The sequence below is a fragment of the Rhizobacter sp. genome (genome assembly GCF_032229685.1).
Lineage (GTDB): Bacteria > Pseudomonadota > Gammaproteobacteria > Burkholderiales > Burkholderiaceae_C > LMDS01.
Map to the genome: position 1 here is coordinate 111,918 of NZ_JAVTWP010000010.1, position 221,233 is coordinate 333,150.

The following is a 221,233-nucleotide window of genomic DNA, read 5'->3' on the forward strand; positions in this document are numbered from 1 at the left end:
TGTCGGGCGCGCTGATGCGTGTCAACCATGTCGGTGAAATCTGTGCGCAGGCCTTGTACAGCGCCCAGGGCTTGAGCACCCGCAACCCGCAGCTGAAACACCAGTTCGGCGAAGCCGCGCGAGAAGAAACCGATCACCTGGCTTGGACGCAGCGCAGGTTGGCCGAGCTCGGCGCGCGACCGAGCCTGCTGAATCCGCTGTGGTACGCCGGCGCGTTCGGCATCGGCTTGCTGGCGGGCCGGGCCGGGGACAAGGTCAGCCTCGGCTTCGTGGTCGAAACCGAACGCCAAGTCGAGCAGCACCTGGAAGAACACCTGACACGCTTGCCGCTCAACGACACCTCATCGCGCGCCGTCGTCGAACAGATGAAAGCCGATGAAGCACGCCACGGCGCGAACGCCCAAGACGCCGGCGCCGCAGCACTGCCGGCGCCGATGCGCTGGGCCATGCGGCGCGTGGCGCAGGTGATGACCTTCACCGCGCACCACCTGTGAGCCTGTTGCTCAGGTCGGGCTGATCTCGAAGCTGGTGGTGATCTCGGCTGTCTTGCCGAGCATAATGCTGGCCGAGCAGTACTTCTCGTGCGACAGGCGCACCGCGCGCTCGACCGCCGCATCAGTCAAACCCGGCCCCGCGACCACGAAGTGCATGTGGATCTTCGTGAAGACCTTCGGATCGACCGGCGCGCGCTCCGATGTCACGACCACCTTGCACGACCGCACATCGTGCCGGCCACGCTGAAGGATGAGCACCACGTCGTAGGCGGTGCACCCGCCGGTGCCCGCCAGCACCGTTTCCATCGGCCGTGGCGCGAGGTTGCGGCCGCCGCCATCGGGCGCGCCGTCCATCATCAGCAAGTGGCCGCTGCCGGTTTCGGCAGCGAAAGCCATGCCGCTCGCCGGCATCCAGTTGATCGTGCATTCCATGGTGGTTCCCGAAGCTCGCCGCACCGATCGAGGGCGGCGTTTCACGCAGATTGTGCATGGCTGCACGCGGCACTGGAGCGCGCCCCCTAAATGACTGCGGCGGCGATATTGCAGCGCAACATAAAAGGCTCTACACTCGTTCGCATACGGTGATTCGGCAGCTTGATGCGCCACTCCCGTACCGATTGTCTCCTCCACCTCCTCCATTGGTGGATTCAGCCCAGGGCAGCAATGCCTTGGGCTTTTTTCTTGGGGCCGCCGCAAGTGGTCGCCAGAGCATCGCAACGTATGATGCGGCGCCGCAAAACGATGGTCGCAGGAGACAAGCATGGCCGCACCGAAAACCAGCCCACGCGCTGCCCGCGCGCTGGCCCGACCCAGCCTCGCTGACTACCTGCAGAAGATCCTCACGGCGCGCGTCTACGACGTTGCCATCGAATCCGCGCTCGAACCTGCCCGCAGTCTGTCGAAGCGGCTGGGCAACCAGGTGCTGCTCAAGCGTGAGGACACCCAGCCGGTGTTCAGCTTCAAGTTGCGCGGCGCCTACAACAAGATGGCGCATCTCAGTGCGGGGCAACTCGAGCGCGGCGTCATCTGCGCTTCGGCCGGCAACCACGCCCAGGGCGTGGCGCTCGCCGCGCGGCGCATGGCCTGCAAGGCGATGATCGTGATGCCGGTGACGACACCCCGGGTCAAGATCGACGCCGTCAAGTCGCACGGTGGCGAGGTGGTGTTGCACGGCGACAGTTATTCCGACGCCTACGGGCGCGCCCTCGAGTTGCAGGCCGAACACGGCCTGACCTTCGTGCACCCGTTCGACGACCCCGACGTGATCGCCGGCCAGGGCACGATCGCCATGGAAGTGCTGCGCCAGCACCAGGGCCCGATCGACGCGGTCTTCGTCGCCATCGGCGGCGGCGGCCTGATCTCGGGCGTGGCGGCCTACATCAAGGCGGTGCGCCCCGAGATCAAGGTGATCGGCGTGCAGACGGTCGACTCCGACGCCATGCTGCGCTCGGTGCGCGCAGGCAAACGTGTCGCCCTGCACGACGTCGGCCTTTTCGCCGACGGCACCGCGGTGAAGCTGGTCGGCGAAGAGACCTTCCGGCTGGCCCGTGAACTGGTCGACGACTATGTGGTGGTCGACACCGACGCCGCCTGCGCCGCGATCAAGGACGTGTTCCAGGACACCCGCAGCATCCTCGAGCCTTCGGGCGCACTCGGTGTGGCCGCGATCAAGCAGTACGTCGAGACGCATCGCTGCAAGGGCCGAACCTTCGTGGCCATCACCTGCGGCGCCAACATGAACTTCGACCGGCTGCGTTTCGTGGCCGAGCGGGCCGAGGTCGGCGAACACCGCGAGGCGCTGTTCGCCGTGACCATCCCCGAAGCGCGCGGCAGCTTCAAGCGGTTCTGCGAACTGCTCGGGCCACGCTCGGTCACGGAATTCAACTACCGCATCTCCGACGCGAACCAGGCCCACGTGTTCGTCGGCGTCACCACGGTCAACCGGGAAGAAACCGACAAGCTGGCCCGCAGCTTCGAGCGCCACGGTTTCGCCACCCTCGACCTGACCGACGACGAACTCGCCAAGGAGCACGTGCGCCACATGGTCGGCGGGCGCAGCAGCCTGGCGAACGACGAACGCCTGTACCGCTTCATCTTCCCCGAGCGCCCCGGTGCGCTGATGCGCTTTCTCTCGAGCATGCACCCCGACTGGAACATCAGCCTGTTCCACTACCGCAACCAGGGCGCCGACTACGGGCGCATCCTCGTCGGTGTGCAGGTGCCCAAGGCCGACAAGAAAGCGTTCCGCAACTTCCTGGAAGGGCTGGCCTACCCCTGCGAAGACGAGACCGACAATCCGGTCTACAGACTGTTCCTGCGCTGACGCGATGTTGCAGCGCGTCAGCGCTGCACAACTTCGCACGGGGTGCGCCAAGGCGCGGCCCGCCGGTTGCGCCGACGCTGCGGCGAGCCCCACAATCGGCCTCATCCCGCTGTCTGCGTCGAACTGGTCTGCTGCCCCATGTCGGTCAATCGCTCGCTCATCACCTCCACCTCGAACCCCTTGCTCGAACAGGCGCTGCGCCGCAAGCTGCAGCGGCGTGGTGAAGTCACCGGCGTGCTGGGCGAACTCGAACCGCTGGCGGTTCGCCTCGGCCTGGTCCAGAACACCCTGAAGCCACGCTTCCGCTCACCACAGATCGCGATCTTCGCCGCCGACCATGGCCTCGCGGTCGACGGCATCGGCGTCAACGGCCGTCCCTCGACCGCACAGCTTGCCAACCAGCTGCTGACCTCGCAGCTCCCGGTGTCGGTGTTCGCCCGCATCCAGGGTCTGGAGTTGTCGGTGGTCGACTGCGGCGTGGCCGAATCGGTGACGCCGCATGCGCGCCTGCTGGCCCGAAAGATCGCTCACGGCACGCGCAACTCCCGGGTCGCCTTTGCGATGTCGGTCGACCAGGCCCACGCGGCCATCCGGGCCGGCATGGAGATCGCCGACTCGATGGTCGGCAACGCGGTCGCGTGCGCTGGCATCGGGGTCGGCTCGCACGAGAGTTCTGCGCTCGTGCTCTCGCGCTTGTCGGGCGTCGAGCTCCCCAACTTCCTGACCTCCGGCGACGGGCCGCGGGTTGACGATCTCGCCAACGTGCTGGCGGTGCTGCAGGCCGCGCATGCGCGCCACAAGGACGCGGTCGACCCGGTCGAGGTGCTGGCTGCGTTCGGTGGCTTCGAGATCGCCATGATGGTCGGCCTGATGCTGGTGGCCGGCAGCAAGCGCCACCTGATCGTCGTCGATGGGTTGCCGGCATGTGCGGCACTGATGGTGGCCACGCGCATCGCACCGGCCGTCACGGACTACTGTGTCTACTGCCGCAGCCACAGCCACAAGGGACTCGACGCAGCGCATGCCTTGTTCGGCGTCACGCCCTTGCTCGAACTCGGCATCGAAAGCACCGATGGCACCGGCTCCACGCTGGCCTGGCCGCTGGTGCGAAGCGCTGCGGCCCTGCTGACCGAGGTGGCTGAAGGCGAAGAGCCCGGCCCCACGCTGCCGGCGCCGATCGGGCCCGTCACCGAGCCCACGCCGTTGCAGTGAACCGCTGAACGGCGCTACTGGGTCGCCGTTGGCGGGTTCGGGTCGCGCGGCGTCGAGGCCGACCCGGCCGGCTGCAAGGGCATGGCACCGGCGGGCATGCCACCCGGCGGTGGGAATGACGGCACCATGCCTTGCCGTGTCTGCCCCACGGGCTGCGGCACGATCGGCGGAGGCGCAGGCACAGCCGCAGGGGGCGTGTAGGGTTGGGCAGCCGGGTTGCGCGGCGCGCCACCACTGCCACCGCTCAAGCCCGGCGCCGGCAGCGTGCCGGTCGCGGCAGCGGCCAGGGGCGGCAGTTCGAGCGTGACCGCCGCGGCGCCTTGTGACGGGCCGATCGCCGCCGTGCGCAGGCTCACCGACTGCAGCACCAGGTTGGTGTCGAGCGACGAACCGACCACGAAGGCCTTGGGGGGTTTGCCATCGACCGCGATCAGGGCCACCCCCTGCCCGGGCTGCGCAGAAGCCGCCGTGGCCTTGGGCGCCATGATGCCGAGCAGACGAAAGCGCGACGCGATCTCGGGCACCGCCACCACAGCGGCAGCCGCGGCCGGTGTGGCGCCGAGCAGCCGGCTCAAGTCGCCACGCGCGACCGCCACGTCACCGACCGGCACCGTGTACTGCGGCGCCTCGGCGGGCCGGGCCCACAGGCGCAGACCCCAGAAGACCGCCGTGGCAGCCACCAGGGCCCAGATAACGAAGGCTGACAGTCGTGCGAGCATGGCCGATTATCATTCAACGGGTCTGCCACTCCAGCCCGCTGTTCCGGGCAGGAACACCTCATGAGCCTGAGCACCATCCACTCCCCTGCACCGGCGGTCCGCGCGACGCGCCGCCTTCCGCGACTGGCGCGCGGTTTCACCCTGATCGAACTGATGGTCGTGCTCGTCATCATCGGCGTGCTGGCCGCGCTGATCGTGCCCAACGTGCTCGACCGCGCCGACGATGCCCGGGTGACGGCCGCCCGCACCGACGTCAACAACCTGATGCAGGCGCTCAAGCTCTACAAGCTCGACAACCAGCGGTTCCCGAGCAGCGAGCAGGGTCTGCAGGCGCTGGTCGCCAAACCGACCACCGGCAACATTCCGAGCAACTGGAAGCCCTACCTCGACAAGCTGCCCAAAGACCCCTGGAACCAGCCCTACCAGTACGCCAGCCCGGGCCTGAAGGGCGAGGTTGACGTCTACAGCTTCGGCGCCGACGGCGTGGTCGGCGGCGAAGGCAAGAATGCCGACATCGGCTCCTGGCAATAGACGGCCCTTCCTGATCCGCGCAAGCCGCGCCGCGGAGCGCGGCTTCACGCTGATCGAGTTGATGGTCGTCGTGGCGCTGATCGCGATCGCCAGCGCGGTCGTCAGCCTCGCGCTGCGCGACCCGGCCTCGACCCGGCTCGACCACGAGGGCGCGCGCCTCGTCGCGTTGCTCGAAGCGGCACGCACTGAAGCCCGCGCTTCCGGCCTGCCCGCCAGCTGGGAGCCGCGGCCGCAGCAAGTGGGTGCCGAAGGCTTCCGCTTCATCGGCCTGCCCTCTTCCAGCGAATTGCCCAGCCACTGGCTCAACCCGGGCGTGAGCGCCGAAGTGGTCGGCGCGCGTGCACTCGTGCTCGGGCCCGAGCCGCTGATCGGCGCGCAGACCATCGTGCTGCGCCTCGACGACCAGCGCCTCACGCTCCAGACCGACGGCCTCGGGCCCTTTGCCGTCGGGGCCGAGCCGGAGACGGTCGTCCGGCCATGAGCCCAACCCGACACGCCCGCGGCTTCACGCTGATCGAGGTGCTGGTCGCGCTGACCATCGTCGCGATCACGCTCGGCGCCGGCATCAAGGCGGCCGGCGCGCTCACCGGCAACACCCAGCGTCTGGGCGACGTGACCGCTGCCCAATGGTGCGCCGACAACCAGCTCACCGGGTTGCGCCTGTCGGGGCTCACGCCGCCGATCGGCGATTCCGATTTCACCTGCACCCAGCTCGGCCTGAACTACAACGTGAAGCTGGTCGCGCGGCCCACGCCCAACCCGCTGTTCATCCGCGTCGACGCGCAGGTCGCCGACGCTGCCGGCCTGCCGATCCTCAACCTCTCGACGGTGCTCAGAAAGTGACGCGGCACCCACGCGCCCGGGTGGCCGGCTTCACACTCGTCGAAGTGCTGGTGGCGATGATGGTGATGGCCATCATGGCCGGCATGGCCTGGCAGGGCGTCGACGGCATCGTGCGGGCGCGCGACTCGAGCCAGGCGCGGCTCGAGCAGACGCTGCGCTTGAACACCGTGATCGCGCAGTGGCAACAAGACCTGGCGTCGATCCAGGACACCGCCGTGGTGCCGCTGGCGCTGAGCTGCGACGGCGCCAGCGTGCGCATGACCCGCCGCACGCCGACCGGGCTGCAGGTCGTCGCGTGGTCATTGCGGCCGGGCAACACCGCCTCGGGTGCCACCTGGCAGCGCTGGGCCGGCCCGCCCGTCACCACCACCGGCGCGCTGCAAGACAGCTGGATGCGCAGCCTGCAGTTGCAGGGCGACGAACCCGGCTCGGTGCGCACGCTGACCGGTCTGTCGCAGTGGCAGGTCTACTTCTACCAGGGCAATGCCTGGAGCAACTGCCAGTCGACCGGCAATGTCGCGGTGGTCGCGCCGTCAGCGAGCGCGGCCAGCGGCGTGCTCGTGCGCCAGGCCCTGCCCCGGGGTGTTCGCATCGTGCTGAGCTTTGCCGAAGGCAGCGGCACCAGCGGCGAGCTCACGCGCGACACGGTGCTCGGGCCATGAAACGCAGCCCGAAGCAGCAGCGTGGCGCGGCGCTCCTCACCGCCATGATCATCGTGGTGCTGATCGTCACGCTCGCATCGTCGATGGTCTGGCAACAGTGGCGAGCGGTGCAGGTCGAAGTGGCCGAGCGAGCGCGCGCCCAGTCGGCGTGGATCCTCTCCGGCGCGCTGGACTGGGCACGCCTGATCCTGCGCGAAGACGCGCGCGGCCAGGTCGACCACCTTGGCGAGCCCTGGGCCGTGCCGCTCGCCGAGGCGCGCTTGTCGACCTTCCTCGCGGCCGATGCCAACAACACCGACGACGGGCCCGAGGCCTTCCTGTCGGGCAGCATCACCGACGCGCAAGCGCGCTACAACGTCACCAATCTGGTCGACCGCACCAAGGGCATCGTCGACCCGTTCGAGTTCGCCGCGTTCGAGCGCCTGTGCCAGAACATCGGGGTCGACGCGAGCGTGGCCACGCTCGTCGCCAGTGGCCTGCGCGACGCGCTGGCGCCCGCGGGCAGCGGCACCGCCAACGCGCCGCTGTTGCCGGAATCGGTGGCGCAACTCGCCTGGCTCGGCATCGATGCCGCGTCGCTCGAGATGCTCGCGCCCTACATCGTGATCCTGCCGGTGGCCACGCCGGTCAACGTCAACACCGCCAGCGCCGAGGTGCTGGTGGCCGTGATCCCGGGCAACGACCACGCCACCGCCGAGCGCCTGTTGCAGCTGCGCCAGCGCAACCCCTTCGAAGACCTGACGAGGTTCTGGGCCCAGGTGCCGTCACTCGCGCCGCAGGCCGGAGCGACGACGCCCCAGCCCAGGCTTTCGGTCAATTCCGCCTATTTCGAGGTGCGTGGCCGTTTGCGCCTGAGCGACCGGGTGCTCGAAGAAAGCTCGCTGGTGCAACGGGTGCAGGGTCGCCAGGTCGACGTGCTGCGGCGCGAGCGCGTTGCCAGCCGCGAAGACACGCCGCCCGCCAACTGAGGGATCGCGAGCCCCCGCGACCACGTGTCGCCAGTGCCTGATTTCGTTACGGCTTGTACAGGCCCCATGCCTACAATGCCGCCAGCCCAGCTCTCCGCCATCCATGTCGACTCTTGTTGTCCACATCCCTCAGCGCCGGCGGCTGCGCTCGCGCAGCCCGGGCAGCCAGGAGCCCGAAGCCTCGAGCCTCGGCACCGAATACGTCTACGTGACCAGCCCCGACGGGGTGGCATTGCAGTCGCAAGGCCAGTGCGCCGCATCGTTGCTGCCCAAGGCCGCGACGGTGATCGCCGTGCTCTCCGACACCGACGTGAGCTGGCACCGCATCACGCTGCCCAAGGCGCCGGCCGCGCGCCTGCGCGCTGCGCTCACGGGCGTGCTCGAAGAAGCGCTGCTCGAAGACCCGGCCGATGTTCACCTCGCGGTCGCCCCGCAGTCGAGCGCCGGCCAGCCGACCTGGGTGGCGGCCGTCTCGCACCAATGGTTGAAGGCCGAGATCGCAGCGCTCGAGAAGGCCGACGTGTTCGTCGACCGCATCGTGCCGATGGCCTGGCCCGACGACCCGCCGATCGGCCACTTCGCCGAGCTGCATGCCGAAGAAGGCGAGTCCACCGAAGGCGTGGCGTTGAATTGGGCCCATGCCGACGGCGTCGCCAGCGTGCGGCTGCAGGGTGGCCTGGCGCGCTCGATCGTGCCTTCACCGGCACCGCAAGGCACCCGCTGGAGCGCGACGCCCGGCGCCGCCGCCGCGGCCGAGCAGTGGCTCGGAACCTCCGTCAACGTGTTCCCGCCCGGCCACCGCATGCTGCAGTCGGCACGCACGCTCTGGAACCTGCGCCAGTTCGATCTGGCCCGCCGCACCCGCGGTGCGCGCGCCGCACGCGATTCGCTGCGCAAGCTCTTCAGCCCCGAATGGCGGCCCGTGCGCCTCGGCCTCGGGGCGCTGGCGCTGGCGCAGATCGTCGGCCTGAACCTGTGGGCCTGGCACCAGCAGAACGCCATCGCCGCCAAGCGCGTGGCGATGCAGGGCCTCGTGAAGAGCACGTTCCCGAAAGTCAGCGAACTCGACATACAACGTGACGCCGCCGCCGTGATGCAACGCGAAACCACCAACCTGCGCGCGCTCGCCGGCCGGCCCGGCGACAGTGACCTCGAAGCCATGCTGCAGGCCGCGTCGTCGGCCTGGCCGGCCGAACGCCCGGCCACCGACAGCCTGCGCTTCGAGCCGGGCAAGCTCACCGTGTCGGCGGGCGGCTGGAACGACGCGCAGATCGAACAGTTCCGCAGCGTGCTGCGCCCGGGCGGCTGGCAGGTCGACGCCAGCGAGGGGCGTCTCACGCTGACACGCGCCCGCGCAGGAGCACCCTCGTGAGCACGCGCGGCCTCACGCTGCCGCCCGCCCTCGCGAGCCTGCGCACCGAGGCCGGCAAGTGGTGGCTGGCGCGCACCACGCGCGAACGCCGCGCCGTCATTCTCGTGATGGCCGTGCTCGGTGCGCTGCTGGTCTGGAGCCTCTTCATCCAGCCGGCGTGGCGCAGCATCCGCGCCGCACCGGCCGTGCTCGACCAACTCGACGGCGAACTGCAGCAGATGCAACGCATCGCCGCCGAGAGCCGGGTGCTGCGTGCGGTGGCGCCGGTCTCGCAGACGCAAGGTGGTTCGGCGTTGAAAGCCGCGACAGAGCGCCTCGGCGACAAGGCCAAGCTCAATCTGCAAGGCGATCGCGCGACCTTGTCGCTCAGCGGCGTGAGCCCCGAAGCGTTGCGTGCCTGGCTCAACGAGGCACGCAGCGGTGCCCGGGCGCGGCCAGTCGAAGCCACGCTGCAGCGCGGCTCGACGGGCTTCACCGGCAGCATCACTGTCACGCTCGGGGTGGCACCATGATCCGGCGCAAACGCAAAGGCCGCTTCTGGAGCCCGACGGTCGCGGCCACGGGCTGGGGAGACTCCACCTACGCCGAGATGTCGTGGGACAAGTCGCGCAGCGCCAGCACCCGCTGGGCTTTCTTCGGCATCGTCTTCGGCGTGCTGGCGGCGTTGATCGTGTTCGCGCCGGCTGCGTGGCTGGCCAGCGCCGTCGCTTCGGCCACCGGCCAGCGTGTGCTGCTGGCCGACGCGCGGGGCACGGTCTGGTCGGGCAGTGCAGTCGCCGTGCTGACCGGCGGCCCCGGCAGCCGCGACGCCAGCTCCTTGCCGGGCCGCATCGAATGGACACTCGGCCTGAAAGGCCTGGGCCTGGCGCTGAACGCCCGCCACGCCTGCTGCCTGAACGGCACGGTGACGCTGCTGGTGCGCCCCGGCTTCGGCACGCTCGGCGTGACGCTGGTGCCGCCACCCGGCTGGGTCGGCCAGTGGCCGAGCGCGTTCCTCGGCGGCCTGGGCACACCCTGGAACACCTTGCAGCTCGGCGGCGTGGTGCGGCTGGTTTCGCCGGCACTCAAGTTCGAATCGGCACAGGGCCGCTGGGTCGTCGAAGGCCGGGCCGACATGGAACTGGTGAGCGTCTCGTCGCGTCTGACCACGCTCGAAACGCTGGGCAGCTACAAGCTCACGCTCACGGGCGACCCGGCCACGCCCGGCACGTCGCAACTTTCTCTCAGCACGCAGGAAGGTGCCCTGCAGCTCAGCGGCCAGGGCACCTGGGGCCCGGGCGGTGTGCGCTTCCGGGGCGAGGCCAGCGCGGCCGCGACCAACGAAGCGGCGCTGTCGAACCTGCTGAATATCATCGGGCGGCGCGACGGCGCCAAGTCCGTCATCACGATCGGATAAGCATGAAAGCAAGCGTCACCCTTCAACCCCGCGGGCGAACGCTGCCGGCCGCGCTGGCCGCTGCCGTGCTGTGTGCCTCGTTGCTTCCCGCACCGATCGTCATGGCGCAGACCTCACCCACCAGCACCAAATTCCGCGGCGGCGAGCCGGTCACGCTGAACTTCGTCAACGCCGAGATCGAAGGCGTGGCGCGTGCCATGTCGGCGATCCTGAAGCAGCAGTTCGTCGTCGACCCGCGCGTCAAGGGCACGATGACGCTCTACAGCGACGAGCCGCTCTCGCCGCGCGAGGCTTACCTGAACTTTCTGGCGGCCCTGCGCGGGCTGGGCTTCACGGTGGTCGAGGTCGGCGGCCTGTTCAAGGTCGTGCCCGAAGCCGACGCCAAGCTGCAGACCGGCACCGTGTCGATCGGCGAGAACACCTCGCGCCGCGGTGACCAGGTCATCACGCAGATCTTCAAGCTCGCGCACGAGAACGCCAACAACCTGGTGCCGGTGCTGCGCCCGCTGATCAGCCCGAACAACACCATCAACGCCAACCCGGGCAACAACTCGCTCGTCATCACCGACTACGCCGACAACCTGCAGCGCATCGGCAAGATCATCGCGGCGATGGACACGCCGGCCGCCGGCGACGTGGAAGTGATCCCGCTCAAGTACGCCGTGGCCGCCGACGTGGCCGCGCTGGTGCAGCGCCTGACCGACAGCGCCGGTGGAACAGTGGCTGTTCCGGGCGCGGCAGCGGGCGGAGCCAATGCCTCGGTGATGGTCGAGCCACGCAGCAATTCGCTGCTCGTGCGCGCACCGAACCCGGCGCGCATGGCGTCGATCCGCTCGCTGGTCGCCAAGCTCGACCAACCGACCCAGGGCACCGGCAACGTCTGGGTCGTGTACCTGAAGAACGCCGACGCGGTGAAGCTCGCCACTGTGCTGCGGGCCGCCTACCCGAGCGCGGGTGGTGGTGGTGCCAGCGGTGGCGCCTCGACGTCGTCCCCAGCCCCGACGCTGGCGACTGCAGCCACGGGCAACGCGGCTGGCGCGTCACCTCAGGCCACCGCGCCGGTCGTGGCGTCGGCGGGGCCTTCGACCGGGGGCTTTGTACAGGCCGACCCGTCGACCAATTCATTGATCATCTCGGCCCCCGAGCCGTTCTACCGCCAGTTGCGTGCCGTGATCGACCAGCTCGATTCGCGCCGCGCGCAGGTCTACATCGAGTCGCTGATCGTCGAGGTCGACCCGAGCCAGAGCGTTGACTTCGGCATCCAGTGGCAGGGCATCATCGGCAACAAGGGCGACAGCAACATCGTCGGCGCCGGCACCAATTTCGGCAGTGGCACCAACAACATCCTGGGGGCCAGCAAGGCCCTGGTGCAAGGCACGGTGGGCCTGGCGGCCGCGGCGCTGCCGAGTGCGGGCTTCAACATCGGCCTGGCGCGCAAGTTCGGCGACCTCTACACCCTTGGCGCACTGGCCCGCGCACTCGACAACACCACCGGCACCAACATCCTTTCCACACCGAACCTCGTCACGCTCGACAACGAAGAAGCCAAGATCGTCGTCGGCCAGAATGTGCCTTTCATCACCGGCCAGTTCACGAACACCGGCACCGCCACGACCAGCCCGTTCCAGACCATCGAACGCAAGGACGTCGGCACCACGCTGCGCATCAAGCCGCAGATCGGCGAGAACGGCACCGTGCGCATGACGATCTTCCAGGAATCGTCATCGGTGGCCACCACCACCGCCGTGGGCACCGACAACGCCGGCCCGACCACCAACAAGCGCTCCATCGAATCGACGATCGTCGTCGATGACGGCCAGATCATCGTGCTGGGTGGCCTGATCGAAGACACCTACAACACCACTCGCTCGAAGGTGCCGCTGCTCGGTGACATCCCGTTCATCGGTGCGCTGTTCCGCAGCGAGAGCCGCGAGCGCAAGAAGACCAACCTGATGGTGTTCCTGCGGCCGGTCGTGCTGCGTGATCAGGCCTCGTCCAACAAGCTCTCGCTTGACCGCTACGACTACATCCGCGGCGAGCAGCTGAATGCCCAGCCGCCCCGCAGCGAGATCCTGCGGATCAACGACGCGCCGCTGCTGCCGCCCATCGTGCCCGGTGCCACCGGGCCGACCGGCGTGCCCCGCCCGCTCGGCGACACCCCGCCACCGTCGCCGGCGCTGGTGCCGTCGGTGCCTGCGGCGCCGGCCTCGGGAGCGGCGGCCGCGCCGCTCTCTTCCAACTGAGACGCCGCGGACCATGGGCGCGCGCCACCCCCTGCCCTACGCCTATGCCAAGGCGCACACCGTCCTGCTCGAAGATGACGGCGAGCGGCTCGTGCTGTGGGCACCCGAAACGGTGTCGCTGCCGGCGCTGAGCGAAGTGCTGCGCCTGTACGACGTCGACGCGCTCGAGCGCGAGCCTTCGTCGTCGCTCGTCAACCGCATCGCGGTCGCCTATGCGGGCAGCGAATCGAGCGCGGCCACGGTGATCGGCGAAGTCGAGAGCGCGGTCGATCTCTCGCGCATGATGCAGGAGCTGCCGGCGATCGAAGACCTGCTCGAAGCGAGCAACGACGCGCCGATCATCCGCATGCTCAACGCCTTGCTCACGCAGGCCGCGAAAGATGGCGCCTCCGACATCCACATCGAGCCCTACGAACGCAGCAGCGCGGTGCGCTTTCGCGTCGACGGCACGCTGCGCGAGGTGGTGCAGCCCAACAAGGCGCTGCACGCGGCCTTGATCTCGCGCCTGAAGATCATGGCCGAGCTCGACATCGCCGAGCGCCGCCTGCCGCAAGACGGCCGCATCTCGCTGCGCATCGGCGGCCGCGCGGTCGACGTGCGTGTGTCCACGCTGCCTTCGGCGCACGGCGAACGCGCCGTGCTGCGGCTGCTCGACAAGGGTGAATCGAAGTTCACGCTCGAAGCGCTCGGCATGAGCGGCGACGTGCTCACCAAGTTCGACAAGCTGGTGCAGCAGCCGCACGGCATCGTGCTCGTGACCGGGCCCACCGGCTCGGGCAAGACGACCACGCTCTACGCCTCGCTCGGCCGCGTCGACACCGCCGGCACGAACATCCTGACTGTCGAAGACCCGGTCGAGTACGAACTCGCCGGCATCGGCCAGACGCAGGTGAACCCGAAGATCGACCTCACGTTCGCGAAAGCGCTGCGCGCGATCCTGCGGCAAGACCCCGACGTCATCATGATCGGCGAGATCCGCGATTACGAAACGGCGCAGATCGCGATCCAGGCCTCGCTGACCGGCCACCTGGTGCTGGCCACAGTGCACACCAACGACGCGCCGAGCACCGTGACCCGCATGATCGACATGGGTGTCGAGCCTTTCCTGCTCTCGTCGAGCCTGATCGGCGTGCTGGCGCAGCGCCTGGTGCGAAAGCTTTGCGTGCACTGCAAGCGCGCCGACGCCCAGGGCCGCTACCACCCGGTGGGCTGCGCGCAATGCGGCAGCACCGGCTACAAGGGACGCACCGGCGTCTACGAGCTGATGGCCGTCGACGACAAGGTGCGTGCGCTGATCCACAGCCGGGCATCGGAATCGCAGCTCTTCGTGGCCGCCGAAGAAGGCGGCCTGCGCTCGATGCGCGAAGACGGCGAACGGCTGGTGGCCGAAGGCGTCACGTCGGCCGAAGAGGTGATGCGGGTCACGCGGGAGTAGACCTGCATGCCCGCCTACAAATTCGAAGCGCTGGATGCGAGTGGCAAGTCCACCACAGGGCTGCTCGACGCCGAGAACGCCAAGGCCGCGCGCGCCCAGTTGCGTGCGCAGGCGCTCGTACCGCTCAACGTCACGCAGGTGGCTTCGGCCGGCACCCAGGGCGAAGGCCTGCGGCTCAGCCGCCGCGTTTTCAACGCCACCGGCCTGACGGTCTGGACGCGCCAGCTCGCCGGCCTGGTCGGCTCGGGCCTACCGCTCGAACGAGCGCTCACGGCGCTGAGCGACGAAGCCGAAGACCCGCGCCAGCGTGAACTGGTGGCGCACCTGCGCAGCGAAGTCAATGGCGGCGCGCCGTTCGCACGCGCTCTGGGCAGCGCGCCGCGCGAGTTCGACGAGGTCTACCGCGGCGTGGTGGCGGCCGGCGAGCAGAGTGGTGCGCTCGGCGGTGTGCTCGAACGCCTGGCCGACGACCTGGAAGCACGCCAGGAGCTCAAAGCCAAGCTGATCGGCGCCACGCTCTACCCCGCCATCGTGTCGCTGATCGCGGTGGTGATCGTGATCTTTCTCGTGACCTACGTCGTGCCGCAGGTGGCTTCGGTGTTCACCAACTCGAAGCGCGCGCTGCCGATGCTGACGATCGCCATGCTCTCGATCAGCGGCTTCCTGCGCAGCTGGGGCTGGCTCGTCGTGCTGCTGCTGGCGGCCGGCTTCGGTTTGCTGACATGGATGCTGCGCAACGAGGCCTTCCGCGAACGCTTCGACGCCGGCTGGCTCACGTTGCCGCTGATCGGCAAACTTTCACGCGGGTACAACGCGGCGCGTTTTGCCGGCACGCTGGCCATGCTCGCGAGCGCGGGCGTGCCGATCCTGAAGGCCTTGCAGGCCGCGGCAGAAACGCTCTCGAACCGCGCGATGCGTGCCGACGCGATGGACGCGCTGGTGCAGGTGCGCGAAGGTGCGCCGCTGGCGTCGGCCCTGGCCGGCAAGAAGCGTTTCCCGGGGCTGCTCGCGATGTTCTCGCGCCTGGGCGAACAGACCGGCCAGCTGCCGCAGATGCTCGACCGCGCTGCGCGCCAGCTTGGCATGGAAGTACAGCGCCGCGCCATGCAGATGGCCACCATCCTCGAGCCGCTGCTGATCGTGGCGATGGGCCTGGTGGTGATGCTGATCGTGCTCGCCGTGCTGTTGCCGATCATCCAGCTGAACACCTGGGTGAAGTGATGGCGCTGCTCGAGCAGGCCGACCGGGAATGGGCCGACACCGGGGCGGTCGACTCCTGGGTCGAGCACGACCCGACCGCCGACCGCAGCGTTCACAAGCGCTTTCTGCGCGCGATGGTGTTGCGCTTCGGGCGCTGGCGGGCCTGCGCGGTGGTCACCGTGATCGGCATCCTGGCGTCGCTGGCCATGTCGCTCGTGATCAACCTGCTGATCCACCGCTCTTCGCACGAACTCTGGGTTTCGCTGCTGATGAGCGCCGGCATTCCGGCACTGATCGCGCCGCCGGTCACCTGGCTCGTGGTCTCGCTGCTGCAGGACGCCGAGCGTGCCCGCCGCGCTGCCGAGTGGCTGGCGGTCACCGACCCGCTCACCGGCGCTTTCAACCGGCGCCATTTCTTCGTCGTGGGCGAGCGCCGCTTCGCCCATGCACTGCTCGCCGAGGAGCCGGTGTGCGTGCTGCTGCTCGACGTCGACAACTTCAAGGCCATCAACGACGCCCATGGCCACGCCGCCGGCGACCGCGTGTTGATCGAAGTGGCGCGGGCCTGCAAGGCGAGCCTTCGTGATGCCGACCTGCTGGCCCGCTACGGCGGCGAAGAGTTCGTGGCCTTGTTGCCCGCCACCGACCTGCCGCAAGCGCTGCTGATTGCCGAACGGGTGCGCAGCAGCGTGGCCGAGAGTTACGTCGTCACCGACGCCGGCGCCGCGGTGCAACCCACCGTCAGCGTCGGTGTGGCCCTGCGCGCGAGCGAGCTGCGTACGTTCGACGGCCTGCTGGCCCGGGCCGACGCGGCCATGTACGAAGCCAAGAGGGGCGGCAAGAACCGGGTCGGTGCGACCGCGCCACCCGCGGTGCCGGCGCAGCCCGTCGCCGCAGCCGTGGTCTGACGCGCAGACCTGGCACACAACCTGCACGCACCGCCCTTGACGCATTAGCGTCAGGTTTGCCGCGCTGATCACGCGATGGTCGGCGGCAAAACGTGCTTGAATGCTTGCAGCGCACTGTTGGTGGAGGCTCATTCCATGACCGCTTCGAACGATCTTGTGACCGTGTCGGCCCGAACCCCGGGCAGCCAGGGCGCCGGCATACCGATCGCCCGCATGCGCAGCCTGTACCGCGTCGACGAGGTCGGACGCAAGCTCGACAAGCTGCCGCAGAAAGAACACGAGAGCCTGCGTTCCACCTACGAGCGCATGCTCGAAAAAGGCCCCGAGCGTTTCCAGGTCAAGCCCTCGGGCCTGCCGGTGATGGACCACCTCTACGACGAGTTGCCGAACTTCGCCGAAGTGCTCGACGACATCAAGCGCCAACTCGCACTCTGCGAAGACAGCCGCGACGCACTCGAGATCACGCCGCTGCTCCTGCTCGGCCCGCCCGGCGTGGGCAAGACCCACTTCGCGCGCGAACTCTCGGTGCTGCTCGGCACCGGCATGGGCTTTCTCTCAATGAGCTCGATGACCGCCGGCTGGGTGCTCTCGGGCGCGTCGAGCCAATGGAAAGGCGCGCGCCCCGGCAAGGTGTTCGAGACCCTCGTCGACGGGCAGTACGCCAACCCGGTGATGGTGGTCGACGAGATCGACAAGGCCGGCGGCGAGCACGCCTACGACCCGCTCGGCGCGCTCTACAGCCTGCTCGAACATGACACCGCCGGCAGCTTCACCGACGAGTTCGCCGAGGTGCCGATCGACGCGAGCCAGGTGATCTGGGTTGCCACCGCCAACGACGGCCGCGCCATTCCCGACCCGATCCTCAACCGCATGAACGTGTACGAGGTTCACGCCCCCGACCGCGACGCGGCGCGCCACATCGCCGGCAAGCTGTACCGCGCCATCCGCGCCGACCACGGCTGGGGCGAACGTTTCGAGACCGAACCGCACGCCGACGTGCTCGACGCCATGAGCGAAATGGCCCCGCGCGAAATGCGCCGGGCCTGGATGACCGCCTTCGGCAACGCCAAGCTCGACCGGCGTGCGCGCGTCGAGGTGCGCGACCTGCCCGATGCACGCGGCAAGCGCGGGGCGATGGGCTTCGTTCAGTAGCGCGAGACCCGGGCCGCCGGCGCAGCAGCCTGCCACTCGCTGCGCAGCAGCCCGAACAGCGCCGTGTCCGACACCTCGTCGCCCACGATCCATCGTTCGCGCAGAAAGCCTTCCTGCACGAAGCCCAGGCGCGCCAGGCTCTTTGCCGACGCGTTGTTGCGCGGGTCGATGTCGGCCTCGAGCCGGTTCAGGTTCAGGGTGCCGAACGCGAAGCTCACGAGCGCCGTGAGCGCCTCGTGCATCAGCCCGCGGCCCCAGACCTCGCGGGCCAGCACGTAGCCGATCTCGCCGCGCCGGCTTGTTTCGAGGAAGTTGAACAGCGAGCCGGTGCCGACGAGCACGTCGCCGCCATCACGCAGCGTGAGTGCCAGGCGCAGGTGGCGGCCGGCGGGCAGGGCCTCGCGGTCGGTCTCGATCATCGCTTCGGCCTGCTCGATGCAGGCCCAGGGCGGCGTGCTCCAGAAGCGCATGACCTGCGGGTCGGCGTGCATGCGGAATAGCGCTTCGGCGTCTGATGCGCGCAGCGGGCGCAGGTGCAGGCGCGGCGTGTCCAGCGTGAGCGTGTCGAAAGGCTGCATGGCGAGCGGCGTGATCCGTGCAAGCAGCCGAAGGAGCCGCCTGCCCATTGTGGCCGTGCCCGGCCCGGCTCGTATCATCGGCGCCATGCCCATCACCCTGGACGGCCAGCTCGTCGTTGCCATTTCTTCGCGTGCGCTGTTCGACTTCGAAGAAGAGAACCAGCACTTCGAAGCGACCGACGACCGCGCCTACATGCAACTGCAGCTCGACCGGCTCGACAACGCCGCCAAGCCGGGCGTGGCGTTTTCGCTCGTCAACAAGCTGCTCGCGTTCAACACCGACGCGGCGCGCGTCGAGGTGGTGATCCTGTCGCGCAACGACCCGGTTTCGGGCATGCGCGTGTTCCGCTCGGCGCAGCACTACGGGTTGCCGATCCAGCGTGGTGTGTTCACGCGCGGCGAATCGCCGTGGCGCTATCTGAAGCCGCTGAACGCGCACCTGTTCCTCTCGACCAACGAGGCCGACGTGCGTTCGGCCCTCGGTGCCGGCGTGCCGGCCGCGCGTGTGTACCCGCACTCGGCGCGCGCGTCGAGCGCCCACCCCGACCAGGTGCGCATCGCCTTCGACGGTGACGCGGTCTTGTTTTCAGACGAAGCCGAGCGGGTGTTCCAGCGCGCCGGGCTCGACGCCTTTCAGGCCCACGAGCGCGACCAGGCCGGCACGCCGCTGGCGGCCGGGCCGTTCAAGCCGCTGCTGCTCGCCTTGCAGCGCCTGCAGCACGACCCGGCGCCGGGCATGCGCATCCGCACCGCGCTCGTCACCGCACGCAGCGCACCGGCGCACGAGCGCGCGATCCGCACGCTGATGGACTGGAACATCGAGGTCGACGAAGCGATGTTCCTCGGCGGCCTGCCGAAGGGCGAATTCCTGCGCGAGTTCGAGCCCGACTTCTTCTTCGACGACCAGACCGGGCACGTGACGGCGGCGTCGGAACACGTGCCTTCGGGGCACGTGGCGTCGGGGGTCAGCAACCGCGAGAAGTGAATCAGCCGCGCTGCACGTGCCGCCGCAGGCCTTCCAGGTCGAGCACGCGCACACCGCCGTACTCGATGCCGATCAGGCCGTGTTCCTGCAACGCGTTCAGCGCTTCGTTGACACGCTGGCGTGAGAGCCCGATGAGGTAGCCCAGCTCCTGCTGCGTGATGCGCAGCAGCCCGCCGACGCCGGGGTAAAGCACCGGGTGGAACAGCGCGGCCAGGCTGCGCGCCACGCGCGCATCGGCATCGCTCATGCGGTCGATCTCGCGCGCGGCGATGAACTGGCCGAGCCGCTCGTTCAACTGCTGGGTGATGAAACGGTTGAAGGGGATGCTGCGGTCGAGCAGCCAGTGAAAGGTGTCCACGCCCAACCCCGCCACCATGCTCTTGCGCAGCGCCTGGATGTTGTAGCGGTAGACCTCGCGCTTGATCACCGTGCCTTCGCCGAACCAGCCGCCGGGTGGCACGCCGGTGAAGGTGATGGGCACGCCCAGCGCCGTGTCGTTGCTCATCTTGAGCAAGCCTTCGATCACGCCGAACCAGTAGGTCGCCGGCCGCCCGAAACGGCACAACACTTCGCCGGTGGCGATGCTCACGACCTTCAGGTCAGCCACCGCCACCTTGCGCTCGGCCGCGTCGAGCGCGTGCAGCCAGGGAATGTCTTCCAGCTCGGCCGCGTTCGGCGCGCGGGCGCGCGTGTGGATCGGCTGGTGGGGTGGCGCCGGGTGGCGAACGACCGGAATCATCGAGGGAAAGACCGGAGAGGAGTGTCCCTAGGATTGTCGTCAGAACGACAACTTGGCGTCAAACTTGTTTTTACATTCGCACTCACACCACGCTGCGGATGCTTCCGCGCGGGCCCTTCGGAGATGCAGTGCAAACGACCTTCCCTCGCCTGATGCTGGAACACGCGGCCAAGCGCCCCGAGGCCGCGGCATTGCGCGAAAAGAGCTTCGGCATCTGGCAGACGCTGACCTGGGGCGCGCTCGCCACGCTGGTGCGTGAGCTCGCCTGTGGGCTGGCGCAGGCGGGGCTGGCGCGCGGCCAGCACATCGTGATCGTCGGCGAGAACCGCCCGCGCCTGTATGCGGCGATGCTGGCGGCGCAGTCGCTCGGTGCGATCCCGGTGCCGCTGTACCAGGACGCGGCGAGCACCGAATTCGTGTTCCCGATCAACAACGCCGAAGTCAGCTTCGCGATCGTCGAAGACCAGGAGCAGGTCGACAAGATGCTCGAGCTGCGCGAGCCCTGCCCGCAGATCGCACGCATCTGGTTCGACGACCCGCGTGGCCTGCGCAACTACAACGAGCCGGGCCTGGCTTCGCTCGACGCGCTGATCGAGGCCGGCCGTGCGCACAACGCAGCGCAGCCCGCGCTGTTCGACACCGAAGTGCAGAAGACCGAAGCGCACGACGTGGCCGCGATGTTCTTCACCTCGGGCACCACCGGCAACCCGAAGGGCGTGGTGCACACCCACCACACGCTGATCGACCGCGCACAGGCCGGCGCGAAGTTCGACAAGCTGACCGACGCCGAAGAAGTGCTGGCCTATCTGCCGCCGGCCTGGGTCGGGCAGAACATCTTCTCTTACGCGCAGTGGCTGGTGTGTGGCTACGTGGTGAACTGCCCCGAGTCGGCGAGCACGGTCGGCATCGACCTGAACGAGATCGGGCCGACCTACTACTTCGCCCCGCCACGCATCTTCGAAGGCATGCTGACGACGGTGATGATCCGCATGGAAGACGCGGGCGCCGTCAAGAAGTGGCTGTTCCAGCACTTCATGGCGCTGGCGCGCCGTGTCGGTCCGCAGCTGATGGACGGCAAGGCCGTCTCGGGCATCGACCGCCTGCGTTATTCGCTGGGCAAGCTCTTCATCTTCGGCCCGCTGCGCAACACCCTCGGCTTCTCGCGCGTGCGCGTGGCCTACACCGCCGGCGAAGCGATCGGCCCCGACCTGTTCACCTTCTACCGCTCGATCGGCATCAACCTGAAGCAGCTCTACGGCTCGACCGAGACCGCGGTGTTCGTGTGCCTGCAGCCCGACCACGAAGCGCGTGCCGACACGGTGGGCGTGCCGATCGACGGCGTGCAGATCAAGGTGAGCGAGTCGGGCGAGGTGCTCGTCAAGTCGCCGGGCCTGCTGCGCGAGTACTACAAGAACCCGGCCGCCACCGCCGAGGTGCTCACGGCCGAAGGCTGGTACCACACGGGCGACGCCGGCTTCCTCGACGCCGGCGGTCACCTGAAGATCATCGACCGCGCGAAAGACGTGGGCCGCATCGTGGGCGGACCGAACGACGGCGCGATGTTCGCGCCCAAGTACGTCGAGAACAAGCTCAAGTTCTTCTCGCACATCAAGGAAGCGGTGGCGATCGGCGACAAGCGTGCTTCGGTCTGCGCTTTCATCAACATCGACTTCGAAGCGGTGGGCAACTGGGCCGAGAAGCGCAACCTGCCGTATGCCGGCTACACCGACCTGGCGCAGAAGCCCGAGGTCTACGAGCTGATCCGCGAATGCGTGGAGAAGGTCAACGCCGATCTCGCGCTCGACACGATGCTCGCCGGCTCGCAGATCAGCCGCTTCCTGATCCTGCACAAGGAGCTCGACGCCGACGACGGCGAACTGACCCGCACCCGCAAGGTGCGGCGCGGCTTCGTGGCCGAGCGTTACCAGGTGCTGGTCGATGCGCTCTACGGCGGCAAGACCGAGCAGTACATCGAGACCCAGGTGAAGTTCGAGGACGGCCGCAGCGGCGTGGTCGCGGCGACGCTGAAGATCGCCGACACCCAAACTTTTGCTGCCGTGAAGAAAGCCGCCTGACCATGGCCACCCGCAAGATCGGCGAAGTCGTTCTCGACGTGAAGAACATCAGCCTGCGCTTCGGCGGCGTGAAAGCGCTGACCGACATCAGCTTCGACGTGCGCGAGCACGAGGTGCGCGCGATCATCGGGCCGAACGGGGCCGGCAAGAGCTCGATGCTGAACTGCATCAACGGCGTGTACGCGCCGCAGGAAGGTTCGATCACCTTCCGCGGCAAGACCTTCTCGCACATGAACTCGCGCCAGGTGGCCGAGATGGGTGTGGCACGCACCTTCCAGAACCTGGCCTTGTTCAAGGGCATGAGCGTGCTCGACAACATCATGACCGGGCGCAACCTGAAGATGAAGAGCAACCTGTTCCAGCAAGCCGTCCGCTGGGGCGCGGCCGAGCGCGAAGAAACGGCGCAGCGCCAGCATGTGGAACGCATCATCGACTTCCTCGAGATCCAGCCCTACCGCAAGACGGCGGTCGGCAAGATGCCCTATGGCCTGCAGAAGCGCGTCGACCTCGGCCGCGCGCTTGCGATGGACCCGCAGGTGTTGCTGCTCGACGAGCCGATGGCCGGCATGAACGTGGAAGAGAAGCAGGACATGAGCCGCTTCATCCTCGACGTGAACGACGAGTTCGGCACCACCATCGTGCTGATCGAACACGACATGGGCGTGGTGATGGACATCAGCGACCGCGTGGTGGTGCTTGACTACGGCAAGAAGATCGGCGACGGCACGCCCGACGCCGTGCGTTCGAACCCCGACGTGATCAGCGCCTACCTCGGAACGAGCCACTGAGATGGGCTTCTTCCTCGAAACCCTGTTCGGCGGCCTGATGGTCGGCATGCTGTATTCGCTGATCGCGCTCGGCTTCGTGCTGATCTATAAGGCCAGCGGCGTCTTCAACTTCGCGCAGGGCGCGATGGTGTTGTTCGCGGCGCTGGCGATGGCGCGCTTCTACGAGTGGTTCCCGAAGTGGTTCGGCTTCGAGAACAAGATCCTCGCCAACGTGCTGGCCTTCGCCGGCGCGGTGCTCGTGATGGTCGTGGTGGCCTGGCTGATCGAGCGGCTGGTCTTGCGCAAGCTGGTGAACCAAGAACACATCACGCTGCTGATGGCGACGCTGGGCATCACCTACTTCCTCGAAGGCTTCGGCCAGACGCTCTTCGGCTCCGACATCTACAAGATCGACATCGGCATGCCGAAAGACCCGATCTTCGCGCTCGAGAGCATGTTCCAGGGGGGTGTGCTCATCAACAAGGAAGACCTGTACGCGGCGGCCATCGCCGCGGTATTGGTCGCGCTGCTCGCACTCTTCTTCCAGAAGACCGCCACCGGCCGCGCACTGCGCGCGGTGGCCGACGACCACCAGGCGGCCCAGTCGATCGGCATTCCGCTCGGCCGCATCTGGATCATCGTGTGGTCGGTGGCCGGCTTCGTGGCGCTGGTGGCCGGCGTGATCTGGGGCAGCAAGCTCGGCGTGCAGTTCTCGCTCTCGCTGGTGGCGCTGAAGGCGCTTCCGGTCGTGATTCTCGGGGGTCTCACGTCGGTCCCCGGCGCGATCATCGGCGGCTTGATCATCGGCGTGGGCGAAAAGCTCTCCGAGATCTACATCGGGCCGATGTTCGGCGGCGGCATCGAGATCTGGTTCGCCTATGTTCTGGCGCTGGTGTTCCTGCTGTTCAGGCCGCAAGGTCTGTTCGGCGAAAAAATCATTGATCGGGTCTGACCGCCATGCTTTACAGAGAGAACGGTCAGTTCAAGTCCAGCTACCGCAGCGACCAGCAGATCTTCCCGATCCTGCAAGACCGTGTGGCGATCGGCCTGCTGCTCGCGGTGGCGTTCCTCGCGATCCCGCTGCTTTCGTCAGAGTACCTGCTGCGCGCGATCTTCGTGCCCTTCCTGATCCTGTCGCTCGCCGCGCTGGGTCTGAACATCCTCGTCGGCTACTGCGGCCAGATCTCGCTCGGCACCGGCGCCTTCATGGCGATCGGCGCCTACGCGGCCTACAACTTCCAGGCGCGCGTTCCCGGCATGCCGCTCGTGCTCTCGCTGTTGCTCGGCGGGTTGTGCAGCACGGCGGTGGGCGTGCTGTTCGGCATCCCGTCGCTGCGCATCAAGGGCTTGTATCTCGCGGTCGCCACGCTCGCCGCGCAGTTCTTCACCGACTGGGCTTTCCTGCGCATCAAGTGGTTCACGAACGATTCTTCGTCGGGTTCGGTGAGCGTGGCGGGCCTGAACGTGTTCGGCATCCCGATCGAGTCGCCGGTGCAGAAGTACCTGTTGTGCCTGGCGTTCCTGGTCGTGTTCGCGCTGCTCGCGAAGAACCTGGTGCGCGGCGCGATCGGCCGCGAGTGGATGGCGATCCGCGACATGGACGTGGCCGCCGCCGTGATCGGCATCCGCCCGGTCTACGCCAAGCTCACCGCGTTTGCCGTGAGCAGCTTCATCGTCGGCGTGGCCGGCGGGCTGTGGGGCTTCATCCACCTCGGCTCATGGGAGCCGGCGGCGTTCAACATCGACCGCTCGTTCCAGCTGCTGTTCATGGTGATCATCGGCGGGCTGGGTTCGATCATGGGCAGCTTCTTCGGCGCGGCCTTCATCGTCGTGTTGCCGATCATTCTCGACGGGCTGCCGTACTGGTTCGGCATTCCGATCGACACGGCCCTGGCCTCGCACCTCACCTTCATGATCTTCGGCGCCTTGATCGTGTTCTTCCTGATCGTCGAGCCGCACGGCATCGCGCGGCTGTGGTCCACGGCGAAGGAAAAACTCCGCCTCTGGCCCTTCCCTCATTGACCTAAATCGCCACAGAGCGAACCGCCTTTCCACCCGCAACCCTCCCCTGGAGACAGACATGAAATTCAAGTCATTCGCGCTCGCCGCAACCGTCATGGCGGCGGGTCTGGGCGCTCTCGCGACCGCACCCTCTGCGTTCGCGCAGGCGAAAGAGCAGTTCTTCCCGCTGCTGGCCTACCGCACCGGCCCGTACGCGCCGAACGGCACGCCCTGGGCCAACGGCAAGCAGGACTACATCAAGATGATCAACGCACGCGACGGCGGCATCAACGGCGTGAAGATCACGTTCGAAGAATGCGAGACCGGCTACGCGACCGACAAGGGTGTGGAGTGCTACGAGCGGCTGAAGAGCCGCCCCGGCGTCACGCTGATCGACCCGCAGGCCACCGGCATCACCTTTGCGCTGACCGACAAGGTCGCCGCCGACAAGATCCCGCTGATCACCCTGGGCTACGGCCTCTCGGCCTCGCAGGACGGCAATGTGTTCAAGTGGAACTTCCCGCTGATGGGCAGCTACTGGACGGCCGCCGACATGCTGATCCAGCACATCGGCAAGAAAGAAGGCGGGCTCGACAAGCTCAAGGGCAAGAAGATCGCGCTCGTGTACCACGACTCGCCGTTCGGCAAGGAGCCGATGCCGCTGCTCGACGAGCGCGCCAAGATGCACGGCTTCGAGCTGCAGAAGATCCCGGTCACGGCGCCGGGCGTCGAGCAGAAGTCCGCCTGGCTGCAGGTGCGCCAGAGCCGGCCCGACTACGTGCTGCTGTGGGGTTGGGGCGTGATGAACTCGACCGCGCTGAAAGAAGCGCAAGCCACGGGCTACCCGCGCGAGAAGATGTACGGCGTGTGGTGGGCCGGTGCCGAACCCGACGTGCGCGACGTCGGCGAAGGCGCCAAGGGCTACAACGCACTCAACCTGAACACCTCGGGCCAGGACCCGAAGGTGATCAAGGACATCATGAAGTACGTGCACGAAAAGGGTCAGGGCACCGGCCCGAAGGAAGAAGTCGGCTCGGTGCTGTACACCCGCGGCCTGATCATCCAGATGCTCGGCGTCGAAGCCGTGCGCCGCGCACAGGAGCGTTTCGGCAAGGGCAAGGTCATGACCGGCGAACAGGTGCGCTGGGGCCTGGAGAACCTGGCGCTCGACCAGAAGAAGCTCGACGCGCTGGGCTTCAGCGGCGTGATGCGGCCGCTCAGCACCTCGTGCCAGGACCACATGGGCTCGACCTGGGCGCGTGTGCACACCTGGGACGGCGCGAAGTGGAACTTCAGCTCCGACTGGCTGCAGGCCGACGAGCAGATCATCAAGCCGATGGTCACCGCCGCGGCCGACAAGTACGCGACCGAGAAGAAGCTGACGCGCCGCACGCCGGCGGATTGCCAGAGCTGATCGCGTGATCTGACACATCGAGGGCTCCTCGCGGAGCCCTCTTCGAAGCGCCGCGCGCGGTGCTTCGAAGAGCGAAAGACAACATGAGCACCGACACCAGCATCCTTCTCAACGTCAACGGCATCGAGGTGATCTACAACCATGTGATCCTCGTGCTGAAGGGCGTGTCGCTGCAGGTGCCCGAAGGCCGCATCGTCGCGCTGATGGGCGGCAACGGCGCGGGCAAGACGACCACGCTGCGCGCGGTGAGCAACCTGCTCGAAGGCGAGCGGGGTGCCGTCACCAAGGGCTCGATCGAGTTGCGCGGCGAGCGCATCGAGGCGCTCAGCACCAGCGAGATGGTGAACCGCGGCGTGATCCAGGTGATGGAAGGGCGGCATTGTTTTGCGCACCTCACGATCGAAGAAAACCTGCTGACCGGCGCCTACACGCGCCGCGACGGCAAGGCCGCCGTGGCCGACACGCTGGAGAAGGTCTACACCTACTTTCCGCGCCTGAAGACACGCCGCACCTCGCAGGCCGCCTACACCTCGGGCGGTGAGCAGCAGATGTGCGCGATCGGCCGCGCGCTGATGGCCAACCCGAAGATGGTGCTGCTCGACGAACCCTCGATGGGCCTGGCGCCGCAGATCGTCGAAGAAGTGTTCGAGATCGTGAAAGACCTGAACACACGCGAAGGTGTGACCTTCCTGCTGGCCGAGCAGAACACCAACATGGCGCTGCGTTATTCCGACTACGGCTACATCCTCGAGAACGGCCGCATCGTCATGGACGGTGAAGCGAAGTCGCTGCGCGAGAACGAAGACGTGAAGGAGTTCTATCTCGGCATGGGCGGCGGCGACCGCAAGAGTTTCAAGGACGTGAAGAGCTACAAGCGGCGCAAGCGCTGGCTCGCCTGAACGATCACCGAAAGAGAGCATCGCATGGCCCACGCCGACGAAGCCGCCCTGCAGCGCCTGCTGCCGCTGTTGCGCCAGCTGCGCGAGATCAAGGGTCTGCGCGAGATGAAGAACGGCAGCTTCTACATGAAAGGCAACGCGTTCATCCACTTCCATGATGAAGCCGGTGCGCTCGTGGCCGATCTGAAGAAAGCGACCGGCTCGGGCTTCGACCGCTACCCCGTGGACACCCCTCCCGGCCAGCGCAAGCTGGTCGACGACGCCAAACGCCGCGCCGGCCGCAGCGATGAAGACTGAGAGCCACACTTGAACCCAGACCCGTCTCACCACGACGCGCTCGAGACCCGCAGCACCGCAGAGCGCGAGCGGGCGCTGATGAGCGCGCTGTCGACCCAGGTCGCTCACGCACGCGCGAACACCGCGGCTTTTGCGCTGAGCCTGGGCGACGTGGACCCGGCCCAAGTCACCAGCCGAACCGCGCTTGCGCGCCTGCCCGTGACCCGCAAGCACGAACTGCTGGAACGCCAGGGCGCCGCCGATGCGCCCGACGCGTTCGGCGGCTTCTCTGCCATCGGCTGGGGCGCTCGGCCCGCGGCACAACGGGCGCTGCGGGTGTTCGCTTCACCCGGGCCGATCCACGAACCCGAAGGCGCGAGCGCTGACTACTGGCGCATGGCGCGTGCCTTGTTCGCCGCCGGCTTTCGCGCCGGCGATCTGGTCCACAACGCCTTCAGCTACCACTTCACGCCGGCCGGCGCGATGATGGAAAGTGGCGCTTTTGCGCTCGGCTGCACGGTGTTCCCGGCCGGCACCGGGCAGACCGAACAGCAGTTGCAGGCGATGGCCGCCTTGAAGCCGAATGCCTACACGGGTACGCCGAGCTTCCTGAAGATCATCATCGAAAAAGCCGCCGAGAGCGGCGTGGCACTGCCGTGGTTGAAGAAGGCTTCGGTCGGTGGCGAAGCGTTCACGCCGAGCCTGCGCGACTGGTTCGCCGAACGTGGCATCACCGCGTACCAGAGTTACGGCACGGCCGATCTTGGCCTGGTGGCCTACGAGACCACGGCACGCGAAGGGCTGGTGCTCGACGAAGGCGTGATCGTCGAGATCGTGCGCCCCGGCACGGGCGAACCGGTGCCCGAAGGTGAGGTCGGCGAGGTGGTCGTGACGACGCTCAACCCGGCCTACCCGCTGATCCGCTTCGGCACCGGCGACCTGTCGGCGGTGCTGCCCGGCCCGTGCCCGACCGGCCGCACGAACACGCGCATCAAGGGCTGGATGGGCCGCGCCGACCAGACCGCCAAGGTGCGCGGCATGTTCGTGCACCCGGCCCAGGTGGCCGAGATCGCGCGCCGCCACCCCGAGGTGCGCAAGGCGCGCCTGGTGGTGAGCGGCGAGATGGCCAACGACCGCATGCAGCTGAGCGTCGAAGTCGAAGGCGCGCCCGAAGGCCTGGCGGCACGCCTGACCGAGACCGTGCGCGACGTGACCAAGCTGCGCAGCGAGATCCTGCTGTGCGCCGCCGGCAGCCTGCCCAACGACGGCAAGGTGATCGAAGACGCGCGCCGCTACACCTGACGGCACGTGGGGATTACGTAGTTTCCGCCATGCCACGCGGCAGGCGAGCGCAGACAATCTCGCGGTGTGATCCATCGCAGCTTTGAAAGCCCACCATGAAACGACTTCTCCTCGCCACCGCCGCGGCCTTCGTGGCCACGTCCGCCTTTGCCGAATACCCGGAAAAGCCGGTCACGATCGTCGTGCCGTTTGCGGCGGGCGGCCCCACCGACAAGGTGGCGCGTGACCTCGCCGAAGCGCTGCGCAAGCCGCTCGGTGGCCAGGCCATCATCATCGAGAACGTGGGCGGCGCCGGGGGCACGCTCGGTGCCGGCAAGGTCGCCAAGGCCTCGAACGACGGCTACACGCTGCTGCTGCACCACATCGGCATGAGCACGTCGCCGGCGCTGTACCGCAAGATGGCCTACGACACGCTGGGTGACTTCGAGTACCTCGGCATGATCAATGAAGTGCCGATGACGCTGATCGGCAAGCCCACGCTGCCTGCGAACAACTACGCCGAGCTGCTGAAATGGCTCGACGCCAACAAGGGCAAGATCAACCTCGCCAACGCCGGCCTGGGCGCCGCTTCGCACCTGTGCGGCCTGCTGTTCCAGAGCACGCTGAAGATCGACATGCAGACCGTTCCGTACAAGGGCACCGGCCCGGCCATGACCGACCTGCTTGGCGGCCAGGTCGACCTGATGTGCGACCAGACCACCAACACCACGAGCCAGATCGAAGGTGGCAAGGTCAAGGCTTTCGCCGTGACCACGAGCAAGCGTTTGACGACGCCGGCCCTGAAGAACCTGCCCACGCTCGACGAGTCGGGCCTCAAGGGCTTCAACGTCTCGATCTGGCACGGCATGTACGCACCCAAGGGCACGCCCAAGGCCGTGACCGACAAGATCAACGCCGCCTTGCGCGTGGCGCTGAAAGACCCCGAGTTCATCAAGCGTGAAGAAGCGCTCGGTGCCGTGGTGGTGACCGATGCCCGCCTGGCCGGCGCCGAGCACAAGAAGTTCGTCGAGGCCGAGATCAACAAGTGGGGCCCGGTCATCAAGGCCGCCGGCCAATACGCCGACTGAAGCCCGAAAGCGGTCCGTGCGCTGCTCTCAGTGCATGGACCAGGGTGACTGCAGGGTGATCGGGATGGTCACCGGCCCGTCATTGACGAGGCTCACCTGCATGTCGCTGCCGAACTCGCCGTTGGCCACGGGCGCGTGCATCTGGCGCGCCGTGGCCAGCACCCGTTCGTAGAGCCGCCGCCCGAGTTCGGGCGCGGCAGCGGCCGTGAAACTCGGCCGGTTGCCGCCCGACACGTCGGCCGCGAGCGTGAACTGGCTGACGATCAGCAAGCCGCCTTTCACGTCGACGACGCTGCAGTTCATCTTGCCGGCTTCGTCGGAAAAGATGCGCAGCTTGAGCAGCTTGGCCACCAGCTTGTCGGCCAGCGCTTCGTCGTCGGTCGGCTCGGCGCACACGAACACCAGCAGGCCTTGTTCGATGGCACCGATGGTCTTGCCCTTCACGGCCACCGAGGCGCGCGCCACACGTTGAACCAGCGCGATCATGGTGTGGACTTCGCGCGTTCGTCGTCGTGCGCCTGATCGAAGCGCGCTTCCACGTTCGAAGGCAGCAGCTGGATCGACGCCCGCAGGCCGGGCACCTCGTTCATCAGCGCCTGTTCCACGTTGGTACGCAAGGCGGCGGCACGGCCCAGCGTCCAGTCGGAAGGCATGTGCATGTGCACGTCGAGAAACCGGCGCTGGCCGGCGCGGCGTGTGACCAGGTGGTCGAAGCGGATGGCGCTGTGCGCGAACTCTGCGAGCGTGCGATCGATCTGCGCCCGCACTTCGGGCTCGAGCGCGCTGTCCATCAGCCCCTCGACCGAGCGCCAAGCGAGGTGCGCGCCTTCGCGCAGGATGTTCAGCGCCACACCGATGGCGAGCAACGCGTCGAGCCAGAGCCAGCCGGTGAGGTGCACGGCCACCAGCCCGACCACGACGCCGGCCGAGGTCCACACGTCGGTGTAGAGGTGGCGCGCGTCGGCTTCGAGCACGATCGATCGGTGCTCGCGCGAGGCAGCCATCATCCGCCACGCGAGCAGGCCGTTGAGCGCCGAGCTGGCCACGGCGAGCGCCAGCCCCCAGCCGAGCGCCTGCAAAGGCTGTGGATTGAACAGGCGATGCGCTGCGGCCCAGATGATCCCGGCGGCCGCGCCAACGATCAGCAGGCCCTCGAAGCCACTCGAGAAATACTCGGCCTTGCTGTGGCCGAACGGGTGGTCATCGTCGGCCGGGCGCTGCGCAATGATCACCATGGCCAGGCCGAACAGCGCCGAGGCGAGGTTGACGAACGACTCCATCGCGTCCGACAGCAGACCGACCGAGTCGGTGATCCACCACGCCGCCGTCTTCATCACGATGGTCGCGACCGCTGCCGCGATCGACAGCTTGAGCAGCGTCTTGACCTGCACGGTGCTTACGACAGCGTGACGCGGGCGAACTTGCGCTTGCCGACCTGCACGACGTAGGTGCCGGCGCCGAGCTTCAGGCCCCGGTCGCTGATGACGACACCATCGATGCGCACGCCGTTGCCGTCGACCAGGCGCAGCGCCTCGCTGCTCGACGGCGCGAGGTTCGCCTGCTTCAACAGGGCGCCGATGCCGAGTGGCGCGCCGCTGAGAGAAACCGCGTCGATCTGGTCGGGCACCCCACCGCGCGCGCGGTGGTTGAAGTCGGCCTCGGCGGCCTCGGCCGCGGCCGCGCTGTGAAAGCGCGTGGTGATCTCCTTGGCGAGCAGCACCTTGGCGTCTTTCGGGTTGCGCCCACCGTCGACCTCGGCTTTCAGTTTTGCGATGTCAGCCTCGGGCAGGAAGCTCAGCAAGGTGAAGTAGCGCCACATCAGCGTGTCGCTGATCGACAGCAGCTTGGCGAACATGTCGTTCGGCGCGTCTGTGATCCCGATGGTGTTGCCCTTGCTCTTCGACATCTTCTCGACGCCGTCGAGCCCTTCGAGCAAAGGCATGGTCAGGATGCATTGCGGCTCCTGCCCGTACTCGCTTTGCAGCGCGCGGCCCACGAGCAGGTTGAACTTCTGGTCGGTGCCGCCGAGTTCGATGTCGCTCTTGAGCGCGACCGAGTCGTAGCCCTGCATCAGCGGGTAAAGAAATTCGTGAACCGAAATCGGCGTGCCATTCTTGAAGCGCTCGCTGAAGTCGTTGCGCTCCATCATGCGGGCGACCGTGTACTTGGCGGCCAGCTGGATCATGCCGCGCGCGCCGAGCGGGTCGCTCCATTCGGAGTTGTAGCGAACCTCGGTCTTCGCCGGGTCGAGCACCAGGCTCGCCTGCTGGTAGTACGTCTTGGCGTTGGTTTCGATCTGCTCTCGCGTGAGCGGCGGACGGGTGGTATTGCGGCCCGACGGGTCGCCGATCATGGAGGTGAAGTCGCCGACGAGAAAGATCACGGTGTGGCCGAGATCCTGCAGCTGCCGCATCTTGTTCATCACGACCGTGTGGCCGAGGTGCAGATCGGGCGCCGTCGGGTCGAGACCGAGCTTGATTCTGAGTGGCACGCCGGTTGCTTCAGAGCGTGCAAGCTTGGCGATCCAGTCGGGTTCAGGTAACAGCTCGTCACAGCCGCGTTTCGAAACCGCCAGCGCGTGCAGGACGCGGTCGGTCACAGGGTGCGGCAACGGGGCCGGAACTGGAGTGGAAGGCAAGGACATTCGGGGCTTTTCAGGAGATGGGCGCGGAGCCGGGTCGGTATACTTAGCTGCTGCTCCGGACCGGCTCCCGCCCTGCAACGGCGAGCGACGAGAGCGAGGCCATCGGGGCGCCACGATTCTAGTGGACGCCTCCCGGGCCTCAGGGACACACACCGAAGCGCAGGCCCATGTTGCCTGCGCTCGCAGACAGAGCGAATTCGCTCCGGGACAGAATTGAAATCTACGGTCTTGATCGAACGCGCCCTGGCTACTGCGGGCGCACGCACGGGCAGCTTTGTCCGCGCTCACCCGCGCAGCCTCACCGCAGCGGTGATGGTCGCGCTGGCCGGTTTCGGCGCGGCCGCCTTCGGCATCGCACCGATGGTGCCCGATGCGTCAGATCTGCCCAAGCGCCTGGTGACGGAAACCGTCACTCCCGACAGCGTGCAGTCACAACTCGACGCATTGGCCGAACACACGCTGGCGCTTTACAGAACCGACCTGACCCGTTCGAGCGACACCGCCGACAGCCTGCTGAAGCGGCTGAATGTGAGCGATGCCGCGGCCGCCGCCTTCCTGCGCAGCGACCCGACGGCCCGCAAGCTGCTCGAAGGCCGCGCCGGCAAGATGGTTCGTGTGCAGACCGACGAAGCCGGGGCGCTGACCGAGCTGGTGGCACGTTACGCGGCATCGGGGTCCGACGCTGGCGCGCAGTTCCAGCGTTTGCGCGTGATTCGTTTCGCCGGCAAGCTGCTCGCCACCGTCGAGACCGGTTCGCTGGCCGCACAGGTGCGCATGGGCAGCGGCACGATTCGCTCGTCACTGTTCGCGTCGACCGATGAGGCCGGCCTTCCCGACGCCGTGGCCACCCAGATGGCCGAGGTGTTCTCGACCGACATCGACTTTCACCGCGAGCTGCGCAAGGGCGACACTTTCTCGGTCGTGTACGAAACGCTCACCGCCGACGGCGAGCCCATCACCTGGGGCGCTTCCACCGGCAAGGTGCTGGCTGCAGAGTTCGTCAACAACGGCCGCTCTTATTCGGCCGTGTGGTTCAAGGACGGCCAGGGCAAGGGCGCCTACTACGGCCTCGACGGCCAGAGCAAACGCCGTGCGTTCCTGTCGAGCCCGATGGAGTTTTCGCGCGTGACCTCGGGTTTTGCGATGCGCATGCACCCGATCCAGAACGTCTGGAAGCAGCACAAGGGCGTGGACTACGGTGCGCCCACCGGCACACCGATCCGCAGCGTGGGTGACGGCGTGGTCGAGTTCGCCGGGCGCCAGAACGGCTACGGCAACGTGGTCGAGATCCGCCACAGCAACCAGCGCTCCACGCTCTACGCGCACCTGAGCCGCGTCGACGTGCGCAAGGGCCAGCATGTGGAACAGGGGGCGCGCATCGGCGCCGTCGGTTCCACCGGCTGGGCGACCGGCCCGCACCTGCACTTCGAAGTGAAGGTCGCCGGCCAGCAGCAAGACCCGATGATCATGGCCAAGGCCTCTGAAGCCGTGGTGCTCACAGCCGCCGGCAAGGCCGAATTCGCCCAGTTGGCCATCAACGTGAAGAGCCAGCTCGATCTGGCCGACAGCGTCGGGCGCTCGGGCGCTTCTGTCGAGTAACGGCCCGCTCGCGGGCGCCGAGGCCTGCCGTGGCGCTGCCCCGATGACCACGCTCTACATCGGCCTGATGTCAGGCACCTCGCTCGACGGCACCGACGGCGTGCTGGTCGACTTCGCAGCGGACGGGCTCTCGGTGCTGGCGCACCGTCACCGACCGTTCACGCCGGAACTCGCTGCCGAGTTGCTCGCGCTCAACAAATCCGGCTCCGACGAACTGCACCGAGCCGCGCTGACCGGCAACGCGCTGGCGCGTGTGTACGCCGAGGTCGTCGACGCCTTGCTCGACGACGTGCCGCGCGAACGGGTCGTCGCCATCGGTGCGCACGGTCAGACGGTGCGCCACCGCCCGCAGGAGTTCGACGCCACCGGCTACACCGTGCAGTTGAACAATCCGTCCTTGCTGGCCGAGCTGAGCGACATCGACGTCGTGGCCGATCTGCGCAGCCGCGACCTGGCAGCAGGCGGCCAGGGCGCACCACTGGTGCCGGCATTCCACCGCGCAGTGTTCGGCAGGCCTGGCGAAACCATTGGCGTGCTCAACCTCGGCGGGATCAGCAACCTCACCGTCTTGCAGGCCGACGGCTCGACCATCGGGTTCGATTGCGGCCCGGGCAACGCACTGATGGATCACTGGTGTCTGGCCCACACCGGCCGACCCTTCGACGACGGCGGCGCCTGGGCGGCTTCGGGCCAAGTTGTCCAGCCTTTGTTGCAAGACATGCTTGCAGAGCCGTACTTTGCACTGCCTGCCCCGAAAAGCACCGGACGCGACCTCTTTCACCCGGGCTGGTTGAAGGCCCGCCTGCAAGGAACGGCCGCGTCAGTGCCAACGGCCGACGTGCAGGCGACACTCACCGAGCTCACCGCCACGTGCTGTGCGAACGACTTTCGGCGCCATGCCATCGGCGCTCGCGAGTTGCTGGTGTGTGGTGGCGGCGCCTTCAACCAGCACCTGATGCGCCGCCTCGCCGCCCTGCTGCCCGGCGTGGCGGTGTTGCCCACCGACGCCCGCGGCCTGCCGGCCACGCAGGTCGAGGCCTGCGCTTTCGCCTGGCTCGCGCGGGCCTTCTGCGCCCGCGAGCCCGCCAGTCTGGCGAGTGTCACCGGCGCCCGCGGCGCGCGGATACTGGGCGCGCTCTACCCTGCCCGCTGACACGTTCGCCCAGCAAAAAGCCGCCCGAAGGCGGCTTGTGCGGCGAAGCGGTGGCAGCTCAGGCCGAGAAGCTCGAACCACACCCGCAGGTGGTGGTCGCGTTCGGGTTCTTGATCACGAACTGAGCGCCTTGCAGATCGTCCTTGTAGTCGATCTCGGCGCCGGCCAGGTACTGCAGGCTCATCGCGTCGATCAGCAGGGTGACGCCGTTCTTGCTCATCTGCGTGTCGTCTTCGTTGACGATCTCGTCAAAGGTGAAGCCGTACTGGAAACCGGAACAGCCACCACCCTGAACGAACACGCGCAGCTTCAGGTCGGGGTTGCCTTCTTCGTCAACCAGTTCCTTGACCTTGTTGGCGGCGCTGTCGGTGAAGACCAGCGGAACCGGAGGCTCGTCGGAAGGGATTTCGCGGGCTTGAATGTTCTCGGCAACTGCGCTCATGGTCTGGCTCCTTCGGCAACCTGCCGATGGGGCAGATTATCCGGCATTTGACGCGGCGAGTTTGATCGCCGGCTTTTCGTCGGCCTTCAAGGGCCTCAGTTCACCATCAATGGTGGCGCCCTGGTGCATTTCAAGGGCTTCGTAGCGCACGTCGCCCCACACCCGCGCCTTCGGCTGCAGCTCGAGCAACACGCTGGAGAAGACCGGGCCCGTGACGGTGCCACTGATGATCACGTGGCCAGCTTGCACCTTGCCCGTCACGCAGGCGTTTTCGCTGATGACGAGGATGCTGTTCTCTTCGCTCGTGGCGGTCACGTCGCCGCGCACTTCGCCGTCGATGCGCAGGCCGTCGGTGAAGCGGAGCTCGCCCAGGATGACGGTGCCCTCGCCGATCAGCGTGCGGATCGCAGCTTGTTTCTTCTTGCCGAACATGAGGACTCTCCAACGACGCTGGCGACACGGTCGGTCGCGCGCGCTTTTAAAGTTTGACCATCAGCGTGGCCTTCACGCCACCACGCAGATCCATCACCTTGACCGTGGCACTTTTTACCATGGCCAGCGGCGCGTGCTCGATGGCGCCCTCGATCCTCACGTACTGTTTCAGCTGTAGCGCCTGCGGACCGCCAGGCTGTGACAGAGACCACGGTTTGCCGTCGAGCGTACCGGCCAGCGTGATCTCGTAGCGACCACTGAATTCGGGCACGGCCTTGCCCGGCTGCATCACGAGCATCTGATAGCGCACACGCCCTTCGGCCTGCGGCTCGACCTGCAGGCCACGGATGATCAAGCCTTCGCTCGCGCCAGCCGGCAGCAGGCGCTCGAAAAACCCGAGGTCGCCACGCAACGCGAGGTTTTCGGATTCCACGGCCTTGAGCTGCTGCGCCAACCTTTCCTGCACCGTCTTTTCGGTGGTGAGCAGGCTCTGGGCCGTGTTGGCAATCGACACCGCCCCTTCCCGCTCGCCGCGGAGTTGAGCCACTTCCACGCGCAGTTTCTGAAGTTCCTCTTTCGCTCCCCGGTCCAGCCCGGCGATGTCTTTGCCGAACTCGAAAGCCCAGAGCGCGAGCGCGGCCGAGAAGCCGCACATCAATGCGACCAGTGCCCAGCGCAGAGGCCAGGGCAGATGGCTGCGCACGATCATGCGCGGCGCACTGATCGACAAACGACGCCGCAGAAGCTTCCAGCGCATTCGGTCGGGCCTCTCGAGATTCAAAGGGAGCGCGGATTGTAGGAGCGCCCTCCTGGCAAACGCTACAAACGGAAAGGCCGCCCGGAGGCGGCCTTTTGGCAGCGAACTGCGCAGGCGATCAGCGCTTGCTGAACTGCTTGCGGCGGCGTGCGCCGTGCAGACCGACCTTCTTGCGCTCGACTTCGCGCGCATCACGCGTCACGAAACCGGCGTGCTTGAGCGGCGACTTCAGCGCTTCGTCGTAGTCGATCAGCGCGCGGGTGATGCCGTGGCGCACAGCGCCGGCCTGGCCCGATTCACCACCGCCACGCACGTTCACCTTCACGTCGAAAGCAGCGTCGTTGGCGGTCAGCACCAGCGGTTGGCGCACGACCATGATGGAGGTCTGGCGGCCGAAGTACTCGTCGACGGCCTTGCCGTTGACGATGATCTGGCCAGTGCCCTTCTTGATGAAAACGCGTGCCACCGACGATTTGCGGCGGCCGGTCCCGTAGTTCCAAATTCCGATCATGGCCGTTCCTTAAAGCTCGAGCACTTTGGGCTGCTGGGCGGTGTGCGGATGCGTGGCACCGGCATACACCTTCAGCTTCTTGACCATGGCGTAACCGAGCGGGCCCTTCGGGAGCATGCCTTTGACGGCTTTCTCGATGGCGCGGCCGGGGTGCTTGGCCTGCATGTCCTTGAACTTGGTGGCGTGAATGCCGCCCGGGTGACCGGAGTGGCGGTAGTACACCTTGTCGTTGGCCTTGTTGCCGGTGACGCGGATCTTCTCGGCGTTGACGATGACGATGAAATCACCGGTGTCGACGTGAGGCGTGTAGATGGCCTTGTGTTTGCCGCGCAGGCGGAGGGCGACTTCACTGGCCACCCTTCCGAGAACCTTATCGGTCGCGTCAATCACAAACCACTCGTGCGTCACTTCGGCCGGTTTGGCGCTGAAGGTTTTCATGGGAGTCGGTCTGGGTTGGTTTGTCAGCCCCACAGCTCATCGCTGGGTTGGTTCACCGGGCTCGGCTCTGCTTCTTGAAAGTGGCAGACTCTCGCTCGGTGCGACGCAGCCGTCTCGCTGACCGCATCGCTTTCCCGGGGGCGTACTTCGGGAAAGCCTTCAAGTATATCAAAGTCGGAAGCGTCACACGCAGTTCGCGCACAGCCCTCTTGGCATGCGCACCTAACCGATTCACGTAGACTGGGGTTAACCCTAGACGAAAGGCCTCTTCATGGGCATTCCAGTCGACCCTTCCATGCACAACACCAAAGTCCCCCCCGTGGCAACAGCCGCCAGCGCACCCGACGGGCGCCCGCCCGTCAGCTGGTCGTGGGTGCCGATCCGTTCGCTCGGCCCGCGCCATCGCGAGCGCATCACCGCCCACCTGATGGCGCTCGATGTGAGCGATCGCTATCTTCGCTTCGGCTACCCGGCGACCGACGCCCAGATGTCGAAATACGTCGACATGCTGGATTTCGAACAAGACGAGGTGTTCGGCATCTTCAACCGCCGGCTCGAACTGATCGCCATGGCGCATCTGGCGCACGCCGGGGTCGCGCCCGTGGCCGGGCGTCCGGCCATGTCGGAGTTCGGCGTCTCCGTGCTGCCGCAGGCTCGCGCCCGCGGATTCGGCCGCCGCCTGTTCGAGCACGCGATGCTGCATGCACGCAACCGCGGCGTGGAGATGCTGTTCATCCACGCCCTGAGCGAGAACGTGGCGATGCTGAAGATCGCCCGCCGCGCGGGCGCCACCGTGGAGCGTGACGGATCGGAATCCGAAGCGTGGTTGAAGCTGCCGCCAGACAGCTTCGCTTCGCACGTCGGCGAAATGGTCGAGCAGCAAGCGGCAGAGCTCGACTACCACCTCAAGCGCAGCGCCCGCCAGGTCGGTGAATTCCTCGGCGCGATCTCGGAAGTGAAAAACTCACTCGGCAAGGCAGCCCACATCGCCGAAGAGTGACAACAACGACACACGCCGGTCACGCGGCTGTGGTTACGCCACCCAACTTGGGGATGGCGAATGGTGCTTCGAGGGACTGACATCCGCTACAGTTTGTGCTCGGGCTCGTCTTCCAGACACCGCCCACGGCTTCACGAACCGCGTTGTTCAACATGCAAACCTCCTCGTGGCTCGCCGCGTTGGCCGCTCTGATGGTGCTCGGACTGGGGCTGGTCGCCTGGCTTTTCAGGTCCAGACAGCCCAAGCCGCGGCCGGCGTTGCCGACCGAATGGGCCCTGACTGCCCGCCCGGTCTTCTCGACCGAGGAGCGTCGCGCCTACCGCTTGCTGCGTGAGGCGCTGCCCCACCACATCGTGCTGTCCAAGCTGCCGCTGGTGCGCTTTTGCCAACCCAACGACCCGAACGAAGTGCGCTACTGGTTCGATCTGCTGGGCACCAGCCACGTGGCCTTCGCGATCTGCAGTGCGAACGGCCGCGTGCTGGCGGCGATCGACCTCGACACCGACCGCGCCACTTCGCGGCGCCTGATGCAGATCAAGCAGTCGGTGCTCGGCGCCTGCCGCGTGCGCTACCTGCACTGCTCGGTCGACAACCTGCCTTCGGTCGCGGAACTGCAGTTGCTGGTGCCGAGTGTGGGCGCGCCATCGCGGGCGCCGCAACCGGTTTCGCCCGCCGTCAATCTGCACCAGGCGCGTGACACGCTGGCCAACACCGTGGCCACACGGCGCGCCGAGCGCTCGTCGCTCTGGCAAGACTCGACGCTGTTCCAGGACTCCTTCTTCGCCCCCGACAGCCAACGCGATTCGATGGGCAACAGCGAGTTCTCGCCGCTCTCTGCCCCCGAGTTGCCCAGCCCGGCCCCGAGCGAACGGCCACGCTCCGGCCCGAGCCGGCCGAATGGCCTCTCCGCGTCGTCACGCGCCACTGACGACGACGCGATCGGCGGCACCGTGGTCGACGTGCTGCGTTTCAGCGCCACCAGCCGCCACTGACGAGAACCAAGGGCGCGGCGCGTACGATCCGCGCCATGACCCCAACCGAACCCGCACGCGCTTCGCTCGACGCGCCTTACGCGGACCTTCACCCCGATACCGTTCTCGACGCACTCGACGCCGTCGGCCTGCGCGGCGACGGCCGGCTGATCCAGCTCAACTCCTACGAGAACCGCGTCTTCCAGGTGTTTCTCGAAGACGGCCGCGTGGTCGTCGCCAAGTTCTACCGGCCGGGCCGTTGGAGCGACGCGCAGATTCTCGAAGAACACGCGTTCGCCGCCGAACTGGCAGAGAACGAAATCCCGGTGGCCGCAGCGTGGCCGCTCGCGCTCGACCTTCAGTCTGGGCGCCGGGCCGACACCACGCTCAAAGGGCCGACGCTGGCGCAATGCAGCACCGAACTCGGGAGCTACCGTTTCAGCGTCACCCAGCGCCTTGCCGGCCGAGCGCCAGAGCTGGAAGACGCCGGCACGCTGGAATGGATCGGCCGCTTTCTCGGCCGCATGCACGCGGTCGGCTCGCGCAAGCCATTCGAACACCGGCAAACCCTGAGTCCGAAGACGTTCGGTTTCGACAACCGCGACTGGCTGCTCGAACACGACATCGTTCCGCCCGACGCCTTGCCGGCATGGCGGGTCACCGTCGATACCGCGCTCGCTGCCGTGCAGCAGGCCTTCGAGAGCAACGGCGCACCTCGTGTGCTGCGCCTTCACGGTGATTGCCACCTCGGCAACGTGCTCTGGACGGCCGACGGCCCGCACTTCGTCGATCTCGACGACGCTGTCACCGGCCCGGCCACGCAAGACTTGTGGATGCTGCTCTCGGGTGACCGCGCGGCGATGACACGCCAGCTCTCCGCCGTGCTCGACGGCTACGAGAGCTTCATGGACTTCGACTGGCGCGAACTGCGTCTGGTCGAGCCGCTGCGCACGCTGCGCATGATTCACCACAGCGCGTGGATCGCGCGTCGCTGGAACGACCCGGCGTTCCCGGTCGCCTTCCCGTGGTTCGACAGCCCCGCCTACTGGGCCGAACAGACCACACGCCTGCGTGAACAAATCGAGGCCATGGCCGAGCCACCGCTCGGCGGCATGGCCTGAAGCCGGCTCAGGCCACCAGCAAGGCGTTGACGCGCTTCACGTAGGCAGCGGGGTCTTCGAGCTGCCCACCTTCGGCCAGCAGCGCCTGGTCGAACAGGATGTGCGCCAGGTCGTCGAAATGCGCGTTGCCATCGAGCCGCTTCACGAGCGCGTGTTCGGCATTGACTTCGAGCGTGGGCAAAGACTTCGGCGCGCTCTGCCCGGCCTGCTTCAGCAAGCGCGCCAGGTGGCCGCTCATGTCGCCTTCTTCCACCACCAGGCAGGCCGGTGAATCGACGAGGCGGGTGGTCACACGCACGTCTTTCGCACGATCCTTCAGGGCTTCTTTCAGCTTGTCGAGCACGGGTTTGAACGTGGTCGCGGCCTCTTCAGCCTGTTTCTTCTCGGCTTCGTCCTGCAGCGTGCCGAGGTCGACTGCGCCCTTGGCCACGCTTTGCAGCGCCTTCCCTTCGAACTCGTGCAGGTGGCTCAGCAGCCATTCGTCGACCCGATCGATCAGCAGCAGCACCTCGATGCCCTTCTTGCGGAAGATCTCGATCTGCGGGCTGTTCTTCGCGGCGGCCAGACTGTCGGCAGTGATGTAGTAGATGGCTTCCTGGCCTTCTTTCATGCGCGCCACGTAATCAGCGAGCGAAACACCTTCGTCGGCGTGGGTGGTCGCGAAGCGCAGCAGTTTCGTCAGGCGCTCCTGGTTGGCGTGGTCTTCGCCCACGCCTTCTTTCAGGACCACACCGAAGTCTTTCCAGAAGGCGGCGTAGCGCGCCCTTTCAGCCGCGTCTTCGTTGTCGGCCAGGCCTTCGAGCATGGCCAGTACCCGCTTGGTCGAGCCTTCGCGGATCGCCTTCACGTCACGGCTCTCCTGCAACAGTTCGCGCGACACGTTCAGCGGGAGGTCGGCACTGTCTATCACGCCCTTCACGAAACGCAGGTACACCGGCATCAGCGCTTCGGCGTCGTCCATGATGAAGACACGCTTCACGTAGAGCTTCACGCCGCCGCGCTTGTCGCGGTTCCAGAGATCGAAGGGCGCCTTCGCCGGGATGTAGAGCAGCTGCGTGTACTCGCTGCGGCCTTCGACACGGTTGTGCGTGTAGGCGAGCGGCGCCTCGGTGTCGTAGCTGATCTGCTTGTAGAACTCGGCATATTCCTCGGCCGTGATCTCGCTCTTGGAGCGTGCCCACAGCGCCGCCGCCTTGTTGACCGGTGACCATTCCTCACGCGTGACCTGCTTCTGCGCTTCGGCGTCCCACTCTTCCTTCTGCATCAGGATCGGCAGCGAGATGTGGTCGGAATACTTGCCGATCACCGACCGCAGCTTCCAGCCGCTCAGAAACTCTTCTTCGCCTTCGCGCAGGTGCAGCGTCACGCTCGTGCCCCGCTGCGCGCGCGTGATGCTCTCGACCTCGAAGTCGCCGCTGCCTTCGGAGCTCCAGCGCACGCCCTGATCGGCCGGCAGGCCGGCGCGCCGCGACTCCACGCTGATGCGGTCGGCCACGATGAAGCCGCTGTAGAAGCCCACGCCGAACTGGCCGATGAGCTGGGCGTCTTTCTTCTTGTCGCCGTCGAGGGCCGCCATGAACTCGCGCGTGCCGCTCTTGGCAATGGTGCCCAGGTTGGCCACCGCCTCGTCGAGCGACAGGCCAATGCCGTTGTCGGCGATCGTGATCGTCTTCGCTTCGGCGTCGAAGCTGACCCGCACCTCGAGGTTGGGCGCGTCCTCGAACAGCGCCGCGTCGTTGATCGCCTCGAAGCGCAGCTTGTCGCACGCGTCAGAGGCGTTCGAGACCAGCTCGCGCAGGAAGATTTCCTTGTTCGAGTAGAGCGAGTGCGTCACGAGGTGCAGGATCTGCTTGACCTCGGCCTGGAATGAGAGGGTCTGTTTTTCCATGATCGTGTGGTGTCGTGCCGAAGGGATGCGGAGTCAACTCCGGGGAGTCGAGAGTGAGGGCGGCTTCCGCCGATTCAAGAGCACCGGCCTGCCGCCGCCGGAGCAGCCTTCGATTATCGCGGGCCCGCGGTGGCTCGGCACCGGTCGGCCTGGCCGGCTGCATCAGAATGCGGCCATGCCCTTGCGAACCATCGATGTCACACGCTACGTCACGCCGCTGCGCGAAGGCGGCTCCTTGCCGGCCATCGTCGAAGCCGACGACGACGGCCTGTACGTGCTCAAGTTCCGCGGTGCCGGCCAGGGCCCGCGCGCGCTGATCGCCGAGCTGGTGGCGGGTGAACTTGCCCGCGCGCTCGGCCTGCCGGTGCCCGAGATCGTGTTTGCGCGGCTCGACTCCGAGCTCGCGCGCACCGAGCCCGACCCCGAGATCCAGGACCTGATCCGCGTCAGCGCCGGCCTGATCGACGGCATGCTCGAGAGCAGCACCGGGCTGAACCTCGCGCTCGACTACCTGCCCGGCTCCACCACCTTCGAGCCGGTCGCCTTCCAGCCCGACGCCGAACTGGCTTCGCGCATCGTCTGGTTCGATGCTTTCACGAGCAACCTCGACCGCACGGCACGCAACACCAACATGCTGGTGTGGCACGGCAAGCTCTGGCTGATCGACCACGGCGCGGCGCTTTTCTTCCACCATGACTGGCGCGACTTCATGGCGCGTGCCACCAGCCCGTTCGCCTTGATCAAGGACCACGTGCTGCTGCGTTTCGCGAGCCGGCTGACTGACGCCGACGCGACGATGTCGCAACAACTGAGCCCCGCCCTGATCGAATCCGTCGTGGCCCAGATCCCCGACACCTGGCTCGAAGACGAGCCCTCGTTCGCCAGCAAGGCCGAGCACCGCGACGCCTACGTGCGCTACCTCACGCGGCGCCTCGAAGCCCCGCGTGCATTCTTCGAGGAGGCCGTTCGTGCCCGCAGCCTGCACCTATGACTACGCGGTGGTGCGCGTGGTGCCGCGGGTCGAACGTGGCGAGTTCGTCAATGCCGGCGTGATCGTGTCGTGCGCGGCGCAGAACTTCCTGCGCGCCCACATCGAGCTCGACGAGGCCCGTTTGCTGGCGCTCGACCCGCATGTCGACCTGCCCGGCATCCGCGCCGCGCTCGCCGCGCTGCCGCTGGTCTGCGAAGGCGGCGACGCGGCCGGCGCGCTCGGCCGCCTGTCAACGCGCGAGCGCTTCCACTGGCTCGTGGCGCCACGCAGCACCAGCATCCAGACCTCGGCCGTGCACACCGGCCGTTGCACCGACCTGGCTGCTGAAGCCGAGCGCCTGCTCGACCGCATGGTGCGGCCGCGCGCCGGCTGACGACGACGCCGCCGCTTCAGCGCGGCAGCGCGTTGACCTCTTTTTCCCAGCGCTCGATCAGGCGCCGCCGTTCGGCCGCCTTGCCGTACTTCTGGAAGTCGTACTTGATCAGGCGCACCGCGTCGATGGTCGGGATGCGCGGGTCGGGCTTGAAGGTCTTGTTGGCCGGCAGCTGCAGCGAGTTCGCACGCGCGCCGATGCTCTGGCCGGCCGGGCTCATCAGCCAGTCGTAGTACTTCTTCGCGGCCTCGCGGTTGCGCGAGCCCTTGATCAGCGCAATGCCACCCACTTCGTAGCTCGTGCCTTCGCAGGGCGCGCCGCTCTTGACCATCTTGAAGCCCTGCTGGCGTTCGTTCTCGAAACCGAAGATGAAGCTCACGCCGATGCCCACCTCGCCCTTGGCCACGCTCTTGGCCTGGGCCTGGCCGCTGCGGGTGTACTGGGTCACGTTGCGGTGCAGCTTCTGCAGGTAGGCGAAGGCCGCGTCTTCGCCCATCAGCTGCACCAGCCCGGCAAGGATGGTGTAGCCCGTGCCGCTCGAACCCGGGTGCGAGGTTTCGATCTCGCCCTTGTAGCGCGCATCGAGCAGGTCGGCCCAGCACTTGGGCGCAGGCAGGCCCTTCTTCTTCAGCACGTCTTCGTTCCAGCCGAAGCCGATGGCGCTGGTGTAGAAGCCGCCGACGTAGTTCTCGCTCATCGCGTACTGGCGCACCGCCCAGCCGTGCAGGTCGTCGAGGTAGGTCGGCCGGTAAGCGTCGAGCAGGCCGACTTCGGCGGCCTGCAGGAACGGGTCGCCGGTGCCGCCCCACCACAGGTCGGTCTTCGGGTTGGCCGCTTCGGCGCGCAACTGCGCCAGCGCTTCGCCGGTGGCCTTGTGAACCTGCAGCACCTTGATACCGGTCTGGGCCTGGAATTCCTTGGCCGCCAGCTCGCACCAGCTCTGGTCGGTGGCGCAGATCGCGACCACTTGCTGGTTCTGCGCCAGCGCGGCGCCGGCCCAGCCGAGCGCGAGCACGACGACCGCACGCACGAGAGATTTGTTCATGGAAAAGCCCCGCCCGATTCGATGCTGCGCATTATCGAATCGAGACGGGGCCGGGCGCCCGCCGGGTCAACGATGTTTCTTCAATCGCCGGTGCTGAGCACGTCGCCGAAGCCCTGCCACTGCGTGCCGGTGAACCTGGCCAGCTGGCCCTGCTTGACGAGGAAGAAGTCGGTCGGTGTGGTGTTCAGCGCCATGCCGGTCAAGAGCAGCGGCAGCTTCAGGTTCTTGATGTTGGCGGCCTGCTTCATCACGTTCTCGCGCGTCAGATCGTTGCCGCACTGCTTCAGGATCTGCACCATGGTCTGCGCCGTGAGGTAGGCGTACAGGTTGGTCGCGTCCTTCGGGTCGCCTTCACGGTAGTAGCGGCCCATGAAAGCGCGCCACTCGAGCATCGCCGGGTCGTCTTTCCACTGCGGGTCGTTCGGGTCCTTGTAGTACTGCAGCGTGAGCAGGCCGACCGATTTGTCGAGGCCCGCCGGCGTGAGCACCGAGCCCACCGACGCGCTCACGTTGTTGACGATGTGCAGCGGCTTCCAGCCCGAGTCGAATGCCTTGCGGATCGCCTGCGCGCCGAACTTCGGCGTGGTGATGTTGATGAACGTGTCGGCACCCGAACCCTGCAGCGTCACGATCTGCGAGTCGACCGTGGGGTCGCTGACCTCATAGGTCGCTTCGGCCACGATCATCTTCGCGCCGGCCGCACCCAGGCCGTCTTTCACGCCCTTCAGCACGTCTTTGCCGAAGTCGTCGTTCTGGTACAGGATCGCGATCTTCGCGTTCGGCTTGGTCTTCATCAGGTACTTCGCGTAGATCGCACCTTCGGCCTGGTAGCTCAGGTTGAAGCCCAGCGTCCACGGAAAGTTCTTCGGGTCGGCCCACTTGGTGGCGCCGGTGGCCAGCAGCAGGTGCGGCACTTTCTTGCCGTTCACGTACTTGTGGATCGCCGAGTTGCCCGGCGTGCCCAGGGTCTGGAAGAGCGCCAGCACTTCGTCCTGCTCGACCAGCTTGCGCACCTGCTCGACCGTCTTGGGCGGGCTGTAGCCGTCGTCGAGGCTGATCAGGTTGATCTTGCGGCCGTTGATGCCGCCGGCCTCGTTGATCATCTTGAAGTAGGCCTGGTGCAGCTTGCCGATGGTGCCGTAGGCCGAGGCCGGGCCGCTGTAAGGCATGGTCTGGCCGAGCTTGATCTCGGTGTCGGAGGCCCCCGGCCCGTACTTCTTCTGCGCCGATGCGGGCGCGGTGACGACGGCGAGCGTGGCCGCGATGGCCAGCAGCGAGACACGACGCTTGAGACTGAATTTCATGATGGCTCCTTCAATGTCATCAACACACACTCGGCGCGGCAGGGTCGCCGTGGACCGGACGAAGAAACAAGACCGACACTCAACGCTGCCGCCGCTGGCGCAGACGACCGGCAGCGATGCGGATGAACCCTGCCACGCCGCTGGGCATGACGTACATGAACACGATCAGGAAGATGCCGTAGATCGCCCAGGGCGCGGCCTTCGAGATCTGGTCGGCCACGTTGGGGATGAACTGGATGAACAGCGCGCCCCAGATCGCCCCCGAGATCGATGCCAGCCCGCCGATCACCACACCGACCACCAGCGTGATCGAGAGAAAGATCGTGAAGGTGTCGGGCGCCACGAACTGGATCGCGATCGCGCCCAGCGCGCCAGCGATGCCGGTGTACATGGCCGACACGCCGAAGGTCAGCGACTTGATCATCGCGGTGTTCACGCCCATCGCCTGCGCCGCGATCGGCTGGTCGCGAATGGCCACCATCGCCCGGCCGATGCGGCCACGCAGCAGGTTCCAGCCGATCAGGAAGAGGATCAGCAAGGTCACCAGCGCCACGAAGTACAGCCACTGGTCCTGCGAGATCGGCAACCATTCCGGCGGGTCGGGCTTGACGATCACGATGCCCTGCACACCGCCGGTCCAGTGTTCGAAGCCCTTGAACTTGAGGATCTGCGGCATCGCCACGCCGAGCGCGAAGGTCGCCAGCGACAAATACAGGCCCTCGAGGCGCAGCGCCGGCAGGCCGAACAGGAACCCGGCCACCAGGCACACCGCGCCGGCCGCCGGCAGCGTGGCCCAGTAAGGCACACCGAACTTGTCCATCAGGATCGCCGCCACGTAGGCGCCGATGGCGTAGAAGGCCCCGTGGCCGAGCGAGATCTGGCCGTTGTAGCCGGTGAGCATGTTCAGGCCGAGCAGCGCGATCGCATAGACCAGCACCAGCGTGAACTGGAAGACGCGGTAGTTGCTGATGAGAAAGGGCAACACGCAGGCGCCGACCAGCAGCAGCGCCAGGCCGAGCACCTGATTGCGGCTCAGCGCCGCGCGCGCCGTCTTGGGGGTGGTGGTGTTGACCATGCCGCTCAGACCCGGGTGACGTGCACTTTGCCGAACAGCCCCGAAGGCCGGATCACCAGCACACCGACGATCAGCACCAGCGCGACCGTGAGCTTGAGTTCGGTGCCGAGAAAGGAGCCGACCACGTTCTCGAGCACGCCCACGATGAACCCGCCGAGCACCGCGCCGCCCGGGCTGTCGATGCCGCCGAGCAACGCTGCCGCAAAAGCGTAGAGCAGGATGCCCGCCATCATGTTCGGCTCCAGGAACACGGTGGGCGCCACCATCATGCCGGCGATCGAGCCGATCGCCGCCGCCAGGCCCCATCCGAGCGCGAGCATCCAGCCCACCCTCACGCCGACGAGCCGGCTCGACACCGGGTTCTGCGCCGCCGCGCGCATTGCCAGGCCCAGCGGCGTGAAGCGGAAGAACGCGAACACCAGCATCAGCACCACGAGCGTGATGCCGATCGAGCCGAGTTCGTGCGAAGACACGTAGGAATTGCCGAACAGCGGCGCCGCGGGGAACGGGCTCGGGAAGGGCTTGATCGTGTACGAGAAGATCCAGCCCGCCAGGCTGTTCATGATCACGAGCAGGCCGATGAAGACGATCACCACCGACAGGATCGGAGCGTTCTCGACCGGCTGCACGATCACGCGCTCGATCAACACGCCGAGCGCGAAGGCCACCGCCACGGTGATGAAGAACGCCGCCCAGTACGGCATGCCGGCCTGAATGAGGCTCCACGAGATGTAGGTCGAGAACATCGCCAGTTCACCCTGCGCGAAGTTCACGAGGTGCGTGGCCTGGTAGATCATCACCAGGGCCAGTGCCACACTGGCGTAGATGCCGCCGGTGGCAAGGCCCGAGAGCACCTGGTGCAGAAGGACGTTCATGTGCTTCAGTACCCGAAGTTCATGTTCAGTACCCGAGGTACGAACGCCGAATCGCTTCGTCGTTGCGGATCGACTCGGCCGTGCCCGAGATCACCACACGCCCGGTTTCGAGCAGGTAGGCGGTGTCGGCCAGCTTGAGCGCGAGGGCCGCGTTTTGCTCGACCAGCAGCATGCTCACGCGGTCTTGCTGGTTGATGGTGCGGAAGATCTCGAACAGCTCCTGCACGATCAACGGCGCCAGGCCGAACGATGGTTCGTCGAGCAGCAGCAGGCGCGGCCGCAGCATCAGCGCGCGCGAGACCGCGAGCATCTGCTGCTCACCGCCCGACAGCAAGCCGGCCTGCTGGCGAAAGCGCTCTTTCAGGCGCGGGAAGTAGCCGAACATGCGCTCGAAGTCGGCCGCCACCTCGGTCTTGTCGCTGCGGGTGTAGGCGCCCAGGCGCAGGTTTTCTTCGACGCTGAGGTTCACGAAGGTGCCGCGCCCGTCGGGCACGTGGGCCACGCCGGCGCGCACGATGCTTTCGGTCGCCTTGCCTTCGATGCGGTTGCCAGCGAGGCTGATCTCGCCTTGTGTCTTCACCATGCCGCAGACCGCGCGCAGCGTGGTCGTCTTGCCGGCGCCGTTGGCACCGAGGATGGTCGTGATGCCACCTTCTTCGACGCTGAAGTCGATGCCGTGCAGAACACGCGTCGGGCCGTACTGCGCGTGCAGGCCGCGCACCTGGAGAATCTGCGCCATCAGCTTTCCACCCCGAGGTACGCGCGAATCACGTTCTCGTTGGCTTGCACTTCGGCCGGCGTGCCGTCGGCGATCACGCGGCCGAAGTCGAGCGCCACCACCTTGTCGGAGACACGCATCACCATGTTCATGTGGTGCTCGACCAGCAGCATCGTGAGCTTGAGCCGGTCGCGCACGTCGCGCAGCTGCTCCATCAGCACGCCGACCTCTTCGTGGTTCAGCCCACCGGCGGGTTCGTCGAGCAGCAGCAGCTTGGGGCGGCTGGCCAGCGCACGCGCCAGCTCCACACGCTTCTGGGTGCCGAACGACAGGTCCATCACGCGCGTCTCGGCCACGCTCTGCATGTCGAGCAACTCGATCAGCTCGTCGGCGTGCTCTTGCAACGCGTCTTCTTCGCGCTTGACCTGCGGCAGTCGCAGCGCATTGGCGAAGAAGCCGCTGGCGGTGCGGCAGTGGCCGCCGAGCATGATGTTCTGGCGCACGGTCATCGTGCGGAACAGCGCCAGGTTCTGAAAGGTGCGGCCGATGCCCAGCGCGGCGATGCCGTGCGGCGGGTGCTCGACGACCGAGCGGCCCTCGAACAGGATCGACCCTTCGTTGAACGAGTAGAGCCGCGAGAGGCAGTTGAACAGCGTGGTCTTGCCCGCGCCGTTCGGGCCGATCAGCCCGACGATGTGGCCGGCGTTCACCGAGAACGACACCTTGTCGAGCGCCGTGATGCCACCGAAACGCACGGTCACGCCGTCGACGCGGAGCAATCCTTCGGTGGACGCGGCTGGTGCGATCTTCGACTCCCTGAGGTTGGTGCCTGTCACTTTGGTGACCGCCTGGATCACTTTGACTCCGGGGCAGAAGATAACGAGCCGGCAGAGAAATCACAGGGGCTTTACCCTTGCTTTTGCGGTTTCGACCCCACACCCGAAGGGACGGCCGCGCGCCTTGCGCCAAGCCCGCGTCCGGGCATACTTTGGCGCATGAACACTGCCGTCGATTCAACCGACACCCCGCCTTTCCAGACCGTCAGCGCGTTGATCCGCGGCCATGCGCATGCGCAGCCGGCGCGGCCGGCGCTGATGCAGGGCGAGACCCGCATCGACTACGCCACGCTCGATGCGCTGATGGACCGCGTGGCCGCCTCGCTGCAACGTGACGGCCTGCAAAGCGGCGACGCGATCGCGATCTGCGCACAGGCCACGCCGCTCTATGCCGTGGTGTTTCTCGGTGCTCTGCGGGCCGGCGTGGCAGTGGCGCCGCTCGCGCCGTCGGTCACGCCGGAGAGCTTCGCGTCGATGCTCGGTGACGCGCAGTCGCGGCGCCTGTTCATCGACGCGGCCGCGCTCGACGCGCTGGGCGAAGCCGGTACCGCCCTGCACTGCATCGCGCTCGACGACAAGGCGCCGGGCACGCCCTTCGAGCGCTGGCTCATGCCCGAAGGCTCGAAGCCCGTGCCGGTCGAGGCCCTGCCCGAGTGGCCGTTCAACATCATCTATTCGTCGGGCACGACTGGCCAGCCCAAGGGCATCGTGCAGTCGCACGGCATGCGCTGGACGCACGTGATGCGCGGCGCGAGTTTCGGCTACGGCCCCGAAACCGTGACGGTGCTCGCCACACCGCTCTATTCGAACACCACGCTGGTCGTGTTCTTCCCCACGCTCGCCTTCGGCGGCTGCGTGATCCTGATGGCGAAGTTCGACGCGGCAGGCTACCTGGCACTCGCCGCGCGCCACCGCATGAGCCACACCATGCTCGTGCCGGTGCAGTACCAGCGCTTGATGGCCCTGCCCGGCTTCGACGCGCACGACCTGTCGGCCACACGTTTCAAGTTCTGCACCAGCGCACCGTTCAGCGCCGCGCTCAAGGCCGACGTGCTGAAGCGCTGGCCCGGCGGGCTGGTCGAGTACTACGGCATGACCGAAGGTGGCGGCACCTGCATCCTCTCGGCGCACGAGCACCCGCACAAGCTGCACACCGTGGGCCAGCCTGCGCTCGGCCACGACATCCGGCTGATCGACGAGCACGGCGTCGAGTTGACGGCCCAGGCCGTCAGCGAGGGGCGGACCGGCGAAATCGTCGGCCACTCCGGCGGCATGATGACGGGCTACCACGGCCAGCCACAGAAGACTCGCGAAGCCGAATGGTTCGCGCCCGACGGCAAACGTTTCATCCGCACCGGCGACATCGGCCGCTTCGACGAAGACGGTTTCCTGATGCTGATGGACCGCAAGAAAGACATGGTCATCAGCGGCGGTTTCAACATCTACCCGAGCGACCTCGAAGCAGTGCTGCGCGAGCACCCGGCGGTGGCTGACGTGGCCGTGGTCGGCGTGCCTTCGGTGCAGTGGGGCGAAACACCGGTCGCGTTCGTCGTGGCGCGGCCCGGTGCCTCTGAATCGGCCGACGCGCTGATGCAGTGGATGAACCAGCGCGTTGGCAAGACCCAGCGGCTGGCCGCGTTGCGCTACATCGACGAGCTGCCACGCAGCGCCATCGGCAAGGTGCTCAAGCGCGAACTGCGCGACCGGTACACGGCCGCCTGAACCAACTCATCCACGAGAACGCCCCATGCCTCCACACCTCACGCGCCGCCGCTTCAACACCACGCTGCTCGCCGGCAGCGCCGCCACGCTCGCAGCACCGGCCGTGTTCGCACAAGCCGCCTGGCCGAACAAGCCGATCCGCATGATCGTGCCCTACACGCCGGGCGGTTTCACCGACGTGACGGCGCGGCTCGTCGCGCAGAAGCTGCAGGAGAGGCTCGGCCAGCCGGTCACGATCGACAACAAGCCCGGCGCCAACAGCATCATCGGTGTCGACCTGATCGCCAAGGCGCCGCCCGACGGCACGACCTTCGGCGTGGTGATCGCGGCTTACGCGGCCAACACCTCGCTCTACCCGAAGCTGCCCTACGACCCGAAGAAAGACCTGGCAGCGGTCTCGCTGATCGGCATCTCGCCGCTGGTGGCCGCCGTCAACAACGATGCACCGTTCAAGACCGCAGCCGAGCTCGTCGCTTACGCCAAGCGCAACCCCGGCAAGGTGAGCTTCGCGTCCAGCGGCAACGGCTCGGCCGCGCACCTGACGACCGAGTATTTCAAGGCCGTGACCGGCAGCTTCATGGTCCACATTCCTTACCGCGGCGCCGCGCCGGCACTCACCGACCTGATGGGCGGGCAAGTGCAGTTGTTCTTCGACGCCGCCTCGGGCCTGCTGAACCCCGGCAAGACCGGCAAGGTGCGCCTGATCGGCGTGGCCAGCGACCGGCGCCTGCCCGCGGCACCCGAGCTGCCGACCTTCATCGAGCAAGGCGTCAAAGGCTTCACCGGCAGCACCTGGGCCGGCATGCTGGCGCCGGCCGGCACGCCGAAAGACATCGTGAAACGCATGGCCGACGAAGTGGCGCGCATCGTGCGGCTCGACGACGTGAAAGCGCGGCTCGAAGGCATGGGCACCATTCCCGTCGGTGGCACACCGGAAGAGTTCGACGCCTTCATCACGGCCGAGACGGCCAAGTGGGGCAAGGTGATCCGTGACGCCAAGGTCACGGCCGACTGAACGACTGGAACGAGCATGACCACGACCACCACGACCTACCACCCGCTCGGGGCCAGCGGCCTGAAGGTGTCGAAGCTCTGGCTCGGCACCATGATGTTCGGCGACCAGACCGACGGCGTGCAGGCCGCGAGCATCGTCGACGCGTCGCGCGACGCCGGCATCAACGCGATCGACACCGCGAACGCCTACGCGGCGGGCGAGTCGGAGCGCATCACCGGGCGGCTGATCGCGGCCGACCGCGAACACTGGGTGCTCGCCACCAAGCTCGCCAACCCCATGGGCCCGGGGCCGAACGAGCGCGGCCTGTCGCGCAAGCACATGCTGAGCGCGGTCGATGCGAGCCTGAAGCGGCTGAACACCGACTACGTGGACGTGCTCTACCTGCACCGCGAAGACGCGAGCACGCCGCTCGAAGAAACACTCGCCGCGGTGGCGTGGCTGATCGAGCGTGGCAAGGTGCTTCACTTCGGCTTGTCGAACTTTCGCGCCTGGCGCGTGGCACGTGTGGCCGAGATGTGCCGCGCGGCGGGCATGGCACAGCCCATCGTCTGCCAGCCGCCCTACAACGCGATGTCTCGCCAGATCGAGACCGAGCTGCTGCCCTGCTGCGCGCACTACGGCCTGGGCGCGGTGGTCTACAGCCCGCTCGCGCGCGGCGTGCTCAGCGGCAAATACAAGGCGGGCGTGGCGCCGCCCGAAGGCTCACGCGCTGCGCGCAACGACACCCGCATCATGCAGACCGAGTTCCGCCCCGAGTCGCTGGCGCTGGCCGAGAAGATGGCCGAGCACGCCCGCGCCCGCGGCCTCACGCCCACGCAACTGGCGCTCGGATGGGTCTGGAACAACACGCTCGTGAACGGCGTGATCGGCGGGCCGAAAACGCTGGCGCAGTGGCAGGACTATCTCGACGCGCTGCACACGCCGTTCAGCGCCGAAGACGAAGCCTTCGTGAGCGGGCTCGTGACGACCGGCCACGCCTCGACACCCGGCTACAACGACCCGCAGTACCCGTTGACGGGGCGGGTGGCGCGCACCGGCTGAGCCGCTGCCGCGGCGAACCGCCATGAACTCGATCGGCCCGGGCAGGCAGGGAGCGTTCATCTCCTACGCCCGCTCCGACGGCGAGGCGGCCGCGCGCGCACTGCAGGAGCGGCTCCGGACCGACGCGCCCGACGTGCCGACCTGGCTCGACCGGCTCGAGCTCGAAGGTGGCGTGGGCTGGTGGAGCCAGATCGAGCAGCAACTCGACCGCGCCGAGTTCCTGCTGATCGTGATGACCCCCGCCGCGATGCTCTCGGCGAACACGCGGCGCGAGTGGCGCGCCGCACGCCAGCGCGGTGTCTGCGTCTACCCGGTCAAGGGCTGCGCCGACGCGCAGCTCGACTACGCCAGCCTGCCCAACTGGATGCGGAAGGCGCACTTCTACGATCCCGACATCGAGTGGCAGAAACTCGTCGCACACCTGCGCCGCGGCTGCCTGGCGACGCGGGTGCCGTTCATGGCTCCGGCGGTCTCGTCCGGCGTGATCCGGCGCCCGCGCGAGACGGGCGCCTTGCTGCAGGCCCTGCTCGCCACCGAGGCCGCATCGCGCCCAACCGCGCTGCGCGGCGGTGGCGGGTACGGCAAGACGACACTGGCCGCGGCGCTGTGCCACGAAGACAGCGTCATCGAACACTTCGACGACGGCATTCTGTGGGTCACGCTGGGGCAAGCGCCCAACCTGCTCAACGAGTTGATCAAGCTCTACGCGGCGCTGACCGGTGAACGCCCCGGCTTCGTCGACGCCGAAGACGCGGCCCGCGAACTGGCGCTCAAGCTCGAGAGCAAGAATTGCCTGATCGTCATCGACGACGTGTGGAAGAGCTCGCACGCCCGGCCGTTCCTGCGCGGTGGCCCGGGGTGCGCACGGCTGGTCACGACCCGCCTGACCGAAGTGCTGCCCGATGCCCAGCGTGTCGCGGTCCAGCAGATGGCCCCCGACGAAGCCCTCGGGCTGCTCTTCGCCCGGCTCGGCGCGGTGCCGGCCGACACGAGCGGGTTTCGATCGCTCGTCTCGCGGCTGGGCGAGTGGCCACTGGCGATCAAGCTCGCGGGCTCGGCGATGCGCCAGCGCATCGACCGGGGCGACACCCAGGGCAACGCGCTCGGCTACGTGCTGCGGGCGCTCGACAAGCGGGGCATCGTGGCCTTCGACGACCCCGACAGCGGCGAACGCTCAGACGCCGTCGGCCACACCATCGGCGCCAGCCTCGACTTGCTGAACAGCACCGATCGGCAGCGCTGCGCCGAACTCGCCATCTTTGCCGAGGATGCACTCATCCCGATGGCGGTGGCCGCCGCGCTCTGGCAGCTCGACGACATCGACGCCGAAGACCTGGCGCGCCGGCTAGACGATCTGGCGCTGATCGAATTCGACCTGCGCCACGGCACGCTGCAACTGCACGACATGCTGCGCGGTTTTCTGACCGGGCAACTCGCCGACGCGGCCGAGGTTCATGCGCGCCTGCTCGATGCCTGGGGCGACGCGCACCGCTTGCCCCACCGCTACGCTTGGCGGGCCTGGGCCTTTCACATGCAGGGCGCCGGGCGGCAAGGCCGGTTCGCCGAACTGCTGCTCGACATCACCTGGCTCGAAGCCAAGCTCCAGGCGACCGACATCCACGCCCTGAACGCCGACGTCGAGCAGGCTTCGGCATCGCCCGGGCTCGCCCTGCTCGGTGACGCACTCAGGCTCTCGGCCCCGGCCCTCGCGCTCGACCCGGGCCAGCTGCGCAGCCAGCTCGTCGGCCGCCTGATCGCGCTCGACAACCCGGCCATCGCCGAGTTCGTGGCGAGCCTGCTCGTGCCGGCCCGCGCCGCGTGGCTGCGGCCGAAACAGCCCACGCTCGACGCGCCCGGCGGCATGCTGGTGATGACGCTGGTGGGCCACGAAACAGAGGTCACCGCGCTCGACGCAGACGGCGACTTCCGGCGCCTCGTTTCCGGCGCCAACGACGCCACCGTGCGGGCATGGAACGGCGCCGACGGCCAGCCGGTCGCCACGATCGACCTGTTCCGGCTCGGCGTGCGCGGCGTGGCGCTGGTCGCCGGCGGCCCGCTCGCGCTCGTGGGCAGCGCCGACGGGCGGGTCGGCCTCGTCGATCTGGACACCCAGGAACTGGTGGCGCGCCTGTCGGTGAAAGACCGCAGCGCCATCACCGCGGTGGCGGTCTCGGCCGACGGGCGCGTCGGCGTGGCGGCCTCGCGCGACGGCAAGCTGCGGGTCTGGGACATCGCCCAGCGCAGCCTGCGCCACACCATCCAGGTCCACAAGGAACGCGTGACCTCGGTCGCCATCTCGGCCGATGGCGTGCGTGCGGTGACAGGCTCGGAAGACGGCACGCTGCGGGTCTGGAACCTCGAGCTGGCCGGGCGCCGCCACATCCTGTCGGGCCATTCCGACGCGGTCAGGGGCGTGGCGCTCTCGCCCGACGGGCATCTGCTGCTTTCAGCCTCTGCCGACCGCAGCCTCGTGCTGTGGGACGCCGAACGCGGCGTGCGCCTGAAGACCCTGAGCGGGCACACCGCCAGCGTGACCGCAGTCGCGATGTCGGCCGACGCCCGGCGCGCCGTGTCGGGTTCTTCAGACGGCAGCGCGCGGCTCTGGAATCTGGAATCCGGCGAGACCCTGGCTGTGCTCGGCGGCCACAGCGACGCCGTCAACGCCGTGGTGATCGACGCCGCCGGCAGCCGCGCCGCCACAGCCTCGGTCGACCGCAGCATCAAGTTGTGGCGGCTCGACACCCTGGCGGGCGCACCGTCGGTCGAAACCCACACCGGGTCGGCCGTGTGCGTGGTGGTCAGCACCGATGCCAGCCTGTGCGCCTCGGGCGGCACCGACGGCCGCGTGCTGGTGCGCAACATCGCTTCGGGCCGCACCGTCTGCGCGATCGAAGCGCATCAAGGGCCGGTGCTCTCGCTCGCCTTCACGGCCGACGGCAGCTGCGTGCTTTCGGCAGGGGTCGACGGCCGCTACCACCTGTGGGACGTGGCCACCGGGCAGGGGTACGCGCTGCCGGTGCGGCATCTGGCGCCCGTCAACCACTGCGCCTACAGCGGTATCGCGCGCTATCTCGTCACGGCGTGCGCAGACCACTTCGTCTACGTCTGGGACGTGCCTGCCGGCGCCTTGATCGCGCGCTACGGCACCCGCCGCCTGTTCGACCACCTGATCACGCCGGCGCCACGGCGGCCTGAACTGCCTTTTACCGAAGAACTGCTCGACACCTACCTCGCCGGCGAGACAGTGTTCGACGTGGTCATCGTCCGCATGAGCGGCGACGGGCGCCACGCATTGCTGAGCGCAGCCGCGCGCGATGCCGGCAGCCTGCGACCGGCGCTCGCCAGCGCGCCGCCGGCGGGCAGTTGCCTGCTCGCGTTCGAGCTGGCCACCGGCAGGGTGCGCTCGGTCAGCGACATCCAGGCCGACGTGATGAGCGCGTTCGCCATCGACGCCGCCGGCGTTCGCCTGCTCTGGGCACGCTCGGACCACCGCCTCGAACTCTGGGACCTCGATCGCGGCGAAAAGCTCGCCACCCTCGAGGGCCACACCGACAAGGTCAACGCGGTGGCTTTCAGCCCGCACGGCGACCACGCCTTTTCGTGCGGGCGTGATCGCACGCTGCGGGCCTGGGACTTGGAAACCCGCACGACGATCGCCTGCTTCACCGCCGACGCGGCGCTCAGAGCCGTGGCAGTGGCCGGCGACGGCCTGGCCATCGTCGCCACCGACGTGGGCGGACGAGTGCACTCCCTGCAGATCGAAGAGGCCACCGCCGGCCCGGAGGCGGCCTGACCGGGCGGGCCGGCCCCGGGTCTGTCATCATCGCGGCCGGCGCCCGAAACGCCCCGCAGACTCTTCGATACTGGACACCATGAACACGACCCCCCGACGCCACGACGTGCTGATCATGGGCGGCGGCCTCGCCGGCCTGACGCTCGCACTGCAGTTGAAGAAGCGTTTCGCCGAGCTCGACGTGCTGGTGCTCGAGCGGCGCTCCCACCCGGTGCCGATCGCCGCGCACAAGGTCGGCGAGTCGTCGGTCGAGATCGGCGCGCACTACTTCGACAAGGTGCTCGGCCTGAAACCCCACCTCGACGCGAACCAGCTGCGCAAGTTCGGCTTCCGCTTCTTCTTCTCTGAAGGCCGGCGCGACATCGATCAGGTCACCGAGATCGGCGCGAGCCGCTTTCTTTCGGTGCCGAGTTATCAGCTCGACCGCGGCATCTTCGAGAACTTCCTCGCCGAAGAAGCGCAACGGCTGGGCGTGAAGTTCATCGACAACGCCATCGTGCGCCAGATCGAACTGAGCGAAGACACGAACGACCACCGCGTCGTGTGCGAATACGGCGGCGAGCAGCACATGCTGGCCGCGCGCTGGGTGGTCGACGCCTGCGGCCGCGCCGGGTTGCTCAAGCGCAAGCTCGGCCTGGCCGAGACCAACGCGCACGCGGCGCACGCCGTCTGGTTCCGCATCAAGGACCGCATCACGATCGACGACTGGACCGGCAACACCGAATGGCGCGAGCGCTGCGAGCCGCAGGCACGCTGGCTCTCCACCAACCACCTGGTCGGCGCGGGCTACTGGGTCTGGCTGATCCCGCTCGCGTCGGGGTCGCATTCGGTCGGCATCGTGGCCGACCCGCGCATCCACCCGCTCGAGACGATGGACACCTTCGAGAAGTCGATGGACTGGTTCGAGAAGTACCAGCCGCGCCTGTTCGACGAGCTCGACGGCAAGCGCGAGCTGCTCCAGGACTTCGCCTTCTTCAAACGCTTTTCCTACGGCTGCAAGCAGGTGTTCTCGGCGAACCGCTGGGCGCTCACGGGCGAGGCCGGCCTGTTTCTCGACCCGTTCTATTCGCCCGGCAGCGACTTCATCGCCATCGGCAACACCTACATCACCGAACTGATCGCGCTCGACCGCGCCGGCCAGAAGCTCGGTGCGCACGCCCACGTGTACGACCAGCTGTTTCACTCGTTCTACGAGAGCACGCTCGCGCTCTACACCGACCAGTACCCGCTCTTCGGCGACCCCGAGGTGCTGCCCGTCAAGGTGATCTGGGACTACAGCTTCTACTGGGGTGTGCTGTCGCAGTTCTTCTTCCAGAACCGGCTCACCGACCTGGGTGCGCTCTCGAACCTGAAAGACGAACTCGCGCAGTGCCAGAAGCTCAACGTCGCGGTGCAGGAGTTCCTGCGCGCCTGGTCTGAACGCAGCGAAAAACGCAACCCGGCGGTCATGCTCGACCAGGCGGCGCTGCCCTGGTTCGCCGAACTCAACCGCAGCCTGAACGACACGCTCGACGACACGCAGTTCCGCGAACGCATCCGTGCGTCGACGCTGCAGCTGCAAGCGCTGGCGCGCGAGATCGCGCGGCGCGCCTGCGCCGATCACCCCGGGCTCGATGCGCGGGCGATGCTGGCGCTGGCGGGCACGCCGAAGAGCAGCGACGAGACCTCGTCGATGCTGCTGGCCGAGTTCGCCTGAGGCCGCTCGGCGTGGCCACGCCACGCACATGGAGCGTTTGGCAGCCGGCCCGCGCGCGGGTGCGCACCGATGGACAAAGCGCCCCGCGTTCGCCAACATGAGCGTGTCGGAACAAGGTTGTTCCACTTCGTGACACTTGCAGTCTGGCGCGAAGTACTTGTTCGGCGTTGCCCCCACTCAACGCAGCTTCGAGCGCCCGGCGATCATGGTTCAAAGCACCCGAAACACATCGCGCCACCTGCAGCGCGCGTCACGCGGCGACGCGGTGGCTGCGCCTGCACCACCACGGCACGCCGACCTGATCGAGCAGTCGCACCTGCGCTGCAGCGCCTTCGGCCTCACACGCATCGAGCGGCCCGAATACGAACCGATGATGCGTGGCGACCTCGCGGTCGCGCGCGAACGCAACCAGCGCCTGTTCGCGCATGCCGCGCCGGTGATGGAAATGCTGTTCGAGCAGATCGCCGGCACCGAAAGCATGATCGTGCTGACCGATGCGCAAGGCACGATCCTGCACTCGGTCGGTGACGACGACTTTCTCGGCCGCGCCAGCAAGGTGGCGCTGGCACCGGGTGTGAACTGGGCCGAGCACTCGAAGGGCACGAACGCGATCGGCACCGCGCTGTTCGAGGCCATGCCCACGCTCGTGCATGCCGGCGAGCACTTCATGCACGCCAACCACTTTCTCACCTGTTCGGCCGCACCGATCTTCGACCCGCGTGGCGACATGCTGGGCGTGCTCGACGTGTCGGGCGACCAGCGCTCTTTCCACCAGCACACGATGGGCCTGGTGCGCATGTCGGCGCGCATGATCGAGAACCACTGGCTCTGCGACGACAACAGCAACCGGATGCGCCTGCACTTCCACAGCCGCGTCGAGTTCATCGGCACGCTGCTCGAAGGCATCCTCGTGATCGGCGACGGCGGGCGCATCCTCGGGGCCAACCACAGCGCGCTCGATCAGCTCAACCTGAGCACGGTGTCGCTGCGCGCGCACACCCTGACCAGCCTGTTCGGCACCAGCGTGGCCGCGCTCTCCGACCACTTCCGTTCGCCGCTGCAGTTGCCGATGCAGCTGAGCGTGCCGAGCGGCGCACGCTTTCATGTGCATGCCCGCGCCCACTGGGCGGCGCGCCCGGTGGCCGGGGGCGCGCCCGGCGGCACCGGCCCGGCAGCAGCCGACAGCATGGGCGGCGAGGCGCCGGCGTTCACGCCACCGGCGGCGGGCCACGTCGGCAAGGCGCCCGAAGCGCAGGCCGGGCTGAAGTTCCTGCAGTGCGGCGACCCGCAGGTCGAAGCGGTGGTGCAGAAGGTGCGCCGCATCATCGACCGCGACATCGCCCTGTTGATCCTCGGTGAAACCGGCACCGGCAAAGAGCTGCTGGCGCGCGCCGTGCATCAGGACTCCAGCCGCGCCAAGCAGGCCTTCGTGGTGGTGAACTGCGCCTCGGTCGGCGAAGCGCAACTCGAAGCCGAACTCTTCGGCAGCGAAGACGGCGCCTTCAACGGCGCACGGCGAAAGGGCTCGCAGGGCCGCATCGTGCAGGCCAATGGCGGCACGCTGTTCCTCGACGAGGTCGACGCTCTGCCTCTGGCCGTGCAGGCGCGCCTGCTGCGCGTGTTGCAGGAGCGCAGTGTCACGCCACTCGGCGGGCAACGCCCGATCCCGATCGACATCTCGCTGATCACCGCCACCCCGCACAACCTGCGCGAGATGATCCGGCAGCAGCAGTTCCGCGAAGACCTCTACTACCGCCTGAACGGCCTGGCACTGCGCCTGCCGCCACTGCGCGAACGCACCGACCTGCCCGCGCTGGCACAACGCATCCTGCAGATCGAATGCCCCACCGGTGCACCCGGGATCAGCGCACCGGTGATGAGCCTGTTCCGCCGCTGCACCTGGCCCGGCAACGTGCGCCAGCTCGCCAATGTGCTGCGCACCGCCGCGGTGATGGCCAGCGGCGAAGCCTTGATCACCGAAGCCCACCTGTCGGACGACTTCACCGAAGACGCCGGGCGTCCACCCGCACCGGCCACGCCTGCGATGCCCACAGGCGTGCGTGCGCCGGCCGGGCCCGCGCTGCGGCCGGCCCGCGAAGCCACGCTCGAAGAAACCGAGCTCGAACTCGTGCGCAGCACGCTGGCCGCGACACAGGGCAACATCTCCGAGGCTTCCAAGCGGCTCGGGGTCAGCCGCAACACCATCTACCGCAAGCTGCGGCGAGTGGCACCCGGCAGCCCCTGAGCGAGCGGCCACCCGCGGGCGCGGCGCGCCCCGCAGTGTGCTGGTCTGGAACACTCGGGCGGGCAGCTGACGCGCATCGGCGGCGTTGCCCGAGCAGGGTGCAGGGCCCGCTGCGACTCGTCGAAGCCCGGCGATGCCCTGAAACTCGCTTTCGGCGCGGAGCCTTGCGAAAGGCATGCACCACCCCGGTTCCGGCAACGCACCGGCTCAGGGATGCTCCCAACTTACTGTGCCCTGCAGAGGCGGCTAACGTGCCCTCGGCGGTCGATTCACGGCCCGCCGAGTCAGCGGCCTGCCAGAGACACGACACCATGAAGCGCCACACCTTTCCCCTGTCCGCACTCTCGCTGGCCCTGCTGCCGGTGTGGGCACTGGCCCAGAGCGGCACACAACTCGCCCCGGTGGTCGTGACCGCGACACGCATCGACACGCCACCGTTCGACGTGCCGGCGTCGATCGACCTGATCGGCGGCGACAGCATCCGCAGCGGCCGCGCCCAGGTCAACATCTCCGAGAGCCTGGGCCCGGTGCCCGGCCTGTTGGCGCGCGACCGTCAGAACTACGCGCAAGACGTGCAGATCTCGGTGCGCGGCTTCGGCGCGCGCGCGAGCTTCGGCATTCGGGGCGTGCGCCTGTACGTCGACGGCATCCCGGCCACGCTGCCCGACGGGCAAGGCCAGATCACCAACGTCGACCTCGGCTCGGCCGACCGCATCGAGGTGCTGCGCGGGCCGTTCTCGGCGCTCTACGGCAATTCTTCGGGCGGCGTGATCCAGGTCTTCAGCGAAGAAGGCACGGGCCCGCCGACACTCGGGTTCGGGGTGGCGGGCGGCAGCGACGGCGCGTTGCGCCTGAGCGCCAAGTTCAGCGGCGCGACCGGCAGCTTCGGCTACGTGGCCAGCACCAGCCGCTTCACGACCGACGGCTACCGCGACCACAGCGCGACTGAACGAACCCTCGGCAACCTGAAACTCACGCTCGCCCCCGACAACGACAGCCAGTTCACCTTGCTGGCCAACAGCCTGTCGCTGCCGAAAGCCGAAGACCCGCTCGGCCTGACCCGCGCGCAGTTCGAAGCCGACCCGCGCAGCGTCGACCCCGTGGCCGTCAGCTTCAACACCCGCAAGACCGTCGACCAGTTGCAGGGTGGCCTTCTCTACGAGCGCCGGCTCGATTCCAACCATTCGGTGCGTGCGCTCGTCTACAGCGGCAAACGCGAGACCGAGCAGTTCCAGGCCATTCCGACCGGCCCGCAGGCCAACCCGCTGCACCCCGGCGGCGTGATCTCGCTCGACCGCAACTACAGCGGCACCGACCTGCGCTGGACGTACAAGGGCACGCTCGGCGAGGTGCCCGCTTCGCTCGTCGCCGGCCTGGCCTACGACAAGCTCGCCGAGCACCGCGTGGGCTACCAGAACTTCGTCGGCACGACGCTGGGTGTGGAAGGCGCACGGCGCCGCGACGAGAACAACGACGTCTCGAACTTCGACCAGTACCTGCAGGCCGCGCTGAAACTCACGCCCGACTTCAGCCTGAACGCCGGCCTGCGCCACAGCAAGGTGAAGTTCGAGTCGACCGACCACTACATCGTGGGCACCAACCCGAACGACAGCGGCAGCACCGCGTTCACCGCCACGCTGCCGGTGGTCGGCGTGATGGTCGCGCTCAGCCCCGAGTGGCATCTGTACGCCACGGCCGGGCGCGGTTTCGAGACGCCAACGCTGAACGAGCTGGCCTACCGGCCGGGCGGCGCCACCGGCCTGAACTTCGCGTTGCAGTCGGCCCGCAGCAACAGCGTCGAAGCCGGCGTGAAGGCCCGCGTGGCCGGGCTGGGCGACTTCACCGCGGCGGTGTTCGACACCCGCAGCTCCGGCGAGATCGTCACGCTCACCAACACCGGCGGGCGTGCCACGTTCCAGAACGCCGGCGCCACGCACCGCACCGGCCTCGAGATCGGCGGCTCCGCCAGCCTGGCCGGCGACCTGCGCGCCCAGGCGGCCATGACCTGGCTCAACGCGCGCTACAGCGAAGGCTTCGGCAGTGTGCCGGCCGGCAACAAGATCCCCGGCATCGCCGCACGGTCGCTGTTCGCGGGCCTGGGCTGGGCACCGGCGCAAGGGCTGCGCGGCGGCGTGGAAGGCCGCTACCTGAGCAAGGTCTACGTGAACGACGCGAACAGCGACGCCGCGTCGGGCTACTTCATCGCCAGCGCCAACGTCGGCTACGGCATGCGCCTGGGCAGCTGGGAGCTGAACGGGTTTGCGCGCGTCGACAACCTCTTCGACCGCCGCTACATCGGCTCGGTGATCGTCAACGAGGGCAACAGCCGGTTCTTCGAGCCCGCGCCGGGCCGCACCTGGACGGCGGGTGTGTCGGGCAGCTACAGCTTCTGACGCAGGAGGCACCCGCATGGACCAACCCCGCTACGACCGCGTCGCCATCACCCTGCACTGGCTGATCGGGCTGGCGCTGCTGGCCCAGATCGGTTTCGGCTTCATGCTCGACGACATCGCACCGCGGGGCACGCCGGCGCGCGCCGCCACGATCAACCTGCACAAGTCGTGCGGCATCGTTCTCGGTTTGCTGATCGTGCTGCGGCTGATCTGGCGCCAGCGCCACACGCCACCGGCGTGGCCGGCCGTGATGTCGGCGGCGCAACAACGTGCCGCCACGCTCGGCCACCGCACGCTGTATGCCTGCATGCTGCTGATGCCGCTGTCGGGGTACATCGCCTCCAACTTCAGCAAGCACGGTGTCAAGTTCTTCGGCACCGCGCTCAAGCCCTGGGGCCCCGACCTGCCGCAGGTCTACAACTTCTTCAATGCGATGCACGTGGCCACGGCCTTCGTGTTCGCGGCGCTGATCGTGGGCCACGTGGCGATCTCTCTCAAGCATGCATTCGTCGACCGCGACGGCGTGTTCTCGCGCATCCTCCCCTGAGCTTTTCAACAAGGGCTTTCATGTCACTTCAACGCAAGCTTCTTGCGGTCGCTCTCGCGCTGCCGCTCGCCGCCCTGGCCGCACCGTTCGCCTACGTGCCCAACGAAGGCTCGGCCACCCTCAGCGTCATCGACACCGCCACCGACCAGGTGGTGGGCGAGATCGCCGTCGGCAAGAAGCCGCGCGGCACGGTGATCGGCAGCGACGGCAAGACCGCCTACGTGAGCGACCAGCCGAACAACCAGCTCGTGATGGTCGACCTGGTGGCGCGCAAGGCCGCCGGCAACATCGCGCTCGGCGAATCGCCCGAGGGCGTGGGCATCTCGCCCGACGGTCGTTGGGTGGTGGCGGCGGTGGAAGAAACCCACGAAGTGGCCTTCATCGACACCCGCACCAACAAGAAGAGCTTCGTCGTGAAGGTGCGTGGCAAGAACCCCGAACACGCGGTGTTCTCGCCCGACGGCAAACACGTGTTCGTGAGCGCCGAAGAAGGTGAAGCGGTCAACGTGATCGACGTCGCCAAGCGCAAGGACGTGGCTCAGATCGCGGTCGGTGCGCGCCCGCGTGGCATCGGCTTCCTGCCCGACGGCAAGGCGGCTTACGTGGCGGCCGAGAACTCGAACGAGGTCTACGTGATCGACGCGGCGAAGTTCGTCGTGCTCGCGAAGATCAAGGCCGGCCTGCGCAGCAACGGCATCACCGTGCACCCCGATGGCAAGCGTGTGTTCGTCTCCAACGGCGGCGACGCGAGCGTGTCGGTGATCGACGTGGCGACGAACACCATCACCGCCACCATCGGCGTCGGCCAACGGCCGTGGAACATGGCGCTCACCCCCGACGGCAAGAAACTCTACGTGGCCTGCGGCCGCGGCGGCGTCGTCTCGGTGATCGACACCGAAAGCAACACCAAGCTCACCGACGTCACGGTCGGCAAGCTTCCCTGGGGTGTGGTGATCCGATGACGAGACGGCTGGCGTCGGCGCGGCTGGCCTGGGCTGCGGGCGCGAGCCTGCTCACACTGCCGGCCGCGGCACAGACCGTGCTCGCCCAGCTGCCGCCGATCGAGGTGGTGGGCGTGGCGCCGCTGCCCGGCCTCGACCTGCCGCGCGACCAGGTGGCCGCGCCGGTGCAGACCGCCACCGGTGCCGAGTTGTCGCGCAGCGGCGCGCTCGGCATCGCCGACTTCATGAGCCGCAAGCTTGGCAGCGTGCACATCAACGAAGTGCAGGGCAACCCGTTCCAGCCCGACGTGAACTTTCGCGGCTACTCGGCTTCGCCCTTGCTCGGCACCGCGCAGGGCTTGTCGGTGTACCTCGACGGCGTGCGCCTGAACCAGCCTTTCGGTGACGTGGTGAGCTGGGACCTGATCCCCAAGTCGGCCCTCGCGGGCATCACGCTGATGCCGGGCTCGAACCCGCTGTTCGGGCTGAACACGCTCGGCGGCGCGCTGGCCCTGCAGACCAAGGACGGGCGCAGCCACCCGGGCACGGTCTTCCAGCTCTCGGCCGGCAGCCACCGCCGGGTGCAGGGCGAGTTCGAACACGGGGGCAGCAACGCGCTCGGCCTGTCGTGGTTCGGCACCGCCAACGTCTTCAGCGAACGCGGCTGGCGCGACACGTCGCCTTCCGACGTGCGCCAGCTCTTCGGCAAGCTCGCCTGGGCTTCGGGCCTGACCCGCGCAACGCTCACACTGGCCCTGGCCGACACCGACCTCTACGGCAACGGCCTGCAAGAAGAATCGATGCTGGCGCGTGACCGCGCGAGCGTGTACACCAAGCCTGACCAGACCCGCAACAGGTCGACGCTGCTGAACTTCAGCGCCGTGCACGAGCTGAGCGATGCCCTGTCGTTCTCGGGCAATGCCTACTGGCGCAAGCTGCGCACGCGCACGCTCAATGGCGACATCAACGAAGCCTCGCTCGACCAGCAGCTCTACACGCTGTCGGCCGACGACCGCGCCGCGCTCGACGCGGCCGGCATCGGCTACCCCGCCAGCATCACACCCGCCAACACGCCCTTCCCCTACCTGCGCTGCATCGCGCAGGCGCTGCAGAACGACGAGCCGGGCGAGAAGTGCAACGGCCTGCTCAACCGCAGCGAGACCTCGCAGCACAACCACGGCATCGGCGCGCAACTGAACTTCCAGACCCAGACCGGCAGCGTGAAGCACCAGATCGTCGCCGGCACCGCGTTCGACGCGAGCCGCGTGCGCTTCACGCAGAGCACCGAGCTCGGTTACCTGAACCCCGACCGCAGCGTGACCGGCGTGGGCGCGTTCGCCGACGGTGTGAACGGCGGCGTGGTCGACAACGAGCCTTTCGACACTGCCGTGAACCTGCGCGCACGCACCCGCACCTGGAGCGTCTACGCGGCCGACACGCTCTCGCTCACGCCAGAGCTTCACCTGAACATCTCGGCGCGCTACAACCGCGTGACGGTCACCAACCGCGACCAGCTGCGCAGCGCGCCCGACCCGGCCTCGCTCGACGGCGACCACGTGTTCTCGCGCCTGAACCCCGCGCTCGGCCTCACCTGGAACCCGAGCCGGAGCCTGCAGTTCTATGCCGGCTACAACGAAGGCAGCCGTGCACCGACCGCCATCGAACTCGGCTGCGCCAACCCCGATCAGCCGTGCAAGCTGCCCAACGCGATGGCCGGCGACCCGCCGCTGCGCCAGGTGGTCACACGCAGCGTCGAAGCCGGCGTGCGCGGTGAAGTGGCCGGTGGCACGAGCTGGCGCGCCGGCGTGTTCCGCGCCGAGAACGCCGACGACCTGCTGTTCGTGGCGGACGACGCGGCCGGCTTCGGTTATTTCAAGAACTTCGGCAAGACCCGGCGGCAAGGCCTCGAGCTCGGCCTGAACACGCGCAGCGGGCCGATCTCGGTCGACCTGTCGTACACGCTGATAGCCGCCACCTACCGCAGCGAAGAGATCGTCAACGGCGCCGGCAACAGCAGCAACAGCGCCGGGCCGGGGCTCGAAGGCACGATCACGATCACGCCGGGCAAGCGCATCCCGCTGATCCCGCGCCAGACCTTCAAGGCCGGCCTGAGCCTCGACCTGAACGCGCAATGGGCTTTCGACCTTGACGCGGTGGCCGTGTCGGGCGCCTGGGCGCGTGGCAACGAGAACAACGAACACGCGCCCGACGGCAACATCAGCTTCGGTCCGGGCCGGTCGGCCGGCTACGCGGTCTTCAATCTCGGCGGCAGCTACACACCGAGCAAAGGGCTGCGCTTCTTCGCGCGCATCAACAACCTGTTAGACCGCCGCTACGCCACCGCCGCGCAGCTCGGCAGCACCGGCTTCGACGCGAACGGCCACTTCGCCGCCCGCCCGTTCCCGGCGAACGCCGACGGCGACTACCCGCTGCGCGGCTCCACCTTCTTCGCACCCGGCGCACCGCGCAGCTTCTCGGTCGGCCTGCGCTACGCCTTCAACTGACGACTATCACCGCCCGGCGGGGCCGCAGCCCATGCATACTCTGCGCTGCCCCTGGCTCCCGTGAGCGCCCGCCGACCGGATGAAAGCCGCCCTGCCCCTGCGTTCCAGACTGGCACTGCTGGTGCTGGTGGCGGCGTTGCCGCTGATCGCGCTGGTGGTCTTCAACATCATCAACCACGCGCGGCTCGAGTCCGAGCAGGCTGCGGGCGAAGCGCTGCACTCGGCGCGTGCCGTGGCCGAGCAGACCGAGCAACGCCTGCAGCGTGCGCGTGCCTTGCTGGCCTGGGCCGCCCAGCGCCCGAGCGAGAACCTGCTCGACGAACAACGCTGCGACCCGGTGTTCGGCGCTTTCGGCGGCCTGTTCCCCGAATACACCAACCTGCTCACGGTGCGACGCGACGGCAGCCGGGCCTGCAGCGCGGTGCGGCCGCCACCGAGCGCGCCGCAGCAGGTCGACTCCAAGCTCTACCTCGACGCCACGCTCGCTTCGAACGGCTTCACGGTGGGCGGCGTGATCCGCGGCGCGTTCACCGGCCGCTGGATCCTGTTCGTGGCGCAGCCCCTGCCGGCCGACGCGGCCGGTATCGTGCCCGGGGTGTTGGCGTTGTCGATCGACCTCGCCGGGCTGCGCCTGCTCAATGACACCGACGCCTTGCCGGCCGAGGCCAGCGCGCAGCTCGTCGGCGCGAACGGCGTGGTGCTGGCCAGCAGCATCGAACCGGCGAAGCTGATCGGCAGCAAGCTCGACGGCGCGTCCTGGCAGGCGCTGCTGGGTTCGAACACACCGAAGAGCGGCGTGTCGCACGACGTACGCGGCGTGGAGCACGTCTACGGCGTGGCGCCGGTCACCGGCACACCCTGGCATGTGGTGGTCGCCATTCCCACCAGCGAAGTGCTGGCCCCGGTGCGCCAGCGTGCGTGGATCAGCATCGTGACGGCGCTGTTCGCCCTGATGCTCGGCATGGCACTGGCCTTGTGGACGGCGCGCCGCACGGCGCAGCCGATCGAGGCCATCGCCGCGCTCACGCAGCGCGCCACGCGCTCGCCGCAACTGCTGGTGCTCGACCTGCAGGCGCCCGATCTCGACTCGGCGCCACCGGAACTGCACGCGCTCGGCCACGACATCCAGGCCATGCTCGATGCACGCGACAAGGCGCAACGCGAGCTGCGCGCAAACGAGCAGAGCCTGTCGATCACGCTCAACTCGATCGGCGACGCCGTGATCGCCACCGACCGCGAGGGCCGGGTCGTGCGCATGAACAGCACCGCCGAGCGCCTGACCGGCTGGGCGCTGGCCGACGCCACCGGCCTGCCGCTGACGCAGGTCTTCCACATCGTGCATGCGCTGACGCGCGAACCGGCCACCGACCCGGTGCGAAAGGTGCTCGAACACGGCCAGGTGGTGGGCCTGGCGAACCACACCGCGCTGCTGGCACGCGACGGGCACGAGTACCAGATCGCCGACAGCGCCGCCCCGATCCGCAACGCCGGCGGCGAGATCGAAGGCGTGGTGCTCGTGTTCAGTGACGTGACCGAGGCCTACCGCGTGCGCAGCGAGCTCGAGCAGAGCCGCGAGCGGCTGCAGACCGTGATCGACCACCTGAGCGAAGGCCTCATCGTGCACAGCGGCGACGCCAACATCCTCGAGTGGAACCCCGCCGCCCTGCGCATGTACGGTATCGACCCCGACATCTCGAGGCCCGAGTTCCTGAGCCGGTTCGCGCTCAGCACGCTCGAAGGCCGCACGCTCGAGACGGCCGAGTGGCCGATCTATCGGCTGTTGCGCGGCGAGCAGTTGAACGGGCTGACGCTGCGCATCCGCCGGCTGGACATCGACTGGGAGCGCATCTTCAGTTACGGCGGCTCGCAGATTCTCGACCCCGCCGGCCGCACGATCGCCTTCCTCACCGTCAACGACATCACCGAAAGCCACCATGCCGCAGCCACCCTGCGCGCCAGCGAAGAGCGTTACCGCCAGATCGTCGAGACCTCGCAAGAAGGCATCTGGCTGATCGACGCCGACAGCAACACGACCTTTGTGAACCCGAAGATGGCGCAAATGCTGGGCCACCGCCCCGAAGACATGATGGGCGCGCCGCTTCTTTCGTTCATGGAAGAGGCAGACCGCGCCGATGCGCAGCGCAAGCTCGTCGACAGGCGCGAGGGCCACGCCGCGGAGCACGACTTCCGCTTTGTGCGCAAGGACGGCAGCGACCTCTGGGCCCATATCAGCACCAACGCACTGAGCGACGCGGCCGGGCACTACACGGGCGCCCTCGCGATGATCACCGACATCGGCCCGCGCAAGCTCGCCGAGCGCGAACTCGCGCTGCACCGCGACCACCTCGAAGCGCTGGTGAACGAGCGCACGCAGGAACTCGCCCAGGCGAACCTCGCGCTCACCCAGGCGCGCGACCAGGCCGAAGCGGCGAACCGCGCGAAGAGCACCTTCCTGGCGAACATGAGCCACGAGATCCGCACGCCACTGAACGCGGTGATCGGCCTCACGCACCTGCTGCAGGCCGACACCACCGAACCTGCGGCGCTGGCGCGGCTCGACAAAGTGAGCGCCGCCGCGCGTCACCTGCTCGGGCTGATCAACGACATCCTCGACCTCTCGAAGATCGAAGCCGGGCAGCTGACGCTGGAGTCGCACGAGTTCGAGCTCGCCGAGCTGATGGAGCACACGCTGTCGATGCTGCGCGAGCGCGCCAACGCCAAGTCGCTCAGCCTGAGCAGCAGCATCGAAGCCGGCCTGCCCGCCACGCTGGTGGGCGACCCGCTGCGGCTCGAGCAGATCCTGCTGAACTTCATCGGCAACGCGGTCAAGTTCTCCGACGCCGGGGCGGTCACGGTGCACGCGCGCCGCGCCGACCCCTCGGCCGACCTCAGCGCCGGGGCCGGGCCGCTGCTGCTGCGCATCGAAGTGAAAGACGAGGGCATCGGCCTCAGCGCCGAACAGCAGGCGCGCCTGTTCCAGTCGTTTTCGCAGGCCGACGACTCGACCTCGCGCCGCTTCGGCGGCACCGGTCTGGGCCTGGCGATCGCACGCCGGCTGGCGCGGCGCATGGGCGGCGACGTGGGTGTGGTCAGCGAGCCCGGCGCGGGCAGCACCTTCTGGATGACGGCGATGCTCGAGCGGCCGAACGAGGCCGCGACGGAAGGCGCGGCGCATGCTTCGCGCTGGTCGGTGCTGCCCGTCGACGACACGCTGCCTAGCTCACCGCTGGTTCAGCTTCAGCAGATGCTTGCGGGGCGCTTCGGCGGCACCCGCGTGCTGCTCGCCGACGACGATCTCGTGAACCAGGAAGTGACCCGCGAGCTGCTGCAGCGTGCCGGCCTCGCCGTCGACGTGGTGGACGATGGCGCGCAGGCCGTCGAGCACGTGCGCAACGGCGTCTACGCGCTGGTGTTGATGGACATGCAGATGCCGCGCATGGACGGCCTGGAAGCCACCCGCGCCATTCGCGCGCTCGGCGGACGCATGTCGCTGCCCATCCTGGCGATGACGGCCAACGCCTTCGACGAAGACCGTGAACGCTGTCTGGCCGCCGGCATGAACGACCACGTCAGCAAGCCGGTGTCGCCGCGGCGCTTCTATGCCAGCGTGTTGCACTGGCTGGGGCAGTCGCAGCACGGCCACCCGACCGGCCACTGACCGCGTTGCGGCGCGGGCGCCCGCCGCCTGCGCCGGGTTCAGTAGTGGATGCTGCGTGGCGCACCGCCACCCACGGCGATCGCGTCGCCGTTGATCGCGCGCGATTTCGGCGAGCACAGGAACGCGACCACGTCGGCCACCTCGCGTGCGTCGACCAGGTGCTGGATCGAATTGCCCGAAGCCATCGCCGCTTCGACCTCGCGCTCGCTCAGGCCTTGCGCTGCCGCGCGTGCGGCCACCAGCGGCCCGTGCGCTCGGTGCACGTGAGGCCGCTCGCGCGCATGCCTGCCGCCACTTCGCGCGCGCAGCGGATGTAACCCATCACCTTGACGTTCATCTCCGCGTGGAAAAACTCGCCGGTGATCGCCGCCAGTTGCGGCGGCGCAGCGAACCCGCCGGCTCTGCGGCGGCGTTCACGAGGATGTCGATGCTGCCGCCGCGGCCAGCACTTGCGGGTCGCGCGCGAGCAGCGCCACCTGCGCCCCTTCGTGCGCCAGCACACGCGCGATGGCCTTGCCGATGCCACGGCTGCCGCCGGTGACGAGAGCACGCTTGCCGGTGAGTTGCAGCTCCATGGTTCAGCTTTCTTCGACGAGCCCGGCCGCACCGGCCAGGCGATACAGCCCACGCGCCGCGAGCGCTTCGCCGTGCAGGTGCCCCTCGACACCCCGCAGTGCCAGCGCCTGCCGGTAGCGCTGGACCAGCGCTTCGCTGCCGATGAGGTGCACGCACGCTGCTCCGGCCAGCAAGCCTTGCAGTTCGTGCCCGATCAACAGGCCCGACAGGTACGACGGAAGTTGCACGGCCGAGAGTTCGCCGAACAGGCCACGCGTGCGCACGCTGAAGAGGTGGTTGAGCAGCCCGCCGGCGTCGACGCTGGTGCGCACGCCGAGCTCGAACGCCGTCGCGTCTTCGTTCGTGGCGCCCGCCTCGTGGTCCATCAGCGCGCCGAGCAGGCTGTGCTGCTTGAGCACCGCGTACAGCTCGCCGGTCATCGCGGTGTGGAAGCCTCCGATGCGGCCGCCATCGAGGGTGGCCCATTTGCTGTGCGTGCCGGGCAGGCACACGGTGTGCGGCCCCGCGCCGGGCAGCGCTTCGAACAGGCCGATCAGCTGGGTTTCTTCGCCGCGCATCACTTCGGGCGCGCCGCTGCCGGGCCGGTGGCTGAGGCCGGGCGCGATGAACACGTGGCGGCCCGGCAGGCTCTGGGCAGGCACGGGCAGCAGCCCGGCCGCGATCTCGCCCAGCCCCGCCGGGCAGGCCACGTAGGGCACTTCATGCCAGCCGTTGCGGCTGCCGATCATGCCGGCCATCAGGATCAGCTCGTCGGGCCAACCGGCGAGCTGCTGCACGAGCATCGGCTCGAAGCGGCCCGCGCAGGCGAGCAGGCCGGCCGCGGCGCTGCGTTGTTCGATCACTTCGCCAGCCGCATCGAGCCGGTACGCGCGGAAGCTGCTCGTGCCCCAGTCGACGGCGATCATGCGCTGGCCTCGCGGTAGGCAGCGACGAAGGCACGCGCCATCTGCACGGTGCGCGCCAGGTCCTGGTCGGGCTTGTAGAGATCGCTGCCGAGGCCGGCACCGATGCAGCCGGCGCGCAGGTAGTCGGCCAGGTTCGTGGGGGTGATGCCACCGACCGCGAACAGCGGCACCGGCGGCAACACCGCCCGCAAGGCCTTCACGTGCGCCGAGCCGTAGGTGGTGGCGGGGAACAGCTTGAGTGCCTGTGCACCGGCATCGAGCGCGTCGAAGGCTTCGCTGGCGGTCGCGAACCCGGCTGCGACGAACAGGCCCCGCTGCACGGCGTGCGCGATCAACGAAGGCCGGGTGTTGGGCGTGACCACGAGTTGGCCGCCCGCCTCGGCCAACTCATCGGCCTGCTCGGGCCGCAGCACCGTGCCTCCGCCGATCAGTGCCTGCGCGCCGAAACGCGTGGCCACCTGGCGGACGCTCGTCTGCCAGTCGGGCGAGTTGAGCGGGATCTCGATCGCGTCGAAACCGGCTTCGACCAAGGCCTCGGTGTGGGCAAGCGCCTGCTCCGGGCGAATACCACGAAGAATGGCGATCAGGGGTAGTTTCGTGGGCCAGTTCATGGGCAGAAGACTAACGCGGAATGCGACGCGCGGTCGCGGGTGTCCGGCTCGCACGATGGTTTGCGTTGAACCACGAGGGTGCCCGCGCGCACCCGACAGAACCCTGCTGCGGAGACCCATGCAATGACCCCGGAAGAACACGACCTGCAAGACCTGCGCGCCCTCAACGCCCGCTTCATCCAGAACTTCGTGAGCAACGACGTGCCTTCGCACGAAGCGATCACGCACCCACGCTTCGTCTGCATCGGCTCCGGCGGCGCAAGAGAACAACGTGCGGCCTACCTGCACGACTGGGCCACCGGCTTCGACCCCGAGGTGATCCTGTACTGGGACGTGCGCGACGAGAGCATCGCGCTGTTCGGCGACGTGGCGCTGGTGCGTTCGACCAACAAGTACGTGCGGCGCATCGGCGGAAAAGAAGTCACCGGCATGACGACCTACACCGACACCTACCTGCGCGAGAACGGGCGCTGGCTCTGCATCCAGGCCCAGCTCACCGCGGTGGCGCCGGAGCACTGGCCCGGCGACGAGACGATCGTGAACCGCTACGTTCGCGGCCAATTGCAGCCGCGCGGCTGAACAGCGGTCAGAGTTCGCCGCGCGCGTACTTTTCTTCGAAGCTGCGTTTGGCGCGGATGTACGCGTTGGCGCAGTCCATCGTGTTCGCGTCGTTGCAGACCGCGGGCTTGCGGTAGAACTTTTCCCAGGCCTTGGCCTTGCGGTCGACGGCCTCGGCCTCCAGGCGCCGCGCCTCTTCGTCGGCCTGCTGCTGCGCGGTGATGGTCTGCGCACGTTGTGCGCTCTGCTGCTGGCTCAGGCTCTTGCGTGATGCCTCGCGTTCTTCAGCTTCGGCCTGCAGCTTCTTCGCTTCGTTCTGCGACTGCTGGAGCATGTTGGGCTGGCTCTGCAGCCTGGCCTCGGCCGCGGCCTCGGAGCGCGAATGGACGATCCAGCCGAGCCCCGCGAAGGCCAGCGTGGCCGCTGCCACCAGGCCGAGCGCGATGCGCAGCGGCGTGAAGCGCGGCGGCCTGTCGGCCGCGCGCGCGCGCCGGGCCTTGGCCTTCTGTTCTTTCTTGTACCACTCGCGGTCTTCGAAACCCATGCTGCACCATCGCCTCGAGAGGCGCCGCAGTTCAGATGGATCGATCGTACACGCGCATCGGCAGGTTCACGGTCATCGGCCCGGCAGCTGTGCCGTGCGCGCCGCTTCGGCGTGAATCCACGCCAGAAAGGCGTCGACCGGCGGGCGCTTGCCGTGGCGCGCGGGGTAGACCACGAAGTGCGCTTTCACGCGCACCGACTTTTCGTAGCCGAAGATCGGCCGCAGCGTGCCTTCGTGCAGATGCCGGCCGGCGATCGTGGCGCTTTCGAGTGCCACGCCCAGGCCGAGGATCGCGGCGTCCATCGCCATTTGCGCGCGGTCGAAGCGCAGGCTGAAGCGCTCCGGTGGCCGCTTGTCGGAGAACTCGCCGAACCAGTCGTTCCACTGCACCACGTTCACGTTGCTCTGGATCAGCGGTGCATCGAGCAGCTGCTCGACGCGCTTGAGCCGGTGCGCGCGGATGAAGGCCGGGCTCGCGAGCGGCAGGATGCGTTCTTCGAACAGCGGCTCGACCACCAGGTCGGGCCAGCGCGGCACACCGTAGCGGATGTCGAGGTCGGCCTGGCCGAGCGCGAAGTCGCTGTGGATGTGCGCGGCAGACAGGTTCAGCGCGATCGCCGGGTTGGCCTGCGCGAAGGCCGGCAGCCGCGGCATCAGCCACAGCGTGGCGATGCTCGGCGAGCTGTGCACGTACAGGCTGTTGGCCACGCCCTGCTTCACGTCGTCGGTGGCCGCGCCGATGGCGGTGAGCGCGCCCGAGACGCGCGACAGGTACTGCTCGCCCGCCGCGCTCAAGCGCACACCGTGCGCGCTGCGTTCGAGCAGGCGCACACCCAGCTGCGATTCGAGCCGGGCCACCTGGTGGCTGATGGCCGACGCGGTGACGTGCAGTTCGGTGGCGGCCAGCGCGAAGCTGCGGCGCCGCGCCACGGCCTCGAAAGCCTGCAGGCTGGCGGTGGGAGGCAGAGCGGACATGGGGGCAACCCGGTCGTTAGATGAAGCTTTGTCATCTTAGGCTGAAAACTCTTCGCTTGTCGTCAACCAAACATTTCCAGAAGATGCTGCCACTCGCTCAACAAACTCTGGAGACCCCCACATGCTGCTCAAGGACAAGGTCGCGGTGATCACCGGCGGCGCCGGCCTCAACGGCCTCGGCTTCGCCACCGCCAAGCAGATGGCCGCCTATGGCGCCCGCGTCGTCATCCTCGACCTGGCCCGCGCCGAACCGGCCGCGGCCGCCGCCCGCCTGGGCGAGGGCCACCTCGGCCTGGTGGCCGACGTGACCGACAAGGCTTCGTGCGACGCCGCCGTGGCGCAGATCCGCAAGACGCTGGGCCGCATCGACGTGCTCGTCAACAACGCCGGCATCACGCAGCCGCGCAAGACGCTCGACATCACCGGCGCCGACTACGACGCGGTGCTCGACGTGAGCCTGCGTGGCACGCTGTACGCATCGCAGGCCGTGCTGCCGACGATGCAGCAGCAGAAGTCGGGCGCGATCGTCTGCATCTCGTCGGTCAGCGCGCAACGCGGCGGCGGCATCCTCGGCGGGCCGCACTACTCGGCCGCCAAGGCCGGCGTGCTCGGCCTGGCCCGCGCCATGGCGCGTGAATACGGCATCGACAACATCCGCGTCAACTGCGTGACGCCTGGCCTGATCGCGACCGACATCAACAAGGGCCTGATCCCCGAAGACCGCATGAAGGGCATTCTCGAAGGCATTCCGCTGAACCGCATCGGCGAGCCGAACGACGTGGCCGGCTGCGTCGTCTTCCTCGCCAGCGACCTGGCCAAGTACCTGACCGGCGTGACGCTCGACGTCAACGGCGGCATGTTGATCCACTGACCCGCCTTTCACATAACCAGAACCAGGAGACAAGCCATGCAACGCCACACATTCATCCGCGGCACCGTCGCCCTCGCCGCCGGCACCTTGCTCGCACTCGCCGCCCAGGCCCAGACCGTGAAGCTCACGCTCGGCCACGGCGCCGCGCCGGGCAACCCGCGCCACGAAGCGGCCGTGAAGTTCGCCGATGTGCTCAAGGCCAAGACCAACGGCCGCATCGAGGTGCAGGTGGCGCCTTCGGCGCAACTCGGCGACGACGCCGCGATGCTGACCGCGCTGCGCACCGGCGCGCTCGACATGTCGGCCAACTCGCAGGGCGCGGTGGCCAACGCGGTGCCCGAGTACGCCGCCTTCGGCATGCCCTTCCTGTTTGCCAACCTGCCGCAGGCCTGGAAGGTGCTCGACGGCCCGCTCGGCAAGGAGCTCGCCGAACGCAGCGCCGAGAAGGGCATGGTCGTGCTGGGTTACTGGGACAACGGCGTGCGCCACATGAGCAACAGCAAGAAGCCGCTGCTCAAGCCCGAAGACCTGAAGGGCCTGAAGATGCGCACCCCGCCCGACGCGGTCACCGTCGACATCATGCAGGCGCTCGGCGCCGAAGCGCAGCAGATCAAGTTCGCCGAGCTCTACGTGGCCTTGCAGCAGGGTGTGGTCGACGGGCAGGAGAACCCGCTGATGAACATCCACGCCAGCAAGCTCTACGAAGTGCAGAAGTTCATCTCGCTGACCGGCCACAAGTACGAGATGACGCCGTTCCTGATGAGCAAGCGCAGCTGGGACAAGCTCTCCGAAGCCGACCGCAAGGCGGTGCAGGAAGCCGCCGCCGAAGCCACCGCGATGCAGCGCAAGCTGTCGCAGGAGTCCGACGAGAAGCTCGTGGCCGACCTGAAGGCGAAGGGCGTGCGCGTCGACACGGTCGACAAGGCCGCATTCGAGAAGGGCACCGCCTCGGTCGACGACAAGTGGATGGCCGGCCCGATCGGCCCCTACGTCAAGAAGGTGATCGCCGCCGCGCGCGCCAAGTAAACCCGGCCGAAGGCGGTGCGCCAGCGGCGCCACCGCCCCGCGCCACCGGAGGAGACCTCCATGCAAGCCGACAAACCCGGCGTGGTCGACCACGCCATCGCCCTCGTGTGCAAGACCGTGCTCTGGGTGACGACCACTGTGATCTTCGTGATCCTGTGCGCCAACACCGCTCTGCGTTACGCGACCGGCTCGAGCCTGCAGTGGGCCAACGAGGTGCCGGAGCTGCTGTTCCCCTGGCTCGTGATGTGCGGCGTGGTGCTCGCGGCGCAGCAGGGCGCGCACATCGCCACCACGTTCCTGATGGATTCGCTGCCGCCGCGTGTGCAGCGTGTCGTCGCGGTGGTGAGCTGGCTCGTCGTGGCCGGGCTGTACGCGACGCTGGCATTCGCGACGCTGCGCATGCTGGAGATCGTGCACGACGAGAAGAGCCCGATCCTGCAACTGCCCGGCTCCATCACCTACGGCTGCGTGATGGTCGGCATGGTGCTGCTGGCGGTGCTGGCGCTGCAGTCGGCCTGGCGCACCTGGCGCGCAGCGCCGGTCGTACCCGTCGAAGGCGACCCCCAGGTGCCGGTGGCGCACTGGTGATCACGCGGCACACCCAGGAGACACCATGAGTGCATTGATCCTCGTCGTTTTCATGTTCGCCGCGGTCATCGCGATGCCGATCGCGCACGCGCTGCTGGTGGCGGCCATGGCCGCTGCGGCGGCTTCCGACAAGGTGCCGCTCGACCTGCTGGTGCAACAGATGGTCGCGCAGGTGCAGAGCTTTCCGCTGATCGCCATTCCGTTCTTCATGCTGACCGGCTCGCTGATGATGGGCGGCAAGCTCGGCGAAGCGCTGGTCGGCGTGCTCTCGGCGCTGATCGGGCGCTTTCATGGCGGCCCGGCGCAGGTGGGCGTGCTCTCGTCCACGCTGTTCGGCGGTGTGTCGGGTTCGGCGGTGGCCGACGCTTCGGCGATCGGCTCGCTGATGATCCCCTGGCACAAGCGCCTCGGTTACCCGGCCGCGTTCTCGGCCGCCACGCTCGCGGCCGCGGCCACGATCGACATCCTGATCCCGCCGTCGATCCCGATGATCCTGTTCGCGCTGAGCTCGAACGCGTCGATCGCATCGCTGTTCGTCGCTGGCGTGCTGCCGGGCCTGGTGATGTGTGCCGGCTTCATGTTCGCGTGCTGGTGGGTCGGGCGCCGCCGCAACTTCCCGCGTGACACCTCGCGTTTCGACGGTGCGGCTTTCCGCCGCCACATGGCCTACGCGGCGCCGGCGATCCTGCTGCCGGTACTGATCATCATCTTCCTGCGCTTCGGCATCGCCACGCCCACCGAAGTGGCCGTGCTGTCGACGCTCTATGCCGGCGTGGTGTCGGTGCTGATCTACCGTGACCTGGGCTGGCGCCGCCTGAACGACGCCGTGGTGCAGGCAGGCCTGGCCACCGGTGTGGTGCTGCTCGTGATCATGGCGTCGGCCGCGATCGGCTGGCTGCTCACCTTCGACCAGATGCCGCAGGGCATCGCGGCCTGGGTGCAGGCCAACGTGCATGCCAAGTGGCTGGTGATCCTGATGATGAACCTGCTGATGCTGTTCCTCGGCATGTTCATCGACCTGCCCGCGGCCGTGCTGCTGCTCACGCCGGTGTTCGTGCCGCTCGCCAACAGCATCGGCATGGACATGACGCAGCTCGGAATCATGATGGTCGTGAACCTCGCGATCGGCCTGTACACGCCCCCGGTCGGCACCACGCTGTTCATCACGAGCGCGCTGGCCAAGGTGAAAGTGGGCCAGACGGTGCGCGAGCTGGGGCCGTTCTATCTGGTCGCGTTCGGTGTGCTTGCCCTCGTCTCCTACGTGCCCGCGAGCATTCTGAAGTGAACCCCGAACCGAATTCGTTCCCGCTGAAAGGACAGACTCCATGACATCGACTGCCGATGCAAGACTGCCGGCGCTGGCTCAGGCCGCCCACCGCATCCGCCGCTACGCGCTGCGCATGGGCGAAGTGCAAGGCCAGGGCTACATCGGCCAGGCGCTCGGCTGGGCCGACGTGCTGGCGGTGGCCTACTGCCACGCCATGAAGCTGCGCCCCGCCGAGCCGGAGTGGGAGGGCCGCGACCGCTTCCTGCTCTCGCACGGTCACTACGCGATTGCGCACTACGCGGCGCTGATCGAAGCCGGCGTGATCCCCGAGAGCGAGCTCGAAACCTACGGCAGCGACGACAGCCGCCTCCCGATGTCGGGCATGGCCACCTACACGCCGGGCATGGAAATCTCAGGCGGCTCGCTCGGCCAGGGGCTCATCATCGGCGTGGGCATCGCGCTCGCGCTCAAACTCAAGGGCAACCCGGCCTTCGTCTACAACTCGATGTCCGACGGCGAGCTCGACGAGGGCTCCACATGGGAAGCGGCGATGGCTGCGCCGCATCACAAGCTCGACAACCTGATCTGCCTCGTCGACGTGAACAACCAGCAGGCCGACGGCCCCTCGGGCAAGGTGCTGGGCTTCGAGCCGCTCGCTGACAAGTGGGCCGCGTTCGGCTGGCACGTGCAGCGTGTCGACGGCAACAACCTGCCCGCCGTGCTGGCCGCGTTCGACGCCGCGCGCGCGCTGGCCGAGCCGAAGCCGCGCGTGATCCTGTTCGACACGCTGATGGGCAAGGGCGTGCCCTTCCTCGAGCAGCGCGAGAAGAACCACTTCATCCGCGTCGACCCGCCCGAATGGCAAGAGGCCCTCGGCATCGTCGACGCGAACGCCCCGACCGCCAAGAACGAAGGAGCGCTGGCATGAACACGCCCGTTGCAGAGAAGAAGCCCAAGCTCACCACCTCGGCGATGATCGCCTCGATCGCCTCCGAAGGGCAGCGCGTGAAGGCGGCGCCGTTCGGCAAGGCGCTGGTCGAGTACGCGGCCACCCGCCCCGAAGTCGTGGGCCTCACGGCCGACCTGGCCAAGTACACCGACCTGCACTTGTTCGCGCAGGCCTACCCCGAGCGCTTTTTCCAGATGGGCATGGCCGAGCAGCTGTTGATGGGTGCGGCCGGCGGCATGGCCAAAGAGGGCATGGTGCCCTTCGCCACCACCTACGCGGTGTTCGGCACGCGCCGCGCCTACGACTTCATCCATCAGGTGATCGCCGAAGAGAACCTGAACGTCAAGATCTGCTGCGCCCTGCCCGGCCTGACCACCGGCTACGGACCGAGCCACCAGGCCACCGAAGACCTGGCGATGATGCGCGGCATTCCGGGCCTGACCATCGTCGACCCCTGCGACGCGCTCGACATCGAGCAGGCCGTGCCGCAGATCGCGGCGCACAAGGGCCCGGTCTACATGCGCCTGCTGCGTGGCGGTGTGCCGATGGTGCTCGACGAGATCGAGGGCTACCGCTTCGAGCTGGGCAAGGCCAAGCTGCTGCGCGAAGGCGCCGAAGTGCTGGTCATCTCGAGCGGCATCATGACGATGCGCGCGCTCGAAGTGGCGGCCGACCTGGCGACCGACAAGGTCGGCGTGGCGGTCTTGCACTGCCCCACGATCAAGCCGCTCGACGAAGCCGCGATCGTCGAGGCCGTGCGCTACAAGCACCGGCTCGTCGTCGTGGCCGAGAACCATTCCGTGATCGGCGGCTTGGGCGAGGCCGTGGCGAGCACGCTGCTGCGCCACCGTGTGCAACCGGCCGGCTTTCAGCTCGCCGGCCTGCCCGACGCCTTTCTCGATGCCGGCGCGCTGCCGACCTTGCACGACCGTTACGGCATCAGCCGCGAGACGCTCGGCGCACGCATCAAGTCGTGGCTGGGCTGACGGCCCGCCGCATCTGCCCGCCGGAGTGAAACCATGCCCGAACCCACCCCGTCACCGCTCGCCAACGCGATCCGCTTTCTCGCCATCGACGCCATCGTGCGGGCCGGTGAAGGCCACCAGGGCGTGCCGCTCGGCATGGCCGAGATCGCCACCGCGCTCTACACGCGGCACCTGAAGTTCGACGCCGCCGACCCGGCCTGGCCCGACCGCGACCGCGTGGTGCTGTCGAACGGCCACGGCTCGATGCTGCTCTACGCGCTGCTGCATTTGAGTGGCTACGAACACTTCGGCATCGAGCAGATCAGCACATTCCGCGACTTCGGCTCGCGCTGCGAAGGCCACCCCGAGATCGACATCGCTTCGGGCATCGAGGTCACCACCGGCCCGCTCGGCCAGGGCATCGCCAACGCCTTCGGCATGGCGGTGGCCGAAGCGTTTCTCAACGCACGCTTCGGGCCCGGCATCGTCGACCACCGCACCTGGGCCTTCGTCGGCGACGGTTGCCTGCAGGAAGGCATCGGCCAGGAAATGATCTCGCTCGCCGGCCACCTGCGCCTGGGCAAGCTCACGCTGCTGTGGGACGACAACCGCATCACCGACGACGGCACGACCGACCTGTCGATCAGCGAAGACGTGGCCGAGCGCTTCAGAGTGGCCGGCTGGCACGTGGTGGCCGTGGACGGCCACGACCTCGAAGCGGTGTCGGCCGCGATCGCGGCGGCCAAGGCCGACCCGCGGCCTTCGCTGCTCGCGTGCCGCACCGTCATCGCACGCGGCATCGCGCGGCTGCAAGGCCAGCGTGGCGGCCACAGCGGCAAGCTCTTGCCCGAAGACGCGGCCGCAGCGCGCGCACTGCTCGGCTGGTCGCACGCACCGTTCGAGGTGCCCGCCGACGTGCTCGCGCCGTGGCGCGAAGCCGGCCGGCGCCACCGCGGCGAGCGCGCCGACTGGGCGCGGCGCGTCGCCGCCCTGCCCGCCGCGGCGCGGGCCGAGTTCGAACGCATCGTTTCCGGTGAGTTGCCGGAAGGCTGGCGCGAGGTGCTGACGAAATACAAGTGCGGTGCCGCACAGCGTGAACCGCTGGCGAGCGGCATCTTCATCTCCGCCGAGATCAACGATGCGCTGGTCGACCTGATGCCGGAGCGTGTGGTCGCGTGTGCCGACCTCGAAGCACCCACGAACCACAAACGCCGTCTCACCGCCTTCACCGCCGAAGACCGCAGCGGCGCCTACGTTCACTGCGGTGTGCGCGAGCACGTGATGGGCGGCATGGTCAACGGCATGGCGGCGCACGGCGGCGTGGTGCCGCTGGCGGTCACCTACCTCGCGTTCTCGGACTACGAACGCCCGGCCATGCGCATGGCCGCGTTGATGAAACTGCCGGTCAAGTTCGTCTTCAGCCACGACTCGATCGGCATCGGCCGCAACGGGCCCACGCACCAGCCGGTGGAGATCCTCGCTTCGCTGCGCGCGATGCCCAACATGCTGGTGCTGCGCCCCGCCGACGCGGTGGAAGCGGCCGAGTGCTGGGAGGTCGCGCTCGAACACCGCAGCGGCCCGTCGACGCTGGTCTTCGCGCGCCAGGCGCTGCCGCACGTGCGGCGCGACCCGGGCGCCACCAATCTGTCGAGGCGCGGGGCCTATGTGCTGGCCGAGGCCGAAGGCGGTGCGCGCCAGGTCACGTTGCTTGCCACCGGCTCCGAGGTCGTGCTCGCACTCGCTGCGCGCGATCAGCTCCAGCGCGCCGGCACGCCGACCGCGGTGGTCTCGATGCCGAGCTGGGAGCTGTTCGGTGCGCAAGACACGGCCTACCGCGCCAGCGTGCTCGGCCCGGTGGGCTCGGTGCGCGTGGGCTGCGAGGCCGCACTGCGTTTCGGCTGGGACCGCTGGCTGGGCGACCGCGGCGGCTTCGTCGGCATGACCGGCTTCGGCGCCTCGGGGCCGGCAGAAACGCTGTACCGGCACTTCGGGATCACGGCCGACGCGATCGTGGGCGAGGCGCAGCGCTTGCTGGCCGAAGCCGGCGCCCCGCGCCTGGCCAGCACCGGGCCGTGACGCCGCTTACTGCTGCTTCGCGCCTTCCGTCAAACGGCGCCCCAGCCCCACGCCATACGGCGCAGCCCGGGCCACGATCATCGGGTCGGCCGACGGCTCCACCCCCTTGGGCAGCACCATCGGGTTGTAGGTGATCGTCAGGCACGGGCCGCCGGCGTCTTCAGCGACCGAGGTGATCTTCAGCAGGCCCAGGTTGACCTTCTTGCGGCCTTCGGGCAGCGGCACGGTGGCGCTGTCGATCTTGTCGCCGGCCTGGGCGAGTTCCAGGTTGAAGTTGAAAGCGACCTTGCCGTCCTTCACCCGCTGGCGCAACTCGTCGAACAGGAAGACCGGGCCCTTGGCCTTGGCTTCGTCGTCGCTCAGGCTCTGCACGCCGCCCACGGGCTCGAAGATCCACTTGCCGAACTGCTTGTTGCCAGCGGCGTTGACGAAGCCGAAGGCGTGCACGCCCCAATAGTTGACCGCGCCGAAACTGGCCGGCACAGGCTGCGAGGCGTAGTACTTGCCCTGCAGCAGCACTTCGGGGTTGGCGTCGGCAAAGGCCTTGACCTTGGCGGCGTCGGGCATCTTGGTCGCCGGGTCGGGCTGCAATGAGGCCAGGCGGCCGTAGAACTGCTGCGGCGTCGACGCGCCGAACACCGGCGCAGAGATGTTGCCCATCTGCCAGAGCTCGCCATCAGGCAGGTTGAACTGCAGCGCCAGGTTGCGTTGCGACTTGGCGTTGTCAGGCGCTTTCGGGTTGGCGCCGCCCACCGAGAAGCGCACCACCACCGGGACCGGCTTGCCACTGAAGGCCGAGGTGGTGGACAAGGCGCGTGCGTCTGCCGTGCCCACGAATTCGCCGACCGCGCAAACGCCCTTGGCGCCGGAGCGCCGGAAGCCCTCGAACTTGCCGAAGGTGGCTTCGAACTGGTTCAGAAAGGCGCTTGGGTCGACCGGCGCGTCTGCTGGCGATTGCGCCCAGGCGTTCAAAGTCGAAACGGCGATGGCCGCGAACACGGCGGGAGAAGTCAGCTTTGTCATCGTCTTTGCTCCTGGGGTTGAAGGGTCGACCGCGTAGTCGCGCGCGGGCGGGCAACCTTACAGCCAGCTCAGCCGGTGATGATCGGGCGCAGCGTGTCGATCTCGTCCACGATGAAATCGAAGAATGCGGCCACGCGCGGCGTGTGCCGCAACTCCGCCGTCGTCAGCATGCGCCAGATGCGTGAGAGTTCGGCGACCGGCTCGATCACGCGAACGAGATCGGGTTCGGCGTCGCCGAGCGCGATCGGCAACGGAGCCACGCCGACGCCCGCCTTGGCGGAATAGACCAGACCCAGAACGCTGCTGCTGCGCGCGGCCAGCTCCACGCCCGGTGCGACCTTGCGCAGCCACGCGGCGATGCGGTGCTTGGCCATGGTGTCGTCGAAGCCGACGAGCGCATGGCTCGCCAGGTCTTCGACGCGCTGCGGCCGCCCGTGGCGCTCGATGTAGTTCGTGCTGGCGTAGACCGCCCAGACCGAATCGCCGATCTTGCGGCCGACGAGCTCGCCGTCGTCGGTGTCGCCGGAGCGCAGGGCCACGTCGGCTTCACCCTTGGCGAGGTCGACGTACTTGTCGCTCATCACGAAATGCACCTGCAGCGCCGGGTGGCGCTCGCTGAAGCGCTGCAGCAGCGTGGACTGCGTGATCCGGTAGACGATGGGCTCCGGGCAGGTCACGCGGATCACGCCCGACACATCGGCCGCGGCCGTGGCGAGTTGCAGCTTGAACGCCGCCACCGCTTCTTCGACACGCTGCGCATGCGGCAGCAGCGCGAGCCCGAACGCCGTGAGCCGGTAGCCGCTCGGCTGCCGCTGCACCAGCGCCTGGCCGAAACGGCGCTCCAGTTCGGCCAGCCGCCTCTGCACGGTGGACTGGTCCATGCCGAGCGCGCGCCCCGCCGCCAGCGTGCTGCCATGGTGTGCCACGGCCAGCAGGTGCTTGAGGTCGTCCCAGTCGAAGTCTTGCGGGGTATGCGCCATTGCGGCCCCGATTCTGCAGCTTTGCGGGTTACGCCGATGCATGGCGGCGCCTACGCTGCAGGCATGAACACATCCGAAGAAGATACACAGGCCTTCAAGGCCGCAGCGCGCGACCACTGGAACGCCGCGGCCGGCGGCTGGGACGCGCATTCGCCCGCCATCCGCGCCTGGTTGCGCAGCGCCACCGACGCGATGATCGCGATGGCCGGTGTGGCACCGGGCTCACGGGTGCTCGACGTGGCGGCCGGGGCCGGTGACCAGGCACTCGACCTGGCGGAGCGCGTCGGCCCGGCCGGCGCTGTCGTGGCGACCGATCTGGCTCCGGCCATCGTGGCTTTCGCCCAAGACCGCGCGCGGCGCGCCGGCTTCACGCAGGTGCAGTGCCGCGTGGCAGATGGCGAAGACCTGGGCGTGGAAGAAGCTTCGTTCGACGCGGCGGTGTGTCGGCTCGGCCTGATGCTGTTCCCGAACCCCCTGCAGGGCCTGCGCGAAATGCACCGCGCGCTGCGGCCCGGCGGCGGCGTGTGCACCGTGGTGTTCTCGGTGCCGCAGAAGAACCCGTGCGTGTCGATCCTGATGGCCACGGCGCTGCGCCACGCCGGGTTGCCAGCGCGCGACCCGTTCGCGCCCGGCAGCCTGTTCAGCCTCGGGCAGCCGCGTCGCATCGACGAGCTGTTTCGGGCGGCGGGCTTCTGCGATGTCGGCACGACGGCGGTGGACGCGGTCTTCCGCATGCCGTCGGTCGAGCACTACCTGAGCTTCGTGCGCAGTTCGGCCAGCCCGATCCTGCAGATCCTCGCCAGCCTCGGCGAACAGGGCGCCCGGGCCGCGTGGGACGACATCAAGGAGCAACTCGACGCCTTCACCACGCCCACGGGCTGGGAAGGCCCCAACGAACTGCTGATCACGGCGGCGCGCCGCCCCTGAGGACACCATGAGCACTCTTGAACACTCGACACCACGCCGCCAGTTCTTGCGCGCCGGCGCACTGGCGTTCGCCCCGATGGCGGCCTGGATGCCCGGGCGCAGCGCACAGGCAGCAACCCACGCGGCGATGCGCATTCTCTGCAGCGGGCCGGCCGGCAGCATCCCGGACCTGGTGGCGCGCGCCGTGGGCGAGCAACTGTCTGCCGGAGCGGGCCAGCCGACGCTGATCGACAACCGCCCGGGCGCGGCGGGCCAGCTCAGTGTCGGAGCGCTGAAATCCGCACCCGCCGACGGCTCGACACTGTTGCTGGCACAGGGCGCGATCGCCACCGTCTACCCGTATCTCTACGCCAAGCTCGCCTACGACCCGGCCGTGGACCTGCAGCCGGTGTCGCTGGCCAGCGAGATGGCGCTCGCGCTGGCGGTGGGGCCCGGCGTGCCCGCCAACGTGACGACGCTCGCCGAGTTCATCGAATGGATTCGCCGCAACCCGGCGCTGGCGAACGTGGGCTCGCCCGGCACCGGCACGCTGCCGCACCTGCTGGAAGCGATGCTGTTCCACGAAGCGGGTGCCTCATGGCAGCACATCGCCTACTCGGGCGGCCCCCCTGCCGTGACCGCATTGCTCGGTGGGCAGATCGCTGCGCTGGTGCTGCCCGAAGGCCTGCTCCGGCAACACCATGCCACACGGCGCCTGCGCGTGCTCGCCACCTCGGGGCCGACACGCAGCACCTATCTGCCCGACGTGCCTTCGTTCGTGGAACAGGGCCACCCGAAGCTCGTTGTCACCGAATGGTTCGCGTTCTTCGCGCCGGGCGGCAGTTCGAAAGAAGCGGTCGCGAACCAGGCGCTCGTGCTGCAAGAGGCGATGGCGCGGCCGGCGCTGGTGGCCACGTTTGCACAGGCCGGCATGAGCGCCGTGGCGTCGACGCCGGCCTCGCTCGCAGCGCGCATCGCGGTGGAGCAGCGCTATTGGCAGCCGGTGATTCATGCGCTGGGCATTCGCGCCGACTGACATCACCCGCCGCGGCGTCACGCCGTGCTGACGGTGAGCCTCCACCGCCCTCGGGCATTCAAGGAATGATCATGAAATTCGTGTCCCTCTTTTCGTCGTTCACGCTCTCGGCCGGGCTGGCTTTTCTTGCCGCTTGTGGTGGGGGTGGTGGGGGCGGCACGGCCGCCGTGCCGCCCACCATCACACTGCAGCCCGCGTCGGTGAGCGTGACGGCGGGCGCGCCCGCCAGCTTTTCGGTCACGGCCACCGGCGATGCGCCCCTGGCCTACCAATGGAAGCGTGACGGCGTGCCGATCGCCGGGGCGGTTGCCGCGGCCTACACGCTGACAGCGACTGCCCTGGGCGACAACGGCGCGCGGTTCGCAGTCGAGGTGAGCAACCCAGCCGGCACGCTGAGCAGCGCGGCGGCGACGCTGACCGTCGTTGCGGCGGCCAGGTCGTGGGCGCCAGCCACCCTGCTCAGCAGCGGCAACGTGCTGCGCGCGGCCATCGGCCCGCAGGTGTCGATCGACGCCGCCGGCCACGCGATCAGCGTGTGGCAGGAAAGCCTGGGCTTGTCGTTGCGCAACGGCGTCTGGGTCAGCCGCTTCGTGGCCGGCAGCGGCTGGAGCACGGCCACGACCATCGACGACACGGTCGGCAGCAGCACGCCGCCGCAACTTGCCATGACGCCAGGCGGCGTGGCCGTGGCCAGCTTCATCCAGAGCACGTCGAACAATGGTGGTGGCATGCGCATGCTGGCTCGCCGTTTCGATGGCGCGGCCTGGGGCGTGATCGACAGGGTCGACGTGCTCGACGCGGTGATCGACATCGACCAGCGCGTGGCCATCGCACCCGACGGCGCTGCGACCCTGGCCTTCAACCAGTCCGACAACGTGGCCGGGCGCCGCGCCACGGTGGCGAGTGCCTCTGCCACGGGCGTGTGGGCCTTGCCTGAGGTGATCGGGGCCGTGGGATCGTATTCGCCGCAGGTGGCCGTGGCTGCAAACGGCGACGCCGTGATGGTCTGGCTGGTCAGCGAGACCGGCAGGAACAGTTCGTTGTGGGCGAGCCGCAAGCTCGGCGGGGCGCTCTGGTCTGCACCGGTGCGCGTCGTCACGAGCGGGCGCGACATGGGGTCACCGCGCTTGCGTGTGGATGCGGCCGGCAACGCCTTCGCCGTGTGGTTCGAGCGGCCGGCGGCGCGCAACGAGGTTCATGTCGCCCGGCTCAGCGCCAGCAGCGGAACCTGGGGCGCACCGGCCAGGCTCAACGACGGCGGGGCCCAGGCCTACGAGCCCGAGCTGGCGATGACCGGCGCAGGCGATGCGATCGTGGTGTGGACCGAAGCCAGCGACTCCGGGCAGGCCGCCGGCCTCGGTGCGAGCCGATACCTGGCCGCCACGGCGGCCTGGAGCAGCGAGACGCGCTTTCAGCCGGCCGGCGCCCCTGCCGGTGTTTCGCCCCACATCGGTGTGGATGGCGCCGGCAACGCCATCGCCGTCTGGCTGCAGGGCGCCACTGGCGACGCCACCCGACTGGAACTCTGGGCCGCAGCCTTCGACGCGCAGGCCGCGCGCTGGGCCTTGCCGACCAAGCTGATGACAGACCCCACCGCCTACACCGAAGGCGGCGAATCGCTGGCACCGCGGGTCACGGTCAATGCCGGCGGCGATGCCGTGGTCGTCTGGGTTCAACGAAGCGCCACCGCGCCGACAGGCAGTGTCTGGGCCCGGGTGTACCGATAGGCGGCCGGGCTCAGGTCATTCGACGGTCACGCTCTTCGCCAGGTTTCTCGGCTTGTCCACATCCGTCCCGCGCGCACAGGCCGTGTGATACGCCAGCAGTTGCAGCGGCACCACGTGCAGGATCGGCGACAGCGCGCCGTAGTGTTCGGGCATGCGGATCACGTGCACGCCGGTGCCCGACTCGATGCGGGTGTCGGCGTCGGCGAACACGAACAGTTCGCCGCCGCGGGCACGCACTTCCTGCAGGTTGCTCTTCAGCTTTTCGAGCAGCGCGTCGTTCGGCGCCACGGTGACGACCGGCATCTCGGCCGTCACCAATGCGAGCGGGCCGTGCTTGAGCTCGCCGGCCGGGTAGGCCTCGGCGTGGATGTAGCTGATCTCTTTCAGCTTGAGCGCGCCTTCGAGCGCGATCGGGTAGTGCAGGCCGCGGCCGAGGAAGAGCGCGTTTTCCTTGCGTGCGAATTCTTCAGCCCAGGCGATCACCTGCGGTTCGAGCGCCAGCACCGCCTGCACCGCCACCGGCAGATGGCGCAGCGCTTTGAGGTGCTCGGCTTCCTGCGCGTCGCTCAAATGGCCACGCACTTGCGCGAGCGAGAGCGTCAGCAGGAACAGGCCGACCAGCTGGGTGCTGAAGGCCTTGGTCGACGCCACGCCGATCTCGACGCCGGCGCGAGTGATGTACGAGAGCTTGCACTCGCGCACCATCGCACTGGTGGCCACGTTGCACACGGTGAGCGTGTGTTGCATGCCGAGCGAGCGAGCGTGTTTCACGGCGGCCAGGGTGTCGGCCGTCTCACCGCTCTGCGTGATGGTGACGACCAGCGTGCGCGGGTTCGGCACGCTGTCGCGGTAGCGGTATTCGCTGGCCACTTCCACGCTCGTCGGAATCTTCGCGATGCTTTCGAGCCAGTATTTCGCCACCGAGCCGCTGTAATAGCTGGTGCCGCAGGCCAGGATCAACACCGAGTCGACTTCCTTGAACACGCCGAACGCACCGTCGCCGAAGAGTTCGGGCGTGATGCCGGGCACGGCGTCGAGCGTGTCGGCGATCGCCTTGGGCTGCTCGAAGATCTCTTTCTGCATGTAGTGGCGGTAGGGGCCGAGCTCGGCCGCGCCGCTGTGGGCGTGCACGGTGCGCACCTCGCGCTGCACGGCCTTGTAGCTGCCGTCGGCGTTGCGGTGCGTGACCCAGTGTTTGCCGAGCTGGATGTCGACCACGTCGCCTTCTTCGAGGTAGACGATCTGGTCGGTCACGCCGGCCAGCGCCATCGCGTCCGAGGCCAGGAAGTTCTCGCCTTCGCCCACGCCCATGATCAGCGGCGAGCCTTCGCGCGCACCGATCACCCGCTGCGGCTCGTCACGGCAGAACACGGCGATGGCGTAGGCGCCACGCAGGCGCAGCGTGGCGCGCTGCACGGCGTCGAACAGGTCACCGTCGTAGAGGTGGTCGACGAGGTGCGCGATGACCTCGGTGTCGGTCTGGCTGTTGAACACGTAGCCGCGTGCGCTGAGTTCGGCGCGCAGCTCGTCGTGGTTCTCGATGATGCCGTTGTGCACGAGCGCGATGCGACCGACCTGGGTGGTGCCGCCGCTCACCGCCACCTGCGCATCAGACACGCCGGGCCCGCGGCTGAAGTGCGGGTGCGCGTTGTGCACCACCGGCGCGCCGTGGGTGGCCCAGCGGGTGTGGGCGATGCCGGTGCCGCCATTCACTTCATCGCGGGCCACCTCGGCGTCGAGCTCGGCCACACGCGAGGTGCTGCGAGCGCGGCGCAGCTCGCCACCCTGGTGTACGGCCACGCCGCAGGAGTCATAACCGCGGTATTCCAGGCGCTTCAGGCCTTCGATGAGGATCGGAACGATGTTGCGGTTGCTGACGGCGCCGACGATTCCACACATGACAGTTTCCTTGGGGTTCTGGACAGGAAGCGAATCCTAGAGATCCGGTCGAGAACTTAGTGTGCAAACTTGGCGCTTTCAAGAAATAATCGTTCACGACTTGTTGAATGAGAAATTTTCAACCGAAAATGTAGTCACCATGGAATTATCAATCGACCTCGACGCCACTGATCTGCGCATCCTCGACCAGCTGCAGCGAGATGCCTCGTTGTCGAACCAGGATCTGGCGGCCGCGATCCACACCTCGCCGGCCACCTGCCTGCGGCGCGTGAAACGGCTGGTCGACAGCGGCGTGATCGAGCGGCGTGTGGCGATCCTCTCGGCGCAGAAGCTCGGCGCCGGCCTGAGCGCATTCGCTGAAGTGAGCCTCGACAAGCAGGGCGCCGAACACATCGCGGCCTTCGAGGCGCGCGCCGTGGCCGAGCCCGGCGTGCAGCAGTGCCACCGCGTGTCGTCGGGCCCCGACCTGATGTTGCTGCTGCAGGTGGAAGACATGGCGGCGTATCACGCGCTGGTGCAGCGCCTGTTCACGCAAGACGCCAACGTGCGCAACGTGAAGACCTTCTTCAGCGTTCACCGGGCCAAGTTCGACCCGGCGATCCGCCTGCCGCCGATCACTGCCGGATGACGACCAGGCCCTTGAGGTACTCGCCTTCGGGAAAGGTCACCGTCATCGGGTGGTCGGGCGCTGCGGCCAGGCGCGCGTAGAACTGGCCGTCGATGCCGGCGTCGAGCCCGGCCCCGGCCACGATCTTGTGGAACAGGTCGGCACCGATGCCGCCCGAGCACGAGAACGTGAACAGCAGGCCGCCCGGCTCCAGCAGCTTGAACGCGAGGCGGTTGATGTCCTTGTAGGCACGCGCGGCGCGTTCGGCGTGCGCGGCGGTGGGCGCGAACTTGGGCGGGTCGAGCACGATCGCGTCGAAGCGGCGGCCTTCTTCGAGCATGGTGCGCAAGGTCTTGTTCACATCGGCGTCGAGCGTGGTGTGGCGGGCGGGGTCGACGCCTTGCGTGCCGAAATTCATCACCACGTGCTCGTGCGCGTGGGCCAGTGCGGGTGCCGACGAATCGACGCTCGTCACCTCTTGCGCACCGCCCGCGAACGCGGCCACGCTGAAGCCGCCGGTGTAGCTGTAGCAGTTGAGCACACGCTTCAAATGGAAGTGGCGCACCGTGTCGGCGAAGAGCTTGCGGTTGTCGCGCTGGTCGAGGTAGTAGCCGGTCTTGTGGCCTTCGGCCACGTCGACCTTCAGGCGCCAGCCGTGTTCGTTGATGGTCACTTCGGTGGCGCCTTCACCGCGCAGCCAGCCGGTCTGGTTCTCCAGCCCTTCGAGCGCACGCACGTTCGAGTCGCTGCGTTCGTACAGGCGCGTGAGGCCGGTCGCCTTCAACAACAAGTCTGAAATCGTCGACTTCCAGCGCTCGACACCGACCGACAGGAACTGCGCGCTCAGCGTGTCGGCATAACAGTCGACGATCAGGCCCGGCAGGCCATCGGCTTCACCATGAATGAGGCGAACGCCGTCACTCGCGACGGCCAGGCGCGCACGCAACGCCACGGCACGGTTGATGCGCCGCTCGAAAAAGGCGGTGTCGATGCGCTCGGTCTCGGTGAAGCTCCAGGCGCGCAGCCGGATCTTCGAGCCCGGGCTGTACGAGGCCCAGGCCACGAAGCTGCCGTCGGCCGCCTGCACGCGCACGGTTTCGCCCGGGTCGGCCTTGCCACTGGCGATGCTGCCCTCGAAAACCCAGGGGTGGCGGCGTTGCAGCGAGCGTTCCTTGCCGTCGCGCAGGGTGATGGTTTTCATGTGGTGTTCAGGTCTTTCGTTTCGCGCGAGGGTGCGCCGCGTCGTAGACCTTCGAGAGGTGCCCGAAGTCGAGCTTGGTGTAGACCTGCGTGGTCGTGATGTTGGCGTGGCCCAGCAGCTCCTGCACCGCACGCAGGTCGCCGCTTGACTGCAGCACGTGGGTCGCGAAAGAGTGCCGCAGCATGTGCGGGTGCACGTGGGTCGGCAGGCCGGCCTTCAGCGCGCGCGCTTTCAGGCGCGAACGCACCTGGCTCGCGGTGAGGCGCGTGCCGCGCTTGCTGACAAACAGGGCCGGCTCGCCCGCGCTTGCGATCTGCGCGCGCACCTCCACCCAATCGCGCAGGGCTTTCAGCGCCGGCGCACCCACCGGCACGCTGCGCCGCTTGCTGCCTTTGCCGAGCACGTGCGCGGTGGCGTCGCTGGCGTCAACCCAGCCCGCAGTTTCACTCCCGGCCTGCAGGTCGAGCCCGGTGAGCTCACCGACACGCAAGCCGCAGCCGTACAACAACTCGACGATGCACTGGTCACGCGCCGCCAGCACCGGGTTGTGGGCGTCGTCGTCGGCCGGCGCTTCGGCGAGCGCCATCGCGTGGTCGACCGACAAAGCCTTCGGCAGCGGCTTCGCGCCCTTCGGCGCGCGCACCCCGTCGACCGGGTTCAGCGCCACCAGGGCATCGCGCCCGAGCCAGCGGTACAAGCCGCGCCACGCCGACAGCGCGATCGCGATGCTGCGAGGCGCAAGGCCGCGTGCGTGCAACTGGGCCGCCCAGCGCCGCACGTGGTGCGTCTGAACGTCGCGCAAGGCCACCGGTACACCCGTGGCGAAAGCCTGCAGCCGCGTGAACGCTTCACCGTACATCGCCAGCGTGCGTTCGGCCAGGCGGCGCTCGACGCGCAGGTGCTGCAAATGGCGCCGGATGTCGTCGTCGAGCTCCGGCGCTTCTGGCATGGCGACGCTCAGGCGCGCGGCGGCAGCAGGCGCGAGAGCGCGGCGCTCGCGAGCTCGCCGATGCGCACGAGGAAATCGGTGCCCATGTCGGCGGTGTAGCGCGTGGCGTCGGGCGAGGCCAGCACGAGCATGCCGAAAGCGGCAGTGGCGCCCGCTTCGCGCAGCGGGATCAGCGCCATCGACATCGCGCTGCGCGGCTCTTCGAGCCACTGCGCGGCTTCGAAGCCGGAATTGACGCCGCAGTAGGGCACGGTCAGGCTGCCGGCGAAACTCTTCACGTCGTCGCCCACGGCCTGGGCAAAAGGCAGCGTGGCAAACGCCTCGGTGGCGCCCCACACACGGATGCCGCCCTGCGGGATCAGGAAGTGGTGCAACAGCTCGTGCACCAGCACCTCGGGCAGGTCTCCGGCTTGCGGCGTGAGCATCAGCGTGCGCGTCCAGCGGTGCAGCTTGTCGGCGATGACGACGTTGTCTTGCCCGTTGCGGATCATCTCGATGATCTTGTGCTCCAGGCCCTTGATCTTCTCGCGCAGCATTTCCATCTGCCGCTCTTGCAGCGACACCGCGCGCTGGCCGTGCGGGCTGGTCAGCTGGATCGAGCCCAGCAACTCGGCGTGGCGCTCGAAGAAGCCGGGCGTCTGCGCCAGGTAGTTGGCGATGTCGGCTTCGGTGATGCCCTGGATGCCGGTGGCGTTCATGGATGCTTGCTCACAGTTCTATTCACAGTTCGATTTCTCCTTCGAAGACGGACGTGGCCGGGCCGGTCATCAGCACGTGGCCGTCGCCCCCCGGCCACTCGATCGTCAGCTGCCCACCACGGGCCTCGACGTCGACCCGCGCGTCGAGCAGCCCGAGCCGGATGCCGGCCACCACGGCGGCGCAGGCGCCCGTGCCGCAGGCGAGCGTTTCACCGGCGCCGCGCTCGTGCACCCGCAGGCGGATGTGGCCGCGGTCCACGATCTGCATGAAACCGGCGTTCACGTGGCGCGGAAAGCGTGCATGCGTTTCGACCAGCGGGCCGTGGCTCGCGACCGGCGCGGTGTCGACGTCGGCCACGAGCTGCACCGCGTGCGGGTTGCCCATCGAGAGCACAGCCACTTCGACCGTGGCGTCACCGAGCTCGAGCGGCCAGAGCGAGAAGCCGCCCAGCGTGCGCGGGCTCAGCCCTTGCGGGTCGAAGGGCACACGCGCCAGATCGAAGACCGGCGCATTCATGTCGACGGTGACACGCCCATCGTCCTGCAGGTGCAGTTCGAGCACGTTGTTCATCGTGGCGACACGCAGCGTGCTCTTTGTCGACAGGCGCTTGTCGCGCACATAACGCACGAAGCAGCGCGCACCGTTGCCGCAGTGTTCGACTTCGTCGCCGCTGCCGCCGTTGAAGATGCGGTAGCCGAAGTCGATGCCGGGCGTGCTGCTGGGCTCGATCATCAGGATCTGGTCGGCGCCCACGCCGAAACGCCGGTCGCCGAGCGCGCGCATCTGCGCGTCGCTCAGTGCGATGGGCGCGCGCGTGGCGTCGAGCACGACGAAGTCGTTGCCGGCGCCCTGCATCTTGGTGAAGTGCAGCTTCATGCGCGAATTATCGCAGTGCAGCACCGCGCCGCGCGGTGGCGAACAACTCAATACAAGGACGGCTCGCCCGCGGGCCGGGTCTTGAATCGTTTGTGCACCCACAGGTACTGCGCGGGGCTCGAACGGATCTCGGCTTCGATCCAGCGGTTCATCGCCGCCGTGTCGGCCAGCGCATCGGCACTCGGAAAGTCTTCCCAGGGCGGCAGAAAGCGCACGCGGTAACCCTGCCCGCCCGGCAGCGCTTCGGCCACGATCGGCTGCACCACCATGTTCAGCGCACGCGCCAGCCGCGAAGGGGCCAGCAGAGTGGCGGCCGGCACGTTGAAGAAGGGCACGTAGGCGGCGTCGCGCTCGCCGAAGTCCATGTCGGGGAGGTTGAAGAACGCATCGCCACGGCGAATGGCGCGCAGCAGCGGCTTGGCCGAATCGGCGCGCGGAAAGATCTCGGCATTGCCCAGGCGCAAACGGCCGCGCCGGATCGCGGCATCGACCTGCGCGTTGCTCTGCTCCTGGTACATCGAGACAACCTTGTGCTTCTGGTGCAGCAACACCGCGACGCCGGCCACGTCGAGCGCCATGAAGTGGGGCACCAGCCACATCACCGGGCGCTCGCTGCGTTCGGCCAGGCCGGTGTCGCCTTCGACCCGAATCAGCCGCTTGAGCCGTTCGGCCGGCGCGTACCAGAGCAGGCCACGCTCGAGCAGGCTGCGGCCGAGCCACTGAAAGTGCTCGCGCACGAGCTGTGCGCGTTCGGCCGCCGACTTCTCCGGGAAACAGAGCTCGACGTTGCGCAGCGCGATGCGCCGGCGCGAGCCGGCTACGGCGTGCAGCAGGCGGCCGAGTGCGCGGCCGAAGAAGGCCTGCACCGACAGCGGCAGCCAGTGGAACAACCAGAGTGTGGCCAGCAGGATTCTTGCGCCCAAGCGTCTTCTCGGTGGTGGCACCGCGCTCGTTCGACCGACCTCAGTCGACCGAAGCGTTGGCGCGTGGCTGTTTGTAGCGGTGGTAACCCCACAGGTACTGCTGCGGGCGCTGCCGGATCAAACCTTCCATCGCGCGGTTGATGACGGCGGCCGATTCTGCCTGAGTGTTTTCGCCGATCGGCAAGGCTTCGGCGAGTGCCGACACCCGCACCGTGTAGCCTGCCCCGTGGCGCAGCCGCTCGCCCCAGATCAGGAGCGGCACGGCGCCGGTCTGCTGCACCAGCCGCGCGGCGAGTGTCATCGTGTAGGCCGGTTTGCCGAAGAACGGCACCCACACGCCCATGCCTTCGGGTGGCACCTGGTCGGGCAGCAGGCCGACCGCCTCGCCACGCCGCAGCGCACGGATCATCTGGCGCACGCCGGCCAGCGTGGCCGGTGCGGTGGCCACGCCGGGGCGCGCGCGCGAGCCGTCCATGATGGCGCGCAGCCAGGGCTTGCGTGCAGGGCGGTACAGCACGGTGATGGGCCCGTGCTCGGCCGCGAAGCTTTGTGCACAGGCCTGCGCCGTGACCTCGAAGCTGCCCATGTGCGGCGTGAGCAGCACGATGCCCTTGCGCTGATTGAGCGCCTCGACCAGCAGCGCTTCGCCTTCCCAGTTGAGCGCGGGGCGGATCGGCGCATCGGCCGGGCGCAGCCAGAGAAACGGTGTTTCCATCACGAGCCGCCCGGCCTCGGCAATGGCAGGGCGCGCGTCTCTGGGCGACACGCCGGCCTGCGCCACGTTGGCCTGAAACCGTCGTCGGTAGGTCGGCGAGGCCCAATAAGTGACCCAGCCAAGCACCCCCCCGAACGCGTGCAAAAACCACAGGGGGCAGCGGGCAAGCCAGCGAAACAGCCTCAACATTTTTCTATAATCGACGTGTCGCCGAGTTAACTGAACTACTTGCGGGCGATGCGCAAACGCTGTGAGCAGCGGCTGCGCCGGGCGGCACCGGAGGGTGCGGCTCAACAAATTCCGCTAAAGCGTTCGCCGCTCCTCCAGAGTTTCAGGCCGGCAACGCAGAAACTACAAACGCGTGCAACCGCGCAACCTACTGGAGTTTAAGAGTGTCGAACGATTTCCTTTTCACATCCGAATCCGTCTCCGAAGGCCACCCCGACAAGGTCGCCGACCAGATCTCTGACGCCATTCTCGACGCGATCTTCAAACAAGACCCGCGCTCGCGCGTGGCCGCCGAAACGCTGACCAACACCGGCCTCGTGGTGCTGGCCGGCGAGATCACCACCAACGCGCACGTCGACTACATCCAGGTCGCGCGCGACACGATCAAGCGCATCGGCTACGACAACACCGAGTACGGCATCGACTACAAGGGCTGCGCCGTGATGGTCTGCTACGACAAGCAGAGCAACGACATCGCCCAAGGTGTCGACCACGCGAGTGACGACCACCTGAACATCGGCGCCGGCGACCAGGGCCTGATGTTCGGCTACGCCTGCGACGAAACGCCCGAGCTGATGCCCGCGCCGATCTACTACGCGCACCGCCTCGTCGAGCGCCAGGCGCAGCTGCGCAAGGACGGCCGCCTGCCCTTCCTGCGCCCCGACGCGAAGAGCCAGGTGACGATGCGTTATGTCGACGGCAAGCCGCACAGCATCGACACCGTGGTGCTTTCTACCCAGCACAGCCCCGACCAGAGCGAAACCGCCACCAAGATGAAGGCTTCGTTCAACGAAGCCATCATCGAAGAGCTGATCAAGCCGGTGCTGCCGAAAGAGTGGCTCAAGAACACCCGCTACCTGGTCAACCCGACCGGCCGTTTCGTCATCGGCGGCCCGCAGGGCGACTGCGGCCTCACCGGCCGCAAGATCATCGTCGACACCTACGGCGGCGCCTGCCCGCACGGCGGTGGCGCGTTCTCGGGCAAGGACCCGAGCAAGGTCGACCGCTCGGCCGCGTACGCCGCGCGTTATGTGGCGAAGAACATCGTCGCCGCCGGCCTGGCGCGCCAGTGCCAGATCCAGGTCGCCTACGCCATCGGCGTGGCCAAGCCGATGAACATCACGGTCTACACCGAAGGCACCGGCGTGATGAGCGACGACAAGCTCTCGGCACTGGTGGCCGAACACTTCGACCTGCGCCCCAAGGGCATCATCCAGATGCTCGACCTGCTGCGCCCGATCTACGAAAAGACCGCGGCCTACGGGCACTTCGGGCGCGAGGAGCCGGAGTTCAGCTGGGAAAAGACCGACAAGGCGGCCACGCTGCGGGCAGCGGCCGGGCTGTAGAGCCTGCTCGACCAGCAAAAAAAGGGCGGCCCGCGGGCCGCCCTTTTTGTTTCAACGGCAGCACCGCCGCCCGATGCTCATTCCACCCACCACCACGAACGTGCCGCGCCCGTGAAGCGCGAGAACAGCCCTGTTGACGAGAAGCGTGAATCGAGCTGCGTGCCGGCGCCGAACACCACGTAGGCGCCGCTGCGCGAGATTGCGGCCGGGCCGACCGAGCTCGAGGTCTGCGTCGTCAGCGCGCGTGTCTCGCCAGTCACCCGGTTGTGCATCATCGTGTTGCTGATGCCCGTCGTGCCCGGGTTGAAGCCGAGCGTGGTGGCCACGCTGGAAAACGCGACCCAGGTGCCGTCGTAAGACAGACCGACCCGTTCGCCCTGGCTCACCGGGCTGGCAGCGTTGCCCTGCACGCCGGCGGTGCTGACGCTCGCCCGCGTGACCGCGCCGGTCTGCGTGTCGACCACGAACACGTCCTGCTCGCCGTTGGTGTCGTTCGGCACCATGTTGCTGGCCGTGGTCGCGAAGGCCACCCAGCGGCCGTCGCCGGAGATCGCGGGCGCCACGACCCGGCTGGTGCTCTCTGTGCCCTGGTTGCGTTCACCGCCGGTGCTGGTCTTGCTGACACGGCTCAACGTGCCAGCCGTCATGTCGTGGACGAAGATGTCCCACAGGCCGTTGGTGTCGCCGGTGACGAGCTTGGACGAGAACGACCAGAACGCGAGCCGCTTGCCGTCTTCCGACAGAGCCGGCTTCGAACCGCCGAAGCCGTCGGACGCATCGCTGATGAGCACGTTGGTGCCGGCCACGAGGTCGCGCCGCACGACGTTGATGCCGGACACCGGGAACGCGCCAGTGGCGAGGTTGGTGGCGCCAGTCGAGAACGCGACGACCCTGCCGTCGCCCGAGACCGTGGGCTCGAAGCTCTCGGCGTTGGCTTGCACGCCGCCTGCGCCGACGCTGACACGCGTGATACCGGTCGGGTTTTCAGCACTCCACACGAAGACGTCGCGCACGCCGTTGGTGTCGTTGGCCACGAGGTTGCTCGCATAAGACTCGAACGCGACGGTCAGCCCGTCGGCCGAGAGGGCCGGCGCCCAGCTGTCGTTGTTGCCCTCGACGCCGGTGGCGGTGGCGCTCACGAGAAGGGTCTCGCCGGTGAGTGCGTCGTGCCAGAAGACCTGCCGGTGCGCACTGGTCGAGCCTGTGCCCATGGCGGCCGCCGACGAGACAAAAGCGGTGAAGCGGCCTTCACCGTAGCCGGTGCTGGTGGCGCCGATCGCCACGTTGCTGCCACCGATCACCGGGTCGCGGCTGTCGAAGTAGGTGCCCTTGACGGCGTTGCTGGTGCTGCGGCTCACGAGATCGAAGTTGTATTCGCAGCCGACCAGCAGCGCGTTCGCCGCCACCGGCATGATGCCGCTCGCGCCCTTGTAGACCGAGCAGGTCTGCCCGGCCGGCGGTGTCTTGACCGAGACCTGGTAGGCCGCGCCGTCGAGCAGCTTGGCGCTGAAGCTGAAGTTGGCGATGTCGTAGGCGTCGGGGTTGGCTGGGCTGGGCGCGATGGTCACCGAGAGATCGTCGCCGCCGTTGTTCTGCAACGTGACCTGGCTCGCGACCGGGCCGCGCAGCACTCCCATGACCGACGTGCCCGGTGCCGGTGCCGGTGCCGGTGCCGGTGCCGGTGCCGGTGCCGGTGCGGGTGCGGGTGCGGGTGCGGGTGCGGGTGCGGGTGCGGGTGCGGGTGCGGGTGCCGGTGCGGGTGCCGGTGCGGGTGCGGGCGCTGGCGCTGGCGGCGTCCCCGCGACGGGCGCGTCCGAACCGCCGCCGCCGCAGGCGGCCAGCGCGGCTGCAGCGACGACGCTGGCCATCAGGCCGGCGATCCGCTGGCGCGATGCCAGCCGGTGGTCCGGGCTCGTTTGCGCCGGCGCGGCGCTCGGTGTCGGAGTGGTGTGCATGACGGTCCCCTGTTGGAACGCCGCGGCACCGTGCCGTGGTCGTTGGGGAGCAGTGTTCTGCGCGAGCCGTTATGAATCCGTTAGGCGCGCAGCGAGCGACAGCAGTTCAACGTTCGTGGCGTTGCGCTGCAGAAAACTGTGGCGAAAGTTCTCGGGCACATGCCGGTCGTGCACCGTCATCACCCAGTCGCGGCCGGTCTGCGCCGCGTGCCGCGCATCGTCGATGCGCCCGAGCGCCTGGAACACCCGCGCCGCCACCAGCCACAGCTCGGGCAGGTAAAACGTGTCGGGCTGGTGCTCTCGCGCCAGCGCGAGCGCCGCTTCCACGTGCGGCTGGGCCCGCGCCGGTGCGCCCAGCGCCAGGCCGCACGCGGCGGCGCGCACGTGGCCCGACAGCGCCACGCCGAAGCGTTCGCGCGCCGCGGCCCACACCGCCAGGCTGGCGCCCAGCGCCTCGCCTTCGTCGGGCGGCACGAGCCAGGTCATGAACAGGCTGGCGATGCGGTAGTAGATGTCGTTCGGGTCGGGGATGATCGCGAGCGCTTCGCGCATCAGCGGCAGGCCGTCGCCGCCGAGATGGCGCCGGGTGTCGGCGCGATGCACGAGACGCATCATCGCCAGCCCCGACTGCAGGCCGGGGTGTTCGGTCTTGAGCAGCGCCTGCGCCCGTTCGGACTGCCCGAGCTGGTGATAGATCACCACCATGCGGTGTTCGATGTGGGCGATCTCCGAGGGCGATTCGTGCGCGGCTTCGAACACCTTGCGCGCTTCTTCGAGCCAGCTCATCGCCTCGCCATAACGGCCGATGTCGCGCAGGCGGTGCGCCAGCGTCGACTGTGTTTTCATCAAGCGCACATTGGGCACCTCGCCCGCGCTGCGGGCTGTGCGCAAGGTCTGTTCACCGATCTGCGCCGAGAGCACGACCTGCCCCATTTTCGACAGCGTTGCCGCCTTGCCGCCCATGGCCTGCCACACCAGGTCGGCCCGCTCTCCGATGTGCGGCAGCGCGAGCGCGCGGTCCCAGGCGGCCACGGCATCACGCAGCCGGTCGGCGTAGTCGAGCGCAAAGCCCTGCGCCATCTCGAGTTCGAAGCGGTGACCCACGTCGTCGCTGGTGGCGAAGGCCGCAGCGAACGGCGCGAGCAAGGCCACGGCCTCGGCGGCACGGCGCCGGCCGCAGAGCGCGTACGAGAGGCTCATCGCGAACGAGAGTTCCAGCTCGGTCTGGCCGAGCGCGCGGGCCGCGCGGATTGCCTCGGGTGCGAGCGCGATCACCGGTTCTTCTTCGTAGTTGCGTTCGCTCAGCAGCAGCCGCACCTGCAGGGCCTTCAGGCGATGCAACTCGGTCCGCGCGGCGGCGTCGAGGTCGGCCAGTGCCGCGCTCGCCAGCTTGCCGAGCTCGAAGTTCGACAGGATGTCGGCACGTTCCAGCAACGCTTCAAAGCGCCCTTCTTCGGCGCCCGTCATCGCGTGGCAGCGGGCCGCCTCGCCGAGCAGCGCAGCGGCGTCGAGCACACGTGCACCGTGCTGCGCGCGTTGGGCTGCCCGCACGAACGCGGTCGCCGCCGGCGCCCACTGCTGAGCTTCTGACCAATGCCAGGCCAGGCGCGCCGGCTCGCTCACGCGGCGTTCGAGAAACGCGGCGATCTGGCCGTGCAGGTGCTGCGCGATCGGGCGCGGCACCGAGGCCAGCACGGCCTCGAAGATCAGGTCGTGCGCGAAAGCGCCGTCGCGCAGCACCTGGGCCTGTTCGAGTTCGGTCCAGGCATCGGCGAGGTCGAGCACGGGCACGCCGAGCACGTCGGTCGCGAGCTCGATCGAGAAGTCCTGCCCGGCCACGGCACCACAGCGCGCCAGCCGCACGGCAGCGGCCGACAGGCGCGAGAGCCGCCGCTCGATCAGACGCGCCACGCTGCCGGGGCGTGGCAAGGTGAGCGTGCCGAGCCGGCCGTCGGCCCAGGCCTGGCGCAAAGTCTCGAGCGCGAACAAGGGGTTGCCGCCGGTGTGGCGGTGCAGTTGTGCCGCCAACGCAGGGGCATCGACGCCGTCGAGCCCGAGCGAGGTGACCAGTTCGAGCAGCTGCGGCACACCGAGCGGTGCGAGCCGCAGCGGCTGCAGGCGCTGCTCTTCGAGCAAGGTGTCCTGCACCTGCTCGACCTGCTCCGAACCTTCGGAGGGTCGTTGTGCGAACGCCCAGGCCAGGCCGGGCAGCGCATCGACGTGCAACATCACGACCAGCATCTCCAGCGTGGCATCGTCGGCGAAGTGCAGGTCGTCGAGCGCGAGTGCGTCCACGCCTTCGGCCTGCGCCGCACGCAGCAGCGCCACCACGCCGCGCTGCAGCGCCACCCGCTGCACCGCAGGCGAGGCGACTGCCGCCACGCCGGCGCCCCCGGGCGCCACCTCGGGCAGCAGCCTGGCCACGTCGGCCAATGGCGAAGCGACCAGTGCCCGCGGCGCGCGCTCGACCACCGCCCGCAGCAGGCGCGCCAGCGAGGCGTAGGGCACGACCGCATCGCCCGGGCGCGCCGAGACGCCGACGCTGCCGGGCCGCACCGCCATCAGTTCCTGCAGCAGGCGCGACTTGCCCATGCCGGCTTCGCCCACCACCCACACCACCTGCTGCGCGGCCCAGCCGGCCAGCGCCGCGCGCAGGTCGTCGGCGCGGCCGATCATGCGCGGCGGGCGCAGCACCGCGGCCGGCAGGCGCTGCTCGGGCGCGCTGTCGGCACGCTCGCTCGCCTGCAGGGTGTCGAGCAGCGCCAGCGTCAGCGGCGACGGCCGGGTGCCGACCTCGTCTTTGAGCACCTGCTCGCAGCGGTCGAACGCCAGCAGGCCGGCCGCGCGGTCGCCGGCCAGGTAGTGCAGGCGCATCACGCGCCGGTGCGCATCTTCCGAGAGTGGCTCGAGCGCGAGCAGCTCGCGCGCGTGGGTGAGCGCGTCGGCGTAGTCGCGGGCCTGCTCGGCCATGTCGCACAACTCGACCAGCGAACCGCGCATGCGGCTCTGGCGGCGCTCGCGATGCTGCGCCAGCCACGCGGCGAACTCGCCACCCACGTCGTGCGACACGCCGGCCAGCACGTCGTCGGCGTCGAGCAGGTCGTGGCGCACACCGTCGGCCAGCGCGAGCGTGGCGGTGCCGGCGACGAGCGCGTCGCCGAACTGCCGGCGCAGCTGGAACAGGCGCTGGCGCAGGGCGTTGCGTGCCGCTTCGGGTTCGCTCTCGGGCCACAGCAGCTGGGCCAGGCGGGTGCGCGGCGTCGGCCCTTCGAGCGCGAGCCACGCGAGCAAGGCCGCGTCGCGCGGCGCGAGGGCCAGCATGGCAGGGCCGGCGCCCCGCACGCCGGGCACGCCGGAGAGGTGCAGCTCGAGGGCTTGGCGGGTGTCGGTCATCACGGGGAATCGGTGCGCGCGCAAAGCATAACGGCCCGCGTCGGCAAGGTTTTAGTCAGCGCCGCGTTATGGGCGCGTTATGACGCGGGGTACAGCACTCTTCGCCGACAATGGCGCTGAACTCCAGACCGGGCCCGCTTCACGTGTTCAGAACCCTTCGTGGCCAGTACTTCATCGGCAGCTTCATCGTCTTCGTGGCGATGCTGGGCCTGCTGCTCTGGAACGCCCACCAGCTCATGGGCCAGGCCACCGAAGAGCGCTTCGAGGCCGAACAGCGCGCTTTCGGGCCGCTGCTGGTGGCCGCCATCGGCCCGCTGCTGGCCGCGCGCGACTACGCCACCATCAACGACGTGGTGCAGGAAAACACCCGCGGTCAGCACCTCACGTTCGTCGAAGTCTTCGACTCGCGCGGCATGCGCGTGGCCGGCGCCGGCGACAAAAACCGCCCCGGCGCGCGGCTGAGCACGGTGCCCGTCACGCTGGCGGGGCAACGCCTGGGCGAACTGCGCTTCGGTATTCCGACCGAGGCCATCTCCGAAGCACGCGAGCGGCTGCTGCGTGGCAGCGTGTTCATCGGCGGCGTGGTGCTGATGGGCGGCATGCTGCTGCTGGCGCTGGGCACGACCTGGCTCAGCGCCGGTTTCAAACGCCTGTCGCAGGCGAGCCGGCGTGTCGCCGACGGTGACTTCTCGACCCGCCTGCCCGAGAGCGGGCGGGTGCGCGAGCTCGACGAAGTCTCGCTCGCCTTCAACCGCATGGCCGAGGCGGTGCAGGCCCGGCTCACCGAAGTGCGCGACAACGCGCAGTTTCTGCGTGGCGTGCTCGACACCTTGTCCGAGGGCCTGGTGATCGTGAACCGCGAGCGCCTGGTGCTCGACTCGAACGAAGCGCTGCTGCGCATCTGGGGCACCACGCGCGAGGCCTTCACCCACGCCGATTCCGGGCAGCACGGCGCCAGCATGCTGTGGCCCGACGGCCGCCGCATGACCGTCGACGAGCTGCCCTCGTCGCGAACCCTGGCCACCGGCCAGCCGCAGCGCGATGTGCTCGCCCAGGTGTTGCGTGCCGACGGCTCCACCGTGTGGGTCAGCGTCAACGCGACGCCGCTGCTGCGCAGTGGCTCCACCGAGCCGCATGCGGTGCTGGCCACGCTGACCGACATCAGCCGCCACGTGCATGCCGAGCTCGAACTGCGCGGCCTCAACGAAGCGCTGGAGCAGCGGGTGCAGCGGCGCACCGCCGAACTGCAGCTGGCCAAGGAAGCGGCCGAGAGCGCCAGCCAGGCCAAGAGCGAATTTCTGTCGCGCATGAGCCACGAGCTGCGCACGCCGCTCAACGCGATCCTCGGCTTCGCCCAACTGCTGGCACTGCCGCGCGACAGCCAGCCCCTGGCAGCAGCCGACCTGAACAAGGTGAACCAGATCGAATCGGCCGGCTGGCACCTGCTCGAGCTGATCAACGACGTGCTTGACCTGTCGCGCATCGAAGCCGGCGCGCTCAGCACCTCGGCCGAACCGGTGGAACTGGCCTCGCTGATCGACGAGACGCTGCCGCTGGTGCAGGCCGTGGCCGTGGCCCGGGGCGTGACGCTGGCACGGCCCGAAGGCGTGGGCGGCGGAGCCTGGGTGATGGCCGACCGCCGGCGCCTGAAACAGGTGCTGGCCAACCTGCTGAGCAACGGCGTCAAGTACAACCGGCCGGGTGGTGGTGTGGCTGTCGTCGTCGGCCCGCCAGCGAACGGCCGGCGCACGATCTCGGTGAGCGACACCGGCCGCGGCTTCACCACTGCGGAACTGCAGCAGCTCTACCAGCCGTTCACCCGCTTCGAGCGCACCGGCGACGCCATCGAAGGCACCGGCATCGGCCTCGTGATCACGAAGCGGCTGGTCGAGCTGATGGGGGGCCGGATCGACGTCGAATCGGTCTCCGGCGCGGGCTCGGTGTTCCGCATCGAGCTGCCGATCGCCGAGGCGCCGGCGCCGGCGCCGCGTCACGCCGCGCCCGCCGCGCCCATGGCCGCAGCTGCGGCAGTCGCCGTGCCGCGGCGCCTGCTGTATGTCGAAGACAACCCGTCGAACGTCGACCTGCTGCGCCAGGTGCTCACACTGCGCCCGCACTACAGCCTGGCGGTCGCCGCAGACGGGCTGGCCGGGCTGGCGATGGCGCAGGCTGAAGCCTTCGACCTCGCGATCATCGACATCGACCTGCCCGGCATCGACGGCGTCGAGCTGTGCCGGCGCCTGAAGTCGTCTGCGGGCACGCGTGCGCTGCCGCTCATGGCGCTCAGCGCCAACGCAATGCAGGCCGACATCCGGCGCGCCCGGTCGGCCGGCTTCGACCTCTACCTCACCAAACCGATCGACGTGCCGCTTGTGCTGGCGCAGATCGACCGCATGCTCGAGGCGGCCCCAGCCGCCCCGCATTGACAACGCTTGAACCTCTGCCGATGAGCCCACCCACCTTCACCCGCCGGCGCAGCCTGGCCACGATCGCCGCGCTCGGTGGCGCCGCACTTTCGCCACTGCGCGCGGCCGGCGCGCCGTTGCGGGTCGGCCTCGTGCCGTTCATGTCGCCCACGGTCTTGCTGAACGCGTTTCGCGCCGTGCGCGAACACCTCGAACGCAGCCTCGACCGGCCGATCGAGATGCTGACGAGCAAGGACTTCCGCTCGCTCGTCGAAGCGAGCGGCCGCAACGAATACGACATGGTGCTGCTGCCGGCGCACGTGGCGCGGCTGGCGATGGTCGACTGGCGCTACGAGCCGGTGGCGGGCACGGTCGACGCACTGCACGTGCAGGTGCTCGTGAAAGGCAGCGGCCCGGTCAAGACCGCGGCCGACCTGAAAGGCCAGAGCGCCGGCATGCTGGACGCGCTCTCGCTCACCGCCACCGTGGGCATCAAGTGGCTGCAAGACCAGGGCCTGGCCGGCAGCGTGAAAGTCCAGGCGCTGCCCTCGATCAACAGCGCGATGTTCGCGCTCGATCGCAACGAAGTGGCGATGGTCGTTGCCGGCACCACGCAACTGCTGCTGTTGCCGGCGAGCACACCGCGCAACGAACGTGTGCTGGCGACGATCCGCGACATTCCCGGCCCGATCTACGTGGCCCGGCCCGGCCTGCCGCCCGACGAACTGGCGCGGCTGCGCGCCGCGATGGCCGCGTTCAAGCCCGACGCCGCGTCGCCGACGACCGCGTCGAACTCGATGCTGCGGCCGGTCGGTGCCGCCGAACTGGCCGCGCTCGACCCCTTCGTGGCGATCGCGCGCCAGGCGCTGGCCGCGCCTGCGGGCGTTGCGCGCTGAGCGACCGGCATGCCGACCACGCTCGACCAACTGCGCCGCTTCGCGGTGGCGCGAAGCCTGTTCGCACCCACGACCCTGAAGCGCGCGGTGCACAAGCTCGGCTTCGTGCAGGCCGACCCGATCCGCGCCCCGGCGCGGGCCCAAGACCTCACGCTGCGCCACCGTGTGAAAGGCTATTGCGCGGGCGACCTGGAGCGGCGCTACGCGGGGCTGGGCATCGAGGAAGACTTCTTCGTCAACTACGGCTTTTTGCCGACGCCGCTGCAGGTGCTGATGCACCCGCGTTCCGGCACGCCGCCGTGGACCGCCGCGAAAAAACGCCAGGCGCAGGAACTGCTCGCCTTCGTGCGCGAACGCGGCGCGGTGCACCCGCGCGAGGTCGACCTGCACTTCGCCCACGGCAGCGCCGTCAACGCCTGGGGCGGTTCGTCGAACGCGACGACGCACCTGCTCGACGGCATGCACTACCGCGGCCTGCTGCGGGTGGCGCGGCGCGATGGCGGCGTCCGCCTGTACGCAGCGCACGACCACGACGCGAGCCGGCTCGACGCCGAAGCACGGCGCGTGCGGCTCGACGCGCTGGTCGACATCGTGGTGCAGAAGTACGCGCCCTTGCCGGCCGCGAGCCTCACCGGGCTGATCGCACGCCTGCGTTTCGCCGCGCCGCAGTGGCACGGCGAACTGAGGGCGGCGGCCTTGCGAGCCAAACAGCGCCTGGCGCATGAACGTGTCGACGGCACCGATTGGTACTGGCCCGCCGGCGAGCGCCTGCCGCGCGGCACGCCCGACGACACGGTGCGCCTGCTCGCGCCTTTCGACCCGGTGGTGTGGGACCGGCGCCGCTTCGAGCAGTTCTGGGGTTGGGCCTACCGCTTCGAGGCCTACACACCGGCACCGAAGCGCAAGCTCGGTTACTACGCGCTGCCGATGTTGTGGCGCGACCAGGTCATCGGCTGGGGCAACCTGGCTGTGAAGGACGGCGCGCTCGCCAGCAGCTTCGGCTACACCGCCGGCCGTGCACCGCGCGACGCCGCATTTCGCGCCGGCTTGCGCGACGAACTCGACCGCATGCGCGTGTTCCTGGGCGCCGAACGCTGAAAGGTGGGCCGCCGAGGGAGCGCTCAGCCGGCTTGGGGCGGCGCGGCGAGCGGCTTCTGCCCCCAGGCGATCAGCGCGCCGAGCGCCAGCACCGCGGCCGAACACGCCAGCCCGCCGCGCAGCCCGCCGGCACCGTCGGCGACCCAGCCGACCAGCGTCGGCCCCACGATCTGCCCGGCCGCGAACACGATGGTGAAGGCGCTGATCCCTGCCGGCCATGCCGCACTCGGCAAGTTGTGGCGCACGAGTGCGGTCGTCGAGGCCACGACCGACAGGAACACACCGCCGAACAGCAGCCCCGACGCGAACACCGCGACCGGGTGGGCACTGAGCACGGGCAGCAGCGTGGCGACAGCCAGCAGCGCGTTGAGCAGACGCATCGCGCCGCCGCCGCGCTGGCGTTGCAGCAACCCGGCCCACAGCCACGACGAGGCGATCACCGCCAGCCCGAGCAGGCCGTAGAACACGGTGATGAGCGCGCCGCTCAATTGCTGCTCGCGCAGCAGCGTGACCACGAAGGTCATGTAGCCGATGTAGCCCAGCCCGAACATGAAGTACGACACGAGCCCGCAGGCGAGAGGCGACCAGCGGAACGGCACCGGCGCCACACGCGCCGCACCAGCCTGGTCGAGCGTGCGGGTGGCGAGTGCGGTGATCGACGTGGCGACGAGCGCGGCCGCGCCGAGCGCCACCCAGGCCCATTGCCAGGCGTGGGTGCCGGGCAAGCCGCTGATCGGGGGCACCAGCAGGGCCGAGATCACGATGCCCACGCCGGTGCCGCCGTAGTACACGCCGAGCACCAGGCCGGCCGACGGCCCGGGCTGCACCGCCCCGCCCTGCCCGCCGAGCCGCGCCGCGAGCAGGCCGCCGCAGACGAACATGGCGGCGCTGGCGACGCCGGTGAGTGCGCGCAGCAGGTACAGCGCGGCGTCGCCCAGCACCAGGCCGTGTGCGCACAGCAGCAGGCTGGCCACCACGCCGCCCCCGAGCAATGCGCGGCGGGCGCCAAAGCGCCGCAACACCATCGGCATCGACAGCGCGCCGGCCAGGTAGCCGGCGGCGTTGACAGTGTTCATGGCCCCGGCGGTGAGGTAGGTCCAGCCCAGGTCGGCACGCATCGGCGGCAGGAGCAGCGCGTAGGAAAAGCGCGCCAGGCCGAGCGACACGGCAGCGGCCAGTGCGAGGGCGGCGGCCACGACGATGGTCGGCAGTTCGCGGGCAGGGTTCGAGGGCATCGTGGCGGGTGAAAGTGGCCACGCCCGTTGTGGTGCAGCGGGACGCAGTCTTGCACAGGTGGGCATGCGGCAGCGGCGCGCGCCTTTGTCCTACCCGAGCCCGCGCCGCCAGCCGATGGCCTGGTGAGGCCGCGGGGCGTGAAATGGCGGGCGTTTGTCATTCACCCACCCCGAGCCACAGCATGCCCGCCACCGCCACCCTTCTCGCCCCGGCCACCAAGCTGCCGCCACCGGCCACCACGCCCGCCGGCCGCCGCTTCGATGTCGACTCGGTGTTGACCTACCAGGTCAACGGCCCGACCGACTTCCTGTTCCAGATCCACGCCTTGCAGGGCATGGACCAGCAGGTGCTGAGCGAGTCGCTCGTGATCACGCCGCCGCTGCCGGTGCATGTGTACGCCGACCCGACGGTGAACCACCGCTTCGCGCGTGTGCATGCCGATGCCGGGCTCTACGAATTCCGCTACACGGCGCAGGTGATGCGTGAGCCCGACCCGGTCGATGTGTCGGCGCCCGAAGTCGCGATCGCCGACCTGCCCGACGAGGTGCTGCACAACCTGATGCCGACGCGCTACTGCGAGTCCGACCACCTGAGTCAGGCCGCACAACGGATCTTCGGCAACCTGCCGCGAGGCCACGCGCGGGTGCAAGGCATCTGCGACTGGATCCACGCCAACGTGGAATACAGGATCGGCAGTTCGACCGCCACCACGACCGCGCGTGACGTGTTCGTGCAGCGCGCCGGCGTGTGCCGAGACTTCGCGCACCTGGGCATCACCTTCTGCCGCGCATTGAACATTCCGGCGCGCCTGGTGGTGGGCTACGCACGCTTCGACGAGCCGCCGCCCGACTTTCACGCCGTGTTCGAAGCCTGGCTGGGTGGCCGCTGGGTGATGTTCGACGCCACGCGCATGTCGCCGCTCGACGAACTGATCCGCATCGCCACCGGGCGTGATGCGAAGGATGTGGCCTTCGCGACGATCTTCGGGCCGGCGACGATGACGTCGATGAGCCCGCTGGTGCAGCCGGTCGTCAGCTGAGGCCGCGCGCCTCGAGCAGGCGCTGCGCGACTTCGGCAAAGCCGGCGCCACGCGCGCGCTCGGTCAGGTAAGCCGGCCACACGGTGAGCTGGTCTGCAAAGTCCATCAGGTTGGCCACGCCGACGCTGAGCGCGAAGTGGCCGAACATCAGCTGGTCGTTGGTCGAGTCGCCAACGTAGAGCCAGCGCGCGCGTTCGGCTTCGAGATCGTTCCCCAGCAAGCGCTGCACGATCCAGCGCGCGCCGCTGAGCTTGGTGTGCTCGCCGAACCAGCCGTTGATGTGGATCGAGCTCACGGTCGCGTTCATGCCTTCGGCGCGCATCACGGCCACCACCCGCTCGACCTGCGCCGGTGACAGGTGCGCGAACTCGCTGTGGTCGACCGCAATGTCGGTGACCCGGCCCGCGCTGTCTTGGGCCAGGCGGCTGCCGGGCACCTCGCTCAATACCCGGGCCGCGACGTCGCGCAAGCGCCGGGCATTCACGGCCCGCGTTGTCTCTTCTTGCGCGAACTCGATGCACAAACGGCCGTTCGCATCGCGAAACAGCGCCACCGCGCCGTTCTCGGCCACGATCGCGTCGATCGGCCAGTCTCGGGCGAAGGGCTCGCTCCAGCCCATCGGCCGGCCGGTGATCGCGATGACGTGCCGGCCGGCGTCGCGCAGGCGCTGCAACGCGCCCAGCGCGTCGGGCGTGATCGCGCCTCTGGTCGTCAAGGTGTCGTCGATGTCGGTCAACACACCGTGAACCTCGCGCAAGTCGCCTTCTGGCGCATCGGCCCACAGCCGTGATGAAAGAACACGCATCCGACGAGTTTTGCACAGCCGGGTTTTGCACGGTCGGCGCCGGCCGTCTACAATTCGCCCACTTTCCGAGGAGCGTTGCAAGGTCCACCCGTGTGCTGCGGTGGCCCCAGGCTCGGAAATGCAATTGCAACCGCGCTCACCCGCACGATGGTTCCTCGTGGGTGGGCTGCCAGTTTCGGCCAGCTTCACACAAGGTCTTGCGTGCGGGTTCCTCATTCATCTGGAGCCAAGATATGAACGCCGTTCTGAAACCCACCGCCGACTACGCGATCGCCGACCTGAGCCTTGCCGCCTGGGGCCGCAAGGAAGTGAAGATCGCCGAAACAGAAATGCCCGGCCTGATGGCCATCCGCGAAGAGTTCGCGAAGACGCAGCCGCTCAAGGGTGCCCGCATCACCGGCAGCATCCACATGACGATCCAGACCGCCGTGCTGGTCGAGACGCTGCAGGCCCTGGGCGCGAGCGTGCGCTGGGCGTCGTGCAACATCTTCTCGACGCAAGACCACGCCGCCGCGGCCCTGGTCGCGAACAGCCAGAACACCCCGGTGTTCGCGCACAAGGGCGAAACGCTCACCGAGTACTGGGACTTCACCCACAGCATCTTCGAGTTCGGCCCCAAGGGCTCGGCCACCGAAGGCCCGAACATGATCCTCGACGACGGCGGCGACGCCACGCTGCTGATGATCCTCGGCCAGCGTGCCGAGAAAGACATCTCGGTCGTCGCCAACCCCACCAGCGAAGAAGAAACCTGCCTGTACGCCGCCATCAAGGCCAAGCTCGCGGTCGACCCGACCTGGTACACCCGCAAGGCCGCCCAGATCATCGGCGTGACCGAAGAAACCACGACCGGCGTGCACCGCCTGAAAGAGATGAGCGCGAAGGGCACGCTGCCGTTCCGCGCCATCAACGTGAACGACTCGGTGACCAAGAGCAAGTTCGACAACCTCTACGGCTGCCGCGAATCACTGGTCGACGGCATCAAGCGCGCGACCGACGTGATGATCGCCGGCAAGGTGGCGGTGGTGGCCGGTTACGGTGACGTGGGCAAGGGCTCGGCCCAGGCGCTGCGCGCACTGAGCGCCCAGGTGTGGGTGACCGAGATCGACCCGATCAACGCCCTGCAGGCCGCGATGGAAGGCTACAAGGTCGTGACGATGGAATACGCCGCCGACAAGGCCGACATCTTCGTCACCACCACCGGCAACAAGTCGATCATCACGCACGCCCACATGGTGGCGATGAAAGACCAGGCCATCGTCTGCAACATCGGCCACTTCGACAACGAGATCGACATCGCCTCGATCGAGAAGTACACCTGGGACGAGATCAAGCCGCAGGTCGACCACGTGACCTTCCCCGACGGCAAGAAGATCATCATGCTGGCCAAGGGCCGCCTGGTGAACCTGGGCTGCGGCACCGGCCACCCGAGCTTCGTGATGTCGAGTTCGTTCGCGAACCAGACCATCGCGCAGATCGAGCTGTTCACCAAGTCGCAGAACTACGAAGTCGGCCAGGTCTACGTGCTGCCCAAGCACCTCGACGAAAAGGTGGCACGCCTGCACCTGAAGAAGGTCGGCGCGATGCTGACCGAGCTGACCGACGAGCAAGCGGCCTACATCGGCGTGGACAAAGCCGGCCCGTACAAGCCCGACACCTACCGCTACTGATCTGCGGATGCGCGCTGACCAACTCCTGCTGCAGCGCGGCCTGGCACCGACCCGATCGGCCGCGCAGCGGCTGATCGACGCCGGCGGCGTGCGCTGGCACGGCCCGAAAGGCTGGGCCGTGCTGCGCAAGGCCGGCGAGGACCTGCCCGAAGACTGCCGCATCGAAGTGACCGACGATGCCGAGCTGCGGTTCGTGTCGCGCGGCGGGCTGAAGCTGGACGCGGCGCTGCTGCATTGCCAGTTGGACGCGGCGGGCAAGGCCTGCCTCGACGTCGGCCAGAGCACCGGCGGTTTCACCGACGTGCTGTTGCAGCGCGGCGCCGAACGCGTGGTCGGCATCGACGTGGGCCGGGCACAACTGAGCCCGGCGCTCGCGGCCGATGCGCGTGTGCAGCTCTTCGAAGGGCTCAACGCGCGCGACGTGAGCGGCTCGCCGTTCGAGCTCGAGACCGAAGAGCATTCTTTCGACATCGTCGTCGCCGACGTGTCCTTCATTTCCTTGACCCACGTGCTGCCCACGATCGCGCGCTACCTCGCGCCTGCCGGCCGGGCGCTGCTGCTCGTGAAGCCGCAGTTCGAACTGCAGCCGGTCGACATCGGCAAGGGCGGGCTCGTGAAAGACGAAGCGGCCTACCCGCGCGTCGAGCAACGCATCCGCGAGTGCTGCGCGGGCCTCGGCCTCGCGGTGCGCGACTACTTCGCGAGCAGCGTCGACGGCGGCGACGGCAACCGGGAGTTTTTCGTCCTGGCCGAGCCGGACGCATCCACACAGAAAGACCAGGCATGAGTGCCCACCCCGACTTTCCGATCAGCTTCGAGTTCTTTCCGCCCAACACGCCCGTCGGCGACCAGAAGCTCGCCGACGTGGTGCAACAACTCGGCGCGGTGAAGCCCGAGTTCTTCAGCGTGACCTACGGTGCCGGTGGCTCCACGCGCGAGAAGACACTGAACACGGTGCACGCGATCGCCGCGGCCGGCTTCGAGGCAGCACCGCACCTGTCCTGTGTGGGTTCCACCCGCGAAGGCCTGGCAGAGATCCTGGCGCAGTACCGCTCTCGCAACATTCGCCGCCTCGTCGCCTTGCGCGGCGACATGCCCAGCGGCACGGCCTCGGCCGGAGAGTTCCACTACGCCGCCGAACTCGTGAAGTTCGTGCGCGAGACCCAGGGCGCCGACTGGCACATCGAAGTCGCGGCCTACCCCGAGTACCACCCCGAGCAGCGCTACGCGGCGCGCGATCTGGCGCACTACGCCGACAAGGTGAAGGCCGGTGCCAACTCGGCGATCACGCAGTTCTTCTTCAACCCCGACGCCTACTTCCACTTCGTCGAAGCGACGCAGAAGCTCGGAGCGCACGCGCCGGTCGTGCCCGGCATCATGCCCTTCCACAACTTCGCGAAGATCGCGCAGTTCGCGGCGCGCGACGGCATCGAGATCCCGCGCTGGGTGGCACTGAAGATGGAAGGTTTCATGGACGACGCCGCGTCGATCCGCGCCTTCGGCATCGACGTGGTGACCGAATTGTGCGAGCGGCTGATCCAGGGCGGCGCGCCGGGCATCCACTTCTACACGATGAACCAGTCGGCGGTGACGCTCGAGATCTGCAAGCGGCTCGGCCGCTGAAGCGGATTCAGGCGCCTTCGCGGCGCCACATCACACCGTCTTCGGTCAGCATCGCGTCGAGCGGCCGATCCATCGGCCCGGGGCGCAGAAACGGCAAGAAGCCGTGCGTGTAGCTCACGCCGACCGTCACCGGCCGGGGTGAGATCGACGCCAGCGTGCGGTCGAAGAACCCGCCGCCATAACCCAGGCGCACACCGCCCGGCCCGAAGCCGAGGCAAGGCACCACGAGCAGCGCGGGCGCGAACTCTTCGGTGTCTTTCGGCTTCGGGATGTCGTAGGCGTCGAGCTCGGTCGGGCAGCCGGGGTACCACACGTGGAATCGCAACTGGCCGGATTCGCGGTCGGCCACCGGCAGGCCGATGTGCCGCACGACGCCTTCGGGCGCACCTTCAGACCAGCGGTAGAGCGCGGGCAGCGGGTCGAACTCGCCCTTGATCGGCCAGTAGGCGCCGATCGAGGTTTCACGGCGGCCGACGAGCCAGGTGCGCAACACGCTCTGCAGGGCCACGGCGCGCTCCAGGCGGTCGGGCAGGGCGAGCCGCGCGGCGACCAGTTTGCTGCGCAGCGCGGCGCGGTCGGGCTCTGAAACGTGGTGCTGCATGCGGACTCCGGGTGGCGCGTCTCACGCATTGTGCAAGACTGCCGCATGGCCGCCGCCCCGAACGAATTCGTCGCCCACTGCATGGAGTTGCTCGGTTCCATGGGCACGGTGCGCTCGCGCCGCATGTTCGGCGGCCACGGCTTCTATGTCGACGACCTGTTCATCGCCCTCATCGCCTACGAGCGTCTGTACCTGAAGGTGGACTCGTCGACACGCGCCACTTTCGAGGCCGCCGGCTGCCAGCCCTTCGTCTACGACGGGGCCGGCAAGTCGGTCACGCTGGGTTACTTCAGCGCACCCGAAGAGGCCATGGAGTCACCACCGCTGATGCAGCCCTGGGCCCGGCTGGCGCTCGCCGCGGCGCTGCGGGCCAGGGCGTTGAAGCCGCCCGCGAGGCCGCCCAAGGCCCAGGCCAGGGCGCGCAAGGGCTCGGCCAGAACGGCGCCCAAGAAGCCCTGACGGCGCGGCTTCCATTGCACGCTGACGGCATGGCCGGCGTCCCAGGCCTCGATCACGGCGTTCTCGCCGACGGCCAGGCGCAGGCGTTCGCCGGCTTCCACGCGGTGGTCGCCGAGGTCGCTGTCACGCGTCAGCCAGACGCTGCCCTCCAGCACCGTGAGCTCGCCGCCGAGGCGGCCGAGGTGGACGGCCTGGCCCGTGGCCAGCGCCAGCGTGGTGTTGGCGGCGATGCGGCGGGGGTTCGGTTCGGAGTGCGTATTCATCATCAATCTCCTGCGTTCGGTGATGCAATCATCGGCGTTCCCAGAGAGATAATCCAATGAAACCCCGGTCGCTCATTGATGCACATTTGATATGAATACCCGCTCCAGCCGCCCGCTCTCGCTGAGCCACCTGCGCGCCTTCGAGGCGGTGGCGCGGCGCCTGAGCTTCAGCGGAGCGGCCGATGAGCTCTTCGTCACGCAGTCGGCCATCAGCCGCCAGATCAAGGGCCTGGAAGACGAACTCGGCGCCGCCCTGTTCGTGCGCGGCACCCGGCATGTCGAGATGACGCAGAGCGGCCAGATGCTGCTGCGGTCGGTCGAGTCGGGGCTGCAGAAGATCGACGCCAGCGTGCGCCAGATCCGCCAGGTGCGCAGCCGCAAGCGCGTCAGCGTGACCACGTTCGCCTCGTTCGGCTCGCTGTGGCTGCTGCCGCGCATCGAGGCCTTTCAGCGGCTGCACCCCGACATCGACCTGCGTGTTTCGGCCGGCGACGTGATCGCCGATCTCGACGACCCCGAGCTCGACCTTGCGCTGCGCTACTGCAGCATCGCGCAGGCACCGCCGGGTGCGGTGCGCCTGTTCGGCGAGGTGTTGACGCCCGTGGTGAGCCGCTCGCTGGCCGAGCAGATCCGGCGCGGTGACGCGCCGCCGCTGTCGACCCCCGCCGACCTGGCGCAGCACACGCTGGCCGAAGAAGACGACACCAAGTCGAGCACCGAATACCTGAGCTGGCGCCGCTGGCTCACGCTCAACGGCCAGCCCACGCTGCAACCGAAACGCTGGCTCTACCTGAACTTCACCTACCAGCAAGTGCAGGCGGCCCTGGCGGGCCACGGCGTGGCGCTGGCGCGGGTGGCGCTGGTGTTCGAAGCGCTGCAACGCGGCGAGCTGGTCGAGCCGTTCGGCCAGACCGCCCGCATCGACAGCCCCTACATGTACTGGCTCGTCAGCGCCCCCGGCAGCCGCGCCCGGCCCGAGGTGAAACAGTTCTGCGACTGGGTGCTCGACCACGCCGCGTTGACGCGAGAAGCGATCGGCGACACGGGCGCGAGCTGAGGGCCGATCGCGCTAGACCGCGCCCCGTTCGGTGACGATCAGCGTCAAGGCCTGGTCGTGGGCACGCGGCTCGAACGCCGCGGCGTCCAGCTCGCCGACCGACCAGGCGACGCCGACGGAGGTCACGTCGGGGTGCAGCGCCAGCCAGCGGTCGAAGTAGCCACCGCCATAACCGACCCTGAAACCCCCGCGTGTGAAGCCGAGGCAAGGCACGAGCACCACGTCGGGCACAGCCGGCGCGCCGCCGCTGGTGGGGATGCCGCACTCGTCGCGCAGCGTGGGCGGCGCGCCGTTCCAGCGCCGGTAGTGCATCTCGACCGGGCGTTTGAGCGCGAACGGCAGCGCCAGCGGAAATGTTGCAAGAAGTGTGTCGGCTGCGAGCAGCGCGGGTGCGTTAAATTCCGAACGGATCGGCCAGTACACGCCCAGCAGCTCGGGCTCGAGGTCGATCAAGATGGAACTCAGGCTCCGTGCCAGGGCTCCATCGGCAGCGGCGGCCTCGGGGCCGCCGACAAATTCGTCGCGCCGCGCCAGCAAGGTCTGGCGCAACGCCTTTCGGGCTTCAAGGGCCGCTTCGGTCGATGCTGAACTCAAGATGACCCCGTGATGACGTTGATGACCCACTCTCTCGAATCAGTATATGGGCGCTCCCGGCGAGCCTTGGTGGCGGTGCTGGTCGGCGCCAGCCTGCTCGGCATCGCACCGGCCGCGTGTGCGCAGACCAACGACACCAACATCACCGACGCCCGCGAAGCCTTCCGCAAGAAAGACCGTGCGCGCCTCACCACCACCCGCGCCGTGGCGCTCGCCGCCAACCACCCGCTCGCGATGTGGCCCGACTACTGGGAGCTCACCAACCGCATCGGCGAAGTTCAGCAGGCCGAGGTCAACGAGTTCGTTTCGCGCTGGCCCGGCACCTACGTCGAAGACCGCTTCCGCAACGACTGGCTGCTCGAGCTGGGCAAACGCCGCGACTGGGCCAACTTCGCTGCCGAGTTCCCGCGCTTTCGCATGAACGACGACCGCGAGGTCACGTGTTACGCGTTGCTCGTCGACCACCTCGGTGGCAAGAACGTGCGCGATGCGGCGCTGGCCAGCTGGCTCGCCCAGCGTGACGCCGACGACGGCTGCGCGCTGCTCGCCGCCACGCTGTTCGACGCCAAACAGTTCACCGCCGCCGACGTGTGGCGCAAAGCCCGCTTCGCGATCGACGCCGGCCGCCCGCGCGCGGCGCGCCAGGCCGCGGTGATGATCAGCGTGGCCGCCGGCGCGGCCACCACCGAGCTCGCCGAAAACCCCGCGCGCTATCTGGCGCGCAATGCCTCGGCCACGCCGCGCGCCAACGCCGAGCTCACGCTGCTGGCACTGATGCGCATGGCGAGCAACGACCCCGAGGCCGCCTCGGGCCAGCTGAGCGATCGCTGGGACCGCGCGCTGCCGGCCGACCTGGCCGCCTGGGCCTGGGCCTCGGTCGCGAAGCAGTCGGCGATGAAACTGCAACCCGAAGCCGCCGACCACTACCAGCGCGCCGCACTCAGCGCCGCCAAGGCCGGGCGCGAGATCGACTGGCCCGACGACACGCTGGCCTGGAAGGTGCGCGCCGCATTGCGTGCCGACAACGGCAAGGCCCGCTGGCAGCAGGTCATGCAGGCCATCAACGCGATGGGCTCGGCCGAGCAGCGCGACACCGCCTGGGTCTACTGGAAGGCGCGCGCGATGCTGGCCATCGCCGGCGACTCTCAAGACTCCGAGTCGATGCGCGCCGGCGGGCGCGAGCTTCTCGGTGGCATTGCGAACCAGGTCAACTTCTACGCCGCGATGGCGGCCGAACAACTCGGGCAGGCGGTGTTCATGCCGGCACGGCCCGAACCGCTCACGGCCGAAGAGCGCGCCGCCGCGCTGCAAAAGCCCGGCCTCGTGCGCGGGCTGCAACTGATCAGCCTCGGGCTGCGCAGCGAAGGCGAGCGTGAATGGAACTTCACGCTGCGCGGCATGAACGACCGCGAACTGCTCGCCGCTGCACAACTGGCCTGCGACCGCGAGGTCTACAAGTCCTGCATCAACACCAGCGACCGCACGCGTGGCGAGATCGACATGACGCAGCGCTTCCCGACGCCCTACCTGAAAGAAGTGACCACGCATGCGCGCGAGATCGGTGTCGACGTGGCCTACGTCTACGGCCTGATCCGTCAGGAATCGCGTTTCATCATGGACGCACGTTCTGGTGTGGGCGCCTCGGGCCTGATGCAGCTGATGCCCGCCACCGCGCGCTGGACGGCGAAGAAGATCGGCCTGCCCTACACCGCCGATCTGATCACCGACCGCGACACCAACATCAAGCTCGGCACCTCGTACCTCAAGCTCGTGCTCGACGACTTTGGCGGCTCGCAGGCGCTGGCGGCCGCAGCCTACAACGCCGGCCCCGGGCGCCCGCGCCGCTGGCGCGAAGGGCCGGCCCTGGAAACGGCGGTCTGGGCCGAGAACATCCCGTTCCCCGAAACGCGCGACTACGTGAAGAAGGTGCTCAGCAACGGCAGTTATTACGCCGCGGTGATGACCGGCCAGACCCCTTCACTGAAAAGCCGGCTCGGCCGCGGCATCGCGCCGGCCAGCGCCAGCGCGACCGAGAACAAGGACCTGCCGTAGAAATGCGCGGCGGGCCCCTCGGCGGTGCGCATCAATCGCATGCGTTTTCGTCAAGCCTGACGCGCAGGCTGCCGGTTAGCATGCCGCTCTTCCATCGAAAGAGGCGGCCATGAAGCTCTACATCGGCAACAAGAACTATTCGTCGTGGTCGATGCGGCCGTGGGTGCTTCTGAAGCAGGCCGGCATCCCGTTCGACGAAGTGAAGCTGCGCTTCGACGCGTTCTCGCCGGAGTCGAAGTTCAAGACCGACCTCGCCCGCATCAGCCCGGCCGGGCGTGTGCCGGTGCTGGTCGACGGCGACCTGACGGTGTGGGACACGCTGGCGATCGCCGAATACGTGGCCGAGCGTTTCCCCGACAAACAACTCTGGCCGCAGGACGTGATGGCGCGTGCCCGTGCGCGCAGCGTCTGCGCCGAAATGCATTCCGGCTTCGGTGCGCTGCGCAGCCATTTCCCGATGAACATCGAAGCGGCGCTGCCCGACGTCGGCGCGCGCGTGCTGGCCGAGCAGGCCGGCGTGCGCGACGACCTGGCGCGGCTCGTCGGCATGTGGTCGGCGCTGCTCGAGACGAGCGGCGGCCCGATGCTGTTCGGCAGCTTCGGCATCGCCGATGCTTTTTTTGCGCCGGTCGTGATGCGCCTGAACACCTACCGCGTGCCGGTGCCGCCCGCGATCTCGTCTTACATGCAGCGCGTGACAGCCTTGCCCGGCGTGGCCGCGTGGATCGCCGACGCGCTGGCCGAGCGCGACTTCCTCGACTTCGAAGAGCCCTACCGCACGCAGGCCTGAACCAGCGTTCACGCGGGCCCTAAACTGCCCGCATGAAACGTTATCTGGTCGGTGGTGCGGTGCGCGACACGCTGCTCGGTCGGCCCGTGCTCGACCGCGACTGGGTCGTCGTGGGCAGCACACCGCAAGCGATGCTCGACGCCGGCTACGTGGCCGTGGGCCAGGACTTCCCGGTCTTCCTGCACCCGCAGACCCACGAAGAACATGCGCTCGCGCGCACCGAGCGCAAAACCGCGCCGGGCTACCGTGGCTTCGAGGTGCACGCCGACCCGGGCGTGACGCTCGAAGACGACCTGCTGCGCCGCGACCTGACGATCAACGCGATCGCGCAGGACGAACACGGCGCGCTGATCGACCCGCACGGCGGCCAGCGCGACCTGCGGGCCAAAGTGCTGCGCCATGTGTCGCCGGCCTTTGCCGAAGACCCGGTGCGCATCCTGCGTGTGGCGCGCTTCGCAGCGCGCTTCGACGACTTCAGCGTCGCACCCGAAACACTCGCACTGATGCAGCAGATGGTCGAAGCCGGCGAGGTGGATGCCCTCGTGCCCGAACGCGTGTGGCAGGAGCTTTCGCGCGGGCTGATGGAGAACAAGCCTTCACGCCTGTTCGACGTGTTGCGCGCGTGCGGCGCCCTCGCCCGCCTGCTGCCCGAAGTCGAGCGCCTGTGGGGCGTGCCGCAGCGCGCCGACTACCACCCCGAGGTCGACACCGGTGTGCACCTGATGATGGTGCTCGACATGGCGGCCCGGCTGGACACGAACCTGGCGGTGCGTTTCGCCTGCCTCGGCCACGACCTGGGCAAGGGCACGACACCCGCCGAAATGCTGCCACGCCACCTCGGCCACGAGCAGCGCAGCGTGGCCCTGGTGCGCGGCTTGTGCGAACGGCTGAAGGTGCCGGCGGCGTGCCGCGAACTGGCCGAAGTGGTGGCGCGCGAGCACGGCAACATCCACCGCAGCGCCGAGTTCGGCGCCGCCGCGCTGGTGCGCTTGCTGGAGCGCTGCGATGCCTTTCGGCGCCCCGAGCGTTTTGCCGATACGCTGCTCGCCTGCGAGTGCGACGCGCGCGGGCGCGGTGGCCTCGAAGACTCGGCTTACCCGCAGCGCGAGCGTCTGATGCAGGTATTGCGCCTGGCGCTGTCCACCGACACCGCCGCCGTGGCGGCCGACGCCGCAGCGCGCGGCCTGAAGGGCCCGGCGCTCGGCGACGCGATCCACGCCGCGCGCGCGGCCGCGGTGGCGGCGGGCCTCGGCCCGGTCAAGGCCTGACGATCCCCAGCTCGATCAACGCCCGCGCCGTGTCGGCGATGCTCTGCTCCACCGGCCGTGTGGCCCAGCCGAGCGCGGCCTTCGCGTGCGACGCGTCCTGGTTGCGCACCGAACCGAGTTCGCTCACCACGGCGCGGGCCAGCGGGTTGAAGCGCGCCGCCACGCGCACCAGCCAGTCGGGCACGCCGCGGGTCGGCGCCTTGTGGGCCAGCGGGCCGAGCTCGGCGCGCAGTATGTCGGCGATCTCACGCAGCTTCATGAATCGGCCCGAGGCGATGAAGCGTTCGCCGGCCATGTTCGGCGCCTTCAGCGCACGCAGGTGCAGGTCGGCCACGTCGCGCACGTCGACCACACCGAAGCCGATGTCGGGGCAGGCGCGCATGCTGCCGTCGAGCATCTTCTTCACGACCACGACCGAGGCCGAGTAGTCGCGGCTCCACACCGGCCCCAGCACCACCGACGGGTTGATGCTGCAGAACTCGAGGCCGCCGCCTTCCTGTGCCACCCAGTCGCGCGCGGCGCGTTCGGCGATGGTCTTGGACTGCACGTAGGCCGTGATGCCGGGTCGGTCGAGCAGCGTCCAGTCGGCTTCGGTGAAATGGTGAACGCCGCGCCCGCGGCCATAGGCGATGGCGGCCACCGAAGAGGTCATCACGAAACGCCTGACGCCTGCTGCCTTCGCGGCGCGCAACGCCCGCAGCGCGCCGTCGCGCGCCGGCACGATCAACTCGTTCGCATCTTTCGGCACACCGCTGGGCAGCGGCGAGGCGAGGTGCGCCACATGGCTGCAGCCGGCCATCGCCTCGGCCCAGCCGGTGTCTGCGTTCAGGTCGGCGGCGAAGAAACGGAGCCGGCTGTTGTCGACGGCCAGCAAGTCGCGCACCGCGCTTTCGCGGGCCAGGCTGCGCACGGTCGTGTGCACCGTCCAGCCTTCGGCGACGAGTTGGCGGATCAGGAAGCCGGCGATGTAGCCGCTGCCACCGGAAACGAGCACTTGATCGGCCATCGGAACGCTCCTGCTGTGTGCGCGCTGCGTTGCGCCGCGCCATTGTGGGCGGGTTTCCGGCCTGCTGCGAGCGCGCCGCGGGCGATAGCATGGCCCGATGAATACCGGCGGACGGGGGAAGAAGACTTGAGCGCATCCTTGCAGGCAGAAGCCGAGCCGCGTTACGGCTGGGTCGTCGTGTGGGCCTGCTTCGTTGCGCTGGCCGTGATCTTCGGCGTGGCCTATTCCTTCGCCGCCTTCTTCGGCTCGTTCGCCACCGAGTTCAAGGCGAGCCGCGCCGAAGTCTCGCTGGTGTTCGGCCTGTCGGGCCTGCTCTATTTCGTGCTCGGTGCGTTCGGCGGCATGCTCGCCGACCGCTTCGGCCCACGCCGTGTCACGAGCGCCGGCATGTTGTGCATCTGCGCGGCGCTCGTGCTCGGCAGCATGGCGCATTCGATGCTGGAGCTGACGCTGGTCTACGGCGTGGGCCTCGGTGTCGGCATCGCGCTCGTCTACACCCCGGCCATCGGCTGCGTGCAGCCGTGGTTCACGCGCCGCCGCGGCCTGGCCGCAGGCATCGCGAGCGCGGGCATCGGCGCCGGCACGTTCGGCGTGCCTCTGCTGGCCGCCGCTGCGATCACGCAGTGGCAATGGCGCGGCGCGATGCTGGCGCTGGCGCTCGGCGTGCTGCTGATCGGGCTCGGCTCGACCTTGATGCTGCGGCCCGCACCCGCCGCCGCGCGCCGGGCCGACGGCACCGTGCCCGGCACGCCCTTCGGCGAAGCCCTGCGCAGCCGCTCGTTCCGCTGGCTCTACGCGATGTGCGTGCTCGGCGCGCCGGCCATGTTCATCCCGTTCGCGCACCTTTCCGCTTCGGCACGCGACATGGGCATCGCCGACGCGCAGTCGGTCGGCCTGGTCGGCCTGATCGGCATCGGCAGCCTCATCGGCCGTTTCGTGATCGGCTCGGTGGCCGATCGGGTCGGCCGGCCGATCACGCTGGTCGGCGTGCAGGCCTCGCTCGGGCTGTCGATGCTGCTGTGGTGGTCGGCATCGCACTACCCGGCCCTCGCGCTGTTCGCGTTCTGGATGGGCCTGAGCTACGGCGGCATCGTGTCGCTGATGCCGGCCTTGTGCATGGACCTGTACGGCGCGCGCGCGGTCTCGTCGATCATCGGCGCGCTCTACACCGGCGCCGCGCTCGGCAACGCCGCCGGCCCGTGGCTGGCGGGCCGCGTGTTCGATTCGACCGGCAGTTATGCAACGGTCATCATCGCTTGCGCGCTGCTTTCCGCAGGCGCCACGTTCTCGGGCTGGCGCGCGGTGCGCCGCTGAGGCATCGCCGCAAGAATCGGCGCGCCGACAAAGCAAAATGAACCACGTTCAGCATCAGTTTTCATCTTCACAGCCACCATGACCTGCTCCAGCCGATCGTTCACACCCCAGGCCCCGTGGGCCGCACTGGCCGCCGCAGCGGCGTTCGCCCTCGCCGGCTGTGCCACCCCGGGCGGCCCGCCAGTCGCAGGCCCTGCCGCCGCGCCAACGCCGCCCCCGGCCGCAGGCGCCACGCGCCCGGCCGCCACGCCGCCCGCCGCTGCGGCATCAGGCCCCACCGCGGCGGCGCGGCCCGAACCCGCCGCACCCCGCCCCTTCGCCGACGTGAGCAAGAGCGCCACGCGGCAAGACGGCTTCGTGCCCTTGTGGCGCGAAAAAGAAAAGGTCTGGCTCGAGATCGCGCCCGAGCGGCTAGGCAAGCCTTTCCTGTTCAGCGTGAACGTGGCGCAGTCGGTCGGCGAGCGCGGCCTCTACGGCGGCCAGATGGCCGCGAGCTGGCTGGTCGAGTTCCGCCGCATCGGCAACCAGATGCAGCTGGTGGCCAAGCAGGTGGGCTTTCGCAGCCCCGGTGACGCGGCGGCGAACCGCGCCGTCGGCGAAGGCTTCAGCGACAGCCTGATCGCTTCGGCGCCGCTGGCCAGTGCCGAGCACACTGAGCGCAAGTCGGTGCTGGTGGACGCGGCCTTTCTGCTCGGCGATGTGCTCGGTTACAGCACGCGACTCGAGCAGGCCTTCCGCCTGCCCTTCGCGGCCGATCGCACCAACTCGTTCTTCGAGTCGACCCGCGCCGAGGCAGGGCTGAGCACGCTGTCGAGCAAGGTGCACTTCGCGGTGGCGCGCATTCCTGCGCCGCCGCTGCTGCCGCCCGGTGCGCCCGCACCGCAGACCCCGCCACCGCCTGCCACCACACCCGACGCGCGCAGCTTCTTCGTCGGCTTCGTCTACAACCTGCGCGAACTGCCCGAGCAGCCGATGGCGGTGCGTGCCGCCGACCCGCGCGTCGGCTTTTTCACCGACAGCTACACCGACCTGTCGAACGACCTGCGCGCCAACCCGCGCGTGCACAACCTCAAGCGCTGGCGTCTGGAAAAGAAGGACCCGCAGGCGGCCCTGTCCGAGCCGGTCAAGCCCATCACCTACTGGATGGACCGCAACATTCCCCAGCGTTACCGCGCCAGCGTGCAGGCCGGCATCCTCGAATGGAACAAGGCCTTCGAGCGCATCGGTTTCAAGGGCGCGATCGTCGCGCGCCAGCAACCCGACGACGCCGACTTCGACACCATGGACGCGAGCCACGCCTCGATCCGCTGGTTCGTCGGCGCCGACGTGGGCTTCGCCCGCGGCCCCAGCCATTCCGACCCGCGCACCGGCGAGATCCTCGACGCCGACATCGGCATGAGCGACGTCTTCGGCCGCAGCTCGCGCCGGCTGGCCCGCGACGACGTGACGGCCTCGTTCGACCACGGCACCGAGCACGACGCCTGCACCTACGCGACCGACGGCGCCCAGCAGATGAGCTTCGCGCTCGACCTGCTCGAAGCGCGCGGCGAGCTCGAACCCGACAGCCCCGAGACCGAAGCCTTCGTGCAGGCCTACGTCAAGGACACCATCACCCACGAAGTCGGCCACACGCTCGGCCTGCGCCACAACTTCAAGGCCAGCACCAGCGTCACGCGCGAGCAACTTCGCGACAAGGCCTTCGGCAGCACACGCGGCATCTCGGGCTCGGTGATGGACTACAACGCCTTCAACCTGCCGCTGGCCGGCGAGCCGCGGGGCGAAGCCAACATGAGCACGCTGGGCGCCTACGACTACTGGGCCATCGAATACGGCTACAAGCCGCTCGACGCCGCCGGCGAAACCGCGGCCCTGCGCGCCATCGCCGAACGCAGCCTCACCGACCGCTCGCTGGTGTTCGCCGACGACGGCGACGTGGGCGGCGAAGCGCTCGACCCGCTGGTCAACACCTTCGACCTGGGCGACGACCCGCTCGCCTACGCGCAGCGCCGACTGGCCTTGTCGAAGGAACTCTGGGAACGCGTGCAGCAGCGCCGCCCGCAGCTCGGCGACGACCCCGAGCGGGCCCGGCGCAGCGTGCTGGCGGGCTTGCGCCAGGTGAACGCACTGCCGGCCATCGCGGCCAAGTACGTGGGCGGCATGCACACCGATCGTGCCCAGCCCGGCAGCGGCAAGCCCACGTTCCGCCCGGTGGAGCCGGCGCGCCAGCGCCAGGCACTGCGCTTCCTGACCGACGAGTTGTTCAGCGCCGCGAGCTTTCGCTTCCGCCCGGAGTTTCTGGCCTCGCTCACGCCCGACTACATCGAGTTCAACCGCAACGGGCCGTTGTCGGTCGCGGCTGCGATGCTGAGCCTGCAGACCCAGGCACTCGACCGACTGCTCGACGCCGGCACCGCGCGCCGCCTGCTGGAGCTGCCCAATTACCTGCCGGAAGCCCAGCGCAAGACCAGCATTTCGCTGAACGAGGTGTACGCCACCTTGCAGTCCGCGGTGTGGAGCGAGCTGAAGAGCGGCAAGGACATCGACGCCCCACGCCGCAGCCTGCAGCGTGAACACCTCAAGCGCCTGCAAGGCCTGCTCACGCGCCCGTCGCCGGCCCTGCCGGCCGATGCGATCAGCCTGGCGCGGATGCAGGCGGTGGAGTTGCAAGGGCAATTGCGCACGGCGGCGGCGCGCGGCGGCCAGTCGATGGAAAGCCGCGCGCACCTGCAAGACGCGCTGGCGTTGCTGACCGAAGCGCTGCGCGCCACGCTGCAACGCGGGTGACAGCGCGCCGGGCCGGCGGCGAACACAATCTTCGTTCGCCAAGCCGGCGCACCCACCCATTGCAAGAGGCCCACACCATGACCGATCTGTTCACCCTGAGGGGCCGCACCGCCCTCGTCACCGGCGGCTCGCGCGGCATCGGCCGCATGATCGCAGCGGGTTTTCTGGCGCAGGGCGCCAAGGTCTACATCTCGTCGCGCAAGGCGGCCGACTGCGACGCCACAGCGAAAGAGCTGTCGGCCCACGGCACCTGCATCTCGCTGCCGGCCGACGTGTCGTCGGTGGAAGGCATCAGCGCGCTCGTCGCTGCCTACACGGCGCGCGAAGGCTCGCTCGACATCCTTGTCAACAACGCCGGCGCCGCCTGGGGCGAAACCTTCGACACCTTCCCCGAAAAGGGCTGGGACAAGGTCGTCGACCTGAACCTGAAGGCGCCGTTCTTCCTCACGCAGGCCTTGATCGCACCGCTGCGCGCCGCGGCGAAGAATCAGCCTGCCAAGGTGATCAACATCGCCTCGATCGACGGCATCTCGGTCAACCCGCAGGAAACGTATTCCTACGCCGCCAGCAAGGCCGGGCTGATCCAGCTCACGCGCCGCATGGCGCTGCGCCTGGCGCAAGACAACATCGTCGTCACGGCGATCGCGCCGGGGGCGTTCGCTTCAGAGATGAACCGCGTCGCGCGTGACCACGCCGAAGAGACCGCCAAGCGCATCCCGGCCGGCCGCATCGGCCGCGACGAAGACATGGCCGGCGCGGCGATCTACCTCGCCTCGCGCGCCGGCGACTACGTGATGGGCTCGACGCTGGTGGTCGACGGTGGCGTGACACACGCACGCGGGTGATGTAAAGACCCTTGGCGATGCAGTTCGATAGCGGACGAATTGTTGAAATTCGTCCGCCATTGAACTACCCTTCGGGCATGAGCGCGATTCTCAAGCCCGCCGCACCACCCGTCGACCTCGCTTCTGCCACGGCCGCGCAGGCCGCCTTGCGCAGCTTCTGGCGCCTGGCCGACGCCTGGAAGCTCGGCGCCCACGAGCAGGCGGTGCTGCTCGGCGTCGGCCGCACCACGCTGTACCAGTGGAAGAGCGGCAAGGTCGGCCCGCTCGACCGGCACGTGATGGAGCGGCTCTCGTACCTGTTCGGCATCTATGCCGCGCTGCAGATCCTGCTGCCGGTGGCCGAGCGCGCCGACGAATGGGTGCGCAAGCCGAACCAGGCGCCGGTTTTCGCCGGCGCCTCTGCGCTCGACCGCATGCTCGGCGGCCAGGTGGCCGACCTCTACGTGGTGCGCCACTACCTCGACGCGCAGCGCGGGGGCAAGGCTTGAGCGTTGGCGCTGCGCCGCTGGCGATCTCGCGCATCCCGATCACGCCCACCGTCTGGCGCACGAGTTACCGCCTGATCCCGTCGCGATACCCGATCGTCGGCCTGTTTGATGCCATCGCCGACCCGGCCGATCTCGAAGTGGTGTTCGCGATCGAGGCGCTGACCAACCCGCGCATCCGCGACCAGATCGGCCAGTTGCAACTGGTGCCGCCCGAAGAGCGCATCAGCGGGCCGGGCAGCACGCCGATCATGGCGGCCTTCACGCACCTCAACCCGGAAGGCTCGCGCTTCTCGAACGGCAGCTACGGCGTGTACTACGCGGCGCAGACGCTGGAGACGGCCGTCGCCGAAGTCAGCCACCACCGCGCGCTGTTCCTGGCACGCACCGCCGAACCGGCGATCGATGTCGACATGCGCGTGATCACCGCTGGCGTCGATGCTTCGTTGCACGACCTTCGCAGCACCGGCAAACACGCTGCCCAACTGTTCGACCCCGACCGCTACGGCGCACCCCAAGCGCTCGGCCTGCAATTGCGCGAGGCCGGCAGCTGGGGTGTGGTCTTCCCGAGCGTGCGCGACAAGGGCGGTGAGTGTGTCGGCTTGTTCCGCCCCAAGGCCTTGCATCACGCCAAGCAAGGCGCGCACATCGCGCTGCACTGGGACGGCCAGCGCATCACGCACTGGTACGAAAAACGCGGCCCGAAACTGCTCAGCCGGTGAAGCCCGCGGGCGCAGGCACGTCCATCGCCAGCAGCACCTGCGCGTAGGCCTTGGCCAAGTTGTCGGTGTGCAGCGAAGCCATGCCGCCACCGCCGAGCACGTCGTGCAACACGAAGTTGATCGCGTTCAGCCCGGGCAAATCGAACCGTTCGACGCGGCTCGGCGCACGGTGCGCGAAGTGCTCGGCCACGCGCTCGGGTGTGAGCCACGCCGACAACAGCGGCAGGTCTTCGGCGCGGCGTGCGATGACGCCGATGTTGGCCTTGTCGCCCTTGTCGCCAGAGCGGCCATGGGCCAGGCGGATCAGCGGCACACGCCGGCCGTCTGATGGCGCTGCGCCGTTGGCATGCCGCAGAGCCGGTGGCAGCGCAGACCCGTCGAACCCACCCTCGCTCGGGACCGCCACCGGCAGCCGCTCGCCCGCCACGTCGACCGCCACCGCCACCGCGGCCTTGGGCCACAGAAGCGAAAACAGCCGCACCACCGGCGTCGGGCTCGGCCGGCCACCCACGAGGCCGAGCGTGCCGGGCGCCATCGACGTGGCGGCCGGCGCGAACTCGCGTGCGAAGAGCTCGAGGCTGTCTTTCGACGAACTCTTTGCGCTCATCTTCAGCACCACTTCGCGCGCCGACGTGTTGGCGTGCGCACCGAACATGTCTTCACCGCCCAGCACCTCGATGCGCGTTTCGCTGAACGCCGGCAAGCCGCGCGCCTGCAGCATGCCGCTCATGCGCGCGAGCAGCGCCTGCCCGGTGCGGCGCGCCTTGGCCACCGCCTGCTCGCCGGCGACGGTCAAAAAGCCGGTGTTGCGGTAACCGTCGGCGAAGGTCGCGCTCACCTTGTAGTGCGCGGTCGGCGCGCGGCCGGTGGCGCCGCTCACGCCGACCCGGTGCTCGCCGAGCTGCAGCATCTTCACCGCGGTGAAATCGCAGCTCACATCGGGCACGAGGTAAGCGCGCGGGTCGCCGATCTCGTAGAGCAGTTGCTCGGTCACGGTGGCCGGCGTGACGAGCCCGCCGGTGCCGGGCGCCTTGCTGATGACGAAGCCGCCGTCGGCGCTGGCTTCGACGATGGGAAAGCCGATGTTCTCCCAGTCGGGCACGTCTTGCCAGTCGGTGAACAAACCGCCGGTGCACTGCGCACCGCATTCGATCAGGTGCCCGGCGAGCGTGCCTTGCGAGAGCTTGTCGTAGTCGTCGGCCGCCCAGCCGAATTCGTGCATCAGCACACCGAGCGTCACCGCCGAATCGACGCAGCGGCCGGTGATGACCACGTCGCAACCGGCACCGAGTGCGGCCGCGATCGGCAAGGCGCCGAGGTAGGCGTTGACGCTCGCCACGCGCGGCGGAAAGGCCGTGCCGGCGAACATCTCGGTCACGCCGGCCGCACGAAACTCGGGCGCCATGGCACCGAGATCGTCGCCCACGACCACACCCACCTTCAGCGCCAGCCCGAGCTCGGCGGCCAGCGCCAGCAGCGCGTCGCGGCAGGCGAGCGGGTTCACGCCACCGGCGTTGGCCACGACCCGGATGCCACGCTCGCGGAGCGTGGGCAAGGCCTCGCGCATCATGATCTGCACGAAGTCGACCGCGTAACCGGCCTTCGGGTCTTTCGCGCGCTGCGCGGCCAGGATCGACATCGTGACTTCGGCGAGGTAGTCGAACACGAGGTAGTCGACATCGCCCGCGCCCAGCAGCTGCGGCACGGCCAGCGCCGTGTCGCCCCAGAAGCCCGAAGCCCCGCCGATGCGCACCGTGCGCGCTTCTCCTCCTGCCATCGATCGCTCCTTGTTGCCGCCGGCCGATTGTGCGCAAGCACAACCGCGCTGAGCAGAGGGTATTCGGCATCGTCTGCCAATTGCAGGCGCTGCCGAATATCATGCGCCGAGCCCAAAGGAGACGCGCCGATGACCACGCTGAATGTCAATGGAAAGAACCTCGACTTCCAGGCCGAACCCGAGACACCCTTGCTCTGGGTGCTGCGCGAGCAGCTCGGGCTGACAGGCACCAAGTACGGCTGTGGCATCGCGCAGTGCGGCGCCTGCACCGTGCACATCGACGGCGTGGCCACGCGCTCCTGCGTGCGGCCGGTCTCCACCGTGTCGGCCACCGAGAAGATCGTGACGATCGAAGGCCTGTCGCCCAACGCCTCGCACCCGGTGCAAAAGAGCTGGGCCGCGCTCGACGTGCCGCAGTGCGGCTTCTGCCAGGCCGGCATGATCATGGCGGCCGCGGCACTGCTCAAGAGCAACCCGAAGCCCACCGACGCCGACATCGACAACGCGATGACCAACATCTGCCGCTGTGGCACCTACAACCGGGTTCGCGCGGCCATCAAACAAGCCGCGACCGGCGCTTGACACGGGAGCCACCGATGAACCGCACATCCACCGCCCCCGCCACCGGCCTGAACCGTCGCCACTTCATCGCCTCGACGGCCGTGGCTGCCGGCGGCCTCGTGATCGGCTTTCATGTGCACGACCGCGTCAGCGCGCAGAGCACGGTGGCCACCCTGCCCGAGGTCAACGCCTGGGTCGTGGTCAACCCCGACGACTCGGTCGTCATTCGCATCGCGCGCTCCGAAATGGGCCAGGGCACGCTCACCGGCCTGGCGCAGCTCGTGGCCGAAGAACTCGAATGCGACTGGAGCAAGGTGCGCACCGAGTACCCCACGCCGGGGCAGAACCTGGCACGCAACCGCGTGTGGGGCAACTTCTCGACCGGTGGCAGCCGCGGCATCCGCGAGTCGCACGACAACGTGCGCAAGGGCGGTGCGCAGGCACGCATGGTGCTCGTCCAGGCAGCGGCCGACGAATGGAAGGTGAGTGCAGCCGAATGCAGCGCCGCCAACAGTGTGATCACGCACAAGCCGAGCGGGCGCACCACGACCTTCGGCAAGGTCGCCGGCGCCGCCGCGAAGCTCACGCCCCCGGCGCAGGTGACGCTGAAAGACCCGAAGGCCTGGAAGCTGATCGGCCAACCCGTGAAACGCCTCGACACGCTGGCCAAGCTCGACGGCTCGCAGGTCTTCGGCATGGACCTGAAGATGCCGGGGATGTTGAACGCAGCCGTGAAAGACTGCCCGGTGTTCGGCGGCAAGCTGAAGAGCTTCGACGCCGCGGCGATCGCGTCGAAGCCCGGCGTGAAGAAGGTGCTGCGTGTCAACGACAGCACCGTGGCCGTGGTGGCCGACACCTGGTGGCACGCCAAGAGCGCGCTCGACGCGCTGCCGATCGTGTGGGAAGAAGGCGCGAACGCGAAGGTCTCGAGCGCAAGCATCGCCGCCATCCTGAAAGAAGGCCTGAATGCGCCCGACGGCATCGTCGGCAACAGCATCGGCGACGCGCCCAAGGCGCTGGGCAGCGCCGCGCGCAAGATCGAAGCGGTCTACGCCTACCCGTTCCAGAACCACGCCACGATGGAGACGATGAACGCCACTGCGCTCTGGACGCCCGAGCGCTGCGAGGTGTGGTGCCCGACGCAGAACGGCGAAGCCGCACTCGCCGCCACCGCCGAAGCGGCCGGCCTGCCGCCCGCGAAGTGCGAGGTCTACAAGCTGAACCTCGGCGGCGGTTTCGGCCGTCGCGGCACGCACGACTGGGTGCACCAGGCGGTGGCCATCGCGAAGCAGATGCCGGGCACGCCGGTCAAGATGATCTGGTCGCGCGAAGAAGACATGACGCACGGCAAGTACCACCCGGTCACGCAGTGCAAGCTCAGCGCCGGGCTCGACGCTCAGGGCAACCTCACGGCGCTGCACATGCGCATCTCGGGCCAGTCGATCCTGGCCGGGCTGTTCCCGCAGAACCTGCAGAACGGCAAGGACCCGGTGGTGTTCCAGGGCCTGCTCTCGAACAGCCCCGAAGGCTCGATCGGCTACGCGGTGCCGAACCTGCTGGTCGACCACGCGATGCGCAACCCGCACGTGCCGCCGGGTTTCTGGCGCGGTGTGAACCTGAACCAGAACGCGGTCTACCTCGAAAGCTTCATCGACGAGGTGGCGCACGCCACCGGCAAAGACCCGCTCGCTTTCCGGCGCGCGCTGCTCGTCAATTCGCCGAAGCACCTGGCTGTGCTGAACGCGGTGGCCGAGCGCGCCGGCTGGGACAAGCCGGCGCCGAAGGGGGTGTACCGCGGCCTGGCACAGATCATGGGCTTCGGCAGTTATGTGGCGGCTTGCGCCGAGGTGTCGGTCAGCAACGAAGGCGTGCTGAAGGTGCACCGCATCGTCGCCGCCACCGACCCGGGCCACGCCGTGAACCCGCAGCAGATCGAAGCGCAGGTCGAAGGCTCGTTCGTCTACGGCCTGTCGGCGGCACTCTACGGCGGCTGCACGGTGAAAGACGGCCGCATCGAGCAGGACAACTTCAGCACCTACCCGGTGATGCAGATGGACAGTTGCCCGAAGGTCGAAACCATCGTGATGCCTTCGGGCGGTTTCTGGGGCGGCGTGGGCGAGCCGACCATCGCGGTGGCGGCGCCGGCCGTGCTGAACGCGATCTTCGCGGCCACCGGCAAGCGCATCCGCGAACTGCCGCTGAAGAACCACAGCCTGAAGAAGGCATGAGGCTTCGGGGTGCTGCGGGTGTCGTGCTGATGATGGGCGCCGCGCTCTGCACTTCGGCGCCGGCGCAGGCGCCCGAGCGCGTCGCGGCCTACCGGGTCGTCGGCGACACGATCCCGGCGGCGCTCACATCGATCCCCGGCGATGCCGCACGCGGCCGTGCCATCGTGACGAACAAGCAGCTCGGCCTGTGCCTGCTGTGCCACACCGGGCCGTTTGCCGAAGAGCCTTTCCAGGGCAACCTCGCGCCCGACCTGGCCGGCGTGGGCAGCCGTTTGAGCGAAGGCCAGCTGCGCTTGCGGCTCGTCGACGGGCGGCGCGTCAACCCGCAGTCGGTCATGCCGGCCTACCACCGCACCGACGGCCTCGAACGTGTCGGCCCGGCCTGGCAAGGCAAACCGCTGCTCGCGGCGCAGCAGGTCGAAGACGTGGTCGCGTTCCTGCGCACACTGCGCACGGCCCGATGAACAAGAACCGCCGCACACTCGTCCGCGGCGCCGCCGCGCTCGGTGTGTTCGGCTGGGCGCGTGTGGTCACCGCCGCAGAGGGTGGCTACGACATGGCATTGGCGCTCGCGATCAAGCAGTACGTGGGCGACGCGCCGGTGCGCGTCGGCAAGGTCAAGCTCGACGTGGCCGAGCTGGTGGAGAACGGCAACACGGTGCCCTTGAGCGTGTCGGTCGACAGCCCGATGACGGCCACCGACCACGTGAAGCGCATCGCCGTCTTCAACGAACGCAACCCGCAGCGTGACGTGGCCCGCTTCACGCTCGGGCCGCGCAGCGGGCGCGCGCTCGTGGCCACGCGGATTCGCCTGGCCACTTCGCAGAAGCTCGTGGCCATCGCTCAGATGAGTGACGGTTCGTACTGGTCGCACACCGCCGACGTGATCGTCACGCTCGCGGCCTGCGTGGAAAGCTAGGGCCTCGCCGTGGCACGCGCAATCCTCACCCTGCCCGCCAGCGCGAAGCGCGGCGACACCATCGAGATCCGCACGTTGATCGCGCACCCGATGGAAACCGGCTACCGCCCCGGCGACGACGGCCGCATCGTGCCGCGCGACATCATCCGCCGCCTGAGCTGCCACTACGACGACGAGCTGGTGTTCAGCGCCGAGCTGTTCCCGGCCTCGTCGGCGAACCCCTTCATCTCGTTCTGCACGATCGCGCTGGCGAGCGGCACGCTGCGCTTCACCTGGGAAGGCGACAACGGTTTTCTGCACACCGAAAGCCGCTCGATCAGCGTGACATGAAAGCCGGCCGCTCCGCCGCGTGCGCGGCGCTGGCGCTCACGCTCGCCGGCAGCACGCTCGTGGCGGCCCAGGACACACGCCGCTCGGGCTTCGACTTCATGAGCCCGCAGACGAAGGCGATGCAGCAAGACGACAGCATTAACCCGGCGATGCTGTGGGTGTCGGACGGCGAAGCCTTGTGGAACCGCAAGGTGGGCGCGAGCGAACGCGCCTGTGCCAGCTGCCACGCGAATGCCGCGACCAGCATGCGCGGCGTGGCCGCGACCTATCCGCGCTTCGACAGCGCGCTGCAACGGCCGCTCGACCTGCGCCAGCGCATCAACGTGTGCCGCGTGAAACACCAGCAGGCTGCGCCGCTCTTGGCCGAAAGCCAGGAGCAGCTGGGCATCGAAGCCTTCGTGGCCCTGCAGTCGCGCGGCCTGCCGATCGCACCCGACGCCGACCCGCGCGTGCAGCCCTTCCGCGAGCGTGGCGCAGCGCTGTTCAGGCAACGCATCGGCCAGCTCGACCTGTCGTGCACCGCGTGCCACGATGCACTCGCCGGCCAGCGCCTCGGCAGCGCGGTGATCCCGCAGGCGCACCCCACGGGCTACCCGATCTACCGGCTCGAATGGCAAGGTCTCGGCTCGCTGCAGCGGCGCCTGCGCGGCTGCATGAGCGGCGTGCGCGCCGAACCGTTCGCTTTCGGTGCACCCGAGCTGGTCGAGCTGGAGCTGTACCTGATGCAGCGCGCCGCCGGCATGCGACTTGAAACACCGGCCGTGAGGCCCTGACGCGGCCGGCCGTTCACGCGCCCTTCACACAGGCTGCACGATTCCCCGGCGAAGCTTCGCACGCGCTTCGCACGCCGGAACGATCCTGAGCGCCTTGCCGCGGCCGCGCGGCGCGCCACTCAGGAGTCTATTGATGCCCACCCCCACAGACACCCCTTCGAGCGCCCTGCGCACACCGCCGCGCAAGTTCCCGCTGCTGAGCAAGGCGCTCGCCGTCGGCGGCGTCTTGCTGGCGCTGACGATCGCGCTGGAATCGGTGCGTGATGTGGTGCGCGAGCGCGAAGGCCGCTTGCACGAAGCAGAGCGCAGCGTGGCCGACAGCCTGGCCTCTCAACAGATCCTTCTCGGCCCGATCTTGCAACGCCGCTGCACTGAAACCTGGAACAGCGTGCAAGGCGAAGGCAAGGACAGGAAGACCGTGCCCGAGCGGCGCGAGTTCGTGCTCGGTGCCACCCCGGCCACGCTGGCGGTGAGCGCCAAGGCCGTGATCGAGCCCCGCCAGCGCGGCATCTTCAAGGTCAACGGCTATGCGATGCAGGCCCGGCTCGACGCCGGCTGGGCCGACCTGGCCGCACTGCAGCCTGCGGCGGAGCACGCAGGGTCGAAACTGCTGTGCGATGCACCGCTGATGTTCGTCGCGGTCGGTGACGCGCGTGGCATCCGCAACGCCACGATCACCGCCGCCGGCACCAGCCTGGCGGTGTTGCCGGGCACCGAGCACGCGAGCCACCCGCGCGGCTTTCACGCCGTGCTGCCGGCCGCGCTGGCCGACACGGCGGGCCCGCTGCAGGCCGAAGTGACGCTCGACCTGGTCGGCAATGGCGACCTGGCGTTCGCGCCGGTGGCCGACACGACACGGGTCGCCCTGGCCTCCGACTGGCCGCACCCCTCGTTCAGCGGCCGCTTTCTGCCGACGCAGCGCAGCATCACCGAACAGGGTTTCACGGCGAGCTGGCAGCTCAGCGCACTCGCCACCTCGGCACCAAGAGAAGTGCTGCGCGGCGGCACGGCCTGCGCGCCCGGTGGTGGCACGGTCGACAGCAGCATGCCACCGGCCACGCCCGCGCCCCGTTGCATCGAGACCTTCGGCGTGAGTTTCATCGACCCAGTCAGCGCTTACGTGCTGAGCGACCGCGCCACCAAGTACGGCCTGTTGTTCATCGCCCTCACCTTCGTCGGCGTGGGCCTCGTCGAAGTGCTGCGCAGGCTGCGGGTGCACGCGCTGCAGTACCTGCTGGTGGGCAGCGCCGTGGCGGTGTTTTTCCTGCTGCTGGTGAGCCTGACAGAGCACATCCACTTCAGTTGGGCCTACCTGGTGGCCAGCGCCGCGTGCACGCTGCTGCTCACGTTCTACGGCAGCTTCGTGTTGCAAGGCTGGCGTGCCGGCGCACTGTTCGGCTCGGCGATCGCAACGCTGTACGGTGCGCTCTTCTTGCTGCTGCAAATGGAGCAAAGCGCGCTGGTGCTCGGCTCGACCCTGCTGTTCGCCGTGCTCGCCGGCGTGATGGTGGCAACCCGGCGGGTCGACTGGTATGCACTGCTCGACAAGCTGCGCACCGAGGCCGCTCGCGCGGCGCCGTGATGGCGGCGGCCGCAAGTCACCAGCTCAGCGGGTTCACCCGGTACAAGCCACTGAGCTCGCGAAACAGCGCCGCGTGCTCGGCGGCCAGGCGTTGCGGCTGCTCGAAGAAGACCTCGGAAGCCACCGCGAAGAACTCGGCCGGGTCGGTGGCGCCGTAGTGGCTCAACAGCGAAGGCTGGCCGTTGGCAGCACGCTGCTGCAGCAACGCGAATTCGGTAGTCATCACCCGCGCCCAGCGCGCCCGCCGGCCGCGGCCGCGCAAGTGAGGTGCGCCGTTGGCCGGGCCGTTCTCCTGGTCGAGCTGGTGCGCGAATTCGTGGATCACGACGTTGTGGCCGTCGTCGGGTGTGAGCGCACCTTCGAGCGTGTCTTCCCACGACAGGATCACCTGGCCCTGCGACCATGATTCACCGGCCAGCGCGCGGCGCTGCTCCTGCAACACACCGCTGCCGTCGGGATGCAGCTTGTCGACGACGAAGGCGCCGGGGTAGACGAGCACCTGGCGCAGGTTCGCAAAGTAACCGGCGCGGCGGTTCAGCAGCAGCAGGCAGGCCTGCGCAGCGATCGTCACGCGCATCTCGTCGGTCACGACGAGGCCGTTGCAGCCGATGAACGGCTTCTCGGCCAGAAAGACCTGCACATGCTTCTTCAGCTGCAGCTGCAGGTCGGCGGGCATGGTGTGGAAATACGGCCAGCGCTGCCGCAGGATCTGCCGCCACTCGGGCGGGAACGGCTGGCGCCGCACCCGCTGCCGGCGCCATTCGGTGAAGAGCGGCTCACGCAGCAGCCAGCCGAGCACCAGCAGCGTCGTGATGGCAAGAATGAGCAGGGGCAAGGTGGGGTGCAGAGCGCGGCGGCGTGTGAGACCTCGGACGTGGGTGCGTGAAGCCGCATTTCAACGCCCGCCTCGCCGGCCGTCGACACTTGACCCTCACGCTGCGTCAGGCCATATGCTCGACTTCACCGGCACTTGCCGGCGCACGATGAAAGACGGGTCATGTTGCTGAAGGTGGGTGAGCTGGCCAAACGCAGCGGCCTCACGGTGCGCACCCTGCACCACTTCGACGAGATCGGGCTGCTCCAGCCTTCGGCCCGCTCCGAGGCCGGCTACCGCCTGTACAGCCGTGAAGACGTGGCACGGCTGCACGGCATTCAGGCACTGCGCCACTTGGGGCTGCCGCTGAAGGAGATCAGCACCATGCTGGCCGGCGACGGCAGCGCATTGCCCTCGATCGTGGCGCGCCAGATCCGCGCGCTCGACCACGAGATCACTCAGGCCACCGAACTGCGCTCTCGGCTGGCGCTGATGATGGAGCGCTACTCCGCCGGTGCTCAGCCCGAGATGGCCGACTGGCTCGCGTCGCTCGAGATGATGGCCACCTACGCCCGCTACTTCAGCGCCGACGAGATCAAGCGCATCGTCGGCAACTGGCCTCGCGTGGAGGCCGAATGGCCGGCGCTGGAGGCCGAGGTGCGGCAGATGATGGCGCGCGGCGTGCCCGCCACCGACTTGGCGATGCAGCCACTGGCGCACCGCTGGATGGGCCTGATCCACCACTGGCTGGACGGCGACTTCTCGCTCATCGAGCGCTGGGGCACGATGTACAAGGCCGAGCCGGGTGCGCGACGCGAGAGCGTTGGCCCCGACCTGAGCGTGGTGCGCTACGTGGAACAGGCCACCGAGCTGCGCATGGCACGCTGGAAGTCCTACTTCACGTTGGCCGACATGAGCCGCTTCCGCTGGGTGCCGCTGAGCGAGTGGCACGAGGTCGACGCAGAACTGCAGACCCTGATCGCGCAGCGCATGCCGCCCGGCGACCCCGCTGCCCAAGCCGCCTGTGCGCGTGCCGATGCGCTGGCGAGCCGCAGCGTCGGCGACGACCCGGAGCTGCTGCGCAAGCTGGCCGCGGCGATGGCGGCCGACCCGGTGCTGCGCGCCGGCGCGAAGATCGGGCCCGAGGCCCTGGCCTACCTGAAAGCGGTGCGCGCTGCGCGAGGGGCTTGACCCTGACGTGGCGTGAGGCCCGAGAGTGCGGCCCATCGTCACGCACAGGAGCACGCTCATGACCTCTTCGGCTTCTTCCGCCACACCGGCCGCCGCCACTTCCCCACCCCGCAACAGTTTGCTGCGCAACCGCAACGTGGCGTGGCTGATGGGCGGCTCGCTGGTGTCGCTGCTGGGCGACCAGTTCACCCTGGTCGCACTGCCCTGGCTGGTGCTGCGCCTGACCGGCGACACGCTGGTGCTCGGCACCGTGCTCGCACTGCTCGGCATTCCGCGCGCCTTGTTCATCCTGCTCGGCGGTGCGGTGGTCGACCGCTACTCGCCGAAGCGGGTGCTGATGCTCAGCAAACACGTCAACACCGCCCTGCTCGGTGCACTCGCGCTGCTGGTGCTGTTCGACCGACTCACCTTGCCGCTGGTGTACCTGCTCGCGCTCGGCATCGGCTTGTCGACGGCGTTCAGCATTCCGGCCGGCACGTCGATGCTGCCGCAGGTGGTGGCAGCGCAGCAGTTGTCGGCGGCGAACGGCTTGTTGATGGGTTTGCGCCAGCTGAGTTTTTTCATCGGGCCGCTGCTGGCGGGGCTGCTGATCGCGCTGTTCGGCGACGGCCAAACCGGCGGCATCGGCAGCCTGCGCGACGCACAGGGCCTGGGGCTGGCCTTCGGCCTGGATGCCCTGAGTTTTGTGGTCTCGGCGCTGACACTGGCAAAGGTGCGCACCGCGCCGGCACCGGCACGCGCACACCCGCCGGTGCTGGCAGCGGTGGCCGAAGGGCTGCGCACTTTCTGGCAAGACACCGCTCTGCGCAGTTGCCTGCTGTACTGGTCGGCCGTGGCGCTGCTCGTCACCGGCCCGGTGCAGATCGCGCTGCCCGTGCTGGCGAGCGAGCGACCCGAACTCGGTGCTGCCGCGTTCGGCGGCCTGCTCGCGGCCTACGGTGCCGGCACGCTGGCAGGCATGGTGGTCTCGGGCGCGCGGCCCCATCTGCGGGCCGTGAACCTCGGCGTGACGATCCTGCTGGTCGATGCGCTGGTCGGACTGCTGTTCATGCCGCTCGGCCGGATCACGGCGCTGTGGCAAGGCGTGGCGCTGCTCGGTGCCATCGGCGCGCTCGGCGGCTACATGCAGGTGACGGTGTTCACATGGATCCAGCGCCGCGTGGCACCGGCCCTGCTCGGCCGCGCGATGAGCGTGTTCATGTTCATCTTCATGGGCCTGGCACCGATCTCGTCGGCGGCCACCGGCTGGGTCTTGCGCAGCGTGAGCCTGCCCACGCTCTTCACGGCGGCCGGCGGCGCGCTCGTGGTGCTGGTGTTGTTCGCACTCGCAGGCTCCGGCATGCGTCAGGTGAACGACGCGCCGGCCGCCGCGCCCTGAGCTTCAATACCCCAGCGCCAGCCCCGTGTTGCGGCGCGGGTCGTTGGCGCCGTAGTAGCGGTTCTTGCCGACCGGCTTGCCGCCGAGCGACGGTGCGCCGACGAGAATCACCGCGAGGTGGTTCACCGGCTGCGGGTTGCCGAACTTCTGGCCCCAGCCTTCGAGGATCTTGCGGGTGTCGGGGCTGAGCGCGAAGTTGTCGACGTTGGTCGCTTCGGGCAGCCACTGCTGGTGGAACTTGGGCGCGTCGACCGCTTCCTGCGCGTTCATGCCGTAGTCGATCACGTTGATGATCGTGTGCAGCACCGCCGTGATGATGCGGCTGCCGCCCGGCGTGCCGACCACCATGACCGGCTTGCCGTCTTTGGTGACGATGGTCGGGCTCATCGAGCTGAGCGGGCGCTTGCCGGGCGCGATGGCGTTGGCTTCGCCCTGCACCAGGCCGTACAGGTTGGGCACGCCGATCTTCGCGGTGAAGTCGTCCATCTCGTTGTTCAGGATCACGCCGGTCTTCGCCGCCGTGACCTTGGCGCCGAACCAGTCGTTGAGCGTGTAGGTCACCGAGACCGCGTTGCCCCACTTGTCGACGATCGAGTAGTGCGTGGTGTTGCTGCCTTCGTGCGGCGCCACGCCGGGCTTGATGTCCTTCGACACGCCGGCCTTGGCCGGGTCGATCACGGCGCGGATCTTCGCTGCGTAGTCTTTCGACAGCAGGCGGTCGAGCGGGTTCTTCACGAAGTCGGGGTCGCCGAGGTAGCTGTTGCGGTCGACATACGAATGGCGCATCGCCTCGATCTGGTAGTGCACCGACTGCGCCGAGCGGAAGCCCAGTTCCTTCAGCGGGTAGCCTTCGAGGATGTTCAGGATCTCGCAGATCACCACGCCGCCCGAACTCGGGGGCGGCGCCGAGACCACGCCGTAGCCGCGGTAGTTGCATTCGACCGGCGCCATCTCGCGCGTCTTGTACTGGTCGAGATCGGCCTGCGTGATGATGCCCTTGCCGGCCTGGCTGCTGGCGACGATCGCCGCGCCGACCGGGCCCTTGTAGAAGCCTTCTTCACCCTTGTCGCTGATCAGCTTCAGAGTGGCCGCCAGGTCTTTCTGCACGAGCTTCTGGCCGGGCGCGAACGCGGCGCCGTTGTTCAGGAAGATGGCGCCGGTGGCGGCGTCTTTCTTGAAGTCTTCGGTCGCGGTGACGAGCATGTCCACGTCGCCCTGGTCGAGCACGAAGCCGTCTTGGGCGTACTTGATCGATGGCGCGATCAGGGCCGCGCGTTTCATCGTGCCGTACTTCGACAGCGCCAATTCCATGCCCGACACCGTGCCCGGCACGCCCACCGCCAGGTGGCCGTTCGTGCTCAGGCCCTTGACGACGTTGCCGTCCTTGTCGAGGTACATGTTGGCGGTGGCGGCGAGCGGCGCCTTTTCGCGGAAGTCGAGAAAGGTCTTGCGGCCGTCGGCGAGCTGGATCGTCATGAAGCCACCGCCACCGAGGTTGCCTGCCGCTGGGTACACGACCGCCAGTGCGTAACCCACGGCCACCGCCGCATCGACCGCGTTGCCACCGTCTTTCAGCACGTCGACGCCCACCTTGGTGGCCAGGTGCTGGGCGCTGACGACCATGCCGTTTTCGGCAGCCACAGGGGCTTGTGATGCGGCGAGCACCGAGCCGCAGCAGATGGCCGAGGCGACGAGGGTGAGTGCGGGCAGATTGAACTTCATGATGTTGTTGTCTCCGGAAAAATGGTTGTGGGCCGCCTCAGGCGAGCGGCGACGGATCGAATTCACCCGCCAGCGCGGCCCATACTTTGGGCGCCGTCAGCGGCATCTGCAAACGTTCTGCGGCCCGGCCGACGCCGGCATGGTCGAGCGCGTCGATCACCGCGTTGACGACGGCCGGCGTGGCGCCGATGGTGCCGAGCTCGCCCACGCCTTTCACGCCGAGCTGGTTGGTCAGGCACGGGATCGTGGTGTCGAAGCGGGTCTCGAAATACCGGCTGCACAGGTCGGCACGAGGCATCGCGTAGTCCTGGAAACTCGCGGTCAGCATCTGGCCGCTCTCGCCGTCGTAGACCACGCGCTCTGTCAGCGCCTGGCCCAGGCCCTGCACCACACCGCCTTCGATCTGGCCCGAAGCGATGGTCGGGCTCACGACACGCCCGATGTCGTTGACCGACGCGTAGCTCACCACGTCGACATGGCCGGTGTCGGGGTCGATCTCGACCTCGCACACATGGCAGCCGTTCGGCCAGGTCGGGCCGCCGACGACCGCCGTGGCGTCGATGAAGATGCGCTGCCCGGACTGCTTGCCCGCCAGCTCGAACAGGCCGATGCCGACATCGGTGCCGACGACCGTGAAGCGGCCGGCGTGGTATTCGACGTCGACCGGCGCCACTTCGAGCGCTTCGCTCGCGAGCTGCTTGCTGTGGTCGATCGTTTTCTCGGAAGCCACGCGCACCGCCGAGCCGCCGGTGAACAGCGAGCGCGAGCCGGCACTGCCGAAGCCGTTGGCGCGGTCGGTGTCGCCCTGCAGGATGCGCACTTGGTCGGGCGACACACCGAACGTATCGACCACGAGCTGGATGTAGCTGGTGGCGATGCCCTGCCCCATGGCCTGCGTGGCCGAGCCGATCTCGATGAAACCGTCGGCCGTGATGTTGACGCTGGCGCGCTCTTCGAGCGCGTTGCCGCCGGTCCATTCGAGGAAGGTGGCGATGCCACGCCCGCGCAGCTTGCCCTTCGCTTCGGTGGCGGCGCGGCGTGCATCGAAGCCGTGCCAGTCGGCCAGCGCCAGGCCCTGGTCGAGCACCTGCTCGAAACGCCCGCTGTCGTACACCTGCGCCATCGCGTTCTTGTAGGGCATCTGATCGGGGCGGACCATGTTGATGCGGCGCAGTTCGGCCGGGTCCATCTTCAGCTTGCGCGCGGCCGCGTCGAACAAGCGCTCGGTGATGTAGATCGCCTCCGGCCGGCCGGCGCCGCGGTAGGCACCGGTGGTCGCGGTGTTCGTCATCACCGCGGTGTAGTGCAGGTCGACGGTCTGGATGTCGTAGATGCTGGTCGTGACCCACGGCCCGATCAGCACCTGGATCGCCACACCGGTGCCCGTGGCATAGGCGCCCACGTTCGCGAGCGAGCGCACGCGCAGCGCGAGCGCACGCCCGTTCGTGTCGAGCGCGAGCTCGGCGCGGCTGACCACGTCGCGCCCGTGCACGGCCGAGAGAAAGTCTTCCACACGATCGGCCTGCCAGCGCACCGCACTCTGCAGCTCGCGCGCCGCGTAGGCGACGACGATGTCTTCGGGGTGGATGCCGGTCTTCATGCCGAAGCCGCCGCCCACGTCGCCGACGACCACGCGCACGTTGTCGGCGTTCAGGCCCGGAATCGTGTCGCACAGACCCGTGCGCACGCCCGTCGGCATCTGGCTGCTGATGCGCACGGTGAGGCGCTGCGTACCGGTGTCGAACGCGGCGACGATGCTGCGCGGCTCCATCGGGCTGGGGGCCAGGCGCTGGTTGGCCAGGTCCAGCGACACGGTGTGCGCGGCGTGTTCGAACGCGAGGGCGGTCGCCTTCGCGTCGCCGTGGCGCATTTCAGCGGCGATGTTGTCGGGCGCCTCTTCGCACAGCACCGGCGCGCCGGGCGCGGTGGCGCGCACGGCATCGACGACCGCGGGCAGTTCGTCGTAGTCGACCATCACGGCTTCGGCCGCGTCACGCGCCGCTTCGCGGTTTTGCGCCACCACGGCGGCCACTGCCTCGCCGACGAAGCGCACGGTCTGGTGCGCCAGCGCGCGGCGTGGCGCGCTGGTGGCGGGCGAGCCGTCGGCGCGCTTGAAGCCGGCCGCCTTGGCCATCGGCTTCACGCCTTTCAGCGCCAGCTGTTCACCCGTGTAGACGGCGAGCACGCCCGGCATCGCGAGCGCGGCCGAGATGTCGATCGACTTCAGGCGCGCATGCGCGTAGGGCGAGCGCAGGAAGGCGATGTGGCTCGTGGTGCCGGCCACGCGCACGTTGTCGGTGAACTGCCCCCGGCCGGCGAGCAGGCTCGCGTCTTCGACACGTTTGACCGCCTGGCCGCTGCCGAAGCGCGCGGCTTCGCTCGTCGTGGTGCTCATCGAAAGGGTTCCTGCCAAAGAAGATCGGATCGTCAATCGTAGCGGCGCCGCCGATGTCGCGCTTTGCCGGCGCTACAGGAACTTCGCCACCAGCATCGCAACGAAGCTCAGCGCGACGCTGCTCGTCAGCGGAATGAACCACTCGCGGCCGAACAGACGAAAGCGGAAGTCGCCGGGCAGCTTGCCCAGGCCGATCTTCTCCAGCCACGGCCGCAGGCCGCTGAAGATCAGCAAGGCGATGAAGACGACCAGCAGCCAGCGCATCACAGCGTGTGCGTCCGGTCGCCACGGCTGAAGCCGAGCGGTGAGTCGGTCAGCGCCGCGTCGCAGTTCTTGGCGAACCCGATCACCTTGAAGAGCTCGCCCATCTCGTGCTCGGTCAGCAGCTTCTGCGTGTTGGCGATGGTCTTGATGTCGGCGCCTTGCAGCAGGTCGAGCACGCCGCAGTTCATCAGGAAGTGCGCTTGGGTGGTGTAGCCCAGCACGTCGAGCCCCGCGTCCTGGGCCGCGAGCGCGATGCCGCTGAAGTTGACGTGGGCGGTGATGTCCTTGTCGCCCACGTCGATCAATGGGTCGGTGTCGGCGCGGTGCGCGCGGTGGCACATCAGCGTGCCACCGCTGCGCTGCGGGTGGTAGTACTCGGCCTCGGGGAAGCCGTAGTCGATGAAGAACGCCGCGCCGCGTGTCAGGCGCTCGGCCAGGGTGGTGATGAAGGCTTCGGCCTGCGGGTGGATTTCGGTCACGGTGCCGGGGGCGAACGGGCCGTCGAACGGCGGGCGCTGGTCGGTCGGCCGGTCGCCCCACGCAAAACCGCCGTCAGCCATGACCACGCCGCGTTCGAACCACGTCGTGCCGTCGAAGTGCAGCAGTTGCACCGGCATCGCGTCGAGCACTTCGTTGCCGACGATCACCCCTTGCATCTTCTCGGGAAGCATGTCGGCCCATTGGAGCTTGTGGCTGAACGGTGCGAGCAGCGCTTGCTGGCGCTCGCGCAGGCTGCCCGACAAGTCGACGATGGTGTAGCGGCTCACCCGGTCACCGAGCACAGCCAGCAGTTGTGCGGCCAGCGCGCCGGAACCCGCACCGAACTCCCAGACTTGATCGCTGCCGCTCGCGTCGAGCGCCTGTGCCACCTGGCGCGCCAGGGCCTGACCGAACAAGGGGGAGAGCTCCGGGGCGGTCACGAAGTCGCTGCCCGACGCGGGCAGCGTGCCGAAGACCCGCCGATTGCCTGCGTAATAGCCAAGCCCGGGCGCGTACAGGGCCAGCGCCATGAAGCGGTCGAACGGCAGCCAGCCCCCATCCCGATCGATGGCCCTGCGGACGAGGCCGGTGAGGCGCGTCGATACACTTGATGCCTGCTGCATCGCCTCATTGTAGAAACCATGTCGTCCCGCCCCGCCGCCACGCGGCCCGTCGCACTCGTCACCGGTGGCGCCAAGCGCCTCGGCCGCGCCATCGCGCTCGACCTGGCGGCGCACGGCTTCGACGTGGCGCTGCACTACCGCGGGTCGAAAGAAGAAGCGCTCGCCACCGTCGCCGAAGCGCAGTCGCTCGGCGCGGCGTCGTTCGCGTTCCAGGCCGACCTGAGCGACGAGGCCGCGTGCCGTGCGCTGGTGCCGGCGGTTTCCGCGCACTTCGAGCGCATCGACGCCGTGGTCAACAACGCGTCGACCTTCGAGTACGACAACCCCGCCTCGTTTTCTCTCGCGGCGATGGACACGCACTGGCGCGCCAACACCGCGCCGGCCGTGCTGCTGGCGCAGGCGCTGCACACCCACCTGAGCGGCTGCGCGGAGGTGGGCTGCGTCGTCAACATCATCGACCAGAAGCTCTGGAACCCGAACCCCGACTACTTCTCGTACACGCTCTCGAAAGCCGCGCTGCAGGCCGCGACCGTGATGCTGGCGCAAGCACTCGCGCCGCAGGTGCGCGTGTGTGGCGTGGCGCCGGGGGTCACGCTGGTGTCGGGGCCGATGAACTCGAGTGAGTTCGAAGCAGCGCACAAGATGACCCCGCTGCAGCGCTCGTCCACCCCGCATGACATCGCCCGCGCGGTGCGCTTCCTGATCGAATCACCCGCGATCACAGGCACCACGCTGCTGGTCGATGGCGGCCAGCACCTCAGCGCCCAGCCGCGCGACGTGCTCTACCTTGCACAGAATTCCTGAGACCCCTTTCATGCACAGCCTGCTCAGCCACCCCAGCCTGATGGATTGCCGGCGCCTGTTCCTCAGCACCTACGAAGTCTTCATCAACATCGGCGTGCACGCCTTCGAGAAGACCGGCGAACAGCGCGTGTTGATCAACGTCGATCTCTACATCCCGCTGGCGCTCTCGACCCCGAAAGCCGACGAGCTCGACGAGGTGGTCGACTACGACTTCATCCGCCGAAGCATCGCCGAGCGGGTGGCGAAGGGCCACATCCACCTGCAGGAAACGCTCTGCGACGACGTGCTGGAACTGATGCTGGCCCACCCCAAGGTGCGCGCCGCGCGTGTCTCGACCGAAAAGCCCGACGTCTACCCCGACTGCGAATCGGTCGGCTGCGAAGTCTTCGGCATCAAGGAGAAAACATGAGCGCCGTGATGGAGTCTCCCGCGAAGGAAAAGCTCTCTGTCGAGCTGACCAAACTCTCGAAGCGCCTGCACCGCCAGGTGGGCCAGGCGATCGTCGACTTCAACATGATCGAAGAAGGCGACAAGGTGATGGTGTGCGTCTCGGGTGGCAAAGACAGCTACGCGCTGCTCGACCTGCTGATCTCGCTGCGCGAACGCGCGCCGATCCACTTCGAGATCGTCGCCGTCAACCTCGACCAGAAGCAGCCCGGCTTTCCCGAGCATGTGCTGCCTGAATACCTCAAGCAGCTGGGCGTGCCGTTTCACATCGAGAACCAGGACACCTACAGCATCGTCAAGCGTGTGATCGAAGAAGGCAAGACGATGTGCAGCCTGTGCTCGCGGCTGCGGCGCGGCATTCTTTACCGTGTGGCTGGCGAACTCGGTGCGACCAAGATCGCGCTCGGCCACCACCGCGACGACATGGTGCAGACGCTGTTCATGAACATGTTCTTCGGCGCGCGCATGAAGGGCATGCCGGCCAAGCTGGTGAGCGACGACGGCAAGAACATCGTGATCCGCCCGCTCGCCTACGTGGCCGAGCCCGACCTCGTGCGCTGGGCCGCGCACAAGTCCTTTCCGATCATCCCGTGCACGCTGTGCGGCAGCCAGGAAAACCTGCAGCGCGTGCAGACCCGCAAGATGCTCAACGAGTGGGAGCGCCTGCACCCGGGCCGCATCGACAACATCTTCAAGGCGATGAGCCAGGTGGTGCCTTCGCACCTGATGGACCGGAACCTCCACCCCTTCACCACGCTCCAAACCACCGGCGTGGCCGACCCTGCGGGCGACCGGGCCTTCGACGAGATGGATGATTGCGGCCCGGCGGCCAGCGCGATCATCCCTTTGAGCACACTGAGCCGCACGAGCCTCACGGCGGGAGAAACACCATGCTGAAGCTGATTGCCCTGGCCTCTGCGGCCTTCGTTCTGAGCGGCTGCGCCGGCATGGGCGCCGTGAACAGCGACGTTTCCACCTACGGCTCGTGGCCCGCAGAGCGCAAGCCGGCCACCTACGCTTTCGAGCGCCTGCCATCGCAGCAGGAGCGTGCCGATTCCCAGCAGGCGGTCGAAAACGCGGCCCGCGGTGCGCTCGAGGCAGCGGGTTTCACGCCCGCCGCCGCGCCCGGCGATGCGCAGGTCACGGTGCAGGTCGGTGCGCGAGTGGGTGCTTCCGACCGCTGGCCCTACGCCGACCCGTTCTGGAACAACGTCAGCGTCGGTTACTCGCTCGGCTACCGCCGCGGTTATGGCCGTGGCCGATGGGCGACAGGCTTCGGCGTGGGTTACGGCGTCGGCTTCGGTGGCTGGTCGGGCTACGGCGGCTGGCCGGGCTACGACCGCGAGGTGGCGGTGCTGATCCGCGACCGCGCGACCGGCCAGCTGTTGTACGAAGCCCGCGCCAGCAACAACGGCGCGTCACCGGCGATCGACCCGCTGCTGCCCGCCATGTTCTCGGCGGCGCTGAAGGACTTCCCGGCGGGCGGGCCGAACCCGCGCCGCGTCAGCGTGGACGTGGCCAAGCCCCAGTGACCGGCCCCGCGCCGGCGGCAAGCTTCACTTGAAGGTCTGCGCCACGAGCGCACGCAAGTCGCCTTCCCAGCCGTTCAGCTTGCCGGCCGCCGTGCGGCGCTGAGCCGGGCTGCTGCTGTTGTGCAGGCTGGCCCCGAAAGCACAGTTGAACTCGGCCAGACGCTCCGAATAGCGGCGATAGGCCTCGCGCGGCGAGCGCTCGATGTTCTCGGCATAGACCCGGAGCGCGGCTTCGGCCTGGGCCCGGCTGGCGCCTTCGGCGCTCAGCTTGCGCAGCAGTAGCAGCGCGTCCTGCTGGCGCTGTTTGCGTTCGGTCAGCCAGAGCTCCGGGTCGAACGGTGAACGTGCCATCGCGGCGGCCACACGCGCCCGCTGCGCGTCGTCGAGCCGGCCGTACAAGGACTCGGCGCGCTCGACCGTGCGCTTGATCGTGGCCTCGCTGCGTTCGCGCGGGTCTTCCTGCAGGTAGTCGTCGCGGAACTCGTCGTTGGCCTTGGCGTAGCGCCGCTCCAGGTGCTGGATCTGCTGCGGCGTGACCGACAGCGCCCAGTCGGCCGCCGCCGGCACAGCCTGTTCCCAGGCGGTGTGGGCGCGCTTGAGCAGTTCGACCTGCCATTCGCAGACCCGCGCCGGTGTGGTCTCGACGCGCACCTCGGCCTGTGCGCGCACCAACAGCTGGGCGTAGTCGGGCAACTGGGTCTTGCGGTGCCAGGCGAACCACTGCGCCAGCGCTTCGCGGATACGGCGGGTCTGCTCGCCGTCGAAGTCGACATAACCGTCGAGCCACCAATAGGCCAGGTCGGCGGCCTGGCTGTAGCCGATGCGCAAGGCACTGCAGCCCGAGAGCAGCAGGGCCACGCCGCAGAGCGCCGCGATAATGCGCGATCTGAACCGGGGCCCGCGGTTGGCGGGTGGCGGCGAGCGATCAGGGGACAAGGACAACATGGCACTCAACATCGTCATCATGGCCGCGGGCAAAGGCACCCGCATGAAATCGGGCCTTCCGAAGGTGCTGCACAAACTGGCAGGGCGCAGCCTATTGCAGCATGTTCTGCAAACCGCTGCCGGCCTGGGGGCAGACCGCAGCGTGGTCATCACCGGGCACGGCGCCGAGCAGGTCGAAGCGGCGGTCAGCGCACCCAACTTGCAGTTCGTGCGCCAGATGCCCCAACTCGGCACCGGCCACGCGGTGCAGCAGGCCGTGCCGGCGCTGCTGGACGGTGGCACCACGCTGATCCTGAACGGCGACGTGCCGCTGATCGAAGCCGCGACTGCGCGCGCGCTGGTCGAAGCCTGCGCCGGCCAGAACCTGGCCTTGCTGACCATCGAGCTGCCCGACCCGACGGGCTACGGCCGCATCGTGCGCGGCGACCCGGCCGGCCGCGACGCCACCCAGGGCGGGCGAGTGCACGGCATCGTCGAACACAAGGACGCGAACCCCGCCGAGCGCGCCATCCGCGAGATCTACACCGGGGTGATGGCCGCACCCACGGCCGCGCTGAAGCGCTGGCTCGCCGCGTTGAAGAACGACAACAGCCAGGGCGAGTATTACCTGACCGACGTGGTGGCAATGGCCGTCGCCGAAGGCGTGCACGTGATGACGGCACAGCCCGCGAGCGACACCGAAGTGCTGGGCGTGAACAGCCCCGTGCAACTCGCCGACCTGGAACGCCGCTACCAGCGCGCCCGCGCCGAAGCGCTGATGGAAGCCGGCGTGCGCCTGGCCGACCCGGCGCGTTTCGACGTGCGCGGCGAACTGGTCTGCGGTGCCGACGTCGACATCGACGTGAACTGCGTTTTCGAGGGCCGTGTCGAGCTCGGCGATGGCGTGCGCATCGGCGCGAACTGCATGCTGCGCAACGCGGTCGTGCAGACCGGCGCGGTGATCCACCCATTCACCCACATCGACGGCGAAGCGCTCGGCGTGGTGGTGGGTGCCGGCGCGCTGGTCGGGCCGTTCGCGCGGCTGCGGCCCGGCGCGACGCTGGGCGCCGAAGTGCACATCGGCAACTTCGTCGAGGTGAAGAATTCCACGCTCGCCCGCGGCGCGAAGGCGAACCACCTGGCTTACCTGGGCGACACCACGGTCGGCGAGCGCGTGAACTACGGCGCCGGCAGCATCACCGCCAACTACGACGGCGCCAACAAGCACCGCACCGTGATCGGTGCCGACGTGCACGTGGGCAGCAACTGCGTGCTCGTGGCCCCGGTGACGATCGGCGCAGGCGCCACCATCGGCGGCGGCTCGACGATCTCGAAAGACGTGCCGGCCGGCCAGCTCGCGGTGGCGCGGGCGAAGCAGGTGGCGCTGGCCGGCTGGACGCGGCCGGTCAAGAAGAAATAAGGCCCGCGCGCGCGAGGTTCACGGCGCCACGTCGAGCCGCTGGCGCTGCAGCACCCAGGCCTCGAACGCCGCTTGCGGCAAGGGCGGGCTGATCAGCATGCCCTGCAGTTCGTCACAGCCCAGCGTGGCCAGGAAGGCGCGCTGCGCTTCGGTCTCGACGCCTTCGGCGATCACCGTGAGGCCCAGGCTGCGCCCCATCTGGATGATGGCGCGCGTGATCGCTGCCGAATCGCGGTTGGCCGGCAGGTCGTGCACGAAGGAGCGGTCGATCTTCACCTTGTCGATCGGCAAGTCCTTCAAGTGGCCGAGCGATGAATAACCGGTGCCGAAATCGTCGACCGAAATGCGCAGGCCCATCGCCTTGAGCCGGTCGAGGCGGTGTTTCACCTGCGGCAGGTCGTCCATCAGCATGCGCTCGGTGAGCTCGAGTTCGAGCAGGCCGCTGTCGAATGCGTCGCCCGGCAACTCGTGCTCGATGGCGTCGAGAAATCCCGAGGCCTGGAACTGCACGTTCGACAGGTTCACGGCCACCGGCGCCACCACCAGGCCCATGTCGCGCCAGCGCATCGCGCAGCGGGTGGCTTCATGCAAGACCCACTGGCCGATGCCGATCATCAGCTGGCGCTTTTCGGCGACCGGGATGAACGCGTCGGCGAGCAGCAGACCGCGCTCCGGGTGGTTCCAGCGGATCAGCGCTTCGGCCCCCACCAGCACACCGTCGCGCGCCCGCACCTGCGGTTGGTAGTACAGCGCGAACTCACCCCGTTCGAGCGCCTGCGCGAGCTGGCCTTCGAGCACCAGCTCGGCATAGGCCGCAGCGGCGATGCCGGGCTCGAAGAACTGGTAGTTGGCACGGCCGCGTTCCTTGGCCAGGTACATCGCCGAGTCGGCGTTCTTGACGAGTTCTTCGGGCGTGTCGCCATCGCCCGGGTAGAGCGCGATGCCGACCGAGGGTGTGACCGAGATCGGCCGGCCTTCGGCCTGCACCGCGGCACCGATGGAGGCCAGCAGCTTGTGCGCCACCTCTTGCGCGTCGCTCGCGTGCTGCGGGCCGGCCGAAAGGCCCGCCAGCAGCACCATGAACTCGTCGCCACCGAAACGCGCCACGATGTCGGTGCCGCGCAGGCTCGCGGTGATGCGCGCGGCCACGCTGCGCAGCAGCGAGTCGCCCACCAGGTGGCCGAGCGAATCGTTGACCCGCTTGAAATGGTCGAGGTCGATGAACAGCAGCGCCAGGTGCGAATCGTTGCGCTGCGCGCCGAGCATCGACCGTTCGAGGTGTTCCATGAACGACACGCGGTTGGGCAGCCCGGTCAGCGCGTCGTGGTGCGCCAGGTGGTGGATGCGTGCCTGCGCGGCATGGCGGTCGCGGATGTCGCGCACGATCGTCATGCGCATGCGTTCGCCGTTGCGCATCATCGTGCGCACGATGAATTCGACCGGGATGCGCTCGCCGCCCTTGGCAACCGCCATGCTTTCGTAGGCGGTTTCCTGGCCCGAGGCGATCACGGCGGCCACCTTGGCCACGTGGTCGGGGGCGATGAACTCGAGCGTCTTGCGGCCCATCATGTCGTCGAGCGTGTAGCCCAGCAGTTCGAGCACCGGCGGGTTGGCGTCGGTGATGAAGCCGTCCTTGTGGAAGACGATGCCTTCGGCGCTCGCCTGCATGAACTTGGCCAGGCGCTCTTCGGATTCACGCACCGCCTGCTCGGCGAGGCGGAACTTGCTGATGTCGCTGATCAGCACGAAAGCGCCGAGCGCCGCGGTGCCACCGCTGGCCGGGTCGAGGTGGGGCAGCAGGTGCACCTCGATCCAGCGGGTGCTGCCGCCCGGCCCGGGCAGCGTGCGCTCGTAGACGACCGGCACGCGTTCCTGCAGCATGCGCTCGACCTGCGGCTGAATCTCGCGCGCCGCCTCTTCGCCGATCACTTCTTCGAAGGTCGAACCGAGGATCGAGTCTTCGTCGCGGCCGAAGGTCTCGGCGTAGCGCTTGTTGGCGAACTGGCAGCGGAAGTCGGTGGCGTTGTAGTACGCGATCAACACCGGCACGTTGTCGGCCAGCAGCCGGAACATGCTCGCCTGGCTCTGCGCCGAGGGCGAGGCGAGCAACCCTTCACGCACGTTGTGCAGGATGCAGGTGACATGGCCGCCCGGCGACTGCCGGTGCGCGAGGCAGGCCACGCTCATGCTGGCGCCGTCGGCCCCGACGAGCTCGACACCGAGCATGAAATCATCGGGCCGGCCGAGCCGGTCGAGCAGGGCTCCGTGCGACGCCGCGAGCAGCATGGTGCGCCAGCCATGGCCCAGCAGTTCTTCGCGGGGCCGGCCGGCGAAAGCGCAGAACGCGTCGTTGACCTGCAGTGCGGCGCCGTCGCTGGCCAGCAGCAAGGCCATGCCGGGCAATGCGTCCCAGAGGTGCGCATCGGCTTCGGGCAAGGTCGGGTCGGCGGCCATCGGAATGCTCCGAACCGACGGCGGGTGCCGCCGGTCTTGGATGCGGATCATAGGCGCCGCCCTGCACCCGGCAAGAGGGCAAGCCCGCCGGCGTGGCCGTCAGCCCGGAACGGCAGCTTTCGCGGTCTCGACCGCCAGGCACAGGTCGTCCCAGGCCCTGGCCTTGTCTTCCATGTTGCGCAGCAGGTAGGCCGGGTGGTAGGTCACGATCAGCGGCACACCCTGGTAGTGGTGCACCCGCCCGCGCAGGCGGCCAATCGGTTCGGTGCTGCGCAGCAGGCTCTGCACCGCGAAGCGGCCCATCGCCAGAATGATCTTCGGCCGCACGAGCTGCACCTGGCGGATCAGGAACGCTTCGCACGCCGCGAGTTCGGCCGGCGCCGGGTTGCGGTTGCCGGGTGGGCGGCACTTCAGCGTGTTGGCGATGTAGACCTGCTGCGCCGGCTCGGCTTCACCGCGCGTCAAGCGAATGGCACGCAGCATGTTGTCGAGCAGCTGGCCCGACTTGCCGACGAAGGGCTCGCCCTGCCGGTCTTCCTGCTCGCCCGGCGCTTCGCCGACGATCATCCAGTGCGCGCTTTCGTGGCCGACGCCGAACACCGTCTGGGTGCGGCTCTCGCACAGGGTGCAGGCGGTGCAGGCAGCCACCGTGGCACGCAGCTCGGGCCAGCCCATCGTGGCGATGTGGGCGGGCAGCGTCGCGCCCGGTGCAGCTGCGGGCACGGGCGTTGCCACGGCGCGCGGCACCGCGACAGGCGGTGACGGCGGCGCAGCCGGCCGGGCCGCCACGGGCGCTGGCGCGGCACTTTCGGGCGCATCCGCGACCGGCAACGCGGGTGGCGGCTCGGCTTGTGGCGCCCAGACGCGCACGCCCATCTCGCGCAGCATCGCGACCTGGCGTTCACTCCAGCGCATCATTCGCTCCCCCTGCGGCGGCGCCGATCTTCAGGCTCATCACGACCGCATCTTCGCGCCTGCCGAAAGGCGCCGGGTAGTAGCCCTTGCGCACGCCGACGGCCGTGAAGCCCAGGCGCAGGTACATGGCGCGCGCGCGTTCGTTGCTCTGGCGCACTTCGAGCCACAGCTCACGCGCCGCGTGCTCGCGGCACAGCGGAATCAGCGCGTCGATCATCGAGCGCCCGTGGCCGCGGCCCTGCTCGGCGGGCGCGACGGTGATGTTGAGCAGGTGCATTTCGTCGACGCCCGGCATCGCGACGAAATAGCCGATCGGCTCTCGCTGCGCGCCGAGCAGCACACGGGCCGGATAAGCCGCCGCCAGCGAATCGATGAAGTTGCCACGCGTCCACGGGAAAGCGTAGGCCGCGACCTCGATCGCCATCACCGCATCGAGGTGGGCCGTCGTCATCGGCGCGAGGCTGCGTTCGCCGCCGACGCCCGTGCGTTCTTCGGCCCAGCGGGCGCTCATCGACCTGCCCCGGCAGCTTCTTCGCGGGCCGCGCGGGCGGCGTCGCGCTCGAGCGTGGTCTGCGCGACCTTGTCACGCAGATAAAGCGGCAGCGCCAGTGCCGCGTCGACCGCACCGCCCTGCAGCCACAAGGCTCGCGCGAGCGGCAGCATCGCGGTGGCACGCGGCAGTGCGTCGGGGAAACGCAGCGCGTCACTGGTGCGCAACCGCGTGGCGAAGGCCCCCAGGGCGTTGCCCGCCACGCGCTGCGGCGCCTCGGCTTGCCAACGTTCATCGAGCGCGGCGGGCGTGGTCAGGCGCGGTGCGTCGAGCACCTGCCAACGGTCGGCCTGAAAGGCGTATTGCGCCGCATAGATCTCGTCCATGCGGGCGTCCATCGCCACCCACATGCGGCACTCGGCAGCGCCGCCGCGTGCGTCTTCGGCAACGGCCAGCAGGCTGTCGATCGGCAGCACCGGCTTGTTGGCGCCGAAGGCCAGCCCCTGGGCCACCGAACACGCGGTTCGCAAGCCGGTGAACGCGCCGGGGCCGCGGCCGAAGGCGATGGCGTCGAGTTCGTGCAGGGCCACACCGGCTTCGCCGAGCAAGGCCATCACCGCAGGAATCAGACGCGCCGAGGCCAGCGCGCCGCCGGCGCTCTCGTGCGTGAAGACACGCTCGTCGACACCGAGCGCAATGCTCATGTGTTCGGTGGCGGTGTCGAAGGCAAGGAGCGCGGTCATGCGGGAAGGGGTCGCGCCGGGGCCGGCGCCGGGGGGCTGAACGGGTGCAGGGGGCAGGGCCCGGTGGAGCCTCTGCGGCCCGAGTCTAAGGCAGCGTTGACGAAGGCCGCGGCGTGGCACCGTGAGATCATCGAAGCATGTCTGCATGGTCGCTTCGCTGCGGGTTTTTCGTTGCCCTCTGGGCCGGCCTGCTCCCGGCGATGGCGGCCCCGTTGCCGGGCGACGTGGCGGCGGCGCTGGAGCGCGCCAAATTGCCCCGCGAGTCTCTGGTGGCGATGGTTCAGGAAGTGGGCAGCGCCCCGCCGCGCCTGGCCTGGCAAGCCGAACAGCCGGTGAACCCGGCCTCGTTGATGAAGCTGCTGACGACCTTCGCCGCGCTCGAGATGCTCGGCCCGGCCTGGAGCTGGTCCACACCGGTGTGGCTGCAAGGCACGGTCAAGGACGGCGTGCTCGAGGGCAACCTCGTGATCAAGGGCGGCGGCGACCCGAAGTTCGTGCTCGAGCGGGTGTGGCTGTTGCTGCGGCGCGTGCAGCAGGCGGGTGTGCGCGAGATCCGCGGCGACATCGTGCTCGACCGCAGCGCCTTCAGCGTGCCCGAGCAGAACCCGGGCGACTTCGACGGCGAACCGCTGCGCGCCTACAACGTGCGGCCCGACGCACTGCTGCTGAACTACAAGGCGCTGGCGTTCACGTTCACGCCCGACCCGGCCCGCGGCGTGGCGACCATCGGCGTCGACCTGCCGCTGGCCGGCGTGCGCGTCGACCCTTCGGTGCCGCTCACCACCGGCCCCTGCGACGACTGGCGCGGCGCGCTGCGGCCGGACTTTTCAGACCCGACCCGCGCCCGTTTCGGCGGCTCGCTGCCCGCGGCCTGCGGCGAGAAGACCTGGGCACTCGCTTACGCCGAGCCCAAGAGCTACAACGAACGGGCGCTGCTCGGCTTGTGGAACGACATGGGCGGCAAGCTGCTCGGCACGGTGCGCGACGGTGTGGCGCCGGCCACGCGTGCGAGCTTCGAGATCACATCGCCCACGCTGGCCGAGGTGGTGCGCGACATCAACAAGTTCAGCAACAACGTGATGGCGCAGCAGCTCTTCCTCACGCTGGCGCTCGTGCAGCGTGGCAGCGGCACGCCCGAACTCGCCCGCGAACTGCTGCGCCAATGGGCCGCCGAACGTTTCGGCAAGGCCGGCACCGGGCTGGCCATCGACAACGGCTCGGGCCTGTCGCGCGATTCGCGCGCGAGCGCACAACTGCTGGCGCGGTTGCTGCAGGCCGCCTGGGCGAGCCCGGTGATGCCCGAGCTCGTGAGCTCGCTGCCGGTGAGCGGCCTCGACGGAACGCTGCGCCGTTCGCGCGCCACGCTCGGCCGCGCGCATCTGAAGACCGGCTCGCTGCGCGACGTGAACGGCGTGGCGGGTTATGTGCTTTCCAGCTCGGGGCGGCGTTATGTCGTCGTCGCGATCGTCAACCATGCCAACGCCGGCGGCGCGCGCCCGGCGCTCGATGCCCTGGTGCAGTGGGCCGCGAACGACGCGCCCCCTATCGCCCTTCAACGCGAACCCGCGAACTGATTCAACCCATGACTTTGATCGACACCCTTGGCTACCTGGCCGCTTCGCTCACCACCGCTTCGTTCGTGCCGCAGGCCTGGCTCACCTTTCGCACCCGCGACGTGAGCGGCATTTCGCTGGCGATGTACAGCGTGTTCACGCTCGGCATCGCGCTCTGGCTGGCCTACGGCCTGCTCATCGGGGCCTGGCCGGTCGTCATCGCGAATGTGGTGACCTTCGTGCTGGCCGCGGCGATCCTGGTGATGAAGCTCTCGATGGGACGTCAACAAAAGTAAAGCTGACGCCTGCAGGCGTGCCGAGCGGGTTTCCCCGCTGCAGCACGGTGCGACCCGAAATCTATAGTGGCTCCACAAAAGCGAACGGTCGTTCGTTTTGCTTCTTGCAATGGAGCAACGGGTTTTGCACAAGGGGTTCGCATGAGATTCGTGAAGTCATGGGGTTTGTCGGCGGCCGCAGCGCTGGTGCTGGCGGCCTGCGGCGGCGGTGGTGACGGCGACCAGAGCCCGCGCGTCAGGTACACGTCGGTGGTCTCGTTCGGCGACAGCCTGAGCGACATCGGCACCTACGGCACGGCCACGCTGAAGGCGGCGACGGGGGGCGGCAAGTACACCGTGAACGCCAGCGACAGCAAGAACTGGACGGAATTGATTGCCGCGGCGGCGAGCACGCCAGCGCCCTGCCCCGCGCAGACCGGCCTCGAGTCGAGCGGCCCGTTGGCGGCGTTTGCCGAAGCGAAGACCGATCACGCCGGCTGCTATGGTTATGCGCAAGGCGGCGCGCGTGTGACGAACCCGGTCGGCCCGGGCAACAAGGCCCTGATCGGGCTCGGCGACACCAGCGGCTACGTCGGCCAGCTGACCGACCCGGTGATCAACCAGATCAACCGCCACCTCGCGAGCACCGCCTCGGGCACGTTCAGCGGCACCGAGCTGGTGACGATGCTGGCCGGTGGCAACGACGTGTTCATCAACCTGGCGACCTTCGCTGCCACAGTGGGTGCGGGCGGCGACGCGACCGTGGCCGGCGGCGCGGCCGTCACGGCCATGGGCACGGCCGGTGCCGAGCTGGCCGGCTACATCAAGGCGCTGATCATCGCGAAGGGCGCGAAACACGTGGTCGTGGTCACGCTGCCTGATGTGAGCCAGACCCCGTTCGGCTACAGCCAGCCGGTGGAGGTGCAGGGGCTCATCAACACGATGGCGACGACTTTCAATGCGCAGCTCACGAGCGGCCTGGCGGGCACCAGCGGCGTGTTGATCGTCGACGCCTACACCCAGGGCCGGCTGCAGACGGCGAGCCCGGTGCAGTACGGCGTGACCAACAACACCGTGCCGGCCTGCGACCTGACGAAGACGGTGTTCGCCAGCTCGCTGGTGTGCTCGGCCACCACCCTCATCGCCGGCGACGTGTCGCACTACGCCTTTGCCGACTCGGTGCACCCGAGCCCCTACGCTTACCGCCTGCTGGCGCAGTACGTGACCGACCAGATGCTCAAGGCCGGCTGGCTCTGATGCGTGCGAACGAACGAAAGGCATTCATGAACAAGACCCTCGCTCCCTTCGCAATCGCGGCGCTGGCGTTCGCTGCGAGCGGCACGGCTTCGGCCCAGGCCGCCGGCACCTGGTTCGCCAAGGGCGGTGTCAACAACGTGGCACCGCAGGTGAAGAGCGGTGACCTGTCGGCGCCGAGCATTCCAGGCACGAAGATCGACGTGAAGAGCGCGACCTCGGCGATCTTCACGCTCGGCTACATGCTCACCGACGACGTCTCGCTGGAGTTCTACGCCGGCCTGCCCTACAAGCACGAGGTGGTCGGTGACGGCAGCATCCAGGGTGTGGGCAAGCTCGGCACGATCAAGCAGGTGTCACCCACGCTCTTTGCGCAGTACCGTTTCATGGATGCGGGTGCCGCCTTCCGCCCCTACGTCGGGGCGGGCCTGACCTACGCACGTTTCTACGGCGCCGAAGGCTCGGGCACGCTCACCTCGCTGACGAACCCGGGCGGTCCGCCGACGCGGCTCTCGGCCAGCTCGGCGTTCGGCTTGTCGGCGCAACTCGGGGCCACGCTCGCGCTGAGCGAACGCTGGTTTCTCGACGCGTCGGTCATCAAGACCTTCATCAAGAACAAGAACACGCTGTCGACCGGGCAGACGATCAACACCAAGCTCGACCCGCTGTCGAGCAACCTGTCGATCGGCTACCGGTTCTGACGCCGCGCAGCGTCGAAGCGCAGGCCCGGGCGGAGCACCTGCGCACGAGCGCAGGTGATTCAGAACGGGTTGTTCAGCGCGCGCGTCGCAGCCAACGAGCCCAGGCTGGTCTGCCCGCCGGCACTCAGGTGGGTGGCGTCTGACCAGAGCCAGGTGATGCCATCGGCCGCGGTCGGCGTGGCGGGTGGCGGCACGGCCCCGGCATTGGTGCCCAGGGTCAGGGTGGTGCAGGTCGGCAACGGCGCGCTCGGCAGGCAGGCCGGCAAGGTGGTGTTGATGAAGATGCCGCCGCCCAGCAAACGTGCCTTGACCACACCGACCACGTACTCGTCGAGCTTGATCAGCCCGATCTTGCGGCCGTCGTTCATGATGTTGGCGCGCAGCTTGGCATTGAAGCGCTCGCTCAGGCGCGACAGCAAGTCGGCACGGCCGGCGTTGGCCGCGTTTTCGGTCTGCGCGAAAGGCGTGTAGCCCATGTCGGGCGCGGTCGCGAGCAGCACCTTGGCGCCGAGGTTGGCGATGCGGTTCACCTGCGCGGCAAGTTCGGCGCCAGCGGCTTCGACATTGATCCGCAGTTGCGCTTCGGGCACGCCCGGGTACTGCGCGTATTGCGCCAGGATGTCGTTCGCGCCGGCGAGCACGGTCACCATGTCTTTTTCGGTGAAGGCGTCGGCGGCGAGCTTGAGGTCGATCTGCGCGGCGATGTCGGCCGCGCGGGCGCCGGCGGTGGCGTAGATGCGGCTCACCGGGTTGGCGACCGGCAGCAGGTTGCATTCCGGGAAGACCAGGCCGTAGACCGAGCCGACGGTCTGGATCCAGAGCGCGTTGCTGCTGCAGTCGAGCTTGGTGTTGTCGGCGGTCTGCACCGCGTTGACGCTGTACTTGCTGCCGTCGGGGTTGATGACGCTGGTTTCGTCGCCGAACGCGATGACCCGGTTGGCGCGGAAGGTTTCGACCTGCTCACCACCCCCGCAGGCGGCCAGCGCGGCGACGCTCACCACCGCCACGCGGAGCGCAGAGCGGCCCCATCCACATACGTTCGACGTCATTCAATGCTCCGGGAAATCAACAGGGGTGGGTGGACAGGGTTCGGCACCAGAAGGTTCTATCAGGAAGCCGCGGCACGTTGCAGCCGATCGCGCACGCCGTCCCACTCCGGGCCCGGCGGCGGCATCTCGACCCAGATCAACTGCACGCCTTCGGCATCGAGTTCGCGCAGCACTGTGAAGAGTTCCTGAGCCGCTTGTTCGGGCTGTGCCGGCATGCGCCGGTGCCGCACCCGCGGCGCCACGTTCAACGCGAGGCTGCGCGAATATACCGCCAGGCTGAGCGACTCCTGTGCAAGCATTTGCAAAGCTGTGGCCAGCATCGGCGTCGCCATCAGGCGAAGCTTGGCCGTGGGGGCGTAGTGGGCCGAGAGCGTGCCGGGGGCGCGCGGGGCGCCGGCGTCGGGCTCGAGCAGCGGCTCTGCGGCGGCCGCCTCGATGCGTGCCCGCGTCAGCACACCCGGGCGCAACAGCACAGCCCGGTCACGCGAACAGTCGACGATGCTCGATTCGATGCCGACGCTGCAGGCCCCGCCGTCGAGCACGGTGATGCTGCCTCCGAACTCGGCCAGCACGTGCGCCGCCTGCGTCGGGCTGACGCGGCCGAACCGGTTTGCGCTCGGCCCGGCCACACCGGCCACACCCCGCGCGCGCGCGGCCCGCAGCAACGCCTGCGCGACCGGGTGCGCCGGGCAGCGCAGGCCGATGCTGTCTTGCGCCCCCGCAGCAGCCACCGCGATGCCCTCGGCCCGCGGCACGATCACGGTCAGCGGCCCGGGCCAGAAAGCGTCGATCAGGCGCTGCGCGACCGGCGGCAGGCGGGCGGCGAACCGGGTGGCATCGATGGGCTCGGCCACGTGCACGATCAGCGGGTGGTTGGCCGGCCGGCCCTTGGCGCTGAATATCTTCGAGACCGCCCGGTCGTCGTCGGCGCGCGCGCCGAGGCCGTAGACGGTCTCGGTCGGGAACGCCACCAATTCAGCGTCGGCGAGCAACGCGGCAGCGCGCTCGACGTCGGCGGCGACCAGTCCGTCAAGCAGCACGGTTCACCAGGCCTCGATGCCGAGCAGGGCCGCGGCCCGGCGCGCCCCGGCGTCGGCCTCGGCCGCGGTGGCGGCGGTCAGCGTCAGGTGCCCCATCTTGCGGCCGGGGCGTGCGCTGGCCTTGCCGTAGAGATGCAGGTGGGCGCCCGGGAGCGCCAGCACACCGGCCCAATCGGGCGCCTTCTCGCGCCCGGCTTCGCGGAACCACAGATCGCCCAGCAGGTTGAGCATCACGCAGGGCGAGTGCTGGCGCGGGGCGACCAGCGGCGCGCCGGTCATCGCTCGCACCTGCAGGTCGAACTGCGACACGTCGCAGGCATCGATGCTGTAGTGCCCGGAGTTGTGCGGGCGAGGCGCCATTTCGTTGACGACGAGCGCACCGTCGGCCAGCACGAAGAACTCGACACACAAGACACCGACGTAGTCGAGCGTCGCCACCACGGCGCGGGCCGCGGCGACGGCACGCTCGCGCAGTTCGGGCGGCACAGCCGCGGCGGGCACCGTGGTGAGCGCGAGAATGCCGTCACGGTGCAGGTTCTGCTGTGGCGGGAAGTGAACCACCTCGCCGGAAGCGCTGCGCGCCACGATCACGCTCAACTCGAACGCGAGCGGCAGCATCTTCTCGAGCACGCAGGGCACGCCGCCGAGTGCTTGCCAGGCCGCGCCCAGCCCGGCCCGGTCGGCCACACGGGCCTGGCCCTTGCCGTCGTACCCGAGCCGCGCCGTCTTGAGAATGCCCGGCAACAAGGCGCCGGGCACTGCAGCGAGCTGCTGCTCGTTGGTGATCAGCGCATACGGCGCACAGGGCACGCCGCTGCGCTCGAAGTGGGCTTTTTCGGCGGCACGATCCTGGCAGACGGCGACCGCGGCAGCGCCCGGGGCGACCGGCCGCGTGGCGGCCAGCGTGGCGAGCGAGGCCGCCGGAACGTTCTCGAACTCGGTGGTGACGGCCGCACTCAGGCGCGCCAGCTCGGCCAAGCCGCCTTCGTCGAGATAGCCGGTCTGCACATGGTGGTGGGCGACCAGCCCGGCAGGGCTCGCCGGATCGGCGTCGAGCACGGCCGTGGCGTAGCCCATCTGCTGCGCGGCGTGCACGAACATGCGGGCCAGCTGGCCCCCGCCCATCACCCCGAGCGTGGCACCGGGGGCAATGAAGGGCAGCGCGTCGACGGCCCGCTGCGGTGATTCGTCGACCGTCACTTGAGATCGGCCGTCATGAGGCGCGCTGCCGCCGTCTGCCGTTCGCGGTAGGCGTCGAGCTGCGTGCGCAAGCCCACGTTGTCGCTCGCCAGCATCGACACCGCGAACAGCGCTGCGTTCGCGGCGCCTGCAGCACCGATCGCGAAGGTGGCGACCGGGATGCCCTTGGGCATCTGAACGATCGAGTACAGCGAATCGACACCGCTCAGGTGTTTGCTGGCGACCGGAACGCCCAGCACCGGCACCGTGGTCTTTGAAGCCAGCATGCCGGGCAGATGCGCCGCACCACCAGCGCCCGCGATGATGGCCTTGAGGCCACGCCCGGAAGCCGACTGCGCATACGCGAACAACTCGTCCGGCATGCGGTGCGCCGAGACGACGCGCGCTTCGAAGGGAACGCCGAACTCGGCGAGAATCTCGGTGGCGACGCGCAGGGTGTCCCAGTCACTGCTGGAGCCCATCAACACGCCGACCACCACAGGGGCGCTGCTCAAGGCTCGCTCCAAGGTGCTGATCAGCCTTGAATTGTAGGCGGCACGGCGCCAGCTGCGCCCCGCCCCTTCCCGACCCGGAACCCGCGAACATGCTCGACATCTCCTTGCAGAACTTCGAATCCGACCTCATCACGGCGTCGACACGACAGCCAGTGCTGCTCGACATCTGGGCGCCCTGGTGCGGCCCTTGCAAGGCGCTCGGCCCGTTGCTCGAAAAGCTGGAGACCGCGTATGCCGGCCGCTTCACGCTGGCCAAGCTGAACTCCGACGATCAGCCCGAGATCGCCGGCCAGCTCTCGCAGATGTTCGGGGTGCGCAGCATCCCCTTCTGTGTGCTCTTCAAGGGCGGGCAGCCGGTGGATGGCTTTGTGGGCGCACTGCCGGAGTCTGAAGTGCGCGCCTTTCTTGACAAGCACGTTCCCAGTGCGGTCGACGTGGCAGCGGAACAAGAGCTCAGCGAGGCCGAAGCGCTGATGGCCGAAGGCGATGTCGAAAGCGCCATCGAGAAATTGCGCGAAACCTTGGCCGCCAACCCCGCCAACGATGAGGCCCGGAGCGACTATCTGCGCGCACTGCTTCGCGCCGGCCGTGTGGCAGAAGCACGTCGCGCCTACCATCCGGTCGCGACAAGGGTGTTGCCCGACGCACGCCTGGACGCGTGCGGGCATTGGCTTGCCGCCTGCGAAGCGGCCGTGCACGCCCGATCACCCGCGGAGCTTGCTCGTTTGCTGGAGAGCGACAAGCGCGATTTCGGCGCGCGCTTCGAACTAGCACAGACACACTTCGCCGCTCAACGATTCACACAGGCACTGGACGAGTTGCTGGAGATCTTGATGCGCGACAAGGCTTGGAACGATGGACTGGCCCGGAAGAACTATGTCGCGATTTTGGAGCTGATGAAAAAAACTGTGTCCACCAAGCCAGATACAACAGCTCCAAAAGCCACGGTTCAAATTATCGAGAAGGGAACTGCCACATCGATTGATCCGATTGTGGACGCTTATCGGCGCAGGCTGAGTATGGTTTTGTTTTAATCTTAGTAGTGGAGTTACCACCAACACGCACAACGCAAAATCATCGAATGCAATCGAACTGCCACCACGAGGGTTCGCAAGATTTCTATTTAATACTCAAGTGCTTAAGAGAATTAACCATACGACTCTGGAATTCAAAGTATCCATGCCATGCAATATCGGCAAGGTTTTGGTGGATAGCAGCAGATTTCACCTCACCAAGTGCGGAGTAAACCTCAACCAACCGGCTGTGTGCAAAGGCCCTATCATCGTATTGTCCTTGACTATCAATTTTTGATTCAGCGAGATTCGCATCCTCTCTTGCTCCATCAAATTGACCCACTTGCAGTCTGCACCAAGCACGATCCGCAAGGAGATCAGCTTGCAGGCGCCCCAACCCCTCTCCTACGGCGGTGTTGAAGTATTGATCAAAGAGGGCCAGCGCCTCAGCTGATTCCCCTCTAATTGTCAGAAGCTTGGCACGAAGAATTGGTAGATGAGCAGGCAGGCTTATCACACCGATCAATAGATCATAGTTTTCTGTTGATGTCGTACTCAACAATGAGTAGTCATCCTCATCCATTGACTTCAATGCATGAAGTTGCGCTTGGCGCAAGTTACTTGCTCTAAGCCAAGCCATGTTATGCATCAACGCGCTTACTGTAGAGTCGTCTCCGTCCAGTATTGCACTTTGCCTCGCTGACGAATACCACGGAAGCGCCAAGTCTAATCTTCCGCCTTGATGGTATCCCTGCGCAACAACTAGGTGCGCACGCCCAAAGACAGAATACTGCGGCGCACTAGCGACAGTCAACGCTTCCTCTAGATGAAATATCATCTTTTCAATATCCGCATTGAGAAAATCTATGTGCGCCAACCAAGCGGCACTCAGAGCTCGCAAGTCCGACAGTCCGGCCGCTCGGGAAAGTGCGTTAGCGCGCAGTATTTTGTCGCCTGCAGCGTGTCCCATCTCTCGAGAGAACACTAGCAACCCCTCAACAAGATTCAACCAAGCGCTCATCTCCGCGTTAGGCCTCTTGTCGTAACGTTCGTGCAGCGCAGCGAGTTCGACCTGGACTTCGTCGAACTGACCGACGCGAGCGAGATATCCCGCTCGTTCGGCCCTCAGGCAATCGGCCTCGAACTGGCTGCGGGCATTCCGGATGCCCTCTTCGAGGCGAAGCTGCAAGCGGGATGGCTTCATGTGGTCAATCGCCGAAGCGCCTCGTTGTACGTGTCCGCCGTGTGTGCAATCACTTCTTCCGGCAAGGCCGGTGCGGGTGCACGCTTGTTCCATGGCCGCCCGTCGACCTGGGCTGCCTCGAGCCAGTCGCGCAAGAACTGCTTGTCGTAGCTCGGCGGGTTGCGGCCGGCAACATAGCCTTCCACAGGCCAGAAGCGGGACGAGTCTGGCGTGAGCACTTCGTCCATCAGGGTCAGCGTCCCCTTGTCGTCGAGCCCGAATTCGAATTTCGTATCGGCGATGATGATGCCGCGGGGCAGCGCCATCGCGGCCGCTTCCGAGTACAGCCTGATCGAGACCGCACGAATCTTCTCGGCCAGCGCGGTGCCCACGATGTCGCACATGCGTTCGAAGCCGATGTTCTCGTCGTGGTCACCCATCTCGGCCTTGGTGGCCGGCGTGAAGATCGGCTCGGGCAACTTGCTCGCGTTCTGCAAGCCGGCGGGCAGGGCAACCCCGCAGACCTGCTGATTCTGCTGGTACTCCTTCCAGCCGCTGCCAGCCAGATAACCCCGCACCACCGCTTCCACTGGCAGCGGCCGCAGTCGCTTGACGAGCATCGATCGGCCCCGCACCTGGTCACGCTCGTTCGGTGCCACCACGCTCTCCGGGTCGTCGCCGGTCAAGTGGTTGGGCACGATGTGCTGCAGGTGCGCGAACCAGAACAAGGCCATCTGCGTGAGCAACCTGCCTTTGCCCGGGATCGGTTGCCCCATCACCACGTCGAATGCACTGAGCCGATCGGTCGCCACCATCAGCAACCGGTCTTCACCCACGGCGTAGTTGTCGCGAACCTTGCCACGTGCAAGAAGGGTCAACGAGGTGAGGGAGGTGGTGAGCAGCGCAGCCGTCATGGCGTCCTTTCAACGGGCCGCGATGCGCTGCCCGTGCGGTCAGAGGGGGGTCGGCCGATTGTAGTAATCGGCAGAAAAACAAAACCCGGCCGAGGCCGGGTTTGGGGGTGAAGACGCGGGGCTCAGACCACGGTCTGCGCCAGCTCGCCCTTGGCATAACGCTGCGCCACCTGCACCAGCGTCTGCGCCTTGATCTTGCCGGCCTGGCCTTCGCAGCCGAACTGCAGATAACGCTGCTTGCACACGCCCTTGGCTGCTTCGCGCGCCGGCTTCAGGAAGTCGCGCGGGTCGAACTTGTCGGGGTTCTCGGCCATGTAGCGGCGCACCGCGCCGGTCATCGCCAGGCGCACGTCGGTGTCGATGTTGATCTTGCGCACGCCGTACTTGATGGCTTCCTGGATCTCTTCGACCGGCACGCCATACGTCTCTTTCATCTTGCCGCCGAACTCGCGGATCTCGGCCAGCAGTTCCTGCGGCACGCTCGACGAGCCGTGCATCACGAGGTGGGTGTTCGGAATGCGGCGGTTGATTTCCTTGATGCGGCTGATCGCGAGAATGTCGCCGGTGGGCTTGCGGGTGAACTTGTAGGCGCCGTGGCTCGTGCCGATGGCGATGGCAAGCGCGTCGAGCTGGGTGCGCTTGACGAAGTCGGCGGCCTGCTCGGGGTCGGTGAGCAACTGCTCCATCGTCATCGTGGAATCGGTGCCGTGCCCGTCTTCCTTGTCGCCCTTCATCGTCTCCAGCGAACCCAGGCAGCCGAGCTCACCTTCGACGGTCACGCCCAGCAGATGCGCCATGTCGACGACCTTGCGTGTCACTTCGACGTTGTAGTCGTAGCTCGCGATCGTCTTGCCGTCGGCCTGCAGCGAACCGTCCATCATCACCGAGCTGAAGCCCAGGCCGATCGCACCCTTGCACACGTCGGGGCTCTGGCCATGGTCCTGGTGCATCACCAGCGGCACGTTCGGCCAGGTTTCGACTGCGGCCTGGATCAGGTGCTTGATGAACGCTTCGCCCGCGTACTTGCGCGCGCCGGCACTGGCCTGCAGGATCACCGGCGCACCCACTTCGTCGGCCGCCGTCATCACCGCCTGCACCTGCTCGAGGTTGTTGACGTTGAAGGCCGGAATGCCGTAGCCGTTCTCAGCGGCGTGGTCCAACAGCTGGCGCATTGAAACGAGGGGCATGGCGAACTCCTGAATCGGGATGGTGGGCAGCGTGAAACCACGCTGTAACTGGCGGAATTGTAGCGAGCGCCCCCTGGCGGTCGGCGTGAAGGATCACCCGATGCGCTGGGCCTCGTAGCCTTCGGCGCGCATCGCACCAAGGATCTGCTCGATGTGCGCCACGCCGCGCGTCTGCACCACCACCTCGATCTGCGCGCGCTCGACCGAGAGCGACGTGAACGCACGCTGATGCTGCACTTCGTCGATGTTGGCGCCGAGCTTGCCGAGCAGCGTGGCCACGTTGGCCAGTGCCCCCGGCACGTCGCGCACGTCGAAGCGCAGCCGCGCGAGCCGGCCCGACTTGACCATGCCGCGCTCGATGATCTCGGCCAGCATCAGCGGCTCGATGTTGCCGCCGCACAGGATCAGGCCGACCTTGCGGCCCTTGAAGCGTTCGGCGTGCTTCATCAGCGCGGCCAGCCCGACGCCGCCCGCGCCTTCGACCACCGTCTTCTCGATCTCGAGCAGCATCAGTATGGCCTGCTCGATGTCGTCTTCGCTGACGAGAAGCACGTCGTCCACATGGGCCTTGATCAGCGGCAACGTCAATGCACCGGGCGACTTGACGGCGATGCCATCGGCGATCGTGGCCTGCGCGCTTTCACGTTGCTCGCCGTGCACCGCGTTCCAGGCCGCAGGGAACCGTTCGGTCTGCACGCCGATGATGCGGATGCCGGGCCGCAGCGCACGCGCCGCCGTGGCCACGCCCGAAATCAGGCCGCCGCCCCCGATCGCCACGACGAGCGTGTCGATCTCGGGCTGCTGCGCCAGCATCTCCATGCCGATCGTGCCCTGGCCGGCAATGACATCGAGGTCGTCATAGGGGTGCACCAGTGTCAGGCCGCGCTCCTGCGCCAGCGCCAGGCCGTGGGCGCGCGCATCGTCGAAGGTGTCGCCTTCGAGCACCACGGTCGCGCCGAAGCCGCGCGTGCGCTCCACCTTCACGGCCGGCGCGAAGCGTGGCATCACGATCGTCGCCGGCAGGCCCATGCGCTGCGCGTGGTAGGCCACGCCTTGGGCGTGGTTGCCGGCCGATACCGCCAGCACACCTTTGGCACGCTCGGCCGCCGTGAGCTGTGCCATCTTGTTCAGCGCACCTCGCTCCTTGAACGACGCGGTGAACTGCAGGTTTTCGAACTTCAGGAACACCTCGCAGCCCGTCAGGGCCGAAAGCGTGCGCGAAGGCAGGCACGGCGTCTCGATCACCTCGCCACGCAGACGCAATGCAGCGGCGCGGATGTCGTCGAGGCCGAGCGCGGCGCGCGTCATGTCAACCGACCCGGCACACCTTGAGCATGTTGGTGCCGCCCGGGTGGCCCATCGGCTCGCCGCAGGTGATGGCGTAGGTGTCGCCGGCCTTGAGCACACCGCGTTCGACGAGCAAGGCTTCAGCCTTGGCGAGCGCTTCGTCGCGGTCGGCGAAGTTGGGCATCAGCATCGGCGTGACATTGCGGTAAAGCGCCATGCAGCGCTGGCTGCGCAGCTGTGAAGTCAGGCCGTAGATCGGCACGTGGATCAGGTGCCGGCTCATCCACAGCGCGGTCGACCCCGATTCGGTGAGCGCGAGGATCGCCTTGCAGCCCAGGTGGTAAGCCGTGAACAGCGCGCCCATCGCGATCGACTGGTCGATGCGGGCGAACTGCTTGTTGGTGAATGAGGCGTCGAGCGCCACCTCTTCGGCGTTTTCGGCCTCGACGCAGATGCTCGCCATCATCTCGATGGTCTCGACCGGGTACTTGCCGGCCGCGGTCTCGGCACTCAGCATCACCGCGTCGGTGCCGTCGAGCACTGCGTTGGCCACGTCGCTCACCTCGGCGCGTGTGGGCACCGGGTTGACGATCATCGACTCCATCATCTGCGTGGCGGTGATGACCACACGGTCCATCTCGCGTGCCATCTTGATCATGCGTTTCTGCAATGCCGGCACCGCCGCATTGCCGACCTCGATGGCGAGGTCGCCGCGCGCCACCATGATGCCGTCGGACGCCTTCAGGATCTGGTCGAGCACCGGGATCGCTTCGCTGCGCTCGATCTTCGCGATCAGCAGCGGCTTGTGGCGCCACGGCTCGCCGGCCACGTTGGCGAGCTGGCGCGCCATTTCCATGTCGGTCGCGGTCTTCGGGAAGCTCACGGCCAAGTACTCGCACTGGAAGCTCATCGCGGTCTTGATGTCTTCCATGTCCTTCGACGTGAGCGCGGGCGCCGTGAGGCCGCCGCCGGCCTTGTTGATGCCCTTGTTGTTCGACAGGAAGCCACCGACCACGACGGTCGTGTGCACCTCTTCGCCACGCACCGAATCGACCACGAGCTTGAGCAGGCCATCGTTGAGCAGCAGCACGTCGCCCGACCTCACGTCGCGCGGCAGCTCCTTGTAGTCGAGGCCGACACGCTCGTTGGTGCCCAGCTCGGTGGTCGCGCCGTCGAGGATGAATTTCTGCCCCGGTTCGAGCAGCGTCTTGTCGCCTTCGAACTTGCCGACTCGGATCTTCGGGCCCTGCAGGTCGGCCATGATGGCCACCTCGCGGCCGGCGCGGCGCGCCACGTCACGCACGAGCGTGGCGCGGTCGATGTGGTCTTGGGCCTTGCCGTGCGAGAAGTTCATGCGCACCACGTCGACGCCGGCGCGGATCATGCGCTCCAGCACTTCGGGCGAGCTCGACGCGGGGCCGAGGGTGGCGACGATCTTGGTGGCGCGGGGCATGGCGGTCTCCATCTGTTTTTCGAGAGCGGATTATCGAAGCGCGCCACACCGCTTTCGCGCGGGCGACGGAATGACTCTTATGCGGCCGGCTCGGCGCGGCGCTGAAGGATCTCGAACGCCGGCAAGGTCTTTCCTTCCAGCACTTCGAGAAACGCGCCGCCACCGGTCGAGATATAGCCCATGTCCTTTTCGATGCCGTACTTGGCGATCGCCGCGAGCGTGTCGCCACCACCGGCGATGCTGAAGGCGGGCGACGCGGCGATGGCGCGTGCGATGGCTTCAGTGCCACCCGCGAAGGCATCGAACTCGAACACACCGACCGGGCCGTTCCAGACGATCGTGCCGGCCGCCATCAGCTGTTCGGCGAGCCGCTTCGCCGTTTGCGGGCCGATGTCGAGGATCAGGTCGTCACTCGCCACATCGGCCGCCGCTTTCACGGTCGCCACGGCATCGGCCTTGAACTCCTTGGCGGTCACCACGTCGGTCGGGATCGGCACCGCAGCACCACGCGCCTTCATCGCATCGATCACGGTTTTCGCTTCGCCCACGAGGCTGGCTTCGGCCAGGCTCTTGCCGATGGGCAGGCCGGCCGCGAGCATGAAGGTGTTGGCGATGCCGCCACCGACGATCAACTGATCGACCTTGCTCGCCAAGCTTTGCAGAATGCTCAGCTTGGTCGAGACCTTGCTGCCGGCGACAATGGCCACGAGAGGCCGTTTCGGGTTGGCGAGCGCCTTCGTCGTGGCGTCGATTTCGGCCGCGAGCAGCGGGCCGGCGCAGGCCACCGGGGCGTATTGCGCGATGCCGTAGGTCGAGGCCTCGGCGCGGTGCGCTGTGCCGAAGGCGTCGTGCACGAAGATGTCGCACAAGGCCGCCATCTTGCGCGACAAGGTGTCGTCGTTCTTCTTCTCGCCCTTGTTGACGCGGCAATTCTCGAGCAGCACGACCTGGCCGGGCGCGACCTTCACCCCGTCGACCCAGTTCGCGACCAGCGCCACCTCGCGGCCCAGCAGTTCACCGAGGCGCCTGGCCACCGGCGCGAGCGAGTCTTCGGCCTTGAACTCGCCCTCGGTGGGGCGACCCAGATGTGACGTGACCATCACCGCGGCACCTGCCTTGAGCGCGAGTTCGATGCACGGGACCGAAGCCCGCACCCGCGTGTCTTCGGTGATGTGCCCGGCCGCGTCGAGCGGCACGTTCAGGTCGGCACGGATGAAGACGCGCTTTCCGGAAACGCGGCCTTGCGCGACGAGGTCTTCGAATCGGAGCACGTTCATGGCGGGGCGCGGAGTTGGTCTGACAAGCGGCAGATTCTAGGCACCCGGGCCCGCGCTCCGGCGCTTTCGCAGCGCCCGCGGTAACGAACGGGTTACCAGCCGAGTATCAACTTCAGGGGCACCAGCACCAGCATGCCGCTGACGATGGTGCCCAGAATGCCACCGCGCCAGAAGTAGTAGAGCGTCGAGGCGAGCACGGCGTAGAGCCGCGCGTCTTGCCAGGTGCCGATGAGCTGGCCGTGTGTCATCACGACCTCGGGCACCACCACGGCGGAAAGCGCCGCCAGCGGCGCGTAGCGCAAGCCACGCCGAACCCAGTCGGGCAAGACGAGTTCGCGGTCCGAGAACAGGAAGAAAGCTCGCGTCAGCACCGTGATGCCGGTCAGGCCGGCGATCGTGGCGAAGGCCTCCAGGCCGCTCAGCGGCGCGCTCATGCGGCGGCCTCTTCGCGCAGGGCGTTGCCCTTCACGGCCGCGTTGCCGCGGCGGCGCAGGCGTGAGAGCACCCGCTGGCCGGCATCACCCCCGCCGTCGATCAACAGCCCCACGCACACGGCCGCCGCGATGGCGACCACGATGTAGAGCCTGAAGGGCAACGCGAACGCCGCCACCGCGGCACCCGCGGCCACCACGGCGGCGAAGGCGGTCGCCTTGTCCGACAGCAGCGAGTAGGTGAGCCCGAGCAGCGCCAGCACGCCGGCGAAGCCTAAACCCCAGTGCGTGGGGATCACGTCGGCCAGCACGATGCCGACGATCGAGGGGATCTGCCAGGCCGTCCAGTTCATCAACGAGCCGCCGAGGAAGTACTCGATCTGGCCTTCGTCGTCGCGCGGCTCCTTGAACCGCTTCATGAACAGCACGTAGTTCAGGTCGGCGCAGAAGTAGCCGAGCGACAGGCGCTGCCAGCGCGGGAAACGTTTGAAGAACGGCCGCCACTGCGCACTGAAGATCACGAAACGCAGGTTCACGCAGAGCGCGGTGGCCCAGATCACCCAGACCGGCGTGCCGACCATCATCAGCGGGATGGCCGCGAGCTGCACGCTGCCGCCGAAGACCATCAGGCTCATCATCAGCGCCATCGGCACCGACAAACCGCTCTTGACCATGGCCACGCCGGTGACCAGCCCCCAGGCGGCGATGCCGAGCGACACCCCCGACATCTCGGCCGCGCCCTGGCGGAACTGCGGGTGTCGGAAGGTCGCGCGAATCGAATTCATGGCGCGCGATTGTCGCCGCCCCCGCGTTTTCCCGCAGGGCACGGCGGTTTGACCCCGCGTTTCGGGGCGCTTCAGCGCTTCTTCACGTGGCCACTGCCGGCGACCGAGGTCTTCAGCGTCGGGTCGCCGGTGTATTCGACGTCGCCGCTGCCGGCGATCGAGACGCTCAAGGTCTTGCGCGCGTTGACCTTGGCGTCGCCGCTGCCGGCGATGTTCACGCTGACCTCGTCGGCTTCGAGCTCGCGGGTGTTGATGTCGCCACTGCCAGAAATCGAGAGGCCGAGCCGCCCGGCCTTGCCCGACATCTCGGCGTTGCCACTGCCCGAAATCTTCAGGCTGCCCTCGTCGACGCTCAGCTTCTGCAGCTTGACGTTGCCCGAGCCGGCGACCGCGATCTTCAGCGCCGGCAGTTTCAGCCCTTCGCCTGAAACATTGCCCGAGCCACGAACCGACAGGCTCGACAGCGACACCAGATCGACCGTCAGCGTGATCGGGTTGCGCGACGAGTAGCTGGTGTGGTCCCGCATGCGTATCTCGAGCGTGGGCACGCCGGAACGGCTGATGACACGGGTCTCGACCAGCGCCAGCAGGTTGTCGTCGGCCCGCAGTTCCACCGCTTCACGCGAGCCTTGGCGGAGCACCACGTTCATCGAGGCATGCACTTCGATGGCCTGAAAGCTGCCCACGTTGCGCGCTTCGGTCTGGAGCTTGCCCGAGCCTTGCACGCCCATCAGGCCGATGGATTGAAACGCCGGGCCGCTGTCGGCGGCGTGGGCGGGGACCGCGGCGGCGAGCAAGGCCGCGGTGGCGAAGGCAAGGTGCGTGCGGCGGGCGCGCGCGAAGAAATGCAGCGTCATTCGGTGTCCCCTCGGGAATGAACAAGGCTTCAATGTGCCCGCGTGCCGCAAGCGTGTCACGCCGCAAGCGACGAACTGCAGCCGTGTGCGACAGGCTGGCGTGGCCAGCCTGTGGTGGTGCTCAGGAGTCGTGCGCCTTCGCGCTCTCGCGCTTGGCGGGCTTGCCGCCTTCGGCGGCCTTCGCGGCGGGCTTGTCGCTCGCCACGGCGGGTTTCGCCGGCTCGGCCTCGGCCTGTTTGGCCGCGGCATTCGCGAGCTGGGTCGCCACCTGCGGCGGCACCGGCTCGATCTTGTTCTCGCGCATGTAGTCGTTCATGTCGCGCCAGCCGGCGAACACCGAGGCCTTGTCGGCCTTGCGGTTCAATGCGTAGCAGTCTTCGATGGCTCTGCCGGCGTGGCGGCATGCGCCGCCGATGGCCTTGCCGTCGGCCTCGCGCACCGCCGCCAGCTTTTCGGGCGACTCGATGCCCAGCGCGCCCACGACCACGTCGCAACCAGCCAGTAGGGCGGGGGCGAGCAGTGCAGCGGTGAGGACGAAGCGGCGCATGGCGGAACCGGTGAAGTTGTCCTGCGTATATCGGCAGGCTCCACCGGGACTTGAGGTCCGCGCCGGCCCCGGCTTCAGCGGGCGGCGCCGGAAGCCATCGCCAGCAGCTTTTCCACCCGCTCTTCGGTCGAAGGGTGGGTCGAGAACAAACCACGCAACCCGCCGCCCGAGAGCGGGTTGATGATCATCATCTGCGCGGTTTCGGGGTGACGCTCGGCCGGCGCCATCGGCATGCCCTGCGCGTACTGCTGGATCTTCTGCAAGGCGCTGGCCAGCGCCCGCGGGTCGCCCGAGATCTCGGCGCCACCGCGGTCGGCCTCGAATTCGCGGGCGCGGCTGATGGCCATCTGGATCAGGCTGGCGGCGATGGGTGCCAGGAACATCACGAGCATGCCCACCAGCGGGTTGCGCGAGCGGCCGTCGCTGTCGCGCCCGCCGAAGAACATCGCGAAGTTGGCGAGCATCGAGATCGCGCCGGCCATCGTGGCGCTGACGGTGCTGATGAGGATGTCGCGGTGGCGCACGTGGGCCAGTTCGTGCGCCATCACGCCACGCAGTTCGGCCTGCGTCAGCACGCGCATGATGCCGGTGGTGGCGGCCACGGCGGCGTGTTCCGGGTTGCGGCCGGTCGCGAAGGCGTTGGGCGCGTCTTCGTCGATCACGTAGACCTTGGGCATGGGCAGCTGCGCACGTTGCGCGAGCTCGCGCACCATGGCGTAGAACTGCGGCGCGGAGCTGTCGTCCACTTCCTGCGCGTTGTACATCTTCAGCACGAGCTTGTCGGAAAACCAGTAGCTGAAGAAGTTCATGCCGAGCGCCACGACGAGCGCGATCATCATGCCCTGCCGGCCACCGAGCACCGAGCCGATGGCCATGAACAAGGCGGTGATCGCTGCCATCAACACGGCGGTTTTCATCAGGTTGAACATCGAGCGGCCTTTCGTGAATCGCGTGAATCGCGCAGACGCATAGATGCGGCCGCGCGGGTGGAGTTCAACGTGGCGGCAGCTCGAACGCAGCCCCTGGCGCCACGGGCATGCCCTGCAGCAGCGCATGCGCCGCCAGCCGCTTGCCCCCGGCGCGCTGCAGTTCGGTGAGTTGCAGTGCGCCCTGCCCGCAGGCGACAGTGATGCCGTCGGCGCCGACCGCCAGCACCTGGCCGGGCGCGCTGCTGCCGGCCACGACCCGGCCGCGCCAGCACTTGAGGGGCGTCTCGCCCAAGGTGGCGCTGGCGCCGGGGAAGGGGTCGAAAGCGCGCAGGCGGCGTTCGATCACTTCCGCCGGAGCGCGCCAGTCGATCGCCGCTTCGGCCTTCTCGATCTTGTGCGCGTAGCTCACGCCTTGCGACGGCTGCGGTGTGCGGTGCAGGCCACCACAGGCCGCCAGTTCGAGCGCTTCGACGATCAGCCGGCCACCGAGCGCCGCGAGCCGGTCGTGCAGCGACGCCGTGGAGTCGGTCGGCGCGATGGCGATCGACTCGACCAGCAGCATGTCGCCGGTGTCGAGGCCGGCGTCCATCTGCATGATGGTGATGCCGGTCTGCGCGTCACCGGCCTCGATCGCGCGGTGGATCGGCGCGGCGCCGCGCCAGCGTGGCAGCAGCGAACCGTGGATGTTGATGCAGCCCATGCGCGGCGCGGCCAGCACCCATGGCGGCAGGATCAGCCCGTAGGCGGCCACGACCAGCACATCGGGCGCGGCCGCCTGCAACGCGGCCCGCGCCTGTTCGGCGTCGGCCGGGAACTTGCCGTCCAGGCGCAGGCTGCGAGGCTGAGCCACGGTGATGCCGTGCTCGAGGGCCAGCGCTTTCACCGGCGACGGGCTCAGCTTCAGGCCGCGGCCGGCGGGCCGGTCGGGCTGGCTCAGCACCAGCGGAACGCGGAAACCTGCGGCCAGCACCTGCGCGAGCGCCACCTGCGCAAACTCTGGCGTGCCGGCAAAAGCGACCTTCATCGCCAGGCCACGAGGTGCCGGCGCAGTTCACCCACGCTCGTCTTCCCGCGCTTTTTTCAGCATCTTGGTCTTGATGCGGTCACGCTTGAGCTGGCTGAGGTATTCGACGAACACCTTGCCCATCAGATGGTCCATCTCATGCTGGACGCAGACCGCCAGCAGCCCTTCGGCCTCGAACTGCTGCATCTCGCCGGCCCGGTCGAGGGCTCGCACGGTCACCTTGGCATGGCGCGGCACCTTGTCGTAGATGGCCGGCACCGACAGGCAACCTTCGTCGGCCAGCGTCATCTCGACGCTCCAGTCGACCAGCTCCGGGTTGATCAGCACGCGGGGGTCGTCGCGTTCGTCGGAGGTGTCCATGACGATCACGCGTTCATGCACATCGACCTGCGTCGCCGCCAGGCCGACACCGTCGGCGTCGTACATGCTTTCGAGCATGTCGTCGACAAGCTGGCGGATTCGGGCGTCGACGGCCACCACCGGCTTGGCCACGGTGTGCAGGCGCGGGTCGGGGTAACGCAGGATCTGGAGTTTGGCCATGGCGATCAGATTGGGGACTGGGGCTGCGCCGGCGGGCGCGAGCCTGTGGGACCAGCGCAACGTCGCCGGCCGTGACAGGTCTCACACACGGCGCTGGCGGCGGTCACTTTCGTTGCGATATCAAGGGTTTAGAGGCAGAATCTGTGAAACTGATTGAGGATTTTCGCCGAACAGCGGCCGCTCGGGCGCCAACGGCTCAGTAACCCCACGGCGCAGGCCCTCCAGCGGGCGTACCCTGAGAGATTTATACATGACCCGAAGCAAACGCTCCGTCTTCCACGTTCGCCGGGGCGCATTCGCCGCTTCCCTGAGCGCTTTGCTCGGTGCGTCGCTCGGCTTCGGTGCGGTACAGGCCGCCGACTTCCCCATCACGTCTCAGCAGCGCGGCACGGCGCAGCGCGTCGCCCAGAACGGCGTGCCGCTCTCGGAGCTGGCGGCGAATGCTCCCGACTCGTACACCGTCAAACCGCGCGACACGCTGTGGGACATCTCCAAGATGTTCTTGAAGAGCCCGTGGCGCTGGCCCGAACTCTGGGGCATGAACCTGGAGCAGATCCGCAACCCGCACCTGATCTACCCCGGCCAGGTGCTTTACCTCGACAAATCGAACGGCCGCGCCAAGCTGCGCCTGGGCACGCCGGTCGGCCCCGACCAGAGCGGCCGGCTCTCACCGCGCATCCGCGCGACCGATCTGGGCAACGGTGGCATCCCGTCGATCCCGTTCCACCTGATCGAGCCTTTCCTGAACGAGGCCGTGATCTTCGAGAGCAACGAGCTCGAAGCCGCGCCCCGCATCGTCGCCTCGCAAGAAGGGCGTGTGATGCTCTCGCGTGGAGAGCTCGCCTACGTGCGCGGCGAACTGGCGAACGAGCGCGAGTTCCGGATCTTCCGTGAACCGCGGCCGCTGCTCGACCCGACCACGCGTGAACTGCTGGGCTACGAAGCCAATTACGTCGGCACGGCCGAGTACACGCGTCTTGGCGAAAACCGCAACAACGCCGCCGGCAAGGCCGAGATCGTGCCCGCCACGTTCACGATCACCAGCATCCGCCAGGAAGCCGGCGTGGGCGACCGTCTCGCGGTGGTGCCGCCGCGCGAACTCACGAATTACGCGCCGCACGCGCCGCAGGGCCCGATGAGCGGCCAGATCGTCTCGCTGTACGGCGACGCACTGACCGCCGGCCAGAACCAGATCGTTGCCCTCAACCGCGGCTCGAACGAAGGTGTCGAGCGCGGCCACGTGCTGGCGCTGTGGCGTGACGGGGCGACCATGATCGACAAGACCGATGCGAGCCGCCCCACCATCAAGCTGCCCGACGAACGCCACGGTGTGCTGTTCGTGTTCCGCGTGTTCAAGCGCATGTCGTACGCCTTGATCCTGTCGGTGCAAGACCCCGTCAAACCGGGCGACCGTTTCACGCAGCCCTGAGCCCACGCGCGGCGAGCGCTGCGTGATCGACTCCGAAGAATTCGGCGCCTGGATCAGGCTGCTCGAAACACCCGGCGTGGGCCGCGAATCGGCGCGCCGGCTGCTGGCAGCCTTCGGTTCGCCACAAGCGGTGCTGGCCGCGTCGACGGCGGCACGCCGCGAAGTCGTCGGCGCGGTGGCGGCGACCGCGCTCGCCGAAACGTCGGAAGCACTGGATCGGCAGACCCGGATCACGCTCGACTGGCTGGCCGCCGAAACCACGTCGCCGCGCAGCGTCATCACGCTCGACCACCCGCTGTTCCCCACCGCTTTGCTCAACGCGGCAGACCCGCCGCTGATGCTGTACGCGCAGGGGCGCGTCGACTTGCTGGGGGGCGAATTGATCGCGGTGGTCGGTAGCCGCAACCCGACCCGTCAGGGGACCGAGAACGCGCGCGCCTTCAGCGCCCACCTGAGCCAGGCGGGTTTCACCGTGGTTTCGGGGCTGGCCTTGGGTATCGACGCGGCGGCGCACGAAGGCGGGCTCGACGGCGCCGCCAGCACCGTGGCGATCGTGGGCACCGGGCTCGACCGGGTCTACCCGAAACGCCATCTCGCTCTGGCTCGGCGCATCGCCGAGCAGGGTTTGATCGTGAGTGAATACTCGCTGGGCACGCCACCCTTGCCGGAGAACTTCCCGAACCGCAACCGGATCATCGCCGGCCTCACGCGCGGCACGCTGGTGGTCGAAGCGGCCCTCCAATCCGGTTCGTTGATCACCGCGCGGCTCGCCTCGGAATCGGGCCGCGACGTGTTCGCGATCCCCGGGTCGATCCACTCGCCGCAGTCGCGTGGCTGCCACGCGTTGATCAAACAGGGGGCCAAGCTGGTCGAAAGCGCCCAGGACATACTGGAAGAGATGCATCTGCCGGGCTCAACAGCCGCGAGCGAAGCCCGCCAGGCCGAACTGGTGCTGGACGAAGAAGACCCCGTGCTGGCCGCGCTCGGCTTCGACCCCGTCACGCTCGACGCGCTGGTGGCTCGCACCGACTGGTCGGCCGCCGCTCTGAGCGTGCGCTTGCTCGAACTGGAGCTGAACGGTCAGATTGCGCGTCTGCCGGGCCAGCTGTTCCAGCGCATCGGTGCCGCCTGAGCCGCACCCGGGGGCCTGGGGTATAGTGAATCCATGTTCGATGTGCTCGTGTACCTGTACGAAAACTACTGGCGGCCCGATGCCTGCCCCGACCACGATCAGCTGACCCGCAAGCTCTCGTCGGTCGGCTTCGAATCGGACGAGATCCAGGAGGCCCTGTCGTGGCTCGACGGTGTGGCGGCCGCCGCCCAGTCGTATGTCGGCGAACAGGGCGAGGCCAGCATGCGCGTGTACTCACCGGCCGAACAAGAACACTTGGGCGACGCCTCGATCGGCTTCATCAGCTTTCTCGAGTCGGCCGGCGTGCTGCCACCGCCGATGCGCGAAATGGTCATCGACCGCGCCAATGCCATTCCCGGCGGCCCGCTCGATCTCGAAGACCTGAAGATCATCGTGCTGATGGTCTTCTGGAGCCTCGGTGAAGAGCCCGACGCCCTGATCCTCGACGAGTTGTTCGTCGACGAAGAAGACCGGCTGATCCACTGAGCTGTCGCATCGCGGGCGCCGGCCAGCGTTTGGCCGCTCCCGGGCAGCCGGCGACCCGGGCGCTCCATCAATTCAGTTCAGGATGCGGCTCGGGTCCACGTCGAGCTTTTCCATCGCGCTGCGCGTGGCGCGCACGGTGAGCGATTCGTCCTGCGCCGGCACCAGCAAGCCGGCCTGCAAGAAAGCCGCGAGCCGGTTCTGCTGGAACAGCACGCCCCGCCCTTGCGGCGAGACGAACAATGTGAGCTGGCGGCGCATGCCCTGCCACGCCAGTTGCACCGCCTCGTTGCGGTTGCGGTAATCGAGCATGTACCAGCTGCCGACCTGCAGTTCACGCGCCCAGGCGACCATGGCCGGCGTGGGCATCGAGCCGCCCTCGGCCACCACCTCGAGTTCGGAGCTTTCGTAGCCCGACAGGTCGTGCACCATCGATTCGTCGATTTCGAGGTCGGCCGAATCGGGCAGCAGCTCTTCCAGCGTCTCGAGCCGGCCCATCAGTTCTTCCAGCCGCTCGTGCGGGATCGCCGCCGTCTTGGCGGTGAACGCCGCGGCGAGCGAATTGTTCAGGCGCTGGATGTGTTCGTCTTGCTTGTCGGCCGGCACGCCGGCGTGCAGCATGCCGTCGCGCAGCGTCTTGAGCAGCGGCGGCAGGCGCCGGATCACTTCGGCACGCTCTTCGCGCGAGACCTTGGCACTGGCCGACCAGATCAGGTCGGCGGCGGCACGCTTCATGTCTTTCGTGGCGTCGCTCTGGTTGCCGTTCTTGACGGCCGCCATCGCCAGCACGTCGGCCCACACATGGAACAGGAACTCGCGCACGCCCTCTTGCACCGGCACCTCGTTGAGCATCTTGCGCAACTCGATCGTGTACTGGATCGCCAGCGTTTCGCGCTGCTCGACCTGGTGCGCCAGCGACACGCCCTTGCGCGACGCCTCGTTCTCGTTCTTGAAGTAGTGCTCGAGGAACTTCTCGAACTCGACCAGCACGGTCTGGAACACGCGCCGCCCGGTGTCGGGGTAGGCCTCGACGACCTGAACCACCCGCTTGATCTCTTTTTCGAGCGCGTCGCCGATCGCGCGCGCCGTGGCGTCGAAGCCCATCACGCACGAGCCCATGCGGTCGATCAACCGGCGCGCAGGGTGGTCGACGGTGGCGAAGAAGTCGGGCTCGCTGACTGCCACGCGCAGCACCGGCATCTGCAGCCGCGCAAACCAGACCCGCACCGCAGAAGGAATGCGCTCTTCGGTGAGGATGCTCTGGAACAGCAGCGCCACGATCTCGATCGTGGCGCGTTCCACCGGGGTGGCTGCGGCCTGTTTCAGCGCCTGCTTGCGGTTGTTCAGCTCTTCGAGCAAGGCCGGCGTGCTGACCGCGTCCGAGACCGTGCGCACCGCGCCGCCACCGCCCGACAAGCGGTTCGCGATGCCTTGCTGCGCGTCGGAGATGGCCGCTTTCAGGCCCGGTGACGCTGGCGCCGGCGCGTGCGCCGTGACCACGAACTCGGGCAGGTGCCGGCCGACCAGGCGATTCAGGCGGTCGAGCACCGCTTCGGCGTGACCGCTGGCGCGCTGCTGCAGGCCCCCGGCGCGCGTCATCATCCGCGTTTCTTCGCCGACCTCGCCACGGCCGTCGCCGGACGAGTTCACGCTCGACTGGGTGAAGCCGGCCGGCGCGTGCGACGTGGGCTGGAAGTTGCGGTGCGTCGCACGGGTGCGCCGGATGAAAGGGCGCAGGTCGACTTCGGGCAGCACCTGGCGTTCGATCAGGAATCGGTTGGTCTCGTGGAAACCTTCTTCGGCGAAATGGGCGAATTCTTCGTGCAGGATCGGCTGCAGCATGCGCCAGGTGTCGAGGCTCAGCCCGGCGGCACGCCAGGCCGTGGTGACGATGCGTGCCAGCGACTGCGGCCGCAGGATGTCGTGCGCGTCGAGTTCTTCGCGGCTCTCGAGCACATTCATGCGCGAGCACAGGTCGGTGAATTCCCACGAAGCGCGGTCCATCATCGCCAGCGCCAGGCGCGAGGTGAGGATCTCGTCTTCGATGGTGTCGTCGTCGACCAGGCTCAGCTTGGCGGCGGCGCGGCCACCCGGGCCGGGCAGGTCACCGGGGCGCGAGGCCGAGAGCAGGCCCGACTGCAACGAGGCCCGCAGCATCGTCGTCATGCTCTGCAGCCAGAACGGCTCGGCTTTCTGCAAGTCGGGCACCAGCTCGCGCCGTTTCATCGCGAGCTTGGGGTCGACCACCTGGCTCACCAGGATGCGCGTGGCCTGGTCGACCGCCTGCACCACCGCCGGCATGCCGGTGAGCAAGCCGTCAGCGTAGGACCGCCTTGCCTGTTGGGCCAATGCCGTCGGGTTGGCGGGGGTCGGCATGAGGGTGACTGCTTGCGTCCTGTGGGGTAGAAATGGACTCTACACCACCGCCCCGGAGTTCGGATCGTCGGGGTCGGTTTCCTTCGCGGGCGCGGCCTTGATCAGGTCTTCACGCTTGACGCCGAGCCACATCGCGATGGCCGCGGCCACGAACACCGACGAGTAGATGCCGAAGCAGATGCCGATCGTCAGCGCGATCGCGAAGTTGTGCAACGTGGGCCCGCCGAAGATCAGCATCGACAGCACCATCATCTGCGTGCTGCCGTGCGTGATGATGGTGCGGCTCATCGTGCTCGTGATCGCGTGGTCGATCACTTCGTGCGTGTTCATCTTGCGAAAGCGCCGGAAGGCCTCGCGGATCCGGTCGAAGATCACGACCGACTCGTTCACAGAGTACCCGAGCACCGCCAGCACCGCCGCGAGCACCGTGAGGTTGAACTCCCACTGGAAGAACGCGAAGAAGCCGAGGATGATGACCACGTCGTGCAGGTTGGCGATGATCGCCGCCACCGCGAACTTCCACTCGAAGCGGATCGCGAGGTAGATCATGATGCCAATCACCACGAAGGCCAGCGCCTTGGCGCCGTCGATCGCCAGTTCGCGCCCGACCTGCGGGCCGACGAACTCGGTGCGCTGCAGCTTCACCGGCTCGGCCGTTCCGGCCGAACACACGGGCCGGCTCGACACCTCGCCCTTGTCGCTGGTGAACTCGCGCGTGCTCACGCTGCCGCTCTCGGCCTGGCACAGGCTGTCGAACACCTTGGCCACGACTTCGGTCTGTTTCATGCCGGCGGCCACGGGCAGCCGGACGATCACGTCGCGCGTGCTGCCGAAGTTCTGCACCTGCACTTCGCCGAAGTTGAGCTTCTCCACCGTGGTGCGGATCTTCTCGACGTCGGCGGTCTTTTCGTAAGCCGCCTCCATGACGATGCCGCCGGTGAACTCGATCGAGAAGTGCAGCCCGCGCGTGGCCAGGAAAAACACCGCGGCGACGAAGGTCAACGCCGAGATGACGTTGAACACCAGCGCATGCCGCATGAACGGGATGTCGCGCCTGATTCTGAAGAATTCCATGTGATGTGCCTTGTTGCCGCGCGCTCAGGTCTTCGCCGGCACGTTGTCGTCGCCTTGCGGTTTCCAGACCTGGCCGATCGACACGTCCTTGAGCTTCTTCTGCCGGCCGTACCAGAGGTTGACGAGGCCGCGCGAGAACACCACGGCCGAGAACATCGAGGTCAGGATGCCCAGGCAGTGCACGACCGCGAAGCCGCGGATCGGCCCCGAGCCGAACGCCAGCAGCGCCAGGCCCGCGATCAGCGTGGTGACGTTCGAATCGAGAATCGTCGCGAACGCGCGCTCGTAGCCGGTGTGGATCGCCACCTGCGGCGAAGCCCCGGCGCGCAGTTCTTCGCGCACACGTTCGTTGATCAGCACGTTGGCGTCGATCGCCATGCCGAGGGTGAGCGCGATCGCGGCGATGCCCGGCAGCGAGAGCGTCGCCTGCAACATGGAAAGCACCGCCAGCAGCAACAGCAGGTTGAAGCCGAGCGCCAGCGTCGAGATCACGCCGAACAGCCGGTAGTAGACGATCATGAACAGCGCGATCGCGGCAAAGCCGTACATCACGCTGTCGAAGCCCTTCACGATGTTCTCGGCGCCGAGGGTCGGGCCGATGGTCTTCTCTTCGATGATGTCCATCGGCGCGGCCAGCGAGCCCGCGCGCAGCAGCAGCGCCTGGTCACTGGCTTCGCCCGGCGTCATGCGGCCGGTGATCTGGAAGCGCGAGCCGAGTTCGCCGCGGATCACCGGCGCGGTGATCACTTCGCCCTTGCCCTTCTCGAAGAGCAGGATCGCCATGCGCTTGCCGATGTTGTCGCGCGAGATGTCGCGCATGATGCGCGCGCCCTTCGCGTCGACCGTGAGGTTCACGTTCGGCTCCTGCGTCTGGCCATCAAAGCCGGGCTGGGCGTCGGTCAGGTTGTCGCCGGTCAAGACCACCTGGCGCTTCACTATCAGCGGGGCGCCGCCGCGTTCGATGAACCGTTCGGTGCCGAAGGGCACCGGCCCGCTGCCCCCGGCTGCCGCGAGCGCTTCGGCGCTGTCGTCGACCATGCGCAGTTCGAGCGTGGCGGTGCGGCCGATGATGTCTTTCGCCTTGGCCGTGTCCTGCACGCCCGGCAGTTGCACGACCACGCGGTCGACGCCCTGCTGCTGGATCACCGGCTCGGCCACACCGAGTTCGTTGACGCGGTTGTGCAGCGTGGTGATGTTCTGCGTGATCGCGGTCTCCTGCACCTTGCGCGCCGCTTCGGGCTTCAGGCTGCCGGTCAGCCTGAACTCGGCGCCGTCGGCGCTGTCGGCCCATTGCAGATCGGGCAACTGGTCGCTGAGCAGGTTGCGTGCACCGTTCAGGGTGTCGCGGTCACGAAAGCGCACGTCGACGTTGTTGCCGTCGCGCGTGATGCCGGCATGGCGCAGGTTCTTGTCGCGCAGCAGGGTGCGGATGTCGCCGGTCAGCGCTTCGGCCTTCTTGGTCAATGCCGACTTCATGTCGACCTGCATCAGGAAATAGACACCGCCGCGCAGGTCGAGCCCCAGGAACATCGGCAGCGCGTGCAGCGAGGTGAGCCAATGCGGCGAGCGCGACAGCAGGTTCAGCGCCACCACGTAGCGCGGGTCGGTCGGATCGGGGTTCAGCGCCGCGCTGATCGCTTCTTTGGCCTTGCGCTGCGCGTCGAGGTCGGCGAAGCGGGCCTTGACCGAGTTGCCCTCGAACTGCACGAAGTCGGGCTTCAGGCCGGCGCGCGTGAGGATCTCTTCGACGCGCGGCGCGAGCGATGCGTCGAGCTTGAGCGTGGCCTTGCCGCTGCTCACCTGCACCGCAGGCGCCTGGCCGAACACGTTGGGCAAGGTGTAGATCAGGCCGACGAGCAAGGCGATCACGAGGAGCGCGTATTTCCAGGCAGGGTAGCGATTCATCGGGTCTTTCCTCTCGGGCCGGGCCCGCGCCAAAAGCAGCGAGCGCCTCGCCGCGCCGGTGAAGCGCCGCGAACCGCCCGCAGGTTCAGCGAATTATTTGACGGTGCCCTTGGGCAGCACTTGCACCACCGCGCCGCGTTGCACCTGGATCTCGACGCCGGTGGCGATCTCGACGCTCAGGAAGCTTTCGCCGATCTTGGTGATCTTGCCGATCATGCCGCCCGAGGTCACGACTTCGTCGCCCTTGGCCAGCGCGTCGATCATCGCCTTGGCTTCTTTCTGGCGCTTCATCTGCGGGCGGATCATCACGAAGTACAGCACCACGAACATCAGCACCAGCGGGAGCATGGAGCCCAGGCTGCCGAACGGCGAATCTGCGGCGGCGGGTGCGGCTTGCGCAAAAGCTTCGGAAATGAACACTTGGGTTTCCTTGTTGGAGCCTGGCAAAACGCCAGCGGCAAAGCCTCGGGATTGTAAGGTGGGTGCGGACCGGCTCCAGCCGGGCGGCGGCGGCGTTTACCCGGGCGCCGGCACCAGTCTCAGGTGGGTGATTTCAGACGGTGCCCCGAAACGTTTCGGCGGGCCCCAATAGCCCGTGCCGCGGCTGGTGTAGACCCAGAGTTGCTGCAAACGGTTCAACCCGGCCGTGAAAGGCTGCTGCAAGCGCACGAACAGGTTCCACGGCAGGAACTGGCCGCCGTGGGTGTGGCCGCTGAGCTGCAGGTCGAACCCCGCCGCCGATGCGGCCGTGGCGCTGCGCGGCTGGTGCGCGAGCAGCACCTTCACGAGCGTTGCATCGGCCGGCGCGCCGTGCAGCGACCGCTGCGGGTCGCTGCGGTGGGCCTCGTCGAAGTGGTGCGCGGTGTAATCGGTGACGCCGGCCACGAGCAGGCGGGCTTCGTCGTGGCGCAGCACCACGTGCTCGTTCAGCAGCACCTGCACGCCCAGCCGCCGCAGTTCGGCCACCCAGGCGTGCGCGCCGGAGTAGTACTCGTGGTTGCCGGTGACGAAGAAGGTGCCGTGGCGCGACGACAGTGTGGCCAGCGGCGCCACGTGCGCGCCGAGCTCGTGCACGCTGCCATCGACCAGGTCGCCGGTCACGGCCACCATGTCGGCACCGAGCCGGTTCACCGCCTCGACGATGCGGTGCATGTAGGCCCGCTTGATGGTCGGGCCGACGTGGATGTCGCTGATCTGCGCGATCGTGAAGCCGTGCAGCGCGGCCGGCAGGTCGGCGATCGGCACGTCGACGGCCACCACCGCCGCAGTGCGGCGCGCGTTGACGAACCCGACCAGCGTGACCGCCGCGCCCAGCAGCACCACCGCCGCGGCCGAGAGCGGCGCAAGTGCCGGCAGCGCCGCGGCCGGCGCCAGCGACCCGGCCACCCAGCCGAGCAGCAACAGCACGTCACGCACCAAAGTCAGCACGAACAGCGACGAGAACAGGCCCATCGCCAACGCCCCGGCCCAGGCCAGGCGGTCGGACCAGGGTTGTGTGCGCAGCCGGCGCGCCAGCAGGCTCATCGGCATCGCCGCGGCAGAAAGCACCAACACGGCAGCGAAGATCGATGCGGGCCAGGGCCCGCCGGGCAAGGCCGGAACGATGCGCGCACCGACGTAGGCGTGAAGCAGGATCGAGACAATCCAGAGCGGCATGGTGAGGCACCGGGGAGCTGAGCCGGGAACATGGGGCCGCTCGGGCGGCGTTCAATGCCGCCGAAGCGGCGCGCCATCGCTCAGGCCGCCACGCGCTCGTACTGCGCCTGGTACTGCGCCGCGGCCGCGTCCCAGTCGAAGGTCTGCGCCATCGCGCGGCGCTGCACTTCCTGCCATTCGTTCTTGCGCTTGAACAAGGCGAAGGCGCGGCGCATCGCCGCGAGGTAGTCGCCGACTTCGAAACGGTCGAACACGAAACCCGTGGCCGTGCCGTCGTCGAGGTTTTCGAGCGAGCTGTCGACCACCGTGTCGGCCAGGCCACCGACCCGGCGCACCAGCGGCAGCGCGCCGTACTTCAGGCCGTACAGCTGTGTGAGGCCGCAAGGCTCGAAGCGCGACGGCACCATCATCACGTCCACCCCCGCGACGATGCTGTGCGCCAGCGCTTCGTCGTAGCCCACCTTCACCGCCACCGCACCGGGGTGCGTCTTCGACGCCTGCAGCAGGGCCGACACGAGCGCCGGCTCGCCAGTGCCCAGCACCACGAGCTGCCCGCCGCGCTCCAGCAGTTGAGGCAGCCCCTCGAGGATCAGGTTGAAGCCCTTCTGCTCGGTGAGCCGGCTCACCACGCCGAACAGCGGCTTCTCTGTCTGCGGGCCGAGGCCGAAGGTGTTCTGCAAGGCCAGCCGGCACAGGTGCTTGCCGCTGAGCTTGCGGCCGTCGTAACGCGCCGGGATCAGCTCGTCGACCGCCGGGTTCCAGACCGTGTCGTCGACCGCGTTCAAGATGCCGCTCAGCTCGCCAGAGCGCTCGCGCAGCACGCCGTCGAGCCCGCAGCCCTGCTCTTCGCCCTGGATCTCGCGGGCGTAGGTCGGGCTCACGGTCGTGATGCGGTCGGCGTAGTGCAAGCCCGCTTTCATGAACGAGACCTGGCCGTGGAACTCGAGGCCGTGTGTCTGATAGAAGTCGGCCGGCAGGCCCAACTCGCCCAGCACCTCGAGGCCGAACGTGCCCTGGAACGCGAGGTTGTGCACCGTGTGCACCGAGCCGGCCACGCGCCGCCCGCTGCTCAGCTGCGCCGCGCGCAAATAGGCAGGCGCCAGGCCCGCGTGCCAGTCGTGGCCATGCACGACCTGGGCCGACCACGACGGGTCGAGCCCGTCGGCCAGCATCGCACCCACCCGCCCGAGCAGCGCGAAGCGGCGGTGGTTGTCGGCGTAGGCGCGGCCCGCTTCGTCGGCATACGGGTTGCCTTCGCGGGCGTAGAGCGACGGTTCGTCGATCAGGTACAGCGGCACGGTGGTGCCGGGCAGCGTGCCACGCAGGAGGCGCACGCCGTCGGGCAGGCCGGATGCACCGGCGACCGGCTTCGCATCGGGCACGCCGCGCACGATCGCCGGGAACGCCGGCACCAAAACGCGCACATCGCAACCGCGCTTCGCGAGCGCGCCCGGCAAAGCGCCGCACACGTCGGCCAAACCCCCGGTCTTGAGCAGCGGGAAGATCTCGGCGCAGACCTGCAGCACCCTCATGTCACGACGCTCGGCTCATCTCGACCGGTGTGTTCGCGGATGCGCGCGAACTGTTGCGCCAGGGTGATCAGCGGTGCGAGCGCGGCCTGCGTCGGCTCGCTCTGCTTCGCCGCGTCGGCCTCGTACCGTTCGAGGTAGACGCGCAAGGTCGCGCCTTCGGTGCCGGTGCCCGAGAGCCGAAAGACGATGCGCGAACCGCTCTCGAAGATGATGCGAACGCCCTGCTTCGTGGCGACCGAACCGTCGATCGGGTCGGTGTACGAGAAGTCGTCGGCGACGCTCACACGCTGGCCGCCGAACGACTGGCCCGCGAGCGCCGGCAACTGCGCGCGCAGCCCGGTCATCAGGGTGTTGGCGGCGGCGGTGTCGATCGCCTCGTAGTCGTGGCGCGAGTAAAAGTTGCGGCCGTACTTCGCCCAGTGCGCGCGCACGAGTGTCTCGACCGATTGGCCGGTGGCGGCGAGGATGTTGAGCCAGTACAGCACCGCCCACAGCCCGTCTTTTTCACGCACGTGGTCGGAACCGGTGCCGTAGCTCTCTTCGCCACAGAGCGTGACCTTGCCGGCGTCGAGCAGGTTGCCGAAGAACTTCCAGCCGGTGGGCGTCTCGTAACTCGCGATGCCGAGCGCCTTGGCCACGCGGTCGGCCGCTGCCGAGGTCGGCATCGAGCGCGCGATGCCTTTCAGGCCACCGCGGTAGCGCGGTGCGACGTCGGCATGCGCCGCGAGCAGCGCCAGGCTGTCGCTCGGCGCCACAGGAAAGTTGCGGCCGACGATCATGTTGCGGTCGGCGTCACCGTCCGAGGCGGCGCCGAAGTCGGGCGCGTCGGCCGCGGCCATGTGAGCGATCAGGTCTTCGGCGTTGACCGGGTTCGGGTCGGGGTGCAGCCCGCCGAAGTCTTCGAGCGGCTCGGCGTTGACGACCGTGCCGGCCGGTGCGCCGAGCAGCCCTTCGATGATCGCCTTCGCGTAAGGCCCGCCGACCGCGCTCATCGCGTCGAAACGCATGCGAAAACCACCGGCGAACAAGGCCCGGATGGCCGGGAAATCGAAGCAGGTCTGCATCAGCGCCGCGTAGTCGGCCACCGGGTCGATGACCTCGACCACCATCTGTTCGATGCGCTGCTTGCCGATTGTGTCGATGTCGATGTCGGCGGCATCGCTGGCACGGTAGCGGATGATCGTCTTCGTGCCGGCGAAGATCGCTTCGGTCACTTTCTCGGGAGCCGGCCCGCCGTTGCCGACGTTGTACTTGATGCCGAAGTCACCGTCGGGCCCACCGGGGTTGTGGCTCGCCGACAGCACGATGCCGCCATAGGCCCCGTGCTGGCGGATCACGCAACTCACCGCCGGCGTCGACAGGATGCCGCCCCGCCCCAGCAGCACACGCCCGAAGCCTTGTGCCGCCGCCATGCGCAGGATGGTCTGCACCGCAGCGCGGTTGTGAAAGCGGCCGTCGCCACCGAGCACCAGCGTTTGCCCCGCCGTGCCGTCGAGGCTGTCGAACAGCGCCTGGACGAAGTTCTCGAGATAACCCGGCTGCTGGAACACGCCGACCTTCTTGCGCAGGCCCGAGGTGCCCGGTTGCTGCCCGGCGAAAGCGGTGGTGGGGTGGTCGACGATGCTCACGATCTGTCCTCACACTGAATGCGGTGGCCGCTAGCGCTCGCACACCAGGAACACCGTGGCCAGGGGCGGCACGGTGAGTGAGATCGAGTGCTCGCGGCCATGTGCCGCCACCGACTCGGAATGCAGCGGCGCGTTGTGCACGCCGCTGCCGCCGTAGACCACGGCGTCGGTGTTGATCAGCTCGTGGTAGGTGCCCGCTGCCGGCACGCCGATGCGGTAGCCATGCCGCACCACGGGCGTGAAGTTGCACACGGCCACCACGAAGCTGCCACCTGTCGCGTGGCGCGTGAACGAGATGACGGAGTTCTTCGCGTCGTCGTGGGCGATCCAGGCAAAACCGTCGGGCGTGAAGTCGAGCTGGTGCAGCGCGGCCTGCTGGCCGTACACGATGTTCAGATCACGCACGAGCCGCTGCGTGCCGCTGTGCAGCGGCTGGTCGAGCAGGTGCCAGGGCAGGCTGGTCTCGGCATTCCACTCGCTCGTCTGCGCGAACTCGCCGCCCATGAACAGCAGCTTCTTGCCTGGGTGCGCCCACATGAAACCGTAGTAGGCACGCAGGTTGGCAAAACGCTGCCATTCGTCGCCCGGCATGCGCCCGAGCAGCGAGCCCTTGCCGTGCACCACTTCGTCGTGCGAGAGCGGCAGCACGAAGTTCTCGGTGAAGGCGTAGACCAGCCCGAAGGTCATCTTGTGGTGGTGGTACCTGCGGTGCACCGGGTCTTCGCTCATGTACGACAAGGTGTCGTTCATCCAGCCCATGTTCCACTTGTAGTGAAAACCGAGGCCACCACTTTGCAGATCATCACTCGGCGGGCGCGAGACCGACGGAAACGCGGTCGACTCTTCGGCGACCGTGACGGCCTCGGGCCGCTGCGTGCCGATGATCTGGTTCATGCGCCGCAGGAAGTGGATCGCCTCCAGGTTCTCGCGGCCGCCCAGGTGGTTGGGCACCCACTCGCCTTCCTTGCGGCTGTAGTCGCGGTAGAGCATCGAAGCGACGGCGTCGACGCGCAGCGCGTCCACGCCAAACCGTTCGATCCAGTAGAGCGCGTTGCCGACCAGGTAGTTGCGGACCTCCGAGCGGCCGAAGTTGTAGATCAGCGTCTGCCAGTCTTGGTGAAAGCCTTCGCGCGGGTCGGCGTGTTCGTAGAGCGGCGTGCCGTCGAACTGCGCCAGGCCGTGCGCGTCGGTCGGAAAGTGGCCCGGCACCCAGTCGACGATCACACCGAGGCCGGCTTCGTGCGCGGTGGCGACGAAATGGCGAAAGTCTTCCGGCGTGCCGAAGCGCGCGGTCGGCGCATACAGGCCCGTCGGCTGGTAACCCCAGGAGCCGTCGAACGGGTGTTCGTTGACCGGCAGCAGCTCGATGTGCGTGAAGCCGAGCTCGCGCACATACGGAACCAGTTGTTCGGCCAGCTCGCGATACGTCAGCCAACGATCGCCCTCTTCGGGCACGCGCCGCCACGAACCCAGGTGCACTTCGTAGACGCTGATCGGCGCGCCGAGCGCATTGGCCGACTGGCGCTGTTCGTTGGGTTGCACGACACCCGGCAAGCCTTGCACCACCGACGCCGTCTGCGGCCGCAGCTCGCCGCGGAAAGCGAGCGGGTCGGCCTTGAGGTTTACGCTGCCGTCGGCGCCTTTCACTTCGAGCTTGTAGAGGTCGCCGGCACCGACATGCGGAACGAAGATCTCCCACACGCCGCACTCGGGCCGCAGCCGCATCGCGTGGCGGCGACCGTCCCAGTTGTTGAACGCGCCGACCACCGACACGCGCTGCGCGTTCGGCGCCCACACGGCGAAGCGTGTGCCCGGCACGCCGTCGATCGCCACCGGGTGCGCGCCGAGCTGTTCGTAGGGTCGGTGGTGCGTGCCTTCGCCGAGCAGCCACAAGTCCATCTCGCCGAGCAGCGGGCCGAAGCGGTACGGGTCTTCGAGCACCTGGCGGTGGCTGCCCCAGTCGATCTCGAGCTGGTAATTGAGCCGCTCGGGGTGCGGCGTGAGAAAGGCCTCGAACACGTCGGACGTGCCGACGCGGTAGAGCGTGGCCACGTGCCGCTGCCCGGGCTTTTCGAGCACCCGCACTTCACGCGCGCCGGGCAGCAGCGCGCGGATCACCCACGCCCCTTCGTGCGGGTGCAGGCCCAGCACCGCGAACGGTTCGCGGTGCTCGCCGGCCATCAGCGCAGCCACCGTCGTGTCGTTGAACATGGCTCAGTGGCGCAACGTGGCGAATGCGCGGGTGAAGAAGTCGGTGCCGCCAAAGTTGCCAGACTTCAGCGCGAGGTGCAAACCCGACGCTGCGGCGGGCGAAGCCGCATGGCACCAGGGCACGCCGGGGTCGATCTGCGGGCCGATGCGCATCTGCGTGATGCCGAGCGCCTGCACACACGCGCCCGAGGTTTCGCCACCGGCCACGACGAGTTGCGCCACACCACGTTCGACCAGCCCGCGCGCGACGCGGCCGAGCGTGTCTTCGACCAGCGCGCCGGCCTGCTCGACACCGAGGCGCTGCTGCACTTCACGCACCGCCTCGGGCGCAGCCGTGGCGTACACCAGCACCGGGCCGCGCGACAGCTTCGGCACGGCCCAGGCGAGCGCTTCGGCGGCCACGTCGGCGCCCGCGGCGATGCGCAAGGGCGCGACTTCGAAAGCTTCGCCACCCGCTTGCCGAAATGCCGCCACCTGCGCCTGCGTGGCCGCCGAGCAGCTGCCCGACACGATGGCCTGCGTGCCGCCCGCCGCCGGCAGACGCGCCGCTTCAGCCGCAGGCTCGATGCCGAACTGGGCCGGCAGGCCGATCGCAAGGCCCGAGCCTGCCGTCATCAGCAACTCGCCTTTCAGCGCTTCGGCGAGGTGCCAGAGGTCGGCGTTGTCGACGGCGTCGGCGATCGCAAGCGTCGTGCCTTGCGTCTTGAGCGCCTCGATGCGCGCACGAATGGCCGCCGCGCCGGCAGCCACCGTGCTGCGCTCGATCAAACCGACCCGGCGCCCGCGCGCCACGCTCAACTGCGCCTGCATCACGCGCACGAGGTTCGCGTCGGTCATCGGCGTGAGCGGGTGGTGGCGCATCGGGCTGTCCGACAGCAACAGGTCACCGACGAACAGGTGGCCCTTGAACACCGTGCGCCCGTTTTCCGGGAAGGCCGGCGTGACCACGCAGAACGGCGCATCCAGCTCGTCCATCAGCGCTTCGCTGACCGGGCCGATGTTGCCCTGCGCGGTGGAGTCGAAGGTCGAGCAGACCTTGAAGTAAATCTGCGTCGCGCCCTGCGCCCGCAGCCAGCGGAAGGCCGCGAGCGACTGCGCCACCGCCTCGGCCGGTGCGATGGTGCGCGACTTCAGCGCCACCACCACCGCGTCGGCGGCGTCGGCCAGCGGCCCGCTCGGCACGCCGATGGTCTGCACCACGCGCATGCCCGCGCGCACCAGGTTGTTGGCGAGGTCGGTCGCGCCGGTGAAATCGTCGGCGATGCATCCGAGTTGAACCATGCCGTGAGTCTATCGGGAACGCCGTGCGCGCCGGCCGCCGCCTGCGTCAATGGGTCATCAGCTTCTTGCGGCGCTCGACCAGCCGCATGATCATCGGCGTGAAGATCAGCTGCATCGCCAGTTCCATCTTGCCGCCCGGCACCACCAGCGTGTTGGCGCGCGACATGAACGAGTCGTGCAGCATGCTCAGCAGGTAGGGCATGTCGATGCCCTTGGGGTTGGCGAAGCGGATCACCACCAGGCTTTCGTCGGCCGTCGGAATGGTGCGCGCGATGAACGGGTTGGAGGTGTCGACCACCGGCACGCGCTGAAAGTTGATGTGCGTGCGCGTGAACTGCGGGCAGATGTAGTGCACGTACTCGTGCATGCGGCGCAGGATCACGTCGGTCACGGCTTCGGTCGAATAACCACGCGTGCTCTTGTCGCGGTGGATCTTCTGGATCCACTCGAGGTTGATGACCGGCACCACACCGATCAGCAGGTCGGCGAACTTCGCCACGTCGAAACTTTCGGTGCAGATGCCTCCGTGCAGGCCTTCGTAGAACAACAGCTCGCTCTCGGGCAACGGTTCCCACGCGGTGAAGGTGCCGGGCTCCTGCCCGTAGGGCGCGGCCTCCTCGGCGTTGTGAAGGTATTTGCGGCTCTGGCCGGTGCCACTTTCGGCGTAGTCGCGGAACAGTGCTTCGAGCTCGGCGAACAGGTTGGCCTCGTCGCCGAAATGGCTGAAGTGCAGGTTGCCTTTGGCCTCGGCCTCGGCCATCGCGATCTTCATCGCCTTGCGGTCATGGCGGTGAAAACTGTCGCCTTCGACGATGGCGGCCGCCACGCTCTCGCGCCGGAAGATGTTCTCGAAGGTGCGCGTGACCGATGTGGTGCCGGCGCCCGACGAGCCGGTGATCGAGATGATGGGGTGTTTGGCAGACATCGTCGGCTCCGCAAGAGATCAATCAGTCGGCCAGCGCGAACAGGCCCCGCTTGCCGAACAGCGGGGAGCTGTAGGTGTCGGCAGGTTCTTCGGCATGGTAGGCCTCGATGCGCGCCACTTCTTCGGCCGAGCCGAACACGAAACCGATGCGCTGGTGCAGCGATTCGGGCTGAACCTCGAGCAAACGGGTGCGGCCGTTGCTCGCGCGGCCACCGGCCTGCTCGATCAGGAACGAGATCGGGTTCGCTTCGTAGAGCAGGCGCAGGCGGCCGGGCTTGCCCGGGTCTTTGGTGTCGCGCGGGTACATGAACACACCGCCGCGCATCAGGATGCGGTGGGTCTCGGCCACGAGCGAAGCGATCCAGCGCATGTTGAAGTCGGCACCGCGCGGGCCTGGCGCGCCGGCCAGACATTCGTCGACGTAACGTTTCACCGCGGGTTCCCAGAAGCGGCTGTTCGACGCATTGATCGCGAATTCGCGTGTCTTCTCGGGGATGCGCAGGTTCGGGTGGCTGAGCACCCATTCGCCCAGCATCGGCTCGAGCGTGAAAGCATGCGTGCCCTTGCCCAGCGTGAGCACCAGCATGGTCGACGGGCCGTAGATCGCGTAGCCGGCGCAGACCTGCTGTGTGCCGGGTTTCAGAAAGTCAGCCGCGCACGCGTCTTCGCCCGGCGTGTCGCTGCGCACGATCGAGAAGATGCTGCCGACCGAGACATTCACGTCGATGTTGGACGAGCCGTCGAGCGGGTCGAACATCAGCAGGTACTTGCCGCGCGGGTGTTGTTTCGGCAAGGTGTAGACCTCGTCGAGTTCTTCCGAGACCATGCCGGCCACGTGCCCGCCCCACTCGTTGGCGCGCAGGAAGATGTTGTTGCTCATCACATCGAGTGTCTTCTGGTCTTCGCCCTGCACGTTGTCGGTGCCGGCGCTGCCGAGCACGCCGCCGAGCGCGCCGTAGGCCACCTTGCGCGAGATCGCCTTGCAGGCCAGCGACACATCGGTGATGAGCGCGTTCAGGTCGCCGGTGGCGCCCGGGGCGCGGCGCCGCTCTTCGATGAGGAACTGGGTCAGGGTGGCTCTACCGCCGGTGGGCATGGTGCGCTCCTCTACGGGGTGTCATTCGGCGAGTGCAGGCTGAAGCCCGTTCATCAGGCCTTGCAGCAGCTGCTGGGGTTCGGCCACCCGCCATGGGCGCAGGTGCTCCGGCACACCGCCATGGCCGTAGCCCCAGGCCACCAGCGCCGAAGGGCAACCGGCGTGGGCCGCGGCCAGCATGTCGGGCGCGCTGTCGCCGACCATCAACAGGCGCGCGGGCGACACCGCCAGGCGCTGCGCTGCAGCGAGCAGCAGGCCGGGGGCCGGCTTGCGCAGTTCGGCGCTGTCGGCACCGTGCACCGAGACCGTGAAGGCACTCAGGCCGGCCGCGTCGAGCACGGCATGCGCGAGGTGGCTGGGCTTGTTGGTGACGACGACCATCGGGAACCGCCGGTGCAGGCTGGCCAGCAACTCGTGGACGCCGTCGAAGACACGCCCGTGGGCGAGCGGCGCGGCCAGCGTGTGCAGGTCGAAGCCGCGCCGCAAGCCGGCACGCAGCTCGGGCGGTGCGTCGCCCAGCCCTTGCGCGGCGAGCGCCCGCAGGATCAGCGCGTCGGGCCCGTCGCCGACCCAGGCGCGCCCGGTCGTCAGGTCGAAGCGCTGCAGGCCTGCCCGGCACAAGGCTTCGTCGAGCGCCGCCGCGATGTCGGGCGCGCTGTCGACCAGGGTGCCGTCGAGGTCGAAGGCGATGGCCTTGATCATTGCAGCGTCACCCGCGCATGCCGGCCGGCGAGCGCCTGCGTGCGGATCGCGTGGATCGACTGCTGGTAGCGCCCGCCCGTGAACACGGCCGAGCCGGCGACCAGGGTGTCGGCACCGGCACTGCCGATGCGTTCGGCGTTCTCGGCCTTCACGCCACCATCGACTTCGAGCCAGATGTCGCGCCCGGTCGCTTCGATGCGTTTGCGCACCGCTTCGATCTTCGGCAAGGTGCTCTCGATGAAACTCTGGCCGCCGAAGCCGGGGTTGACCGACATCAGCAGCACCAGATCGAGCCTTTCGAGCACATGGTCGAGGCAATGCAATGGTGTCGCGGGGTTCAGCACCAACCCGGCCTTCAAGCCCAGCGACTTGATGAGCTGCAGGCTGCGGTCGACATGCTCGCTCGCTTCGGGGTGAAAGCTGATGATGTCGGCACCCGCCTGCGCGAACATCGTGATCAGCGCGTCGACCGGCTTGACCATCAGGTGCACGTCGATCGGCACGTGGCTGCTGTCGCTCCTGCAATACGGCCGGATGGCCTGGCACACCAGCGGGCCGGCGGTCAGGTTCGGCACATAGTGGTTGTCCATCACGTCGAAGTGGATCAGGTCGGCACCGGCGTCGATCAGCGCGGTGACCTCTTCGCCGAGCCGCGCGAAGTCGGCCGAGAGCAGGCTGGGCGCGATGCGCATTGTGCCGATCATGCGCGGCGCTCGGTGGGGCGCGGGGCGCGGTCTCGGCGGTCGCGCCGCACCAGTTCTTCGAAGCCGAGCCAGGCGTTCGAGGCGAGCTGGTCACCCGGCTCGCCCGGCAGCGGGTGGTCGGGGTCGCCAAGGTGCGGCAGCACCAGGTCGGCGGCCGAGAAGTCGTTGCCTTCGGTCCAGAAGTTGGGCGTGACCACGGTCCAGAGGCCGGCCGCGATCGCGGCGCGCATGCCGTTGGGCGAGTCTTCGAAAGCGATCGCACGCTCGGGGTCGAGCCCGAGGCGGTTCAACGCGAGCTGGTAGATGTCGGGCGCGGGCTTCTTGGCCCGCACCTCGTCGCCGCAGGCGATCACGCAGAACAGTTCGAGCCCGCGCGCGCCGAGCGTCGATTGCAGCAGCTTGTCGATGTTGACGGCCGTGGTCGTGCTCGCGATCGCCAGCCTGCAACCCGCCGCGGCCGCTTCGTCGAGCAGGCGTTGCACGCCGGTGCGCAGCGGCACCGCACCGTCGTTGACGAACGAGCTGTAGAAGCGTGTCTTCTCGGCGTGGATGTCGGACACCAGCAGGTGCAGGCGACGGCGCTCGGCGGCGCCCAGCGCCAGCGTGTCGATGTACGAGGCCATGCGTTCCTTGCCCCCGGTGATCTTCAGCAGCTCGCGGTACTCAGAAGGTTCCCAGACCCAGCCCAGCCGGTAGCGCTCGAAGGCGAGGTTGAAGGCCACACGGTGCGCCTCTTCGGTGTCGGCCATCGTGCCGTCCACGTCGAAGATCAGTGCTTCGATGGCCATCTCAGTCTCCTTTCAAAGAGGCCGCGCCGAACACGCGGCTGGCCAGGATGTCTTCGGCCTGCAAGGTGCAGAGCTGCTCGCGCGTGAGCACGGCATCGGTCGTGAACAGGCGCGTGGCGTGGCGCAGCCGGATGCGGTCGAGCGCATTGCGGATCGAGCGTGCGTTGGCGAAGTGCGGCTGCTGGCGCCGCAGGCTCACGTAGCGGCCGAACGCGGGCTCGGCCGTCGCGTCGAAGCGGTAGTTCAGCTGGCCCAGCATCAGCTGCGCGATCTGCATCAGCTCGGCTTCGCTGTAGTCGGGGAAGTCGATGTGGTGCGCGATGCGCGAAGCCATGCCCGGGTTGCTGCCGAAGAACGTGTCCATGCGGTCCTTGTAGCCGGCCAGGATCACGACCAGGTCGTCGCGGTGGTTCTCCATCACCTGCAGCAGGATCTCGATCGACTCCTGGCCGTAGTCGCGCTCGTTCTCGGGCTTGTAAAGGTAGTAGGCCTCGTCGATGAAGAGCACGCCGCCCATCGCCTTCTTCAGCACTTCTTTCGTCTTGGGCGCCGTGTGGCCGATGAACTGGCCGACGAGGTCGTCGCGCGTCACCGCCACGAGGTGGCCCTTGCGCACGTAGCCGAGCTGCTTGAGCACTTCGGCCATGCGCAGCGCAACGGTCGTCTTGCCGGTGCCGGGGTTGCCGGTGAAGCACATGTGCAATGACGGCGGCGACGACTGCAGGCCCTGTTCGTCGCGCAGCTTGTCGATCAGCAGCAGCGCGGCGACGTCGCGGATGCGGCCCTTCACGGGCGCCAGACCGACGAGCTCGGCGTCGAGCTGGTCGAGCACGGCGCGCACGCCGGACGCTTCGAGCATCTGGCTCGGCGTGGTGGTGAGGGCGGCCGTGTTGGCCGGGGCGTTCATGGCGGTGGTGCGCTGCGCAGGTCAGTACCGTTCGCCTTCGCCTTGCGACGAAACCGAATAGCTCTCGGTCGTGTAGCCGATGTTTCGGCCGCCCTGTTCGCTGCGCACCAGCCTGAAGCCGGGTTCGGTCGCAGGACGATTGACGATGAAGGACATGCGCACCGACTCGACGCCCTGCGTCGAATCGAACGCCGTGACGCGCACGTAGTGGCTCGGGAAGGCTTTGCGACAGGCGTTGATCTCTTGCAGGATGCCGGCAGGGTCCTTCAGGTCGAACATCGGGTTGCCATGCATCTCCCAGTAGGTGTTGCGCGGGTGCGGGTCGTCGGTGTATTCCACGCCGACCGCATAGCCCTGCTTCAGCGCGTACTCGATCTGCATCGTGATCTGCGCATCGGTCAGGTCGGGCAGAAAGGAAAACTGGCCCTGGGTGATGCGCTTGCCGTGGTTGGTCATCATGGTCGTCGTTCCTTCAAGCAGAGGCGGTTGCGGTGGCCACGAAGTCGGCCGTGTCGGTCGATTCGAAGTTGAAGCTCACGTCACCCCACGTGTCGAGTGCGGCCTTCAACGGCGAGCACCACTTCCCCGCATCTTTGAGAATCTGCGGCCCCTCGTTCCAGATGTCGCGCCCCTCGTTGCGCGCCAGCACCATGGCTTCCAGTGCAACGCGGTTTGCGGTGGCGCCCGCCTGGATGCCCTGGGGGTGGCCGATCGTGCCGCCGCCGAACTGCAACACCACGTCGTCGCCGAGGTAGGTGAGCAACTGGTGCATCTGCCCGGCATGGATGCCGCCCGAAGCCACCGGCATCACCTTGTTCAGCGAGGCCCAGTGCTGCTCGAAGAAGAGGCCCTTCTCGAGCTGCATCGGCGTGTGCGTGTCGAGCAGCGTGTCGTAGAACCCGCGGATCATCTGCGGGTCGCCTTCGAGCTTGCCGACCACGGTGCCGGCGTGGATGTGGTCGACACCCGCCATGCGCATCCACTTGCAGATCACGCGGAAGTTCATGCCGTGGTTCTTCTGCCGCGAGTAGGTGCTGTTGCCTGCGCGGTGCAGGTGCAGGATCATGTCGTTCTTGCGCGCCCAGAGCGCCATGCTCTGGATCGCGGTGTAGCCGATCACCAGGTCGATCATGATGATCACGCTGCCCAGGGTCTTGGCGAACTCGGCGCGCGCGTACATCTCTTCCATCGTGCCGGCGGTCACGTTGAGGTAGTGGCCCTTGACTTCGCCGGTGGCCGCACTCGCCTTGTTCACGGCTTCCATGCAGTACAGGAAACGATCGCGCCAGTGCATGAAGGGCTGCGAGTTGATGTTCTCGTCGTCCTTCATGAAGTCGAGCCCGCCCTTCAGCCCTTCATAAACCACGCGGCCGTAGTTGCGGCCCGACAGGCCGAGCTTGGGCTTGGTGGTGGCGCCGAGCAACGGGCGGCCGAACTTGTCGAGGCGCTCGCGCTCGACGATCACGCCGGTGGCCGGGCCCTGAAAGGTCTTGAGGTACGCGACCGGGATGCGCATGTCTTCGAGCCGCAGCGCCTTGACAGCCTTGAAGCCGAAGACGTTGCCGATGATCGACGCGGTGAGGTTGGCAATGGAGCCGCCCTCGAACAGGTCGATGTCGTAGGCGATGTAGGCGAAATACTGAGCGTCGGTCTTGGTGCCGGGGCCGGTGTTGGGAACCGCATCGACGCGGTAGGCCTTGGCGCGGTACATCTCGCAGGCGGTCAGCCGGTCGGTCCAGACCACCGTCCAGGTGGCGGTGGACGACTCGCCCGCCACCGCCGCGGCAGCCTCTTCGTGGTCGACACCTTCCTGAGGGGTGATGCGGAACATCGCGATCAGGTCGGTCTCTTTGGGCACGTAGTCGGGCTGCCAATAGCCCATCTGCTTGTACTTGAGGACACCGGCGCTGTAACGCTTCTTGCTGTCGGTGATCTGCGTCGCATCGTTCATGTGGCCCATGGGTACGCTCCTTGTTCGTTGGCTTCGATGGAATGTAAAAAGCCGCTATCATTTGCACCAGTTAATTGTTTTGCCAGACACATAGGCTTTTACTAATGCTCAAGAACGCCACTTTCCGGCAACTGGCTGCCTTCCACACGGTGGCGCGGCTGGGCAGCGTCTCGCGCGCGGCCGGGGAGCTGAACCTCACGCAGCCGGCGGTCTCGATCCAGCTGAAGCTGCTCGAAGACAGCGCCGGCGCACCGCTGCTCGAACGCCAGGGGCGTGGCGTGCGGCTCACCGAAGCGGGCGAGCTGATGGGCGCTTATGCCGCCCGCATCCTCGACCTCTGGCGCGAGGTGGGCGACGAGATGGCGGCGCAGCGTGGCGAGTTCTCGGGCACGCTGCGGGTCGGCGCGGTCACGACCGCCGAGTACCTGCTGCCGCCGCTGCTGGTCACGTTCGCGGCAGCGCACCCGAGCGTGAAGGTCAAGCTGCGCGTGGGCAACCGCGACGAGATCGTGCGCATGCTGTCAGGGCAGGAGACCGACCTCGCGATCATGGGCCGCCCGCCGGCCGAACTGAAGACCACTTCGGCCGCGTTCGCCAAACACCCGATGGGGTTTCTGGCTTCGCCGAAGCACCCGCTGATGGCCCGGCGCAGCGTGACGCTGGCCGAAGTGGTAGACGCGAACCTGCTCGTGCGCGAGCGCGGCTCGGGCACCCGCACCACGCTCGAGCGGCTCTACAAGGAAGCCGGGCTGCCGCTGCGCGTCGGCTCGGAGCTGTCGAGCAACGAGGCCATCAAGCAGATGTGCGTGGCGGGCTTCGGCGCCGCGTTCCTGTCACTCAACACCTGTGCGCTCGAACTCGACGCGGGCCTCCTGGCGCTGCTGCCGATGGCCGGCAACCCGCTCGAGCGCGACTGGTTCGTGATGCACCTCGCTTCGCGCCGGCTGCCGCAGGTGGCATCTGCGTTCAAGCAGTTCCTCACACAGGACGGCCAGCGCCTCATCAACGAGCGTGCCGGCGTGCAGCCTGCCACCACGAAGCGCGGCGCCCGCGCCGCCACCTTGAAACCCCGCACCGCCCAGAGCCAGAACGTACGTCAGGAGAAAGCCCGATGAAGTTGCCCACCGAATTTGCCCAGCGCCAGCGCCTGGCCGACGAGTTGCACGCGCGCCCGTTCGAGTCGGTCACCACGCCCGGCGCGGTGTTCTCGGTCGCCACACTGCGCAGCGGCCCGGCTGAAGACGCCGCCTGCCTCGCCCACCTGGCGCAGCTGCAGCCGGGCACGCCCGCGGCCGCCGCCGGCGCGACCCATCTCAGCCTGCACTGCGGCGCCGTGCGGGTGCGCTGGGAACGCCACACCGAGTTCTACAGCTTCACCTTCGTGAGCGACAGCGGGCCGGCCGAACTCGAAGGCTGCCTCGATCTGCACTGGCTCGATGCGCTGCCCGCGGGTTGGCTGGCCGCCCTGCCCGGGCCGATGATCGCGGCCACGCAGATCGCGCTGCTGCCGAGCCCGGGCGAACCACCGCACGTGCGCAGCGTGGCGCCGGTGTTCGGCAGCGAGGCGCTGGTGGGCAACCGCGTGGCCGACGGCGCAGCGACCGTCGTGACCGACCTGCGCTCGGTGCAGGGCGTGACCCGTTTCGTGGTCTTCGACCACGCGCTGAACCGGCGCCGCGCAGGCCGCATCGCCCAACGCCTGATCGAGCTCGACACCTACCGCATGATGGCGCTGCTGAGCCTGCCGGTGGCCTCGCAGCGCATGGCCGAACTCGCCGCCGAAGAAGAGCAGCTCGCTTCGCTGATGAACCGCTTTCGTGCCACCACCGGCGGTGACGAACCGCTGCTCGCCGAACTCACCGACCTCGCCGCGCGCGTCGAGCACGCGATGGCGCACCACGGTTCGCGCTTCTCGGCCACACAGGCCTACCGCGGCATCGTCGACCGCCGGCTCGCCGAAATGCGCGAACGGCCGGTGCCCGGCCTGCAGCCGCTGTCTGAATTTCTCGACCGCCGGTTTCGCCCGGCGATGGAAAGCTGCGCCGCGGCCTCTGCGCGGCAGGCACAACTCTCGGAGCGCATCGCGCGCGCAGCGCAGTTGCTGCAGACCCGCGCCGAAGTCGAACGCGAGCGCCAGAACCAGGCCTTGCTCGCATCGATGGACCGTCGTGCCGGCTTCCAGCTGCGTTTGCAGCAAACCGTCGAAGGCTTGTCGGTGATCGCGATGACCTACTACGGCGTCGGGCTCGGCGCCTACCTGTTGAAGCCGCTGGCCAAGGCCGCCGGCATCAACGAAGCGCTGGTCACGATGATCGCGGTGCCGGTGATCGGCCTGGCGGTGCTGTTCAACGTGCGGCGGGTGCGGCGCCACCTGATGCGGGAGCACAGCCAGGGCTGACCGCAGCCCGGCCCGGCCTACGCCCGCATCAGCGCGAACGCTTGCTTCACCCACCTTCTCTTGGCTATAGTAAGCCACATGGCTAACCAACAGACGCGGACTTCGGACGTGTTCAACGCCCTTGCCGACCCCACGCGCCGCCAGATCGTGGGTGCGCTCGGCAGCGGGCCGGCCTCGGTGACGTCGCTGGCGGCGCCGTTCTCGATGGCACTGCCGTCGTTCATGAAGCACTTGGCCGTGCTCGAACGCAGCGGCGTAATCCGCTCGAGCAAGGTCGGGCGCGTACGCACCTGCGAACTGCGGCCAAAGGCATTCACGCCGGCAGAGCAATGGCTGGCCGGACAGCGAGCGATGTGGGAAGCACGCAGCGATCGTTTGTCGGCTTTCGCCGAAAAACTTCACCAGGAGGAACTCTCTCGTGACCCAAACAAGCAACACCGGCGCTGAGCCACAGGATCTTGTCATCTCACGCCTCGTGAGCGCACCGCGGGCCTTGCTGTGGCGCGCCTGGACCGAACCCGCACTCCTCAAGGAATGGTGGTGCCCGAAGCCCTGGACCACCGAGGTGCGGGCCTTCGACCTGCGCGTCGGCGGCGCCTTCCACACGTTCATGCAAGGACCCGACGGCGGCAGCAGCGACAACCCGGGCTCGTTTCTCGAAATCGTGCCGCAGACCCGCATAGTCTTCACGTCGCTTCTGCTGGCCGACTGGCGCCCTGCCACGCCGTGGTTGCCGTTCACCGCCATCGTCACCATGGCCGACGAGCCGGGCGGCACCCGTTATGTCGCCACTGTGATGCACCCCGACAAAGCCACGAGCGACCGCCACGCCGAAATGGGCTTCTTCGAAGGCTGGGGCACCTGCATCGAGCAGTTGGAGGCGTTTGCGCAGCGCCTCGGCTGAAGGGCTGGCAGCGTGCCGCAGAAAACCGCTACGCTTGCTGTCTGCTGCAATCAGCACGACCGGCTCGCGCCGCCCTGGCCACATTGAAGGCAACGCACCATGAACTCACCCGACATCTTCGTTCTCTCTGCCACCCGCACCGCCATCGGCACCTTCGGCGGGGCGCTGAAAGACGTGCCGCTGACGCAGATCGCCACCACCACGGTGCGCGAGGCGATCGCCCGCAGCGGCGTGGCGGCGGCCGACATCGGCCACGTGGTGATGGGCAACGTGATCCCGACCGACGTGCGCGACGCCTACCTGTCGCGCGTGGCCGCCATCGAAGCCGGCATTCCTCACGAGACGCCGGCCTTCAACGTCAACCGCCTGTGCGGCTCGGCGCTGCAGGCGGTGATCTCGGCCGCGCAGTCGCTGATGCTCGGCGACGCCGAGTTCGCGATCGGCGCGGGCGCCGAATCGATGAGCCGCAGCCCCTACTTCATGCCCACCGCGCGCTGGGGCGCCCGCATGGGCGACGTGCAGACGCTCGACTACATGCTCGGCATCCTGCACGACCCGTTCCACAAGATCCACATGGGCATCACGGCCGAGAACGTGGCCGCGCGCGACGGCATCACGCGCGAGATGCAGGACGCGCTGGCGCTCGAGAGCCAGCGCCGCGCCGCGAAGGCGATCACCGAAGGGCGCTTCAAGTCGCAGATCGTGCCGGTCGAGATCGCCACGCGCAAAGGCACGGTCGTGTTCGACACCGACGAGCATGTGCGCGCCGATGTCACGGCCGAGCAGCTCGCGAAGATGAAACCGGCCTTCAAGGGCGACGGCTCGGTCACGGCCGGCAACGCCTCGGGCGTGAACGACGGCGCCGCCGCGCTGGTGCTCGCCACCGGCGGCGCAGTGAAAGCGCGCGGCCTGAAGCCGATGGCGCGGCTGGTCAGCTACGCGCAGGCCGGGGTCGACCCGAAGCTGATGGGGCTGGGCCCGATCCCCGCTTCGCGCCTGGCGCTCAAGCGCGCGGGCCTGACGGTGGCCGACCTCGACGTGATCGAGTCGAACGAGGCTTTCGCGGCGCAGGCCTGCGCCGTCACACGTGCACTCGAACTCGACCCGGCCAAGGTGAACCCGAACGGCTCGGGCATCTCGCTCGGCCACCCGGTGGGCGCCACCGGCGCGATCATCGCAACCAAGGCGCTCTACGAACTGCAGCGCATCAACGGGCGATACGCGCTGGTGACGATGTGCATCGGCGGCGGCCAGGGCATCGCGGTGATCTTCGAACGCGTCTGATGGCCGAGCCCACCGTCACGATGGACGGGCGGGTCGACCGCGACCCGCCCAGCCCCAAGGCGCAGCTCGTCTACCCGTTCGCCGGTCCGCCGGAGCGTGGCCACACGCTCGAAGTGGTACCCGGCGTGCGCTGGATCCGCATGCCGCTGCCCTATGCGCTGAACCACATCAACCTGTGGGCCCTCGACGACGGCGAAGGCTGGGCGCTGGTCGACACCGGCGTGCGCACCGAAGACTGCGCCGCCGCCTGGCGCGAGCAGTTCGCCAACGCACCCGACACGCGCCCGCTCACCCGCGTGTTCGTCACCCACATGCACCCCGACCACGTGGGCATGGCCGGCTGGCTCACGCGCAAGTTCGGGGTGCGCCTGTGGATGACGCCGCTCGAATACCTGAGCTGCCGCGCAATGGTCTCGGACACCGGGCGCGAAGCACCGCCCGACGCGATCGCGTTCTTTCACGCCGCCGGCTGGAGCGAAGCGGCCATCGAGACCTACCGCACCCGCTTCGGCAACTTCGGCAAGCACATCCACCCGCTGCCCGACAGCTTTCACCGGCTCGACGACGGGCAGGAGCTGCGCATCGGCGCGAACACCTGGCGCGTGATCGTGGGCACCGGCCATTCGCCGGCGCACGCCTGCCTGTACTGCCCGGCGCTCAAGGTGCTGATCTCGGGCGACCAGGTGCTGCCGCGCATTTCGTCGAACGTGTCGGTCTACCCCACCGAGCCCGATGCCGACCCGATGCGCGGCTGGCTCGAATCGCTCGCCAAGGTCAAACGCGAGGTGCCCGACGATGTGCTGGTGCTGCCGGCGCACAACGAGTGTTTTCGCGGGCTGCACGCGCGCATCGACGCGCTGTCCAACGGGCAGGAGCGTTCGCTTGAACGGCTGCGCCGCTCACTGCACGAGCCCAAACGTGCGGTCGACGTGTTCGGCGCGCTGTTCGCACGCAGCATCGGCGAAGCCGACGTGCCGCTGCTCGGCATGGCCACCGGCGAGAGCCTGGCCTGCCTGAACTACCTGATGTACCGCGGCGAGCTCAGCCGCGCGACCGACGCCGACGGCGTCGCCTGGTACCGCAGCGTCACGGCTCAAGGCTGAGCCGCACAAAACAAAACGCCGCCCACAGGGGCGGCGTTTGCCAATTCGTTAGTTGTTGTTTTTGTTGTTGAATCTTGTGGTTGCGAGGGCAGGATTTGAACCTGCGACCTTTGGGTTATGAGCCCAACGAGCTACCAGACTGCTCCACCTCGCGACTGAGCCTGTGACTATAGCACAGACGCGCCGCGCGAGCCCGCTTCACAGGCCGGCGCGACCCAATGTCTGGAGGAATCGCTCGCTGTTCTGGTAGCCGATGACGCGTGTGTCGGCGATCTCGCGGCCTTGTGCGTCGAAGAAGATCGTGCCGGGTGGGCCGAAGAGCTGAAAGCGCTTGAGCAGCTCGCGGTCGTTGCTGTTGTTGGCCGTGACGTCGGCCTTCAGCAGCAAGGCACCGGCGAGTTTTTTCTGCACCGCCGGGTCGACGAACGTGAAGCGCTCCATCTCCTTGCACGAGACACACCAGTCGGCATAGAAGTCGAGCATCACCGGGCGGCCGCTGGTGCGCAAGGCGTTGTCGAGTTCGGCCACGCTGCGCACCGGGTTGAACACCGGGCCGGCGTGGGCCGCGGCCGCGCCACCGCGGGCCGCGAGGTGCGACAGGGGTTGCAACGGGTCGGTGCCGCCCGAGGCCGCGCCCGCCAGCTGCAACAGCCCGCAGGCGGCGAGCACGGCGGCCACCGAACGGCGCCACAGGCTCTTCGACAGCTCGCCACGGTGCCCTCGGTGCTGGTGGTACGACACCAGCATCACGGCAGAGCAGATCAGCAGCGCGCCCCACAGCGCGAGCACCAGGCTCGCCGGCAGCACCGACTGCACGGTCCAGAGCGCCACCGCGAGCAGCAACAGGCCAAACAGGCGCTTCACCTCGGTCATCCAGCCACCCGCGCGCGGCAGCAGCGCGCCGGCCGACGCGCCGACCAGCAACAACGGGATGCTCATGCCCGCGGCCAGCGAGAACAACGCCGTGCCGCCGAGCCACACGTCACGCGTCTGGCTCAGGTAGACGAGCGCACCGGCCAGCGGCGCCGCCACGCAGGGGCTGACGATGAGCGCCGACACGCCGCCCATCGCGAACACGCTGGCGAAGCGCCCGGCCGGAAGGCTTTGCGAGGCCTTCGTGAGCCGGCCAGTCAGTGCGCTCGGCAACTGCAGTTCGTAGGCACCGAACATCGACAGCGACAGCGCCACCAACCCGGCCGCGAACAGGCTCAGCACCCAGGGGTTCTGCAGCGTGGCGGCCAGGCCTTCGCCTGCCAGGCCGGCCGCCACGCCGAGCGCGGTGTAGACCAGCGCCATGCCCAGCGAATAACTGAGCGCGAGCGAGAAACCGCGGCCGCGCGACACCTGCGCGCCCTGGCCGACGATGATCGACGAGAGGATCGGCAACATCGGCAGCACGCAAGGCGTGAGCGACAGCAGCACACCGGCGATGAAGAACACGCCGACGACCGGCCAGAACTTGCCGCTGCGCAGGGCGGCGTCCATGCCGGCGCCATCGGTGGGCGCGTTGCTGTCGGCAGCGGCGCTCGTCGCCGCCACCGGCGGCGCGCTCGGGTCGAGCGCAGCGTTCTCGGCAGCCGTCATCAGTCGCGCGCTGCCGTCGCCACCGTAGCCCGCCAGGCTGACCACCAGATCACGCTGCTGCGGCGGGTAACACAGGCCTTGGTCGGCGCAGCCCTGGTTCGACACCAGCAACTGGAACTTCGGCTCGGCTTGCGACACCGGTACCGTGATGCGCACCACGTCGCGGTGGGTCTCGACGTTCTTCTGGAAGGTCTCGTCGAACTTGACCTTGCCCGGCGGGATGTCGGGCGTGCCGAGCGTGGCGCCGTTGGCCACGAACTTGAACTGCTCGCGGTAGAGGTAGTAGTTTGGCGCCACCGTGAAGCTGACCTCGACGGTGCGTTCGTCGACCGCACGGGCAGCCAGCTTGAACGCCACGTTGGGGTCGAGGAACTCGTCGGCCGCGCGCACGGGCTGCAGGCAGGCGAGCACGAGCATCAGCGCAGCGGCGAGGCGCAGGCACCAGGTCGGGAGGTTCAGCGTGGGCATGCCGTGTCGAATCGTTCTTGTGCCTGAGAAGACCTTGGTCACGCGCCGAGGTTCCTGCTTACTTGAAGAAGCGCCGGCGCGTGAGCACCAGCGCGAGGTAGTAGCCGCCGACCGCGTACGCCGCGAGCACGCAGACCGGTCGGAACACGTCGCCGACGGGCGTGCCCAGGATCAGCGGGCGCACCAGTTCCACGGCGGCCGTGAGCGGCAGCACGTTCGCGACCGCCTGCAGCCAGCCCGGCATCTGCGAGATCGGGAAGTACACGCCCGACAAGAAGGTCATCGGCGTGATGACGAGCGTGAAGTAGTAGGTGAAGAAGTCGTAGCCCTTGGCCAGCGCGTTGAACACGAGCGCGACCGACGCGAACGTGATGCCGACCAGGCCGAGCAGCGGCAGCGCCAGCAGCATCGTCGGCTCGCGGCTGATGCCGAGCGCCCAGATCACGGCCATGATCGCGGCCACCGAGAACAGCGACTTGAAAGCCGCCCACAGCATCTCGGCGAACACGATGTCGTCGAGCGCGATCGGCGCGTTCATGATGCTGTCCCAGGTCTTCTGCATCTGCATGCGCGAATAGGCCGAGTACAGCGCTTCGAAGGTCGCAGCCAGTGCCGCGCTGACGACGATGCTGCCGGAAGCGAGGAACTGGATGTACGGCCGTCCGTCGATCTGGCCGATCATCGAGCCCAGGCCGTAGCCGAACGCCACCAGCGTGATCAGCGGCTCGGCGATGTTGCCGATCACGCTCGGCACGGCGAGCTTGCGCCACACCAGCAGGTTGCGCATGAACACCGGCCAGAAGCGGCGCGAGATGCTGGGCGGGGCGGTGAAAGAAACGAGCATGGGTGGGTCGATGGCTCAAGCGTCGTCGCGGATCTGCCTGCCGGTGAGCTTGAGGAACAGGTCTTCGAGGTTGGCCGGGCGGTGCAGGTAGCGCACGCTGTGATTCTCGGCCAGCGCGGCGAGCAGTGGCTTGGGGTCGTGCAGGTAGAAAAACACGGTTTCGCCGCTGGCTTCGACACGTTCGGCCAGCGCGCGGTGGGCCACGGCGAGTGCGGCAGCACCTTCGCCGTAAACCTCGACCACATCGGTTTCAAGGTGTTCGCGGATCAGCCCGCGCGGTGTGCCTTCGGCGATCTTGCGACCGTGGTCGAGCACGATGAGGCGGTCGCACAGGCGCTCGGCTTCGTCCATGAAGTGCGTCGTGAGCAGGATCGCCTTGCCTTGTTTGAGCAGGTCCTGCAGGCGCTCCCACATCAGGTGGCGGGCTTGGGGGTCGAGGCCGGTAGTGGGCTCGTCGAGCAACAGCAGGTCGGGGTCGTTGATCAGCGCGCGGCCCAGGCTCAGGCGGCGCTTCATGCCACCCGAGAGTTCACCGGGCTTGGCCGTGGCCTTGGCCTGCAGGTGCGCAAACGCCAGCAGTTTCGGGATGCGCTCTTCGATGACGGCCCTCGACAGCCCGAAGTAGCTGCCATAGACACGCAGGTTCTCGGCGCAGGTGAAGTCGGGGTCGAGGCTGTCGAATTGCGTCACGACACCGATGCGGTTTTTCGCTTCGCGCACACGCTGCGGTATCGGCAGGCCGAAAGCCTCGATGCGCCCGGCGTCAGGCCCGGTCTGGCCCAGGCACATGCGGATCGTGGTGGTCTTGCCGGCCCCGTTCGGCCCGATCACACCGAGGCATTCGCCGGGATGGATCTCGAGCGACAAGTCGTCGACGACCGTGGTGTCGCCGAACTTCTTGACCAGGTTCGACAAGGTCAGCAGCGGTGTGGGCATGGTGGTGCAGTCTGCCAAAGGCGCGCGAAACGTGCTGGCGCGCGCGCTTTCACCAGAAACGACAAAGGCCGGCGTGTGCCGGCCTTTGCGCTGGGGCGACGCGGCGCGTCCCGCCTGCTTACTCTTCTGCCTTGGCTTCCACGGCCACGGGCTCAGGCCGGTCGACCAGTTCGACAAACGCCATCGGCGCGTTGTCGCCGACGCGGAAGCCCATCTTCAGGATGCGGGTGTAGCCGCCCGGGCGCGCCTTGTAGCGCGGGCCCAGTTCGTTGAAGAGCTTGGTGACGATGTCGCGGTCACGCAGGCGGTTGAACGCCAGGCGGCGGTTCGCCAGCGTGGCTTCCTTGGCGAGCGTGATGAGCGGCTCGACGACGCGGCGCAGTTCCTTGGCCTTGGGGACCGTGGTCTTGATCGCCTCGTGCTGCAGCAGCGAGTTGCACATGTTGCGCAGCATCGCCTGGCGGTGCTCGCTGGTGCGGTTGAGTTTACGGAGGCCGTTACGGTGACGCATGGTGCTTTTCCTTTCTGACTAACTTATGGAGCTCCGGCCGTATCAGGTACCGGTGCTGTGCACGTGACGAGCGTTTAACGCTTGTCGAGGCCCTGCGGGGGCCAGTTTTCCAGCCGCGCGCCGAGCGTGAGCCCGCGCGAAGCCAGCACTTCCTTGATTTCGTTGAGCGACTTGCGGCCCAGGTTCGGGGTCTTCAGCAGCTCGGTCTCGGTGCGCTGGATCAGGTCGCCGATGTAGTAGATGTTCTCGGCCTTCAGGCAGTTCGCCGAACGCACCGTGAGCTCGAGCTCGTCGACCGGGCGCAGCAGGATCGGGTCGAACTGCGTGTTGCGCTGTTGCGGCGCGTCGAAGGCCGGGATGTCGTTCACATCGAGCTGCGCGAACACGGCGAGCTGCTCGACCAGGATCTTGGCCGAGTTGCGGATCGCTTCTTCGGGCGTGATGGCGCCGTTGGTCACGATTTCCATCACCAGCTTGTCGAGGTCGGTGCGCTGCTCGACGCGGGCGCTCTCGACCGTGTAGCTCACGCGGGCGACCGGCGAGAACGACGCGTCGAGAACGATGCGGCCGATCGACTTGGTCGGCTCGTCGCCGAAACGGCGCATCGTGCCGGGCACATAACCACGGCCCTTCTCGACCTTGATCTGCATGTCGAGCTTGCCGCCGTGCGACAGGTGCGCGATCACGTGCTCGGGGTTGATGATTTCCACGTCGTGCGGGGTCTGGATGTCGCCGGCCGTGACCGGGCCTTCGCCTTCCTTTCGCAGCACCAGCGTCACTTCATCGCGGTTGTGAAGGCGGAACACCACGCCCTTCAGGTTCAGCATGATGTGGACGACGTCTTCCTGCACACCGTCGATGGCGGAATACTCGTGCAGCACGCCGGCGATCGTCACTTCGGTGGGCGCATAGCCGACCATCGACGACAGCAACACGCGGCGCAGCGCGTTGCCGAGGGTGTGGCCGTAACCGCGCTCGAAGGGTTCGAGCGTGGCCTTGGCACGGTTGCCGCCGAGCGGCTCGACATGGATGGCTTTGGGTTTCAGCAGATTGGTTTGCATTGAAGTCCTGTTGGTCTCAATACCCTCGGCTCGTTACACCGATAAGGCTGATGGACAGCGCCGGGCGAGGAAAGCAGCTCCACTGCCGGCATATGGAGCATGAAAAACCGAGAAGCGGTGTCGGCGAACGCCGGCACCCGCTCTTCTGTTCGTTTATCGCGAGTACAACTCGACGATCAGCGCTTCCTTGATGTCGGAGCCGAATTCGTCGCGGTCGGGTGCCTTCTTGAAGATGCCTTCGAGCTTGGCGGCGTCGACGCTCACCCAGTTCGGCATGCCCTGGCCTTCGGCCAGTTTCAGCGCGTCGATGATGCGCAGCTGCTTCTTGGCCTTTTCGCGCACGGCGACGACGTCACCGGCCTTGACCAGGAACGAAGCGATGTTGACCACCGCACCGTTCACGGTGATCGACTTGTGCGACACCATCTGGCGCGCTTCGGCACGCGTGGAGCCGAAGCCCATGCGGTAGACGACGTTGTCGAGGCGCGATTCCAGCAGCAGCAGCAGGTTCGCACCGGTGTTGCCCTTGCGGCGCTCGGCTTCGGCGAAGTAGCGGCGGAACTGGCGCTCCAGGATGCCGTACATGCGCTTGACCTTCTGCTTCTCGCGCAGTTGCAGGCCGAAGTCGGACGTGCGGGTGCCCGATGTGCGGCCGTGCTGGCCGGGCTTGCTGTCGAACTTGACCTTGTCCCCGATCGGGCGGCGCGCGCTCTTCAGGAAAAGGTCGGTGCCTTCACGGCGGGAAAGTTTGCCCTTGGGGCCGAGATAACGTGCCACGTTGCTTCCTTGTATTCAATCTGACGCAGGCTGCCGGTGTGCGGCGCGGCTTGCGCGAGTCTGGCGAGTGTTGTTTTGTGCGCTCAGACGGTGGGCTTCAAGAAGACCGGTTCACTGCAAGAGATCAGCCGGCTTCAACGAAAAAGTCGGCGCAGCCCTGAAGGCGGCACCGACACGGGATCACGGCGACTGAAACGTCACCGTGAATCGATCAGATACGGCGGCGCTTTTGCGGGCGGCAACCGTTGTGCGGCACCGGCGTCACGTCGGAAATCGAGTTGATGCGAATGCCGAGCGAAGCGAGTGCACGAACCGACGACTCGCGGCCCGGGCCGGGGCCCTTGATCCGCACGTCGAGGTTCTTGATGCCCTGGTCTTGCGCTGCGCGGCCCGCCACTTCGGCAGCCACCTGGGCAGCGAACGGCGTGCTCTTGCGCGAGCCCTTGAAACCCTGGCCACCGCTGCTGGCCCAGGCCAGCGCGCCACCCTGGCGATCGGTGATCGTGATGATCGTGTTGTTGAACGACGCGTGCACGTGAGCGACGCCGTCCGCAACGTTCTTGCGGACTTTCTTGCGCACGCGTTGGGCGGCGGTGTTGACAGGTGCTTTAGCCATGTTGACCTTCTCTCAATCTTGTCTGGATGCCGTGGGGCGGTGAACGCTCGCGCGAATCACTTCTTGACCAGGGCGCCCGACTTGCGCGGGCCCTTGCGGGTGCGTGCATTCGTCTTGGTGCGCTGGCCACGGACCGGCAGGCCGCGGCGGTGACGGAAGCCGCGGTAGCAGCCCAGGTCCATCAGGCGCTTGATGTTGATCGACATCTCGCGGCGCAGGTCGCCCTCGATGGTGAGGCGGCCGATTTCTTCCCGGATCTTTTCCAGGTCGGTGTCGGTCAGGTCTTTCACCTTGCGATCAAACGGAACGCCGCTGTTGGTGCAGATCTTCTGCGCCGTGGTGCGGCCCACGCCGTAGATCGACGTCAGGCCGATCTCGGTGTGCTTGTGGGGCGGAATGTTGATGCCAGCAATACGTGCCATGTTGTTTCTCTCTTAGCCTTGACGCTGCTTGTGACGCGGGTCGGTGCAAATGACGCGCACGACACCCTTGCGGCGGATCACCTTGCAATTGCGGCACATTTTCTTGACCGATGCTGCGACTTTCATGCTCTCTCTCCTGGCCTCGTGAAGAGGCCTTCCAAAATTCGTTACTTGGCGCGGAACACGATCCGAGCGCGGCTCAGGTCGTAGGGCGTCAATTCGACAGTGACCTTGTCCCCCGGCAGGATGCGGATGTAGTGCATGCGCATCTTCCCGGAGATGTGACCGAGCACCACGTGCCCGTTCTCCAGCTTCACACGAAACGTGGCGTTGGGCAGATTCTCGAGAATCTCGCCCTGCATCTGAATGACATCGTCTTTCGCCATGGATGTCTTCAGGTCGCCTTGAAGTTAGCTTTTTTCAACAACGATTCGTACTGCTGGCTCATCACGTAACTCTGCACCTGGGCCCAGAAGTCCATCGTCACGACGACGATGATCAAGAGCGAGGTGCCTCCAAAATAGAACGGCACGTTGTACTTCAGCACCAGGAACTCGGGCAACAGGCACACGGCGGTGATGTAGATCGCACCGGCCAGCGTGAGCCGCGAAAGAATACGGTCGATGTGGCGCGCCGTCTGGTCGCCCGGGCGGATGCCCGGAATGAACGCGCCGCTCTTCTTCAGGTTGTCTGCGGTCTCACGGCTGTTGAACACCAGCGCCGTGTAGAAGAAGCAGAAGAAGACGATCGCGGCGGCATAGAGCAACACATAGATCGGCTGGCCCGGCGACAGCAGCGCCGCGATGTCTTTCAGCCAGCGGAAGCTGTCGCCGGTGGCGAACCAGCTCACCGCCGTGGTCGGCAGCAGGATGATCGACGAGGCGAAGATCGGCGGGATCACGCCCGACATGTTCAACTTCAGCGGCAGGTGCGACGACTGGCCGCCATACACCTTGTTGCCCACTTGCCGCTTGGCATAGTTGACGAGGATCTTGCGCTGGCCACGCTCGACGAACACCACCGCAAACGTCACCGCGCCGACCAGCAGTGTGATGAACAGCGCCGCAACGATGCTCATCGAACCCTGGTTCACCAGGCTCGCGAACTGGCCCAGCGCCCCCGGCAGGCCGGCAGCAATGCCACCGAAGATCAGGATCGAGATGCCGTTGCCCAGGCCACGCTCGGTGATCTGCTCACCGAGCCACATCAGGAACATCGTGCCGGCCACCAGGCTCACCACCGCCGTCATGCGGAAGCCGAAGCCGGGCGAGATCACCAGACCCGGAGAGCCTTCGAGGGCCAGCGCAATGCCGAGCGACTGGAACAAGGCCAGGCCGAGCGTGCCGTAACGGGTGTACTGCGTGATCTTGCGGCGGCCCGCTTCGCCTTCTTTCTTCAAGGCTTCGAGCGTGGGCACCACGTAGGTCATCAGTTGCATGATGATCGACGCCGAGATGTACGGCATGATGCCCAGCGCGAACACGGTGAAGCGCGACAGCGCGCCGCCCGAGAACATGTTGAACAGGCTCAGGATGCCGCCGGTCTGGCCCTTGAACAGCTGCGCGAGCTGGTTCGGGTCGATCCCGGGCACGGGAATGTGCGCGCCCAGGCGGTACACCACGAGCGCGAGCAGCAAGAAGACCAGCCGGCGACGCAGGTCGCCGAACTTGCCACTCTTGGCCAGTTGATTCGCGTTGGTTGCCACTGAGCTTGGGTTTCCGTTTTGAGCGTTTGGTCTCAGGCCACCGAGCCGCCAGCGGCTTCGATGGCGGCCTTGGCGCCAGCAGTCGCGCCGATGCCCTTGAGCGCGACCTTGATCGTCAGCTCGCCCGACTTGATGACTTTGACGACCTTCGCCAGTTCACCGACGACCCCGGCCTGCTTCAGCGTGAGCAGGTCGACCTCGGCCACACCCAGGCGCTCGAGAGTGGTGAGGCTCACCTCGGCGTTGAACTTCAGCAGATGCGACTTGAAGCCGCGCTTCGGCAGGCGACGCTGCAGCGGCATCTGGCCGCCTTCGAAGCCGACCTTGTGGTAGCCGCCCGAACGCGACTTCTGGCCCTTGTGGCCACGGCCGGCGGTCTTGCCCAGGCCCGAGCCGATGCCACGGCCCACGCGACGCTTGGCGTGCTTGGCGCCGGTGGCCGGCTTGATGGTGTTGAGTTCCATGTTCTTGTCCTTTGAAAGCGCGCTTCAGTCGGCGCTCAGAGCACCTTCACAAGGTACGAGACCTTGTTGATCATGCCGCGCACCGATGGGGTGTCTTCGAGGGTCGATTCGCTGTTGAGCTTGCGCAGGCCCAGGCCGCGCACGGTCGCACGGTGCGACTCGCGGGTGCCGTTGATGCTGCGCACCAGCTTGATCTTCAGGGTTTGCTTGGTCGTCATGATTCGTTCTCCGATCAGCTGAAGAGCTCTTCAACCGTCAGACCGCGCTTCGCAGCGACTTCGGCCGGCGTGGTCGAGTTCTTCAGTGCGTCGAGCGTGGCGCGAACCAGGTTGTACGGGTTCGACGAGCCGAGGCTCTTGCAGACGATGTCGGTCACGCCCATCACTTCGAACACCGCGCGCATCGGGCCGCCGGCGATGATGCCGGTACCTGCGGGAGCGGGTGCCATCAGCACGTGCGAAGCGCCGTGCTCGCCCACCACCTTGTGATGGATCGTGCCGTTCTTCAGCGAGACCTTGAGCATGTTGCGGCGGGCCGAGTCCATGGCCTTGGTCACGGCGACCGGCACTTCCTTGGCCTTGCCCTTGCCCATGCCGATGCGGCCGTCACCGTCGCCCACGACGGTGAGCGCGGCGAAGCTGAGCGTGCGGCCGCCCTTCACCACCTTGGTGACGCGGTTCACCGCAATCATCTTTTCTTTCAGACCGTCGTCACGACCTTCGTCTTGCACGCGGGGTTGGAACTTTGCCATCGTGTTTCCTTAGAACTGCAGGCCGGCTTCACGCGCGGCTTCGGCCAGCGCCTTGACGCGGCCGTGGTACGCAAAACCTGCGCGGTCGAACGCCACCTTGTCGATCCCGGCGGCCTTGGCCTTCTCGGCGATGCGCTTGCCGATCACCGAAGCGGCCGAGACGTTGCCGCCCTTGCCCGACACCTTCGCGCCGCCGGCAAGTTCCTTGCGGACCTCGGCCTCTGCGGTCGATGCGCTCACGAGCACCTTCTCGCCGTCTTCGGAGATGACGCTGGCGTAGATGTGCAGGTTGGTGCGGAACACGGTCAGGCGCGCCACGCGTTGCACCGCAATGCGGGCACGGGTCTGGCGCGAGCGACGAATGCGCTGATCTTTTCTGTTCAGTGACATGTCATTCGCCCCTTATTTCTTCTTGGTCTCTTTGATGACCACTTTTTCACCGACGTACCGGATGCCCTTGCCCTTGTAGGGTTCGGGCGGGCGGATCGCACGGACTTCAGCAGCGATCTGGCCCACCACCTGGCGGTCAGAACCCTTGATGATGATTTCGGTCTGCGTCGGGCAGGCCACCGACACGCCGGCGGGCATGTCCTTGGCCACCGGGTGCGAGAAACCGATCTGCAGATTCAGCTTGCTGCCGGTGGCGGCAGCGCGATAACCCACGCCGACGAGCGAGAGCTTCTTCTCGAAACCCTTGCTCACGCCGTTGACCATGTTGGCCAGCAGCGCGCGCATCGTGCCCGACATGGCGTCGGCTTCGACGCTGTCGTTGGCAGGCACGAAGGTCAGCTTGCCGTCTTCGTTCTTGATCGTGACCAGGGCGTTCACCGGGCGCACCAGCGTGCCCAGCGAACCCTTGACGCTGATCTGTTCGGCGCCGAGCGCCACGTCCACGCCCTTCGGGACGGGCAACGCCATTTTTCCTACGCGAGACATCGTTCGATCTCCTTAGGCGACGTAGCAGAGAACTTCGCCGCCGATACCGGCCTGGCGAGCCTTGCGGTCCGTCATCACGCCCTTGGGCGTGGTCACGATCGCCACACCCAGACCGTTCTTCACGTTCGGGATGTCGTGGCGGCCCTTGTACACACGCAGGCCGGGGCGGCTGACGCGCTCGATGTGCTCGATGACCGGCTTGCCGGCGTAGTACTTCAGCGCGATTTCGAGCTGCGGCTTGTCGGCCTCGCCACGCACCGCGAAATTGTCGATGTAGCCCTCGTCCTTCAGGACTTTGGCGATCGCCGTCTTCAGCTTCGACGACGGCATCACCACACTGACCTTCTGAACCATCTGCGCGTTGCGGATGCGGGTCAGCATGTCGGCGATAGGATCACTCATGCTCATGGGAATATCTCCAGATCAGGCCGCAGCCGGTTTACCAGCTGGCCTTGACGACGCCAGGGATGTCGCCCTTGAACGCCAGTTCGCGAATCTTGTTGCGGCCGAGACCGAACTTGCGGAAGGTGCCACGCGGGCGGCCGGTCAATGCGCAGCGGTTGCGCTGGCGCGTCGGGTAGGCATTGCGCGGGAGCTTCTGCAGCTCGAGGCGCGCGGCATAACGTTCTTCGTCGGACTTCGTCGCGTCGTTCGCGGTGCCCTTGAGCGCCGCGTACTTCTTGGCGTACTTGGCAACGAGTTGCGTGCGCTTGAGTTCGCGCTGAATGAGGGATGTCTTGGCCACGGGCTCGGGTCCTTCAGTTCTTGAACGGGAACTTGAACGCAGTCAGAAGCGCCTTGGCTTCTTCGTCGCTCTTCGCGCTGGTCGTGATGCTGATGTTCAGCCCGCGGAGCACGTCGATCTTGTCGTAGTCCACTTCGGGGAAGATGATCTGCTCTTTCACGCCGATGTTGTAGTTGCCACGGCCGTCGAAAGCGCGGCCCGAGATGCCGCGGAAGTCGCGCACGCGGGGCAGGGCGATCGTCACGAAACGGTCGAGGAATTCATACATCTGCACGCCACGCAGGGTGACCATGCAGCCGATGGGCACGCCATCACGGATCTTGAAGCCGGCGATCGCCTTCTTCGACTTCGTGACCACGGGCTTCTGGCCGGCGATCTTGGTCAGGTCGCTCACGGCGTGGTCCATGACCTTCTTGTCCGACACCGCTTCGCTCACACCCATGTTGAGCGTGATCTTGGTGATGCGCGGCACCTGCATCGACGACTTGTAGCCGAACTTCTCGATCAGTTCGGGCGAAATCTTGTCGCGGTAGATGGCCTGGAGGCGGGCCACCTTCGGCGCGGCAGAGCTTGCAACTTGTTCTTTAGCCATGATGATCTCTTAGGCCTTGATTTCTGCGCCGGTGGACTTGTAGACGCGAACGCCCTTGTCCTTGGTCTTGCGCGACTGCTGCTCGGCTTCGCTCAGCAGCTTGATGCCGACGCGGTCGGCCTTGCCGGTGGCGGCGTTGAAGATGGCGACGTTCGACTGGTGGATCGACAGGGTCTTGTCGACCACGCCACCCGTCGTGCCCTTCATCGGGTTCGGCTTGACGTGTTTCTTCACCACGTTCACGCCTTCGACCACGATGCGGTCTTCGTCGACGCGCTGCAACACCGCACCGCGCTTGCCCTTGTCACGGCCAGTCAACACGATGACCTGGTCGCCTTTGCGAATCTTGTTCATGCCTGGTCTACCTCGGCTTAGAGAACTTCGGGTGCCAGCGACACGATCTTCATGAAGCGCTCGGTGCGCAGTTCGCGCGTCACGGGCCCGAAGATGCGCGTGCCGATCGGCTCGAGCTTGGCGTTCAGCAGCACGGCGGCGTTGCCGTCGAACTTGACGAGCGAGCCGTCCTGCCGACGCACGCCCTTGGCGGTGCGAACCACCACGGCGCTGTAGATCTCGCCCTTCTTGACGCGACCACGCGGCGCAGCTTCCTTGATGCTGACCTTGATCACGTCACCGATGCCGGCGTAACGACGCTTGGAGCCGCCGAGCACCTTGATGCACATGACGGATTTCGCGCCAGTGTTGTCCGCGACGTCAAGCCGCGATTGCATTTGAATCATGTTGTCCTGTCCCCAACTTGGCACACCACCGAAGGTGGCCAGTCTTGGGCCCGTCGTACCTGCGGCAACCGGTTTCTCGGCGGCCGCTGGCGGTTGTGGGCAGAGTCTGAAGCTCGCGTTGCACCGAACGGCGCAAGTGGAATTTCAGCGAAGTCTTGGATTATGCAGCATTTTTGGTTGCCGCGTCAATGCTCGCCGCTCAACAACGTTCCGCCGCACGGAGCGGCGGAACGGCAGCTCTCACGCCTTGGCTTGTTTCGCTTGCGCCAGCAGCGTACCGGCGTCGCTCACCTCGAACTTGCCCGGGCCTTCGACGTTCAGCGTCTTGACCACACCGTCGACCACGAGCATCGAATAGCGGTTCGAGCGCAGGCCCATGCCGCGCGCCGTGAGGTCGAGCGTCAGGCCGGTCGCCTTGGCGAAGTCGGCGCTGCCGTCGGCCATCATGCGCACCTTGCCAGCGGTCTTCTGGTCGCGGCCCCAGGCGCCCATCACGAAAGCGTCGTTGACCGAAACACACCAGATCTCGTCGACGCCGGCCGCCTTGAAAGCGGCAGCGTTTTCGACAAACCCCGGGACGTGCTTGGCGGAACAGGTCGGCGTGTAGGCGCCGGGCAGCGCAAACACGGCGATCGTCTTGCCGGCGGTGGCCTTCTGCACGTCGAAAGCGTTGGGGCCGATCGAGCAGCCGTTGCCTTCGACTTCGACGAATTCCGAAAGGGTGCCCGCGGGCAGCTTGTCGCCAACTTTCAACATGGAGGTCTCCTGGGTGCTGTGAAAACAAGTACGGCCGGGCGCCAGTATTCCAGCGTTCCGGCCGTTCTGTGATGCGCGTGGATTTAGACCACGATCGCCTTCTGGACCAGGCGGGTCACGACCCACGACTTGGTCTTCGAAATGGGGCGCGTCTCGGCGATCTCGACCACGTCGCCCATCTTGTACTCGCCCTTTTCGTCGTGCGCGTGGTACTTGCTGCTGCGCGCGACGATCTTGCCGTACAGCTCGTGCTTGGTACGGCGCTCGATCTTGACGGTGATGGTCTTGCTGCGCTTGTCGCTGACGACGGTGCCCACCAGCGTGCGAGTGTTCTTGGCCTTGGGCTCGGCTTGAGCCGCGGTGTTCTGCTCGCTCATTTCGCGGCCTCTTTCTTCTTCTGGGCCAACACCGTCTTGGCACGCGCGATGTCGCGGCGCGTGTTGCCGAGCTGGGTGTGGTTGGTCAGTTGCTGGGTGGCCTTCTGCATGCGCAGGCCGAAGTGGGCCTTGAGCAGGTCGCCGACTTCCTTCTGGAGGCCGGCGACGTCCTTGGCGCGGAGTTCAGATGCTTTCATGGTGTGCTCCTCAGGCGCCGACCTGGCGCGCCACGAACGTGCACTTCAGCGGCAGCTTCGCTGCAGCCAGTGTGAACGCTTCGCGGGCCAGCTCTTCGGCGACACCGTTGATTTCGTAGAGCACCTTGCCGGGCTGGATTTCAGCCACGTAGTACTCCGGGTTGCCCTTGCCGTTGCCCATGCGGACTTCAGCCGGCTTTTGCGAGATGGGCTTGTCGGGGAAGATGCGGATCCAGATGCGGCCACCACGCTTCACGTGGCGCGAGATCGCACGGCGAGCCGCTTCGATCTGGCGGGCGGTGAGACGGCCGCGTTCGGTGGCCTTCAGGCCGAAGTCGCCGAACGAAACGGCAGCTCCGCGTGTTGCCACGCCGGTGTTGCGACCCTTCTGTTCCTTGCGGTATTTTCTGCGTGCGGGTTGCAGCATTCTTATTCTCCTTTGGCGTCCGGCGCCGCAGGCGTCGGGGCCTTGCGAACACGCTTGACGGCCGGTGTCTTGGGCGCGTCGCCGGCGGGTGCCGCAGCGGCATCAGCAGGACGATCGGTCGGCGCAGCCTGGCGCGCAGGCGCGCCACGGTCGAAGCCACCACCGCCCGGGCGGCCACCACGGCCAGCCGGCGCACCGCCCGGACCCCGCGGCGGGCCGCGGCGCGGGCCGCGGCGGTCGTCTTCGGCGCCCGGGGGCGTGACGATGCCGGGCGCGTCGCCATTGGCGAGGCGGTCACCACGGTAGACCCAGCACTTCACGCCGATGATGCCGTAGGTCGTCTTGGCTTCGGAGAAGCCATAGTCGATGTCGGCCTTCAGGGTGTGAAGCGGCACGCGGCCTTCGCGGTACCACTCGCAACGCG

At 67.9% G+C, this 221,233-nt stretch carries 214 protein-coding genes, 1 tRNA gene, 2 pseudogenes and 1 riboswitch (1 of these 218 running past the window's edge); of the genes and pseudogenes, 102 read left to right on the forward strand and 115 right to left on the reverse strand.

Annotated elements, in window-relative coordinates:
* Positions 1 to 494 carry the 3' portion of a 2-polyprenyl-3-methyl-6-methoxy-1,4-benzoquinone monooxygenase gene (gene coq7 / locus AC30PD_RS04140; RefSeq protein WP_489534371.1) on the forward strand. Its footprint begins 178 nt before the window's first position, so 494 of the gene's 672 nt are visible here — the last part of the coding sequence; its start codon lies beyond the left edge, outside the window; the stop codon is at positions 492 to 494.
* A gap of 9 nt (positions 495 to 503) precedes the next feature.
* Here coq7 and AC30PD_RS04145 read toward each other — a convergent pair whose 3' ends face one another.
* Positions 504 to 926 (reverse strand): OsmC family protein, encoded by a 423-nt coding sequence (locus AC30PD_RS04145; RefSeq protein ID WP_489534372.1) that lies wholly within the window; start codon positions 924 to 926, stop codon positions 504 to 506.
* A gap of 328 nt (positions 927 to 1,254) precedes the next feature.
* Here AC30PD_RS04145 and ilvA point away from each other — a divergent pair, with 328 nt between their 5' ends.
* On the forward strand, positions 1,255 to 2,817 hold the full coding sequence (gene ilvA, locus AC30PD_RS04150; RefSeq protein ID WP_489534373.1) for a threonine ammonia-lyase, biosynthetic: 1,563 nt from the start codon (positions 1,255 to 1,257) through the stop codon (positions 2,815 to 2,817).
* Positions 2,818 to 2,955: 138 nt separating this feature from the next.
* A complete protein-coding gene (locus tag AC30PD_RS04155; RefSeq protein WP_489534374.1) occupies positions 2,956 to 4,029 on the forward strand; it encodes a nicotinate-nucleotide--dimethylbenzimidazole phosphoribosyltransferase in 1,074 nt (357 codons plus the stop codon).
* Positions 4,030 to 4,043: 14 nt separating this feature from the next.
* On the opposite strand, the gene AC30PD_RS04160 is transcribed toward AC30PD_RS04155, so the two are convergent.
* Entirely contained in the window at positions 4,044 to 4,748 is a 705-nt protein-coding gene (locus AC30PD_RS04160) for a type II secretion system protein N (RefSeq protein WP_489534375.1), read from the reverse strand.
* Between the two features lie 60 nt (positions 4,749 to 4,808).
* On the opposite strand from AC30PD_RS04160, the gene gspG reads away from it, so the two are divergent.
* From gspG to AC30PD_RS04225, 13 genes are all read left to right on the forward strand, one after another.
* Positions 4,809 to 5,279 carry a type II secretion system major pseudopilin GspG gene (gspG, locus tag AC30PD_RS04165; protein ID WP_489534376.1) on the forward strand — a complete coding sequence of 157 codons (471 nt, stop codon included), beginning with the start codon at positions 4,809 to 4,811 and terminating at the stop codon, positions 5,277 to 5,279.
* Positions 5,254 to 5,760 carry a pilus assembly FimT family protein gene (locus AC30PD_RS04170; protein WP_489534377.1) on the forward strand — a complete coding sequence of 169 codons (507 nt, stop codon included), beginning with the start codon at positions 5,254 to 5,256 and terminating at the stop codon, positions 5,758 to 5,760. Before gspG ends, AC30PD_RS04170 begins: the two co-directional genes overlap by 26 nt.
* Entirely contained in the window at positions 5,757 to 6,122 is a 366-nt protein-coding gene (gspI, locus tag AC30PD_RS04175) for a type II secretion system minor pseudopilin GspI (protein WP_489534378.1), read from the forward strand. The genes AC30PD_RS04170 and gspI overlap by 4 nt, the downstream gene beginning before the upstream one ends.
* Entirely contained in the window at positions 6,119 to 6,784 is a 666-nt protein-coding gene (locus AC30PD_RS04180; RefSeq protein WP_489534379.1) for a PulJ/GspJ family protein, read from the forward strand. Before gspI ends, AC30PD_RS04180 begins: the two co-directional genes overlap by 4 nt.
* Positions 6,781 to 7,752, forward strand: coding sequence for a type II secretion system minor pseudopilin GspK (gspK, locus tag AC30PD_RS04185; RefSeq protein WP_489534380.1), 972 nt, complete (start codon positions 6,781 to 6,783; stop codon positions 7,750 to 7,752). The genes AC30PD_RS04180 and gspK overlap by 4 nt, the downstream gene beginning before the upstream one ends.
* Before the next feature lie 103 nt (positions 7,753 to 7,855).
* A complete protein-coding gene (gspL, locus tag AC30PD_RS04190; protein WP_489534381.1) occupies positions 7,856 to 9,124 on the forward strand; it encodes a type II secretion system protein GspL in 1,269 nt (422 codons plus the stop codon).
* Positions 9,121 to 9,636 carry a type II secretion system protein M gene (locus tag AC30PD_RS04195; RefSeq protein WP_489534382.1) on the forward strand — a complete coding sequence of 172 codons (516 nt, stop codon included), beginning with the start codon at positions 9,121 to 9,123 and terminating at the stop codon, positions 9,634 to 9,636. The genes gspL and AC30PD_RS04195 overlap by 4 nt, the downstream gene beginning before the upstream one ends.
* Positions 9,633 to 10,520: a type II secretion system protein N gene (gene gspN / locus AC30PD_RS04200; RefSeq protein WP_489534383.1), complete on the forward strand. Its 888-nt coding sequence runs from the start codon at positions 9,633 to 9,635 to the stop codon at positions 10,518 to 10,520. Before AC30PD_RS04195 ends, gspN begins: the two co-directional genes overlap by 4 nt.
* A 2-nt stretch (positions 10,521 to 10,522) precedes the next feature.
* Positions 10,523 to 12,763 carry a type II secretion system secretin GspD gene (gspD, locus tag AC30PD_RS04205; RefSeq protein WP_489534384.1) on the forward strand — a complete coding sequence of 747 codons (2,241 nt, stop codon included), beginning with the start codon at positions 10,523 to 10,525 and terminating at the stop codon, positions 12,761 to 12,763.
* 13 nt (positions 12,764 to 12,776) lie between these two features.
* On the forward strand, positions 12,777 to 14,198 hold the full coding sequence (gene gspE / locus AC30PD_RS04210) for a type II secretion system ATPase GspE (RefSeq protein ID WP_489534385.1): 1,422 nt from the start codon (positions 12,777 to 12,779) through the stop codon (positions 14,196 to 14,198).
* 6 nt (positions 14,199 to 14,204) lie between these two features.
* On the forward strand, positions 14,205 to 15,419 hold the full coding sequence (gene gspF, locus AC30PD_RS04215; RefSeq protein WP_489534386.1) for a type II secretion system inner membrane protein GspF: 1,215 nt from the start codon (positions 14,205 to 14,207) through the stop codon (positions 15,417 to 15,419).
* Positions 15,419 to 16,306, forward strand: coding sequence for a GGDEF domain-containing protein (locus tag AC30PD_RS04220; protein WP_489534387.1), 888 nt, complete (start codon positions 15,419 to 15,421; stop codon positions 16,304 to 16,306). Before gspF ends, AC30PD_RS04220 begins: the two co-directional genes overlap by 1 nt.
* 135 nt (positions 16,307 to 16,441) lie before the next feature.
* Positions 16,442 to 17,458 carry an AAA family ATPase gene (locus AC30PD_RS04225; RefSeq protein ID WP_489534388.1) on the forward strand — a complete coding sequence of 339 codons (1,017 nt, stop codon included), beginning with the start codon at positions 16,442 to 16,444 and terminating at the stop codon, positions 17,456 to 17,458.
* Here the strand turns inward: AC30PD_RS04225 and AC30PD_RS04230 are convergent.
* Positions 17,452 to 18,036, reverse strand: coding sequence for a GNAT family N-acetyltransferase (locus tag AC30PD_RS04230; protein WP_489534389.1), 585 nt, complete (start codon positions 18,034 to 18,036; stop codon positions 17,452 to 17,454). The genes AC30PD_RS04225 and AC30PD_RS04230 overlap by 7 nt on opposite strands.
* An 85-nt stretch (positions 18,037 to 18,121) precedes the next feature.
* On the opposite strand from AC30PD_RS04230, the gene AC30PD_RS04235 reads away from it, so the two are divergent.
* A complete protein-coding gene (locus AC30PD_RS04235) occupies positions 18,122 to 19,021 on the forward strand; it encodes a 5'-nucleotidase (RefSeq protein WP_489534390.1) in 900 nt (299 codons plus the stop codon).
* A 1-nt stretch (position 19,022) separates the two neighbouring features.
* Here AC30PD_RS04235 and AC30PD_RS04240 read toward each other — a convergent pair whose 3' ends face one another.
* Positions 19,023 to 19,760 (reverse strand): Crp/Fnr family transcriptional regulator, encoded by a 738-nt coding sequence (locus AC30PD_RS04240; protein WP_489534391.1) that lies wholly within the window; start codon positions 19,758 to 19,760, stop codon positions 19,023 to 19,025.
* A 128-nt stretch (positions 19,761 to 19,888) separates the two neighbouring features.
* Between AC30PD_RS04240 and AC30PD_RS04245 the strand changes: the two genes are divergently transcribed.
* The 9 genes from AC30PD_RS04245 to AC30PD_RS04285 all read left to right on the forward strand — a co-directional run bounded on the left by AC30PD_RS04245 (position 19,889) and on the right by AC30PD_RS04285 (position 29,561).
* A complete protein-coding gene (locus AC30PD_RS04245; RefSeq protein ID WP_489534392.1) occupies positions 19,889 to 21,835 on the forward strand; it encodes an AMP-dependent synthetase/ligase in 1,947 nt (648 codons plus the stop codon).
* A 2-nt stretch (positions 21,836 to 21,837) separates the two neighbouring features.
* Entirely contained in the window at positions 21,838 to 22,623 is a 786-nt protein-coding gene (locus tag AC30PD_RS04250; protein ID WP_489534393.1) for an ABC transporter ATP-binding protein, read from the forward strand.
* A gap of 1 nt (position 22,624) precedes the next feature.
* Entirely contained in the window at positions 22,625 to 23,554 is a 930-nt protein-coding gene (locus tag AC30PD_RS04255) for a branched-chain amino acid ABC transporter permease (RefSeq protein WP_489534394.1), read from the forward strand.
* 5 nt (positions 23,555 to 23,559) lie between these two features.
* Positions 23,560 to 24,624 (forward strand): branched-chain amino acid ABC transporter permease, encoded by a 1,065-nt coding sequence (locus AC30PD_RS04260; protein WP_489534395.1) that lies wholly within the window; start codon positions 23,560 to 23,562, stop codon positions 24,622 to 24,624.
* 58 nt (positions 24,625 to 24,682) lie between these two features.
* The gene (locus tag AC30PD_RS04265) at positions 24,683 to 26,017 is read left to right on the forward strand and encodes an ABC transporter substrate-binding protein (protein ID WP_489534396.1); all 1,335 of its coding nucleotides are present in this window, start codon (positions 24,683 to 24,685) and stop codon (positions 26,015 to 26,017) included.
* Between the two features lie 83 nt (positions 26,018 to 26,100).
* Positions 26,101 to 26,916: an ABC transporter ATP-binding protein gene (locus AC30PD_RS04270; protein ID WP_489534397.1), complete on the forward strand. Its 816-nt coding sequence runs from the start codon at positions 26,101 to 26,103 to the stop codon at positions 26,914 to 26,916.
* A 24-nt stretch (positions 26,917 to 26,940) separates the two neighbouring features.
* Positions 26,941 to 27,213 (forward strand): hypothetical protein, encoded by a 273-nt coding sequence (locus AC30PD_RS04275; RefSeq protein WP_489534398.1) that lies wholly within the window; start codon positions 26,941 to 26,943, stop codon positions 27,211 to 27,213.
* 78 nt (positions 27,214 to 27,291) lie between these two features.
* Complete coding sequence (locus tag AC30PD_RS04280) at positions 27,292 to 28,494, forward strand: phenylacetate--CoA ligase family protein (protein ID WP_489534582.1); 1,203 nt, start codon at positions 27,292 to 27,294, stop codon at positions 28,492 to 28,494.
* Between the two features lie 95 nt (positions 28,495 to 28,589).
* Entirely contained in the window at positions 28,590 to 29,561 is a 972-nt protein-coding gene (locus AC30PD_RS04285) for a tripartite tricarboxylate transporter substrate-binding protein (protein WP_489534399.1), read from the forward strand.
* Between the two features lie 27 nt (positions 29,562 to 29,588).
* Here the strand turns inward: AC30PD_RS04285 and dtd are convergent, their stop codons facing one another.
* Genes dtd through tyrS form a run of 3 tightly spaced genes read right to left on the reverse strand, consistent with a single transcriptional unit; the run spans position 29,589 to position 32,205 of the window.
* On the reverse strand, positions 29,589 to 30,047 hold the full coding sequence (gene dtd / locus AC30PD_RS04290) for a D-aminoacyl-tRNA deacylase (RefSeq protein WP_489534400.1): 459 nt from the start codon (positions 30,045 to 30,047) through the stop codon (positions 29,589 to 29,591).
* The gene (locus AC30PD_RS04295) at positions 30,044 to 30,952 is read right to left on the reverse strand and encodes a cation diffusion facilitator family transporter (RefSeq protein WP_489534401.1); all 909 of its coding nucleotides are present in this window, start codon (positions 30,950 to 30,952) and stop codon (positions 30,044 to 30,046) included. Before AC30PD_RS04295 ends, dtd begins: the two co-directional genes overlap by 4 nt.
* A 5-nt stretch (positions 30,953 to 30,957) precedes the next feature.
* Positions 30,958 to 32,205 (reverse strand): tyrosine--tRNA ligase, encoded by a 1,248-nt coding sequence (gene tyrS, locus AC30PD_RS04300; protein ID WP_489534402.1) that lies wholly within the window; start codon positions 32,203 to 32,205, stop codon positions 30,958 to 30,960.
* A gap of 228 nt (positions 32,206 to 32,433) precedes the next feature.
* Here tyrS and AC30PD_RS04305 point away from each other — a divergent pair, with 228 nt between their 5' ends.
* Both AC30PD_RS04305 and AC30PD_RS04310 read left to right on the forward strand, forming a co-directional pair.
* The gene (locus tag AC30PD_RS04305; RefSeq protein WP_489534403.1) at positions 32,434 to 33,804 is read left to right on the forward strand and encodes a M23 family metallopeptidase; all 1,371 of its coding nucleotides are present in this window, start codon (positions 32,434 to 32,436) and stop codon (positions 33,802 to 33,804) included.
* Between the two features lie 43 nt (positions 33,805 to 33,847).
* The gene (locus AC30PD_RS04310; protein WP_489534404.1) at positions 33,848 to 34,957 is read left to right on the forward strand and encodes an anhydro-N-acetylmuramic acid kinase; all 1,110 of its coding nucleotides are present in this window, start codon (positions 33,848 to 33,850) and stop codon (positions 34,955 to 34,957) included.
* 58 nt (positions 34,958 to 35,015) lie between these two features.
* Here AC30PD_RS04310 and erpA read toward each other — a convergent pair whose 3' ends face one another.
* From erpA to rplM, 5 genes are all read right to left on the reverse strand, one after another.
* Positions 35,016 to 35,399 (reverse strand): iron-sulfur cluster insertion protein ErpA, encoded by a 384-nt coding sequence (erpA, locus tag AC30PD_RS04315; protein WP_489534405.1) that lies wholly within the window; start codon positions 35,397 to 35,399, stop codon positions 35,016 to 35,018.
* 36 nt (positions 35,400 to 35,435) lie between these two features.
* Positions 35,436 to 35,831: a bactofilin family protein gene (locus tag AC30PD_RS04320; RefSeq protein ID WP_489534406.1), complete on the reverse strand. Its 396-nt coding sequence runs from the start codon at positions 35,829 to 35,831 to the stop codon at positions 35,436 to 35,438.
* Between the two features lie 46 nt (positions 35,832 to 35,877).
* A complete protein-coding gene (locus AC30PD_RS04325; RefSeq protein ID WP_489534407.1) occupies positions 35,878 to 36,540 on the reverse strand; it encodes a DUF6776 family protein in 663 nt (220 codons plus the stop codon).
* 166 nt (positions 36,541 to 36,706) lie between these two features.
* Complete coding sequence (rpsI, locus tag AC30PD_RS04330; RefSeq protein WP_489534408.1) at positions 36,707 to 37,099, reverse strand: 30S ribosomal protein S9; 393 nt, start codon at positions 37,097 to 37,099, stop codon at positions 36,707 to 36,709.
* Between the two features lie 9 nt (positions 37,100 to 37,108).
* Positions 37,109 to 37,537, reverse strand: a complete 429-nt coding sequence (gene rplM / locus AC30PD_RS04335) for a 50S ribosomal protein L13 (RefSeq protein WP_489534409.1) — start codon at positions 37,535 to 37,537, stop codon at positions 37,109 to 37,111.
* 295 nt (positions 37,538 to 37,832) lie between these two features.
* Between rplM and AC30PD_RS04340 the strand changes: the two genes are divergently transcribed.
* The 3 genes from AC30PD_RS04340 (at position 37,833) to AC30PD_RS04350 (ending at position 40,629) form a co-directional block, all read left to right on the forward strand.
* Positions 37,833 to 38,537: a GNAT family N-acetyltransferase gene (locus AC30PD_RS04340; RefSeq protein ID WP_489534410.1), complete on the forward strand. Its 705-nt coding sequence runs from the start codon at positions 37,833 to 37,835 to the stop codon at positions 38,535 to 38,537.
* A gap of 152 nt (positions 38,538 to 38,689) precedes the next feature.
* Positions 38,690 to 39,529, forward strand: coding sequence for a DUF2726 domain-containing protein (locus AC30PD_RS04345; RefSeq protein ID WP_489534411.1), 840 nt, complete (start codon positions 38,690 to 38,692; stop codon positions 39,527 to 39,529).
* Between the two features lie 35 nt (positions 39,530 to 39,564).
* Entirely contained in the window at positions 39,565 to 40,629 is a 1,065-nt protein-coding gene (locus tag AC30PD_RS04350) for a serine/threonine protein kinase (protein ID WP_489534412.1), read from the forward strand.
* Positions 40,630 to 40,636: 7 nt separating this feature from the next.
* Here the strand turns inward: AC30PD_RS04350 and htpG are convergent, their stop codons facing one another.
* Positions 40,637 to 42,517, reverse strand: a complete 1,881-nt coding sequence (gene htpG, locus AC30PD_RS04355; RefSeq protein WP_489534413.1) for a molecular chaperone HtpG — start codon at positions 42,515 to 42,517, stop codon at positions 40,637 to 40,639.
* A gap of 175 nt (positions 42,518 to 42,692) precedes the next feature.
* Here htpG and AC30PD_RS04360 point away from each other — a divergent pair, with 175 nt between their 5' ends.
* The gene (locus AC30PD_RS04360; RefSeq protein WP_489534414.1) at positions 42,693 to 43,508 is read left to right on the forward strand and encodes a HipA family kinase; all 816 of its coding nucleotides are present in this window, start codon (positions 42,693 to 42,695) and stop codon (positions 43,506 to 43,508) included.
* Positions 43,486 to 43,881, forward strand: coding sequence for a DUF3037 domain-containing protein (locus AC30PD_RS04365; RefSeq protein WP_489534415.1), 396 nt, complete (start codon positions 43,486 to 43,488; stop codon positions 43,879 to 43,881). Before AC30PD_RS04360 ends, AC30PD_RS04365 begins: the two co-directional genes overlap by 23 nt.
* A 16-nt stretch (positions 43,882 to 43,897) precedes the next feature.
* On the opposite strand, the gene AC30PD_RS04370 is transcribed toward AC30PD_RS04365, so the two are convergent.
* From AC30PD_RS04370 to AC30PD_RS04395, 6 genes are all read right to left on the reverse strand, one after another.
* Positions 43,898 to 44,926 carry an ABC transporter substrate-binding protein gene (locus tag AC30PD_RS04370; RefSeq protein WP_489534416.1) on the reverse strand — a complete coding sequence of 343 codons (1,029 nt, stop codon included), beginning with the start codon at positions 44,924 to 44,926 and terminating at the stop codon, positions 43,898 to 43,900.
* A gap of 80 nt (positions 44,927 to 45,006) precedes the next feature.
* Complete coding sequence (locus tag AC30PD_RS04375; RefSeq protein WP_489534417.1) at positions 45,007 to 46,230, reverse strand: ABC transporter substrate-binding protein; 1,224 nt, start codon at positions 46,228 to 46,230, stop codon at positions 45,007 to 45,009.
* Positions 46,231 to 46,309: 79 nt separating this feature from the next.
* The gene (locus AC30PD_RS04380) at positions 46,310 to 47,305 is read right to left on the reverse strand and encodes a branched-chain amino acid ABC transporter permease (protein ID WP_489534418.1); all 996 of its coding nucleotides are present in this window, start codon (positions 47,303 to 47,305) and stop codon (positions 46,310 to 46,312) included.
* 5 nt (positions 47,306 to 47,310) lie between these two features.
* Positions 47,311 to 48,180, reverse strand: a complete 870-nt coding sequence (locus AC30PD_RS04385) for a branched-chain amino acid ABC transporter permease (RefSeq protein WP_489534419.1) — start codon at positions 48,178 to 48,180, stop codon at positions 47,311 to 47,313.
* A 25-nt stretch (positions 48,181 to 48,205) separates the two neighbouring features.
* Positions 48,206 to 48,919, reverse strand: a complete 714-nt coding sequence (locus tag AC30PD_RS04390; RefSeq protein ID WP_489534420.1) for an ABC transporter ATP-binding protein — start codon at positions 48,917 to 48,919, stop codon at positions 48,206 to 48,208.
* Entirely contained in the window at positions 48,919 to 49,677 is a 759-nt protein-coding gene (locus AC30PD_RS04395; RefSeq protein ID WP_489534421.1) for an ABC transporter ATP-binding protein, read from the reverse strand. The genes AC30PD_RS04390 and AC30PD_RS04395 overlap by 1 nt, the downstream gene beginning before the upstream one ends.
* A gap of 216 nt (positions 49,678 to 49,893) precedes the next feature.
* Between AC30PD_RS04395 and AC30PD_RS04400 the strand changes: the two genes are divergently transcribed.
* The 11 genes from AC30PD_RS04400 (at position 49,894) to AC30PD_RS04450 (ending at position 71,289) form a co-directional block, all read left to right on the forward strand.
* The gene (locus AC30PD_RS04400) at positions 49,894 to 51,456 is read left to right on the forward strand and encodes a class I adenylate-forming enzyme family protein (RefSeq protein ID WP_489534422.1); all 1,563 of its coding nucleotides are present in this window, start codon (positions 49,894 to 49,896) and stop codon (positions 51,454 to 51,456) included.
* A 25-nt stretch (positions 51,457 to 51,481) separates the two neighbouring features.
* Positions 51,482 to 52,471 (forward strand): tripartite tricarboxylate transporter substrate binding protein, encoded by a 990-nt coding sequence (locus AC30PD_RS04405; protein WP_489534423.1) that lies wholly within the window; start codon positions 51,482 to 51,484, stop codon positions 52,469 to 52,471.
* 15 nt (positions 52,472 to 52,486) lie between these two features.
* Positions 52,487 to 53,512 carry an aldo/keto reductase gene (locus AC30PD_RS04410; RefSeq protein ID WP_489534424.1) on the forward strand — a complete coding sequence of 342 codons (1,026 nt, stop codon included), beginning with the start codon at positions 52,487 to 52,489 and terminating at the stop codon, positions 53,510 to 53,512.
* Between the two features lie 22 nt (positions 53,513 to 53,534).
* Entirely contained in the window at positions 53,535 to 57,305 is a 3,771-nt protein-coding gene (locus tag AC30PD_RS04415; RefSeq protein ID WP_489534425.1) for an NB-ARC domain-containing protein, read from the forward strand.
* Between the two features lie 79 nt (positions 57,306 to 57,384).
* Positions 57,385 to 59,001, forward strand: a complete 1,617-nt coding sequence (locus AC30PD_RS04420; protein WP_489534426.1) for an NAD(P)/FAD-dependent oxidoreductase — start codon at positions 57,385 to 57,387, stop codon at positions 58,999 to 59,001.
* Between the two features lie 205 nt (positions 59,002 to 59,206).
* The gene (locus tag AC30PD_RS04425; RefSeq protein WP_489534427.1) at positions 59,207 to 61,246 is read left to right on the forward strand and encodes a sigma-54-dependent Fis family transcriptional regulator; all 2,040 of its coding nucleotides are present in this window, start codon (positions 59,207 to 59,209) and stop codon (positions 61,244 to 61,246) included.
* A gap of 311 nt (positions 61,247 to 61,557) precedes the next feature.
* The gene (locus AC30PD_RS04430) at positions 61,558 to 63,639 is read left to right on the forward strand and encodes a TonB-dependent receptor family protein (protein ID WP_489534428.1); all 2,082 of its coding nucleotides are present in this window, start codon (positions 61,558 to 61,560) and stop codon (positions 63,637 to 63,639) included.
* A gap of 16 nt (positions 63,640 to 63,655) precedes the next feature.
* Positions 63,656 to 64,186 carry a cytochrome b gene (locus tag AC30PD_RS04435; protein WP_489534429.1) on the forward strand — a complete coding sequence of 177 codons (531 nt, stop codon included), beginning with the start codon at positions 63,656 to 63,658 and terminating at the stop codon, positions 64,184 to 64,186.
* A gap of 20 nt (positions 64,187 to 64,206) precedes the next feature.
* On the forward strand, positions 64,207 to 65,148 hold the full coding sequence (locus tag AC30PD_RS04440) for a beta-propeller fold lactonase family protein (RefSeq protein ID WP_489534430.1): 942 nt from the start codon (positions 64,207 to 64,209) through the stop codon (positions 65,146 to 65,148).
* Entirely contained in the window at positions 65,145 to 67,631 is a 2,487-nt protein-coding gene (locus AC30PD_RS04445) for a TonB-dependent receptor domain-containing protein (protein ID WP_489534431.1), read from the forward strand. Before AC30PD_RS04440 ends, AC30PD_RS04445 begins: the two co-directional genes overlap by 4 nt.
* Positions 67,632 to 67,710: 79 nt before the next feature.
* Positions 67,711 to 71,289 carry a PAS domain S-box protein gene (locus AC30PD_RS04450; RefSeq protein ID WP_489534432.1) on the forward strand — a complete coding sequence of 1,193 codons (3,579 nt, stop codon included), beginning with the start codon at positions 67,711 to 67,713 and terminating at the stop codon, positions 71,287 to 71,289.
* 38 nt (positions 71,290 to 71,327) lie between these two features.
* Here the strand turns inward: AC30PD_RS04450 and AC30PD_RS04455 are convergent, their stop codons facing one another.
* The 5 genes from AC30PD_RS04455 to AC30PD_RS04475 all read right to left on the reverse strand — a co-directional run bounded on the left by AC30PD_RS04455 (position 71,328) and on the right by AC30PD_RS04475 (position 73,381).
* Positions 71,328 to 71,528, reverse strand: a complete 201-nt coding sequence (locus AC30PD_RS04455; RefSeq protein WP_489534433.1) for an SDR family oxidoreductase — start codon at positions 71,526 to 71,528, stop codon at positions 71,328 to 71,330.
* Entirely contained in the window at positions 71,498 to 71,626 is a 129-nt protein-coding gene (locus tag AC30PD_RS04460; RefSeq protein ID WP_489534434.1) for a hypothetical protein, read from the reverse strand. The genes AC30PD_RS04455 and AC30PD_RS04460 overlap by 31 nt, the downstream gene beginning before the upstream one ends.
* Positions 71,627 to 71,702: 76 nt before the next feature.
* Positions 71,703 to 71,864: an SDR family NAD(P)-dependent oxidoreductase gene (locus AC30PD_RS04465; RefSeq protein WP_489534435.1), complete on the reverse strand. Its 162-nt coding sequence runs from the start codon at positions 71,862 to 71,864 to the stop codon at positions 71,703 to 71,705.
* A 3-nt stretch (positions 71,865 to 71,867) separates the two neighbouring features.
* Positions 71,868 to 72,770 carry a 2-dehydro-3-deoxygalactonokinase gene (locus tag AC30PD_RS04470; RefSeq protein ID WP_489534436.1) on the reverse strand — a complete coding sequence of 301 codons (903 nt, stop codon included), beginning with the start codon at positions 72,768 to 72,770 and terminating at the stop codon, positions 71,868 to 71,870.
* A complete protein-coding gene (locus tag AC30PD_RS04475; protein WP_489534437.1) occupies positions 72,767 to 73,381 on the reverse strand; it encodes a 2-dehydro-3-deoxy-6-phosphogalactonate aldolase in 615 nt (204 codons plus the stop codon). Before AC30PD_RS04475 ends, AC30PD_RS04470 begins: the two co-directional genes overlap by 4 nt.
* 123 nt (positions 73,382 to 73,504) lie before the next feature.
* Here AC30PD_RS04475 and AC30PD_RS04480 point away from each other — a divergent pair, with 123 nt between their 5' ends.
* Entirely contained in the window at positions 73,505 to 73,960 is a 456-nt protein-coding gene (locus AC30PD_RS04480) for a nuclear transport factor 2 family protein (RefSeq protein ID WP_489534438.1), read from the forward strand.
* 7 nt (positions 73,961 to 73,967) lie between these two features.
* Here the strand turns inward: AC30PD_RS04480 and AC30PD_RS04485 are convergent, their stop codons facing one another.
* Both AC30PD_RS04485 and AC30PD_RS04490 read right to left on the reverse strand, forming a co-directional pair.
* A complete protein-coding gene (locus AC30PD_RS04485; RefSeq protein ID WP_489534439.1) occupies positions 73,968 to 74,483 on the reverse strand; it encodes a hypothetical protein in 516 nt (171 codons plus the stop codon).
* A gap of 72 nt (positions 74,484 to 74,555) precedes the next feature.
* Entirely contained in the window at positions 74,556 to 75,458 is a 903-nt protein-coding gene (locus AC30PD_RS04490; RefSeq protein ID WP_489534440.1) for a LysR substrate-binding domain-containing protein, read from the reverse strand.
* A 121-nt stretch (positions 75,459 to 75,579) separates the two neighbouring features.
* Here AC30PD_RS04490 and AC30PD_RS04495 point away from each other — a divergent pair, with 121 nt between their 5' ends.
* The 7 genes from AC30PD_RS04495 to AC30PD_RS04525 are packed head-to-tail and all read left to right on the forward strand — an operon-like array spanning position 75,580 to position 83,200.
* Positions 75,580 to 76,329: an SDR family NAD(P)-dependent oxidoreductase gene (locus tag AC30PD_RS04495; protein ID WP_489534441.1), complete on the forward strand. Its 750-nt coding sequence runs from the start codon at positions 75,580 to 75,582 to the stop codon at positions 76,327 to 76,329.
* A 36-nt stretch (positions 76,330 to 76,365) separates the two neighbouring features.
* Positions 76,366 to 77,355, forward strand: coding sequence for a TRAP transporter substrate-binding protein (locus AC30PD_RS04500; RefSeq protein ID WP_489534442.1), 990 nt, complete (start codon positions 76,366 to 76,368; stop codon positions 77,353 to 77,355).
* A 60-nt stretch (positions 77,356 to 77,415) separates the two neighbouring features.
* Positions 77,416 to 77,943 carry a TRAP transporter small permease gene (locus AC30PD_RS04505; RefSeq protein ID WP_489534443.1) on the forward strand — a complete coding sequence of 176 codons (528 nt, stop codon included), beginning with the start codon at positions 77,416 to 77,418 and terminating at the stop codon, positions 77,941 to 77,943.
* A 25-nt stretch (positions 77,944 to 77,968) separates the two neighbouring features.
* On the forward strand, positions 77,969 to 79,228 hold the full coding sequence (locus AC30PD_RS04510; RefSeq protein WP_489534444.1) for a TRAP transporter large permease: 1,260 nt from the start codon (positions 77,969 to 77,971) through the stop codon (positions 79,226 to 79,228).
* A 40-nt stretch (positions 79,229 to 79,268) separates the two neighbouring features.
* Complete coding sequence (locus AC30PD_RS04515) at positions 79,269 to 80,138, forward strand: transketolase (RefSeq protein WP_489534445.1); 870 nt, start codon at positions 79,269 to 79,271, stop codon at positions 80,136 to 80,138.
* Positions 80,135 to 81,145, forward strand: a complete 1,011-nt coding sequence (locus AC30PD_RS04520) for a transketolase family protein (protein ID WP_489534446.1) — start codon at positions 80,135 to 80,137, stop codon at positions 81,143 to 81,145. The genes AC30PD_RS04515 and AC30PD_RS04520 overlap by 4 nt, the downstream gene beginning before the upstream one ends.
* A 33-nt stretch (positions 81,146 to 81,178) precedes the next feature.
* Complete coding sequence (locus AC30PD_RS04525) at positions 81,179 to 83,200, forward strand: transketolase family protein (protein WP_489534447.1); 2,022 nt, start codon at positions 81,179 to 81,181, stop codon at positions 83,198 to 83,200.
* Positions 83,201 to 83,206: 6 nt separating this feature from the next.
* Here AC30PD_RS04525 and AC30PD_RS04530 read toward each other — a convergent pair whose 3' ends face one another.
* Both AC30PD_RS04530 and AC30PD_RS04535 read right to left on the reverse strand, forming a co-directional pair.
* On the reverse strand, positions 83,207 to 84,223 hold the full coding sequence (locus tag AC30PD_RS04530; RefSeq protein ID WP_489534448.1) for a catalase family peroxidase: 1,017 nt from the start codon (positions 84,221 to 84,223) through the stop codon (positions 83,207 to 83,209).
* A gap of 68 nt (positions 84,224 to 84,291) precedes the next feature.
* Positions 84,292 to 85,203 carry a LysR family transcriptional regulator gene (locus AC30PD_RS04535; RefSeq protein ID WP_489534449.1) on the reverse strand — a complete coding sequence of 304 codons (912 nt, stop codon included), beginning with the start codon at positions 85,201 to 85,203 and terminating at the stop codon, positions 84,292 to 84,294.
* A 63-nt stretch (positions 85,204 to 85,266) separates the two neighbouring features.
* Here AC30PD_RS04535 and AC30PD_RS04540 point away from each other — a divergent pair, with 63 nt between their 5' ends.
* From AC30PD_RS04540 to AC30PD_RS04550, 3 genes are all read left to right on the forward strand, one after another.
* On the forward strand, positions 85,267 to 86,130 hold the full coding sequence (locus AC30PD_RS04540; protein ID WP_489534450.1) for a class I SAM-dependent methyltransferase: 864 nt from the start codon (positions 85,267 to 85,269) through the stop codon (positions 86,128 to 86,130).
* Positions 86,131 to 86,137: 7 nt separating this feature from the next.
* On the forward strand, positions 86,138 to 87,145 hold the full coding sequence (locus AC30PD_RS04545; protein WP_489534451.1) for a tripartite tricarboxylate transporter substrate-binding protein: 1,008 nt from the start codon (positions 86,138 to 86,140) through the stop codon (positions 87,143 to 87,145).
* Between the two features lie 71 nt (positions 87,146 to 87,216).
* Positions 87,217 to 88,872, forward strand: a complete 1,656-nt coding sequence (locus tag AC30PD_RS04550; RefSeq protein ID WP_489534452.1) for an immunoglobulin domain-containing protein — start codon at positions 87,217 to 87,219, stop codon at positions 88,870 to 88,872.
* Between the two features lie 15 nt (positions 88,873 to 88,887).
* Here the strand turns inward: AC30PD_RS04550 and glmS are convergent, their stop codons facing one another.
* Complete coding sequence (gene glmS, locus AC30PD_RS04555; protein ID WP_489534453.1) at positions 88,888 to 90,771, reverse strand: glutamine--fructose-6-phosphate transaminase (isomerizing); 1,884 nt, start codon at positions 90,769 to 90,771, stop codon at positions 88,888 to 88,890.
* 139 nt (positions 90,772 to 90,910) lie between these two features.
* Here glmS and AC30PD_RS04560 point away from each other — a divergent pair, with 139 nt between their 5' ends.
* Positions 90,911 to 91,399 (forward strand): Lrp/AsnC family transcriptional regulator, encoded by a 489-nt coding sequence (locus tag AC30PD_RS04560; protein ID WP_489534454.1) that lies wholly within the window; start codon positions 90,911 to 90,913, stop codon positions 91,397 to 91,399.
* Here the strand turns inward: AC30PD_RS04560 and AC30PD_RS04565 are convergent.
* The 6 genes from AC30PD_RS04565 to AC30PD_RS04590 are packed head-to-tail and all read right to left on the reverse strand — an operon-like array spanning position 91,386 to position 96,930.
* Entirely contained in the window at positions 91,386 to 92,579 is a 1,194-nt protein-coding gene (locus tag AC30PD_RS04565; RefSeq protein WP_489534455.1) for a class I SAM-dependent rRNA methyltransferase, read from the reverse strand. The two genes, AC30PD_RS04560 and AC30PD_RS04565, sit on opposite strands and share 14 nt — an antisense overlap.
* 7 nt (positions 92,580 to 92,586) lie before the next feature.
* Entirely contained in the window at positions 92,587 to 93,528 is a 942-nt protein-coding gene (locus AC30PD_RS04570) for a tyrosine recombinase XerC (protein ID WP_489534456.1), read from the reverse strand.
* An 8-nt stretch (positions 93,529 to 93,536) separates the two neighbouring features.
* Entirely contained in the window at positions 93,537 to 94,226 is a 690-nt protein-coding gene (locus tag AC30PD_RS04575) for a DUF484 family protein (RefSeq protein ID WP_489534457.1), read from the reverse strand.
* A 22-nt stretch (positions 94,227 to 94,248) separates the two neighbouring features.
* Complete coding sequence (gene dapF / locus AC30PD_RS04580) at positions 94,249 to 95,103, reverse strand: diaminopimelate epimerase (protein ID WP_489534458.1); 855 nt, start codon at positions 95,101 to 95,103, stop codon at positions 94,249 to 94,251.
* A gap of 47 nt (positions 95,104 to 95,150) precedes the next feature.
* The gene (locus AC30PD_RS04585) at positions 95,151 to 96,026 is read right to left on the reverse strand and encodes an LpxL/LpxP family acyltransferase (RefSeq protein ID WP_489534459.1); all 876 of its coding nucleotides are present in this window, start codon (positions 96,024 to 96,026) and stop codon (positions 95,151 to 95,153) included.
* Positions 96,027 to 96,066: 40 nt separating this feature from the next.
* Positions 96,067 to 96,930 carry a lysophospholipid acyltransferase family protein gene (locus AC30PD_RS04590; RefSeq protein ID WP_489534460.1) on the reverse strand — a complete coding sequence of 288 codons (864 nt, stop codon included), beginning with the start codon at positions 96,928 to 96,930 and terminating at the stop codon, positions 96,067 to 96,069.
* A gap of 203 nt (positions 96,931 to 97,133) precedes the next feature.
* Here AC30PD_RS04590 and metK point away from each other — a divergent pair, with 203 nt between their 5' ends.
* The gene (gene metK / locus AC30PD_RS04595; RefSeq protein ID WP_489534461.1) at positions 97,134 to 98,315 is read left to right on the forward strand and encodes a methionine adenosyltransferase; all 1,182 of its coding nucleotides are present in this window, start codon (positions 97,134 to 97,136) and stop codon (positions 98,313 to 98,315) included.
* Positions 98,316 to 98,392: 77 nt separating this feature from the next.
* On the opposite strand, the gene AC30PD_RS04600 is transcribed toward metK, so the two are convergent.
* Together AC30PD_RS04600 and AC30PD_RS04605 are read right to left on the reverse strand one after the other, a co-directional pair.
* On the reverse strand, positions 98,393 to 100,270 hold the full coding sequence (locus AC30PD_RS04600) for a TolB family protein (RefSeq protein ID WP_489534462.1): 1,878 nt from the start codon (positions 100,268 to 100,270) through the stop codon (positions 98,393 to 98,395).
* Between the two features lie 69 nt (positions 100,271 to 100,339).
* Positions 100,340 to 103,663, reverse strand: coding sequence for an ATP-binding protein (locus AC30PD_RS04605; RefSeq protein WP_489534463.1), 3,324 nt, complete (start codon positions 103,661 to 103,663; stop codon positions 100,340 to 100,342).
* A 143-nt stretch (positions 103,664 to 103,806) separates the two neighbouring features.
* Between AC30PD_RS04605 and AC30PD_RS04610 the strand changes: the two genes are divergently transcribed.
* Genes AC30PD_RS04610 through AC30PD_RS04620 form a run of 3 tightly spaced genes read left to right on the forward strand, consistent with a single transcriptional unit; the run spans position 103,807 to position 108,062 of the window.
* On the forward strand, positions 103,807 to 106,089 hold the full coding sequence (locus AC30PD_RS04610; RefSeq protein WP_489534464.1) for an ATP-binding protein: 2,283 nt from the start codon (positions 103,807 to 103,809) through the stop codon (positions 106,087 to 106,089).
* 20 nt (positions 106,090 to 106,109) lie between these two features.
* Complete coding sequence (locus tag AC30PD_RS04615) at positions 106,110 to 106,964, forward strand: phosphate/phosphite/phosphonate ABC transporter substrate-binding protein (protein ID WP_489534465.1); 855 nt, start codon at positions 106,110 to 106,112, stop codon at positions 106,962 to 106,964.
* 9 nt (positions 106,965 to 106,973) lie between these two features.
* Positions 106,974 to 108,062, forward strand: a complete 1,089-nt coding sequence (locus tag AC30PD_RS04620; protein WP_489534466.1) for a DNA glycosylase AlkZ-like family protein — start codon at positions 106,974 to 106,976, stop codon at positions 108,060 to 108,062.
* A gap of 23 nt (positions 108,063 to 108,085) precedes the next feature.
* On the opposite strand, the gene AC30PD_RS04625 is transcribed toward AC30PD_RS04620, so the two are convergent.
* A complete protein-coding gene (locus AC30PD_RS04625) occupies positions 108,086 to 109,297 on the reverse strand; it encodes a YbfB/YjiJ family MFS transporter (protein ID WP_489534467.1) in 1,212 nt (403 codons plus the stop codon).
* 182 nt (positions 109,298 to 109,479) lie between these two features.
* Between AC30PD_RS04625 and AC30PD_RS04630 the strand changes: the two genes are divergently transcribed.
* Positions 109,480 to 110,337 (forward strand): transglutaminase-like domain-containing protein, encoded by an 858-nt coding sequence (locus AC30PD_RS04630; RefSeq protein ID WP_489534468.1) that lies wholly within the window; start codon positions 109,480 to 109,482, stop codon positions 110,335 to 110,337.
* On the opposite strand, the gene AC30PD_RS04635 is transcribed toward AC30PD_RS04630, so the two are convergent.
* Positions 110,330 to 111,142 (reverse strand): HAD-IIB family hydrolase, encoded by an 813-nt coding sequence (locus tag AC30PD_RS04635; RefSeq protein ID WP_489534469.1) that lies wholly within the window; start codon positions 111,140 to 111,142, stop codon positions 110,330 to 110,332. The two genes, AC30PD_RS04630 and AC30PD_RS04635, sit on opposite strands and share 8 nt — an antisense overlap.
* A 61-nt stretch (positions 111,143 to 111,203) precedes the next feature.
* A riboswitch (S-adenosyl-L-homocysteine riboswitch) is annotated at positions 111,204 to 111,287 on the forward strand.
* Positions 111,288 to 111,375: 88 nt separating this feature from the next.
* On the opposite strand from AC30PD_RS04635, the gene ahcY reads away from it, so the two are divergent.
* Genes ahcY through metF form a run of 3 tightly spaced genes read left to right on the forward strand, consistent with a single transcriptional unit; the run spans position 111,376 to position 114,432 of the window.
* Positions 111,376 to 112,809: an adenosylhomocysteinase gene (gene ahcY / locus AC30PD_RS04640; RefSeq protein WP_489534470.1), complete on the forward strand. Its 1,434-nt coding sequence runs from the start codon at positions 111,376 to 111,378 to the stop codon at positions 112,807 to 112,809.
* Between the two features lie 7 nt (positions 112,810 to 112,816).
* Positions 112,817 to 113,596, forward strand: coding sequence for a TlyA family RNA methyltransferase (locus AC30PD_RS04645; RefSeq protein WP_489534471.1), 780 nt, complete (start codon positions 112,817 to 112,819; stop codon positions 113,594 to 113,596).
* A complete protein-coding gene (gene metF / locus AC30PD_RS04650) occupies positions 113,593 to 114,432 on the forward strand; it encodes a methylenetetrahydrofolate reductase [NAD(P)H] (RefSeq protein ID WP_489534472.1) in 840 nt (279 codons plus the stop codon). Before AC30PD_RS04645 ends, metF begins: the two co-directional genes overlap by 4 nt.
* Before the next feature lie 7 nt (positions 114,433 to 114,439).
* On the opposite strand, the gene AC30PD_RS04655 is transcribed toward metF, so the two are convergent.
* Positions 114,440 to 115,033, reverse strand: coding sequence for a 5-formyltetrahydrofolate cyclo-ligase (locus AC30PD_RS04655; RefSeq protein ID WP_489534473.1), 594 nt, complete (start codon positions 115,031 to 115,033; stop codon positions 114,440 to 114,442).
* Between the two features lie 45 nt (positions 115,034 to 115,078).
* Here AC30PD_RS04655 and AC30PD_RS04660 point away from each other — a divergent pair, with 45 nt between their 5' ends.
* On the forward strand, positions 115,079 to 115,492 hold the full coding sequence (locus tag AC30PD_RS04660) for a TfoX/Sxy family protein (protein WP_489534474.1): 414 nt from the start codon (positions 115,079 to 115,081) through the stop codon (positions 115,490 to 115,492).
* Between the two features lie 101 nt (positions 115,493 to 115,593).
* Here the strand turns inward: AC30PD_RS04660 and AC30PD_RS04665 are convergent.
* A pseudogene (locus AC30PD_RS04665) lies at positions 115,594 to 115,758 on the reverse strand (DUF2917 domain-containing protein); the annotation flags it as partial.
* Between the two features lie 88 nt (positions 115,759 to 115,846).
* Between AC30PD_RS04665 and AC30PD_RS04670 the strand changes: the two are divergent.
* Positions 115,847 to 116,812 (forward strand): LysR substrate-binding domain-containing protein, encoded by a 966-nt coding sequence (locus AC30PD_RS04670; protein WP_489534475.1) that lies wholly within the window; start codon positions 115,847 to 115,849, stop codon positions 116,810 to 116,812.
* 12 nt (positions 116,813 to 116,824) lie between these two features.
* Here the strand turns inward: AC30PD_RS04670 and AC30PD_RS04675 are convergent, their stop codons facing one another.
* Complete coding sequence (locus AC30PD_RS04675; RefSeq protein ID WP_489534476.1) at positions 116,825 to 117,406, reverse strand: 5-formyltetrahydrofolate cyclo-ligase; 582 nt, start codon at positions 117,404 to 117,406, stop codon at positions 116,825 to 116,827.
* A gap of 12 nt (positions 117,407 to 117,418) precedes the next feature.
* Here AC30PD_RS04675 and AC30PD_RS04680 point away from each other — a divergent pair, with 12 nt between their 5' ends.
* The 3 genes from AC30PD_RS04680 (at position 117,419) to AC30PD_RS04690 (ending at position 121,516) form a co-directional block, all read left to right on the forward strand.
* Positions 117,419 to 119,458, forward strand: coding sequence for a lytic transglycosylase domain-containing protein (locus tag AC30PD_RS04680; RefSeq protein WP_489534477.1), 2,040 nt, complete (start codon positions 117,419 to 117,421; stop codon positions 119,456 to 119,458).
* A 109-nt stretch (positions 119,459 to 119,567) separates the two neighbouring features.
* Positions 119,568 to 120,248: a glutathione S-transferase family protein gene (locus AC30PD_RS04685; protein WP_489534478.1), complete on the forward strand. Its 681-nt coding sequence runs from the start codon at positions 119,568 to 119,570 to the stop codon at positions 120,246 to 120,248.
* 32 nt (positions 120,249 to 120,280) lie between these two features.
* Positions 120,281 to 121,516: a multifunctional CCA addition/repair protein gene (locus AC30PD_RS04690; protein ID WP_489534479.1), complete on the forward strand. Its 1,236-nt coding sequence runs from the start codon at positions 120,281 to 120,283 to the stop codon at positions 121,514 to 121,516.
* Here the strand turns inward: AC30PD_RS04690 and AC30PD_RS04695 are convergent.
* Positions 121,506 to 122,522: an NAD-dependent epimerase/dehydratase family protein gene (locus AC30PD_RS04695; RefSeq protein ID WP_489534480.1), complete on the reverse strand. Its 1,017-nt coding sequence runs from the start codon at positions 122,520 to 122,522 to the stop codon at positions 121,506 to 121,508. The genes AC30PD_RS04690 and AC30PD_RS04695 overlap by 11 nt on opposite strands.
* A 126-nt stretch (positions 122,523 to 122,648) precedes the next feature.
* On the opposite strand from AC30PD_RS04695, the gene AC30PD_RS04700 reads away from it, so the two are divergent.
* From AC30PD_RS04700 to AC30PD_RS04720, 5 genes are all read left to right on the forward strand, one after another.
* On the forward strand, positions 122,649 to 123,836 hold the full coding sequence (locus tag AC30PD_RS04700) for an MFS transporter (protein ID WP_489534481.1): 1,188 nt from the start codon (positions 122,649 to 122,651) through the stop codon (positions 123,834 to 123,836).
* Positions 123,837 to 123,914: 78 nt separating this feature from the next.
* Positions 123,915 to 126,620: a zinc-dependent metalloprotease gene (locus AC30PD_RS04705; RefSeq protein ID WP_489534482.1), complete on the forward strand. Its 2,706-nt coding sequence runs from the start codon at positions 123,915 to 123,917 to the stop codon at positions 126,618 to 126,620.
* Between the two features lie 77 nt (positions 126,621 to 126,697).
* On the forward strand, positions 126,698 to 127,465 hold the full coding sequence (locus AC30PD_RS04710) for an SDR family oxidoreductase (protein WP_489534483.1): 768 nt from the start codon (positions 126,698 to 126,700) through the stop codon (positions 127,463 to 127,465).
* Positions 127,466 to 127,542: 77 nt separating this feature from the next.
* On the forward strand, positions 127,543 to 127,953 hold the full coding sequence (locus tag AC30PD_RS04715; protein ID WP_489534484.1) for an MbcA/ParS/Xre antitoxin family protein: 411 nt from the start codon (positions 127,543 to 127,545) through the stop codon (positions 127,951 to 127,953).
* Complete coding sequence (locus AC30PD_RS04720; RefSeq protein WP_489534485.1) at positions 127,950 to 128,672, forward strand: RES family NAD+ phosphorylase; 723 nt, start codon at positions 127,950 to 127,952, stop codon at positions 128,670 to 128,672. The genes AC30PD_RS04715 and AC30PD_RS04720 overlap by 4 nt, the downstream gene beginning before the upstream one ends.
* On the opposite strand, the gene AC30PD_RS04725 is transcribed toward AC30PD_RS04720, so the two are convergent.
* Positions 128,662 to 130,449 (reverse strand): acyclic terpene utilization AtuA family protein, encoded by a 1,788-nt coding sequence (locus AC30PD_RS04725; RefSeq protein ID WP_489534486.1) that lies wholly within the window; start codon positions 130,447 to 130,449, stop codon positions 128,662 to 128,664. The two genes, AC30PD_RS04720 and AC30PD_RS04725, sit on opposite strands and share 11 nt — an antisense overlap.
* A gap of 129 nt (positions 130,450 to 130,578) precedes the next feature.
* Here AC30PD_RS04725 and AC30PD_RS04730 point away from each other — a divergent pair, with 129 nt between their 5' ends.
* The 7 genes from AC30PD_RS04730 (at position 130,579) to creD (ending at position 136,842) form a co-directional block, all read left to right on the forward strand.
* Positions 130,579 to 131,031 carry a (2Fe-2S)-binding protein gene (locus AC30PD_RS04730; RefSeq protein ID WP_489534487.1) on the forward strand — a complete coding sequence of 151 codons (453 nt, stop codon included), beginning with the start codon at positions 130,579 to 130,581 and terminating at the stop codon, positions 131,029 to 131,031.
* A gap of 14 nt (positions 131,032 to 131,045) precedes the next feature.
* A complete protein-coding gene (locus AC30PD_RS04735) occupies positions 131,046 to 133,238 on the forward strand; it encodes a xanthine dehydrogenase family protein molybdopterin-binding subunit (protein ID WP_489534488.1) in 2,193 nt (730 codons plus the stop codon).
* Positions 133,235 to 133,702, forward strand: a complete 468-nt coding sequence (soxX, locus tag AC30PD_RS04740; RefSeq protein ID WP_489534489.1) for a sulfur oxidation c-type cytochrome SoxX — start codon at positions 133,235 to 133,237, stop codon at positions 133,700 to 133,702. The genes AC30PD_RS04735 and soxX overlap by 4 nt, the downstream gene beginning before the upstream one ends.
* Positions 133,699 to 134,157, forward strand: coding sequence for a SoxY-related AACIE arm protein (locus tag AC30PD_RS04745; protein WP_489534490.1), 459 nt, complete (start codon positions 133,699 to 133,701; stop codon positions 134,155 to 134,157). Before soxX ends, AC30PD_RS04745 begins: the two co-directional genes overlap by 4 nt.
* Before the next feature lie 9 nt (positions 134,158 to 134,166).
* Positions 134,167 to 134,487, forward strand: coding sequence for a thiosulfate oxidation carrier complex protein SoxZ (locus AC30PD_RS04750; protein WP_489534491.1), 321 nt, complete (start codon positions 134,167 to 134,169; stop codon positions 134,485 to 134,487).
* Entirely contained in the window at positions 134,484 to 135,260 is a 777-nt protein-coding gene (gene soxA / locus AC30PD_RS04755; RefSeq protein ID WP_489534492.1) for a sulfur oxidation c-type cytochrome SoxA, read from the forward strand. Before AC30PD_RS04750 ends, soxA begins: the two co-directional genes overlap by 4 nt.
* Before the next feature lie 133 nt (positions 135,261 to 135,393).
* The gene (gene creD, locus AC30PD_RS04760; protein WP_489534493.1) at positions 135,394 to 136,842 is read left to right on the forward strand and encodes a cell envelope integrity protein CreD; all 1,449 of its coding nucleotides are present in this window, start codon (positions 135,394 to 135,396) and stop codon (positions 136,840 to 136,842) included.
* A gap of 16 nt (positions 136,843 to 136,858) precedes the next feature.
* Here the strand turns inward: creD and AC30PD_RS04765 are convergent, their stop codons facing one another.
* Positions 136,859 to 137,677, reverse strand: coding sequence for a M90 family metallopeptidase (locus AC30PD_RS04765; RefSeq protein ID WP_489534494.1), 819 nt, complete (start codon positions 137,675 to 137,677; stop codon positions 136,859 to 136,861).
* Between the two features lie 162 nt (positions 137,678 to 137,839).
* Between AC30PD_RS04765 and AC30PD_RS04770 the strand changes: the two genes are divergently transcribed.
* Positions 137,840 to 138,847: a MerR family transcriptional regulator gene (locus AC30PD_RS04770; RefSeq protein ID WP_489534495.1), complete on the forward strand. Its 1,008-nt coding sequence runs from the start codon at positions 137,840 to 137,842 to the stop codon at positions 138,845 to 138,847.
* Positions 138,848 to 138,905: 58 nt separating this feature from the next.
* On the forward strand, positions 138,906 to 140,225 hold the full coding sequence (locus tag AC30PD_RS04775; protein ID WP_489534496.1) for an MFS transporter: 1,320 nt from the start codon (positions 138,906 to 138,908) through the stop codon (positions 140,223 to 140,225).
* A gap of 3 nt (positions 140,226 to 140,228) precedes the next feature.
* On the opposite strand, the gene ggt is transcribed toward AC30PD_RS04775, so the two are convergent.
* From ggt to AC30PD_RS04795, 4 genes are all read right to left on the reverse strand, one after another.
* Positions 140,229 to 141,947 carry a gamma-glutamyltransferase gene (gene ggt / locus AC30PD_RS04780; RefSeq protein ID WP_489534497.1) on the reverse strand — a complete coding sequence of 573 codons (1,719 nt, stop codon included), beginning with the start codon at positions 141,945 to 141,947 and terminating at the stop codon, positions 140,229 to 140,231.
* A 37-nt stretch (positions 141,948 to 141,984) separates the two neighbouring features.
* Positions 141,985 to 144,342: a xanthine dehydrogenase family protein molybdopterin-binding subunit gene (locus AC30PD_RS04785; RefSeq protein WP_489534498.1), complete on the reverse strand. Its 2,358-nt coding sequence runs from the start codon at positions 144,340 to 144,342 to the stop codon at positions 141,985 to 141,987.
* Positions 144,343 to 144,414: 72 nt separating this feature from the next.
* Entirely contained in the window at positions 144,415 to 144,609 is a 195-nt protein-coding gene (locus AC30PD_RS04790) for a DUF2905 domain-containing protein (protein WP_489534499.1), read from the reverse strand.
* Entirely contained in the window at positions 144,606 to 145,709 is a 1,104-nt protein-coding gene (locus AC30PD_RS04795) for a class I SAM-dependent methyltransferase (RefSeq protein WP_489534500.1), read from the reverse strand. The genes AC30PD_RS04790 and AC30PD_RS04795 overlap by 4 nt, the downstream gene beginning before the upstream one ends.
* Before the next feature lie 18 nt (positions 145,710 to 145,727).
* On the opposite strand from AC30PD_RS04795, the gene AC30PD_RS04800 reads away from it, so the two are divergent.
* From AC30PD_RS04800 to AC30PD_RS04815, 4 genes are read left to right on the forward strand one after another with little or no spacing between them, the layout of a single operon-like run.
* Complete coding sequence (locus AC30PD_RS04800) at positions 145,728 to 146,513, forward strand: SDR family oxidoreductase (RefSeq protein ID WP_489534501.1); 786 nt, start codon at positions 145,728 to 145,730, stop codon at positions 146,511 to 146,513.
* Positions 146,514 to 146,523: 10 nt separating this feature from the next.
* Entirely contained in the window at positions 146,524 to 146,922 is a 399-nt protein-coding gene (locus tag AC30PD_RS04805) for a dihydroneopterin aldolase (protein ID WP_489534502.1), read from the forward strand.
* Entirely contained in the window at positions 146,919 to 147,857 is a 939-nt protein-coding gene (gene ttcA / locus AC30PD_RS04810) for a tRNA 2-thiocytidine(32) synthetase TtcA (RefSeq protein WP_489534503.1), read from the forward strand. The genes AC30PD_RS04805 and ttcA overlap by 4 nt, the downstream gene beginning before the upstream one ends.
* Positions 147,851 to 148,492 carry a DUF4136 domain-containing protein gene (locus AC30PD_RS04815; protein WP_489534504.1) on the forward strand — a complete coding sequence of 214 codons (642 nt, stop codon included), beginning with the start codon at positions 147,851 to 147,853 and terminating at the stop codon, positions 148,490 to 148,492. The genes ttcA and AC30PD_RS04815 overlap by 7 nt, the downstream gene beginning before the upstream one ends.
* Positions 148,493 to 148,516: 24 nt before the next feature.
* Here AC30PD_RS04815 and AC30PD_RS04820 read toward each other — a convergent pair whose 3' ends face one another.
* Positions 148,517 to 149,350, reverse strand: coding sequence for a DUF6279 family lipoprotein (locus AC30PD_RS04820; protein ID WP_489534505.1), 834 nt, complete (start codon positions 149,348 to 149,350; stop codon positions 148,517 to 148,519).
* Positions 149,351 to 149,435: 85 nt separating this feature from the next.
* On the opposite strand from AC30PD_RS04820, the gene glmU reads away from it, so the two are divergent.
* Entirely contained in the window at positions 149,436 to 150,836 is a 1,401-nt protein-coding gene (gene glmU, locus AC30PD_RS04825) for a bifunctional UDP-N-acetylglucosamine diphosphorylase/glucosamine-1-phosphate N-acetyltransferase GlmU (RefSeq protein WP_489534506.1), read from the forward strand.
* 18 nt (positions 150,837 to 150,854) lie between these two features.
* Here glmU and AC30PD_RS04830 read toward each other — a convergent pair whose 3' ends face one another.
* The 4 genes from AC30PD_RS04830 to tsaB form a co-directional block, all read right to left on the reverse strand.
* A complete protein-coding gene (locus tag AC30PD_RS04830; protein WP_489534507.1) occupies positions 150,855 to 153,290 on the reverse strand; it encodes an EAL domain-containing protein in 2,436 nt (811 codons plus the stop codon).
* 99 nt (positions 153,291 to 153,389) lie between these two features.
* Positions 153,390 to 154,205, reverse strand: coding sequence for a uracil-DNA glycosylase (locus AC30PD_RS04835; protein WP_489534583.1), 816 nt, complete (start codon positions 154,203 to 154,205; stop codon positions 153,390 to 153,392).
* The gene (gene rimI, locus AC30PD_RS04840; protein WP_489534508.1) at positions 154,192 to 154,716 is read right to left on the reverse strand and encodes a ribosomal protein S18-alanine N-acetyltransferase; all 525 of its coding nucleotides are present in this window, start codon (positions 154,714 to 154,716) and stop codon (positions 154,192 to 154,194) included. The genes AC30PD_RS04835 and rimI overlap by 14 nt, the downstream gene beginning before the upstream one ends.
* Positions 154,713 to 155,438: a tRNA (adenosine(37)-N6)-threonylcarbamoyltransferase complex dimerization subunit type 1 TsaB gene (tsaB, locus tag AC30PD_RS04845; RefSeq protein WP_489534509.1), complete on the reverse strand. Its 726-nt coding sequence runs from the start codon at positions 155,436 to 155,438 to the stop codon at positions 154,713 to 154,715. The genes rimI and tsaB overlap by 4 nt, the downstream gene beginning before the upstream one ends.
* A gap of 137 nt (positions 155,439 to 155,575) precedes the next feature.
* Here tsaB and dacB point away from each other — a divergent pair, with 137 nt between their 5' ends.
* From dacB to AC30PD_RS04865, 4 genes are all read left to right on the forward strand, one after another.
* Entirely contained in the window at positions 155,576 to 157,012 is a 1,437-nt protein-coding gene (gene dacB, locus AC30PD_RS04850; protein ID WP_489534510.1) for a D-alanyl-D-alanine carboxypeptidase/D-alanyl-D-alanine endopeptidase, read from the forward strand.
* An 8-nt stretch (positions 157,013 to 157,020) separates the two neighbouring features.
* Positions 157,021 to 157,287, forward strand: coding sequence for a SemiSWEET transporter (locus AC30PD_RS04855; protein ID WP_489534511.1), 267 nt, complete (start codon positions 157,021 to 157,023; stop codon positions 157,285 to 157,287).
* 141 nt (positions 157,288 to 157,428) lie between these two features.
* A complete protein-coding gene (locus tag AC30PD_RS04860) occupies positions 157,429 to 158,523 on the forward strand; it encodes an SGNH/GDSL hydrolase family protein (RefSeq protein ID WP_489534512.1) in 1,095 nt (364 codons plus the stop codon).
* A gap of 26 nt (positions 158,524 to 158,549) precedes the next feature.
* Positions 158,550 to 159,221 carry an OmpW/AlkL family protein gene (locus tag AC30PD_RS04865; protein ID WP_489534513.1) on the forward strand — a complete coding sequence of 224 codons (672 nt, stop codon included), beginning with the start codon at positions 158,550 to 158,552 and terminating at the stop codon, positions 159,219 to 159,221.
* A gap of 59 nt (positions 159,222 to 159,280) precedes the next feature.
* Here AC30PD_RS04865 and AC30PD_RS04870 read toward each other — a convergent pair whose 3' ends face one another.
* From AC30PD_RS04870 to purE, 4 genes are all read right to left on the reverse strand, one after another.
* Positions 159,281 to 160,270 carry an SGNH/GDSL hydrolase family protein gene (locus AC30PD_RS04870; RefSeq protein WP_489534514.1) on the reverse strand — a complete coding sequence of 330 codons (990 nt, stop codon included), beginning with the start codon at positions 160,268 to 160,270 and terminating at the stop codon, positions 159,281 to 159,283.
* A gap of 59 nt (positions 160,271 to 160,329) precedes the next feature.
* Positions 160,330 to 161,310, reverse strand: a complete 981-nt coding sequence (locus tag AC30PD_RS04875) for an L-threonylcarbamoyladenylate synthase (RefSeq protein WP_489534515.1) — start codon at positions 161,308 to 161,310, stop codon at positions 160,330 to 160,332.
* A gap of 3 nt (positions 161,311 to 161,313) precedes the next feature.
* Entirely contained in the window at positions 161,314 to 162,435 is a 1,122-nt protein-coding gene (locus AC30PD_RS04880; protein WP_489534584.1) for a 5-(carboxyamino)imidazole ribonucleotide synthase, read from the reverse strand.
* Between the two features lie 71 nt (positions 162,436 to 162,506).
* On the reverse strand, positions 162,507 to 162,971 hold the full coding sequence (purE, locus tag AC30PD_RS04885) for a 5-(carboxyamino)imidazole ribonucleotide mutase (RefSeq protein WP_489534585.1): 465 nt from the start codon (positions 162,969 to 162,971) through the stop codon (positions 162,507 to 162,509).
* Positions 162,972 to 163,093: 122 nt separating this feature from the next.
* Between purE and AC30PD_RS04890 the strand changes: the two genes are divergently transcribed.
* The gene (locus AC30PD_RS04890; RefSeq protein WP_489534516.1) at positions 163,094 to 164,038 is read left to right on the forward strand and encodes a tetratricopeptide repeat protein; all 945 of its coding nucleotides are present in this window, start codon (positions 163,094 to 163,096) and stop codon (positions 164,036 to 164,038) included.
* An 85-nt stretch (positions 164,039 to 164,123) separates the two neighbouring features.
* Here the strand turns inward: AC30PD_RS04890 and AC30PD_RS04895 are convergent, their stop codons facing one another.
* From AC30PD_RS04895 to def, 13 genes are all read right to left on the reverse strand, one after another.
* Positions 164,124 to 165,221, reverse strand: a complete 1,098-nt coding sequence (locus AC30PD_RS04895; protein WP_489534517.1) for a hypothetical protein — start codon at positions 165,219 to 165,221, stop codon at positions 164,124 to 164,126.
* Entirely contained in the window at positions 165,218 to 166,114 is an 897-nt protein-coding gene (locus AC30PD_RS04900) for a phosphoribosylaminoimidazolesuccinocarboxamide synthase (protein WP_489534518.1), read from the reverse strand. The genes AC30PD_RS04895 and AC30PD_RS04900 overlap by 4 nt, the downstream gene beginning before the upstream one ends.
* 122 nt (positions 166,115 to 166,236) lie before the next feature.
* On the reverse strand, positions 166,237 to 167,301 hold the full coding sequence (gene fba / locus AC30PD_RS04905) for a class II fructose-bisphosphate aldolase (RefSeq protein WP_489534519.1): 1,065 nt from the start codon (positions 167,299 to 167,301) through the stop codon (positions 166,237 to 166,239).
* Between the two features lie 93 nt (positions 167,302 to 167,394).
* Positions 167,395 to 168,609: a threonine ammonia-lyase gene (locus AC30PD_RS04910; protein ID WP_489534520.1), complete on the reverse strand. Its 1,215-nt coding sequence runs from the start codon at positions 168,607 to 168,609 to the stop codon at positions 167,395 to 167,397.
* A 1-nt stretch (position 168,610) separates the two neighbouring features.
* Positions 168,611 to 170,041 carry a pyruvate kinase gene (pyk, locus tag AC30PD_RS04915; RefSeq protein WP_489534521.1) on the reverse strand — a complete coding sequence of 477 codons (1,431 nt, stop codon included), beginning with the start codon at positions 170,039 to 170,041 and terminating at the stop codon, positions 168,611 to 168,613.
* Positions 170,042 to 170,118: 77 nt separating this feature from the next.
* Positions 170,119 to 171,318 (reverse strand): phosphoglycerate kinase, encoded by a 1,200-nt coding sequence (locus AC30PD_RS04920; protein ID WP_489534522.1) that lies wholly within the window; start codon positions 171,316 to 171,318, stop codon positions 170,119 to 170,121.
* 92 nt (positions 171,319 to 171,410) lie between these two features.
* Entirely contained in the window at positions 171,411 to 171,752 is a 342-nt protein-coding gene (locus tag AC30PD_RS04925) for an AzlD domain-containing protein (RefSeq protein ID WP_489534523.1), read from the reverse strand.
* The gene (locus AC30PD_RS04930) at positions 171,749 to 172,534 is read right to left on the reverse strand and encodes an AzlC family ABC transporter permease (protein ID WP_489534524.1); all 786 of its coding nucleotides are present in this window, start codon (positions 172,532 to 172,534) and stop codon (positions 171,749 to 171,751) included. The genes AC30PD_RS04925 and AC30PD_RS04930 overlap by 4 nt, the downstream gene beginning before the upstream one ends.
* Positions 172,535 to 172,605: 71 nt before the next feature.
* Positions 172,606 to 173,391: a head GIN domain-containing protein gene (locus tag AC30PD_RS04935; RefSeq protein WP_489534525.1), complete on the reverse strand. Its 786-nt coding sequence runs from the start codon at positions 173,389 to 173,391 to the stop codon at positions 172,606 to 172,608.
* A gap of 121 nt (positions 173,392 to 173,512) precedes the next feature.
* A complete protein-coding gene (locus tag AC30PD_RS04940) occupies positions 173,513 to 173,938 on the reverse strand; it encodes a hypothetical protein (RefSeq protein WP_489534526.1) in 426 nt (141 codons plus the stop codon).
* 74 nt (positions 173,939 to 174,012) lie between these two features.
* A complete protein-coding gene (gene htpX / locus AC30PD_RS04945) occupies positions 174,013 to 174,867 on the reverse strand; it encodes a zinc metalloprotease HtpX (RefSeq protein ID WP_489534527.1) in 855 nt (284 codons plus the stop codon).
* Between the two features lie 64 nt (positions 174,868 to 174,931).
* The gene (gene fmt / locus AC30PD_RS04950; RefSeq protein WP_489534528.1) at positions 174,932 to 175,891 is read right to left on the reverse strand and encodes a methionyl-tRNA formyltransferase; all 960 of its coding nucleotides are present in this window, start codon (positions 175,889 to 175,891) and stop codon (positions 174,932 to 174,934) included.
* Positions 175,892 to 175,918: 27 nt separating this feature from the next.
* Positions 175,919 to 176,431 (reverse strand): peptide deformylase, encoded by a 513-nt coding sequence (def, locus tag AC30PD_RS04955; RefSeq protein ID WP_489534529.1) that lies wholly within the window; start codon positions 176,429 to 176,431, stop codon positions 175,919 to 175,921.
* Positions 176,432 to 176,681: 250 nt separating this feature from the next.
* Between def and AC30PD_RS04960 the strand changes: the two genes are divergently transcribed.
* From AC30PD_RS04960 to AC30PD_RS04970, 3 genes are read left to right on the forward strand one after another with little or no spacing between them, the layout of a single operon-like run.
* Entirely contained in the window at positions 176,682 to 177,860 is a 1,179-nt protein-coding gene (locus tag AC30PD_RS04960) for a LysM peptidoglycan-binding domain-containing protein (protein WP_489534530.1), read from the forward strand.
* Positions 177,861 to 177,885: 25 nt separating this feature from the next.
* Positions 177,886 to 178,992, forward strand: a complete 1,107-nt coding sequence (gene dprA, locus AC30PD_RS04965) for a DNA-processing protein DprA (protein ID WP_489534586.1) — start codon at positions 177,886 to 177,888, stop codon at positions 178,990 to 178,992.
* Positions 178,993 to 179,025: 33 nt separating this feature from the next.
* Positions 179,026 to 179,478 (forward strand): Smg family protein, encoded by a 453-nt coding sequence (locus AC30PD_RS04970; RefSeq protein ID WP_489534531.1) that lies wholly within the window; start codon positions 179,026 to 179,028, stop codon positions 179,476 to 179,478.
* 72 nt (positions 179,479 to 179,550) lie between these two features.
* Here the strand turns inward: AC30PD_RS04970 and AC30PD_RS04975 are convergent, their stop codons facing one another.
* From AC30PD_RS04975 to AC30PD_RS05055, 17 genes are all read right to left on the reverse strand, one after another.
* On the reverse strand, positions 179,551 to 181,851 hold the full coding sequence (locus AC30PD_RS04975) for a DUF1631 family protein (RefSeq protein ID WP_489534532.1): 2,301 nt from the start codon (positions 181,849 to 181,851) through the stop codon (positions 179,551 to 179,553).
* 39 nt (positions 181,852 to 181,890) lie between these two features.
* The gene (gene secF, locus AC30PD_RS04980) at positions 181,891 to 182,925 is read right to left on the reverse strand and encodes a protein translocase subunit SecF (protein WP_489534533.1); all 1,035 of its coding nucleotides are present in this window, start codon (positions 182,923 to 182,925) and stop codon (positions 181,891 to 181,893) included.
* 24 nt (positions 182,926 to 182,949) lie between these two features.
* Positions 182,950 to 184,830 (reverse strand): protein translocase subunit SecD, encoded by a 1,881-nt coding sequence (gene secD, locus AC30PD_RS04985; RefSeq protein WP_489534534.1) that lies wholly within the window; start codon positions 184,828 to 184,830, stop codon positions 182,950 to 182,952.
* A 93-nt stretch (positions 184,831 to 184,923) separates the two neighbouring features.
* Positions 184,924 to 185,250, reverse strand: a complete 327-nt coding sequence (gene yajC, locus AC30PD_RS04990; RefSeq protein ID WP_489534535.1) for a preprotein translocase subunit YajC — start codon at positions 185,248 to 185,250, stop codon at positions 184,924 to 184,926.
* A 96-nt stretch (positions 185,251 to 185,346) separates the two neighbouring features.
* Entirely contained in the window at positions 185,347 to 186,486 is a 1,140-nt protein-coding gene (locus AC30PD_RS04995; protein ID WP_489534536.1) for a metallophosphoesterase, read from the reverse strand.
* Positions 186,487 to 186,566: 80 nt separating this feature from the next.
* Positions 186,567 to 188,018 carry a glycogen synthase GlgA gene (glgA, locus tag AC30PD_RS05000; protein ID WP_489534537.1) on the reverse strand — a complete coding sequence of 484 codons (1,452 nt, stop codon included), beginning with the start codon at positions 188,016 to 188,018 and terminating at the stop codon, positions 186,567 to 186,569.
* Entirely contained in the window at positions 188,015 to 189,646 is a 1,632-nt protein-coding gene (locus AC30PD_RS05005) for an alpha-D-glucose phosphate-specific phosphoglucomutase (RefSeq protein ID WP_489534538.1), read from the reverse strand. Before AC30PD_RS05005 ends, glgA begins: the two co-directional genes overlap by 4 nt.
* 30 nt (positions 189,647 to 189,676) lie before the next feature.
* Positions 189,677 to 191,857, reverse strand: a complete 2,181-nt coding sequence (gene glgB, locus AC30PD_RS05010; RefSeq protein WP_489534539.1) for a 1,4-alpha-glucan branching protein GlgB — start codon at positions 191,855 to 191,857, stop codon at positions 189,677 to 189,679.
* Between the two features lie 3 nt (positions 191,858 to 191,860).
* The gene (gene otnK / locus AC30PD_RS05015; RefSeq protein WP_489534540.1) at positions 191,861 to 193,138 is read right to left on the reverse strand and encodes a 3-oxo-tetronate kinase; all 1,278 of its coding nucleotides are present in this window, start codon (positions 193,136 to 193,138) and stop codon (positions 191,861 to 191,863) included.
* Positions 193,139 to 193,184: 46 nt separating this feature from the next.
* Positions 193,185 to 194,063, reverse strand: a complete 879-nt coding sequence (locus AC30PD_RS05020; RefSeq protein WP_489534541.1) for a phosphoribulokinase — start codon at positions 194,061 to 194,063, stop codon at positions 193,185 to 193,187.
* Positions 194,064 to 194,085: 22 nt separating this feature from the next.
* Entirely contained in the window at positions 194,086 to 195,159 is a 1,074-nt protein-coding gene (locus AC30PD_RS05025; RefSeq protein ID WP_489534542.1) for a class 1 fructose-bisphosphatase, read from the reverse strand.
* A 21-nt stretch (positions 195,160 to 195,180) separates the two neighbouring features.
* Positions 195,181 to 195,861, reverse strand: coding sequence for an HAD-IA family hydrolase (locus AC30PD_RS05030; RefSeq protein ID WP_489534543.1), 681 nt, complete (start codon positions 195,859 to 195,861; stop codon positions 195,181 to 195,183).
* A complete protein-coding gene (gene rpe / locus AC30PD_RS05035) occupies positions 195,858 to 196,565 on the reverse strand; it encodes a ribulose-phosphate 3-epimerase (protein WP_489534544.1) in 708 nt (235 codons plus the stop codon). Before rpe ends, AC30PD_RS05030 begins: the two co-directional genes overlap by 4 nt.
* Positions 196,562 to 197,353 carry an HAD-IA family hydrolase gene (locus tag AC30PD_RS05040; RefSeq protein WP_489534545.1) on the reverse strand — a complete coding sequence of 264 codons (792 nt, stop codon included), beginning with the start codon at positions 197,351 to 197,353 and terminating at the stop codon, positions 196,562 to 196,564. The genes rpe and AC30PD_RS05040 overlap by 4 nt, the downstream gene beginning before the upstream one ends.
* Before the next feature lies 1 nt (position 197,354).
* Positions 197,355 to 198,260: a CbbX protein gene (gene cbbX, locus AC30PD_RS05045; RefSeq protein WP_489534546.1), complete on the reverse strand. Its 906-nt coding sequence runs from the start codon at positions 198,258 to 198,260 to the stop codon at positions 197,355 to 197,357.
* A gap of 21 nt (positions 198,261 to 198,281) precedes the next feature.
* A complete protein-coding gene (locus AC30PD_RS05050; protein WP_489534547.1) occupies positions 198,282 to 198,719 on the reverse strand; it encodes a ribulose bisphosphate carboxylase small subunit in 438 nt (145 codons plus the stop codon).
* 13 nt (positions 198,720 to 198,732) lie between these two features.
* Positions 198,733 to 200,211 (reverse strand): ribulose-bisphosphate carboxylase large subunit, encoded by a 1,479-nt coding sequence (locus AC30PD_RS05055; protein WP_489534587.1) that lies wholly within the window; start codon positions 200,209 to 200,211, stop codon positions 198,733 to 198,735.
* A gap of 104 nt (positions 200,212 to 200,315) precedes the next feature.
* On the opposite strand from AC30PD_RS05055, the gene AC30PD_RS05060 reads away from it, so the two are divergent.
* The 6 genes from AC30PD_RS05060 (at position 200,316) to AC30PD_RS05085 (ending at position 205,900) form a co-directional block, all read left to right on the forward strand.
* Positions 200,316 to 201,326, forward strand: coding sequence for a LysR family transcriptional regulator (locus AC30PD_RS05060; protein WP_489534548.1), 1,011 nt, complete (start codon positions 200,316 to 200,318; stop codon positions 201,324 to 201,326).
* Positions 201,323 to 202,609, forward strand: a complete 1,287-nt coding sequence (locus AC30PD_RS05065; RefSeq protein WP_489534549.1) for a DUF3422 family protein — start codon at positions 201,323 to 201,325, stop codon at positions 202,607 to 202,609. The genes AC30PD_RS05060 and AC30PD_RS05065 overlap by 4 nt, the downstream gene beginning before the upstream one ends.
* Positions 202,610 to 202,687: 78 nt before the next feature.
* Positions 202,688 to 203,056, forward strand: a complete 369-nt coding sequence (locus AC30PD_RS05070) for an ArsR/SmtB family transcription factor (RefSeq protein WP_489534588.1) — start codon at positions 202,688 to 202,690, stop codon at positions 203,054 to 203,056.
* Positions 203,028 to 203,513: an SRPBCC family protein gene (locus tag AC30PD_RS05075; protein ID WP_489534550.1), complete on the forward strand. Its 486-nt coding sequence runs from the start codon at positions 203,028 to 203,030 to the stop codon at positions 203,511 to 203,513. Before AC30PD_RS05070 ends, AC30PD_RS05075 begins: the two co-directional genes overlap by 29 nt.
* A 99-nt stretch (positions 203,514 to 203,612) precedes the next feature.
* Positions 203,613 to 204,797 (forward strand): acetyl-CoA C-acyltransferase family protein, encoded by a 1,185-nt coding sequence (locus tag AC30PD_RS05080; protein WP_489534551.1) that lies wholly within the window; start codon positions 203,613 to 203,615, stop codon positions 204,795 to 204,797.
* Positions 204,797 to 205,900 carry an MBL fold metallo-hydrolase gene (locus AC30PD_RS05085; protein ID WP_489534552.1) on the forward strand — a complete coding sequence of 368 codons (1,104 nt, stop codon included), beginning with the start codon at positions 204,797 to 204,799 and terminating at the stop codon, positions 205,898 to 205,900. The genes AC30PD_RS05080 and AC30PD_RS05085 overlap by 1 nt, the downstream gene beginning before the upstream one ends.
* A 77-nt stretch (positions 205,901 to 205,977) precedes the next feature.
* On the opposite strand, the gene AC30PD_RS05090 is transcribed toward AC30PD_RS05085, so the two are convergent.
* From AC30PD_RS05090 to AC30PD_RS05220, 27 genes and pseudogenes are all read right to left on the reverse strand, one after another.
* Positions 205,978 to 206,054, reverse strand: a tRNA-Met gene (locus tag AC30PD_RS05090).
* 44 nt (positions 206,055 to 206,098) lie between these two features.
* Positions 206,099 to 207,952, reverse strand: coding sequence for a protein-disulfide reductase DsbD (gene dsbD / locus AC30PD_RS05095; protein ID WP_489534553.1), 1,854 nt, complete (start codon positions 207,950 to 207,952; stop codon positions 206,099 to 206,101).
* A gap of 58 nt (positions 207,953 to 208,010) precedes the next feature.
* The gene (locus tag AC30PD_RS05100) at positions 208,011 to 208,796 is read right to left on the reverse strand and encodes an ABC transporter permease (RefSeq protein ID WP_489534554.1); all 786 of its coding nucleotides are present in this window, start codon (positions 208,794 to 208,796) and stop codon (positions 208,011 to 208,013) included.
* 15 nt (positions 208,797 to 208,811) lie between these two features.
* Positions 208,812 to 209,732 (reverse strand): ATP-binding cassette domain-containing protein, encoded by a 921-nt coding sequence (locus tag AC30PD_RS05105; protein ID WP_489534555.1) that lies wholly within the window; start codon positions 209,730 to 209,732, stop codon positions 208,812 to 208,814.
* Positions 209,733 to 209,850: 118 nt separating this feature from the next.
* Positions 209,851 to 210,243, reverse strand: a complete 393-nt coding sequence (gene rplQ / locus AC30PD_RS05110) for a 50S ribosomal protein L17 (protein WP_489534556.1) — start codon at positions 210,241 to 210,243, stop codon at positions 209,851 to 209,853.
* Positions 210,244 to 210,317: 74 nt separating this feature from the next.
* Positions 210,318 to 211,304: a DNA-directed RNA polymerase subunit alpha gene (locus tag AC30PD_RS05115; RefSeq protein WP_489534557.1), complete on the reverse strand. Its 987-nt coding sequence runs from the start codon at positions 211,302 to 211,304 to the stop codon at positions 210,318 to 210,320.
* Positions 211,305 to 211,457: 153 nt separating this feature from the next.
* Positions 211,458 to 212,081, reverse strand: a complete 624-nt coding sequence (gene rpsD, locus AC30PD_RS05120) for a 30S ribosomal protein S4 (RefSeq protein WP_489534558.1) — start codon at positions 212,079 to 212,081, stop codon at positions 211,458 to 211,460.
* 211 nt (positions 212,082 to 212,292) lie between these two features.
* A complete protein-coding gene (rpsK, locus tag AC30PD_RS05125) occupies positions 212,293 to 212,697 on the reverse strand; it encodes a 30S ribosomal protein S11 (RefSeq protein WP_489534559.1) in 405 nt (134 codons plus the stop codon).
* Between the two features lie 56 nt (positions 212,698 to 212,753).
* The gene (gene rpsM, locus AC30PD_RS05130; protein ID WP_489534560.1) at positions 212,754 to 213,119 is read right to left on the reverse strand and encodes a 30S ribosomal protein S13; all 366 of its coding nucleotides are present in this window, start codon (positions 213,117 to 213,119) and stop codon (positions 212,754 to 212,756) included.
* Between the two features lie 12 nt (positions 213,120 to 213,131).
* Positions 213,132 to 213,245: a 50S ribosomal protein L36 gene (gene rpmJ / locus AC30PD_RS05135; RefSeq protein WP_011830995.1), complete on the reverse strand. Its 114-nt coding sequence runs from the start codon at positions 213,243 to 213,245 to the stop codon at positions 213,132 to 213,134.
* A gap of 41 nt (positions 213,246 to 213,286) precedes the next feature.
* Positions 213,287 to 213,505 (reverse strand): translation initiation factor IF-1, encoded by a 219-nt coding sequence (infA, locus tag AC30PD_RS05140; protein ID WP_009855680.1) that lies wholly within the window; start codon positions 213,503 to 213,505, stop codon positions 213,287 to 213,289.
* 8 nt (positions 213,506 to 213,513) lie between these two features.
* Positions 213,514 to 214,824, reverse strand: coding sequence for a preprotein translocase subunit SecY (gene secY, locus AC30PD_RS05145; RefSeq protein WP_489534561.1), 1,311 nt, complete (start codon positions 214,822 to 214,824; stop codon positions 213,514 to 213,516).
* 32 nt (positions 214,825 to 214,856) lie between these two features.
* On the reverse strand, positions 214,857 to 215,288 hold the full coding sequence (gene rplO, locus AC30PD_RS05150) for a 50S ribosomal protein L15 (RefSeq protein WP_489534562.1): 432 nt from the start codon (positions 215,286 to 215,288) through the stop codon (positions 214,857 to 214,859).
* A gap of 35 nt (positions 215,289 to 215,323) precedes the next feature.
* Positions 215,324 to 215,506, reverse strand: a complete 183-nt coding sequence (gene rpmD, locus AC30PD_RS05155) for a 50S ribosomal protein L30 (RefSeq protein WP_489534563.1) — start codon at positions 215,504 to 215,506, stop codon at positions 215,324 to 215,326.
* 14 nt (positions 215,507 to 215,520) lie between these two features.
* A complete protein-coding gene (gene rpsE, locus AC30PD_RS05160; protein ID WP_477914461.1) occupies positions 215,521 to 216,039 on the reverse strand; it encodes a 30S ribosomal protein S5 in 519 nt (172 codons plus the stop codon).
* A 9-nt stretch (positions 216,040 to 216,048) separates the two neighbouring features.
* Positions 216,049 to 216,429 (reverse strand): 50S ribosomal protein L18, encoded by a 381-nt coding sequence (gene rplR / locus AC30PD_RS05165; RefSeq protein WP_489534564.1) that lies wholly within the window; start codon positions 216,427 to 216,429, stop codon positions 216,049 to 216,051.
* A 12-nt stretch (positions 216,430 to 216,441) separates the two neighbouring features.
* On the reverse strand, positions 216,442 to 216,975 hold the full coding sequence (gene rplF, locus AC30PD_RS05170) for a 50S ribosomal protein L6 (RefSeq protein WP_489534565.1): 534 nt from the start codon (positions 216,973 to 216,975) through the stop codon (positions 216,442 to 216,444).
* A gap of 12 nt (positions 216,976 to 216,987) precedes the next feature.
* A complete protein-coding gene (gene rpsH / locus AC30PD_RS05175; RefSeq protein WP_489534566.1) occupies positions 216,988 to 217,383 on the reverse strand; it encodes a 30S ribosomal protein S8 in 396 nt (131 codons plus the stop codon).
* 31 nt (positions 217,384 to 217,414) lie between these two features.
* On the reverse strand, positions 217,415 to 217,720 hold the full coding sequence (rpsN, locus tag AC30PD_RS05180) for a 30S ribosomal protein S14 (RefSeq protein WP_489534567.1): 306 nt from the start codon (positions 217,718 to 217,720) through the stop codon (positions 217,415 to 217,417).
* Between the two features lie 13 nt (positions 217,721 to 217,733).
* Entirely contained in the window at positions 217,734 to 218,273 is a 540-nt protein-coding gene (gene rplE, locus AC30PD_RS05185) for a 50S ribosomal protein L5 (RefSeq protein WP_489534589.1), read from the reverse strand.
* 48 nt (positions 218,274 to 218,321) lie between these two features.
* Complete coding sequence (rplX, locus tag AC30PD_RS05190) at positions 218,322 to 218,666, reverse strand: 50S ribosomal protein L24 (RefSeq protein ID WP_489534568.1); 345 nt, start codon at positions 218,664 to 218,666, stop codon at positions 218,322 to 218,324.
* 17 nt (positions 218,667 to 218,683) lie between these two features.
* Entirely contained in the window at positions 218,684 to 219,052 is a 369-nt protein-coding gene (gene rplN / locus AC30PD_RS05195; RefSeq protein ID WP_056668504.1) for a 50S ribosomal protein L14, read from the reverse strand.
* A gap of 240 nt (positions 219,053 to 219,292) precedes the next feature.
* Positions 219,293 to 219,808 (reverse strand): peroxiredoxin, encoded by a 516-nt coding sequence (locus AC30PD_RS05200; RefSeq protein WP_489534569.1) that lies wholly within the window; start codon positions 219,806 to 219,808, stop codon positions 219,293 to 219,295.
* Positions 219,809 to 219,891: 83 nt separating this feature from the next.
* Positions 219,892 to 220,185: a 30S ribosomal protein S17 gene (gene rpsQ / locus AC30PD_RS05205; protein ID WP_489534570.1), complete on the reverse strand. Its 294-nt coding sequence runs from the start codon at positions 220,183 to 220,185 to the stop codon at positions 219,892 to 219,894.
* Positions 220,182 to 220,382 carry a 50S ribosomal protein L29 gene (gene rpmC / locus AC30PD_RS05210; protein ID WP_489534571.1) on the reverse strand — a complete coding sequence of 67 codons (201 nt, stop codon included), beginning with the start codon at positions 220,380 to 220,382 and terminating at the stop codon, positions 220,182 to 220,184. Before rpmC ends, rpsQ begins: the two co-directional genes overlap by 4 nt.
* A gap of 10 nt (positions 220,383 to 220,392) precedes the next feature.
* Positions 220,393 to 220,809 (reverse strand): 50S ribosomal protein L16, encoded by a 417-nt coding sequence (gene rplP / locus AC30PD_RS05215; RefSeq protein ID WP_489534572.1) that lies wholly within the window; start codon positions 220,807 to 220,809, stop codon positions 220,393 to 220,395.
* 2 nt (positions 220,810 to 220,811) lie between these two features.
* Positions 220,812 to 221,233: pseudogene (locus AC30PD_RS05220) on the reverse strand (30S ribosomal protein S3); the annotation flags it as partial.

Bases quoted from the DNA above. Each gene is read 5' to 3' on its own strand.
- rplP (WP_489534572.1), bottom strand. From the start codon at position 220,809: ATGCTGCAACCCGCACGCAGAAAATACCGCAAGGAACAGAAGGGTCGC.
- AC30PD_RS04805 (WP_489534502.1), top strand. From the start codon at position 146,524: ATGCACAGCCTGCTCAGCCACCCCAGCCTGATGGATTGCCGGCGCCTG.
- AC30PD_RS04690 (WP_489534479.1), top strand. From the start codon at position 120,281: ATGAAACGTTATCTGGTCGGTGGTGCGGTGCGCGACACGCTGCTCGGT.
- AC30PD_RS04730 (WP_489534487.1), top strand. From the start codon at position 130,579: ATGACCACGCTGAATGTCAATGGAAAGAACCTCGACTTCCAGGCCGAA.
- AC30PD_RS05060 (WP_489534548.1), top strand. From the start codon at position 200,316: ATGCTCAAGAACGCCACTTTCCGGCAACTGGCTGCCTTCCACACGGTG.
- AC30PD_RS04630 (WP_489534468.1), top strand. From the start codon at position 109,480: ATGCCCGCCACCGCCACCCTTCTCGCCCCGGCCACCAAGCTGCCGCCA.
- AC30PD_RS04540 (WP_489534450.1), top strand. From the start codon at position 85,267: ATGAACACATCCGAAGAAGATACACAGGCCTTCAAGGCCGCAGCGCGC.
- AC30PD_RS04475 (WP_489534437.1), bottom strand. From the start codon at position 73,381: ATGAACTGGCCCACGAAACTACCCCTGATCGCCATTCTTCGTGGTATT.
- infA (WP_009855680.1), bottom strand. From the start codon at position 213,505: ATGGCGAAAGACGATGTCATTCAGATGCAGGGCGAGATTCTCGAGAAT.
- AC30PD_RS04405 (WP_489534423.1), top strand. From the start codon at position 51,482: ATGCCTCCACACCTCACGCGCCGCCGCTTCAACACCACGCTGCTCGCC.
- AC30PD_RS04440 (WP_489534430.1), top strand. From the start codon at position 64,207: ATGTCACTTCAACGCAAGCTTCTTGCGGTCGCTCTCGCGCTGCCGCTC.
- AC30PD_RS05050 (WP_489534547.1), bottom strand. From the start codon at position 198,719: ATGATGACCAACCACGGCAAGCGCATCACCCAGGGCCAGTTTTCCTTT.
- AC30PD_RS04920 (WP_489534522.1), bottom strand. From the start codon at position 171,318: ATGAACGTGCTCCGATTCGAAGACCTCGTCGCGCAAGGCCGCGTTTCC.
- AC30PD_RS04400 (WP_489534422.1), top strand. From the start codon at position 49,894: ATGAACACTGCCGTCGATTCAACCGACACCCCGCCTTTCCAGACCGTC.
- AC30PD_RS04900 (WP_489534518.1), bottom strand. From the start codon at position 166,114: ATGACGGCTGCGCTGCTCACCACCTCCCTCACCTCGTTGACCCTTCTT.
- AC30PD_RS04445 (WP_489534431.1), top strand. From the start codon at position 65,145: ATGACGAGACGGCTGGCGTCGGCGCGGCTGGCCTGGGCTGCGGGCGCG.
- AC30PD_RS04485 (WP_489534439.1), bottom strand. From the start codon at position 74,483: ATGGGTTTCGAAGACCGCGAGTGGTACAAGAAAGAACAGAAGGCCAAG.
- AC30PD_RS04830 (WP_489534507.1), bottom strand. From the start codon at position 153,290: ATGGCCGCCGACCCGACCTTGCCCGAAGCCGATGCGCACCTCTGGGAC.
- soxX (WP_489534489.1), top strand. From the start codon at position 133,235: ATGAGGCTTCGGGGTGCTGCGGGTGTCGTGCTGATGATGGGCGCCGCG.
- AC30PD_RS04375 (WP_489534417.1), bottom strand. From the start codon at position 46,230: ATGAAATTCAGTCTCAAGCGTCGTGTCTCGCTGCTGGCCATCGCGGCC.
- dacB (WP_489534510.1), top strand. From the start codon at position 155,576: ATGTCTGCATGGTCGCTTCGCTGCGGGTTTTTCGTTGCCCTCTGGGCC.
- AC30PD_RS05105 (WP_489534555.1), bottom strand. From the start codon at position 209,732: ATGCCCACACCGCTGCTGACCTTGTCGAACCTGGTCAAGAAGTTCGGC.
- AC30PD_RS04535 (WP_489534449.1), bottom strand. From the start codon at position 85,203: ATGGCGCATACCCCGCAAGACTTCGACTGGGACGACCTCAAGCACCTG.
- gspF (WP_489534386.1), top strand. From the start codon at position 14,205: ATGCCCGCCTACAAATTCGAAGCGCTGGATGCGAGTGGCAAGTCCACC.
- AC30PD_RS04155 (WP_489534374.1), top strand. From the start codon at position 2,956: ATGTCGGTCAATCGCTCGCTCATCACCTCCACCTCGAACCCCTTGCTC.
- AC30PD_RS04910 (WP_489534520.1), bottom strand. From the start codon at position 168,609: ATGACGCGCGCCGCGCTCGGCCTCGACGACATCCGCGCCGCTGCATTG.
- AC30PD_RS04265 (WP_489534396.1), top strand. From the start codon at position 24,683: ATGAAATTCAAGTCATTCGCGCTCGCCGCAACCGTCATGGCGGCGGGT.
- AC30PD_RS04360 (WP_489534414.1), top strand. From the start codon at position 42,693: ATGCCCTTGCGAACCATCGATGTCACACGCTACGTCACGCCGCTGCGC.
- secF (WP_489534533.1), bottom strand. From the start codon at position 182,925: ATGGAATTCTTCAGAATCAGGCGCGACATCCCGTTCATGCGGCATGCG.
- rplN (WP_056668504.1), bottom strand. From the start codon at position 219,052: ATGATTCAAATGCAATCGCGGCTTGACGTCGCGGACAACACTGGCGCG.
- glgB (WP_489534539.1), bottom strand. From the start codon at position 191,857: ATGTTCAACGACACGACGGTGGCTGCGCTGATGGCCGGCGAGCACCGC.
- AC30PD_RS04620 (WP_489534466.1), top strand. From the start codon at position 106,974: ATGCCGACCACGCTCGACCAACTGCGCCGCTTCGCGGTGGCGCGAAGC.
- rpe (WP_489534544.1), bottom strand. From the start codon at position 196,565: ATGATCGGCACAATGCGCATCGCGCCCAGCCTGCTCTCGGCCGACTTC.
- fmt (WP_489534528.1), bottom strand. From the start codon at position 175,891: ATGAAGGTCGCTTTTGCCGGCACGCCAGAGTTTGCGCAGGTGGCGCTC.
- AC30PD_RS04785 (WP_489534498.1), bottom strand. From the start codon at position 144,342: ATGAGCACCACGACGAGCGAAGCCGCGCGCTTCGGCAGCGGCCAGGCG.
- gspE (WP_489534385.1), top strand. From the start codon at position 12,777: ATGGGCGCGCGCCACCCCCTGCCCTACGCCTATGCCAAGGCGCACACC.
- AC30PD_RS04895 (WP_489534517.1), bottom strand. From the start codon at position 165,221: ATGAAGCCATCCCGCTTGCAGCTTCGCCTCGAAGAGGGCATCCGGAAT.
- rplF (WP_489534565.1), bottom strand. From the start codon at position 216,975: ATGTCTCGCGTAGGAAAAATGGCGTTGCCCGTCCCGAAGGGCGTGGAC.
- AC30PD_RS04145 (WP_489534372.1), bottom strand. From the start codon at position 926: ATGGAATGCACGATCAACTGGATGCCGGCGAGCGGCATGGCTTTCGCT.
- cbbX (WP_489534546.1), bottom strand. From the start codon at position 198,260: ATGAACGCCCCGGCCAACACGGCCGCCCTCACCACCACGCCGAGCCAG.
- AC30PD_RS04960 (WP_489534530.1), top strand. From the start codon at position 176,682: ATGACCCGAAGCAAACGCTCCGTCTTCCACGTTCGCCGGGGCGCATTC.
- AC30PD_RS04435 (WP_489534429.1), top strand. From the start codon at position 63,656: ATGGACCAACCCCGCTACGACCGCGTCGCCATCACCCTGCACTGGCTG.
- AC30PD_RS04695 (WP_489534480.1), bottom strand. From the start codon at position 122,522: ATGGCCGATCAAGTGCTCGTTTCCGGTGGCAGCGGCTACATCGCCGGC.
- rplO (WP_489534562.1), bottom strand. From the start codon at position 215,288: ATGGAACTCAACACCATCAAGCCGGCCACCGGCGCCAAGCACGCCAAG.
- AC30PD_RS04870 (WP_489534514.1), bottom strand. From the start codon at position 160,270: ATGACGTCGAACGTATGTGGATGGGGCCGCTCTGCGCTCCGCGTGGCG.
- AC30PD_RS05085 (WP_489534552.1), top strand. From the start codon at position 204,797: ATGGCCGAGCCCACCGTCACGATGGACGGGCGGGTCGACCGCGACCCG.
- AC30PD_RS04715 (WP_489534484.1), top strand. From the start codon at position 127,543: ATGAGCGCGATTCTCAAGCCCGCCGCACCACCCGTCGACCTCGCTTCT.
- AC30PD_RS04605 (WP_489534463.1), bottom strand. From the start codon at position 103,663: ATGACCGACACCCGCCAAGCCCTCGAGCTGCACCTCTCCGGCGTGCCC.
- dtd (WP_489534400.1), bottom strand. From the start codon at position 30,047: ATGATCGCGCTGGTTCAACGTGTGGCGCGCGCCTCGGTGGCCGTGAAG.
- AC30PD_RS04480 (WP_489534438.1), top strand. From the start codon at position 73,505: ATGACCCCGGAAGAACACGACCTGCAAGACCTGCGCGCCCTCAACGCC.
- AC30PD_RS04495 (WP_489534441.1), top strand. From the start codon at position 75,580: ATGCTGCTCAAGGACAAGGTCGCGGTGATCACCGGCGGCGCCGGCCTC.
- AC30PD_RS04705 (WP_489534482.1), top strand. From the start codon at position 123,915: ATGACCTGCTCCAGCCGATCGTTCACACCCCAGGCCCCGTGGGCCGCA.
- glmS (WP_489534453.1), bottom strand. From the start codon at position 90,771: ATGTGTGGAATCGTCGGCGCCGTCAGCAACCGCAACATCGTTCCGATC.
- AC30PD_RS04225 (WP_489534388.1), top strand. From the start codon at position 16,442: ATGACCGCTTCGAACGATCTTGTGACCGTGTCGGCCCGAACCCCGGGC.
- AC30PD_RS04625 (WP_489534467.1), bottom strand. From the start codon at position 109,297: ATGCCCTCGAACCCTGCCCGCGAACTGCCGACCATCGTCGTGGCCGCC.
- AC30PD_RS04835 (WP_489534583.1), bottom strand. From the start codon at position 154,205: ATGCGCTGGAGTGAACGCCAGGTCGCGATGCTGCGCGAGATGGGCGTG.
- AC30PD_RS04685 (WP_489534478.1), top strand. From the start codon at position 119,568: ATGAAGCTCTACATCGGCAACAAGAACTATTCGTCGTGGTCGATGCGG.
- AC30PD_RS04255 (WP_489534394.1), top strand. From the start codon at position 22,625: ATGGGCTTCTTCCTCGAAACCCTGTTCGGCGGCCTGATGGTCGGCATG.
- AC30PD_RS04385 (WP_489534419.1), bottom strand. From the start codon at position 48,180: ATGAACGTCCTTCTGCACCAGGTGCTCTCGGGCCTTGCCACCGGCGGC.
- AC30PD_RS04410 (WP_489534424.1), top strand. From the start codon at position 52,487: ATGACCACGACCACCACGACCTACCACCCGCTCGGGGCCAGCGGCCTG.
- AC30PD_RS04325 (WP_489534407.1), bottom strand. From the start codon at position 36,540: ATGATCGTGCGCAGCCATCTGCCCTGGCCTCTGCGCTGGGCACTGGTC.
- purE (WP_489534585.1), bottom strand. From the start codon at position 162,971: ATGGGCTCCAGCAGTGACTGGGACACCCTGCGCGTCGCCACCGAGATT.
- AC30PD_RS04460 (WP_489534434.1), bottom strand. From the start codon at position 71,626: ATGAACGTCAAGGTGATGGGTTACATCCGCTGCGCGCGCGAAGTGGCG.
- AC30PD_RS04935 (WP_489534525.1), bottom strand. From the start codon at position 173,391: ATGACGCTGCATTTCTTCGCGCGCGCCCGCCGCACGCACCTTGCCTTC.
- fba (WP_489534519.1), bottom strand. From the start codon at position 167,301: ATGCCCCTCGTTTCAATGCGCCAGCTGTTGGACCACGCCGCTGAGAAC.
- AC30PD_RS04615 (WP_489534465.1), top strand. From the start codon at position 106,110: ATGAGCCCACCCACCTTCACCCGCCGGCGCAGCCTGGCCACGATCGCC.
- AC30PD_RS04250 (WP_489534393.1), top strand. From the start codon at position 21,838: ATGGCCACCCGCAAGATCGGCGAAGTCGTTCTCGACGTGAAGAACATC.
- AC30PD_RS04425 (WP_489534427.1), top strand. From the start codon at position 59,207: ATGGTTCAAAGCACCCGAAACACATCGCGCCACCTGCAGCGCGCGTCA.
- AC30PD_RS04890 (WP_489534516.1), top strand. From the start codon at position 163,094: ATGCTCGACATCTCCTTGCAGAACTTCGAATCCGACCTCATCACGGCG.
- AC30PD_RS04590 (WP_489534460.1), bottom strand. From the start codon at position 96,930: ATGTTGAGGCTGTTTCGCTGGCTTGCCCGCTGCCCCCTGTGGTTTTTG.
- AC30PD_RS05080 (WP_489534551.1), top strand. From the start codon at position 203,613: ATGAACTCACCCGACATCTTCGTTCTCTCTGCCACCCGCACCGCCATC.
- rpsM (WP_489534560.1), bottom strand. From the start codon at position 213,119: ATGGCACGTATTGCTGGCATCAACATTCCGCCCCACAAGCACACCGAG.
- AC30PD_RS04670 (WP_489534475.1), top strand. From the start codon at position 115,847: ATGAATACCCGCTCCAGCCGCCCGCTCTCGCTGAGCCACCTGCGCGCC.
- AC30PD_RS04340 (WP_489534410.1), top strand. From the start codon at position 37,833: ATGCACAACACCAAAGTCCCCCCCGTGGCAACAGCCGCCAGCGCACCC.
- AC30PD_RS04880 (WP_489534584.1), bottom strand. From the start codon at position 162,435: ATGGGCGGGGGCCAGCTGGCCCGCATGTTCGTGCACGCCGCGCAGCAG.
- erpA (WP_489534405.1), bottom strand. From the start codon at position 35,399: ATGAGCGCAGTTGCCGAGAACATTCAAGCCCGCGAAATCCCTTCCGAC.
- rplR (WP_489534564.1), bottom strand. From the start codon at position 216,429: ATGTCACTGAACAGAAAAGATCAGCGCATTCGTCGCTCGCGCCAGACC.
- dapF (WP_489534458.1), bottom strand. From the start codon at position 95,103: ATGAAGCTGCACTTCACCAAGATGCAGGGCGCCGGCAACGACTTCGTC.
- gspI (WP_489534378.1), top strand. From the start codon at position 5,757: ATGAGCCCAACCCGACACGCCCGCGGCTTCACGCTGATCGAGGTGCTG.
- AC30PD_RS04865 (WP_489534513.1), top strand. From the start codon at position 158,550: ATGAACAAGACCCTCGCTCCCTTCGCAATCGCGGCGCTGGCGTTCGCT.
- ilvA (WP_489534373.1), top strand. From the start codon at position 1,255: ATGGCCGCACCGAAAACCAGCCCACGCGCTGCCCGCGCGCTGGCCCGA.
- AC30PD_RS05040 (WP_489534545.1), bottom strand. From the start codon at position 197,353: ATGGCCATCGAAGCACTGATCTTCGACGTGGACGGCACGATGGCCGAC.
- AC30PD_RS05030 (WP_489534543.1), bottom strand. From the start codon at position 195,861: ATGATCAAGGCCATCGCCTTCGACCTCGACGGCACCCTGGTCGACAGC.
- rpmD (WP_489534563.1), bottom strand. From the start codon at position 215,506: ATGACGACCAAGCAAACCCTGAAGATCAAGCTGGTGCGCAGCATCAAC.
- AC30PD_RS04775 (WP_489534496.1), top strand. From the start codon at position 138,906: ATGACCTCTTCGGCTTCTTCCGCCACACCGGCCGCCGCCACTTCCCCA.
- AC30PD_RS04795 (WP_489534500.1), bottom strand. From the start codon at position 145,709: ATGCAGCAGGCATCAAGTGTATCGACGCGCCTCACCGGCCTCGTCCGC.
- AC30PD_RS04260 (WP_489534395.1), top strand. From the start codon at position 23,560: ATGCTTTACAGAGAGAACGGTCAGTTCAAGTCCAGCTACCGCAGCGAC.
- gspL (WP_489534381.1), top strand. From the start codon at position 7,856: ATGTCGACTCTTGTTGTCCACATCCCTCAGCGCCGGCGGCTGCGCTCG.
- rplX (WP_489534568.1), bottom strand. From the start codon at position 218,666: ATGAACAAGATTCGCAAAGGCGACCAGGTCATCGTGTTGACTGGCCGT.
- ggt (WP_489534497.1), bottom strand. From the start codon at position 141,947: ATGAAGTTCAATCTGCCCGCACTCACCCTCGTCGCCTCGGCCATCTGC.
- ttcA (WP_489534503.1), top strand. From the start codon at position 146,919: ATGAGCGCCGTGATGGAGTCTCCCGCGAAGGAAAAGCTCTCTGTCGAG.
- secD (WP_489534534.1), bottom strand. From the start codon at position 184,830: ATGAATCGCTACCCTGCCTGGAAATACGCGCTCCTCGTGATCGCCTTG.
- AC30PD_RS04855 (WP_489534511.1), top strand. From the start codon at position 157,021: ATGACTTTGATCGACACCCTTGGCTACCTGGCCGCTTCGCTCACCACC.
- AC30PD_RS04710 (WP_489534483.1), top strand. From the start codon at position 126,698: ATGACCGATCTGTTCACCCTGAGGGGCCGCACCGCCCTCGTCACCGGC.
- AC30PD_RS04745 (WP_489534490.1), top strand. From the start codon at position 133,699: ATGAACAAGAACCGCCGCACACTCGTCCGCGGCGCCGCCGCGCTCGGT.
- htpG (WP_489534413.1), bottom strand. From the start codon at position 42,517: ATGGAAAAACAGACCCTCTCATTCCAGGCCGAGGTCAAGCAGATCCTG.
- AC30PD_RS04940 (WP_489534526.1), bottom strand. From the start codon at position 173,938: ATGCGCCGCTTCGTCCTCACCGCTGCACTGCTCGCCCCCGCCCTACTG.
- AC30PD_RS04530 (WP_489534448.1), bottom strand. From the start codon at position 84,223: ATGACAAAGCTGACTTCTCCCGCCGTGTTCGCGGCCATCGCCGTTTCG.
- AC30PD_RS04470 (WP_489534436.1), bottom strand. From the start codon at position 72,770: ATGATCGCCGTCGACTGGGGCACGAGCAGCTTCCGCGCGTACCGGCTC.
- rpmJ (WP_011830995.1), bottom strand. From the start codon at position 213,245: ATGAAAGTCGCAGCATCGGTCAAGAAAATGTGCCGCAATTGCAAGGTG.
- AC30PD_RS04280 (WP_489534582.1), top strand. From the start codon at position 27,292: ATGAGCGCGCTGTCGACCCAGGTCGCTCACGCACGCGCGAACACCGCG.
- AC30PD_RS04240 (WP_489534391.1), bottom strand. From the start codon at position 19,760: ATGATTCCGGTCGTTCGCCACCCGGCGCCACCCCACCAGCCGATCCAC.
- AC30PD_RS04680 (WP_489534477.1), top strand. From the start codon at position 117,419: ATGACGTTGATGACCCACTCTCTCGAATCAGTATATGGGCGCTCCCGG.
- AC30PD_RS04570 (WP_489534456.1), bottom strand. From the start codon at position 93,528: ATGCCAGAAGCGCCGGAGCTCGACGACGACATCCGGCGCCATTTGCAG.
- AC30PD_RS04925 (WP_489534523.1), bottom strand. From the start codon at position 171,752: ATGAGCGCGCCGCTGAGCGGCCTGGAGGCCTTCGCCACGATCGCCGGC.
- AC30PD_RS04735 (WP_489534488.1), top strand. From the start codon at position 131,046: ATGAACCGCACATCCACCGCCCCCGCCACCGGCCTGAACCGTCGCCAC.
- rplQ (WP_489534556.1), bottom strand. From the start codon at position 210,243: ATGCGTCACCGTAACGGCCTCCGTAAACTCAACCGCACCAGCGAGCAC.
- AC30PD_RS04520 (WP_489534446.1), top strand. From the start codon at position 80,135: ATGAACACGCCCGTTGCAGAGAAGAAGCCCAAGCTCACCACCTCGGCG.
- AC30PD_RS04930 (WP_489534524.1), bottom strand. From the start codon at position 172,534: ATGAATTCGATTCGCGCGACCTTCCGACACCCGCAGTTCCGCCAGGGC.
- AC30PD_RS04600 (WP_489534462.1), bottom strand. From the start codon at position 100,270: ATGCACACCACTCCGACACCGAGCGCCGCGCCGGCGCAAACGAGCCCG.
- AC30PD_RS05065 (WP_489534549.1), top strand. From the start codon at position 201,323: ATGAAGTTGCCCACCGAATTTGCCCAGCGCCAGCGCCTGGCCGACGAG.
- AC30PD_RS04420 (WP_489534426.1), top strand. From the start codon at position 57,385: ATGAACACGACCCCCCGACGCCACGACGTGCTGATCATGGGCGGCGGC.
- glmU (WP_489534506.1), top strand. From the start codon at position 149,436: ATGGCACTCAACATCGTCATCATGGCCGCGGGCAAAGGCACCCGCATG.
- AC30PD_RS04490 (WP_489534440.1), bottom strand. From the start codon at position 75,458: ATGTCCGCTCTGCCTCCCACCGCCAGCCTGCAGGCTTTCGAGGCCGTG.
- gspD (WP_489534384.1), top strand. From the start codon at position 10,523: ATGAAAGCAAGCGTCACCCTTCAACCCCGCGGGCGAACGCTGCCGGCC.
- def (WP_489534529.1), bottom strand. From the start codon at position 176,431: ATGGCCAAACTCCAGATCCTGCGTTACCCCGACCCGCGCCTGCACACC.
- AC30PD_RS04560 (WP_489534454.1), top strand. From the start codon at position 90,911: ATGGAATTATCAATCGACCTCGACGCCACTGATCTGCGCATCCTCGAC.
- AC30PD_RS04815 (WP_489534504.1), top strand. From the start codon at position 147,851: ATGCTGAAGCTGATTGCCCTGGCCTCTGCGGCCTTCGTTCTGAGCGGC.
- rpsI (WP_489534408.1), bottom strand. From the start codon at position 37,099: ATGATCGGAATTTGGAACTACGGGACCGGCCGCCGCAAATCGTCGGTG.
- AC30PD_RS04515 (WP_489534445.1), top strand. From the start codon at position 79,269: ATGACATCGACTGCCGATGCAAGACTGCCGGCGCTGGCTCAGGCCGCC.
- AC30PD_RS04235 (WP_489534390.1), top strand. From the start codon at position 18,122: ATGCCCATCACCCTGGACGGCCAGCTCGTCGTTGCCATTTCTTCGCGT.
- AC30PD_RS04310 (WP_489534404.1), top strand. From the start codon at position 33,848: ATGACCACGCTCTACATCGGCCTGATGTCAGGCACCTCGCTCGACGGC.
- AC30PD_RS05200 (WP_489534569.1), bottom strand. From the start codon at position 219,808: ATGTTGAAAGTTGGCGACAAGCTGCCCGCGGGCACCCTTTCGGAATTC.
- htpX (WP_489534527.1), bottom strand. From the start codon at position 174,867: ATGTTCAACCTGATGAAAACCGCCGTGTTGATGGCAGCGATCACCGCC.
- otnK (WP_489534540.1), bottom strand. From the start codon at position 193,138: ATGGTTCAACTCGGATGCATCGCCGACGATTTCACCGGCGCGACCGAC.
- AC30PD_RS04465 (WP_489534435.1), bottom strand. From the start codon at position 71,864: ATGGAGCTGCAACTCACCGGCAAGCGTGCTCTCGTCACCGGCGGCAGC.
- AC30PD_RS04995 (WP_489534536.1), bottom strand. From the start codon at position 186,486: ATGCCGCTCTGGATTGTCTCGATCCTGCTTCACGCCTACGTCGGTGCG.
- AC30PD_RS04370 (WP_489534416.1), bottom strand. From the start codon at position 44,926: ATGAACAAATCTCTCGTGCGTGCGGTCGTCGTGCTCGCGCTCGGCTGG.
- AC30PD_RS04380 (WP_489534418.1), bottom strand. From the start codon at position 47,305: ATGGTCAACACCACCACCCCCAAGACGGCGCGCGCGGCGCTGAGCCGC.
- AC30PD_RS04415 (WP_489534425.1), top strand. From the start codon at position 53,535: ATGAACTCGATCGGCCCGGGCAGGCAGGGAGCGTTCATCTCCTACGCC.
- AC30PD_RS04635 (WP_489534469.1), bottom strand. From the start codon at position 111,142: ATGCGTGTTCTTTCATCACGGCTGTGGGCCGATGCGCCAGAAGGCGAC.
- glgA (WP_489534537.1), bottom strand. From the start codon at position 188,018: ATGAGGGTGCTGCAGGTCTGCGCCGAGATCTTCCCGCTGCTCAAGACC.
- AC30PD_RS04275 (WP_489534398.1), top strand. From the start codon at position 26,941: ATGGCCCACGCCGACGAAGCCGCCCTGCAGCGCCTGCTGCCGCTGTTG.
- AC30PD_RS04510 (WP_489534444.1), top strand. From the start codon at position 77,969: ATGAGTGCATTGATCCTCGTCGTTTTCATGTTCGCCGCGGTCATCGCG.
- rpmC (WP_489534571.1), bottom strand. From the start codon at position 220,382: ATGAAAGCATCTGAACTCCGCGCCAAGGACGTCGCCGGCCTCCAGAAG.
- AC30PD_RS04430 (WP_489534428.1), top strand. From the start codon at position 61,558: ATGAAGCGCCACACCTTTCCCCTGTCCGCACTCTCGCTGGCCCTGCTG.
- AC30PD_RS04450 (WP_489534432.1), top strand. From the start codon at position 67,711: ATGAAAGCCGCCCTGCCCCTGCGTTCCAGACTGGCACTGCTGGTGCTG.
- AC30PD_RS04525 (WP_489534447.1), top strand. From the start codon at position 81,179: ATGCCCGAACCCACCCCGTCACCGCTCGCCAACGCGATCCGCTTTCTC.
- AC30PD_RS04350 (WP_489534412.1), top strand. From the start codon at position 39,565: ATGACCCCAACCGAACCCGCACGCGCTTCGCTCGACGCGCCTTACGCG.
- AC30PD_RS04500 (WP_489534442.1), top strand. From the start codon at position 76,366: ATGCAACGCCACACATTCATCCGCGGCACCGTCGCCCTCGCCGCCGGC.
- rpsK (WP_489534559.1), bottom strand. From the start codon at position 212,697: ATGGCTAAAGCACCTGTCAACACCGCCGCCCAACGCGTGCGCAAGAAA.
- AC30PD_RS04345 (WP_489534411.1), top strand. From the start codon at position 38,690: ATGCAAACCTCCTCGTGGCTCGCCGCGTTGGCCGCTCTGATGGTGCTC.
- AC30PD_RS04725 (WP_489534486.1), bottom strand. From the start codon at position 130,449: ATGGCAGGAGGAGAAGCGCGCACGGTGCGCATCGGCGGGGCTTCGGGC.
- pyk (WP_489534521.1), bottom strand. From the start codon at position 170,041: ATGCCCCGCGCCACCAAGATCGTCGCCACCCTCGGCCCCGCGTCGAGC.
- AC30PD_RS04270 (WP_489534397.1), top strand. From the start codon at position 26,101: ATGAGCACCGACACCAGCATCCTTCTCAACGTCAACGGCATCGAGGTG.
- AC30PD_RS04230 (WP_489534389.1), bottom strand. From the start codon at position 18,036: ATGCAGCCTTTCGACACGCTCACGCTGGACACGCCGCGCCTGCACCTG.
- AC30PD_RS04550 (WP_489534452.1), top strand. From the start codon at position 87,217: ATGAAATTCGTGTCCCTCTTTTCGTCGTTCACGCTCTCGGCCGGGCTG.
- AC30PD_RS04220 (WP_489534387.1), top strand. From the start codon at position 15,419: ATGGCGCTGCTCGAGCAGGCCGACCGGGAATGGGCCGACACCGGGGCG.
- tsaB (WP_489534509.1), bottom strand. From the start codon at position 155,438: ATGACCGCGCTCCTTGCCTTCGACACCGCCACCGAACACATGAGCATT.
- soxA (WP_489534492.1), top strand. From the start codon at position 134,484: ATGAAAGCCGGCCGCTCCGCCGCGTGCGCGGCGCTGGCGCTCACGCTC.
- ahcY (WP_489534470.1), top strand. From the start codon at position 111,376: ATGAACGCCGTTCTGAAACCCACCGCCGACTACGCGATCGCCGACCTG.
- AC30PD_RS04800 (WP_489534501.1), top strand. From the start codon at position 145,728: ATGTCGTCCCGCCCCGCCGCCACGCGGCCCGTCGCACTCGTCACCGGT.
- AC30PD_RS04970 (WP_489534531.1), top strand. From the start codon at position 179,026: ATGTTCGATGTGCTCGTGTACCTGTACGAAAACTACTGGCGGCCCGAT.
- rimI (WP_489534508.1), bottom strand. From the start codon at position 154,716: ATGAGCGCCCGCTGGGCCGAAGAACGCACGGGCGTCGGCGGCGAACGC.
- tyrS (WP_489534402.1), bottom strand. From the start codon at position 32,205: ATGTCCTTGCCTTCCACTCCAGTTCCGGCCCCGTTGCCGCACCCTGTG.
- AC30PD_RS05055 (WP_489534587.1), bottom strand. From the start codon at position 200,211: ATGAACGATGCGACGCAGATCACCGACAGCAAGAAGCGTTACAGCGCC.
- AC30PD_RS04160 (WP_489534375.1), bottom strand. From the start codon at position 4,748: ATGCTCGCACGACTGTCAGCCTTCGTTATCTGGGCCCTGGTGGCTGCC.
- AC30PD_RS05070 (WP_489534588.1), top strand. From the start codon at position 202,688: ATGGCTAACCAACAGACGCGGACTTCGGACGTGTTCAACGCCCTTGCC.
- AC30PD_RS04170 (WP_489534377.1), top strand. From the start codon at position 5,254: ATGCCGACATCGGCTCCTGGCAATAGACGGCCCTTCCTGATCCGCGCA.
- AC30PD_RS04565 (WP_489534455.1), bottom strand. From the start codon at position 92,579: ATGAAAACCATCACCCTGCGCGACGGCAAGGAACGCTCGCTGCAACGC.
- AC30PD_RS05025 (WP_489534542.1), bottom strand. From the start codon at position 195,159: ATGCCCACCGGCGGTAGAGCCACCCTGACCCAGTTCCTCATCGAAGAG.
- AC30PD_RS05115 (WP_489534557.1), bottom strand. From the start codon at position 211,304: ATGCAAACCAATCTGCTGAAACCCAAAGCCATCCATGTCGAGCCGCTC.
- AC30PD_RS04575 (WP_489534457.1), bottom strand. From the start codon at position 94,226: ATGAACGCCACCGGCATCCAGGGCATCACCGAAGCCGACATCGCCAAC.
- dsbD (WP_489534553.1), bottom strand. From the start codon at position 207,952: ATGCCCACGCTGAACCTCCCGACCTGGTGCCTGCGCCTCGCCGCTGCG.
- rplM (WP_489534409.1), bottom strand. From the start codon at position 37,537: ATGAAAACCTTCAGCGCCAAACCGGCCGAAGTGACGCACGAGTGGTTT.
- AC30PD_RS04545 (WP_489534451.1), top strand. From the start codon at position 86,138: ATGAGCACTCTTGAACACTCGACACCACGCCGCCAGTTCTTGCGCGCC.
- rpsQ (WP_489534570.1), bottom strand. From the start codon at position 220,185: ATGAGCGAGCAGAACACCGCGGCTCAAGCCGAGCCCAAGGCCAAGAAC.
- gspK (WP_489534380.1), top strand. From the start codon at position 6,781: ATGAAACGCAGCCCGAAGCAGCAGCGTGGCGCGGCGCTCCTCACCGCC.
- AC30PD_RS05020 (WP_489534541.1), bottom strand. From the start codon at position 194,063: ATGTCTGCCAAACACCCCATCATCTCGATCACCGGCTCGTCGGGCGCC.
- AC30PD_RS04645 (WP_489534471.1), top strand. From the start codon at position 112,817: ATGCGCGCTGACCAACTCCTGCTGCAGCGCGGCCTGGCACCGACCCGA.
- AC30PD_RS04975 (WP_489534532.1), bottom strand. From the start codon at position 181,851: ATGCCGACCCCCGCCAACCCGACGGCATTGGCCCAACAGGCAAGGCGG.
- AC30PD_RS04660 (WP_489534474.1), top strand. From the start codon at position 115,079: ATGGCCGCCGCCCCGAACGAATTCGTCGCCCACTGCATGGAGTTGCTC.
- AC30PD_RS04320 (WP_489534406.1), bottom strand. From the start codon at position 35,831: ATGTTCGGCAAGAAGAAACAAGCTGCGATCCGCACGCTGATCGGCGAG.
- rpsE (WP_477914461.1), bottom strand. From the start codon at position 216,039: ATGGCAAAGTTCCAACCCCGCGTGCAAGACGAAGGTCGTGACGACGGT.
- AC30PD_RS04860 (WP_489534512.1), top strand. From the start codon at position 157,429: ATGAGATTCGTGAAGTCATGGGGTTTGTCGGCGGCCGCAGCGCTGGTG.
- AC30PD_RS04285 (WP_489534399.1), top strand. From the start codon at position 28,590: ATGAAACGACTTCTCCTCGCCACCGCCGCGGCCTTCGTGGCCACGTCC.
- gspN (WP_489534383.1), top strand. From the start codon at position 9,633: ATGATCCGGCGCAAACGCAAAGGCCGCTTCTGGAGCCCGACGGTCGCG.
- AC30PD_RS04390 (WP_489534420.1), bottom strand. From the start codon at position 48,919: ATGGCGCAGATTCTCCAGGTGCGCGGCCTGCACGCGCAGTACGGCCCG.
- AC30PD_RS04505 (WP_489534443.1), top strand. From the start codon at position 77,416: ATGCAAGCCGACAAACCCGGCGTGGTCGACCACGCCATCGCCCTCGTG.
- rpsH (WP_489534566.1), bottom strand. From the start codon at position 217,383: ATGAGCATGAGTGATCCTATCGCCGACATGCTGACCCGCATCCGCAAC.
- metF (WP_489534472.1), top strand. From the start codon at position 113,593: ATGAGTGCCCACCCCGACTTTCCGATCAGCTTCGAGTTCTTTCCGCCC.
- AC30PD_RS04655 (WP_489534473.1), bottom strand. From the start codon at position 115,033: ATGCAGCACCACGTTTCAGAGCCCGACCGCGCCGCGCTGCGCAGCAAA.
- creD (WP_489534493.1), top strand. From the start codon at position 135,394: ATGCCCACCCCCACAGACACCCCTTCGAGCGCCCTGCGCACACCGCCG.
- AC30PD_RS04770 (WP_489534495.1), top strand. From the start codon at position 137,840: ATGTTGCTGAAGGTGGGTGAGCTGGCCAAACGCAGCGGCCTCACGGTG.
- gspG (WP_489534376.1), top strand. From the start codon at position 4,809: ATGAGCCTGAGCACCATCCACTCCCCTGCACCGGCGGTCCGCGCGACG.
- AC30PD_RS05100 (WP_489534554.1), bottom strand. From the start codon at position 208,796: ATGCTCGTTTCTTTCACCGCCCCGCCCAGCATCTCGCGCCGCTTCTGG.